This is a genomic window from Achromobacter sp. JCM 18799, from assembly GCF_055395645.1.
The window spans coordinates 2,859,837-3,086,430 of sequence record NZ_AP043866.1; the positions used below are offsets into that span (position 1 = coordinate 2,859,837).

Below are 226,594 nucleotides of genomic sequence, written 5' to 3' on the forward strand. Positions count from 1 at the left end.
GGGGATCGTGGCATCGCCCAGCGCACGCGTGCTACTCCGTTATTCGTAATCCCGCGACAGGGGGGAAGATCTGTGACGTCGCGCAAGGGTCGACCGCGGATGTGGAGAGCGCGATTACCGCCGCGCATGCCGGTTTCCTGGCCTGGAAGTCCATCCGCCCCCTGGAACGCGCCAAGTCGATTCGCGCCTTTGCCCAACGTCTTCGGGAGAACGCCAAGGAACTTGCGCTGATAGACGCAGCGACGGGGGGAAATCCGTGGCGCGATTTGATCATGGACGTTGAAATTGCCGCATCGCAACTTGACTTCTTTGCCGGATTGGTAACTGAGATGAAGGGGCATTCTGTGCCCATGGGGCCAGGCGAATTTTCGTTTTCGGTGCGTGAGCCTTTGGGCATTGTTGCCCGCATCATTCCCTTCAATCATCCCCTCATGTTCTCCGCTGGCAAGGCAGCCGCCCCGCTCGCAGCCGGGAATTCGCTGATCATCAAGCCGCCGGAGCAGGCGCCCGTTTCTGCGCTGCGACTCGCAGAGCTGTCCGAGGGCCTGTTTCCCGCCGGCGTATTCAATGTGATACCTGGCGGAAAGGACGTAGGAGCGGAATTGGCGTCGGACCCGCGCGTTGCCGCCGTTGCGGTCATAGGGAGCGTCGCAACGGGGATCGCTGTGGGCCGGGCCGCCGCCGAGACCGTAAAGCCCGTACTGCTGGAGCTTGGGGGAAAGAATGCGCTGATCGCATACCCCGACGTCGACCCTGCCACGGTCGCATCCGCGGTCGTCGCAGGGATGAATTTTTCCTGGTGCGGTCAATCCTGCGGCTCGACGAGCCGAGCGTTCATTCACGCCGACATCTACGACGAAGTAAGCCGGCTCCTCATCGACCACTGCCAGGCGTTTGTCCCCGGTATCCCGACGGACCCAGCCACCACCATGGGCTGCATCATCAGCCGTGCGCAATACGATCGCATCCGCCAATACATCGAGCTTGGGAAACAGGAAGGAGCGCGTCTGCTGTGTGGCGGCAAGCCGCCCGCGGATCCTCGGCTTCAAGGCGGCTTCTTCCTGGAGCCCACCGTATTCGTGGACGTCAAGCAGGACATGCGCATCGCGTCCGAAGAAATCTTCGGCCCGGTTCTATCAGTGCTCAAGTGGGAAGACGAGGACGCGATGCTGCAGGACGTGAACGCCCTGCCCGTTGGCCTCACCTGTTCGATCTGGACCCATGACCTGCGGCACGCCCAGCACTGCATCGCGACTGTCGAGGCTGGCTACGTGTGGGTCAACGAAACGTCGAAGCACTTCCTTGGCACCCCGTTTGGCGGTCACAAGCAGTCCGGCCTGGGACGAGAGGAATGCCTTGAAGAACTGCTGAGCTTCTCCAAGGAGAAGAACGTCTACCTGAAGGCGGTGCCCAGCCATCGGGCCGCGTAACCCCTGGAGAGTGTCGATGAAAACCCCTGAAGAAACCAGAAGCCGGCCCGTCGCTCCTATCGTTAACAGCGCCGATGACTGGCGAGCCGAAATTCTGCGGCTTGCCCAGAAAAAGACGCCGAGCTTCTTCCATCTGACCGCCCCGCTTCCCTCAACGGGCCGTACCAATCAGGTGCTCGGCGCCACTGACATGCTGAGCGTCGTCCTCAAGACGTACGCCGAGGGTGGCGAAAACGAATTGCACGCCCATCCCAACGAAGACCACGTGTTTGTTGTGCTGCAGGGGGGGGCGCGGTTCGAAGGACCCGCTGGAGAGGTGCACGAGGCGCGGCGTTACGACTGCGTCCTGCTGCCCGCCGGGAGCTTCTACAAATTCCAGGCGTTCGACGATGAAGCGTTGGTCCTGCTTCGAATCGGCACGGCCGTTTCGCCGGACGTGGACGTCCTGCAGCGTATTGGAATGGACGGCCGCCCTTTCGATGGCTATTCGGCAGAGAACAACGAGATTCCACCAACCTTTATGGCAGGGCGTTACTTCGCCTGATTGGCGCAGACCGAAAAAAACATAAAGGCTCCATGCGAGCCGAGGAGGAAGACATGAAAATCACTATCGCGTCCGTGCTCTGCGCGCTCTGTGCCTCATTTGCCGCAACGCCCGCTGCTGCCACAGGGCAGTACCCTGAGAAGGCCGTGAAAATGGTCATTCCGTTCACGCCCGGCGGCAGCAACGACGTCCTTGCCCGCGTCATCGCCCAGGAGCTCAGCGCAAATTGGGAACAGCCCGTCATCGCTGAAAACAAGCCTGGGGCCGCCGGCAACATCGGCGCCGAATTCGTCGCCAGGTCTCAGGCAGACGGGTACACGCTGCTCATCGCCGCCAACAACGTGATGTCCGTGAATCCTGTCATGTACCGGCAGAATTTCGATCCGGCCAAGGACTTTGCCCCGATCACCTTGCTTGGGACGGTTCCCGTTGTGTTGGTCGTCAACCCCTCGGTCCCGGCAAAATCGCTGCAGGAACTCGTCTCGTACGCCAAGGCGCACCCCGGCAAATTGAATTACGCCTCCTCGGGAGCCGGGTCTCCCCAGCACCTCTCGGCCGAACTATTCAACAGCGTCGTCGGCATAAGCATGACGCACATCCCCTACAAGGGCGCGGCCCCCGCCACCGCCGATCTTCTGGCGGGCCAGGTCCACGTGCTGTTTGCGCCGTTGAACTCGGTCCTGCCCCACATTCAAGCCGGTAAGCTTCGGGCGCTCGCGCTCGGAAGCAAGGATCGTTCAGCCTTGCTGCCGGGCGTTCCCACCATCGCCGAAAGCGGATATCCGAGCTACGAAAGCGACATATGGGTGGGTCTGGCTGCCCCTGCCGGCACGCCCGCCGGAATTCTGCAGAAGATCAATCAAGACACCCGCGCGGTCCTGACGAAGCCCAGCGTGCAAAAGTCACTGTCCGAACAAGGCATCGAAGCTAAGACAAGCACACCCGAGGAATTTCGCGAACTTGCGGCACAAGACCTCAAGCGCTGGGGCCAAGTCATCAAGCAAGCGGGAATCTCGGCGGAAAGCCGCTAAGCCTTCCTGCGTTTCCGCCAGAGCACCGCCCGTGCCTGCGCACCCGATCAAGATCATCAATGTGAGTTCGATATGAGCAAGGACTACCCTCGTCGCGATGTGCCCGTGCCCTCTCCGTCTGAAAGTGGATGCTGGGGAAGCGACGTCATCGCCGACGCGATTCGAGACGTCGGCATCCGCTATCTCTTCGTCAACCCGGGCGCAAGCTTTCGTGGGCTGCACGATAGTCTGGTGAACCACCTGGGCAACCACCAGCCGCAAATGCTACTGGTATTGCATGAGGAGCACGGCGTCGCCATGGCGCACGGCTATGCCAAAGTGACGGGAGATCTGTGCGGCGCCATTGTTCACAGCAACGTCGGCCTGATGCACGCATCAATGGCCATCTTCAATGCCTGGGCGGACCGCACCCCGGTCCTCGTACTGGGAGCGACCGGCCCCGTAGACGCAGCGAAACGCCGTCCCTGGATCGACTGGATACACACTGCGCAGGACCAGGGCGCGTTGGTTCGTCATTTCGTCAAATGGGATGCGCAGCCGGCATCGCCCAAAGCCGCGCAGGAGGCGATCGCCAGGGCGGTGATGATGTCGAACACGGCGCCGCAAGGCCCCACCTACGTCTGCTTCGACGCGGCGCTACAGGAAGCGCCGGTCAATGACCGGCTGCCTCGGCTGGACCGGACCCGCTACCCCCAGCCCGCGGGCGGGCGGCCGCTGGCGCGGGACGTGCGCCAAGTAATGGAATGGGTCCGGGCCGCGCGGCGACCCGTCGTCCTCATGGGGCGAGTCTCTCGAAAAACCGCCGACTGGGAGCAGCGCGTGCGGCTCGTGGAAAGCTGGGGGGCCTTGGTCTTGACCGATCTGAAACTTGGCGCTGCCTTTCCCACCTCGCACGGCGCACATGCCGCCGCCCCTGGGTTCTTTCTCTCTCACCAGGCCGCGGAGACACTTAGGCAAGCCGACCTGATCATCAGCCTGGACTGGCTCGACCTGGCAGGGACACTGGGCCAGGCCTTTGGCGACGCTGCATGCCATGCTCGCGTCGTCCACGTGTCTTTGGATCAGTACGTCCACAACGGCTGGTCCATGGATCACCAGGCCCTGCCCCAGACAGATCTCACCCTCTTGTGCGACCCTGACACCTTCGTGGCGTCGGTAGTCGAAAACCCTGATTTTTCCCAAGCGGAAAAACGGCCCTCCTCCAGCGAGCGCCCATATCCGCGCAGCCAGATTTCAAAGTCGGACACGATTTCCATCGCTCAGCTTGCCGCCGATGTCGAGGCGGCCGCCGCTGAGCTGGACATGAGCCTGATCCGCCTGCCGCTGGGATGGTCCGGCGACCTTTGCGACTTCGACCACCCGCTCGACTATCTTGGCTACGACGGCGGCGGCGGAATCGGGTCAGGGCCAGGCATGGCGGTAGGCGCAGCGCTGGGGCTCAAGGACTCCGGCCGGCTTCCCGTCGCGATCATCGGCGACGGCGACTACCTCATGGGGGTGTCCGCACTCTGGACCGCCGCCAACGCCAGAATTCCATTACTGATAATCGTCGCCAACAATCGATCCTTCTTCAACGACGAATTGCACCAGGAACGCGTCGCGCGGGATCGCAGCCGGCCTATCGAGAACCGGTGGATCGGGCAACGCATCGATGATCCTGCGCCTGATCTGGCAGGGCTGGCCCGCGCGCAAGGCCTTACCGGCTTTGGCCCTGTCTCCGAGCCGGCGGAATTGGTGGGCGTCTTGCGCAACGCCGTGGAAATCGTGCGCGCCGGGGGTAGCGTCGTCGTCGATGTCCACGTGACACCGGGATACAGCCCGGCAATGTCATCGGGCATGACACGGTCGCACGACGATTAGCCGCAGATATCCTGGCAGGCTGCGGCCGGCCTGCCGCAGCCCCCCTGCATCGGTAAAGCAGCGCCACAGATAGGGGAGCCCGCGCGAGGACATCGCAGGGCGGATTGCTCAAGCCCCCTTGGAAACCAGCAGCACCGCCACCGAAGCCAGGAAGCCCAGCAATACTCGTCGAAAGGCCTCTTCGCTGAGGAACGCGCGCATTCGCCGGCCCATGATCATTCCCAGCGCCATCGGCGCAAGAGCCAGCGACGACATCGACGTCTCGACCAAACCAAGGCGACCGTAGTAGGCAAGCGCAAGGTAAAGCGGAATCATCCCGAACAGGTAGATGATGCTGATGCTGCCCACGAACTCGTCCCGCGGTAGCTTGAGCGCGAGCAAGTACGTGATGATGAAAGGGCCTGTCATGGACGACAGTCCGCCCATCATGCCCGCCAGGACGCCCACCCCAATTCCAAGCGGAAGCTCCCGTTCAGGCGGTATCGAACCCTGCGGCTTGTACATCATCAGTACCACCGCACAGATGACCGACGCGGCCACAAGCACACTCAAGACCTCGGTGGGAAGCGCGAGCGACAACCGGACGGATACCACCGTGCTCACCAGCAGGCTCAGCGACAGCCATTTGAAACGCATGGCATACCCTACTGGCTTGTCGGCCTGCCACGCCTGCCAAAGATTGGAGATGAGCACGGGAACCACCAGCAGGCTGATCGCTGTGGGCGGCGGCAGCACTAGCGACAATAGCGGCACCGCGACGAGCGGCAGCCCTACCCCCAGGGTTCCCTTGACGACGCCTGCCCCAAAAAAAGCAAGTCCGGCAAATCCCAGAAGCGCAAGCTCTGGGATCCCTGCGAAAGTCCACGGCACCTGGGACAGCAAGTCCATTTTTGTCTCATCCATTGTTTGCGCCAACACCAGGAACGCCAAGCGGCGCTGGGTTGACCATGAACGAGAATATTAGAGATCTAACTTTATTGCAACAGCGATGCACGCCGCAGCACTCGGGCTGGACGAGATCAATCCAGCCCAAACACCTTGCCTGGGCGCGTGGATCGATTAGCGGCGGCTCACTCGGCCGATGATATCCGGCGGGACAGCTCCCGGGTCGAGGGTACCTTGCGCTCGGCGTTCTCGAGGGCGGCTTCGTCTTCCGCCAGGTTGGTAATGATTGCGAGTAGCACTTTGCGCGTGGTCTTTATTTCGACCTCGGTCAGGCCGCGTGTGCCGATCGCGTTGATTTCTTCCGCAAGCGGTACCAGCTTCTTCTTGAGCGCGCGGCCGTTTCGCGTCAGGAAGATATGGATGTTCTTGTTGTTCCCCGGCAGATGTTTACGTTCGACATAACCGAGCGACTCCATCGCCTTCATCGCGGAGAACGTTGTTGGTTCCATTACCCCAGCCTGCTCACTCAGCTCCCGCTGAGTCAGGCCATCCTCCTCCCAGAGGATTCGCAGGAAGGTCCAGTGACCGAACGACACGTTGTAGTCTGACAAGCGGACTTGCAGGCCCCGGACAAGAGCGCGCGTGGCATCCTTAATCAGGTGTGCAAGCCTATCGTCTGGAACAGCCTCGCGCCAGTGGTCAAGGACTGTCCTGGTTTCTTTCGAAGTCATTGGCTATAAGAAGTTTCGTGTACTTAGATGGCTAAAAATGATACCCGAAACGGTCTTAAGCCGGCTGTCACAGATCAAACGTCGCGCATAACCCCGGATAAGACGACATCTCTCGACACTCGGGACGACTCGATCATGGCAAGGCAGATCTCCAGCGTGCGCCGGGCCCATTCCCCTCCGTGCAAGCATGGCTGCCCGGCATGAACGGCGGCATAGAGTTCGTCGATGACCTCGGCTCTTGGAACCAGGGGAGGCTCGATGTCGATGAGGTATTTCTTGTCGTCTTCGTAGACGTAGATACCATCCGGAAGCGGCCGAAGATCCGCTTTATCGCACGACACGACGAAGGGTCCGAAGTGTTGATGGCGCGCCACGCTGGGCGCCTGCCGGTTGGGCGGCGTATAGGCGCTCCCGCCATATGTGCCCGCATTTTTGAGCGCGGACTCCTCCGCGGGGCCTGCAATTGACTTCAACCGCCGCCGGGCCGCGCCATAGTCTTCCGACGACTTGGGCAACCCCATTTCGCCGGTCCACCCCATCCATTCATCGGAGTCGAAATGGCCATACCCGTTGTAATTCAATGCCGCGTATGCACCGCCGTGAAACCACATCAACGCGCTGTAGGCCCCTTCCGTTGGGCGGCTTTCGTCCCAGTTACCCAGGGCGCTGCGCACGCGCTCAGGCTCCTGGCACGCCAACAACCGCACAATGTCGACCTGGTGCGCGGCCTGGCTGAACACTGCCCCGCCTCCCTGTTCCGTCCGTAGTTCCTCCGGCCTGCGCGGCCGACAGATATAGTCCGTGAAGTTCAGGGCATGGATCATGCGGACGGCGCCGAATCTCCCTGATTGCACCAGTTCCCGCGCTCTCAGATAAGGCGTGTCAAAGCTGTGGCAGTGACCGATGAGCAGATGGACGCCGGCCCGCGCGCAGGCGTCGATCATGGCATCACATTCGGCCAGGCTTAGCGCCATCGGCTTTTCCACCAGGACATGCTTTCCATGATCGGCGGCAATCTGTGTATGCCGCGCGTGAAACTGATGCGGGCTGGCGATGTATATGACTTCGACCTTGGGGTCAGCGGCCAGCGCTTCCACCGCCTCGTAGGCAGGCCGGGAGAAATCTCGGCTGAACTGATCCCTGGCCGCCGCGCGCGGGTCGCACCCTGCGACGAGTTCGACCCGGGAATCCGCAAGGAACGTGGGAAGCATCAACGAAAACGCCCGCCCCAGGCCGACCACGCCGATACGCAATTTTCCGTTTTTCATGATTGGGGGTTCGGCTACAGATCGAGGACCAGCTTTTCGCACGTGGCTCGGGAAACGCAAACCATGATCTGGGACTCTTGCTCTTCTGGAAGCAACACCATATCGCGATGGTCTGCCGTTCCTTCGAGCATCCGCGTCCGACAGGACCCGCACGTCCCGCTTTCGCACGAATAGCCGACACGCACGTCCGCAGCCTGCAATACCGACAGTATCGACTTGCCCACGGGCACTTCAAGAGTTTTGTTCGACTTGGCGAGATCCACCAAGAACGGCTTGTCTTCAGGCCGCTTTCCCCCGCCCTCTAAGAAACTCTCAAAATGGATCCGCTTGGGCGACCAATGACCCGACATATCGCGCACGGCTTCCATCAGACCCCTCGGCCCGCAGCAATATACGTGCCCTCGGTTCGGCTTCTCGAGGATTGGCCATAGGTCGAAGCAGGCGTCCGGATTGCCGAGGTCGTGGTGTATCTTGACATTCGAACGGTACCGGTCCGAGCCCAACTCCCCGAGGAACGCCGTTGTCTCCGCAGCTTGGCTCAAGTAGTACAGCTTCCAAGGCGCGGGAGGGAGCTCGCCGAAGGATCGGATCATTGACAAGATGGGCGTGATTCCTATGCCCCCGGCAATGAACGTCAGCGATCCCGGATTGTCGACCAAAGGAAAGGCGTTATCGGGCGGCGCGACCAAAACGGTATCGCCCTCTTTCGCCTCATCGACCATGCTGACCGACCCTCCTCTACCCTGCGCCTCTCGCTTCACGGTAATGACATAGCGCTGGCGTTCGGAGGGATCGTTACACAACGAATATTTCCGCCACTCTCCGTTGGGGACTTGAATTTTGATATGCGAACCCGCCGAAAATTCTGGTAGGCCGGTTCCATCTTCGCGTCCGAGTTCGAATGAACGTATGCCTTTTGCGGCCTGGTGCGTAGCAAGAATTTTCAGCGACATCAATGTCGCATTATCGGTCGTGGGATCTGCCATGATTGCCTCCTTGAGCAGGGAAGCATTGCCTCCCGCCCGCCTTCATATCTTGTAGGACTCGTACGTGCTGGGATGGAACAGTTCCGAGACACCAACCTGACGCTCCGAGAGCCCCTGCGCGTGATGATGCCGAGTAAATGCCTCCAGCGTGGGTAAGCTCTTTTCAACGCCATAGGCCCAATAATCCGCTCCCAATGTGTCTCTTGCCGCCTTCAGTTGCTCCTCCACGAACGGCAAGGTCACCTTGGTGGCCGAGGTGTCGGACAGCTTTTCCAGCGCAGCAAGCTTGGACTGTTCGAAGGCCTTCAAGAGCGTGCTTGGCAGCCAGGGGTGCTGTTCCACCAGCGTTTTTCTCACGCCCACGACGTGCATGATCGGAAAAACTCCGGTTCGCCGGTAGTAGCCTTTTGCGGTCTCGGTCGGGTCGTCGAACAGCCAACCGATATTGGGATTGAATCGGGCATTACCCGACGGGGCGCGCGGCGCCATGAAGCCATCGATATCTCCTCGGTCCAACATGTCTGAGATGGTCGTATCGGCGGGCGCATCGATCATCTTCACGCTGGCCGGCAGCTTCAACTTGATCTTTTCGGGCCGGCCGGGCTGGTCGATACCGCCCCGTACCCAGGTCACGTCCGACGGCTTCACCCCATAGTCTTCTTCCAGGATGGCGCGGGCCCAAACATTCGCGGTCAGCTGATACTCCGGGATCCCGATGCGCTTGCCCTTGAGATCTTCAGGGCGGCGAATTCTGTCCTTACGGACATAGATTGAGGTGTGCCTGAATGCGCGAGACAGGAACACCGGGATGGCGATGTACGGGCATTGCCCGGCCGCATGCTTGACCAGGTAGCTGGAAAACGACAGCTCACTGACATCGAAATCCTGGAAGCGGAATGCACGGAAGAACATTTCTTCCGGGTTCAACAGCGCATACACCGGATTGACGCCATCGATCTGTACGGCCCCGTCATACAAGGCGCGATTGCGATCGTAGTCGCCCATTGCGATAGACAATTGAAGTTTAGACATGCACTGTTGCCCCTAAGCGGTAGTTTCGTAGTTGCTTTCGAGCTGCGGTCCAGAACCGACGCCATACACAGGCTTCGCTTCGAAATCCCGCCAGTCGACGGTCTTAGGAACAATGGCTTGGAATGAACATACGCTGGGTAGAACCTGCTTGTCGCCAGTGCCGATTGCGGCCTGCCCTCGGGAAAATTCCTCGACCGCCTCAAGCATCTGGCGACGGAACTCGACGATAGCCAAGTCACTGGCCCCGAGGCGATCGTTAGAGCGATCGGCGATCGGACCCATCGTTACCCACATTGCGATGTCCTGGTTCGGAAAGCCCTTGATACCCGTAAAGTTACCTGCCTTCATCGCTTGGCGATCCTGCCAGAACCGGTTGTCCACGTTACGCAGCGGGCGGTACTTATCGTCAAGATCCGAGCCGATACTGGTGCCAAGGAATTTGCGCCAGGTTTCGGTGTCTGGTGTCGTGGCGCGGTCCCCCCACGCGACGAAGTAGAAGACCGAATTGGTGTCATCCATCGGCACGTTGACGTTCGCCACGTTGTACAGATTGTTTGGCGGAATCAACACGGTGCTGGGAGCTACGAAAACCGTCGATCGGACATAGTCGGTCTGTGCGGCATTCGTAATGGGGCGTCGGATGGCCGCGTAGCGGAAGCCATAGTCGGTACGATGGACCTGCATGCGCGGGGCCTTGTCCGTCGACGGCCTCAACCAATTCTTTTCGGTTGCCTCCGCCCCCCCCACGCGTGCTGGCACGAAGTCCGAAGAATGCAGACTGGAGCTATGGGCCGAGTCAATAGCGCCTTCCAGGATCTGAGCCCAGTTGCACGGGATCAGGACCTTCGCGATGCTGACTTTCGCGGACTTCTCCGGCGCCCAGGGCGGAGGCACGAACGCTGGGATGCGGGTTTGGTCTCCCATGAACGCCCAGATCAGCCCCGCCCATTCTTGGACCTTGTACGCCTTGTGCTTCACCTTCTCGGCCATGGTGCTGGCTGCCGGCTCCGAGACCATCTCTATGACGGTTCCCTCGACATCCATTTTCCAGCCGTGATAGAGGCAACGCAGCCCACAGTCTTCGTTTCTGCCGTAAACGAGCGACACCCTCCGATGCGGACAGTACTCGTCCATCACGCCGACCCGTCCCTCGGTATCACGAAAAACGACTAGATCTTCGCCCAGGATCCGCGCATGGACGGGATCTCCGTCGGGTTCGCTCACCTCTTCGCTCAGGCAAATAGGTATCCAGAAATTGCGCATCAACTGCCCCATCGGCGCGTCACCTTCAACGCGACAGAGCAGCTCGTTTTCTTTATTCGTCAACATACATCCTCCTCATCCTCAGATCTCTCAGCACACGCATGCGGCGTCTGGCAAATCAATTATATTAGAGATCTAAGTATTTTTTCAATGCTGGATTTCCAACTTGATACGGCGACGGTTCAATTGGCCTTGATCCCGGCATCCTTAATCGCACTTTCGTAGCGCTTGCCTTCAGCCTCGATCGCGTCCCGATACGCTTCAGGCGTACCGCCCACGGATTCAATGCCTAGGGTGTTGAACTGCTTCACCACGGCAGGGTCCTTGACTGCTTTCGCGATTTCCTCGCTCATGCGCTTGACGGCGTACGGGGGAATTCCGGACGCGCCCAAAGCGCCCACGGTGACGGCAAAGTCGAAACCGGGAACGATCTCCGCGATAGCGGGAATGTTCGGGGCAAGTGCGGAACGCTGGCCGCTATTGGTCGCCAGGATCTTGGCCTGTCCCTTTTCCGCGAAGCCGGATAGGGACGGCAGCGCCGCGAACACGACGTCGACCTGGCCCCCGATCATTGCGGGAACGGACTGCCCCGAGCCGCGGAAGGGCACATGGGTGATCTTGGAGTGGAGCGCGACGTTCAACGCTTCCATCGTGAGGTGGTGCGAGCTTCCCACGCCGGAAGAGCCATAGTTCATCTTCGCGCCATCACGCTTCGCGCGCTCGACGAACTCCTGGAGCGTATTGATGTTGCTCTGGCTGTTAGCCGCGAGAAACAACGGAGAAGTGGCGATCAGCGAGACGGGAACGAAATCCCGCTTGGGGTCATATGAAAGATCTTTGTAGAGTGCCGGATTGATGGACATCATCGATCCATCGGTCACGAGATACGTATACCCATCGCGCGGACTGCTCGTGAGCGTCTGCGCGGCTATCACACCATTTGCGCCCGGCTTGTTTTCAACCACGACAGGCTGCCCGAGGTTCTGGCTTACGCGTTGAGCGACAACGCGCGCAACCGTGTCGGGAAGTCCGCCTGCGGCGTAGGGAACGATGAAGCGGATCGAATGAGAGGGAAACTTCGCTGCATCTTCTGCAAGGGCATTCGCCGACCATGTCAGCGCGGACAAGACAGCGGCGATCGCAAACCTTCGCCGCGCAAAGTGACAGGACGGAATGCGCTTCGAGAAACTATTGAACATGATTGTCTCCGTTGGATCCGCGCCTTCTCGTGAGGGTGAATGTCGACGTTTCTTGCGGTCTGACACCAACCGGGCGCATTTCAAAATAATATTAGAGACCTAAGCATTGTTCAATCAGCTAATGCTTTTTTTCCGTTCGCGTTTTCCCTGAGAACAAGATGCCGCGCCGCTTTCGGGCGAACAAGCGCCAGCATCCCCGCGATCCATTGCAGGGATACAAGGCGCGCCTCTCACGCCGGGGCTACTCGGATGCGAACAGGCTGTCGAAGAGATGAAAGGCCGAGTTTGCTGCAGGTACTCCGCAGTAGATGGCCGTCTGAAGTAGCACCTCTTTTATCTCTTCGGGAGATACGCCATTGTTCTTCGCTGCTTTGAGGTGCAGCGCAAGTTCCTCCCGGCGGTTCAGGGCAACCATCAGGCCTATGGTGATGAGACTGCGCGTATGCCTGGGCAAGCCGTCGCGCGTCCAGATCTCTCCCCATGCGTAGCGCGTGATGAGGTCCTGGAACTCTGTGCTCAATGCGGTGCGGTTGCTTAAGGAACGCTGCACGTGCGCTTCTCCGAGCACCTTGGACCGGACTTCCAATCCTGCCTCATAGCGGTCATGCTCGTTCATTGTCTTCCTCCGTTTCATTCGCCGCGTCGCCGCGCGCAACCGGACCGCTCGGTCGCCTGTGGTACTTGGCAAGAACAGCATCCACATAGACGGTCGACTGGCCGCAATAGTTGAGCGGGCTCAACAGCTCGGCGAGCCTCGCAGGGGACAGATAGTCCGTTACCGCGGCGTCCCGCGAGAGAACCTCCAGCAAGGGAAGATTTGACGCGACCGCCAGGCGCGATGCCCTCTCGACCACCTCGTGCGCAGGAAGGCGCCCGATGTGCATACCTAGTGCCAGCATGACGGCTTCCGCCTGGATCAGGCCCCGCGTAATGTTCAGGTTTTGCAGCATCCGGTCTGTGTGCACCTCCAACCCCGACATGATGTCGGCAGTCGTCGCCACGGCACCGCCAGTGACCACTGCGAGCTCCGGCAAGACGTCCCACTCTGCTTGCCAACCGCCAAGCGCCCTTTCGTGCTCCTGGACCATGCCGCTGAATAGAGTCGCCACCAAGTGTGGCGCCTTCACTCCAGCGCTGAGCACGACGGCGCAACCGACCGGATTGCGTTTGTGCGGCATGGTCGAGGAGCCTCCCTTGCCCTTTGCACTGGCTTCCGCGATTTCGCCGACTTCGGTCTGGGCCAGCAAGCTCATGTCGCGCGCCATCTTCGCGCATGCTCCCGTCAACATGCCCATCCATGCCGCCACGGATACGAGTCTGTCTCGTTGCGTATGCCAAGGGATGTCGGGCAGGTTCAGTCCAAGGTGACGCGCGAGGGACCGGGAGACAGCCGATGCCTGGTCACCCAGGCTGGCCAAAGTGCCAGCGGCTCCCCCAAACTGCAGCACCGCCACGTTCTCTTGATGCCTCGTGAGGTCATCCTGCAGACGGGCCACGGCATCGAGATACTGCGCGAATTTCAGTCCGAAGGTCATCGGCAGGGCCTGCTGCAACCACGTCCTGCCGACCGTCGGCGTGGTACGGTGCTCGCTCGCCCGCGCGGCCAGGCTGGACGCAAGGCGGTTGATCTGCCGCTCAAGGATCACCAGAGAGGAACGCAGTTGCAGTACCAGGCCGGTGTCGATGACGTCCTGGCTCGTCGCGCCCCAGTGCACAAATCCCGCCGCCCGGATGTCCGCGCGCTTCACTTTTGCCGTGAGCTCCCGAACAAGCGGAATGGCCAGGTTTCCGCCGGCCGATGCCTCGTTCTTGAGGGCATCGATATCGAACAGATCGGCACGGCATGCGGCAACGATGGGCGCCACCGCGTCTTGAGGAATGACGCCATGCTCTGCACAGCTACGGGCCAACGCCGCTTCGACATCGAGCATGGCCTGAAGGGTCCCGGCTTCAGACCAGACATGGTTCATGGCGGGATGACCGCGCAGCAGATCTGTCAGCGTACCCATCGGCGCTCCTTCAGCAGTCAAAGAAGACCGTTTCGTCCGGACCTTGCAGGTGGATGTCGAAGCGATACTGCTTCACCCCCGAGCCGGCGACCTGCTTGGCGATGAGCGTTCGGCGGCGGGCTGCGGGAACAACGTTCAGGACAGGGTCGCTCTCATTGGCCGCCGGCTCATCCTCGAAATAGAGCCGGGTGAAGGCGTGCATCAACATGCCGCGCATGTGAAGGATCACATCAATGTGGGGAGCCGAACCAGTGGCAACTGGTCCTGGCTTGATCGTACGAATCACGAACCTATTGCCCTCCTCCGTGCCTGTTCCGACACGGCAGAAGCCTTTGAATCCGCGAGCGATCGCGTCATCGTGGCTGGCAACGTATTGCCCCGAGGCGTCGGCCTGCAGGGACTCGACGATGGCGTCGCCCACCGCGGCTCCGCTGCCGTCGTAGACCGTGCCCGTGATGATGATGTGCTCGCCCGCCACGCCGGGTTCGGCCGCATTGGCGGTGAACAGGCTTTTCAAATCAAAGTTGTATTGCTCCGGACAGAGGCCATATGCGAAGAACGGGCCGACCGTTTGGGAGGGAGTCTGCTTTAGTTGGCTCATGGTTATTCCGTGGGGGTCTGGCGCGCGCCGCGCAGCACGATATCGAATTCGTAGCCGAGAGCCACACCTTCCTGGGTCGCGGCAAGAGAGAACCGCGCCACGAGGCGGTCGCGGGCCTGTTCGGGCACGCCCTGGAAGATGGGGTCCAACGCGAGCAACGGGTCGCCCGGAAAGTACATCTGCGTCACAAGCCGCGCCCCGAAGTACTGGCCAAAGAGCGAAAAATGAATGTGATTCGGACGCCACGCATTGCTATGGTTGCCCCACGGGTACGCACCCGGTTTGATTGTGACGAAGCGATAGCGCCCCTGATCATCCGTAATACAGCGCCCCGCCCCAAGAAAATTGGGGTCGAGCGGCGCGTCATGCTGATCGCCCTTGTGAACATACCGGCCCGCCGCATTGGCCTGCCAGATTTCCACCAGCGTATGGCGAACGGGCCTGCCTGACTCATCCAGCACCCGGCCCGTCACGATGATGCGCTCGCCGAGGGGGGCTCCGTTCTTGACCGCGTTTAGGGTCAGGTCGTTATCCAAACTCCCCAGCTGCTCGCTGCCGTACACGGGCGCAAGCCGATTACCCAGCGCGCCCTTCAGAGGCACCAAGGGCAGCGACGGACTGCGCAATACAGAGGACTTGTACGGCGGATGACTGTAGGGCGGATTTGCCTGCCAATCGCGAGGCGTAAGGAGGATAGCGTCTTCGTGGCTCAAAGTAGACCCCGGTCGTAGGTGGAATAGGACGACTTTAACCACGCCAGAAAGTTATATATAGTGATCTTTTATATCTACAAGATGCCGAAAAAGTTATGGATATCGACATACACGGGAATCGCATCAAACTACGGCATCTTCAATGCTTTATCGCGGTCGCCCAACTTCGCAGCCTGCAAAAAGCGAGTGAAGCGCTTGCCATCACTCAGCCTGCGGTTTCCAAAACCCTGGCGGAGTTGGAGTCGGCGACCGGCGCTCGCCTGTTCGAGCGCGGACGTAAAGGAGCGGAACTCACCGATCACGGCCGGATGTTCGCGCCTTATGCCAACGCAGCCCTGTCGGCTCTACAGGAAGGTGTGCAAAAACTCCGGGGCGGAAATCAAGCACCTCCTTCCGTCGTGCGGGTCGGCATTCTTCCCACCCTTGCCCAGGTGTTGTTCCCAGCGGCATTGGCGGAATTCCGGCGGGAATTTGCGACCGTGAGCATTGACGTCCACACGGGACCCAACTTGGAACTGCTGCGCAGCCTCAAAGCGGCTGAGGTCGATTTCGTCGTTGGCCGGTTGGGCGAGCCATCATCCATGACGGGAATGAGCTTCGAGCACCTCTTTCGCGAACCGCTCACGATCGTCGTCCGCGCGGAACATCCCATCCTCCGGGGCGCCATCACAGCAAGCACGCTTGGTTCCTATGACCTCCTTTTGCCGACCGCGGGCACCCTCATCCGCCAGTCGGCGGATAGCGTCTTAGCCGCATTCGGCGTGCCCGAGAGCGCGGCAAGAATCTGCAGCCTGTCGGTCTCGCTGAATCTTCAACTCACGCTGCAGAATGAAGCAATCTGGTTCGTTCCTGCCAGCCTGGTCGACAGCTATGTCGCCAGCGGTGAACTGGTGCGGGTTCCCATGCCGGTTGGCGGAACCGATGAGCCAATAGGCCTATTGCGGCGCACCGACGTGACGCTCTCATCCCACGGAGCCACGCTATTCGAGGCATTCAAGGCCGCAGGCCTGAACCAAAACCGCCAACGCAGCGCCTGAACGCGGCCCGCCAAAACGATTTGAAAGCAGGCTGTTTGGAGTTGACCCGGTATCGTGGACACATCATTCTTTGTGTTCAAGGAGCCGCAAATGTCCAAGGTCAAACCGCCGTACCCGGCGGAGTTCAGACAGCAGATGGTCGAGCTGGTGCGTGCCGGGCGCACGCCAGCCGAACTCGCCCGCGAGTTCAACGTCACCGCGCAGTCCATCACCAACTGGGTCGGCCAGGCCGCCATCGACAGTGGCAAGCCGTTGCCCGGTAAGGAAGGCTTGAGCACGGCTGAGCGCGAGGAGCTCAGCCGGCTGCGCCGCCAGGTTCGCCAATTGCAGCAAGAGCGCGACATCCTGGCAAAGGCTACGGCCTGGTTTGCCGGTCGCAGCGATGCGACTTCAACGAAGTCTTCGGACTCGTGATGGCGAACCAGGCCGACTTCCCCGTGTGCACCATGTGCCGTGTTCTGGGCGTCTCTGCCAGCGGCTTCTACGCCTGGCGCGAACGCGCTCCTTCGCTCCTTCCCAACGCAGCATCACCAACGCGGTGATGACCGAGCGCATCCGCCAGATTCACAAGGACTCCTACGAGTCCTATGGCATGCCACGTGTGCGGGCCGAGCTCGTCGAGCAAGGCGTGTGCATCAGCCGCCAGCGCGTCGCACGCCTCATGCGCACAGCGGGCATCCGGGGCATCAGCCGCCGCCGGGGCTTCACGGTGACCACGCGGCGCGACAAACGCGACTCGCCGGCCCACAACCTGGTCAAGCGCCAGTTCCGGGCCAGTGGCCCCAATCAGCTCTGGGTGGCCGACATGACCTACGTGCCCACCTGGACAGGGTTCCTGTACCTGGCGGTGGTCATCGACGTGTGGAGCCGGCGTGTGGTAGGTTGGTCCATGGGCGAGCGCATGACGGCCGAGCTGGTGCTCTCGGCGCTCAACATGGCGCTGACCCAGCGCAAGCCGCAAGGCGTCATCCATCACAGCGACCAGGGCAGCCAGTACACCAGCCTGACCTTCGGCGAGCGCTGTCGTCAAATGGGCGTTCGCCCTTCAATGGGAACCGTGGGCGATGCCTATGACAACGCGATGGCCGAGAGCTTCTTCGCCAGCCTGGAGGCAGAACTCATCGAGCGCAACAGCTTCGAGTCCAAGGCGCAGGCCCGCATGGCCGTCTTCACCTGGATTGAAGGTTGGTACAACCCCAGGCGCCGCCACAGCGGCCTGGGCTACCTCTCACCCCTGAACTTTGAAAGGAGCCAGCAGACCCGATTCAATGCTCCCGAGCATGACCCACAGTATGCTGACGGGGCACCTCAAATGGTTTGAGAATCAAACCGGAAACCGTCCACCGGACCGGCTCAACTCCAACTCCAACTCCATCATGCAGAATCATCGTGAGCAAGCTAGCACGACTTCGCTGCAAGTGCGCGGGTTGCGTCATAGACCGTATACCGTGAACAGTGTTAAAGGCGGGGTGCAGATGGTTCTTACTCCGCCGACTGACGGATCTTCACCGGATCGGCAAGTCACGCAATCTCTCTGTGCCATTACCTCGGTGAAGCCGTAAGAGATTCCGGCTCTCGAGCAACCCATAGCGGGCTGGGGCACCCTGCTGAGCTGTCGACATTCAGCATGCGAGGGGACGGCATCACCGTCAAATCAATAGCCGTGGCTTCACGCCGGCCGAGACCCACAGGGGTAGGGGGCTCCCCCCCCCCTGCAATCGCACCGGGAAATCAGACCTTCAGAAGGAAAACCTGGCCGGAAGCCGCGCCAGTGCTTGTATATCGAAAATTCTCGATTCCAAAACTGGATGACGTAAATCCCAAGTTGGATGAATTTCGACAGCAAGACGGCGCGGCGCCGGGTCGAGTGCGTCCGGGCCGTCAGGTGCTGCCGCAACGTCGATTCCGCTTCCCATCATCACCCCCCCACGCCACAAAGAATGGCGGGCCTCATAGGCATTTGCCGACCAAAAGCCGCCGCTGGGCAAGAGGAGATCGATTCGCCTCGTTACCGTACCTACATGAAGGAATGTACGGTACTTGGGGTTAACAGATACAACCGTACCTGCCCTGACCGGTGCCACCGGAGGAAACTTCCAGAGTGAAGAACGCCTCCTGGATTGTTCGTTGAGTCTTAGTGCCTCACAATTTAACTAACGGCACCGGCGCTTTCCTCAGGCACCTAGCAAAGGGAAATACCCGAACACTGGCCACGCCTTAATCGAAGAAGCCGTCCATCTCTCACTGGCGCATCTCGCCTGGTAGGAATTCTTAAGGCCGACATGTCCCGCGTGCCCGTTAAAAGCGCAGACGACTCGACGGATAAGTTGCGCCACGTTCGACTCCGTTGCTCGCAACGAAAATCAGATCTTTATTCCCCGATTTAACGATTCTGGGATAGGTCAAAATGATCGTGTCGACCAATGACAAACCCGGCCGATGCAATCGCGATTGCACTCCTGCCCCCAAACGCAAGAGTTGTCGCCACCCCGAATTGTCGCCACATCATCCAGATTTATAAGAACGCCGGATAATACGACCTGTAGCCATGCAGGCCCAGTCCACCTTTAGAAGAGGCATAAGTGCAGTTCGTCACCAACGGTCCCGATATCCCTGATGCTCTCTTGCAAGCACACGAAGAAGGTCGTGTAGTGTTTTTCTGCGGGGCAGGCATTTCTTATCCCGCGGGACTACCTGGCTTCGAAGGCTTGGTGGAGAGAATATATAAACTAACTGGGACGGTTCACTCCGATATTGAAAGAGATGCACTAGACCGCAAGCAATTCGATGCAGCGCTCGATCTGCTGGAACGGCGGTTGCCCGGGCAGCGCTTAGCCCTCCGCACAGCACTGGCTCAGGCGCTCAAGCCCAACCTTCTTCTCAGGGGGGCCGTCGAAACACAGATCGCCTTATTGCGGTTAGCACGGGGTCGTGATGGGGCACTGCGCCTAGTAACCACCAACTTTGACCGCGTTTTTCATTCGGCCGCGAAACGAACGAACCAAAAGTTCCAATCTTACGCGGCTCCTATGCTGCCGATTCCGAAAAAAAGCCGATGGGACGGAATTGTCTACCTGCATGGCCTATTACCGGAAAAGCCCGACGAGACATCCTTGAACCGGCTAGTCATTACGAGCGGCGACTTCGGCTTTGCATACCTAACGGAACGTTGGGCTGCTCGCTTCGTGAGCGAACTATTTCGAAATTTCGTGGTTTGCTTCGTAGGCTACAGCATCAACGATCCAGTGTTGCGCTACATGATGGACGCATTGGCAGCCGATCGAATACTGGGCGAGATCTCCCCGCAGGCCTGGGCTCTCGGCGATTGCCAGCCGGGGCAGGAGCGAAAGAAGACCATAGAGTGGGAGGCGAAAGGCGTAACACCAATCCTCTACACCGTTCCCACAGGGAGTAACGACCATTCGGCGCTGCACGGAACTATGCGCGCCTGGGCAGACACTTATCGTGATGGGGTAGAAGGCAAAGAGGCAATCATTGTGAAACACGCGCTGGCACGGCCCCAGGACAGCACAAGCCAGGACGATTTTGTGGGGCGTATGCTCTGGGCTTTGTCGGACAAATCGGGCCTACCGGCCAAGCAATTCGCCGACTTCAACCCGGCACCATCACTCGATTGGTTATTAGGGCCGTTCGCACATGAGTGTTTCACTCACAGCGACCTTTCCCGATTTGGCGTTCCCGCCCGCACCGATGTTGATCCTAAATTGCGGTTCAGTTTAGTGCGACGGCCCGCCCCCTACGACTGTGCCCCTCCCATGGTATTGACATCGGTATCCGTAGCCGGAAGCCAGTGGGACGGCATCATGTCGCATTTGGCTCGCTGGCTAGTCAGACACCTCGATGACCCGCGGTTGATCATTTGGATTGCAGAACATGGAGGACAAGTTGGAGACCGCTGGGCATTGATGCTAGATAACGAGCTGGATCGCATTGCCTCATTGGAACGTGAAGGGAAAATAGCCGAGCTGGACGCGATCCGCACGCACGCTCCCAGATCAATTCCACGAACTTCCATGCGCAGATTGTGGCGCCTGCTGCTCAGCGGTCGAGTTAAAACTATGCGGTCCTTGCCAAGTCTTCATCGCTGGGTAGGGCGCCTGAAGCGCGAGGGTTTAAGTACCACATTGCGCCTAGAATTGCGCGAACTCCTCGCACCCAAAGTGATTCTTAGGCAGCCGTTCCGCTGGCTTGATGAAGAAGCGGCTGGCCCAGATGATCCTACTCCAATCAGACAGCTAGTCGAGTGGGAACTCGCGCTGACCAATGATCATGTGCAGTCCACATTGCGCGACCTTGAAAGTGAAGCGTGGGGGGCCGCGTTGCCGCAACTCCTTGCTGATTTCCAGCAACTATTGTGTGACGCACTCGACCTGCTGGGCGAGCTGAACGAGGCCAACGAACGTAGCGATCGATCTCACTGGGATTTGCCATCAATCGAACCACATTGGCAGAACCGAGGTTTTCGAGAGTGGGTCAGCCTAATCGAATTGTTGCGCGATTCGTGGCAGGCGGTTCGCGAGCTAGATAACACACGCGCATCGCTTATCGCACAAAGCTGGTTCGACTTACCGTACCCCACCTTTAAGCGCTTGGCACTTTTTGCCGCAAGCAAAGATAATTGCATACAGCCTGAACAATGGGCGCGCTGGCTCCTGTCGGAAGAGGCGTGGTGGCTATGGTCCACGGATACAGGGCGCGAGGTATATAGGCTGCTGGTATTGCAGGGAAACCGGTTACCCAAAGCCTCTCAAGCACGCTTGGAAAAGGTCATTCTAGCTGGTCCACCACGCAAGATGTATCGGGACGGCCTGGAAAAAGATGACTGGCGCAGTATCGCGGACCGCGCTATCTGGCTGCATCTCGCCAAACTTAGCTCATCCGGACTCGCGTTGGGCGCGCGTGCCGCGTTGCGACTGGAAAAATTGTCTCGCGATTATCCAGACTGGCAATTAGCCTCGAACGAACGCGACGAGTTCTCACATTGGATGAGCGGAACGGGCGATCCAGATTTCGAAGATGGCCGATACGTTGACATAGCTCCGCGCAAAAGAAGCGATCTGGTCGAATGGCTTAAACGATCACCTGCAGAAAATTCACCATTCCATGACGATACTTGGCGCGAAGTTTGCCGCACACGCTTCTTTCACTGCCTGCTGGCATTGTGGGATCTTGCGCAAGACGACGTATGGCCTGCGAGTCGATGGCGTGAGGCCATGCAAGTTTGGGCGGAAGATGGCGTGGTGCGCCGCGCATGGCGATATGCTGCTCCATTGGTTCGCACAATGCCTGAAGCTGTCCTTCAAGACGTAGGCCACGCCGCATCGTGGTGGATCGAGGCCTCTTCCAAGTCTCTGGACTTACACGAAGACATCCTCATGGACCTTAGCCATCGCGTGCTTTCGTTGCCGCTTAAAGCAGATATCGGCCACCGTGTAGTCCATCGCGGCGTCGAAACTTACGACCCCGTGGGCGCAGCGATCAACCACCCTGTTGGCCACGTCACACAAGCTTTAATGAACGTTTGGTTTAAGCGAAACCCGAGCGACGACGACCTGCTTCCGCCCGACCTTAAATCTACGTTCACGGCTCTGTGTGATGTTCGAATAGACCGATTTCGTCATGGGCGGGTGCTACTAGGATCGCAGCTAATTGCCTTTTTTCGTGTAGACCGTCTTTGGACTGAACAACACCTATTGCCGCTGTTCGCGTGGAACGAGCCCGATGAAGCAAAGGCGGTTTGGGAAGGATTCCTTTGGTCTCCGCGTCTGTACCAACCTTTGTTGGCTTCATTCAAGTCGCAGTTCTTGGCCACTGCACACCATTATGACGAGCTTGGCGAACACCGCCAACAGTTTGCAGCCCTACTGACCTACGCAGCTCTGGGTCCCACCCAAGGATATACCGAGGAGGATTTCCGCGGGGCGATTGGAGTACTACCACAAGAAGGACTTGAAGAGTCTGCGCAGGCTCTTTATCAGGCTCTCGAGGGCGCCGGAGACCAGCGTGAGGACTATTGGGCACACCGAGCAAAGCCTTTTTGGCAAAAAATCTGGCCAAAATCGCGCGAGTTCGCCACCCCTCGAATAGCAGAGTCACTGACACGGCTCGTGATTGCTGCCAGAGACGCTTTCCCCGATGCACTAGCTGAGGTACTTGCCTGGCTTCAGCGTATTGAACATTCGCACTTCATCGTGGAAAGGCTCTACAGCTCAAAATTGTGTAGTCGCTACCCGATGGATGCGCTAGCGCTACTAAGCGCCGTAATGGACGATCGCCAATGGATACCGCAGAAATTAGCTCTGTGCTTAGACCAAATCGCTGACTCCGCCCCGCAGATTTCTCAAAACACGAACTATGTAAAACTCCGCGAGCTCTCTCGCGCCCGGAGCATGTAAATACGGTCGAGTTTTATTCAGTGTGCGAAGCGGAGAGCCGCTGGTCCGCCTGGTCATCGGCACCGCGAAGCACGGCAAAGCTCTCCCAGTACATTTGTTGCATTTGGGCCACCTTCGACGCGTTGCGAGCAGTTGTCCAAGTATGTTCAAAAACCCTTCAGTGTTGCGCCCGCGCCCTTAAGCTCCCGTGACAAAGGCGGCCCCACCTGATGGAAGTGTCGGCTACGCATTCACCAACCACTTTCCAACGGCCGCGCCCCCTTGACCTGCTCCCCGTGGTTAGTACGAAATCGATGTAGAGTCCGTTCACAAAGGAACGGCAATGAAGAAACGATTTACAGAAGAACAGATCATCGGGGTGCTGAAGGAGGCCGAGGCAGGGGCCAAGGTGGCCGAACTGTGCCGCAAGCACGGGATCTCGGAGGCCACTTACTACAACTGGAAGGCGAAGTTCGGCGGTATGACCGTCTCGGACGCCCAGCGACTGAAGGAGCTGGAGCAAGAGAACAACAAGCTCAAGAAGCTGTTGGCTGAATCTATGCTGGACAAGGCTGCGCTTCAGGACCTTTTGAGCCGAAAGTAGCAAGCCCGCAGGCCAAACGCGAAGCGGTCAAAACGTTGATGACCGAGCGCGGCATGGGTATCACCCGGGCCTGCGGGCTGGTAGGCATTTCCCGGTCGCTGTTCGCTTATGAAAGTAAGCGTACGGGCGACGTGGCATTGACCGAGCGCATGAAGGAGATGGCAGCGCTCAAGCGACGCTACGGCTATCGGCGCATCCATATTCTGCTTCGCCGTGAAGGCTGGCAGACGAATCACAAGCGGGTCTGGCGGCTTTACAGCCAAGCCGGCTTGAGCGTTCGTAAGCGTCGCCGCAAGCGCATCGCTCCCGCAGAACGGGTAGTTCGTCCCGTTGCGACGGCGCCGAATCAGAGCTGGTCGATGGACTTCGTGTCCGACGGTCTGGCCTATGGCCGCAGGTTCCGGTGCTTGAACATCGTCGATGACTACACGCGCGAGTGTCTTGCCATCGAGGTCGATACCTCACTGCCGGGATTACGGGTAGCGCAGGTGCTGCAACGGCTCGCGGAACTGCGTGGGCTGCCCAAATCCATCACCGTGGACAACGGCCCAGAGTTTGCTGGCAGGGCCTTGGATGCTTGGGCCTATCAGGTCGGCGTGAAGCTGTCGTTCATCAGACCAGGCAAGCCCGTGGAGAATGCATACATCGAGAGCTTCAACGGAAAATTCCGCGATGAATGCCTGAATGAGCATTGGTTCATGTCACTGCGCCAAGCCAAATCCTTGATCGAAGACTGGCGCGTCGAGTACAACACCGAACGCCCGCATAGCGCGCTGGGATACTTAACGCCGGAGCAGTTTGCTCAGGCGCATCGGCAACAACGGTTTGAAACCCTGGACTCTATGTCGGTGCCGTACTAAGTCTGGGGGCAGGTCAGGTTCGCCCCCAGCTCCCTTGCAGTGATACAGACTCACGAGGACTCTGTCGTCTTCTTCTCGTGTGACCGCGATGTAGTCGGCGGCCTCCCCAGTCCTGTGGTCATAAACGAGGACCTCGAGATTTTCCTTCGCCCTGATCCACAATTCCAAATGTCTGTGGACCGTCATTCGTTCGGGATTATCGGCGTCAAACTCTCTACCGATCTCGCAGCCATCCCACCCAGGGTTCTCGACGTCCTCATCAAGAAGCCGATTGCTGGCCAGCTTCGGAGGCGGGAAGCAGTTCATCCCTTCGAACGATGACTTGTCGGCTGCGTAAAAGATTGGAGGGTGCATAGAAAGCCACTGGTCAAAATCCAACCAGTCATCGTGCGTGCTAGATATTTCGACTTCCCAACCAGCGCCGTGCTGTCGAAACAATGCGCCCCCGGCTAAAGACATGCGGTAGGGCACCGCATCTGAGTCCGAGACGATTTCGAAATCCAGGCCATCAGGTCCTGAGGCGAATGACGAGAGCTCTAGATCAGTGATTTGGCGATAGAGCCACTGCTGCTGCCCAACACGTCGATATCTCAACCGGTGCGCCTGCTTGTAGGCATTGCGCGCCCAGCTTCCACCAATGACAACATCTGGGATTCGCCGCAACGTCCGCGAATGCTGGACGAGATCTAGCTGAGACTCTGCCAGCGTTTCATCGCCATTCAAGCGATTGTTCAGCTTCGATATCCAGTCAAGGTATTGCGATATAGAGAGACGTTGATTGCTCCATATACGCGAGTTACTACTGGCTCCGATGGTTTTACGCTCGCCATCTTCCAATCCACTCCCAAAGTAATGTCCTTGTACGTAGGCGCGCCCATCGCCCGGCGTAACCGCTCGCTCAGCACGAGGTCCAGTTAGCATGCGATAGGATTCTGCTTGCGAATTTATGGCCGTGTTACGCAAGCCAACAGCGTAGAAGCGCATATCCGTAAGGCCGGCGCGCGCACGGATGGTCTCCTCGAAGCTCAAAGGTCTATGGTGATCCTTGGCCACGACCTGCATTAGTGCGATATATAAGCGATCTGTTCTACGAGTGGAGCCGATGAAGCACAACCGTGTAGCAGCGTTGTAGGCCAGCAGGAAAACGTCGTGTCGTACATTTACAAGCACGTCAGCAGTCGCCCAGTTCGGCGGCTCATGGTCGACGGTCAAAAGCAGTGTGATCAACCCATCATCCGAGATCCACTGCTTAGCCAAGTGAAGCCTTCGCCCTATCAATGCCTCAAACAAAGTGAAGTCCGGGGCCACGTCGCACTGAAAGATTCGAGCATGGGCATATAGCTCAAATGACATTGGCGACACGGCGTCGTAGTCCGAGACTGTCTGCCTCTTCGGCTTCAAGATCTCCAAGATTGATTCATCGGCAGCCCCTTCGGCGAGCTGACGCCTCGCCTCTTCGTCGATAAGGGAAGCGATGTCCACTCCCTCTTGAAAGAGCCTTGCGGTGGCATCTTGCAGACGACTCACAGTCGACACTAAAGTAGCGTTGCCCGTGCGTTCATCATTTGTTCGCGCAAACCGACCTATGAACTGTATCGTTGGAACTAGGGAGCGGTGCGGCGCATGGAGTGCTGCGATCTTCAGCTTTGGAAAGTCATAGCCCTCCCCGAACATGTCAACGCAGACTATTCCCTCCAGCTCGCCCTGGAGCAAGGAGACCTCCAGTTGCTCCTGCCTCCGTTTGGAAATTCCGCTGTCGATCGCTTCTACCCTCGCCCCCAGCCCGGCGTAAATCCCCGTCAGCTTCCTAGCAGCGGATATCGAGGATGCTCGCGCAAACAGTCGATGGTCGAAACTTGCGCCTGATCTTCCCGCAGCTGTGCAATCGCCGCCCTTGCGATGGCAAGGTCCACCTCGTCCTCATCGTGATCGTTATGCACAGGCGCTGGACGAAAGGAGACGCTCCCAAACGCTTGTTCGCGAGACGCCTTGGAAACTGGATAGCTATATGCCAGACGACCCAGAATTGCCTTTTTATCGCGCCTGAATGGAGTAGCCGTCAAGAAGACAAACTTGGCGCGGGAGTAGTGACCGAGATACGCACTCCAAGTGTCTGCTGGAGCATGGTGCGCCTCGTCAAAGATAATCAAATCGAATAGATCTGCGGGACTTACGGGCTCCAGGACCGGCGATGTGCTCGCTGGCGTGGACACGACCACATCGAAAGTTCGAAAGGCAAGCCATTCATCGGCGCTCAATGGCCTGCCCTTCTGTGGATGTACATGAGGATTTCCTGCCTCCGCCGGTAAGACCTTGAGCTTGCGTAGCGTCGACAGTTCACCGAAGTGGGCCGAGGTCTGTCGTCTCAGCACATCCGTGGGTTCCACCACCAGCACACGGTTTGAGCCCAACAAAAAAGGAAGCGCCATGATCACGGCAGTCTTCCCATATCCAGTCGGCAAAGACACTATGGCCGGCTCGTCGTAGACCGAAAAGTGGGCCGCCACAGAATGAAGAGCGCCCAACTGGCCTGGCCTAAAACCCGAGTTCGGACTGCTAATGGGTTTCAAAGCCAGCATGTGGCTATGTTCAATGAAGAAATCGGCCACGTTCCCCTCCCGGAATGAACCAGATGACCAATTGTTACTTCAAAGAACATAACAAGCCAGCCTAATTTTTGAGACCTACTCCGAATTATTGCCGCTTCAGGTCTGATGGTCTTCTTTGTTGCGCCCTTCGGAACGAGCGATGTTATTCGCGACCCAAAGGCCGAATGCGATAACAGCTACAAGTACTCCGAGCATCACCGTAGTACCCAAGTCCATACGCTTTTCTCCACAAACACAGCCCTATCGGTACGCCTGATGATAGCAATCACCGCCGGATATGAACTGAGAATCCGCAGCGCAACGCAACATCGTTCGTAACAGGAAACCCGTTGGGATCCTGCTGGGTTCCTACTTGGTTAACCGCCGGTTCCCACATCAAAACCTAGAGCGGCACTCGACCAATTTGGTTCTGAAACACGGCGTAAAGGAGCGCGCTGTGCCCCAGCACAGTTGCTCAGATCTTGAGATCCATGAGCGCCGCTGACACAGGATCCATGGCCATCCTCATAGGAGAAATACCCACGAAGCGAGGGAAACTGGGGGCCTGTAGCGTAAACCCAGCAGGTTATGGCCAGGTTTTACTTTCGAACCCAGTGCAAACCGGATGCAAAGCTACCAATCCCAATCCCATTCCCAATCCCAAATCTTTTACTGGCTACGCCAGTGTCAACAGCGTCTGCGCCGCTGTCTGAGCTGATAAGCCACAATAGGCCGGACCAATTCCAGATGGGACGCCCTCCTAGATGCAGTGATGGTCCTTAGACGCGTCCACAGCCCGCATGAGCGGTCAAAACACCTCGGGTGACGGGGTAGCAGCCACTTTAGAGTCATTGCAGCCCAGAGCGCGTTCTGCGCGGTCTCGCGCTCTGTTTCTGAAACGCGAGTCGAATCTCCAAGTTTTTGCCTTGCAGGGTCTAGAAGACGGTTGGCGCCGTGCAAAAGAATGTGGGCAAGTCGGAGGGTGTGGCCAGAGTCCTGTATTGCACAATCCAACGACTTCGCTCGCTAGAACGTGAGGCCGCCGAGCCAGCCTTCCCTTCTGTCCATGGCAAGAATCAATGCCCACCGGGGCGCCAAGCTTCCCCGCGCATTCGGAATATTTGATAGGGGATTTTGATAGGGTGTTTGAAAAGGGCTTTGACTGATGGCGTCAACACTTGATCTCTACGCCAGCCAAGCACTCCGGATCTGTTCGATGGTCCACAACTGGACAGCCGCCCCGCCCCTCGCCCACCGTCAGTGAAGCTGGAACGATCAACGGTTGATGATGTTCCAGACGTACGTGACTAGGGTGGCAACTGTCCGGCGCCGGCGTCTCAAGGTGGGAGTTATTTTTGCAACGCCACGAGCCGGACTCTTTTGACTGGGAACTGTTTGCCAGGCCGAGATACTCAAATACCCTGTCGGCAATTCAAGCCACTAACTTCTCCGCGACATGAACCGCGCTTGGTCCAGCCATTGCCGACCTTTTTGCTGCGACCCACGTTCCGTGTTTCTGAGCATTAATCGCGCCCCACGCTCCTTCGGTGCAGCAGGATCCACCAAGGCCGCCCCCACGATTCACAAGTGCGGACGGTTGCGGCGGGGTGAAATCTACGGACCTGCGGACAAGTTTCAGCGCCTCATACGCGGGATCGCGGCCAGCCCGGGGTCGACTCAGCGAAATAATCTGTTAGCCGCCTGAAAGACTCCGTGTCCCTGTCGCAGCCATTCAGACATTGCGCTGGCAACTCCTACTTCCATTGTCGAAAGGGCACCCCTCGTATCAGTACTAGGTTAAAGGATGCCCCATCCCCTCATTCCCGTACTAGGCCAAGTCTCAGAAGTTCGGGTCGGATAGACCGTCGACTTTGATTTCTCTCAGCGCAGCTCAGAGCGCATTTGACACTGAGGTGTGCAGTATGGTCTCAGTGCAATGCACACAGCACATGCAGAGTACGGGCCGCGACGCTTTAAAAGTGCAACCGCGGAAGACCGGTCCACAGCACAGCTCGGCATTTGCCCCGCTAACGAATAACGCCGCGAGGATGGAAGGGCCGAGGGGTCGTAACGATTCAACTGTCGCGTGGTGCCGCCGATGCTCTGCGACCTGGGCTCGGAACTCTCGCTTTGCTGCCCCAGCACACACAGCCTCAGATGAAGGGGTTTGGCCTGCCCCAAGCGCAACAGTCCCCAGAGCCCACCCAATTGGCCTGATGAGCCCAAAGTGCAGCGAGCTGCCCGCCCCCCCCCAATCAAGTAGAGACCCGGCAAGTCCCGAGATGGGCTATTGCCACCGAGTGCACATCCTTGCCTTGATGCCGCCTGAACTTGCTCACCGCCAACTGCAAGTTCGTTGTCCCATATGTTGTCCCATATGCCCAGCAAAGAAAAAGGGTTAGCTCAACGACATTGAGCTAACCCTTTGATTTTATTGGTCGGGGCGGTGGGATTCGAACTCACGACCCTCTGCTCCCAAATTGGTTGACCATGGAAGGGTGTGGACAGGTGCGGAAAACTTATTGCGCCTTTTCAACGACTTACACCGCATGAATTTCCATTATCATCCACCCGCATCCGTCGCAATCCGCAGCCGGGTGTACCCATGGGTGTACATATGACGGAAAAAAGGGCATGACGCGTTACCCGAAAAAAGGTCGAGGTCACAAATGGACAGTCCGGGAATTGGAGTCCATTCCAACAGCGTGGGCGAAGGACAGTATCGCAGACGGCGGAGGTCTGACTGGCCAAGTTCGAGTGGTAAATGGAACCGCTGCGGTTGCGTTCCGCTATAGCTTCAAGTGGGACGGCCGCAAGGTTTGGTATTACTGCGGCAACTGGCCGACGGTCGATTTGGTGACCATCCGTGAAAGGCGCGACAACGCACGAGCACTCGTAGCGAAGGGTGTGGACCCTCGGCGGCAGAAGGTTGCCGACAAAATAGAGGCGCAACTTAAAGTCGAGCAGGTAATCAGCGAGGAAAGCCAGCGTCGCGCCCATGATCTGAGCGTCAAGGACCTGTACGACGCGTGGATCAGCGAGGGCGTACGCCGTTCCGACGAGAATGCTGAACTGAAGCGAATCTTCGGGAAGGACGTACTGCCTACGATCGGTGACTCCGCATTGCGGGCGTTGTCCGAGGATGACATAAAGAAGGTTTTACGCCCAGTAATAGCACGCGGTGCAAATCGCCTGGCAGTGATCATCTTCGGCGCGATAGGCCAAATGCTCGGTTGGGCAGAAGATCGCCAACCTTGGCGGCGCCTCCTCATCGAAGGCAACCCAGCTAAGCTCATCGACCTCGATCTTCTGCTTGACGATGACTACGACCCGGAGAATGTACGCACCCGCGTACTGCATGACACCGAGATCATTGAGCTGGCAGATCGCTTCAGATCTGGCGAAGATGAGTACGAACAAGCGCCCAATAAACGAGTAGCCAAGCTGCCGGTCTCACCCGCTACTCAACACGCGGTTTGGATCTGCCTAAGCACGCTTACACGCATCGGGGCGTTGACCAAGGCCGAGAAAGCCCACATTAACCTTCCTGAACGCACTTGGTTCATACCGAAGGAAAACTCCAAGGGACGGCGCCGCCAAAAGCAGGACCAGCTCGTCTATCTCTCGGACTTCGCCGCGCGCCACTTCGAAGGTGCGATGCAACTTTCGGATTCGTTGTACGTGTTCCCAGCTCGGGATGGCCGAGGGCCGCTTTCCGGTCAATCAGTGACAAAACAGATAGGTGACCGTCAGACGCAGTTCAAGGCGGAGGATCGAACGCCGCTAAAAGGCCGCCGAAACGACAATACTCTGGTCTTGGCTGAAGGGGCCAACGGCAATTGGACGCCACACGATCTGAGAAGGACAGGGGCCACCATCATGCAACGGTTAGGGGCCTCTGAGAATGTTATTGACCGATGCCAAGGGCATGTGGTGCACACTGGCAAGAACAAGATTCGTCGCCATTATCAACTGTATGAATTTGCCGATGAGAAGCGCCAGGCATGGCAAGATCTGGGACATTATCTGGATCAGCTTTTACCGTCGGGGCTGACCACCCCTAGGACGCGTCGTTCCAAGACGTCGAGAAAGGGTCCGCCCTCAAATGAGTAGTTAACGCCGGTGTGCCAAGGGTTCGTTTCGCCAAGAGCACACCAGCTTTGAACCGCGAATAGTATTCGGGCTGACCTACCAGCCGTTGCGAAACATCGCGCCAATCGAGAGGGTTGCCGCAGCGCACACCCTCTCTGTGTTCCCTGGTCGTCCCAGCGAACACCTTCTCTGCCCAGGCCGGGCGCCATCTGCACACACTTCAATCAAGGATCTCCGCATGGCCAATCCGCCTGCGGCCCGTTCCTGGGCCGCATCTTTTGAATTCCCGTCGACAGCACGCGACGCCCGTCATGCCGCACGCACTTGGTTCGAAGCGGCTCCCGATATCAGCCCTGCCAAATATCGCGATCAAAAGTTCATCGAGCATTGCAAGGGCAAGGCTGATTCGCCCCTCGAACGAAGAATCCGGCTGGACGCCTTCAAACAGGCGTTTGCTCAGGCCATAGGCCACATCGTCGTAGAGGAGGCCCGGCTTCATGCGCTCCCTGCTTGAACGCCCGATTACGTTTCGACTGTCCGACGCGGCTCGTCGTCGTTACGAACAGGCCGCAGCAGACCGGGGAATGACGCTGTCAGCCTACCTCCGCGATCGCCTCGAAATCGACGACCAGGTCGCTGAGCACGTCTCGCAACTGCGTCTCACCCTTTTGGATAGCGGCGTCGGTGGACAGCCGGACGCGTCGCTATTGCCAATCCTGCTGGAAATGCTGCTGCTCACACGGCGACATAGCCCGCCCGGCGATCTGCGCGCCGTTCACCTTGAACTTGAACGACAGGGCGTCACGCCCCGGTCCCTCAAGTAGATCTTAGGAACCCCCATGCGAGTATCCCTCTTGGCGGCCATTGCCTCGGCCGTCTGCCTCCTTTCGGCCTGCGGATTCGTACCGCCCGCCCCGCCGACACCTCCGGACTCCGGACGCATCCTCATCAACCATGCGGATCCGCGCACCGTTCTACCGGGTAAATCGCCGACCGTCCTGGCCACGGCCGACATTCCGCCCATTCCCGTGCCCGTAGCGCCGCCCAAGCCAGAAAGCACTGCACCTGACGCCAGCGCACCGCTGCCGGCCGCTACTGATGTGACGTCGGGTGCCGGCACCTCTGCGTCGGCGCCGACGCCGGTAGCGACAAGTGAAGCCACGGCGCCTACCACCGATGTGAGCGCGAGTCCGCAACAAGTCACACCGACCGCTGGCACCATCGTGACGGTTGAAGTTGCGCCGACGGAGCCCATTGCAGAACCGCAAGTCGTGGACCCGCCGAAACAGATTTGGCGCGTCAGTCCTCAAGACGGGACGGTCCGCCAAGCGCTCAATCGCTGGGCAGCGGATGCCAACTGGACCTTCGGGCCTGATCAGTGGGAACTGAACTTCGACATACCGATTCAGGCCCCCGCCGAGTTCGAGGCGGACTCATTCCAAGAGGCCACCCAGGCGCTGTCCCAGGCAGTCGCAATGAGCGAATCGCCTATCCGCCCCTGCTTCTACGGCAACCGCGTCCTGCGCATGTTGCCCTTCACCCGCAGCTGCAATCGCTCCCCCGCCACGCAATCCTAGCCGCGGCGTTGACCAGGAAAACCCATGAATTCTTACCGCACTGTACTGACGGCGGTCATGCTGGCCTTGCTCGCCGGCTGCTCGGCCCTGCAGGCCACCGACCGCGTCGAATCCCGCGCAGCGCTGCGCCAGGCCGACGGTACCATCGCGTTGGACCACTTCAAACTCAGAGCCGGCGACGTCGACCGTGCAAAGGGTCAGGTCGTTGAACTCCCCTGGATCGCTGGCCGACCGCAGCCACTAGCACGGGAAGTGACCCTGCCGCCGGCGCTGCGGGCAAACGTCAACACGACGCTCCTCTTCGAGAACAATTCCGCAGACCTCAAGACGCTGGCCGACCGGATCCAGATTGCCACAGGCATCCTGACGCAGGTCACGGCGGACGCCTTGCTGCCGGCCGAATACTTCTTACCGCGCCTAGCGGGCGACCTCGGCACGGTAAACCCGCTCAGCCTGGGCGCCAGCACCGCCGACACGCTCGTCCCGGCCCTCATCCCCGGCGCGGCGGTGGATCGAATTGCAGGTCCCGCGCTGCCCACAGGCGTGGCCCGCACAAAGATGGCACCACTGCCAGCCGGCCAGGCCCCGCTGGCCTCGGTGCTGGACGCAATCGCACTGCGCCTGGGCGTGTACTGGCGCTACGACGACAAGATCGGCGCGCTGCGCTTCTACCGGACAGAGACCAAGAGCTATGTGGTCCGCACGCCCACGCAGGCGGCCGAAGAGAACCTGCAGCGGGATATCAAGTCGACCAACTCGATGCTGGCGGACAGAACCAGCGCGGGTGCGAAGGACGAAGCGCGCGAGCTGGCGGCGGTCGTCAGCAAGGTCAGCCAGTTCCTCAGCCGTGCCGGCGTGATCAAGGCTGCGGACGGCGCGTCCAACACGATTGTCGTGACGGACACCAAGGAAGCCCAGGACCGAATTGGCGAATTTCTCGACGCCGAGAATCGTCAGATGACCCGCCGCGTGCGCCTAGTCTTCGAAGAAATCACGGTGCAGAGCGACCGGATCAATCAGGGAAGCGTGGATTGGAGCATCCTGTTCAACAGCCTGGGGCGCCAAAACACGGCCTCCGCAATCGGTGTCGCGCCGATGCTGGACGCGGCCAAGGCCGCCGGAAGCGTGGGCGCTAGAGTGGGAAGCGGTCCCTTCGCGGGCACCAACCTTGCACTGTCAGCGCTCTCGCAGCTGGGCTCGATCATCGACCACAAGAGCATCCCGCTCTTGATGCAGAATCGCCGCCCGGGCAAGTACGACACGCGCCGCTCCTTCGACTACATCAAGGACCTGCAGCAGACGCAAAGCACGTCGGACAACTCGGCCCCCACCGTCACCGTCACGCAGGACAACAAGACTGTCGGCACCTTCCTCACCGTCGTGCCAGATGCGCAGGACGACGGCCAAGTGCTCCTGACGATTGCCTACGACGACACCCGGCTCATCGAAATGAAAAAGGAGCCGGTCGGCTCCCGCGATGATCAGTCGTTCGTCCAGCAAACCGACATCGGCGGCCAGGGACGAGTGCAGCAGGTGATGGTGCGTCCCGGCGAGCAAGTGGTGATCGGCGGCTACCAGCAGTCGGCAGACACCTCTACCAGGCGGCGTCTGGACGACAAGGCACCGATGCTCGCCGGCGGCTCCGACGCTTCGCAAGAGAAGCAGATGCTCACGGTCGTTCTGGTCACGGCCATTCCCGAAGAAGGATTCTGACGTGGCACGACGTGAGAAGACCCCGCGGCGGCTGAGTTACCGGCTCGTCGCCATCCCCGGTACATCGAATCAGCTTGTCTTCGGAGTTCGATGGCAGACGGTCCTCGGCGAGGATCCGCAGAAAGAAGCGCTGCGGCTGGCACGCAAGGTGAAGGCCACACACTTTGTCCACAGCGATGCCCGCAGCCCTTCCGTCGGGCTTCTCATCGCCAAAGGCAAGGAGCGTCGCGCAAAGACGCGCGCCATCCTATTCTCGGCGGCCGCCGCGTTTGCACAGATGCATCGTCACGGCACCCACATCGTGGCGCTCAATCTGCCCGACAAATCCGTATGGATTGCCGTCATTGTTGCTGGTGTGGTCCAGACGGGCGGAGACGCGGTCTTTGCAGATCTGCAGGCGGCACAGCGCGCGCTCGATGAGGCGCTGGCGCGCTACGGCGAGGCGCAGGTGCACGGGGACCACCGCACGCAGTCACGGCCGTTCTCCCTGCAACAGCTAGCAGCTCACACCAACCAGCAGTCGTCCCTGCGCCGAGCCGGCTTCAGTCTCGCGATGGTCTCGCCGTTCTGGTGGACCCTCCTGGGCCTATTTCTGGTGTACGAGGCCTGGGACATCGGCATGAGTTACTGGGAGGAGCGGCAAGCGCGAATTGCACAGGAGATGCTGGCCGCGCAGCCCGAAGTTGACCCTGCAACGTTGTGGAAAAAGGCAATCGCTGCGTGGGCAAAGACCGCTCGAACGCTAGGAGAGCCGGGTCTAGCCCCGCTGCTGCAACAACTGGAGGATGTGCCCACCGCGCCCGGCCGCTGGAGGCTTGTCGAGGTGGACTGCCGACCGCCGGTGCGCAGTTGCGTCGCTAAATACCAACGAACGCGGCTTGCGGACAATCGCACCCTGCGCACGGCCCTACCGCCCACTTGGAAGATCGAGCATGTTGATCTGGAGACCGCAAACGCCTCCTGGACCATCCCTGCGGGGTTGGCGCCTCAGCCGGTGCTGCTGGCGGAACTTCCCGACGCAAAGGCGATGCGGCAGGTTTGGGAGCCGTCCTGGCAGGCACTGCGCCCAGCGCTGCAGGACCTGTCGCTGTCTGCGCCGGGACAAGTGCCGATTACGGTACCGAACGTCAAGCTTGCCAACGGGTTGGAACAACCCGTAATCCGGCCCAAGGAGATCAAGCTTCCGGCAACGCGCGCGCTCGTCATCAACGCGCCGCTGCGCTCCCTGTACGGCTTGGCGCTTCCGCGTACCTCAGAAGTCACGCAGTTGCAGATGCGCTTTACGCCGGACACCACTCCGGGACTCACGACGAGCGCCTTCGTCACAACGCTCAAAGGAACCATCTATGTTGAATCGCCCTGAACGCAAGCGGCAAGGCTGGCTCGTGTTTGCCGCCGCCGGCGCCACCGTCGCCCTCGCCGTCCCTCTTTCGGTGTCGGCACAGGTCGGGGTGGTCGGCGCCGGCGTCGATGTCGCCAGCCTGAGCCAGCTTGTTCCCCAAACCGTTCAAGAACTGCTTGAGCTCGATGCCCAGCGCGCACTCGATGAGGAGAATCGCAAGGCGCAAACCGTAAAAGGCGGAGGCGCGCAGCTTGCCGCTTCCGGCCCACCTGCTGCCCAGGCCGCCAAACCCGATCCTGACGCAACGCCCGTTGTCGCGCCGCCACGGCTTCTCGCCATCACAGGCGTCGGAAAGCAGCTGACGGTGATGATCGACCAGGCGGGCCGGCGGGCGCATTACCGCAGCGGCTACGCCGAGCCTGTCGCCGGCGTCGACCTCGGACTGCGCCTGCAGGCCGTATCTCAACCGTGCGCCAGCTTCGTTGACCAGTCCCAGGATGTCGTCACCTTTTGCCTAAATCGAGGAACACCATGATCTCAAGCCTCATTCAGTTGGTGCGGCGGCTCAAGCGCACGGTGCATGTCAGCCTGCGCGAACAAGAGGAAATGCCGGTGCTGGACATGCACGCATCGACTCCTGCAGTGTCCACCGGTGACGCCTACCAGCACATCGATTCGTTCGAAGACATTACGCAAATGCAGCCGGCGTTCAGGACGCTCAAGGTCGATTGGTGCGGCTCGACATCGGCGGTCACCGCATGTGTCGCCGAGCTCGAGGGACCGCGCTATGTCGTTTTCGTCAAACCGCGCGAAGTCGACACCGACATCTTTCGCGCCGTCGAACAGCGCGCCATCGACGCCGCCAAAGGCCCGGTCCAGATCTACACGATCAACCCGGTCATTCTGCTGACCCTTGTCAGAGAGCGGATGCAGGCCCAAGACGTGATACAGCGAAGCTCCCGGATCCGAGGCCAAAAGGAAAAGTCGGCAGTTCGCCAAGGGTTTTACGACATCGTGTCCTGGGCGGTACGCAACGATGCGAGCGATCTGCATCTGAACATCGACACCACGGCCGCGAAATCGCGCATCAGCGCCACCATCGACGGCCAGTACACCACGCCTGAACATCTAGCGATGCCCACGCAGCAACTCCTCGACATGGCCAGCGTTGCCTGGCTGGATGTCAGCGGCGGGAACGGCCTATTCCTTGACATGGCCAACGAGCAACAGGGTCGGCTGTACGAGGTGGTGGACGAGCGCAGCTACATGCTTCGCTGGGGTTCATTCATTGCAGACAAGGGGCCGTCCATCACGCTGCGCTTGCTCGACGTGGACTCCAAGGTGCAAAAGGTGGACATGTCAGCCCTCGGCTATCTCCCCTCTCAAGTCGCCCAGTTCGAGCGGGCGATGCGCAGCATGGGCGGCGCCATCGTCATGGGCGGCATCCCTGGCTCCGGAAAGACGGTGAGCATTGCCCAACTGATTGTGCGTCTGCCGAGAACGCGCAAGGTCATGTCTATCGAGGATCCCGTCGAACTCATCCTTGAGGCAGTGCTCCAAGCCAGCGTTTCGCGCTCTCTGGATGGCTCCGACCGCGAAACGATGAAATCGAAGCTCATGGCGCTCAAGCGAGCGGCCGCGAGTGACGTCTTTCTCGGGGAGATTCGCGATGTGCTCACAGGCGCTGCATTTCAGGACATCGTGCTCTCGGGCAGCAACCTTTACTGCACGACGCACGTGGGAAGTGCGCTTGCCATTCCGCAGCGCTTTGCCTCCAGCGAAATCGGAATACCGCGCAGCACGCTGGGAACCCCTGGCGTTTTGAAGCTGCTCGTTCACCAAGCCCTGATGCCCAAACTGTGCCGCTGCGCCCTTCCCGCCGTGGCACTCCTTGACGGTGCCCAGGATCGGATGGGCATCAAACGAGATCGCGGTACATGGCAACAGTACTTGGCGGGCATCGAAGCCCTATACGACTTCGGCAGCGATTCGCTCAAGATCCGCAACCCGGACGGCTGCGAACACTGCCGCAAGAAGGGGATCCCGGAACTCTTCGGCTACGCGAGTCGCACCGCAGTAGCTGAACTCTTCGAGCCCTCTAGTGATCCCGATGCGCTTCGAGCCATCGCAAACGGCGACGAGATCCGCCTGAGAGCGATCTTCGCCAGCCAGCGCACCGCCCGGTACGACGAGCCCGATATGGAAGGCAAGTCCACCATGGAATGCGCCGTCTACAAGATGAGCCAGGGAATGATCGACCCCCGGGACATTGAGCCTCATTTCACGGCGTACGCAACACTTCTGCGCCAAAGGAAAAAGGGATGAAGATTCCCTTCTACTTCACGCGGGTCGGCCAAGCTGCCAACAAGTTCTCGCGGGCCCGTGCGGACTGGTACGAATACTTGGCCGACATGACGGAGGACACCCAGGGTCGCCGGACGTTCCTGAGCATTCTTGAAGCTGACGCGCAGCGCTACGGCAAAAGCGCCCGCGGCGTCCTGTCGGCTTACTGGGCTCACCGTATCGTGGAAACCGGCGAGCTTGGCAGGACGCTTCACCGCACGCTTCCACCGCGAGAAGTAGCGGAATTTGTCTCGCTGCAAACTCAAGGGCAAGCGGTATTCGCGGGCGGCCTGCGCGACATGGCCGCCGTCGTGCGGGTGACGGCCCAGCTTAGGGCAATCCTCGTCGGCACGCTGGCGGTGGCCGCCCTAATGCTGCTACTGGTGTGGGCGATGGTCATGCTCGCGGTCCCCTACCTCACCGCACCAATGCTGCAGGACGCCATGCCAGACATACGGTTTGAGCTGCTCAGTCCGTCGACCCAGGCGTTCTTCGACATGGCGCAGTGGATTCGGGACAAAGGTATTCGACTGTGGTTGATATCGATCGCCCTCGGCGTTGCCGTCTATCTCTCGTTTCCCTATATGGACAACCCGCTACGCCGTTGGCTCGACAAGTGGGGACCGTATCGGCTCTACCGGGACGTTCAAGCCATTGCCGTGGTAAGCACCGCGGCAACCGCCGTAAAGCCCCGCGCTGGCAAGGTCATGCAGATCCGTCAAGCGATAGAGCTGCAGTTACCGGGGGCCTCCCGTTGGCTTAGCCACCGGCTTCAGGCTATCCAGAATCGACTCGACGACGCAAAAAAAGGCGCCGCAATATTTGACGTTGGCCTGCTCGATCGAGAGATCTACTGGTATCTCGAAGACCTCTCGAACACGCTTGGCTTGGACGCAGGCCTGCAGAAGACCCGCGCACGCATGGAGACCACCATTCTCAAGCGCGTTGAAGACCGCGCAAAGGTCCTGCGATGGGCAACGCTCATCTGCGCCGTCCTCGTCATGGCTGGCCTCTTTTTTTGGCATCAAAGCGTGATCATGGACATGCGCAACGCCTTGATGATCGACGCAATGTAGCAACTCGCCACCACGAATGCTCGTGGTGAAAACTTATTCGAACAAACGGAATTCAGATGCAAAAGCACAACATCGCGACCGAGCGCGCCATCCAACGCGCCAAATCTGCAGACCTGCGCCGTCAGGGCGGTTGGACGCTGGTCGAAGTAGGCGCGGTCATCGCCATCGTCATCATCCTCGCCATCGTCGGCTTTCCCTCTGTGAAAGGATTCTTCATCCAAGGCCGCGTGCCTGCAGCCGCCGGCGAGTTGCAGCGGTTCATGTCCACGGCCCGGATCATGAGCGAAGGCGACTCGGCCACGCCTTACTCGGCGATCGACAACGCGCAGAACTTGGCGCCGTCGCTGCGGGACTCCACGGTTTTCAAGGTGACCGGGAACACGGTTGCACACCGCCTCGGCGGTACAGGCGTGGGCTCAAACGGAACGATCACTATCGCGCCGGCCGCGCTGGGTGGCGGCGCGGCCGGAAGCGCATTCTCCCTAACGCTGACGAACGTCAACCATCGCGCCTGCCCCGTTCTCGCCTCCACCATGAACGGCATTTCCGAGATGATCAGCGTAAACGGCACAGTCGCGAAAACCTTGGGTGCCAACAGTGAGTCTGGGACGTTCAACGCCGTCACCGCCCAAAACCTCTGCGTCAATGGCGACAACAACACCTTCGTCTTCGCCACACGCTGATTCTCTGGGACCGCGTGAGGGGCGTGCCACCAGCACGCCCGCACGGGCTCTCAAACGAGGCGATCCAATGCAATTAATTCAATCACCGCTGTCCTGCAGGACGCGGGCGCGCGCGCCCACCCAGGCAGGCTTCACGCTCGTCGAGGTCACTGTCGCCCTACTACTCGTCATGTTGCTGGCTGTATTCGCGGCGAAGGAAGTCAGACGCAAGGCAGACGAGGGCGCCGCTGAAGCGACCGGCCGTTACCTGATGCAAATCCGGGGCGCGGTGGTCGATCTACAGTTAAAGCATGAGGCTTGGCTGCGCGGCGAAGACCTCACCGATTTGCCCGCTGGTTCGTATCCCACGCCTCCAGCTCTAGCCTGGGCCAGCGTGGGAGGCGCACAAGTGGCGCGGGGCGGGCTGTCCGACCTCACGGCGCTAGGGCTCCTGCCGGCGACCATCCCGAGATACCCGAGCTTGGGAGACGTAGCGCGGTTCATTCTGGTCCGACAGGGCGCATGCCCAGGCGCTGATTGCCGTACAAGCGCCTTTGTCTATGCTTGCCATCCCATCAGCACGGCGCGCAGCCTGCGGCAAGGCGCCGAATGCACGCCGCCTGCGGGCAGCCGCGGCGATTTTGACCAAACCCTCCTGAGCAAGGTCATTCTCGCCGCCGAAGGATACGGTGGCCACGACGCCCGCGGGTCGAATAGTGTCCGAGGTCCGCTGATGGACATTCCGCGTGCCTGGTTTGATTTCGGGGCGCAGCCAGGGCATGCCGTCATCGCTGCAAGCCTGGACGCCACACCCTTCGGCCAGTTCGTGCGACATGGAGAAACCCGGCCCGTCACGCTGCACAACACGCTGACCGTGGGAGAGACGATCCAGAGCAACAAAGGCTTGCTGCTCAACACGTCGGTCGCCCAAGGCGCGGCGTGCACTGTGGAGGGCCTCTACGCATCGACTGCCAACAAGATGCTCGCGGTTTGCACGGGTGGGGTGTGGTTCACGCCCTTCGGTCACGTGATCACAGGCGTGTACAGCAACCTGCCCAGCGATGCGGCAATACCTGCCCTTTCCTGCCCAGCAGGTCAGACGCCATGGCGCTATGCGTCGATCCAGTCCCTGGACGTCACCGTCACGGGGAGCGACGTCAACGTTGGCGGCTCGGTGGGTGGTTCCATCCAAGGGTCCGGCTCAGTCAACGCCGCCGGCGCGGTTGCTGTGAACGGGACCTTCGCAGGAAGCTTCCAAAACTCTGGCTCCAGCTACGTGCGGGTCGGCCAGACGCTGGCCATCGCTGGCGACCGGGTTGTCATTTCGCCGGCCGGCGCTAACGCTCGCGCCGCCGTCATCCAGGGCTGCAAGAACTGAGCAGTCCGCTCGCTTTGTGCGTCCGACCTGGACGCACTCATCACCTTTGAGGCAAGCATGAATTTCCACACACTCAAGTGCTGGGGCAGGCGCGCGCTCGCACTGGCCGCGCTCCTGGTCTCAAGCCACGCCGCAGCCGCTGCAGATCCGCCGGGCAAACAGGCCGACGTGCAGCTCAAGACGGATCTGACTCACATGAACATTCTGGTCACCCAGGGTGCACCGCTGCCCCCGGGCGGATGCGTGGCCGGCTATGCCTGGCACACCACCTACGGCGGCTGCCGACGGGCTGAATCCCAACCCGAATCGGCCGCGTGCCCGGCCGGCTTCACCGGGAATCGCACCCGTTACCGGACCGCATACATCCTGCAGGCCAACGCATACGACGTCGCGTATGAGCCTTGGGGGCCGTGGCAGGACTCGTGCACGGCATCTCGCTTGTCGGGTGTCGTGGACACATTGATCGCCGCCGCGAACGGCGCGGAATCGGGGGAAACGAACAACACTTCCACCCTTCCACCGAATCTGGCAAAAGGCATGATGGTCTATTACGGAACACGCTTCGGCGTCACCATTCATCGACCCTCAGCCACGTTGAATTGCACCTACGCCTCTGGCACCACGGCGGGCAGCGGGAATTCGAACTCTCCCATCTGGTTCGGCCTCCTGATGGCCCCAGGGGAGTCAGTGACCAGGCGCGGGGAGAGTGGCTCGTTCGGCCACTGTCAGCTTTCCAACGGCAATCTCACGGCGGAACTGTACGGCAGTTGCGATAGCAGCACCGGAGGCGACCTCGATTACTGCGTTGGCGCCACGCGCGTGGTCAACATCACTTCCGTCAACGGATGCACCGTCACCACGGAGACGCGCCAAAAGAACACCGTCATCGATGTCGGCAGCTACGACATCTGCCATTGATCGGAGGAAATCAACATGCACATCCTGCGGCGCCTGATGGCGCTCCTTGTTTTTGCAGTGTCGTACTCGACTGGCGTGGGTACCGCCTTCGCGGCGGATGTTCTGACGGGCGATACCCGCCTGGCCTGCGAAGCGATCTTGTGTCTTTCCAGTGGCTCACGCCCCAGCGAGTGTTCACCCTCCCTGTCCCGCTACTTCGGGATAAACAAGAAGAAGCTGTCGGACACCCTCAGTGCCCGGCATGACTTCCTATCGCTTTGCCCCGCCTCCGGAGACTCAAAGGAAATGAGCGACCTGGTGCGCGCGATATCGCAGGGCGCGGGGCGCTGCGATGCAGTCTCCTTGAATGCCGGTCTCGGCAGGTGGCAGGGGTCCACCGACGACGGGTATCCCATTATCAGCAACAAGCGCCCCGGCTATTGCAACGCGTATAGCTCGCACGAATACACCGCCTTCGACGACGACCTGCCCCGGTACGTGGGCACGCCGGAAGAGCGGGGCTATTGGGTCGAGGCGAAGGACTATGACCGGGAACTCGCCAAATACGAGAAGGAGCTCGCCGACCGCAAGAAACATGAAGAGTGGCTCAACGGCTCAGGAAGCGGGGGGAACTAGACAATGGACTTTCCCACGCTCGCCCGGCAGTGCGCGCCTGACGTGCATATCAGTACGCTGAGCGCGGTGGTTCGGCATGAGTCGGGCTTTAATCCCCTGGCCATCGGCGTCAACGCCAAGCCGCATCGCAGCATCCGCCCTAAGTCCAAAGAGGAGGCAGTCCAGGCGGTGCGTGATCTCATCGCGCAGGGCGTCGACTTCGACGTCGGCTACGGCCAGATCAACGTGCGCAACTGGAAGTGGCTTGGCGTGACGCCCGAGTCGATTTTTGATCCGTGCGTCAACCTGGCCTCCGCGCAGCGGGTGCTGGTCGACTGCTACAAGAGAGCGGCGAAGCTGCACGGAGCGGGGCAGAACGCGCTATATGCGGCATTCAGCTGCTACAACACGGGCAACCTAACCTCCGGCTTCAGGAATGGCTATGTCGGCAAGGTCATCGCCGGCGCAGGTCTGGCGGTCCCCGCCATCGTGAAAGAGGGAGGCGCGTCCGCCAATCCCGATCCCAAGACCAGCAGCGCGCCGCCTCGAAAGCCGTCCAAGCCGGATGCCTTTCAGAAGCCTCGCAACGACGCTTTCGCAGCACCCCGCAAAGACGCATTCGAACCACGCACAGATGCCGTATTCGGCAGGCCCGTCCCGACGCCGGCCTCGCGCCTCACGGCGCAATAGTCGTCTACCCCTGGCCGATGTTTAGCCGCTAAACACCGGCTCCTCCGTTTTTTCTACCTCAACGAATGCCGCCTCGCTCATCGCCAGGTGGCGTCACCCCTTGGAGTCTCAAATGACCGCAGCATCCAACGCCCTCCCCGTCCGCTCGCAGCCCAAGAGCCACCGCACGCTTGCCGCCCTGGCATACGCAACCCTGGCAGTGCTCCTCCTGCTGCAACCGGAACTGGCGATGGCACAGTTCGAGAAGGCCACCACCGCCGTGCAGAAGATCAAAGACTGGCTTTGGCTCATCATCCCTGTCATTGGCCTTGTCTCCGCCGGCATTATCGGCATCCTCTATTCGTTCGACGTGATCCGCAAGGAAACCGCCTACCAGTGGGCAGTGGGTATCGTCTTTGCCGGTGCCATCGCTGGCGGCATCATCAAGCTGGCCTTCGGTTGATGGCTACCTCGCCCAAGCAAAAGGCCAAAGCCCCAGCTGCAGCCGCCCCAGTCGCGGTGGGGTCAGAAGTGCCGCCCAACCGCTTCCCACTTTTCAAGGGTGCCACCCGCGTCGCCACCGTCCCCGGGGGAGTGCCCACACGGGCATTTGCTGGACTGGTCTTCCTGACCGTCACCGCCGCTTCATTCACGCTGTGGGGCTGGCTGCTATTTCCCGTCCTTTACCCGGTGATGGCGATTCTGAGCCGCAATGATGATCGCGCCTTCTGGATCTGGGAGCTTTGGGTCAAAACTAAGTTTCTGGCGAAGAACAAGCGCTTCTGGGGCGCGATCTCCCTCACGCCAACACCCTACAGCCGGCGGCGCCCCTGGGCCCGATGGCTTGGAGTTCACGATCGATGACACAACAATCCATCGCGACGCTGCCGGCGTATGAACCGCCAGTCGGCACATTTGTCCCCTACTCCCATCACGTCACCCCGACCATCATTGCAACCCGCGACTGGGAATACCTCTCGGTGTGGCGTATCGATGGACGCACGTTCCAAGGCTACAGCGATGAAGAACACTGCCGCTGGGTCGAGGAACTGAACAACGTGTTTCGGGGGTTCCCAACCGGATTCGGGATATGGTCGCACCTGGTCCGGCGCCGGGTGTCCGAGTACCCCGAAAGCGAGTATCCGGATCAGTTCTCTCGCGATCACGACGCCGCGTACCGCAAGGTCTTCGCAGGCAAGCCGCCGATGATCAACGAAATGTACCTGACCGTGATCATGCGGGCCCAGATCGATCCAGCCCTGCGCATTCTGTCAAAATTCGAAAAACGCACGGCGCGCTCAGCGCTCGCGTGGCAGAACCAGGCTATCGAGCAGCTAGATGACGTCAACCGCAAGCTCGGTGGATCGCTCAAGCGCTATTCGCCCGAACTGCTATCCATCGTGGAGCGAGAATCTCCGCACGACACGGGCGGGGAGGAGGCAACACGTCGAAAGTCGCGGTTCTCGGAGCCCGCCGAATTCCTTGGCTTTTTGCTCAACGGCAAGATGCAGCCCGTGCCGCTGGTCAATGCCCGCCTCTACAACTACCTGCCGACCAGCCGGCAGTTCTTCTCCACACACGGTGAGCTGGGCGAAATGCGCGGGCCCGACTGGACACGGCGCTATGTGATGCTGGAACTACGTGAATACTCCAACACCACCAAAGCGGGCCACCTGAACTGCCTGCTCAACCAGCCGCACGAGTTCGTGCTGTCGCAGTCCTTTGGAGCGATGTCCAAGCCCGATGGGCTCAAAGCGCTGTCACGCCAGATCAAGTGGCTGGAAGACTCGGGCGACTACTCGTCGTCACAGATCGCGGACCTGCACAAGGCGCGCGATGAGCTGGCCGCAGGCCGCTTCGTCATGGGCGACCACCACGCCACCATCCAGGTCTTCGGCGAAGACAGCGAGCGGGCTCTTCGGGCGGCCGCGAGCATCAGTGGCGCGCTGGCCGACGAAGAGATCATCGGCCGACTATGTGATCGCTCATCCTTGGCTGCGTGGGCCGCCCAACTTCCGGGCAACTGGAAGTGGCGCCCTCGCCCCGCTCCGATTACCTCGCTGAACTTCCTGAGCTTCTCATCGATGCACAACTACCTCTTCGGCAAGCCCGCGGGCAACCCTTGGGGGCCGGCGGTCACGATGCTCAAGACAACGGGGGGCACGCCTTACTACTTGAACTTTCATGCTTCGCTCGAGGACGTCGACGAAACCGGCAAGCGCCGCCTCGGGAACACGTCCATCATCGGGCAGTCTGGCGCCGGCAAGACGGTCCTGTTGGGACATCTGATCACGCAGGCTCGCAAGTTCAACTACACGGGCATCGTCTTCGACAAGGATCGGGGCATGCAGGTGACCGTCATGGCGATGGGCGGTAAGTACTTTCCGCTGCGACTGGGCGTTAACACCGGCTGGAACTACCTGCAGCTGCCGGTCACCGCTTCGAACGTCGCGTTCATGGCCACCATGACCAAGCTGCTGGGGGCTAACGGGGAGGAAGCCCCCACTGCATCCGAACAGAAGCAGATCGCCATGGCGGTCAACCAGCTTGTGGAGCACATCGACCTGGAGGATCGGTGCTTGTCCAACTTGATCAATTTTCTCCCTGCTGCGCCATCACCGGAAGGTCAACTGAGTCTGAAAGAGCGCCTCAAACGCTGGTGCGCGGGAGGCGAATACGGCTGGCTGTTCGACAACCCCAAAGACGAGCTGGACCTAGCCGCCAATAACCTCTTTGGCTTCGATTTGACGGAGTATTTAGATGAAGGGCCAATCCGGGATGCGGCAATCACATACTTGCTCTACCGCACAGACCAGATGATGGACGGTCGGCGGATCGCCCTCTTCTTTGACGAGGTCCAGCACCCGCTAAAAGTACCGTACTTCCAGGCTTCGATGCAGGACGCTAGTCGCACGGTGCGTAAGAAGAACGGCGTTCTCACTTTCGCAACACAGGAGCCAGCGGCGATTCTGGAGAACCCTGTGGGCCGTTCGCTTATCCAGCAGTCCGCCACCGCAATCTTTCTCGAGAACCCCAAGGCGACCGCCGAGGAGTATATCGAGGGATTCAAGTTGTCTCCGGCCGTCTTCAAGATGGTCAAGGATCTGCCGCCATTCAGCCGGCAGTTCGTTGTCAAGCAAAACGAATCAGCAGTCACCGCAGAGCTCGACCTTTCATCTTGCCCAGAAGCCTTGCTGGTCTTCTCCGGGTCTGAAGATCTGGCCGAAATCGCTGAGGCTGCAGTTGCCAAGCTTGGCGACGATCCTGCCCTCTGGCTACCCCACTACCTCAAGCTCGCCCAAGAGGCGACAAGGAGATGAAAATGTTCCAGAAGCACAACCTAAAACGCCGCTCGACCCACGGCTGGCGCGCAAGCTTCACCGTAGCGCTGGCTGCTGTACTTCTCTCAAACTCCTTGGCGCCCGTGCACGCGAGCGGCATCCCGGTCGTGGATGGTGCCAGCATCGCCGACCGGGCAGTCAAGCATGTCGAGACGCTGGCAAAGTATGCTGAGCAGATTGCTGTCCTCAAGGACCAGCTTGAAAGCCAGAAGCGCCAGCTTGAAGCCCTCACTGGGACTCGGAACCTCGGCGACATCCTGAACAACCCGGCGATTCGTGACGCGCTGCCGGCGGACGCACGCGAAATCCTTCGTGCCTCAAACGGCGGACCAAGCGGAATCTCGGACGTGGTGGAGCGCATCGAGCGCGAAGAACGGTTGACCGGCAACTACGAACAGGACAAGAAGAATCTGGACGCCCGGGCCGAAAGACTCGCGGTTCGCAGCCAGGCGATGATGGAGCAGACGCAAAAGGCGATGACGGCCCGCGTCAAGCAGGTGGACCAGCTGCAGGCCAAGATCAATCAGAGCCAGGATCCGAAGGCGATCGCCGATCTGCAGGCCCGCCTGCTGGTCGAGCAGGCCAACATCCAAGCCGATCAAACGCGGGCAGACACACTGACGCGCCAGATCGAGGCCGAGCAAGCCCTGATGGAGCAGCAAGCCCAAAAGCTCGCCGACAGCTCTTTCAGCCTCAGCGCAATACGCGCGCCGCTTCCGGGAGCGAGATAATGGCCACCACCGGGGTTAGCCTGGTCAGTCTCGGTGGAATCGCGAACTGGATCGACCAGTCGGTGACCACGATGCTAACCAAAGTCATCACGCCAATGGTCGCTTCGGTCACCCTCAAGCTATTGCCATTCGTGTCGGTTGGCCTGTCTGTTGCGCTTGTCTGGTACGGTTGGCTCATCTGCTCCGGGGCGATCCAAACTCCCGTCCTTCATGCGTGTCGGCGGGTCTTCAACATAGTGATCATCGTGTCCATCGCCGGCACCGGGGGGCTATATCAAAAGGAGATTGTCGGTGTCATGCTGGATCTGCCTACTTCCGTGGCTAAGCTATTTACCGGCACCGTCAAGACCCCTTCTGAAATGATGGATGACGCGGCGAATAATGGCGCGGAGATAGGCACGCGACTGCAAGAGCGCGCGCCGGGCGGTATCAAGAAAATCGCTCAGGCCTTTGTCTTTGTGGTTGTCTCGGTCATCATCACCATCATCTCAGCGGTCATGAGCGCGATTGGGATGCTGGTGTTAATCACCGTAAAGGTTGGGATGGGCTTAGTTGTAGTCATGGGGCCGTTTTGCATACTCGCACTACTGTTCGAACCGACCAAGCAGTTCTTCCACAGCTGGCTCGGCCAGGCCCTCTACTACGCTATTTACGCAGGCCTTTTTATGGTGGTTTTCATGTTCATCATGGGGATGTTCGGACAACTCCAGCAAGGCTTGATCGATCTATCGAAAGCGGACCAGATCAATATATTTTCCATGCTCACGGCTATCGTGTTCTTCATGATGTGCTCCAAGTTCATGCTAGAACAGGTCTCAGTAGTGGCTACCAAAATAACTGGCAGCGGCGCCGGCGGCGGAATTGCAGTTCCATTCATTGGGAAGATTGGCTAATATTAAGTTTCAATCGCGGCCCTCCCTGACAAGCATAAAAATTCGAGGATATAGATGGATCCTTTAAAGCCGCTGGGAAAGGCACTTTCTCAGAACCCCTTGATGGGCACGGATGTGCCGCTATCGGTGCCGCCCGGTGTTGCGCCCGATCAGCCGATATCAGCTTTCCAATGGATGAGCCTTGCCAAGGCGACTTGGACTTGGGTTCTCCGTCCCTTGTGGTATCTCTGCTTCAAGTGGCCGTCTCAATTGTTCCTGATTGGAATGTCAACGCCCCGCTCAAAGAGTAATTGGGATTGGCGCCGGGAGCATGACTACCAGCAGGGCATGAAGATGACCGAGGCTATGACTCGGGACGCGCGCCAAGAGCGTTAAAACTTCCCAAAGCATCTTTAGTAGGCCGGTCAGGACGCGACAGCGACCGGACCCTGTAAAAGGCACAGCAATCGCTGTGCCTTTCTCATTGCGCTGCGCAGTAGCCAGCCCCTCAGATCTAAATCCCCCTATCTCTTCGGAGAATCGATGAAGCATGCCATTCTGGCCGCGCTCGCCGCGGCTCGCCCTTTTGCGCCCGTACGAAACGTGCGGCCCCATCACCTCGGCCGGCAATCGGAGGATCAACATGTCCTTTGAAGACCCGAAGCTTTCGCTTCAGCAAGAACTGGACCGAAACCGGACCCTCGACAGGGACCTACTGACGGAAATCCTGTCATCCCGATCGAAAGCATGGCGCGTGACGACAGCCGCATTTGTGCTGGCGTTCCTGGCGGTCGGCGCACTGACCGCACTCATGATGAGCTTCACCCCTCAGCCTCCGTACGTCGTGCGCGTCAATGACGCGACCGGCGAGGTGGAGAACGTGTCCCAGCTCGGAGACGCTCAGGAGGACTATGGCCCTCGACTCGCGCGCTACTTCGTCACGCAGTACGTCCTGTCCTGCGAAGGCTACGACTGGCGCACCCTTCAAAACATGTACGACCGATGCGGGCTGTTCAGTTCGCCGGACGTGCAACAGCAGTACCACGCCAAGTTTGAAGACGACCCAAGAACTGGCCGTGAAGCGCTGGACAAGAAGTACGGCGAGCACACCCGCCTGGTCATCAGTGTCCGGTCCATCACGCCCGGCCCGAACCAGACCGCCACCGTCCGGTTCACGCGAAGCGAAATGGGGCCCCAGCGCTCGCCCAACACGGAGCAGTTCATTGCCACCATCGCCTACAGGTTCATCAACGCGCCGATGTCAGAAAGCGTGATTCGTGACAACCCGCTGGGCTTCCAAGTCATTTCCTACTCGACCGCCGTCGAAACGCTGAGGTAATCGTCATGCAAAAAGCACAAATCAACGAACTCGCCCGCCGCCTCGAAGAAGTGGGCCGCATGGACAATGCGCAACGCACCGCGCTGCTGCGCGACATCGAGCGGTACGCCAAGAACGACCTTTACGGCGCCGCACGCCTTTGCAAGGACCATCTCCACAAGGATGCGAACCTGCGTTTGCCCACGGCTGTAATGGCCGCCGACCGCATCGGCAAGCACTTCGAGGAGCGGATCCGCGAAGCGCGCCGGCCGGTGGAGTTGTACGGCGAGCAAGACCGGCAGATCCGCCAGCCCGAAGACGGGCGCGAGTACAAGGGTCCGATCGTCGGAACCACACCCAACTGCCTGATCCAGCGTGACAACGAAACCGGCGACCTCATCGTTCACGCTCGCAACACGTTGAATCGATCCTTCGAGATGACCGGCAACGAAGATGCGCTTGCCATCAGCTACCCCTTCAAGGCGGTGGGCGGCGTTGGCCTGGTGCGCGACGCAGACCACGACAAGCAGGCGGAGATGGGAATGGACCATCAACATTCGCACCAGCAGTCGCGCCAACGTGAAAGCAACCTCGAGATGGGACACGCCCGATGAACATCCGCTTCAGGCCCTTGGCCGTGGCGGTGCTGTCGGTCGCGCTTTGCGCGGCCGCAGCGCCCGCCTGGTCGCTTGACAGACCTGCAGCTTCGCCCAAGGATCAGCGAATCCGCTGGACGGACTATGACGCCGCCGACGTCATTCAGGTCGACACCACCCTTGGCGTCGCAACCCAAATCCAGCTCAACGACGACGAGGACTATGTGACCCACGCCTTTGGCGATTCGGCCGCATACGACTTCCAGCAGGTGGGCAAGCATCTGTTGCTCAAGCCCATCGTCGAGCAAGCCGACACGAACCTTCTCTACATCACCACCAAACGGAACTACTCGTTCCTGCTGAAGTATGAGAAGGCCCGCAAGAGCGGCGGCGTATTTCGTGTGGTGCTGCGCTATCCCGAACTGGAGCAGGCAAAGTCCGCCGCCCAAGAAGAGCGCGACCGTGTGCAACGCGATCTCGCCACCGCCGACGTCGCGATCAACTGGCAGGCCTACTCGATGAGCGGCGACACAAGCCTGGCGCCGACGGCCGCGTGGGATGACGGTGCGCAGACTTGGCTTCGTTTTGCGCCTGGCCAGGATCTGCCTGCGATCTATTTCGTGGACGCCGACGGACAAGAAGTGATCGTCAACCGTCATATGGAGGACGAGCAGACCGTGGTGCTCCATCGGGTCGCCAAGCGATGGCACTTACGCGTGGGCAACCAGGTCTTGGCCGTTCACAACGACGGCCCGCCCGTTGCACGCAGCTTGGCCACTGGCACCGTCTCGCCACAAGTTCAGCGTGTCATTCGTGAGGAAACTGCGCCATGAAGTTCTTCAAAAGGCGAAAAAAACCCGGTCAAACCATTGACGCCGTGTCCGAAATCGAGGAGCACCAGGCGGAGATTCAAGGCCGCGGCCGTCCGGACCTGTCGGGCACTGCCAAGCCCATGCAACAGGGCGCGAAAACCTTTATGTGGCTCCTGATCCTCATGGCGTTCATGGTAATCGGCACGGTGGGTTGGCGAGCAATCAATACGCCCGCCGCCCAAGAAGCTGCGCCCGCGATGCAAGAGAAGATCGAGAATGTGCTTCCTGGTCTGAAGCTCCGGCCAGATCCGCCACCTCCGCCACCGGCCCCGCCGGAGCCATCACTTGCGGCGCCGACCGTGCCCGGAGCGGCCCCCCCAACGGAACAGAAGGGTGCCTTGTCCAACTTGGCCGATGCGGTAGTGGTCGATCCAGTCATGCAGCGGCGCCTGACGAGCGGCCTGAGAGGATCCAAGGAAGACGGCAGCAAGTCAGCCGACCGGCAAGGATCGCCCCAACCTGCGCCTCGCGAAGCGGATAGCGGGCCGATGGCCGGCAAGCTCACGCCCATGAAACTCTCAGCGTCGCGCGCTGGCTTGGTTGGCAACCGGGACATGCTGATCACCCAGGGCTCAATGATCGATTGCATCCAGGAAACCAAGCTCGTCACTGCGCAAGCCGGGATGCTCGCTTGCTACGCGCCGCACGATATCCGCTCCACCAGCGGCCGCGTGGTGCTGATCGACAAGGGCACGCGATTCATCGGCTACCAGCAGGGCGTCTTGGCACAAGGCCAGCCCCGCGTTGGCGTCGTATGGTCCCGACTGGAGACCCCCAAGGGCGTGGTCATTCACCTGGACTCGCCGGGTACCGGCCCGCTGGGCGAAGCAGGTCTTGACGGCTTCATTGACACGCACTTCGCTGAGCGATTCGGCGGGGCAATCATGGTCAGCCTGATCAGCGATTTGGGCACGTGGGCCACCTCGCGTGGCAGCAGTGACAACGGCCAGGTGCAGTTCAACACCACGGGCGATGCGGCTACCAACGCGGTGACCACGGTGCTGGACAACACCATCAACATCCCGCCGACGCTGTACCGCAACCAGGGCGGCCGGCTGGGAATCTATGTCGCTCGCGATCTGGATTTCAGTTCGGTATACACGCTCCGGTCCGTCGCGCGCTAGTGACGTCGATAGCAGCACCGGCGACTGCAGCCCTGCTGGCCGGCGCCACCCACTCAGCTTAATGGCAGGCCCGTCCGTGCAAGCATTGGCGGGCCTGGCCCCATTCAACAGGCATTCTATGAAAGATTCCTCGAGCGCCTCGCCCATCGACTCGGGCGGACGCGACACCTCTTTGCGCCAGATGATGCGGCCCATCTCCGGCTACCTGGCCGATGATGCCGTCCGCGAAATCGCGATCACCCGGCCTGGGGTGATCTTCACGCGATCCCACGGGCGCTGGCACGAACGCCACGATCCGAAACTGACGCTCAGCTTTCTGGAAGCGCTGGTGAACGCCATGGCCAGCTACAACAACGTCAACTTCACGCCGATCATGTCGCTGTTGCTGCCGGATGGTGAGCGCGCTCAAGTCGCCCAGCCGCCTGCGGTGATCGAAGGCGCGCTCTCGATCAATATTCGCAAGCACAGCAGTGTCGTGAAGACCTTGGACGAGCTGGCCACCGAAGGCGCATTTGCCAACTGGGTTGATGTGAGCGGGCCCGTGGAGAACGTCCAAAGCCTGACCGACTACGACAAGGAACTGCTCGAGCTCAAGAAGGCAGGTGACATGCTGCAGTTTCTTCGCCGGGCCGTCCTTCAATGCCGCAACATCATTGTCGCGGGCAAGACGGGCTCAGGAAAGACGACATTCGCGCGCAGCCTAATCGACAGCGTGCCGTCCCTCGAACGTCTCCTGACCATCGAAGACGTGCACGAACTCTTCCTGCCTAACCATCCCAACCGCGTGCACATGATCTACGGCAAAGGCGCGGGCCGGATGACGGCTACGGAGTGCATCGAGGCCGCCATGCGGAGCTCGCCCGATCGGATCTTCCTGTCCGAGCTGCGCGGCCCCGAAGCGTGGGACTACCTGAACGCGCTCAACACCGGCCACCCTGGATCTGTCACGACCACGCACGCCAACAGTGCCCGCGATACGTTCGAGCGCGTCGCACTGCTCGTCAAGCAGTCAGCGGCTGGCAACCAGATGGATATTGAAACCATTCGACGCTACTTGTTCTCGACGCTGGATATCTCGCTATTCTTCGCCGATTACAAGCTGGTCCAAGTCTATTTCAGCCCAGGGCGCGTGCTATGAACAAGCGCGTAGACGTCAAACTTGCTTTCATAGCACCGGTAGGACTGCCTGGCGTCCTGCGCCTACAGCACGAGTGCGGCGAAGACAAAACAGCGCTTCTGTCCATGGAGGTTGGGGCCGGGCCGACTGGATCCGCGCCACTTACCACTACGGACATGCACCAGCTTGTGGATGGCTTGATGGATGCGATCCACGCCATCGAACGACTAGAACGGCTTTAGAACTACACCTGGCCGCCGGCGGCCGACCAGCGTCCCGCCCTCAATTTCTCCCGGAGACTTCAATGACCCGAGCGAACCGCCAACGCGGCGCGCAGGAAGCACGCGCCCGTACGGCCTACAAGATCATGCAAAGCGTCTTCGAACGCTGCCGCGCCGAAGGCCTGAGCGACGAACAAACTCACCAGGCTATCAAGGACGCCTACCCCTGGGGCGAGCGCCGAGCCTGGCCCTACAAAGCGTGGCTGATGGCCCGCCGCGAGTTCTACGAAGCACACGGCCTGCCCCTGCGCGCACGCCGTTCCATCGCTGAATCACTGGAGGCTGACTCGTGATCGGCAAGCTGTACCCGCACTATCCATTACCCGGCAAAACCTCGAAGCAACGCAAGGGACGAACATGAGCGTCGAAGCATCCAAATGGGCCAGAATGGCCGACGTCCAGAAATCCTCATCCAAGCTCGTGTTGCTGAACCTGGCCCAACTCGTCCGCTATGACGCCGAGCACTGGACCGTCTTCGCATCGATCGACTACCTGGCCAAGGTCACGCATCTAAATCGCAAGACGGTGATCGAGGCGCTTGGCCGGCTTCGCGAATTGGGCGCAATACAGGACACCGGGCGGCGTGCGGGCGACAATCGCAGCAGCATCATCTATCGCTTGTGTCCAAATGCGGTCCCGCTGATCGACCTGGCGGCCGCAGGTGCTGTCGCCGGCGGAGAAGCTCAGGCGGCGCAGCAAGATTTGGCTCTGCAGGATGGGAAGGACGATGCCCCAGCGGCCGCGCCGGCCAGCGACAATTCGCTGACAGTGGACCAACCTCAGCCGGGCGATCACGATGGATCCGGGCTCGACGCGATGTCCAAAGGCTCGCGCGTAGCGGACGACGCGGTTGCGGCAGACAGCTGCAGCCCTACTGACGGTTTTCGGAATTCCGCTCCGGCGACGCCTGCACCTACAGGCAAGGCAGCGAAGGGGGCCAGGAAGAAGGGCCGAAGACGCCAGCCTGAAGCGCGCGCTGCCGGCGCCGGCCCGACCAGGCTCCCGGCGACCTGGAAACTGCCGGAGCGGTGGCGAAGTTGGACGCAGGAGCAGCGACCGCTCTGGACGCACGAGAAGATCGACGCCATGGCCGCCACGTTCAGCGCCTACATGCGATCCAGGCCCGGTGAATTGGGCACGTCACCCGACTGGTTCGAGTCATGGCGGCTCTGGGTTTTCCGAGAGCGTGAGTACGGCGAAGCCGCCGGCACAGCGTGGCAGAACAGTTGGACCGGCATCGTGGCCATGGGCAAGAAGCTTGACGTGGAACAGGCGCCGAACGAACCGCCGCCTCATTTCAAGGCTCGCGTGTTCCAGGCCGCTGGGCTTGTGCCGTCCCATTAGATGTTGTCCACAGCCTGGCCCGGTATCGGGACCAGTCCCAATTTTGGGCCTAGCCCGAAAAAGTGTTTTTGCCCGTCCCAATTTCTTCTTTCGCCAGTACCGAAAACGGCTTTTTGCCAGTACCGAAAACGGTACCCAATAGGTATATATAGGTTTTATAGGTTTTAGAGAGAGTCGCGCGCGAGGCGCTGGCTCATCGCGAAGACCGATCCGCCTACCCTCCGGTCGCTGCGCTCCCTCCGCCCCGACGCCTTCGGCGCCGGCCTGCCCCCCCTAGCTTCAGTCCCCCTCCCCGCCGGCGCAATGCGCCACCGGGCGGGGGAAAGGCGTCCCCCCAGGGCGTTGCGGGCCGTTGGCCTCGCCCCGCCCTGAGCGCCCCGACCCGTCTGCCGAACTCTGCCAATGCCGCGCCACCGCTGCTGACCTCCAGGGCCGCGCCAGCGTGCTTGCGCCCCGGAAAAGGTCCGTCCCCTTCCCGGCGGGCACCCCGCCGGGTGGGGGAACGGCAGGCCCCAAAAAGCGCGGGGGCTGCTGCCCCCCTGGCCGGCCGCCTAACGGCGTCCGCGCTTCCGACCCCCCGGGGAACCGCAACGGTTCCCCCGCGCCCGCCTACGGGCGCGGCTCCCCCTCCTTCAACCCCGGTTCTCCAGCAGGAGGGGCGCCATCGCTCACGTCAACTTAACCGCACGCCGGTGCTCAGCCTGGACCGCTACGCACCTTCACCTCACAAGGAAATCTCATGAAAATCTCCGATTGGAAATCCAAAGTCCAAGCGCTGTTTCGTCCAGCCCAGCCCGATCGCGCGGCCGCGTCAAACGGCCCGCGAGCTCTCTCCGCCGACGGCGAGCGCAAGCCGGTGGAAATCTCCATCATCAGCACTGGCGAGCGATTCGTGCATGTGCCCTCCTCGTCCCAGCCTGGCGAAGTGAGCCGCGCAGCTGAACAGATGGGTATTGAGCCCGCCGATTCCTATGAGCAACATATCGCTGCGCTCGAGCGCGAAGCAGTAGCGAAGCTGCGGCTATGGGACGGAAAGTCGGTAAGCGATATCGACACAAGCGCCCTCTATGACTTCCCAAACTTGGAAGACCACCCGGTCATGCGACTAACCGTGCCTGCACCGGTGGTTCGGAAGGAGTTCTTGAACCCGTCGCCGTTGAACGAGAACGATATCGAGAGAGTCACCCTACTTGCGGTCGACAAGCAGGGCCACGCGCTTCTCAAGACAAACCTCGGGCACCAGGTGAGCGATTTCGATGAGACTTACTACGACGTCATGCCCGTAGCGGAGGCTCTCGATCGGCTGCAGCAACACGGCGCCAGCAAAGATTTGACGCTCGTGATTGGCGAAACTTTGTGGCGTGGTGTGACGCCCGCGGAAGTGAAGTCCGCTGAAGTTGGCGCGACGTATCGGGGCGCCATTCTCGCTGTCGAGGGCGGCAAGGTTTACCAGCTCGTGTCGAACAGCACTGCCATCGCGCACGACGCCGGCAGGATGAGCGTTCCCGACCCTCTGCGATGCGTCGGAAAAGAGGTAGACATCAGCTACCCCTGCGGCAAGGTCGGCCTGTTGCGCGAGGTCGACTCGCTCGCGCTCGGACCTACCTCTCTTCAGAAGGCGGAGGCCGAGAAGAGCCCGAACGCGTTGGAGCGGTAGCGCCACCGCTACCCACCTCACCGAACAGGGAATTTCTTCCTCATGCAACGCAATCACGCACAGCCGACGACCGCGAGCGATCTTGTTCAGCAGCTAAACACGATGAGCGCCACAGATAGGCGCGCCCAGTTGCGCGCACTTCTTCCGCTGATAGACCAACTTGTTCGTAGAGGCGTCAGCCACGCCAAGATCGTTGAATCGCTGAAGAACGCTGGCTTCGCCATGACCATCTTGTCCTTTCGGAAGGCGCTTTACCGATGGCGAAAGCGGTCGAGAACTGCGGTGCCTCACGGCCCGCAAGACGTCCCAGCATCCCCCGCCGTCTCTGCAGACTTTCCCTCCCCTCCACCCGCCTCAAGCGCGTCGTCTGCGAGCGGCATCCAAAGCAAAGCCGACCTCGTTCGGCTTCGCAAAGCTTCTGATCCCATTGACCTTGATGAACTGGCCAAAATTGGCCGGAAGAAATAGGAACTTCGCATGAAAATCGCAACCGTCAACTATTCCGGCTCCGTCGGCAAAACCGTCACGACCAGCCACCTGCTCGCACCCCGCATTCCGGACGCGGAGATCATCGCCGTCGAGTCCACCAACGAGAGCGCGGCTGACCTTGGTCTCGCTGTCGAACAAATGCGCGGTGGCCAGTTCGGCCGGCTCTTTCGCAAGCTGCTAATGGCCGAAGCTGCCATCGTGGACGTCGGCGCCTCCAACATCGAGGACTTCCTGGCCGAGCTGGTGAAGTATGACCAGGCGCACCTGGAGATCGACTACTACGTTCTGCCCGTGGTCCCCTCGGGCAAAGCACAGCGGGAGACGATCAAGACCGTCCAGGTTCTCGCACAGATGGGGGTGCCGGCAGACCGCGTTCGCGTGCTTTTCAATCGCGTCGATTCCGACGTCCGAGAGGAGTTCGCTGCCATCTTTGGCTACGCAAAGCAGTCCGGCGATCTCCGCGCCAATCCTGAAGCGGCGATCTTCGAGAACGAAGTGTTCGATCTGCTGGCCAACAAGCGGACGACGATCAAGGAGATCCTGGCCGATCCGCGCGACTACCGCCAGGAGCTGCGCGAGGCGGACCGCGACGACGAGAAGCTCGTCAGCCATCTCAGCGACATGCACGCCCTGCAGTCGCTGGCACGTCCGGTCGACCGGCAACTGGACAAGGCGTTCGGCGCACTCTTCCTGTAGGACGCACCGTGACCGCCCCACCGTCTGAAGGCCCAGCCACATCGTCCGTCATACCCCGCAGCAGGATGGAGCTGCTGTACCGCGACATGCTGCAAGAGAGCGCTCAACTCGTGGGCCTGATCGAGCAGCTGACGGCACGCCAGGAGGGAATCGCCCAGGCGATGCAAGCGCTGCCCTCCACCGTGCGCCAAGCAGGCGTGGAGGCGGCGGCCAATGCGGGCGGTCAAGCCGCCCGCTCGCTTCTTGAGGCAAGCCGGACGCTCGCTAAGTCGACATCCGACGCCCGTATCGCCACTCGCGTTGCGACCCGCGCGTTGCCGGCGACCGCGTGGCGGGCTGGTGTGCTGTGCGGGGTGTGCGCGCTCATTGGAAGCGGCATTGGCGCCGCACTCGTGACGCTGGCTGTCTACTAGCCCCAAGCCGCAATCAAGAAGGCGTCCTCAGTCGCCTTCCTTCTATTCCGAAAAGGACTCTCATGGCACCCGACATACGCCGGCGAATCATCAAATTCGCCCTACTCGTTTTCCCGCTCTGCGCCTGGCTCCTTACAGCCAAGGTCATCTCAGGCCTTCCCTTCGCCCACATCACCTGGACGGTCTTGTCACACTGGGTCGTCTCCACACCGGAATACCCCTCGCTGATCGCCGCGCCCAGCATTGCGTTTGTCCTGGCGCTTGCACTATCCCTCACCCTCAAAAAGTACTCGACCAAAGATGGCTTCGACGGTGCGGGGTACAAGAAGCACATTCGCGGTACTGAGGCGGTCCCCGTCAAAAAGCTGCAGAAGCTCTGCGCGGAGAATGGTCGCCAGCAGATCGACGTGGCGGGTATCCCGATGCCGACGGGGATCGAGAATCTTCATATCCTCCTGAACGGAGCCACGGGCAGCGGCAAGTCGGTGCTACTGCGCAACCTGGTTTATTCCGCCCTTCGGCGCGGTGACCGCATGGTCGTAGTCGATCCGAATGGCGACCTGTACAGCAAGTTCGGGCGCGAGAGCGACGTTTTGCTCAACCCCTACGACCAGCGTACCGAGGGGTGGTCATTCTTCAACGAAGTGCGGGCAGAGTACGACTGGAAGCGCTTGGCGCTGTCCATTGTTCCCCTGGGTAAAGACGCGAACGCGGAAGAGTGGAACGGCTACGCCCGGCTCCTGCTGCGCGAGACCGCCCGTAAGCTCAACGAGTTAGGCACGCCGTCCATCGAAGAGCTCTTTCGTTGGACTACGATCGCCAACGACAAGGACCTGCGGACCTTCCTATCCGGCACGTTGGCAGAGTCCCTATTCGCCGGCTCCGCTGAGGCGAGCAAAGCCCTGACGAGCGCGCGCTTCGTTCTGTCCAAGTACCTCGCGGAACACGTCACCATGCCTGCTGGACAGTTCAGCATCCGTGACTGGATGGAACGAGGCACCGGCAGTCTGTACATCACCTGGCGCGAAGACATGAAGGAGGCGATGAAGCCGCTTATCTCCGCCTTCGTTGACGTGTTCTGCTCGGCCCTGCTGTCGCTGCCAGAAGATCAGGCGCGTCGGTGGTGGCTCGTCATCGACGAGCTGGGGTCGATGGAGAAGATGGCCAGCCTGGAAGACTTCTTGACGAAGGGTCGCAAGAACGGCGGCCGGGCCCTCGCCGGCCTGCAGTCGGTGTCCCAGATGGACGACATCTTCGGAGAGAAGATGTCCCAGACGCTACGGGCCAGTTTCCGCTCGCTGGTGGTGCTCGGCGGCTCCAAGACCGATTTCGAAACAGCGGAGGTGATGTCCAAGTCGCTCGGCGAACATGAGGTCGCGCGGCCGGAGTACACCGATAGCCGAAACCCCGGCAAGACGCCCAACACGAGCGAACGCATGGTCCGCTCTACCGAACGCGTCGTTACCGCCGCGCAGGTGCAAACGCTGCCTGAACTTACCGGCTGGGTCGCCTTTGCCGGCAACCGGCCGATCGCGAAGTTTGAGCTCGAGCCCCGGACCTTCGCCATTCGCAATGCTCCCTTTGTCGAAGCACGACGGGGCGGCGCTCAAAGCATGAGCAGCGCGTCCGCCGGCGGCCCCCAAGCCTGGTCGCAAGTCGATCTGCCCGAGGATCCGACGCTCGCAGCGTAAGCGCATCACACCAGGTCGCCGGCAGGGCCGGCGGCCGCCCGCATGGAACATCCGATGATTTCGCTCAAGACCATCCACCGCAGCGCCGCCACCAAGGCGTCGCACTACTACGCTGACCAGAAGGATGACTACTACAGCCGCGACGGCACTGCGGCGCAGTGGCAGGGAAAAGCTGCAGCGGCCCTTGGCCTCACGGGCAGCATCCAGCAAGAGGAGTTTCTGCGCGCGTTGCGTGGCGATTTTGGGTCCGATGTGACCCTGTCCCGGTCGGTGAGACTCGACGCGAAGGCACGCGCTGCGTTAGACATGACATTCTCCCCGCCAAAAAGCGTCAGCATCCAGGCGCTGGCGGGCAAAGACTCTTCGGTCATCGAAGCCCATGACCAGGCAGTCACCAAAGCGCTCGAATTCCTCGAACACGAGCTTCTGCGCGCGCGGCACACCGAGAAGGGCATCACTACGAGCGAGCGCACCGGTAATGCCGCTATAGCGAAATTTCGCCATGAGACGGCCCGGCCGACGGAAGGCGCATACTCAGATCCCCAACTGCACACACACGCGCTGTTGATGAACGTCACCCAGCGCGCCGACGGAACGTGGGTGGCCACCTCGAATGACGATATCTACCGCTTGAAGTCGATGGTGGAATCCGTATACCACGCCGAGCTCGCTAGCGCGCTAGAGAAGGCTGGTCACCAGATCCGCTACCAGGGCAAATCGCTTGAACTGGCGCATATCACTCGCGACCAAATCGAAAGTTTCTCGAAGCGCTCACAAGACATCAATGCCGAATTGGCCGCAATTGGTGAAACCCGTGGGACAGCGAGCCGCGCACTGAAGCAGACGATCGCGCTCAAGACGCGCCTGGACAAGGTGCCCGAGATTACTCGCGACGAGCTCCAGAAGGACTGGGAGCGCCAGGTGACTGAACTGGGCATCGAGCTCGGCGGCACTAAGCGACCACGCGACAAAGAGAAGGACGTCGCGCAGGAGCCGGGGGACATGGGTCCACGATCCTCCTCCGTACCGCGGGCGGGCGACCTTTCGCCGCCGGCAGCGGCGCTGCTCGCAGACGAGTGCGTGCGCTGGGCAATCAAACACCATACTGAACGCGAATCCGTCATGGACGGCCACGAGATGTTGAAAACGGCGTTGCGACGGTCGCATGGAACGGGCGTGAAGCTGGCGGACCTCAAGGGCGCGGTCAAACGCTTCCTCGACAGGGGGCATCTGATCCTTGGCACCTTGCAGTACCGTCACGCCAGGGACCGGGATGGTGCCGGCATGTCGCGTGCTGCGATGGTCAGTGCCCTCGTGGAAGGTGGCATGAACAAGCGGCTTGCCGAGGAGCAGATTCGCAAGTCCATCGCGCGGGGTGAATATGTCTTGACCGGTGCCCGCTACACCACGCAATCCGCCCGCGAGCGTGAAAAGCGGATCCTGCAGATCGAACGAGAGGGCCGAGACAAGGTCGCCCCGATCCTGCAGGTCGACGCGGCCAAGACTGCTCTTGCGGACAAAAAACTCAAGCCTGGCCAGCTGGCGGCGGCCAGCCTGATACTCACCACGCCGCATCGCTTTGTCGGCGTGCAAGGATTGGCCGGCACTGGCAAGTCGCACATGCTGGCGCAGGTGAAGGAAGCAGCGGAGACGGCGGGCTACCGCGTCCAGGCTGTAGCGTCGTACGGCAAGCAGATCGAGGCGCTGAGAGAGCTGGGCATGGAGGCACGTACGGTGGCGTCCGTGCTGGAAGCACGGCAGAAGGACCGCTTCCAATTGGACGCAAAGACCGTGCTCGTCATCGACGAGGCCGGTGTGGTACCTGCCCGCATCATGGAGCGTCTGATGAAAATGGCAGAAGCCGACGGCGCCCGTGTGGTCATGCTCGGCGACACGGGCCAGACCAAGGCGATTGAAGCGGGGCGACCGTTTCACCAGCTCCAGGCCGCCGGCATGGAGACCTCGCTCATGGGTGACATCATCCGGCAGAAGTCACCAGAACTGAAGGCGGCGGTGGAACTTGCCGCGGCCGGCAACGCGTCCGCATCTCTCGCCGTGTTGGACGGAAAGCTCGAAGCAGTCCACTCCATCGACGACAATGGCGCTCGCTATGACGCCATCGCCTCCAAATACGCTTCGCTCGATGCGGATGAGAGGCGTGAAACGCTCATCGTCACGGGCACCAATGATTCGCGCAATGCACTGAACGAGGCAACGCATCAGGCACTGGGCCTGTCCGGCCGTGGTTTTGACTTCAATCTGCTCACCCGCCGCGACACCACGCAAGCAGAGCGACGGGTGGCAAAGTACTACATCGCCGGCGACATCCTCCAGCCCGAGCGCGACTACAAGGCCGGCAACCTGCGCCAAACCGAGATGTACCGCGTCATCGGCCTGGCGCCAGATAAGCCGAATGACCTGGTAGTGGAACACGTCATCACCGGGGAGCGCACCCAGTTCAATCCCGGCCGCGCCGCCAAGCTCTCCGTGTACGAGCCGGTGCAGGCGGAGCTGTCTGCGGGTGATTGGGTACGCGTAACGCGCAACAACGCCAAGCTTGACCTGGTCAATGGTGGCCGATTCGAAGTTCTGGCGGTAACCCCCACGAGCGTCACAATCGGTGGCGGCGGCCGGCGACTCACGTTGGACGCTGCGACCGGCCCACTTCACCTGGATCGCGCATATGCCACGACCAGCCACAGCGCTCAGGGCCTTACTTGCGATCGCGCACTCATCAATGCGGAGAGCTTCAGCCGGACCACGCAGCGGGACGTCTACTACGTGGCAATTTCACGCGCCCGTCACCAAACGGAGATCTACACGAACGACATCAGCGAGTTGGCCGGTGTCGTAGATCGGCTCGAGGAAAAGACCGCGGCCCTGGACATCGGTTTAGAAACCACCCGTCCATGGCGTCTTCACAAGGCGCCCACTGCCATGGAACACCACACTAAGTAGGATGAACAATGCAATCCATTCAAACACCGTTCCTTATACTGACCGTCAAGGGAAGTTTTCCACATCGAACGTACCAACCGGTACGGAGCCACTGCCGAAATCATGCTCGCGCACAGGCACGCTGCTTCGATGTTTCATCACCTTGGGGCAACCTGAACAGGAACGAAAACAACTGCAAGCATTCTGCAATTGGAGGACCTGATCGTGCATTTATAGCCCCGTCAGGCCCCGCGTACACCGGTGATCAACATATAGGCCGACACGGCAAACAACATGCCGGCGAATGCGCGCTTGAGCCGCGCCACGGGCAGACGATGCGCCGCACGCGCGCCGAGGGGTGCCGTCAGCACGCTGAAGGCAGCCACCAGCGCCAACCCTGGCGTCCAGACGAAACCCATCGAGTGGGCAGGGCGCCCGGCGGTGTCGAGACCGCCGAGGATGAATCCGCCGACGTTCGCCAGCGCGATCGGGAATCCCAGCGCGGCGGAGGTGGCGACGGCACGGTGCACGGGCACGTTGCACCAGGAAAGGAAAGGGACGCTGATAAAGCCGCCGCCCACCCCGACCAGGCCCGACAGCGCGCCGATCGCGCTTCCGGCTCCGAGCAGCCCGGGTGCCCCGGGCAGGCCGCGAGCCGCCGCCGGCTGGCGCCCGCGAAACATCTGCACCGCGGAAAACAGCATGAACACACTGAACACCACAGCCAGCACGTTGCCCTTGAGCAGGGCGAAGACGCCCAGACTGCTAATGAGGCTGCCGGCCACAATGCCCGGGGTCAGCCCGCGCACGATTTGCCAGTCCACGGCGCCACGGCGATGATGCGCGCTCACGCTCGAGAAGGAGGTAAACAGGATTACCGCCATCGATGTGGCGATCGCCATCTTTACCGCCAGGCCGGCGGCCAATTCCTGCCCTTGCAGGAAGAATGTGAGGACGGGCACCAGCACGATGCCTCCCCCGATGCCGAGCAATCCGGCGAGAAAGCCACTCGCGACGCCAAGCGCGGCTAGTCCCAGAAAATGGGGAATGAATTCGAAAGTCATAGGATGCAGGACGCCCCGCCGCTGCGACGGCGGGCGCGGAAAGACAGAAGGCACGCCGGGCGCGCTGCGCCCGCTCATTCAACGCACAACGGCGTCGCGGATGTAGGCGGCGATTCGGGTGAGCAAGGCGTCGATATCGCGCCGGACCACGCCGAAGTTCGCGTTGCGCTCCCGGGTGTTCTCGTCCATGTAGATCGGACGCCGGATCTCGATCTGCATGCTGTAGCGCCGCAGCGCGGGTTGGCCGATATTGGCGATGAGCTGCACGCCCTTGTAGGGGTCGTTTCGCGCCACGGTGTAGCCGCAGCCGCGCAGGTGCGATTCCACGAGATCGAGGAAGCCGGGTTCGCAGGTGGTGCCGTCGCGGTCGCCGAGCACGAAGTCCGCAAGCGGTTTGTCGCTGCGGATCTTCAGGCGCTCGTAGGCGTTGTTCGGCATCGAATGCAGGTTGAGGTGCCAGAGCTTGCCGAAGCGCGCGTGCGCGTCCTGCACCGCCTGCTGTAGCGAGGCGTGGTAGGGCTGGTAGCACCGCTCGATTCGCGCCCGCACTTCAGCCACGGGCAGCTTGCGGTCATAGATCGGCGTGCCGCCCTTGACGGAGCGCCAGATCAAGCCAGAGCCCAGGCGCGTCTTCTCTCCGGGATGCAAGGGTGCGGGCCAAGCGCTCTCGAGAAGCTCGGGATCGATATCGTCGAGCATGCGGTTCAGATCAAGGTAGCTGCGCGGGAAATGCGCTTCGAGCAGCGTGCCGCCTACGCGCGGCACACCGGCCCACAGGGCTTCGACGTGGGTGTCCTCAGCGGCTCGCAGGATGGCGCGCGGCACCGCATGTCGGAAATCCTCGGGGTAGTCCGTGCCGCTATGCGGCGAGTCGCACACCAGCGGGATCGCGTCGTCCGCCGGCAGATGCAGGGTGTACAGAGCATCCATCATCATTTCACTCCGCCGACAGCTTGGCGACCTTCGCCACTGCCTGGTAACGCGCCACGGCTTGCTCGATCTGTGCCTGGAACTGCGCGGGCGTGTTGGGAATGAGTGTGGCGCCCGCTTCGTCCATCTTTTGTACGAAATTTGGCTGCTGCATGGCTTTGTGAATCGCGGCATTCAGCTTGCCCACGACGGCGGGCGGCGTGCCGGCAGGTGCGACGATGCCAAACCAGCCGCCCGTGCCCATCTGCGGATAGCCGATCTCCCCGTACACGGGCACGTCGGGCAACGCGGGCGAACGCTTGTCCGACAGTAGGACCAGCGCGCGCAGGCGGCCCGCTTTGATGTGCGCCAGCGCCGAAGGTAGATTGTCGGTGATGCCGTCGACCTGGCCTCCCACGGCGTCGTTCATGGCAGGGCCGGCGCCCTTATACGGAATGTGGAGCAGTTGGATGCCGGAGAGCGCCGTAAAGTGCTCAATGTTGGTATGGCCGAGTGAACCTACGCCGGGCGACGCATAACTGTATTTGCCCGGCTCAGCCTTGGCCAGCGCGATGAACTCCTGAATTGTCCTGGCCGGGATCCTGGGATTGATCGCGAACACGCTGGGCACCGTGGCCACGTTCGATACCGGCGCGAAATCCTTGATCGGGTCGTACTTCAGGCGCGCGCCGTAGGCGGCGACGTTGGAGCCGTGGGTGCTCATCGTGGCCATGCCGAGCGTGTAGCCGTCGGGTTCCGCCTTAGCGACCTGCTCCATGCCCATCGAGCCACCCGCGCCCGCGCGGTTCTCCACCACGATGGTCTGGCCCAACTCGCGGCCGGCATACTCGGCGATCAACCGCGCGGCCAGGTCGGTAGAACCGCTAGGCGCGAATGGCACGATGAGCTTTAGCGGACGGTCGGGAAATTCGGCGTGCGCCACGGTAGCGGTGAGCGGAGTGGCGGCCGCGAGGGCCAGCGCCGCGAAACCGGCGCGATATCTGGCATGGAGTGTCATGGGCTTGTCGTCATGAAAGGAAATTTATAGACCGTGCCTAGTGTCCAGGCTGGGCCCGCCCACTGGCAAACGACAAGAATGGAAGCCTGTATGACGGAAAGTCATACAATGGTCACAATCCGTGCACGACCCAGCCGCCATGCGCCTGCATTCTCCTTCGATGTCCGAACTCCATGCCTTTGCAGCCGTGGTGCGGCTGGGCAGCTTTTCGCAGGCGGCTGATGAGCTCTGCGTCACTCAGGGTGCGATCAGCCGCGCGGTGGCAAGACTCGAAGCCCACTTCAACCAGGTTCTGTTGCAGCGCGACTCCCATCGCTTGCAGCTCACGGAGGCGGGGCGCGCCTTTCTCGACGCGGTGCAGGAACCGCTGATGGCGATCGAGGCGGCGAGCGCCGGATTGCGCACGGCCCCTGCCGACCGGCCGCTCAGTCTCGCGGTGGTACCGACCTTCGCAAGCGTGTGGCTGGTGCCGCGCCTGCCGGAATTCCGGCGGCTGCACCCCGACGTGCGGCTCAACTTTGCCCCTTATCGCAAGGGCGAGGACTTCAGCGACAACACCGCGGATGCCGCCATCCTGACCGGCCTGGGTCAGCACCAATGGCCGGGCTGGCATTGCGATTACGTCATCGGGCGCGAAATCGTGCCTGTCTGCCACCCCGAACGTCTGGCGCGCATGAGGGCCGAGGGCCGCTGGCGCGAACCGCACGATCTCGCTGCGGAGCCTCTGCTCTACCACACGACCGCGCCGGGCAACTGGACACAATGGCTGCGTTGGGCGGGGCCGCAGGCACCCGCGCCGAATCTGTCCATGGCCTGCGATCAAGTGTCGATCCTTGTTCGTGCCGCGATCGCGGACATGGGCATTGCGCTCGTACAGCGCTGTCTCGTGCGCCATGAACTCGAAACCGGCCAACTCGCCGTGCCCTTCGATCTACCCATCACGCTGGAGCGTGGCTACTTCCTGTGCATTCCGTCCAATCGCCGTCCCCCGCCTGGTTACGGCGCATTCCGCGACTGGCTGCTGGCCGCCGCGCGGCAGGACATCGAGAACCTGATGCGCGCGCTTGATTCGCCACAACCCCCTTAAGCAGCACTAGCGCGTCACCTTTGCCGCGTGCTGGGACTAGAGCCAGTGCGGAATGATCCGAGACGATCCCAAGTCAAATGTCACCGGCCAACACCAGCTTTATCCGCCCTGACGTTAAGCCACCCAAGATAAGCATCCTCGATAGATTCAGCCATTTTCGCCGCACTGAACCTTTCCCGGAGAACGAAGTTTGCTCGCCCAGCTTTGCCGAATCGGCTGCGCAGGCTGCTTTCTACGATCAGATTATTGATCACCGAACGGAGTATCACCCGATCGAAAGGCAGTACAACATATCCCGAAACACCGTTTTCGATGACCTCTGGCAGGCAACCAACTGCGGTAGCTACGACAGGCACACCGGACGCAGATGCTTCGACAAACGTGGATCCCAACACCTCGCACTCCGGCACCATTGCGTAAATATCCACCGCGCCTAACAAGTCACCAACGCAGAAGAAGAAATCTGGAAAGTGGATCCTTCCTATCAACCCAATTTCGACCGCACGTCTCCTTAGCTGGTTGAGTCGGGGCTCATGCAGGCCACCAAGCACCAGGTGAACTTGTGGGTAGACCTCCATCAACGGGTACATCGCTTCGACGAGAATTCGAAGCCCTTGCGCATCCTGATCGTCCGCAACGTTTCCAATGACAATCGCATCGTCGGGAATGGCGAGTTCTTGGCGCATCGAAGGCATCGCAGGCCTGGGATACTGAACGTCTAGGCCTGTAGGAATCGTCCGAACACGCTGCTCGAAATGACCACGTTCGAGGTATCGCTGTCGCTGATACGTGCTTACGGTTATCACATGACCGCTCACCGCGCCGCTGAGTCGCGGCACGTGCAGCCTGCTTTCCCGGTGATGCGTTCTAACTACCAATCGTGTTCGCGCTAAACGCGCGAACAGCGCGGCGCGCAGGTCATCTTCCACGGAATGCGTGTTGACTACATCAAAGTCTCCTCCTCGCACTATCCCGCCGATGCGAAACGGAGTCATTGCAGAAGCAATCAGCCCCTCTACCTCAATGTGGTGCGTTCTAAAGCCGTGATTTTGAGAGCGCTGCCCGAGCTCAGACCGTGCGGCACAAACAACCTCAAGCGTATGTCCGCGATCGCGCATCGCGAGCATCTCATTGAGGATACGCAGTTCTTTGCCACCAAAGCCGCTGGACAGGCTCACGTGCAGGACCCTCAGAAGAGACCGCGAATGCCCCACCGCGGACGCGCGACCAAGAAGCGCGAAGGTGCGTTGATACTTTTCTAGCGCTGACACAGGTTTACCCATTTATTCTGTAAAGCGCGTAGCGACGACTTTGATAGATCGGCACCAACCGTTCTCTCACGCTTTCCTCAAGTGAGGACTCTTTACCCTTTGGAATTGCCACGAAATCATATGCGTCCTTTTCCAAGGACAACTTTTCCAACTCACTCGGAGTAATTAGCTCTGCCGTGCCGCGCGAATAAAAACGCGCGGAGAAAGGGCGGCTATGCACAAAGTAAAGCTTCTGACCTTCGCTCATCTGAGATTCGGCAATGGCCACTAATTGCTTCTCTGTTTTGAGCTTTGTGGGCACCGTGAGCGAGACCAGCCCGAGACCAATTGCCGCTATCGGCACTATTGCACACGTGGCAGCCAAGATCCGGACTAGGCGCGGCATCGCTTTTGCTGGCGATAGCTCTTTGGCGAATATTGCGAGGAGCAGTGCAAAAGCTGGCAGGCTAGGCAACACATACGTCCAAAGTATGTTTCCAGAGAAGGTGAAGAAGGCCGGAGCGGCAACGGCCCACAACGCCAAGTATCCGACGACCGGAGACCGACAAACCTGAAGAGCCCGAGCCCTGCGAGAGGCATTAGCCACTATCCATACACCCAGCAGAATTCCGCCCCATCCCCATGGGAACGAAGCTAGCAGCCAATCACCCCAAATTCCGCCAAAAGGTCGCTCGTGAGCAGTACCGTACAGGTCTCCCTGCCAACCTGAGTCTAGGAACCGCAGAAAGTGCTCACCTACTAAAAAGTACTGGACGAATCCTGGGGTCTTTATCTCAGCGACGATGTACCAAGGAACAGTCAGCGCGACCATCAACAACGTGCCCGTGAACCAAGGAAGATTGGTCAGGTGCGCCCTACGATCACGATAAAGCGCAAGCCAAGGAACGAGGACTATGCCCAGGAGCACGAAGGCGAGCGGCCCTTTCGACAACAGGCCAATGGCTATGCCCACAAAAAACCCATACCGCCAGAAAGGTGTAGGTGCTGTCGGCGCGACTAGGAACGCCAACATCGAATAGGTGATCCCTAGAGCCAAGAAGGAGTCTGTGAGCACAGCACCGGCCGCAGCGAGCGGGAGCAGCATGGAAGACAATATGAGCGTCGTCCATCGGGCCGCCTGTCGATCGACCAAGATAGCAGTTGCGCGATAGAGCATTGCTGCGAGCGCAACCATCGCAAGGAATGAGGGGAGTCGAACCGCGAACTCGGACCCACCAAGGATCCTTATCCCCATCGCCTGACTCCAGAATGAGAGCGGTGGCTTTCCCCAGAACGGAACCCCGGGTTCGAACCAAGGAGTGATCCAATCCCCGGTTTCCGCCATCAATCTCGCAATCTCAGCGTATCTCGGCTCCGAGGTGTCGATCAACGGCATCGCAGCCATTGAAAAAAGCCGAGCGATAACGATGCCCGCCAGGGCCAACAAAAACCATTTAGCCTTCAACTGCATTTTTCGTTCCAATCCCGGCGTGTTGTGAGGCCATCTGCGTGGCTTTCTCGAGCACATCGCGCACTATGAAGATTGGACGCTGCTTCGTCTCCATGTATCCTTTTCCAACGTATTCGCCCAACAGCCCAATCGTCAGGAGCTGAATCCCACTTAAGAGGGTGATCATGGCTGTTAGTGATGGATAGCCAGGCACGTCGTGACCGAACACGATCGTTTTGAAAATAATCCAAAGGCCAAACATGCCACCTGTCAATGCGACAACAGCTCCTATGCCAGTTGCCCAGCGCAGCGGAGCGGTAGAGAATGAGGTGATGCCTTCAAGGGCGAGCCCGAATAGCGCGAAGTAGTTCCACTTGGTCTTGCCGGCGGCCCTGGGCGCGCGATCATAGTCGATCACTTTGGTGGGAAACCCGATCCAAGCATAGAGACCTTTCATATAGCGACACCGCTCTGGCATCTGGAGCAAGGCCTCAACGGTCCTACGACTCATAAGCCGGAAATCCCCTGTGTCTGCGGGTATCCTCGACCGGCTCAAGCGACTCATGATTCGGTAGAACGCATAAGCAGACAAACGCTTTGCGAAACCTTCACCCTCACGCTTGCGCCGGCGCATCGATACGACATCGAACCCATCCTGCCATGCCTTGACCATATCCGGAATTAGTGCGGGAGGATCCTGCAGGTCGGCATCCAACATGATCACCGCCTCACCCCGCGCATGCGCCAGGCCAGCGCTCATCGCAGCCTCTTTCCCAAAATTTCTACTCAGGCGAACCACTCGAACTCTGGGATCCCGCTCCATCAGCGCAGTCAAGATCAATACGCTTTTGTCCGTGCTACCGTCATCCACGAACACGATCTCGTAAGGTAGACCTAGCTCGCCGAGAATCTCTTTCAGCTTCGAGTGACAAATTGGCAAGACATCTTGTTCATTCAAGAACGGAATCACAATCGAGATCTGGATTGCGTTCTCCGCTTTTTTATTGGCTTCTGCGGGGTCTAACGGCAAAGTAACCATGGAGGTCTAACCATTCGGTATCGAAGGCTGCCAATGTACGAAAGTGCGCTCGACAATCGTCGAACCTTGTAATTACATTTCCGCAAGCTTGGAGGAGACCGGGCCCCTCCAAGCTCGCGACAGTTCACACTCCTAGCCGGTTAGCTCCTCCTCCTCTGCGTCTTTATGATGTACCAAGCGATAGAGCGCCGGCAGGATCAGAAGCGTCAAGAAGGTGGAGGAGATGATGCCTCCGATAACCACTGTGGCCAGCGGCCGCTGCACCTCCGCTCCTGTCCCCGTTGCGATAGCCATAGGTACGAATCCAAGCGACGCCACGAGGGCGGTCATCAGCACGGGACGCAAGCGAGTCAAGGCGCCTTCTCGCACCGCGGTGTACAACGGCTTTCCTTCATCTCTCAAGGAGCGAATAAAGGACAACAGAACCAAACCGTTGAGAACAGCGACACCACAAAGTGCAATGAATCCCACTGCAGCGGTAATCGACAAAGGAATTCCTCTGATCCACAGCGCAAGAATTCCGCCTGTCAACGCGAAGGGAATACCGGTGAAGACGAGTAGTCCATCCTTAACGTTTCCAAACATCGCGAACAACAGGACGAACACCAAAAGCAGGGCGACTGGGACCACAACCTGCAATCGCTTGGTAGCTGATTCAAGTTGTTCGAAAGTACCCCCCCATGCTGTCCAGTATCCCGTTGGGACCTTGACTTGTTCAGCGATCGCCGTCTCTGCCTCGCCGACGAACGATCCGAGGTCTCTGCCACGAACGTTGGCGCTGACCACGATCCTTCGCTTTCCATCCTCTCGGGAGACCTGGTTAGGGCCAGGCGCCAGATCGAATGTCGCAACTTCAGATAGTGGTATGTAGGCTGTTTGAAGCTGACCCTCAGCTCTCGGCAACGCAATCGGAAGATTTTTGAGTGCAGTGATGTTCTCGCGGACCTTCTCTGGAAGTCGAACGACGACATCGAACCTACGGTCGCCCTGGAAGAACGTGCCCGCCTCACGACCACCCGCCGCAATCGTCAGGGTGTCCTGGACATCCGACAGACTAAGGCCATAGCGCGCTGCTTTAGCTCGATCGATCGACACGGTCAGCATGGGAAGACCCGTGGTCTGTTCCACTTTGACTTCCGAGGCACCTGGGATCTTTTGGAGGACCTCAGCTACCTCAGTTGCAGTTCTGTTCAACACATCGTTGTCATCACCAAATATCTTCACCGCGACATCGCTGCGAACGCCAGAAATCAGTTCGTTGAACCGTAGCTGAATCGGCTGCGAGAACTCGTAGTTGTTCCCCGGAATGTTCTGTGCTTCACGCTGAATCGCCTCACGCAGCTCCGCATGAGACTTCTTCGGGCTCGGCCAGTCCTTTTCGGGCTTAAGCATGATGTAGCCATCGGAGATATTGGGGGGCATAGCGTCCGATGCGATCTCGGCAGTGCCGGTCCGCGCGAACACACGCTCGATCTCGGGAAACTTCTCCTTTAAACGGGTTTCCAGCTGAACCTGCATGGCGACTGATTGCGTCAAACTTGTGCCCGGAATGCGCAATGCTTGGATTGCCATGTCTCCTTCGTTGAGATTCGGAATAAACTCGCTTCCCAAACGAGTGGCGATAAAACCGCACACGAGCAAGAACCCTAGTGCCCCACCGAGCATGAGAGGAGTGCGGCGAAGTGCCAAGTCGAGCAGAGGTTCGTAGCGTCGACGTGCCCACGCCATTACCCGAATTTCCTTCTCTGACACCTTCTTCCCGATGAACATAGCCACGGCCGCCGGTACGAACGTGACCGACAGAATCATGGCACCGAGCAATGCCATTACCACGGTGAGAGCCATGGGGTGGAACATGCGCCCTTCCACCCCGCTGAGCGCGAATATTGGAAGGTAAACAACCATGATGATCAGCTGGCCGTACAGCAGTGGACGTCGCGCCTCGCGAGCGGCCGCGAATACTTCGTGGAAGCGTTCGGAGCGAGTGAGGGGACGACCGTGATGCAGCTGTGCATGACTCAGCCGTCTGACGCAGTTCTCCACAATCACTACCGCGCCGTCGACAATGATCCCGAAATCAAGCGCCCCAAGACTCATCAGGTTGGCGCTGACCTTGTAGGTCACCATTCCCGTAAACGTGAACAGCATAGATAGCGGGATCACCATCGCCGTGATGATCGCAGCACGAATGTTTCCGAGGAAAACGAACAGGATCACGATCACCAAGATCGCGCCTTCGAGAAGATTCTTCTTTACCGTGGCGATAGCTTTGTCTACGAGATCGGTACGGTCATAGACGGTGATCGCTTCTACCCCGTCGGGCAAGTTCTTGTTTATCTCCCCGAGCTTTTTCGACACTGCTTGGGATACAGCCCGGCTGTTCTCGCCAATCAACATGAAGACGGTACCGAGCACCACCTCCTTGCCATTGTCTGTAGCGGCGCCCGTGCGAAGCTCTTTCCCGATTGAAACATCCGCAACGTCACGAACGCGTATGGCTTGCCCATCTCTCGCGGTCAGGACAATATCCTGAATATCGGCTATCGACCGAACCTGACCCGGAGCACGAATCAAGTACTGCTCGCCCTTTCTTTCAATATACCCAGCTCCAACATTCGCGTTGTTTCGCTCTAGAGCGGTGATGATGTCGGTGAGCGAGAGTCCATAGGACGCCAAGCGCTCGGTATCTGGAGCTACCTGGTACTCCTTTGCGTAGCCTCCGATTGAATTGACCTCGGTCACGCCTTTGACGTTGCGCAGTTGCGGCTTGATGACCCAATCTTGAATCTCGCGCAGGTCCGTGGCCGTATATGGCGAACCGTCTGCCTTCTTTGCATCGGGTTTTGCTTCAACGGTCCACAGGAAAATCTCTCCCAATCCGGTAGAAATCGGCCCCATGACGGGGGTGATCCCCTCCGGCAGGCTTTCCTTGGCCTCCTGCAGACGCTGATTAACGAGCTGACGGGCAAAGTAGATGTCTGTCCCGTCCTCGAAGATCACTGTCGTCTGAGAAAGGCCGTAACGAGACAGCGAGCGAGTTTGCTGCAGCCCCGGCAGACCAGCCATCACGGTCTCGATCGGATACGTGACGCGCTGCTCCGTTTCTAAAGGAGAGTAGCCAGGAGCACTCGCGTTGATCTGGACCTGGACGTTCGTGATGTCGGGAACCGCGTCAATGGCCAGTCGCGAGTAGTTGTACACCCCAACGGCGGCCATTCCAAAAGCGATGAACAAGACAAGCCAACGCTGCTCAATGGCAAAGCGAATTAAACGTTCAAACATGTGGGCTCCGACTCAATGCGCGTGATCTGCCGTTGCCTTGCCCAACTCGGACTTCAGCACGAAAGCATTGGAGCTGACATAGCGCGTTCCAGCATTGAGCCCTGACACAATCTCCGAGCTCTTATCTGTCGTCGCGCCTAACTTGACGGGCTGGGGAAGAAAGCCACCAGGAACTTCGATGAACACCGTAGGCTGTCCGTTGACATCCTGGATCGCGTCGCTCTCCACAGCTACTCCAACGTCATTTCGCTCCACCACAACGCTTACGGAAACGAACAGACCGGGCCGCCAGGCCATGTCGGGATTCTTCAATGTCACCCTCGCAGTCGCTGTGCGCGTTTGCTGTCCAAGCAATGCACCTATATAGGACACGGTGCCGAACGCCTCCTCGGAAAAGGCAGTCGAGGTGATCTTTGCATCTTCACCTACACGGACGTCCCGGAGATCTTTGGGCGCGATTACGAACTCTGCCCATACCGTGCTCAGATCCGAGATTGTGAAGATGCTTGCCGTGTCGGATAGCGCCTCGCCCAAAGCGATGTGCTTCTCGACGATGACACCATCAAAGGGCGCACGAATCTCAAGAAGATTCAAGTCTTTTGCGGACGGTTCTGCGCCAATTGCCCGAAGCTTCTGAGCTGCGTTTTGCACGGCGATATCCGCCTCCTGAAGTGCAGTCTGAGCCTGTTGATAGTCCTGTTGGGCTGAAACCTGCTCCCGCCATAACTTCAGCTCTCGAGCGTGCGTGGCGGCAGCCAATGCTCGGCGCTTCGTCGCAGCAAGCCACTCGCTTCTGAGCTCGGAGAGCGATGCGCTTGAAATGACCGCCAAGAGCTGTCCTTTTTTCACCTCTTGTCCCAGATCGGCCGAGACCTGTTGAACGGTGCCTGCGGCCTTAGGCACGACGTGTGCAGTGCGATCTGCATTAAATCGGATCTCCCCGGGGAATTTCGTGCTCGACTCAAGGCTCTGCGCCTTGGCTTCACTTGTCTCAATTCCGGCCGCAGAGATTTGTTCAGGGGTGAGCGCGACTAACCCCTCCTCTTTGTGCAATTCTGCGCGGATAGGGTCAGGCCTTCCAGGAATGGAGACGCTAATTTCGACTTCAAAGAAATGTGGCTCAGCGATAAGTTGATCACTGACAAATCCTTCTGTGGAGGGGGTCAGCTTGAGCACCTTCTCTTCCCCGTTTGGCCTTTTCAAAGTCGCGGTTGCCGTTAAGTCTTTTGCATTCACAGGCTTGCCTGACGCCGCTATCCAAACCTTTAGCCGAGCCGCCTCGCCCTCCTCAACCAGACCCACCTCAATCGTGTTGTCTCCGACCGTTGTCACTTCACCCTTATTCGGCCCCACTGCCGCTTCGGAATGACTGTCCCATGCGTGGTCAGATGGCCCTGCAAGCCCCGGCGCCGGAATCAGGAGTTGAAGGGATAGCGCGACCGCAATGACGGCGCGACGTTGTACTAGCTTGAAATACGGGCTCATGTTCATCTCTGTTTATTGGCCAAGGATGCGATCGATTTCAGCGCGGGCCGACGCCGCGCGCGACAACGTCGTCAGGTAGGAAATATTCCCTTGCGATAGAGTCCGTTGCGCGTCCAGGACTTCCAGATAGCCGACCTTTCCCGCCTCAAAGCCCTTACGCGCGGCATCGTATGCCTTCTGCGATGTGGGGATAACAGACTGGCGATAGTCGCTCGCGGAAGACAATGCAAGATCGTAAGTGGAGGCGGCGGACACCAAGTCAGCACTCAATCGTGCCTCTAGCTCTCTGTAAGTGTCTTGGGCCTTGTAGGTTTGCATGGTGGCGGCATAGACGTTCCCCTGATTCCTGTCAAAAATCGGCAATGGCACGGAGATCCCAAATTGAGCCTTGTTGCGCCCCATTTCATTGTCGCGAGCCACTCCACCACTTATCGTGATGTCCGGATATCGCTTGCTCTTCTCGACATTCAATTCGGCTTTGCTCACTTCCAATGCGAGGCGTCCGGCAGTCATTCTCGGGGAGGCCAACAAGGCGCCTCGCAGCTCATCCAGCGATTGTCGCGGCGGAAGATCCTCGATATCCGCACGCACTGCCGTGAATTTCGGAGCTGGGTCGTTCCACAGTAATGAGAGTTCTCTGCGTGCGACGGTGAGCTCATTTTCTGCTTGACGCACTTCAATCTGCGCTTTCGTTAGCTCGATGTCTGCTTTGTTCCTCTCCAAAGGCGGAGCCTTTCCTGAGTCCACTCGCTTTTGAGCTACACGCAATGCCCCAACTGCCACTTCAGCCATATCGCGATTGACACGCACCGTTTCCTGCGCGATTGCGACTGCAAAGAATCGAGACGTAACGGAAGTCTTTATCTCCGCCCTCGCGATCTCATAGTCTCGGCCAGCCAAATCACTGTTTAATTGAGCGGCCTCTGTACGTGCTCGTCGCTTTCCGCCCAACTCAACGGGCATGCTGAGCATCGCCGTGGTCGTCCGCGTCGGACGTTGCTGGTCGTCGATGCTGACGTCCAGGGAAGGATTTGGCAGAAGGCTCGCCTGCTCCACCAACCCCTTCGATGCTCCGAAATCATTCTTGGCAGCCGACAATTGGGGATTCAACCTGTATGCGGCATCCAGCGCCTCGGACAGCGTCAGAACGTTTGCCGACGCAATCGATGCGTCTTCCCGGGTGTACTTTTCTGGCGTAGCCTGAGCCCGAGCCTGCGGACCGCACAGCGCGGCGACCATCAGGAACAATGGAAGCAACTTGAGGCGCATCATTTAACCTTGGTAGTGTCTGAGGAGATGTTGGTGCCTATGCCGGGGTGTCGCACGTGGGACACAATAGGGACGCCCAGGACGGATGACCGCCCGTACTGTATCCAAGCGCCTTCGTCAGAATCCGGACCCCCAGATGACAATTCTGTAAGGTTGCCGTGCATTACAGATTCGTAATCCTGGTGAAGGTAGACTGACGGCTAACCTGCCCTAGAATGCGTGCTCCTATTCAAGTGCAAGACGTGCGTGTTTCTGAACACGCAACGTTGGTGGCTATGCGAGCTCGAGCTCGCGCACCAGTTCCCGCTTGGCACCGGATTCAACCTTCGAGGGGTGCCATTTACGATTCGAACGGTTGTGGAACATGAAGATTTTGGTCGTTGAAGACGAGCGCAAGCTCGCTGAATACCTAAAGCGCGCTCTCTCAGAACACAACTATGTGGTCGACGTTGCGTCGGACGGCGTCAGCGGCCTGCACCTTGCCCAAGAGACCCAGTACGACCTCATTCTTCTGGACGTGATGCTTCCAGGGATGGATGGCTTTGCCGTTCTGCACGAACTGCGCAAGTCCGATCGCGTACCCGTCCTTATGCTCACGGCGCGAGACAAGGTCGAGGACCGAGTTCGGGGACTGCAGGACGGCGCAGACGATTACCTGGTCAAACCATTTGCGTTATCTGAATTGCTGGCGCGCGTCCTCGCGTTGGGGCGGCGGAGGGGGCATGTGGTCGCCGAGGCAAGTCGACAGAATGTCTTGAAAGTGGGAGATCTCGAACTGGATCTCCTGAGGCGCAAGGCTAGTAGGGCCGGCACGCGCCTCGATTTGACCGCCAAGGAATTTACGCTGCTTGCCCTTTTGATGCGAAAGCAGGGGGAAGTTCTGTCCCGCTTGGATCTCGCCGAACAAGTATGGGACATTAACTTCAACAGCAATACCAATGTGGTGGAGGTTGCTGTACGGCGCCTTCGTGGAAAAGTGGATGACCCTTTTGAAACGAAGCTCCTTCATACCGTGCGCGGGATGGGCTACGTACTCGAGCTGAGGGATGAGTAATGGGATTTCGCGAGATCAGTTCTCTGCGCCAATGGCTGTCTCGCTGGCTCGCGCTTCAGACATTTGTCGCACTGGGGGTTGTATGCCTAGTTGTGTATTGGGCGACGAATATAAATCTCTCTTATCGTCAGCAGGCACTACTTGAACAAAAGCGTGAAGTCATCGAGCACCTAGCGGATGAATTCGCCGTTAAAGGCGACCTACCCGCGCTCGAGCATAAGCTGAATGACTTTTTCTATGGAAAGTCTGAGTTTTCGTTGCGACTCGTCATTAATCAAAAAGTCAGCGTTTATGGTGAGCCTGCCGTAGCTGCGAAGGACGTAAATCGAATACAGACGCTCTTTTCTTTGCCTGCGCCCAGCCAGCCGGATAGGAGAATGACCGCAGAGTTGTTTCTGGATACCACGCCGGATGTGCGGCTTCGAGTGATGCTGGCATGGACGCTATTTTCGTGTGCTGTGATCGGAGCGATAGTAGTTTCCGTTATAGCCAACGTCCTGGTCCGGCGCGCGCTGCTTCCTCTTCACGAAGTGGCGCGTCAGGCCGCGCTGATATCGCCTGACCGCATCGGAGAACGACTAAAGGAAACGGGGTTGGCGCAAGAAATCAAACCGTTGGTCCTGCAGTTCAATGCGCTGCTGCAACGGCTAGAGCGGGCCTATGTCCAAATGGAAGGCTTCAATGCAGATGTAGCACACGAACTACGTACTCCTCTCGCGACGCTTATAGGAGAAACCGAATTCGCGCTGGCGGCAAACCGGTCGCCAGTGGATTTGCGAGACGTGCTTGGTTCGAATCTGGAAGAGCTTCAACGCATGACCGCTATTGTCAATGACATGCTCTTTCTCTCACAGGCTGACCGCGGAGCGAGGGCGCGGGCCGAACATGTGGAGAGCCTCCGCGCAATTACTACGGAAGTTCTTGAATATCACGAGGCCGAGGCCCTGGACGCGAGAGTTAGCTTTGACGTCTTGGGAGATCAAGCTGGCAGTGTAGACCGCTCGCTCTATCAACGCGCTATTTCAAATCTGGTTTCGAATGCCATTCGCTACAGCAAGCCGAAGTCAAGAGTAACGGTTAGGCTGTACAGGGCCGACGACGGGAAAGTACACGTCACCGTGCACAATTTGGGTGAGCAAATCGAAGCACAGCATCTACCGCGGCTCTTCTACCGGTTCTACCGGTCAGACTCTGCTCGTGCAAGCGACGCGAACCATCACGGCCTCGGACTGGCCATCGTAGCCGCAATTGCACGGATGCATGGCGGCACTCCCTTCGTAAAATCGGACTCGACGGGCACGACCATCGGCTTCAGCATAGCTGCCGACTTCGATCCATCCAAGTAGAACCACATTGGACGTTGGCGCTCCTGCACACTTGTGCAGTGAGCGCCAATGTCGTTTGTAGAGTAGCAAGGTGGCGCGCATCATTGGACATTTAGCGAGTCCACGTAGGCAGCAATCCTTCTAAAGAGATGCTCTCCGGAAATAGCGACAGGGAAATTACAGATTTCCGCGTTTTTTTTTGCAGATTCGTAATTGACGAGTTCGGGTTCTGACGAAGCTCGGCCGCTAAAGTAGCTTTACATGTAAAGCGATGCTAAGAGCCGGAAGACCAGCACTGTAGCGTTACGTCAACTAGGCTGCAACGGCGGAGTGATCACCGATCACGTCCTTCGCTTTTTTCAACGTCATTTTCAATGACGTATTCAAACGACAAATGAAAATTTTAGTTATTGAAGATGAGCAAAAACTCGCCGAGTTGTTACGCCGCAGCCTTACGGACAACAGCTATATCGTCGATATCGCACTGGATGGCGTCAGCGGTCTCCAACTCGCCTATGAAACGCAATATGACCTAATCATATTGGACATCGGCCTACCCGGCTTAGATGGATTTGAGGTTTTACAACGCATTCGTAAAAACGACAATGTACCTGTCATGATGTTGAATCGCCCCGGTTTTCGCGGAGGCTGTTTGGTTAAAGTAAAACAGCCTCACCGGCGGATGTGCCGAGTAGGTTGTAGTAGTTTGCCTCAGCCTCGGCCGGCGGGATATAGCCGATGGATGAGTGCAGGCGCTTATGGTTGAACCAGGCGACCCATTCCAGCGTTGCCAGCTCGACAGATTCCCTGGTTTTCCAGGGTGCGCGGCGGTGAATCAGTTCAGCCTTGTACAAGCCGTTAATGGTCTCGGCCAGGGCGTTGTCGTAACTGTCACCACGGCTGCCCACGGACGGCTCGATGCCCGCTTCGGCCAGGCGTTCGCTATAGCGGATGCTAACGTACTGCGATCCCCTATCGGAGTGATGGGTCAGAGAACCATCGTTGCCAGGCTGGCGGGCGTATAGGGCCTGCTCCAGCGCATCAAGCACGAAGTCCGTCGTCATGGATTTGCTCACGCGCCAGCCGACAATGCGCCGGGCGTAGACGTCGATGACGAAAGCCACGTACAGCCAGCCCTGCCAGGTCGAGACGTAAGTAAAGTCCGAGACCCATAACTGGTTCGGCCGCTCGGCCCGGAACTGCCGGTTGACCCGATCCATTGGATGGCTGGCCGCATCATCAGTGATGGTCGTTCGCTGCCGCTTGCCGCGCCGCACGCCTTGCAGGCCCTGAGCGCGCATCAGTCGTTCGACCGTACAACGGGCCACCATCACGCCTTCGCGATTCAACTGCCGCCAGACCTTGTCGGCGCCGTAGACGCGATGGTTCTCTTGCCAGACTCGCTGGACGTGCGGCATGAGCTGTTCGTCACGCCGCGCACGGTCGCTGCGCCGCGCCGGATCGCGCAGCCGCGCGGCATGGCGCCGATAGGCCGACGAGGCAACCTGCAACACCTTGCAGATCGGCTCGACCCCGTAAACCTCCCGGTGCCGGTCGATGTAGGTGTTTACGACTTCAGTTTGCGGTCGAGCTCCGCCTGCGCGAAAAAAGCGCTGGCGGTGCGCAGGATGTCGTTGGCGCGGCGCAGCTCTCGGTTCTCCCGCTCCAACTCCTTGATGCGTTCTCGCTCGCTGGTGGTGACGCCTTCGCGCTGTCCGCTGTCGACTTCGTGGCGCTTGACCCAGGTCAGCAGCGTCTGCGCCGAGCAGCCGATCTTGGGCGCGATGGACTCGACCGCCACCCACAGCGACGGGTACTCGCTGCGCGACTCCTGCACCAAGCGCACCGCGCGCTCGCGCACTTCAGGGGAAAACTTGTTCGCGTTGTTTTTGCTCATGGCTCGCATTCTCTCAAGAGTAGGAGCCTCCGCAAAACCCGGGGCGATTCATGTTGACCTCCAGGTCAAGCCTTGAGGACAGAGTACGCGGTCTGGAGCAAGGGGCCGATGATTATTTAATCAAGCCATTCGCACTCTCCGAGCTCCAAGCAAGAGTCCTCGCTCTCAAACGGCGCGCGGCGGGAGCTGGCGATACCATGTCCGGCGGAAATATTCTTCGCGTAGCGGACCTTGAACTGGACCTACTTCGCCGACGAGTAGCGCGAGGGAACTCCCGCATAGACCTCACGGCAAAGGAATTTGGGCTGCTGACGTTCATGATGCGGCGTGAAGGCGAAGTGTTGTCGCGCCTAGTCCTCGCGGAACAAGTTTGGGACATGAACTTCAACAGCAATACGAATGTGGTTGAAGTCGCGGTCCGCCGTCTTCGCGCCAAGGTCGACGATCCGTTCGACATAAAATTGCTGCACACCGTCAGAGGAATGGGCTACACCATCGAGTACCGCGAGCCCGAATAGGCTTGCCACTGACGCTCTGCAATTGTCTAGCCGCTCTAATGGCTCCTCTCGCCAAAAAAATGAGGACATAGCGGGTTATGGGCACCCCACTATGTCCTCCGCACGCTAGGTGCGCATTACGCGTCAGAATGCGTGGCGCAAGCCGATCACCGCCTCCCTGGCTTTTACATCGCTTTGAAATGCAAAGTTGTTCGTATAGGTGGCAGCAGCGTACATCGTCGTGCGCTTCGAAAGCGTGTAGGAGTAGCCCAACGCAAACGTGTTGCTGGTCGAGTCTCCACCGGTCAGGTCGCTATTGTTCGGATCGACTCGCTGCCACGAACCAAACATGCTGCTAGCGCCACCCAAGGGGACGGATGCTGCGATCAGATAGGAATTCGAGCTGAAACCATCGACGAATGTGTTGGACGGCGTACCGCGGAACGTTCCGACCGAGGCGCTCGATGGGAGCCCCTTGCCAGCAAACCAGCCATCGGTTGCTCGTTCGTATGCCAGCGCCAGCTTAAAGACTTCAAAGTCGTATGAGCCGCCCAGCGTGAACGAGCGAGGAGTGGCCGCAGTTTGGGCCGAGGTCAGTTTGTTCGACGCATTCAATTGGTCATATGCGAAGAATGCCATGAGCGGACCATTGGCATAGCTAATGCCAGTCGTAATTGCTCGAGTGTTATCGGCCGTCCGGAAGCCCGTCTGGGCCGCGTTACGGTCGTCGGCATTAAATGCATAGCCAGCCGATAGGCGGAAGCCGCCCATCGAAGGGCTTTCATACAGCGCCAGGTTGTCATAGCGCACGAAATACGCCGCGCTGAAGCCAAGGCCTCCACCCGTATTGAGCTGCGTGAAGCCGCCGCCAAATCCGGAACCATACATCGAAGCCATAAGACGCGACGCTACGTTGTACTGGCGCCCAAGACGAAACTCACCCCATTGGTCGCTGCCAAGGCCGATGGTAGCTTCACGACCGAACAGGCGATTGTTTTGGAGAGACGAGCCGTTAGCGGAATCGTACCCAGACTCGAGGCGGAAGGTCGCGTACAGGCCATCACCCAAATCTTCCTTTCCGCGCAGGCCCCAACGCGACCCGGCCGTTTGGCCATTAGTCATCGCCACTCGGCTCCCGTCGAATTCGGACTTCGCGCCCGTTCGAGGATCAGTGTAGGACCCGTCGACCTTGGCGTAGCCAATCCCGGTATCAATAATTCCATACAGCGTTACCGACGACTCGGCGTATGCAGCCGTGGAAAGTGTTGCCGCAGAAATTGCCAGCAATAGAGATTTCTTCACAAATTGCTCCTTTATCACAGAGGCGGACTGGATGGCCTCGCCGATAGAAGAAACGCGAAGTCCGTTTCGCATTTCCATTTCGCGGTGTCTATTCGGCAAGTGCCAAGCAAGTGTGGAGATTGTTCATCGACAAAAAACCAACGATTGGATTACATATATGTCTGCATCCAGTCATTAATGACCATTAACCGCTGCGTGCCAACGCAACTCTATGTTTCCTCTCGATTTTGCAGCGACGGAGGACAATTCAGACCCCTTAACGCCATCCGTTAATTCTCATACGCTCCCCACGTGCGGTTGCAAAATCACAACACCCTTCCAAAATCGAAATAGACACTCGTGGGCTCCACATTTCCAAATCCGGACAAAAACGTAATTTTGTAGTCGCGGTTTGGATGGGATGTCTTCGATACAATTCCTATACGCGTTAAGTGATGATGATTTATTAATACCGGCGTCAGTGCGTACCGCCGGTAATCAAATGGAGTTGGCGATGAAAATTTCCCTCAAGATCCTTTCGGCCTTCGTATTGATTGCGACGCCCATGGCGTACGCTGGCGCGCAAACCGCAGTGCCGGCCAACGCAGCCTCGACGTACTCTAGCGGAATTGACCGGGGACTCACTCGAGCGGAAGTACAAGCAGATCTCGCAGTGTGGAAACGTGCAGGAGTGGATCGCTTCTGGAACCAAGACGAAACGCCCGACATTTACAGCCGCGAATACAGAATGGCGTATGCGGAATATGTTCGCCTTCGCAGCGGCACCGAGTATCAACAAGAGCTGGAACGCCTCAAACGCTAAGGCGATCTCCACCGGCGGCGAGCGGCCTCCTCCACCGCGAAGGGAAGAGGCCTTTTTTGGTGCACATTCTATCGAAATGTGCACCTTTTTTTATTGAACAATTTCTTCGGATGAAGACTTAGCCGTTTCGGAATCGGCACCTCGACATCATAGATGAAAGCAAAGAGAAAGGACCGTTAAAACGGCGAGAGCGACGCTCGCATACAGCCAAGGTGGCCTCGAGCATCGCATCCCAAGTTGGTTGCCCAACGATTTTCTTCGATATATCTAGACAGTGGACGACTTACAGGTGACAGGCCCGCTGTCTTTTCTGGCAGAGCCGCACGCACTGTATGAAGGAACGCTGCATTATTGCTCTTCGCCCTTGAGGCGATTAAGTTCCTCCTGATACTCCGGTCCGTTGCGAAGCTCCAAATAGTTAGCATAGCTCTTACGGTAGGACGCACTGTAAATATCGGGTGTGTGCCGACCTTTGTAGAACTTGTTCATTCCGGCTCGCTTCCACATGGCCAAGTCAGCACGCACTTCTGCTCGCGTTTTCGCGCCCTCGGCCGATGGTGCAGGGCCGCTCGTCATCGCGCAGCCAGAAAGGAACATCACCGAAAGCGCAATTGCGACACGAATCCTCATACATGACCCTCGAATTTAGTTTCGCCAACGGACGGAGGAGCACCCAACCGCGTGGAATTTCCCCACGAATGAGCGCTACCTCCTGCCAAAAGCAGACGGCACTTAAGCACCGGTGTTGTAGATTTCGTCGAGGCGCGCACGCTCTTCGGGGGTGATCGAATCGCGTTCTTTCGCAACTTGCTCACGGGTTTTTTCAGTTGGAACCATCCAACCAGGCTTTGCCGCATTCAGGTTGGTAAAGAACCATTCCCTCTTATTGGATTTTGCGGCGACGAGCTCCTGCCGAACTTGCTCCGAGGTTTTTCCACTTTGGCTGTCGCTAATGTGAACTTCGTAGCCGATCTCAGTGTTTGTATTGTGAAATGTGTCGGCGTGGGCGGTCGAACTCAGAGCACCCAAAGTAAGTGCGATGGCGGCGCTAGAAATAGTTACTTTCATCTCAGTGATCCTCACGTTAGTTGTCGTCGCGCAGAAGCGACTGACTTAATAATGTAAAGATCGCGTTTCGACAGTTTGCCGTCTTTATTATTACAATTCTGTAATGATGCGCTTCGTCGACCGTTCCGCTTTTAGAATTCCGACTAGGCCAATCCGGCGGAATTGGCGCGCATCATAAACGACTAATTGCGTACGGAATAGCCGTTTCATGACACGCCTCCTCCAAACACCACATGGGACTTTTGAGTGTTGCCTTATGACCGAGAACCAATAAGTCGGCGGTTCGCGTGAATGGCAGTGAAATCCAAAGCAAGGACGTAAAAATGACGACTAGCATCACCCGGGCGATTACAGCGCTTTCAGCGGAGGTATATTTTGCTTTCGCGTGCGGCGCGTTGCTGGGGACCGGGGCCGGGATTGAACGCTGGTGGCCGTCTATCCCGGGATGGGTGCCTCTCGCCATGTACGTCTCGGCGTACGTGTTTGGAGGAGCTTTCACCGTGCGAGACGCCTTCAATAGCTGGAAGGAGCGGCGCCTCGAAATCGACAGCTTGATGCTCATTGCCGCCGCTGGCGCTGCCGCGCTCGGAGCATGGGCCGAAGGCGCTCTCCTTCTCTTCTTGTTCAGCCTAGGGCACGCGCTGGAGCATTTCGCGATGGGGCGGGCGAAGCGGGCAATCGAAGCCCTGGCAGAACTTGCGCCAAAAACGGCTACGGTGCGTCGCGATGGCCAAGTTCGCGAGATTGCAGTCGAAGAAATTGAGGTGGGCGACCAGGTTATCGTCAAGCCGAACACGCGGCTTCCCGCAGACGGCTTTGTCATCAAGGGAAGCTCAAGTGTCGATCAAGCCCCCATAACAGGCGAGAGCATTCCAGTAGACAAGGCCCCCGTGCCTGACGCTGCCATTGCGCGCAGCCGGCCGGCTGGCGTCGATCCCAAATCTCAAGTGTTCGCCGGCACGATTAACGGGTCGGGCCTGATGGAGGTCGAGGTCACTCGTAAGTCGAGCGACTCAACCCTTGCCCGCGTCGTAGCGCTGGTCGAGCAGGCCGACGTTAGAAAGTCGCCAACGCAGCGGTTCACGGACAGATTCGAGCGAATCTTTGTGCCGACCGTCCTAAGCATCGCGTTCCTATTGCTTTTCGCCTGGGTCATTGTTGATGAGCCATTCCGCGATAGCTTCTACCGCGCGATGGCGGTACTTGTCGCAGCTAGCCCTTGTGCTCTTGCCATCGCAACGCCGAGCGCAGTGCTTTCAGGTATCGCTCGCGCGGCACGGGGCGGCGTACTCATCAAGGGCGGCGCCCCGCTGGAGGAACTTGGAAGCCTGAAAGCACTAGCTTTTGACAAAACCGGTACCTTGACTGAAGGCCGCCCTCGAATTACCGACATCTTGCCGGCACCTGGGGTCTCCGAACAGGAGCTAGTCGCGATTGCGGTGGCAGTAGAGTCGCTAAGTGATCATCCGTTAGCCGCGGCCATTGTTCGAGATGGTCGCCAAACTCTCGGAACGTATCCGATCCCAGAAGCTTCCCAGGTGGAAAATTTCGTTGGCCAGGGAATCACGGCCAAAGTGGGTTCGCAAAGCGTATGGATCGGAAAAGTTGAGATGTTCGGCGCGTCTGGCATTCCGCAGCTCGAAAGCTCGACGATGGCCGCCGCCGACGAGTTGCGGGAGGATGGCCGAACAACGATGGTCGTGCGACTGGGAGACAGAGATCTCGGTGCCATTGGACTAATGGATACGCCACGGCAGGGTGCTGCCGAAACCATAGAAGATCTGCGGCAACTGGGGATTTCCCACATGGTGATGATCTCTGGCGACCATGAGAACGTCGCCCGCGCCATTGCGAACAAAGTGGGCATTGAGGACGCACGGGGCAATTTAATGCCGGAGGACAAAGTTCAAGTGATTCGCGATCTTAGGGCTGATGCTGAAATCGCGATGATCGGAGACGGTGTGAACGATGCCCCCGCCATGGCAAATGCGACTGTGGGTATCGCCATGGGTGCCGCCGGATCAGACGTCGCACTGGAAACGGCCGATGTCGCTTTGATGGCGGATGATCTGCGCCATCTGCCTTTTGCGGTCGGACTGAGCCGCCAGACTCGACGAATCATTCGTCAGAATCTGTACGTCAGTCTCGGTATCGTCGCTGTCCTAGTACCTGCGACGATCATGGGGCTGAGTATGGGCGCTGCAGTCGCCGTCCATGAAGGATCGACGCTGCTCGTAGTTTTTAACGCTTTGAGATTGCTGGCCTACCGAAAGGGTTAGGAGGTTCCGTTACGAGCTTTTCGAGCCAGGAAATTCGTCCCGAGCAAAGTTCCAAGAAGCGGACTCGCGTAAAAGCGCGCCCCAATTCCGCCTTCGGCGCCCGGAGAAACGTCACGAACAGCATGAGCGCCAGGGCCGGATTGATGGCCGCATCCAGTGACGTGGTTGCCGGGGTGAGATACGCCGTGAGCGCCGCAAGGAACGTGGCGAGGAGATAAATGGAGATCTGGTGGCGTTCCAGCCAGTCACGCAGACGAGTCATGGCATCTTCGGTTCTGATGCGTGGGCGGAAAAGCAGCTATTTTCCACCACCTTGCAGCGCACGCTCGACAGCAGTCGCCAAACCCTCGGGGCTCAGCCGGGTCAGGCGCGTGCCATTGACGAAAAATGTCGGCGTGCCTTTGATTCCCACCGTGTTGACGTCCGCCTCATCCGCCTTGATGAGGGCGCTGATAGCGGCATCGTGCATTTCTTCGCGCGCCCTCTTCTCATTCAGCCCCACCCTCACCGCTGCGCGCCATGCCGCAGTCACGTTGGGATCGTCGTGCCATTCGGGCTGGGCCTCGAGTATCGCCTCCAGCACCGGTTCGAAGAGGCCCTGGCGGCGCGCGGCCTCCAGCATCCGCACGGTTTCCTCGGATCCCTTGTGGAACAGCACATAGCGCATCACCACGCGGACGTCGTTCGGATACTTGCTCAGGATCTGCTTGACGTAGGGGTAGAACGCCCGGCATCCCTCGCATGAGGGATCGAAGAACTCCACGATGGTGACCGGGGCATCGAATCGTCCAATCACCGGCGAATGAAAGCGCACCAGTGTCGTGGCTTCGGTCGCCGGCGTTCCCGTTTGGCTGGCTTGCGGCGAAGGCTCGCTTGCCGGGCGTATGAGAACCGCTGCCGCGGCAAAGGCAATGACCGAGACAACACTAATGATGATGACAAGCAGACGTCGATTCATTTTTTTGAGTGGAAACGGACCAATAAGAGGGAGAGGACGACGAAGGTGAACGCGATCAGGGAAAGAAACGGCAGTGGTATCGAACCGAAGATTGCCATTCCGGCCCCTGAGCATGACGCCTCTGCCGAGCACGCGACGATCTCAGGTTCGATCACGCGCCAGTACAACAAGGTGTGGTAGGCGGCGAATCCTGCGCCGGCCCCCGCCAACGGCAAGGCGTAGCGCCAAGCGCCCAAGTCGCCGCGGTAGCAGGCAACCCCAAGCACCACTACCAGAGGGAACATGAATATCCGCTGGTACCAGCACAACACGCACGGCGTCCTGCCGAGCACTTCCCCGATGAACACGGCGGACAGGGTCGCAATCAATGCCGTCACCCACGCCATGGTCAGCCAGGCGGCGGCGTTTCGCGCATGATTTGTCGACCGAGAGGCAACACTCGACACGGCAGGCTCCTATCCCAATCCCACGTAGCGTTGTGTGGGGTGTCAGTGCGAATGCGTTGCGCCGGCGCCGCCGCTGATGGCGCCAGGCGATTTCAGCGAACCGATAGGCCCGGCGCGCAACTCGACGGCAATCTCCCCTGCCCGCTCGAAGCGCAAGGTGACCGGCACGACCTCGTCCTTGACGATGGGTTGCTTCAACCCCATGAACATGAGGTGAACGCCTCCCGGTGCCAGAACCACTTCCTTACCGGCCGGAATCTCCAGGCCCTTTTCCAGCCAGCGCATGCGCGCCATACCCCCAGTGGTTTCGGACGCATGGATTTCGGTTTTGTCCGACAACGGCGAACTGGCGCCAATAAGCCGGTCCGGTTGCGTGCCGCTGTTGACCACCGTCACATACCCGCCGCCGACCCGAATTCCCGGCGGCGTCGCGCGGGCCCACGCCTCACGAACGGTCACGGTCGACGATTCCGCCGCTTGGACAGCGGGAACGACGGAGGTCACCAGCGCGGAAATCGCGCAAAGTCCGATGCAGGTACGGATGCTGATCAATGTTTCACCTTTTGGTCTGTAGAAGTTGGGAAGCCGCACCAATTCGGCCTGGCAGGCGGCGTCAATCGTGCCCGCGATAACGCAGTAAACGCAGCGCGTTCGCCGTCACTAGAACGGTGGCGCCGGTATCCGCAAGGATTGCCATCCAGAGCGTCGTGACGCCCATTACCGTCGTCACCAGGAAGATCGCCTTCAGGCCAAGCGCGAGCGCGATGTTCTGCCAGATATTGCCGAGCGTGACCCGCGATAGATCGATCAGGTTGGCGATGCCCATCACCCGGTTCTGAAGCAGCGCCGCATCCGCGGTTTCAAGCGCAACATCCGTGCCACCGCCCATCGCGACGCCGACTGAGGCCGTGGCCAAGGCAGGTGCGTCATTGATCCCGTCGCCCACCATCGCGACATGGCCCTCTTGCTTCAGCGCTTCGATGGCGGCCAGCTTCTCTTGAGGCAGCAGCTCAGCCTGCACACTGACGCCCAAGGCGGCCCCGATCGCATCGCCCGTTCGGCGGTTGTCGCCCGTCAGCATGACGGTCTTCACCCCCATCCCAAGCAAGCGCTTCAGCGCCTGGGCCGCGTCAGCACGCGGTTCATCGCGCAAGGCGATCAGGCCGCTGATACGCTTGCCGGCCAACACCACGACCACGGTTTTGCCTTCCTGTTCCAGCCTGGAAATGGACTGGCGAACCGGATCCTCGATGGGAGCAAGTTCCTCGGCATAGCGTGGCGACCCCACCGAGGCAAATCCCGATTTCAACCGCGCGGTAACCGCCTTGCCCGGGATGGCGAGCGCCGCCCCGAAACTCTGCGGCAACTCCAGGTTCCGGGCCTCGGCCGCTTCCACGATTGCCGCGCCCAAGGGGTGGCTGGTCTTGCGCTCGACTGCGGCGGCCCGGGCCAGCACCTCGTCCTCGGTTCCTTCGACGGCGACGATATCTGTGATGCGAGGACGGCCTTCCGTAAGTGTTCCGGTCTTGTCGAAAGCAACGGTTTTGATCTTGCCCAAGGTCTCCAGAGCCGCCCCGCCCTTCACCAGCAGCCCCCGGCGAGCCCCGGCGGCCAGACCTGAAGCGATTGCCGCGGGCGTGGAAATGACCAGCGCGCACGGGCAAGCAATAAGCAGCGTCGCCAGGCCGCGATAGATCCAGGTCATCCAGTCGCCATCGAACAGCAGTGGCGGAACGATTGCGATCAGGAGAGAAACCGCCATCGCCGCCGGGGTGTAGACGCTGCTGAACCGGTCAATGAAGCGTGCCAACGGCGCCTTGGACTCTTGCGCCTCTTCGACCATGTGGATGATGCGGGCGATGGTGTTGTCCGCCGCCGTCCGAGAGATCGACATGCGCAGCTCGCCATTGCCGTTGATGCTGCCGGCGTACAGGTTCGCGCCAGGCTCCTTTGCCACAGGCACGGATTCCCCGGTGATCGGCGCCTCGTTCACCTCGGAAATGCCCTCAAGCACGGCGCCGTCAGACGGAACCCGGTCGCCGGGCCTGACGATGGCGACATCGCCTACGGCGAGCTGTTCCACAGGGACGGTTTCAAGTTTGCCATCCTGTTCGCGAAGCGCTTGTCTCGGCGCGAGATCCATAAGCGCCTTGATGGCGGAACGTGCGCGGCCGGCGGCAACGGTCTCCAGAAGTTCACCCACCGCAAACAGGAATATCACCACCGCGGCCTCTTCCGCAGCGCCGATGACAAGCGCGCCGATAGCGGCCACGGACATCAGGGTTTCAATGCTGAACGGGGTGCCCGTGGTCGCACTGGCGTATGCCCGGCGCACGACAGGCACGATGCTGACGATGGCGGCCGCCGAATACACCCAGCGCTCGAATTGGGGGAAAAGCTGGGCTGCGATGAAGGCGACGGCAAACGCCAAGCCTGTCATCCACACCAGCCTGGCCTTCTTGGTTCGCCAGAATGGCAGCGCATCCTGATCACCCGAGCTTGCCGCAGTCGCGGCTGCGTCGTGACTGACAGGCGTGAAGCCCAGCGCGCGGATTTGGGCCTCGATCTTTTGCTGGCTGCTGCGGTCTTCGTCGTAGGACAGCGCCAGGCTTTCCTGACCATAGCTGACGTTGATGTCCGTCACGCCGGGAAGGCGCTTCATGGCGTTTTCGATCTTGACCGCACAGGCGCCGCAATCCATTCCCTCGATGCGCAATTTGAGGGCTTTGTTGGTGGACATAGCAGAACTCGACATGATTTAAACAATCCGCGTACCATAAACCCCGTAGTGACTACAGAGTCAAACCTATGAGCGCACGGCCGCTGACCATCGGATTCCTCGCACGGGCAACCGGCACCAATATCGAAACCATCCGCTATTACGAGCGTGAAGGCTTGCTCCCGCCGCCTGAACGGACGCAGGGCAATTACCGCGCCTATGAACCCAGCCACCTGCAACGACTGGCCTTCATCCGAAAAGCGCGTGACCTGGGATTCTCGCTTACTCAGGTTCGGACACTGCTATCGCTATCCGATGACAAAACCCGCTCATGCGCCGCCATCGATGAGATAGCGATGGAACACCGAAAAGCTGTCGAACAGAAGATCCGAGACCTTCGGGCCCTGAAATCCGAGCTCGACAATCTGATCGATCAATGCAGCTGCGGTACCGTGGCCGAGTGCCGCATCATCGAATCACTGTCGCCTCCCCCTGTTGCCTAGCCGCCGATCGCAGCCCATCCAACCTCGAACTCGGATCTAGGGAAGGGTTAGCCTGGTGTGCGCCCTCATCGCCGCTGTCGAGAGTTAATTAACTTCGAAGCCAGTTTCCATTTGAATAAGAAGGCTGGGCGAGATTTGGTTTATCCACGTTAGGCATCGCGGATCTCTGAAGTTTGGATTGGGCCAACCACTTCATTGAACTTGGGCATGCAGAAAAAAAATGCCTCGTGCTTCGGTCCTTGGGCCTTAGTCCTCTCCTCCAGTCCACAACCCGGCAATCAGTTGGCGCGTTTGTCTCAATATGGTCTCAACCTTGTCTCACGCCTGTCGCATTTGTGTCTCGCAACAGTCTCACATGTGTCCCATTTGCGTCTTATGTATGTCTCAGAGGTGTCTCAACACGTAGGGCCGGACTGCGAAATTGGCGAGAATTGGACTGATGAATACAGCAGAAATCCGCGTAAAGCGGCCATTCTTGCGGCCCACGGCATTTGTGCGTGCTTCGTTGTCAGACAAAAGAAAACGGCCGACCGCAGGGAAAACCCAAAATAATCAAAGAGATGACAGCACCCGAAGGGTGCGTCCTGTGTGGTGGCCTTAAGGGGCCCGGCGCCGCCCCTGGCGCCGGGGACTTTAAGGGCACCTGTGAGCGTCCGGGGGACGCTCACGAAGTCCGAAGGACGGCCCCACCGGCGCAGCCGGTGGGACTGGACGCCCCGATCAAAACCCGCCGTTCATCCAAAGCAAAAGGCCGCCCTAGGGCGGCCTTTTGCTTTGGCGGATGTTGAAAGTCAGTGCATGCCAGCAGGAAACGCCAGCGGCCTGACGGGCGGCTGTTGACGCTGAAGCGCTTGCCAGAGGTCATAGTTGGCCTGCATTGTCATCCATGCCTGGGCGGTGCTTGCCCCGGCTTGTTCCAGCCGGACAGCGAGGTCCGGGCTGATACCTGCATTGCAGTTGAGGACACGGGACAGGGCCACCCGGGACATGGCAATCCGGTCAGCCGCTTCGGCGACGGACAGCCCGAGTGGGGCAATAATGTCCTGCCGGAGAATTTCGCCGGGATGCGGAGGGTTGTGGATCACGGCTATCTGGCCTCCATATGCTCAGTCCCACCGGCCTGAGTAGACAGGTCGGAAAAGTTGCTGATCCGCACCGATCCATCCGGAAAACGGGCGACCACATCAAGCTGACCACCCATCGCCTCGATGTGGCTGCGCAGCGTCGAAATGTACATGTCCGTCCGCTTCTCCATCTTGGCGATGGACGGTTGCTGTACGTGCAATATCTCGGCCAGGACCTTCTGCGACAGGCCCCGAGCTTGACGCAATTCTTGGAGCGGCATGTCTCGGAGCATTTCGGCCGTGGCGGCCTGGGCGCGAGCCTGAGATTCCGGCGACATGGCCGAGCGGAGCGTTGAGAATTTCTTAGCCATTGATCTGCCCTTCCTTTCGCAATTGTTCCAAATGATCGTCGTACAGCTTGTCTGCTCGCGGCACGAATTCTTCATACCAGCGGTCCTTCCCGGTTTTGTCACCGCCTATGAGCAAAATGGCGGTTCTCCTGGGATCAAACGCATAGAGCGTGCGCAGCGGATGGCCGCCCGCCTGTGTCCGAAGCTCGCGCATGTGTTCGTGTTTCGAGCCGTTTATCCCACTCGAATGAGGAAACCCAAGCGACGTGCCTCTTTCCTCCAGAAGGCCGACCGTAGCGGCCACTGATTCCTGCTCGCTGACCGACAAGGTGTTCCACCAGTCTTCGAACTCGTCCGTGAACTCAACTTCCCAAACCATCAGTTCCCCGCCTCGGTTGTTTGCTCGATTATAACCTAGAGGGAATATTCCATCAAGGGAATACCCAGGAGAAAATCGATGGTCATACGACCGACGGGCGGGCAATGCCCGCCCGTCCGCACTCGCTTCTAAGTTCCCCATCCGCCCGGGTGCCCGAGTGGGACTTACGGCTCCATTTCTCCCATCGGGTGTTCCACCGCCATTGCGACCTGAAGGGGTTGGACGCGCATCAGTTCAGGCACCCAGCCCTTCCCTTCCAGCAATTGCTCGGCTGCTGCGGCGGCCTGGGCCTTCTTCATCGCCAGCAGCGGCTTCGCCTGCTCGGCATCCATCGCCTCGGTGACCACTGCCGCTATTCGATCCTTCGACACATGGGCAAGGTAGGACTGCGCGGTCGGCTTCCACCACTTGCTCATGTCCAGGCCAATCACTTCGCCCAAGCGGTCAAGGTGCCGGGGTTCCTTCCCATAAGAATGGCTTTGGCTGCGGTATATCGAAACGCTGGACAGTACGGCCAGCAAGTCGAGTAGGTCCGTGAGCGACTGCTCCAACAGCCAGGGCAGTACAGCCGCACCGTCCTCGGGAATCTGATTCGTGACGGCCTCAATCTGCGCCTGCACTGCTGCCCACGCCGGACTGTCCTTGATGCTCTCGTCCGTCTTCGCCAGCTCGTAATGCGCTGTCCGCATCGAAACATCGAACGAGTCTCCGGCGCTGCTTCGGCGGCTGCTGTCGAAGTCGCCAAGCATCTGCTCGATGAGCAGGCAAAGCGCCAGGGTGGGACGCATCATGATTTCGGCCTGTAGGGCAATGACGCGCTGTGCCTGGAGTCGGTTGGTCAGCGCCTCGGAATGCACGGGGCGCGTCAGGACCGGGGGCAGGTCCACGCCCGCCGTCGTCTGGCCGTGGCCCTCGTCGCTGCGCATGACCTGGGCCACGGCCTCGCGCTCGTCCTGGCGGATCAGGCCACGGGTGACGGTCAAGTCGCCGTGATAGTCCAGGTGCACAATCGCTCCGCACAGGGCTTTCAGTTCAACCGGGTAGTCGAAAAGCTCCGCCCGGATCTCCCGAATTTGTCCTTCGTAGCCGCGAATGACGCCGCGACGCTTGTCCAGGTCGGCGACGTCGTAGCCCTCAATTTCTTGCAGTTCAGCAAGCTTCGTTCGCGCAGCGTCGATCTTCTTTTGCAGCCCGTCGAGTTGCTTGGCTTGGGCCTTGTCCGGCTCTTGGTAGGAACGCTGAATCTCGCCAAAGGGCTTCTTGTCGGGGTGCTCGAACGACAGGCGGCACTCCACCCACAACCAACCCTCGGCCTGCACCGCCTTGAAAAGTTTGGAACGCTGCATCTTGGCGTCGGCCATGCTGCGCACCTTTTCCGGGTCGGCCAAATAGGCGTCGTCCTCGAAGAGGTCGCGGCGGACTTCTCCGCCCGCCTTCTCGTAGGCTGCGACGGTCACGTACCGCGCCACGGGCGAATCGCCGCGCATTTCGGTTTCGGCCAGCAACCGGCGGATGCAGTAGTCCCGGTTCCAGGTTTGGCCGGCCGAAGCCTTCCATGCCGCCTCCTGGCGGGCGTGGTCCGAAACCGACGCGAGCGCCTGCATTTCGTCCATCTTGATCTTGCCATCGCGGAACAGTTGCATGAGCGTGGGCGACACGCTGCCCAGCGCCAGCAGCTTCTTTACGGCCGATTCCGATGCGCCATGCGCGGCGGCGATTGCCGCGACCGTCCAGTTGTCGGCGCGCAGGCGCGCATATGCTGTGTACACGTCGGCCGGGTGCATCGCCTTGCGCCCGATGTTCTCGATCAGACTGGCGTGGTGCGCATATTCGCCTGGGATCACGAGGCACGGGACCGCGTAGTCGGCGGGAAAAACGCCGTCTTCGATCAGCAGGCCGAGGGCCGTCCAGCGCCGTCCGCCCGCGCACACCTCATAGGAGCCATCCGGCGCTGCGACGACAACGAGGTTTTGCAGCAGCCCGCCCATCGCCTGGATGGTGGCTTTCAGTTCCAGAATTTCTGCGTCTTGTTTGCGGTCCTGCGGGCTACGCGCTTGATACGCTTCGCTCAAACGCAATTGCGAATGAGGGATATCCATGCGCGTGGCGGCGGCGTGGACGGCGGCGAGTTCGTTGGAATCGAGTTTCATGATTGGGGTTCCGGTCGATATCGAGATCAGTGCAATTGGGCGGGGACTTCGGGCGCGTCGAGCGCGGCGATGAGGGCGGTAAGCTGGCGCATCGTCATCGCGGGGATGCGAAAGCTCAGGCCCAGCCGGTGGGCGCGGCGCATGTCATGCGCCAATCTGATAAAGTCGTGGTTCATCACGGTTCTCCTTTTGACGGGTGGGTCGAGGTGCAAGCCCCTATCGGTTGCAGCCGAGTAGGGGCTTTTCGTTTAGTAGCCGAGCCAGTTCAGCAGGTCGCGCCCGCGATACAGCGGCTGATCGCCATGGTCGGCAAAGAAGTCTTGGGCGTTTGCTTGGTGGTCGCGCAGTTGCAGCACTACCTGCAACCGCGTCAAAACGGCTTCCTCGGCCGTCTCTCTGTCGCGCAACCCGTCCGCGTCGACCACGCCGGTATCCAACAGGTCGGCCAAGAGTTCGATGAGGTCGGGGCGATGGCCAGTCCAAGCAACGAACTCGTTTTCAACTGCGACAGTCACGACGGGCGCAAAATCAAAGCCATTACGAGCCAGCGCGGTCCCGTAATCCATGGCGCTGCGTTCGGCGTACTGAACGCCGCGCTGCGCCAGGGCGGCTTTGGTCAAGGCGCATTCAGCGCCTCCCAGGACGGTGTAAAGGACGATAGTCGTATCGGTCGTGTCCTGTTCTTGGGGTGCGTTCATGGAAAGCCTCCTTTCGTTGCGCGGATGGGTTGTCGAGGGGTTACTTGGCAGCGAGCGCCAGGACGTGCCCGCCGCTCAACTTCTTGGCGAAGTTCCAGCCGCTTGTCCAAGCTCCGACCAGAACGGGCACGTCTGCCAACAGCGCGGGCATGTCGGTCTGTTCGTGGCCTGCCTTGCATTCTTCTTCGCCCAGGCTGAAGGCCATGTCCATTGCCCGCGTCCACAGCAGCTTGCGGACCTCTTCGCGGTGCCGATCTTGCGACCGAATCCACATATCCAGCACGTCCACGCCGCGCCGGTCTTGACGCGCCTGCGCACCGAGCAATTTCTCTATCGCCAAGGCCACAATGTTGGTATTCAGCGTCGCGTGGTCGTTCATGTTCGTTTGCTCCAAAAAGAGAGGTCGCACGCCACCCGATCCTGAAGAAGTCGTCCGAGCGTGGGTTTGTTGGATTTGGTTGTTCATGGTCTTTCCCTCCGCGTTGTTCGCATCCGTTCCTGTGAGGCCTGTCCGTGCCGTCCGTGACCGCGGAGGGACGACTGGAAAGGGCCGGAGCAGAGGCCGCATGCGGAGCGCAGCCGTAGGCGAGCACCGAACGGGTGAGCACCGGACCCTTGGAGGGAGGAACGCAGTGGTACGGTCGGCGTTTTAGGACAGGGCTCGCGGGGACGGATGCATTGCGAGAGACAGGGCGGCGACACCAAAGCCAGGCGCGCGCCGAGCGCCCTACCCGCGCGCAGCGCGGGTCATACTGGCCGCAAGGCGGCCCGCAAGCGACAGCGCGCAGCGCCGGCAGGCGCGAAGGCGTGAGCCGACCGGAGGGAGGGAAGGATGGAAGCCCCGAAGGGGGTGAGACTGGCGGTGTTGGCCAGGCTCAACGCGAAGCGCGAGAGCCCGACCCGCAGCCGCAGGCGTAGGGGCACGCCCAGGGGTGAACTCTGGATCTGAAAACGACCGGCGCCGGCGTTCAGGCCAGGCCGAATACCATCAACTTAGTGCTGAGAATCCGTCGACGGCGGCAGCGAAACGTTCAGACGATCTAGGGCCTTGTTTGCCCGATCCCGCGCCTGATCGATGAGTTGATGCTGGCGGACGATGTAGTCAAATAATTCTTTCGGACGATGCTCGGCTTCTACCAACGACTGCTCGTTGATGATCCCGATGCACATTTCAATGCACTCGTCGCAGATCGTGACCTGATCGTTGTCACCCCGGGCAACCAGCTTTCGCACTTCGTGCTGGGACTTATCGCAAAACGAGCAGTGCAGCACTGGCGGCCGCTCCTTGGTCCGGCGTTTCTTCTTCGGCTCATCCATGTCGGCACCGTGCCAAGGGTCGCGAGGCACGCAATCTAGCACAAGCGGAGGCAGTCGGGATGCGTGTTTATCCTACTGGCGTGCGCTTTCTTTCGTGGCATTCTCGAAAAAAAAAAGCAGCCAAAGTTTCCAATCGGAGGAGAATTTTGGAAGGCACGATGGTTATCCACGGTGTCCGGGCCACGTATAGGATTGTTCGCTCGGCAGACGCCAAAGGGTTCAGAGCGGAAGTAAAGATCGGCGCCAACGGTTGTTGCATGTGTGTCGGCGGGGCCGATAAAGTATTCGCCAATGAAACATCAACTCGCAGAGCAGTCCAAGAGGGAATCACTGTTGGCTTCATGAAACAAGTAGCGGGAGGCGGAGCGCTTTAGTACATAGCGCCGGCGTATGCCGGCGCCGTGTTTTCTACCCTCGGCGATGATGGTCCACCATGCCGGCCAAGTACGCGGCCTCTAAAGCCGCGCGCAACCGGCAAATAGACATCTCGTAAAGTTCCAGCTTGGCGCCTGCGGGGCAATCCAACGTCTCCAGATTCAGAAGGCGGCTGGCAATGTCGGCAATGGCGGCGCGAGCCGCCATGGAAAGTTCAACCATGGCCATGGGGCTCACTCCGTGTCTAGCTCGCCCAGCACCTGGCGGGCGAGTGCGTTGAGGTCGATTTCTGACCTGGCAATTGCCTGCACTTCATCCAGCGGCAGGGATTCGATAAGCGCTGCCATGCGGCGCTCGTTTTCGCGGGCGGCCAATGCCGGCCAAGCACCGTACTTGGCAATGGCCGACAGGCCATCAGGGTTGTTTCGTCCGTAGCCCTGCAGGAAGGCGATCAACCCTTGCGTCATTGCGTTGTCGTCCCGGCTCATGCTGCGATCCTTTCTTGACGGGCGAGTTGCAGGCGTTGCGTCGCGGCGGCGTGATACTTCGGGTCCATTTCGATGCCGTAGAAGCGTCGGCCGACCTGGCGGGCGGCGACGCACGTGGAACCGGAGCCGGCGAACGGGTCCAGCACAATGTCCCGCGGGCGGCTAAACGACTCAATCAGCGGCGCCAAGCATTCGACGGGCTTTTGCGTCGGGTGGTGGCGGTTGCCGCTGTACTTCCATGGCATGACGTCCGGCAAGGGCTCGGCCGGCAGCGCCGGCTGACCCTTGGCCAGCAAGTAGGCCGACTCGTGCTGATACGCCAGAAATCGCGCCTTAGATTGGTATTGCTTCGCAAACACGAGGTGGCCGACGACGCGAAAGCCGGCGGCGCGCCAGGCGGCAAAGAATCGGTCTACGCGGTTCCAGCCGTAGAACGAAATGCAGAAGGCGTCATCGCGAAGGACGCGGAACATCTGTGCAAACGCCGGCGCCAGCCATTCGTCGGTACGATCGTTGGCGATGCTCCGGCCGGAGCGGTCCACGTAGTTGACGAGGTATGGCGGATCGGTCAGAACCAGATCGACGCAGCGATCGGGCAAGGTGGGGAGAACGGACAGGCAATCGCCCAGGACAACACGACTCATGGTTGGCTCCTTGCGTGCAGCAATGTCAGCCGATCTGCATTGCACTGCACGGGGCATGCGGGCGCAGCCCATGAGAGCGCGGTCAAGGGACGTGGAATAAATAGTGAGCGCAGCGAACGGTTTATGCCGCGAAAGCCCTTGAAGATGGGCCGCGGCTACAAAGCCGCGCGCGCCGCGGCCCGGTCGTCCGTGCGGGAGGGGGATGCGACTGTGTGCTCCGTGCAGTGCTTGTTGGTCTGCATGTGCCGAAGATGGCGCGTCGCCGGCGCGCCAGGCCCCGACAGGGGCCACTGCAACCTCGCTAGAAGAGCGACATCTGGCCAGCGGCAGCAGCTTGGCGGATGGCCTTCGGAATGGCCAGCAGCGGCGCATCGATCTCGGCCGATGTACTGTCGGCCGCGACCTGGTCGACATCGACCTCGTCAATGTCCGCCGGCGCCTGCAGGAGCGCTCGAGCGCCCTCTTCCGCTTCGCGACGGCGAAGCCGCGCGCGCCAGCCGCCCAGGATATGGGCAGGCGTAAACCACTGCTCGCGGCACTCGCCTGTCAGGCCGTTGCCGTGAATAACCAACGCCGGCAAGTGCAGCAGCGCGAGTTGGATGAACGTCATGTGCACGCAGCGTTGATCGATGTCGATCGCGGTCGCGTGCATGCACTGTTGATAGTTCAGTTGCGCATCGTGCAGCGCGTGCGCAGCTGCGATCAACATGCCGCCGGCACCGCAGGCCGGCTCCAGTACCCGTACGAACCCCTGCGCGTTCGTTTTGTCGACCAGCGCCTGGCAGTTGCCCATCATCATGTTGCCCATCAGGCGCGACACCTCGTACGGCGTGAAGAACTGCCCGGCGCCTGCGTTGCCCATGTCCAGCATCATGAACGTGCTTCCCAGGACATCGCCAAAGTCTGCCGCCTCAACGCGTAGTTCGTAGGACATCACCAGGTGCGCGAACGCCTGCACGAGCAGGTCGAGTTCGGCCCGCTCATACTGAGCGATCACCTGAAGGTAGCGCTGCTCGCGCACGTCGCGCTGCGCGAGGTCCGCACGGGCCAATGCGATCGCGCAAATCTCCACCCAATCGCTCCAGACGCGATCGATACCACGGGTGTACGCGACTTGGCGCAGCAGGCCGACAATCTCCTTCTGGTGGGCGTCGGTGTTGTTCAGAAAGCGACGCTGTTGTGCATTTGAAGTTTTGGCCATGTGGTCTCTCCGGTTGCCAGGGCGGGAATGCCCGGAACTTGAGAGGCACGGCGCAGCGCAGCGCTCAAGTGTCGAAGACGGCCGCGGCCGCAAGCGCTGGCGGCACAGCCGGTAGCGCGCCGCACTTGAACGCGAGAACGACGTGGCATCCTGACCGGGAAAGCAGACCCGCCACCCCGTATGGCTTTCAACGGTCTTCGTTCGAAGCGCACGCGTTCCCGTGCAGCGCCGCTTAGCAGGGGCTGAGCGACGATGGCCTAATTGCGCGCAGAAGAAAAAAGGCCCGCCGAAGCGGGCCGGGATGGCGTCAATCGATCGCCGCGAAGATGGCGTTTGCCTCGGCGTGTTCGCCGGCGAAGTCGCGCAGGGCGTGGTACTTCTCGACCAGGTTGTCGCTGGGATACTGACCGCACAATTCGCAGAGGGCGTAAAGCGTGGCCACGATGCCGGCAGCGTCTGCCGACATGGTGCGATCGCACCAGTTCATCGGCCATTCGATGCGAAGTTTGTCGTAGTCGGCCGGCGCCATGTAGAAGCCGTTCGGGATGTCGTAGTAGTGCCAATAGCCGCCCGCGTACTCCTTCGAAAGACGGTCGAGCCAGTTGTAGACACTGATCTCGCCGCGCAACATCAGGCGGCGCCCGAACGCCTTGGGCAGAAAGTCCATGCGATCGCCATCGGGAACCAAGCGTGCGACGGAAAGAGTGGCTTGGGTCATGTCGTGCTCCTCAGAAGTAGGGCCCGGCCGGGTGGCGGGACGGGAGCACTGGCGCCCTGCGGAACAAGCGCCGGGGGCAAGGGGACGTGGAATATAAAGCGAGCGCAGCGAGCGGCTATATGCCGCGAAAGCCCCTTGCCCGCGGTGCGCGCAGGGCAAAGATGCGCCCAAGGCCTGACACCAGCGCCAGGCCCGGCGTTGCGGATCACACGAGCTGGCCCTACTCTGCAAAAAACGTGATTCCGCTTCCGCTTATGAGGCGGTCCATCCCGTAATGCCGCGGCAGTATGATCCAAATGCGAATTCGGACCCGTCAAACTCCTCAGGAGCCGCAGGCAAATTAACCATGACGACACAACCAAGCGAACTTTCAATAAACACGCTCTTGCTAAAACGTCCCCCGGGCACGGCAGGCTTCATTAACGAAGCCCTTGACTATTATCCAGGGCTTGGATATCAGCTCAAAGCGCCCGACGACTTGCTTATGCACTGCGAAGGCAAGTTGTGCAACGGTGAACGGTACTTTGAACTAGCGACGGACGAATGCGATAGAGATGTCTCCGCTTCTATCCCCTCGTACCCGCGACTCGCTTACCACTGTGCAAATTGCGGTGACACACGAAGAGTTTTTATCTTGGAAGTGATTCGTACCGACACCAAGGCCGCGGTAGTTTCAAAGGTGGGAGAACGACCGCCGTACGGTCCTCCGGTCCCTTCAAAACTTATGTCATTGATCGGCCCCGAACGAGAGACCTTTCTAAAAGGGCGCCGTTGTGAAAACCAGGGCTTAGGCGTTGGCGCATTCTCCTACTATCGGCGAGTGGTGGAGATGCAGCGTGCAAAGATCTTCGACGGAATCATCGCCGCCGCAGGAAAGTTAAAGATGGAGGCGGGAAAATTGGAGGTACTTCGGGCTGCGGCGGCGGAGACTCAGTTTTCGAAGTCGCTGGAAATGGCGAAAGATGTCATGCCCGAACAGCTACTCATCCAAGGCCATAGTCCTTTGAAATTGCTACACGCAGCACTGAGCCATGGCGTCCACAATATGACGGACGAGGAGTGTCTTGAACGGGCTGAGAGCGTACGGGTGGTATTGGGTAACCTAGCAGAAGCGGTAGCTCAGGTGACAAAGGACGAAGCCGAGCTCACGAAAGCAGTGAGCGTGCTGCTTAAGCTGCGCACGCAATCTTCTTGAGATGGGGTGCACTGACATTACTTTCCCACTAGACATATGGCATGCTTCCATAACCATGAGTCGAAAATTCCATTGCCTGGATGCACAGCTGGGCGAATTTGGGCCTCGGACCTGACACCAGCGCCAGGCCCGGCACTGCAGGTCAGGGCATGATGCCCTTCTCTGCGAACGAGACGATCCTGCTGCCGGCCACGACCAAGTGGTCCAGGACGTTGGCGGCGCGCGGGTTCAGGTACATGATGCCGAACACTTCGTGCTCCAGACAGAGGTTCAGGCGCAGCTGCAGGAACTCGCGCACGCGCTTTGGCGAATCCATGTGTTGGCCCTGCTGGATCTCCTGCAGGACGACCTCACGTGCCGCAGCGAGGATATCTTTCGGCGCGGCCGGGCGCACCGCGCCAGCGGAATCCTGCACGAAGAGCGCGCCGACGGCGTGATCGATGGTATTGAACGCGATGGAATGCTGCATTGCTGGATCTCCAGTGCCGGGCGGGATTGCCCGGCGATCCTGGGATACGCTGCAGCGGAGCGGTCAAGTGGCCTGCCGGCCCTGGCGCAAGCGGCGCCGGCGCCGCCGGCGTTGCGCAGCACTTGACGGCGAGAACAGCGTGTCACAATCGCCAAAGACGCAAGACTGCCCTCTCCCCCTGGTGGGTCTCCTGCAGGACGGCATGCCCGAGCCTATACTGGCCGGACATCTGCATTCACAGAGGTGATCGATGTGCGGTCGAATCGTCCAGAAGTCGGGTCCGCTGGACTACGTTGAGCGGATCTTTACCAACCAAAGCCAGATCTTCGCGGACCCAGCGGGGCCGCGATTCAACATACCCCCGGGCACGCGCCCGCTCACTTTGCATCGCCTGACTGAAGGCACCGAGGCCATCGCCAGGCTCCCCTGGGGTTACAAGCGTCCCGATTCCAAACACTTCATGAGCAATGCCAAGCTGGAGACCATCCTAAAGAATGGGTGGCCTTGGCGCTTTCTCATCGGAGCTGGCCGCATCCTTGTGCCGGCGGACGGTTGGTACGAATGGCCCGTGCTGGCGGACGGTACCAAGCAGCCCCACTACAGCCAGGGTCATGGCCCGCTCTACTTTGCCGCATTGACGGCCTGGTCGCCGGGCGCGCCGCTGGATGCCGCTCACGGCTTTGCGATCGTGACCAACGACACCAAGGGCGGAATGGTAGACATCCATGCGCGGCGTCCAGTCGCCCTGCCTGCGGACATCGCGCAACGCTGGATTGACCCGTCAATCTCGGCCAGAGATGCGCGGGATCTGCTGCACGAAGACGTGCCCGAGGACGCTTTCACGTGGCATCCGGTCCGGCAAGAAGTCGGCAATTCGAAGTATCAGTTGCCAGACGCCATCGACCCAATCTGAGGTTAGGAGCGAGACTGGTGATCGAACAACGCAAGCGCGGCTTCGAAGGAAGCGCGCATGCCGATCAGGCGCGGCGTATCTCCCCTGCTGTGCCATAGCTCGTGCTGGTAAAGGCCATCCACCCAAACGCGGCAGATGGTCCACCCGGGCGGCCCCGCCCAGTAGTAGTCGTCCATACGGCGCCAATCTTCTGGATCGATCATGGCTACAGTCCCACGCTGCCCACGGAAATTGGGGCGATATGGTGCGGATTCTAGGCGTGTTTATACTGGATGTCCATACAGTATTATTAGCGCTATGCCTTTCAATCCCCCGCTCCGTGTAGAACAGTTGCGTGCAATCCAAGACCGCCATCGCGGCCCGGACGGTAAGATCAGCGATGTCGACGTGCTGGCGCTCCTGCAGGAGGTCAAGCGCTATCGCTCCTTCATCCTTCGCACCAAGCAGCTGTCGGGCTGTTTCAAGCGACCGTCCGGCGTGCTGGCGCCCGTATACGACGAGTGGTTGGAGATCCTGTCCGACGAACCGTGTGTCGGCGAGCAAGAGCAGATGGTTCGGGAATTACTGGAAGCGCCGGAAAAGCTGCGCAAGGGGATGGCGCCCAGGTAAAAGCACCCTTTCCCCAGTACCGGCGCACCATTGAGTCAAACGATGTTTAGCAGGCATACTGGGGGCTCGCAACTTTTGGAGGGTATGTCATGCTCGACGACATCCAGAAGCGGGGCGCAGAGGCTGCTCGCAAGGGACTGAGCCTCTTGGATTGCCCATATCTGAAGGCGTCTGCGATGCCGGCGCACACTGGAGAATCTCCAGGCGACTGGATTCAGCGCGTGACCGCCTGGTAAGAAGGCTGGAAGCGAGAGGTGGCCAACCGCGGGGCCAAACGATCTGCCAGCCCATTTGGAGTCTGCGCCCAGCAGACGCGATCCAATGTCAGGCCTGTTACCAACTAGCCGGTTCGTCAAGACCAAGCGCCCCAACCGGGGCGCTCTTGATTTGATGCTCAAAGCGGGCGTTTAGCTGCTGAACCTTGTATCGCTATCTGCTTCCGGCAAGCCAAAACGTTTAGCAGCTAAACACTTCCATGACGCAACAGTCGAATTAGGCACGTGATTTGCTGAACCTCCCCACCTGTTCAACGAAGGAGGTTTCCATGTCCGACGACTTGAATCAACGGGGTGCGCAGGACCGGTCGCGCATCAATGTGAACGAGTCCCATGAGCTACGGTATTGGACGAAGGAACTGGGCGTAACGGAAGATCAGCTTCGCGCGGCGGTGCAAGCCGTTGGCGTATCTGCGGCCGCAGTCCGGAAACATTTGACCGCGCAGCCCTAGCAACCGGCGCACGACCTTTGAAGAGGCATTCCGGTGGTGAGCAACGGTGGCAGATTTGTCATCTATCGGTCGCTTATACGGCCCGAACAGTTCGAGCTCGTCCTCGCACGGGGCGGCCTCGCGCGACGATGGAAGGTGCTAAACGGAGTTCCCACCGATACCAAAACAAGGCGCATCGCAGTCGAGCAACCGACTGTGTGCGCGCCCTACAGGCGGTTCTCCAAAGGCGCGGCGGTTTTCTCTCGTAGCCCAGCACCCGCGTACACCTGGGACGCCGGCATTTGGTACTCCGTCGGCGATTCAGAGGGATATCGTAGTGGCCACTTACGATTCTGCCTTCGCGGCCTGCTTTTGCACGGCCGGTGGGCACTAGTCCGAATGTCGGGCGAAGGCGCAGGAAGGCACCCGCCGTGGCTATTCGTCCTGACGGCTCCACCAGACGGTCATGAGTGACCCCACTATTGCCCCGTGCCCTCGTACCCCGCCCACGCGCCCGGCCGTTCGGACAAGTAGGGGCGGCGGGGGCACTTCGTCTGGCCTTCCAGGCTCTCAGGCGGAATTGCCCGAGTCCTTGAAGCCCCAGTTGGCCACCCTGGTCGATGGTGTCCCTCGCCACGGCGACGACTGGCTTTATGAGGTCAAGTTTGACGGATACCGGATGATGGCCCGAGTCGAAGGCGCGAGGGTTCAGATGTTTACCCGCAATGGGCACGACTGGGGTGACAAGCTGCCTCATCTGGTCGCGTCCATCCAGCGTCTGAACGTTGGATCAGCCTGGATCGACGGCGAGATTGTCGTCCTGGCCGACAACGGCGTGCCGAGTTTCCAGGCGCTGCAGAACGCCTTCGATGGCAAGCGCACCGCCAACATCATCTTCTATGCGTTCGACCTGCCCTATATTGCCGGGCGGGACATTCGAGGGGAGCCGCTTCGCGTACGCCGTGCGCTGCTATCACAGCTGGTCGCTGCAGGCCAGGATGACATCGTCCGCTTTAGCGAGGCCTTCCAGGCCTCTCCCGCAGACCTGGTCGCGTCCGCATGCCGTATGGGTCTGGAGGGAATCATGGCCAAGCGCCAGTCGGCGCGGTATATATCGAGCCGCACTGATGATTGGGTGAAGATCAAGTGCGCGCAGCGCCAAGAGTTTGTCATCGTGGGATACACGGCTCCCAAGGGTGGCCGAGTCGGCTTCGGCGCGCTTTTGCTGGGCGTGCATGAAGGCGCCGCGTTGCGGTACGCCGGCAGCGTAGGCACCGGCTTCGATGACCGCGGCCTGGCCGACATCCACAAGGCGCTCAGTGCTTTGAACCAGAAGGCCACTCCAATCACCGCCGGAAAGCCGAAGTCCGTGCGCGACGTACAGTGGGTGAAGCCTATCCTCGTGTGCGAGGTGTCGTTCGCGGAATGGACCGAAGGTGGCCACGTCCGCCACGCGACGTTCCGCGGCCTTCGAACGGACAAGCCGGCGCCTGCGATCACAAGGGAACGGGCCGTGCCAACCAGCGCGGTCGAACCGGAGTCGGTGCCGGCGCCGACGAAAACCGCAACGCGATCGCCTATCGCGCGAGCGAAGGCCGGAAAGCTATCCAATCCCGAGCGCGTCATTGATCCGTCGACCGGTTTGACGAAGCTCGATCTCGCCCGCTATTACGGCCTGGTTGCACCTCTCCTGGTGACGCATCTGAAGGGTCGCCCCGTGTCCTTCGTACGCGCCCCGAGTGGTATCCAGGGCCAGTTGTTCTTCCAGAAGCACCTGGATGCCGCAATGCCGGGCGTTGCTTCCTTGCCAGAGCGGCTTCACCCCGGCCACCCAGCCTTACTCGAGGTCCCTACTCCAGACGCGGTCATGTCGGCCGCGCAGATGAATGTCATCGAGTTCCATACCTGGAACGCGGTAAAGACGGCCATAGAGAAGCCCGACAGGCTGATCCTCGACCTTGATCCGGGCGAAGGAGTCAGCTGGCAGGCGGTTCAACAGGCAGCGCAGCTGGTGCGCGTGCTCCTGCAGGGCGTAGGGCTGGAGGGCTGGCTGAAGACGAGTGGGGGAAAAGGCTTGCACGTGGTCGTGCCCTTGCGCCGGCAGTACGAGTGGGACGTCGTAAAAGGCTTCTCGGCGGCCATGGTGCTTCACTTGGCACGGACCCTACCGCAGCTGTTCGTGGCCAAGAGCGGTCCCACGAACCGTGTGGGCAAGATCTTCGTGGACTACCTGCGCAACGGCTTCGGTGCGACAACCGCTGCGGCCTGGTCGGCTCGTGCGAGACCAGGGCTGGGCGTATCAGTGCCCCTGTCCTGGGACGAGTTGGGAAGCGTGACTAGCGGCGCACAGTGGACGATCTCAAACATTCACGACCGGTTGGACGTAGCGAACTCGCCTTGGAACGACTACACCCCGCAATCCATCAGCAAGGCGATGGCGGCGATCAATTACGTGCCGACCCCAGCGAAGCGCTAAGCGGCTCAATCACCCTTGCCGGGTCAGTCGAGCTGCTGTTTTGACCTTCTGTATCTCATGACTGGAAAATGGGAGCCGGTGGGTATGTGGGTGAAACTCGGGTAGCCGGTGGGCACACCCTGTGGACAAACGGTGGGCAGGCGCAGCCTGTCCACCGTTTGTCCATCAGCGGTTGTCCACGGGTTGAGCGCAGCGAGCCGAGTGGTCGCGAAGCGATCATCCACATATCCACGGGTTCAGATGATTGTCTTTTGACTTGGTGTTTAGCGGCTAAACACTTGCCCCTAGCAGTCGATGCCCGGGCTTCCCCGTCGCCAAGAGTCTTCAGGGGGTCTGCTTGTCTGGCGGCTTCGAAGATAAGCACCGGTTGATGAGGAGCTCAAAGGGCGACCTGGCGCGGCGGAACACACATCAAGGAAAATGCGATCTTTCTGAAAACGGTTCGAAGTTGGCTTGGGTTTGCCGCGTCTGGGAAATAGTATGTCGGAGTCAAAACTAAAAGGACACCCAGTGGCAACCCTCCTCCGTTTTCCTCGCTTTGTAGCCTACGTAGTCGGCGCACTTCTCGGTTACGCGGCTCATCACACCCTTCAACCTCCCGTCATGTTCTTGACATCGAGGCTTTCCCGGACGCATATCGGCCGCAGAGCTTTCATCCTGGCCGCGCGGTCGCCGATTGGCCTGCAGCATGTGTTGCTCACGATTCTGATTTCCTTCATCGCAGTCGCACTTTTTTTGCTGCCTTACCTGCTCCCTATTTGGGCACTTGTCCTGCTCCTGCTGGCGCCGCTGCCAGTGTTCGCTGTGTTCAACTACTCCGGCCGCGTACTCACCGTCACCAATCGCGGCAACGGGAACTGGCATATCCACCTGAACACCCTTCGGGCACGCAATCAGACCAGCGCGAGCCGATGGGACGGCGCCTTCGCAGATCTCGAGTCCGTAGCGTCCATGGCCCGCGCGGGCGGGCTACAAACGCTGACGTTGGACTCTACATTGTTGGCACACGCGGCGACCGCTGAACGCCTAGCGCGTAAATTGACGCGTGCATTCTCCAAGCATGGCTTGGTGAGCGAAGTGACAATTAAAGAACCTCGGGCACGGGGTGTTGTGGGCACCGGCTTCATTCATGTTTTGCTGGCACGCCAGCGACACCTCAAAGGCCATCGCTCCGTTTACCAAGCCCCGTTGAATTTGAAGTCGAGAAAGATCGTAGTCGACCTCTCGCCCGCTCCTCACTCGTCACTTGACGCCAAGCTCACGGGCTAATCGCGAGCTCCTCGGATTCCGGTCGGTGTGCCTATACTTAATTACCGCGACTATTGATCAAGAGCTGATTTACGCCGGCTTTCTCGAACACAGATGATATTCTTTGAACTCCAAGCGCGTGACATTTCCGAACTGAACGACGCCGATTTGCGCGAGCTTGTGGGACGTTTGTGCGAAGCCGAGCTACTCCAAAGCGGCATTCCCCCGTCCCGAGTTTTTTGGGGAGGGGCTCAGGAGGCTCCCGATGGAGGCCTCGACGTACAAGTCGAAGCCGCCCACGGAATCGATGATTCTGCCTATATTCCACGGCCCTCCACAGGCTTTCAAGTAAAAAAACACCCCATGAGTAAGGCGGCGTGCCGAGCCGAAATGGAGGAGAGCGGCGCACCTAAGAAGGTTCTGATGGACCTCGCCTCTAGGCGAGGTGCGTACATCATTGTCAGTGGCAAGGACGATTGTTCAGGAAAGATGCTTTCTGAGCGACTGGCGGGCATGAAAGAGGCGGTTGCTGCCCTGCCAGATGCTGACAAACTAAGAGTGGATTTTTACGGGCGAGATCGACTGCACGCGTGGCTTCGAAGACACCCAGGAGTCGCGCTTTGGGTGCGCTCCCGCCTCGGAAAGCCATTGGCAGGCTGGAGGCCTTTTGAACGATGGGCGGGCACTCCCCCAGGCTTCGACGACCAGTTCCTGGTTGACAACCACCCGTGCGTCCTTGCCCCCGACCACCGAGACATGGTCCCCGTGTTGGAGGGTCTGCATCTCGCGAGGGATAGACTTCGCGAACCTGGAAGCACCGTTCGCGTTATGGGGCTATCCGGCGTAGGTAAAACGCGTTTCGTGCAGGCCATGTTCGAGAGCGACGTGGGGCTGAATTCTTTGCCTGCAAGTGATGTCATCTACGCTGATCTTGGGAACGATCTGACTCCGACCGCCTCCGAACTCCTTGTTTATCTAATAGCCAACCGGTTCACTACGTACGTGGTATTGGATAACTGTCCGCCGGACGTGCATCGAAGCCTGCAAAGGCAAGTCGCATCCAGCGGAGCATGCTTGCGTCTGCTCACGATTGAGTATGACATTTCGGATGATAAGCCTGAGGAAACCGTCGTTATCTACCTTGAGCCGTCCAGCGAGGAAATGGTGGCTCGGCTCGTACAAAAACGCATCCCGGGCATCGGGGCAGTGAATGCTGAACGCATAGCGGAGTTCGCGGGGGGAAATGCGAGAGTAGCAATCGCTTTAGCAAGCCAGGTCGGAACAGGCGAGTCGCTGTCAAACTTTTCTGATGAAGATCTTTTTAGAAGACTATTCATGCAGCGAAAAGGAGACTCATCGAGCCTGTTGCAAAGTGCTGAAGCTCTGGCGCTCGTGTACTCCTTTAACGCCTCGCGCGCTGAGGGTGACGAGTTGGGAGGAATTTCGGCGGTCGCCGGTATAGCGCGCCAAACCTTATACAAGGATCAAGCAGAACTGCTGCGGCGCCAATTAGCCCAGTCTCGGGGCAACTGGCGCGCGATCCTCCCTCACGCGTTAGCTAACCGACTAGCCAAACGCGCGCTGGAAAATATACCACCCGAGGATATCAATGCAGAACTATTCAAGCCCGGAAACGTGCGCCTACTCCAATCGTGTGCGCATCGTCTCGGTTACTTGCATGACATAGAGGCTGCCCAGCGCCTCGCAGCCACTTGGCTCGAACCGGCCTTGCCTCTTGCAGACATTGCCACGTGCAGTGAGTCAGGCTTGGTGGTGTGGGAATTCCTTGCCCCACTTTTTCCTGAAGTGGTGCTTCGGGCTATTAAGCGGGCGGCGCACGACCGCCGGTTTGCATCGAGGCAGAATGCGCATTTCGTGCGCTTCGTTCGCCTCCTTTGCCGTCTCGCATATGAGGATGAGCACTTTGACTGCGCAGTGGGCATACTCTTATTGTTCGCCGAAGGTGAGGCCCCAGGGGAGAACAATCATAGTGTGGTCGAACAGATGCGCAGGTTGTTCTCGGTTCGTCTCTCAGGGACAGAGGCAACACCGCTTCGTCGCCAAGCCTTTATTGGCAAGCTGCTAGGCTCTGGCATCCCCAGACACATGGATATTGCGAGGGAGCTCTGCCGCTCGGCTTTCGAAACTCGCAGCTGGACGTCAGTGGGCACGTTTCACTTTGGGGCGAGGAAAAGGGGACCCGGCTGGTCGCCAGATAGTCACACCCAGCAAACTGCCTGGTACGTGGATCATATTAAGCTGCTGGAGTCTGGGTTACGCTCGGGTGTCCCGAGCACAAAAGAAGCCGTCAAGTCGATCTTGGCCGCACATTTTCGCAGCCTTTGCTGGATCCAAGAGTGTTTAGAGGTACTCGAACCGATCGTACGCGAGCATGCGGCCGGGGGCAGGTGGCCGGCGATGTGGATGAGCATCAAGAAGGCCCTCCATTTCGCGAGCGACCGTCACTCTGCCGATATGCTTGACCAAATCCGAGTTCTCGAGCGTTTGGCTGCACCCGCAGACACATACGCGGAGATCGAGGCTTACGTGCTGGTTGACGTTTGGGAGCATGCCGAACTCCGGGGCACCTTCAGTGACAGTGCGCACGACATATTCGAAAGGGCGCAGGCGCTCGGCGAATTGGTCGCAACCGAGCCTCAGCATCTCGATCGCTTGGGTACAAGACTTTGGCACTGCAACGCTCAGCCGCTGTTTCAGTTCGGCAAAGGTTTGGCAAGAGGGTCATCGAACGTTTTTGAGACGTTCTCTGCGCTTATCGGATCCTTTCAGAAACACCAAACTGAACAATCCAATCCTCAATTGCTGAGCGGTTTCATTAGCGGCGTGCATGACTCGGAAGATGCGGTCAAGATGCTCCAGAGCATAGTAGCGACCCCCGGTTTGTCGTCTTTCTCCGTTTCGATGCTTACTGCAGTTCCCATTTCTCCGCCGCTTTTCCAAACCCTCCTTACCTTGGCGAAGGAAGGAGAGATCGAGGCTTGGCGTTTTGAGCATCTAGGTCATGGTTCCGGCGACGCACTTTCCGACGCCGATATGGCGAAGCTGCTGGCAGAAATTAATGAGTTGAAGCAAGGCTATTTGTCTACCATATGGATCGTTCACATGCGGTTAAACCGCAGCCGCGGGATGCCGCTGTCGGAGGAGATTCGGCGTGTAGCCTGGTCTGCCATTTACATTCTCGTATCGCAAGAGAGGGGTGAACGTGGCCCTCGGCAACGGCATGGAATTGAACTTGTTCTCGACGCGACATTAACGCCCGACGCGCCGGAGCAGGAAGTCCGTCAGCTAATCTACGCATTCTGTGACGGAATCCGCAGCCGGAGGCTATACGCTTTCGAATCGCGAGAAATCACGTCCGCCCTAGCGGTCAAATACCCGGAGTGGCTCCTGGACGAAATGTTCAATGGTAGCGAAGGGGAACTCGATTTTGCGAGGGAACTGTTCAGTGATAGCGTGTCTATGAGCGATGAGCCGACACTGAACTGCGTCCCAGTAGAAAGAATATTGAGTTGGTGCCGTGGTGATGAAGGGCGGATTATGAAAATCGCAAATACACTCACCGCTTATGTTCCAACGAAGGCCGTCGGCCAACCTCAGGCGGTTCCCGACAGTGTGACTTTGAGCACCCACGCGAAGTCTCTTTTCGACGCTGCGCGCGACAAGCGCGCCTTCGTTGAGATCTTGTTCGATCGCGTTCACCCAGACAGCTGGTCCGGCTCTCTTGCCGACATTTTTGACGCCAGATCCCGTGCGTTCGCGGAGTTGCTTGAAGTCTCGGATACGGAGTTGCGGGCTCTCGTGGGTGAAAAATTGGCGCTTCTAAAGCTGGCGATCGTTCAACTGCGTGAGAAGGAGAACTCGATCAATAGCGAGCGCGAGCAGCGATTTGAGTGAGCAACGGCGAGGGACGGCCGCTTGTCCTCACTGCTCCGGGCTCTTCGCAGTGATGTTCGTGCCCCATGCGAAGGCTCGGCCTGTCGTCACGTCCGGAAGTGGTATGGCAGGGCACGGGGCTTTCGGTACGCACGCGCTGACGCGGGTGGCCTGTAACGCCCGCAAGGCACAATGGACTGTTCCGGTACTGACCACAGAGACGATGGGGGCTGTCCCGCAAGCATCAGAGCGAACTACTTTCCTTCGACGAACGCGACAAGGTGCGTGCCGGTGAATTGCCCGCCGCAATCAGGCTGCTTCTCGCTGTCAGATGAGAAAATGTTCCCGACTGGCGCCGGCGCGCTCGGCCGCGGCGAGCCAGCGGGGTGCGCGTCCACGGCCACTCCAAGTGTCGCCGGACTCTGGATGCCGGTACTTCGGTGCCACAACGCTACGAGAGTCCCCTTTGCCCTGGGCCGTCTTTCGCTTAAGCCGCGCGGCCTTTTTCTGTGCGTATGCGGCTTGAATATCTTCCGGTGAAATTTGGAAGTCGCGCATCTGTCGGATGATCTTCTGAAGGGCCGCTGCCCGGCCATTCAGGCGGAGACTTTCAGCTCGACGCTGGAGTGCCTGAATCTGGGCATTGATCTTGGCGAGAGCGCTTTCCATCGGTGGCTCCTCTTTCGGTGTGTTTAGCGGCTAAATAATCTGTCAGGCGTCGCAGAGCGCCGGACGCCACAGCGCGACGAGTGCCTTGAACTGTCCATGAATCTCGGCTCCCAAGATATCTGGATATGCGCACGTTTGACGGACCAGTCCAATCACGTCGAGCATGTCATCGGCTATCTCGGCATCGACGCTCCAGAAGTCAGTCAGGTCAAAACCGCCGCAGCTGGTCGCGTTCCACCACGAGAGCAGAAAGTCCGCCACGCGTTTGCTTTGGCCAGTATCGGTCTTTGCGATGTTGAGGAGGCGTGCCAGGGCATCAGTCCCCTTCTTTCGAAGTGCAGGACGGGCGCTATCCCGTCTATGCTCCTCGAGGCGATCCATGCTTCGTTGAAATTCCTGGCCGACGGCTTGGGGAAGTTCGCCTGGTGCGGATGGAGTGCTTGAATCTTTTGCAAGGAACACTTGGGTGGAGCACTGCGCGACCGCCGCACGGGCTGTCGCCTCATCGGGTGATGACTGCGGCGCCTCGTGCGGAAGTGCTTCGTGTGACTTTTGCTTCGCCCCTCCCGATTTCCGAATCGCCTTCACTGCGGACCGGGTGGGTTTCGCTTCTGACGCGTTCAGAAGATCCGCGACGGCCTTGGGATCTTCGCGATGCGCTGCGGCCAACTCGTTGGCCAGGGTAACGTCTGTGACCTTTCCCGCCGCGACGGCTTCGGCTACGGGTTCGGGCAGCGTGAGTAGGCCGGCATGATGGCTCACCCAGGCTCTGGATTTCCCAAGCTCACGTGCCAGGTCAGCCTGGCTCCAGCCTGCTGACAGCTTGCCGCCGATAAAGTCTGCAATCTCGCGAGAGGTCAAATTCTCGCGCTGCACGTTCTCGATGACCTGATCCACGTCATCAAAATCAGGATCCTCAAAGCCCGGCACTGACGTCAGGCCTGCGACCTTCGCGCCGCGAAAGCGCCGGTGTCCGTGATTGATAACGAAGTCTCCAGGGATGGTCGGGTGCGGCCGCAGCGACAAAGGAGATTTGATGCCGCGCTTGCCCTGGCGCTCACGGCGTTTGAACGATTCCGCAAGTTCGCCGATGCTTTCTGCGCTGTATCCCGGATTCTCTTCGCTACGCGAGTTCCGCTCGTCCTCATGGATGCGGCTTATGTCGTACATGCCGGGTTCTCGCGCCTGGAGCGGTGCTCCGTCCAGCATCGCGGCCAGATCGCCCAAGCCGGCCAAGTCCAGGCCGCCGGCATCACCTTGTTTAGCGGCTAAACTCATTTCGCCACTCCCATGGTCTGCAAGACGTGATTGCCGAGGGCGCGCATCTCAGCGCCTGCCGCGCGCGCAGTCGTCTTTCTGCTTTTCCAGACGGGTTCTCCTGCCGCCAATGCCTCTGCAACGCTGGTACGCAGGCACACCACAACGGGTGCCAGAAGTTTGCCGTGTGCGGCTTGTACCTCGGCAAGATGTTTGACCTGGCGCGGATTTCTGCGGTCCACGCGGTTCGGCACGATGCCCAAGAAGTGCAGCTTCGGGTTGTGCTGCTTAGCACCTACGATCACACGCATCATGTCCTTGATGCCTTCGATGCTGTAGTCCTCCATCTCGACCGGGCTGATCACCGCGTCCGCCGTGCGCAGCGCAGTAATGGTGGCAATCCCAATGCTGGCGGGTGTATCGATCACGCAGAGGTCGAACCCTTGCTTTTCGAACTCGCGCAGATTTACCGGGAAATTACGAAGGGCCCGTTCTACTGGCATGTAGATGACGTTGGCCAGAAGCCGGTCTGCGTGCAGCAGGGAAATCGGGCCGGTGTCCTCGGGTATGGCGGGTGCCTCGTCGAGAAACAGTGCGCTCGCCGGCACCTCGAGACGGTGCTGCCGCATAGTTTTGGATAGATTTCCAGTATCCAGATCCACGACGAGCGTCTTGAGACCTCGTTCGGCGGCATGAAATGCAATGTGGACGGCGTCAGCGGTCTTGCCGACGCCACCCTTGTTCTGGGCAACAACAGCGATCTTCATCGTCATTCGATTTCCTCGTGAAAGGTGTCCGCGCTCGATTAGCCCGTAAACGGCGGGTTCGAGCTTGTGTCTTCTCCGCTCGCATTTGAGAGCGGTCTTGGGAGGTCCGGCCATACGTCCCAGAAGTCGGTAGGTCGAAGTTCTTGGCGCGAAATTGCAAGGTGAGCCATGATCCGTACACAGTGGTGTGCTCCAAGCGGAGCTTTGCTTCTCAACATCTTGTTGACGGCCGGCTGGGTCACACCCAGGATGCGAGCGAGCGCCTCTTGGGTACCAGCTAAGGCGATAGCGCGTTTGAGTGCGGGATAGGACGGGCCGTACTGGCCAGAGTCGTCTAGATTCATCATTTTGCAATTTTATAACTTGGGTTATTTCACGGTCAATTGATTTTATTCCTTTGGTTTTTGACCGTATACAACTACACGAATACGCTTCGCGGATGGATCTCAAGGCGATCGGATTTCGGGTCAAGCAGCGGCGCAAGGAGCTCGTTCTGACTCAGGAGGAGCTGGCGGCTCGCACTAGCGTCTCCCAAGCAGCGATCGCTAAGATCGAGCGCGGCGGAGCCACGCGGCACACCGCCGAGTTGGCGCGCGCGCTCGGCGTCAGCACTAGTTGGCTCGTGTACGGGGTGGAAGACTCTTCGACGTCCCGGGATGGATACTGGCCGTTCAAGGTGGCTCGGCTCCAAGACTTCGAGCGCCTATCGCCGTCTAAACAGAATGAACTCGACATGCGCTTGGCAGACTTCATCGCTGGTGCCTCCGAGACCAAAAGAACTGCGTGAGCCCCCGCCAAAAATCCGTCCAAAGTTTCCGCGCGGTCTGCCCACAAATCATCATCCCCGTCTCTCTCCACCTAGGGGATTTGTCGCTTCATCACTTCCGTTGTATTTTCCGGCCCGCAAGGTAACCGAACGCGACTGAAGCAACACAACATGACTTTTTTATAACTTAAGTATTGCTTCGAATTATGACTTCAGTTATATTTTCAGTACTGGTGAGAAATCATTAGTCTTGCTCTTTCACAATACGAAATATTAGTACCGTCCTGCGTCCGCTGCGAAGCGACGCCAAGGGGAGCAGCCGCGATCAATCGCAGGCCCTGGGGACAAAAACAAGCGGCAAAAATCTATTGGTCACGTAGAGGCCCGTGAAGCCCGACTCGGTGAAGCCACCAAGTTGAAAAAATCTGTTCAGGCGCAGACCCTGGAAGACCACCTAGATCTCGAGTGAGCATGGAAAGAATCAGAGATTCCACCCCTTACCCAGCCCTTCAGATCCTAGAAGGGCGCGAGCGCCCAAAGCAGCATCTATCTGCCCCCCGTGGCGAGTAACGGGTTGGGCGAACATCAGGTCAGGAAAACAACTGGCCTGCGCCGTGCAAGTCGGCAGGAGTCCGCCAGCGTCGTGGTATCTCGCTGGCGGCATCCGAATCGGCGTTCAGCATTCCAAGCCGTGTTTAGCAGCTAAACACGGCCTGGCCGAGCGCTCCGATCCGGATGTGGCCACACAAGAAAATTAGGCGAGCTTGGCTCAACCTGTTTAGCAGCTAAACATCCTGCGTTCAGGTCCAGAAGCGAGTCGCACTGGCATGCCGTAGAGACCCCCGCTCAGCTATCAGCGACGCTCTCGCATCTTCTGATTCCCACCGTACACGCCATCCCGCACATGGAATTTCATGATGAAGCAATTTATCGTTTGGACGCTTGCCGCCTTGATATTCGTGGCGGCCTATGCGGTCTACCTCGTCTACTCCGATGCGAAAGCCGACTGCGCAAAGCAGCAAGTCGTGAGCACAACGCTGTGCGCCACCGTCGGGAGCTAAACGATGGACCGCAAGCTGTACCCGGTAGAAGTAACTCTCGGCTCAAATAAACGCCCCTACTCGCCTGAATTCCAAACGCAGGACGAGTTCAAGGATGGCTGGAAGCGAGTGCTGCTAATGGCTCACGGAAAGGCGGATGTGCGATGCACGTGTCCTGGCGATGGGGAGAAGCGATTGTCGATCCACAGTCGCGCGAACTCCGACAGATTCCACCTCGCCCGGTTTCCTGAAACCGGGGCGGAGCACAGCGAAGACTGCGTTTACTACGGGGTCGATCCCAACATGTCTGGCCTCGGCTCCTATCGCCGTGGCGTGGTGCAGGAGCTTGATGACGGCGCAGTGAAGATCAAGCTCAAGGTTGGGCTGCAGCAGCGCGCGGCTGTGGCGCCCCAAGACAGTGAGAACAGCGGACCGGCTGAAACCAAGGCCGGCACGCCCCGACCTCGCTCCGGTCAGGCCAGCATGACGTTGCTTGGCCTTCTTCATTTTCTCTGGACACAAGCAGGCCTGCACACTTGGGCGCCTAGCATGGAGGGTAAGCGCAACCTGGGCGTCGTACATCACCATCTCATGCGCGTTGCAATGTCGACCTATGCAGGCCGCGTTCGCTTTTCGCAGAACTTGGTCATTGCCACACCGTCAGCCTCTGGGCAGCAGGCTGGACAGAACAAGGCAAAGAGCCTGGACGCCATTACCCAGCGGCGGCGACTGGTGGTGGTTGCTCCCCTTGCCCAACACCAGGAAGGGATGGACGGCAGCAGCATACTGCCCATCGCCGGCTTTCACGGTATACCGCACCTTGCCGTGGACGATGCAATCTGGGCCTCCATAGAACGCCGGTTTGCCCGCGAAATCGACGCCTGGCGAGCCGGCAATCCGATCATCGCCGTGGCCCAGACGGATCCACCCAGATCTTCCGGCGGCAGCATGCGCGCTCAGGTCGTCGACGTTTCGCTCATGCAGATTACGCGTGACTGGATTCCCGTCGACTCCGGATACGAAGCGCTCATCGCCGAGAAGCTCGTCGCCGAGAAGCGCCGGTTCGAAAAGCCCCTGCGCTTCGACGCCGGAGAGGATGCGGTATTCCCCGACTTCTGGCTCCGCGACCTGGCCGTTCCCGCCCCTCTTGAGGTATGGGGATTAAGCACGTCGGACTATCAGACTCGCAAGAAGGACAAGGCAGCCCACTATGACGAGACCTACGGAGCCGGCGGTTGGTGGTCGTGGAATGCGGCTATCGGAGACCCGGTTCCCGATTTGCCTCAACCTGGCCAATAGAAGCGCCACGCCCCTCTCGCGACTTTCTCCAGCGAACTTCACATAAACGTATTGGACAAAGTGGCGTAGGCATTGAATGCTCGCATCGCCACTAAGCACTCAAGGATCTTTGGATGAGCAGCTTACAGAACGACAAACCCCTCCCCAATGCAGCAGTTGGCGCTAGCAGTGACAGGCTCTACCGACTGACAGATGTCGAAAGAGTTGTGTCGCTCAAGAAAAGCAAAATCTATGCGCTCATCAAGAATCAACAGTTCCCGCGCCAGAGGAAGATTGACGGCGCGTCGCGATGGGTCGCCTCTGAGATCGACCAATGGGTCGCGCAACGCTAGCCAGCGCTCGGCGGCTAAAGACGCGCGAGAAACTGCTGAACCGGCATGGCCCTCTTGGTGTACCCACTGGTGTACCCATGAAGCCCGAAAATTGAACAAGGGCTTACGCGTTGTACACGTAAGCCCTTGATTTTATTGGTCGGGGCGGTGGGATTCGAACTCACGACCCTCTGCTCCCAAAGCAGATGCGCTACCAGGCTGCGCTACGCCCCGAAGGGTGGCAACTATACCAGATCTCGGCCCGCCTGGCCTATGCCTGTCTCTGGCCGTGCGTCCGGCGACGGCCCGTCTCGCTGGCGATCAGCCGAAACGGCCCGTGATGTAGTCTTCCGTTTCCTTGCGCGAAGGCTTCACGAAGATCTGGTCGGTCTGGCCGAATTCCATCAGCTCGCCCAGGTACATGTAGGCGGTGTAGTCCGAGCAGCGCGCGGCCTGCTGCATGTTGTGCGTCACGATGACGACGGTGTAGTCGTTCTTCAGTTCGGCGATCAGCTCTTCGATCTTGGCGGTCGAAATCGGGTCCAGCGCCGAGCACGGCTCGTCCAGCAGCAGCACTTCGGGCTTGATGGCCACGCCGCGCGCGATGCACAGGCGCTGTTGCTGGCCGCCCGACAGGCTGTTGCCGCTCTGGTGCAGCTTGTCCTTCACTTCGTTCCACAGCGCGGCCTTGCTCAGGGCCCATTCCACGCGCTCGTCCATTTCACCCTTGGACAGGCGCTCGAACAGGCGCACGCCGAAGGCAATGTTGTCGTAGATGCTCATGGGGAACGGCGTGGGCTTCTGGAACACCATGCCCACCTTGGCGCGGATCAGCGAGATGTCGGTCTTGGCCGTCAGCAGGTTTTCGCCGTCCAGGATGATTTCGCCCTCGGCGCGCTGGCCGGGGTAGAGCTCGAACATGCGGTTGAAGGTGCGCAGCAGCGTGGACTTGCCGCAGCCCGACGGGCCGATGAAGGCGGTGACCTTCTTCTCCTGGATCGACATGTTCACATTGCGGATCGCATGGAACTTGCCGTAGTAGAAGTTCAGGTTCTTGACCTCGATCTTGTTCTTGACGGCGGTAGCGGTGTTTTCCATTTGGTTTCCCTTGGCTCCGGCGCGCCCCAGGCGCGCCGGCAAAGCGATCTTTACTTGCGGAACATGTTGCGGGCGATGATGTTGATGCCCAGCACCAGCAGCGTAATCAGCGTGGCGCCGGCCCATGCCAGGTTGTTCCAGTCCTTGAAGGGGCTGGCGGCGTACTGGTAGATCACGACCGGCAGGTTGGCCATCGGGCCGTTCATGTTCAGGGACATGAACTGGTTCGACAGCGCGGTGAACAGCAGCGGCGCGGTTTCACCCGAGATCCGGGCAATGGCGAGCAGCACGCCGGTGATGATGCCGGTCTTGGCGGCGCGATAGCACACCATGGTGATCATGCGCCACTTGGGGCAACCCAGCGCGGCAGCCGCTTCGCGCAGGCTGTTGGGCACCAGCAGCAGCATGTTGTCGGTGGTGCGCACCACCACCGGGATCACCAGGATGGACAGCGCGATGGCGCCGGCCCAGCCCGAGTAGTGCCCGACCTGGGCCACGTACACGGCATAGATGAACAGGCCGATAATGATGGACGGGGCCGACAGCAGCACGTCGTTCAGGAAGCGCGTGGCCGGCGCCAGCCAGCCGCGCTGGCCGTATTCGGCCAGGTAGGTGCCGGCCAGGATGCCGACGGGCGTGCCGATGAGCGTGCCCACGCCAGCCATCATCACGCTGCCGAAAATGGCGTTGATGAGACCGCCGGTCTGTCCGGGCGGCGGCGTGATCTCGGTGAAGAGCGTGTACGACAGCGCGGGCGCGCCCTTCATCAGCAGCGTCAGAATGATCCAGAACAGCCAGAACAGCCCGAACACCAGGGTGCCCAGCGAAATGGTCAGCATGATGCGGTTGACCACGCGGCGCCGGCGATAGGTGCCGTTCTGCATATTGAGTACGGATACAGCCATGATGTTTTCCTTGTGCTCGCGGCGCGTCAGGTTTTCTTGCCTTCACTGGCGGACAAGCGGACCAGCAGCATCTTGGCCAGGGCGAGCACGATGGTCGTGATCAGGAACAGGATCAGGCCCAGTTCCAGCAGCGCCGACTTCTGTATGCCGCCCGCCTCATTGAATTCGTTGGCCAGCGCGGAAGCGATCGAGTTGCCCGGCGAGAACAGCGAACCGGACCACTTGAAGGCGTTGCCGATGACGAAGGTCACGGCCATGGTTTCGCCAAGCGCGCGGCCCAGGCCCAGCATGATGCCGCCGATGACGCCCGACTTGGTGTAGGGCAGCACCACGCGCCACATCACTTCCCAGGTCGTGCTGCCCAGGCCGTAGGCGGACTCCTTGAGCATCGCCGGCACCAGTTCGAACACGTCGCGCATGACCGCGGCGATGAACGGGATGATCATGATCGAGAGGATCAGGCCGGCAGTGAAGATGCCGATGCCGAAAGGCGGCCCCGCGAAGATGCCGCCGATCACGGGCAGGCTGCCCAGCGTCGCGATCAGGAAAGGCTGCACATACTGCTGGAACACGGGGACGAAGACGAACAGGCCCCACATGCCGTAGATGATGGACGGAATCGCCGCCAGCATTTCGACCGCGGTGCCCAGCGGGCGGCGCAGCCAGGTGGGCGACAGTTCGGTCAGGAAGATGGCGATGCCGAAGGACACGGGCACCGCGATGATCAGGGCGATGGCCGAGGTCAGCAGCGTGCCGATGATGGGCACCACCGCGCCGTAGTTGGAATTGACCGGATCCCAGTCGTTGAGCCAGAGGAACGACAGGCCGTACTTGGCCAACGATTCGCGGCTGCCGTAGATCAGGGAAACAAGAATCGCCGCCAGCAGGATGAACACCAGGAAGGCGAACAGGCGGGTCAGGTTCTTGAATAGCGCATCCATCAGCGCGTTTTTATTTTGCTTCATAGGCGAAGGCGTGCCGGTAGTCACGGAGTCCGCCACGCTGGGCGAAAGCGGCACACTATTATCCATTACCGCGCTCATGGATGGACTTTCCTTAGGAAACCAGGGGAGAAACTGCGAAGGTCTTGCGGCGGACCGCCGCAGGCATTCCGTACCCGGAACGCCAGCGGCGGCCGCTGTGGATTGCGCGCGACGGAGATTGGCATTGTCAGCCGGCCTCCCTCGCGCTCAAGCCTTTATTGCCAGACGGCCTTGCCGTCGGCGGCCTTGACTTCGCCCCAGGCGGCGCGGATTTCCTTGGTCACGGCTTCCGGCAGCGGCACGTAGTCCATGGCTTCAGCCGACTTGGCGCCGTTCTTGAAGGCCCAGTCGAAGAATTCCAGCACGGCCTTGCCCTGCGCCGGCTTGTCTTGCGACTTGTGGACCAGGATGAAGGTGGCGGCGGTGACGGGCCAGGAATCGGCGCCCGGCTCGTCGGTCAGGACCACGCCCATGCCCGGCGCGCTCTTCCAGTCGGCGTTGGCGGCCGCGGCGGCGAAAGCCTTCTGTTCCGGCTGGACGAACTTGCCGTCCTTGTTCTGCAGCTGCGTCCAGGCCAGCTTGTTCTGCTTGGCGTAGGCGTATTCCACGTAGCCGATCGAGTTCTTCAGCTGGCCGACGTAGGCGGCGACGCCTTCGTTGCCCTTGCCGCCCTGGCCCACGGGCCACTTGACGGCCTTGCCTTCGCCCACGGTCGACTTCCAGTCCGGCGACACCTTGGACAGGTAGTTGGTCCAGCCGAAGGTGGTGCCCGAGCCGTCCGAACGGTGCACGACGATGATGTCGGCGGCCGGCAGCTTCAAGTCGGGGTTCAGCGCCTTGATGGCGGCGTCGTCCCACTTCTTGATCTTGCCCAGGAAGATGTCGGCCAGGACCTTGCCCGACAGCTTCAGCTTGCCGGGTTCGACGCCGTCGATGTTCACCACGGCAACCGTGCCGCCGATGACGGCCGGGAATTGCAGCAGGCCGTTCTTTTCCAGATCGGCAGCCTTCATGGGATCGTCGGAAGCGCCGAAATCAACCGTCTTGGCGATGATCTGTTGCTGACCGCCGCCCGAACCGATGGACTGGTAGTTGACGGCGCTATTGGTGGCGGCCTTGTAGTCGGAGGCCCACTTGGCGTAGATCGGGTACGGGAACGAAGCGCCGGCGCCGGTCACGTCGGCGGCCTGGACGGCAAACACGGCGGCGCTCAGCGCGACGCCCAGGGAAACTTGTTTGAAGACACGTTTGAACATCAGGGTTCCTTCTGTGCTCGTTGGAGGAGTCTGGCAGGCTTGGAAAACTGCCTGTCTTTCAGCGACCCTCGAATATTAGAAGCCCTACATGACAGGATAGTGACAGTCATGATCCCGCGCCGAGGCGCTGCGCGCCTCCCCCCAGGGGGGCGCCGGTGGCGGACCGGCGAAGCCGGATCCGCGCGGCCTGGATCTGGGGAGGATTTGCCTCGAACGCCGCCTTCTTAAAGGGGGCGGAACATACGGGAGGCCTTGCTTCCGAAGCCGCCCCGGGCGGGGCGGCGGACGTTACACACCCAGCTTCTGCATCAGGTACTGATGCACGTTGAAAGGCTCGCGGCGGCTCTTGACCCGGGTGTAGTCGCCGTCGGGAAGCTGTTGCCAGGCCAGCTGGTTGTCGCGCAGGGCGTAGGTGAAGGCTTCGTCGATGACGCGCTTCTTCAGGGTCTTGTCGTAGATCGGGAAGGCGATCTCGACCCGGCGGAAGAAGTTGCGGTCCATCCAGTCGGCGGACGACAGGTAGACGGTCTCTTCGCCCTCGGCATAGAAGTAGAAGACCCGCGAATGCTCCAGGAAGCGGCCGACGATGGAACGCACCCTGATGTTCTCGGACAGTCCCGGCACGCCGGCGCGCAGCGCGCATACGCCGCGCACGATCAGGTCGATCTTCACGCCGGCCTGGCCCGCCTTGTAAAGCTCTTCGATGATCTGCTCTTCCAAGAGCGAGTTCATCTTGGCCATGATGCGCGCACGCTTGCCGGCCTTGGCCGCGCGGGCCTCGGCGCGGATCAGCGCCACCATGCCGTCGTGCATGGTGAAGGGCGACTGCATCAGCGCCTTGAGCGAGCGGCGCGCGCCCAGCCCGGTCAACTGCGCGAACACCTTGTCCATGTCCTCGCACAGCTTGGGATCGGCCGTGAGCAGCCCGAAATCGGTGTACAGCCGAGCCGTGCGCGGGTGGTAGTTGCCGGTGCCCAGGTGGGCGTAGCGGCGCAGGCGCCCTTTTTCGCGGCGCAGCACCACGGCCATCTTGGCGTGCGTCTTGTGCGCCACCACGCCGTACACCACGTGCGCGCCCACCTCTTCCAGCTTGGAGGCCCAGTTGATGTTGGTCTGTTCGTCAAAGCGCGCCATCAGTTCCACCACCACCGTCACTTCCTTGCCGGCGCGCGCCGCGGCCAGCAGGATCTTCATCAGCTCGGAGTCTTCGCCGGTGCGGTAGATGGTCTGCTTGATCGCCATGACGTCCGGATCCAGCGCGGCGGCGGTCAGGAAGTCGATAACGGGTTGAAACGACTGGTAGGGATGGTGCAGCAGGCGGTCCTGCTCGGCCACGGCCTCGAACAGCTCGGCCGGCTTGTCGCCCACACGGTCGAACGGCGCCGGCACGGGGGCGCGGTAATCCGGGAACAGCAGGTCCGGCCGCGAGTCCGAATTGCACAGCTGCATCAGGCGCGACAGGTTCACCGGCCCCGGCACGCGGTAGGTATCCTCCGCCTTGAGCGAGAACTCGCGCTGCAGGAAGTGTTCCAGTTCGACCGGCGTCAGCTTGTCGATCTCCAGGCGCACGGCGGCGCCGAAGTTGCGCTGCGACAGCTCGCCCTGCAAGGCATGGCGCAGGTTGGTGACTTCTTCCTCGTCCACGAACAGGTCGCTGTTGCGCGTGACCCGCCACTGGTAGCAGCCCAGCATTTCCAGCCCCGGAAACAGCTCACCCACGAAGGCCCGCAGCAGCGAGGTCAGCAGGATGTAGCCCTCGGGCTGGCCCGACAGCTCCTGCGGCATCTTGATCAGGCGCGGCAAGGCGCGCGGCGCCTGCACCACGGCGATCGAGGCCTGGCGGCCGAAGGCATCGGCGCCCGACAGCGACACGATGAAATTCAGGCTCTTGTTGTAGACCCGCGGAAACGGATGCGCCGGATCCAGCCCGATCGGGGTCAGTAGCGGCATCACGTCGCGGTTGAAGACCTCGCGCGCCCATTCCTGCTGCTGCGGATTCCATTCCGATGCATGGTGCAGCGAGATGCCCTCGGCGTGCATGGCCGGCAGGATCTCGTCGTTGAGCAGGTTGTACTGGCGATACACCAGCGCATGCACCGCCTGCTGCACGTTGTCGAACGCCTGGTCCGGCGTCATGCCATCGGGTCCCACCAGATTCGGCGACTGGCGCTGCTGCTCCTTCAGGCTGGAAATCCGGATCTCGAAGAACTCATCCAGGTTGGAACTGACGATACAGACGTAGCGCAGGCGTTCCAGCAAGGGAGTCTTGGGATTCTCCGCCATCGCCAGCACGCGTTCGTTGAATTTCAGCAGCGACAACTCGCGGTTCAGAAGCAAAGGCTCGGCAGGAGGGCGTGAGGGCATACCGGGTTCCATACGTAGTGAGAGCGTGGAGTTTTACTGCAAAAAGGTGACGGTTCCATGACACAGCAGCAAATACGTAGCGTACGCCAAAACCGGGACGCATAGCAGGCCGATCAGATGCCGCAAACCCCTGTTCCATAAGAAAAAAAGCGCGCGCGGAAGCGCTGTCACATGGGATCTCTATAATCGGGCCACCTCTCAGACAATATTTACGAGCCGCATGGATCAACTTCTGGCCGCGGTGGACCTCGGGTCCAACAGCTTCCGCCTCTCCATCGGACGCATCGTTCAACAGGACGGTACGCCCCAGATCTATCAGATTGACCGCCTCAAGGAAACCGTCCGGCTTGCGGCCGGCCTGGACTCCGAAAAAAGGCTGGGCGACGAGGCCATCGACCGCGCCATCGCCGTGCTGGAACGCTTCGGCGACCGTCTGCGCAGCTTCCACCCCAACCGGGTCCGCGCCGTCGCCACCAACACTTTCCGTGTCGCCCGCAACACCCGCGACTTCCTGCCGCGAGCCGAAGCCGCCCTGGGCTTTCCCATCGAAGTCATCGCCGGCCGCGAAGAGGCCCGCCTGATCTTCTCGGGCGTGGTCCACACCCTGCCCCCTTCGCCCAACAAGCGCCTGGTCATCGACATCGGCGGCGGCTCCACCGAAGTCATCATCGGCAAGAGCCATGAGCCCGGCCTGATGTCCTCGCTGTACATGGGCTGCGTCAGCTACAGCCGCCAGTTCTTCTCGGACGGCGTGGTTGACGCGCACCAGATGAAGCAGGCCGAGCTGGCCGCGCGCCGCGAGATCGAAGTCATCGCCAAGCAGTACCGCAAGATGGGCTGGAAGGAAGCCTACGGCTCTTCCGGCACGGCCAAAGCGCTGTTCGCCATCCTGACCGAATGCCGCTTCTCGGACCGCGGCATCACGCGCGCCGGCCTGAACAAGCTGAAAGACCGCATCATCCGCTCGGGCCGCGTGATTCCGTCCGAACTGCCCGGCATCAAGATCGAACGCTCGGACGTCCTGCCGGGCGGCCTGGCCATCATGAGCGCCCTGTTCGACGAGCTGGGCATCGACGTCATGCACACCGGCGACGGCGCGCTGCGCCTGGGCGTGCTGTACGACCTGCTGGGCCGCGACGACGAGCATGACAAGCGCGATGAATCGGTGCGCCAGTTCATGAAGCGCTACCACGTCGACGTCAACCAGGCGCGCCGCGTACACCACGCCGCGCTGACCCTGTTCGACGCCATGTTCCCGGACGGCCCGGAACGCGCCGAGCTGCGCCCCGCGCTGGGCTGGGCGGCCGACCTGCACGAAGTGGGCCTGTCCATCGCCCACAACGCATACCACAAGCACACCGCCTACGTGCTGGAAAACGCCGACATGCCGGGCTTCTCGCGCGCCGACCAGCAACTGCTGGCGCTGCTCGCGCTCGGCCACCAGGGCAAGCTGACCAAGCTGGAACCCCTGGTACGTTCGCGCGCGCAATGGAAGGCCATCCTCAGCCTGCGGCTGGCGGTGCTGCTGTTCCGCCGCCGCAATGAAATCGAACCGCTGCCGCTGACCGCGTCGGTGCGCGACAACTCCATCGTGGTGCGGGTCAACCGCGAATGGCTGGCGCAGCACCCCCTGAGCGACTTCACGCTGCGCGCGGAAGAAGCTGAGTGGAACAAGGTGGGCTTTTCATTCGAACTGCTGGAGTTCTGAGGAACCAGCCGGGCGGCGCGAGCGTGCCCGCCCTGTTCCGGCCCCGCGCTGCGGGGCCGATGCACTAAAACGGCGACAGATCGGTCTCGCGATCCAGCCGCTTTAGCTCCATGCGCAAAGGCCTGGTGGCCCGCCGTATCAACCTGATCTTCATGCGGCGGAACAGGCGGCGCATGGTGGCCTCAGCGCTGGGCAGTGGCGGTTGCGGGCTGATCCAGCCCGAAATGGCGGCGGTAGCGCTCGTCCATGCGGTCCATTTTCAGCAGGACCGGGAAATCCGCGGCGTTGAAATCCGGGTCCCAGGCGGGCTCGCCACAGACCTTGGCGCCCAGCTTCAGGTAACCCTTGATCAGCGGCGGCACGCGCGCCGGCAAGGTGCTGTTGAGCTTCTCCACCGGATAGCGATGCAGCGGCGTCACGCGCGGCTCGTCGCCCTGCGGCAGCTGCTTGGAGATGGTGCGCCACACTTCGGCGGCGGTAACGCCGTCGTCGCGCAGGCTGACGCTGGCGCAACCCAGCACGTACTGATAGCCGCCGCGGCGCAGGTATTCGGCCAGGCCCGACCACAGCAGCATGATGACGCCGCCGCTGCGGTAGTCGGGGTGCGTGCAAGAGCGGCCGACTTCGACCAGCTCGTCCTGGATCGCTCCCAGCCCGGACAGGTCGAACTCGGACTGCGAGTAGTAGCCGCCGGCCTCCCGCGCCTTTTCCGGCGTCAGGATCCGGTAGGTGCCGACCACGCGGCCCGTGTCCAGCTCGCGGACCATCAGATGTTCGCAATACGGATCGAAGCGGTCATGCTCGATGCCGTCCTGGGCGTCGGGAAACACCGCGCCCATGTCCTCGGTGAAGACGTCGTAGCGCAGGCGTTGAATCTGCTCGATTTCTTCAGCGGTGCGCGCCAAGCCCACCACCAGCACCTTGGCGGCGGCGCCGGTCCAAGGTTCTGCGGCATTACGGCTCGGATTGATGCGTGCTAATTCCAGCATTGCGCGAAGCTCCTAGAGAGTCCAGCCAGTGTGGACGCCCTGTATGTCAAAGACTTGACCAATATGTTACGTGACTATGAAGTTTAGTCCGGAGCGGATAAATCAATCTTCCGCCCAAATCGACAAAACTTTACAAATCTATACAACCCTTGAACAAACAAGGCCACCCGTCACGCGCCGGGTGGCCTTGTTCGAAATCGCAGGTCCGCGTTTATCCCAGGCTGGCCGCAAGCTTCTCGGCGCAGGATACGGCCAGGGCCTCATCTTCGGCTTCGACCATGAGGCGCAGCTTCGGCTCGGTGCCCGAGGCGCGGATCAGGATGCGGCCGCGGCCGTCCAGCTCGGCTTCGACGGCCTTGCGCGCGGCGCTCAGGCCGGCGTGCGTCTTCCAGTCCTGGCCCGGAGTCAGCGGCACATTGATCATCTTCTGCGGATACATGCGCAGGTCGCTCACCCACTCCGACAACCCGACCGAATTGCGACGCAGCGCGGTCAGGACCTGCAGGGCGGCGACGATGCCATCGCCGGTCGAATGGCAGTCCAGGCACAACAGGTGGCCGGAGCTCTCGCCGCCGTACAACCAGCCGCGCGCCTGCATCTGCTCCAGCACGTAGCGGTCGCCGACGTTGGCGCGCTCGAAGCCCACGCCCAGGCGCTGCATTTCGCGCTCGAAGCCGAAGTTGGTCATCAACGTGCCGACCACGCCGTCCACCTTGCCGCGCTGCATGCGCTCGCGGACGATGGCGTACATGAGTTCGTCGCCGTTGTAGATGCGGCCTTCGCCATCCACCATCTGCAGGCGGTCAGCGTCGCCGTCCAGCGCGATGCCCAACTGGGCGCCGCGGGCATGCACTTCCTTGGCCAGCAGCTCGGGATGCAGCGCACCCACGCCCTTGTTGATGTTGAAGCCGTCCGGATTGACGCCGATGGCGTGCACTTCGGCGCCCAGCTCGCGGAACACGTGCGGCGCGATGTTGTAGGCGGCGCCGTGGGCGGCGTCCACCACGATCGTCATGCCATTCAGGTCCAGATCGTTGGGGAAGGTGCTCTTGCAGAATTCGATGTAGCGGCCCTGCGCGTCACCCATGCGGCGCGCGCGCCCCAGGGCCTCCGACGCGACGCAACCCAGCGGTTCGTCCAGGGCGGCTTCGATGGCTGCCTCGATCTCGTCGGGCAGCTTCATGCCTTGCGCCGAGAAGAACTTGATGCCGTTGTCTTGGTACGGATTGTGCGAAGCGCTGATGACGATGCCCGCCACCAGACGCAGCGCGCGGGTCAGGTAGGCCACCGCGGGGGTGGGCACCGGGCCTGCCAGCAGCACATCGATGCCTGCCGCCGACAGACCGGCTTCCAGCGCCGACTCCAGCATGTAGCCAGAGATCCGCGTGTCCTTGCCGATCACGACCTGCGGACGGCTGCCGCCGCGTACGGCGTGCTCACGCGCCAGGACGCGGCCGGCCGCGTAACCCAGACGCAGCGCGAATTCGGCGTTGATCACCGGACCGCCGACTTCGCCGCGGACCCCGTCGGTACCGAAATATTTACGTCGAATCATGAACTGAGTGCTCCTTGTTCTGCCGCGTGCCATACCTTGAGCGCGTCGACCGTGGCCGCCACATCGTGCACCCGCACGATGGAAGCGCCACGCGCCACGCAGGCAAGCGCCGCGGCGATGCTGCCGGGCAACCTGTCGTCCACGGGCCGGCCGGTAGCCTGGCCGATCATGGTTTTGCGCGACAGGCCGATCAGCAATGGATAACCGGCGCTGCGCAGGCTCGACAGCCGGCGCAGCAGTTGGAAGTTCTGGTCGCCCGTCTTGCCGAAGCCGAAGCCCGGGTCCAGCACGATGCGGCGAGGATCGATCCAGGCCGCGCGCAGCTTGTGCGCGCGAGCCCCCAGGAAAAGCCCGATTTCACCGATCAGGTCGGTGTACTCGGGCGGGGCGGCCTGCATGGTGCGAGGCTCGCCCTTCATGTGCATCACGCACAGCCCGCAGCACGTATGGGCCACCGCCTCGACAGCGCCCGGCTGCCTGAAGCCATAGATGTCGTTGATCATGTCCGCGCCGGCATCCAGCACGGCGCGCATGACTTCCGGCTTGAAGGTGTCGATGGACAGGGGCACGCCGCAATCGCGCAGCGCCTCCACCACCGGCAGCAACCGGGCCAGTTCGTCGGCCACTGAGACCGGGTCGGCCCCGGGACGCGTGGACTCGCCGCCCAGGTCCAGGATCTGGGCGCCTTCGGCGATCAATTGGCGCGCATGCGCCACTGCGGAATCCGTATCGTCATGCTGGCCGCCGTCGGAAAACGAGTCCGGCGTGACATTGACGATACCCATGACAAGCGGGCGCTCGAGATCAAACTCGAAGCGCCCGCAAAGGAAGTTATTTGCCATAACTCAGGATGAGCAGCCTCAGACAGCGGCAGCCGTATTGCCACCAGCCGCCAGGCCCGTGGGCGGCGTGTCGGACGTATCCGACGGGCCCTGAGGCGTCTTCGGGGGACGCGGAGGACGGCCCTCGATGATGTCGTTGATCTGGTCGGCGTCGATGGTTTCCCATTCGAGCAGCGCGGAGGTCATTACTTCGACCTTGTCGCGGTTGTCTTCCAGGATCTTGCGGGCAACGCTGTACTGCTCGTCGATGATGCGGCGGATCTCGGTGTCCACCTTCTGCATGGTGGCTTCCGACATGTGCGTGGTCTTGGTGACGCTGCGGCCCAGGAACACTTCGCCTTCGTTCTCGGCATAGACCATGGGGCCCAGCTCGTCGGTCATGCCGTAGCGCGTGACGATGTCGCGGGCGATGGCGGTGGCGCGTTCGAAGTCGTTCGAGGCGCCCGTCGTCATCTGGTCCATGAAGATTTCTTCGGCGATGCGGCCGCCGAACAGCACGGCGATGGTGGACAGCAGACGGCCCTTGTCCATGCTGTAGCGGTCGGTCTCAGGCAGCTGCATGGTCACGCCCAGCGCGCGGCCGCGCGGGATGATGGTGACCTTGTGGACCGGGTCGGTCTTGGGCAGCAGGCGGGCGACGATCGCGTGGCCGGACTCGTGGTACGCGGTGTTCTTGCGTTCCTCTTCGGGCATCACGATGGAGCGGCGTTCCGCGCCCATGATGATCTTGTCCTTGGCCTTTTCGAAGTCGGACATGTCGACCGTGCGGCCATTGCGGCGGGCGGCGAACAGCGCGGCTTCGTTGACCAGGTTGGCCAGGTCGGCGCCGGAGAAACCCGGGGTGCCGCGCGCCAGCACGGTCGCATCGACGTTGGGCGACAGCGGAACCTTGCGCATGTGGACCTTCAGGATCTGCTCGCGGCCGCGGATGTCGGGCAGCGGCACCACGACCTGGCGGTCGAAGCGGCCCGGGCGCAGCAGCGCGGGATCCAGCACGTCGGGACGGTTGGTCGCGGCGATGACGATGACGCCCTGGCCGGACTCGAAGCCGTCCATTTCCACCAGCATCTGGTTCAGCGTCTGCTCGCGTTCGTCGTTGCCGCCGCCCAGGCCGGCGCCACGCTGGCGGCCGACCGCATCGATTTCGTCGATGAAGATGATGCAGGGAGCGTGCTTCTTGGCGTTTTCGAACATGTCGCGCACGCGGGCCGCGCCCACGCCGACGAACATTTCAACGAAGTCGGAACCCGAGATGCTGAAGAACGGCACCTTGGCTTCGCCCGCGATGGCCTTGGCCAGCAGCGTCTTGCCGGTACCCGGCGAGCCGACCATCAGCACGCCGCGGGGGATGCGGCCGCCCAGCTTCTGGAACTTGCTGGGGTCGCGCAGGAAATCGACCAGTTCCTGGACGTCTTCCTTGGCTTCGTCGCAGCCGGCAACGTCGGCGAAGGTGATCTGGTTGGTGTTCTCGTCGAGCATGCGGGCGCGCGATTTGCCGAAGCTGAACGCCCCGCCCCTGCCGCCTCCCTGCATCTGGCGCATGAAGAACACCCAGACGCCGATCAGCAACAGCATGGGGAACCACGACACGAAGATGCTCATCAGCAGCGACTGCTCTTCGCGCGGCTTGCCCGACACCTGGACGCCGTACTTCAGCAGATCGGAGACCATCCAGAGGTCACCCGGCGAAGTCAGCGTGTAGGCGCGGCCCGCGTCAGGGGTGACGTACAGCACGTCGCCCTGGACGTCGACCTTGCGGATACGTCCCGCCTTGGCGTCGTCCATGAACTGCGTGTAGGTCACGCCGTCCTGGGTCTGAGCGCGTCCGTCGAACTGTTTGAAGACGGTGAACAGCACGAGGGCTATCACCATCCAGACAGCGACTTTCGAAAATGAATTATTCAAGGTCGATCTCCTGCTTTCGATTCCGACCGGCGACCGCGCACCCGCATATGGCACAGTCACAAGTATGTCAATAGCTCATTCTACCCTGTCAGACCAGATTGCGTCCCGGGATGCCTGAGCCCCTCTGAGTTTTGTCTTATTCGCGAATTTTCTGGTCGTTGTCCCGGCAGGCTGTAGGTTTTTCGAATCCGAGGCGGCGCGCCCCGGACCCGGGCTACTTCAGATCGCGCGCAACCAGAAAGGTTTCGGAGGATTTGTCCCGCGATGCCTTCGGCTTGCGTTCGACCACCCGCTTGAAGCGCTGCTTGAAGGATTCCACGATCTGCGAAAAGCCGCTGCCGTGGAAAGCCTTGACGATCAGCGCCCCGTTGGGCTTGAGGTGGGCGCAGGAGAATTCCATCGCCAACTCGCATACATGCTGGATGCGCGCGGAGTCGGCAATACCCACCCCTGACAAGTTGGGGGCCATGTCGGAAATAACAAGATCCACCGCGCGCGATCCGACCATGTCTTCCAATTGTTTCAAAACTTCATCTTCGCGGAAGTCGCCCTGGATGAATTCAACGCCCGCCACGGGCTCCATGGGCAGGATATCGAGCGCGATGATGCGTCCGTCCACGACCCCGCCCGGCCCCGCCAGGCGCTCGCGCGCCACTTGGGACCAACTGCCGGGCGCCGACCCCAGGTCGACCACGAGGTCGCCCCGGCGCATCAGCTTCTCGGTATCCAGGATCTCGATCAGCTTGAAGGCGGCGCGGGCCCTGTAGCCCTTCTGTTGCGCCAGCTTCACATAGGGATCATTGATGTGCTGGTGAATCCAGTCTTTGGAGAATTTATTCTTGGCCATTACCGTACAATTCCACGCATGCCTATATTAGAACTTACCTCTCGTGAGCGCAGCGACCTTCGGTCCGCCGCTCACCCTCTGCGCCCCGTCGTCCTGATCGGCGACAACGGCCTGACCGAAGCCGTGCTCAAGGAAATCGACCTGGCGCTGACTTCGCACGGCCTCATCAAGGTGCGCGCCGGCGGCGATGACCGCGAGGCCCGCGACGCAATGCTGTCGACCATCTGCGACACGCTTTCCTGCGCCCCCGTGCACCATCTGGGCAAAACCCTGATCCTGTTCCGCCCGCTGGCCGGCAATATCAAGCCCGCCGCGCTGGCCGCCATGGAACCTGAACGCCCCGCCAAGCGCCGCGCCTCCGAGCCGCACACGCCCAAGAAGCTGGCCGCCGAAGGCAAGACCCTGGCCAAGCGCCCGCGCCGCAGCGAATCCGAAGAGCCCAAGCCGAAGACGCGCTTCGTGCCCCAGGACCAGCTCAACAAGAACGGCAAGCCCATGCGCCCTGGCACCAGGAAGACCACCGCCAGCGGTCACGGCATTCCCCGCCGCGCCGGCAGCGCGCTCAGCCTGCGGGCCGGAGCACGCAGCGGCACCAGCCGCAAGACGACGAAAAGGTAAGTGCGGGCACAAAAACGGGCGCTTTACGCGCCCGGTCCACCATAGCGATCCGCATTAAACCGCGGAATTCAGTCGAACGCACGGTTCGGACTATGGTGTTTTGACAACTTCCAGCTTACTACGTCGGCGTCAGATGTAGCGCACGCCCAGGACTTCATACTCGCGAACGCCAGCCGGGGCCTTGACCTCGACCACGTCGCCTTCGCTCTTGCCGATCAGCGCGCGGGCCACCGGGCTCGACACGGAAATCAGGTTCGACTTGATGTCGGCTTCAACGTCGCCGACGATTTGGTACGTCACACGATCGCCCGAATCCAGGTCCTCGATGTCGACGGTGGCGCCAAACACGGCGCGGCCTTCGGCATCCAAGGCGGTAGGATCGATCAGGTGGGCGTTGGAAAGCGTGCCTTCAAGCTCGGCAATCCGGCCCTCGATAAAGCCTTGGCGCTCGCGAGCAGCATCGTACTCGGCATTTTCCGACAGATCACCCTGCGCACGCGCTTCAGCGATCGCGTTGATAACGGCAGGACGTTCCACGGTTTTCAGCCGCTGGAGCTCTTCTTGCAAGCGCTCGGCCCCGCGCACGGTCAAAGGAATGGCAGACATGTCGTTTCCCAAACAAAAGTAGAAAACGCCCCGGACGGAGCGTTCTCGGTGAAGGTCGGAATCCTGGCGCGCGCAGGCAGCCGAGTGAAAGCAAAACTGGCAAGCGGCGCGGACGACCAAAACAAAACCCCGGCTCGGGTCGGAACCGGGGCAATCAAGGTCATATTGTGGTCAAAGTCCACGGGAATTGCAAGCCGCCGGAGAAACCGCCGTTTTCGCCGCATTTCGCCGCTGTAACCCGCTAAAACCCGTCATTTTTTCCAATTTTTCCGATCCGATCTTGGACCGGATCGCGCAGGCCCGTCGCCGCGATTCCTTGGTGCACGTGTGGCATAAAAACTACTCTTCGATAGTTTTTTGCAACAACCAGGGATTACCTCCAAAAAACGCCAGCAAAAACGGACTGAATCAGTATAAAACAACAAATTGTGTCATTCATGACAATTTAATACATCCAACTGGATACCGTTTGGCTGCAGCTTGCAGACCGCAAGCACTTGCCACGCGCAGGAGTCTTGTTTTTGCGGGTAGTTGCAGTGGAGGCGGACGCATCGCAGCCACCCGGCGCGACGTTCGCCGTTCCGCCGCGCAGCGGGCGGCCTGGGCCGTTCCCAACACGGCGGATCGCGTTCAAGAACGAGGAGCTCTCATGCTGGAAAAATTGAAAGTCCGTACTGGAATGCTGTTGGTGCTGGGCTGCTTCGTCATCGCCCTGGCGCTGGCTTGCGGCTTGAGTTGGATGAACGCCGAGAAAAGCGTGACCGAGATCAAGGATCTGAACAATGTCGCGGTCCACCAGGTCGACCCGCTCTACGAAGCCAACGCCGCCCTGCTGCGCGCGCGGCTGGCGCTCGGTGCAGGCATGGCTGCCATGCAGGCCGGCAGCATGGACCAAGCCGGGCTGGCCGGCGAGGAAGCCGCCAGCCATCTGAAGCAGGCGCGCGAGCGTTTCGCCCGCTACATGGCCGTGCCCAAAAGCCCGCGCGGCCAGGAGCTGGCCCAGACGCTACAGGGCCGCTTCACCGAATACGCCGCCATCCTGGACAGGCTGGAAGCCGACCTCAAGGAACGCGCGCCTGCCAAGTTCCGCCAGGACGAGGGACGGCTGCCCCAGGCCGACGCCTACTTCATGAAAGACATGCAAGCCTTCCTGGCCCGGGTCCAGGAGCGCAGCGACGGCGTGCTGGCAAGCTCGGAGCAAACCTACTCCACCGCCCGGATCTCGGCGGTCGCGCTGATATCGGCCGCGCTGCTGCTGACGGCGCTGTGCTGGACCTTCATCCGGCGCGCCGTGCTCCGTCCGCTGCAGGAGGCCGGCAGGCACTTCGACCGCATCGCGGCGGGCGACCTGACGAACCGCGTGGAAACCCGCTCCAACAATGAGATCGGCGTCCTCTTTGCCTCGCTCAAGCGCATGCAGGAAGGTTTGACCCGCACCGTCACGTCCGTGCGCCAGGGCGTGGATGAAATCAACGTGGGCGCGGCGGAAATCGCTGCCGGCAACTCCAACCTGTCAGTACGTACCGAAGAACAGGCCGCGGCGCTGGAGGAAACCGCATCCACGATGGAAGAGCTGGCGGTGACCGTCAAGCAGAATGCGGAAAACGCCGCCCAGGCCAATCAGTTGGCCTCGGTCAGCATGGACGTGGCGCAGCGTGGCGGCCAGAACGTGGAACAGGTGGTAGCCACCATGCACGGCATCTCGGACAGCTCGAGGCGCATCTCCGACATCGTTTCGGTGATCGACAGCATCGCTTTCCAGACCAACATCCTCGCGTTGAATGCCGCCGTCGAAGCCGCGCGCGCTGGCGAACAGGGCAAGGGCTTTGCCGTGGTCGCGGGCGAAGTCCGTTCGCTGGCCCAGCGCGCGGCCCAAGCCGCCAAGGAGATCAAGACGCTGATCGAGGCCTCCGTGGACACCGTGGCGGCGGGATCGGCCCAGGTGGCTGCCGCCGGGCAGACCATGCAGGAGATCGTGGATTCCGTGCAGCGGGTGGCGGCGATCATGGCCGAGATCTCAGCCGCCTCGGCACAACAGGCCGGCGGCATAGACCAGGTCAGCCTGGCGATCTCGCAGATGGATGAGGTGACGCAGCAGAACGCCGCGCTGGTCGAGGAAGCTTCGGCCGCGGCGGCCGCGATGGAAGAACAGGCGCGGCGCCTGGCCGAAGCCACCTCGGTATTCAAGACGCAATCAGGACAGGTGATCGAGGCGGCGCCGGTGGCGCTGACCGGCACGGCCGCAACCTCGCGGCTGTCGCGCACCTAGGCGCGCCAGCCGGCCATGCGCGCGACGCCAGGTCCGCGCATGGCCGCGCCGCTTACTTCCTGCGGCGCAGCAAGGCGTACAGGATGATGGCGCCGAAGGTAGCGGTGCCGATGCCGCCCAGCGTGAAGTTACCCAGCTTGACCGTGAAGTCTCCCGCGCCCAGCACCAGCGTGACCGCGGCCACGATGAGGTTGCGGTTGTCGCTGAAGTCCACCTGGTTGACCACCCAGATACGGGCGCCGGCGATGGCGATCAGGCCGAACACCACCACCGACATGCCGCCCAGCACGGGCGCCGGGATCATCTGGATCAGCGCGCCGAACTTGGGCGAAAAGCCCAGCACGATGGCAATCAGGGCGGCCACCACGAACACCAGGGTGGAATAGATGCGCGTGACGGCCATCACGCCGATGTTCTCGGCGTAGGTGGTGACGCCCGTGCCGCCCACGGCGCCGGACACCATGGTAGCGACCCCGTCGCCGACGAAGGCGCGGCCCAGATAGCGGTCCAGGTCCTGCCCGGTCATGGCGCTGACAGCCTTCACGTGTCCCAGGTTCTCGGCCACCAGGATGATGGCGACAGGCACGATCAGGCCCATGGCTTCGGCCTTGAACACCGGCGCGGCGAAATGCGGCAGGCCGAACCAGGCTGCGGCCGCCACGCCGGAGAAGTCGATGGGTTTGCCCAGCCCCATGCCGTTGGCGAGGATGCCGTACACCACGCAGGCCAGGATCATGCCGACCAGGATCAGCAGGCGCTGCACCATGCCCTTGGTGAACACGGCGATGCCGCCCACGCAGAGGATGGTGACCATGGACATCACGCTGTCGAAGCCCGACGCGCCCATCGCGCCCTTGGCGGCGATAGGGGCCAGATTCAGGCCGATGACCGCCACCACCGCGCCGGTGACGACGGGCGGCATCAGCGTGTCGATCCAGTTCGCGCCGCCCCCGGCGCGCGCGTTGACGAACCAGACAATCAGCCCGATCAACGTGTAGGCCAGGCCGCAGGCGATGATGGCGCCCAGCGCCACGCCGATATTGGCGTTCGCCCCGCCGCCGGCATAGCCGGTCACGGCGATCACGCCGCCGATGAAGGCGAAGCTGGAACCCAGGTAGCTGGGGACCCTGCCGCCCACGAACAGGAAGAAGATCAGCGTGCCGATGCCCGACATGAGGATGGCGACGTTGGGGTCGAAGCCCATGAGCAACGGGGCCAGCACGGTGGAGCCGAACATGGCGACCACGTGCTGGGCGCCCATGGCCACGTTCTTGGGCCAGGACAGCCTTTCGTCGGGCGCGATGATGACGCCGGGCTCGGCGTCGTCCGCCAGGCGCCAGCGCGGAAAGTAGGAATTGGACATGGATATCCCAAAGTAGGTGTCGGGTGTGAGCGGGCGCCAGTGTAAAGGGGGCTGCAAACGGGGAGCAATGCTTAAGTTCGCCGTCAGAATGCCGTACTAGTGAAAACCCCGAAATCCTCATAGGCGGCAGGAGCAATCATGGCGATCGATCCCATCAGCGGCAATTCCCGAATCAACAGCCTGGCCGACCTCTGGGCGCAGAAGATCCGCGCCAACAAGGAAGCCAAAAGCGCCTCGGACGCGGAAACGAGCACGGTGTCCGCGGACGGCAAGATCCGCGTCAACAACCCCGGCGGCCTGAAAATGGGCAAGGTGCAGGAAGCCAAGGAAACCGAAGACTCCAGCAACGACGACGCCTACACGCGCCAGATCAAGGAACTGCAGAAGCAACTCAAGCGCGTGATGGACCAGATCGCCAAGGTCAAGGCCAGCGGCATGCCGGCCGAAATGAAGGCCCAGCAACTGATGGCGCTCAATGCCCAGGCGATGCAGATCCAGCAGCAGATCACTGCAGTGATGGAGAAGCAGGCCCAGGCCATGAAACGCGGCGTATCCGCCACGGCCTAGCGGGCCAGGCACGGCGCCCCGCCCGGCCGGGGCGCCCGCATTGATGGCGCGCATCAAAATTTGTGATTGGACGCTGCCTGGACCGGCCAGTACTGTCTCCGAACAAATCTAAAACTACGGAGACAAACCATGCATGCAATGCGCACAGCTCTTGCAGGTGCGGTGCTGGCCGTTTGCGCGGCCCCTGCCCTGGCAGGCACCGTCACGGTGATCACGTCGTTCCCCAAAGACCTCACCCAGGCCTACAAGACGGCCTTCGAAAAGGCCAACCCCGGCATCACGCTGGAAATCCTGAACAAGAACACCGTATCGGGCATCGCCTACGTGCGCGAAACGCCCGCCGGCCAGCGTCCCGAGGTGTTCTGGGCCAGCGCGCCCGACGCCTTTGAAGTGCTGGGCCGCGACAAGCTGCTGGCAAGCTCCGCCGACGTGGCCAACAAGCAGGTGCCGGACAAGATCGGCAACTACCCCATCAACGATCCCGGCGGCATGTACCTGGGCCAGGCCCTGGCCGGCTACGGCATCATCTACAACACCCGCTACATCGCGGCGCACAAGATCCCCGCGCCGGTGGAATGGAAGGACCTGCTGTCGCCGCAATGGTTCGGCCATGTCGGCATCACCTCGCCGTCGCGCTCGGGCACCATGCACCTGACGGTGGAAACCATCCTCCAGGGCGAAGGCTGGGACGAAGGCTGGAGCACCTTGCTGCGCATGTCGGGCAACAGCAGCGCCGTCACCGAGCGTTCTTTCGGCGTGCCGGACGGCGTCAACAACGGCCAGTTCGGCGCCGGCCCGGTGATCGACTTCTTCGGCCTGTCCAGCAAGTATTCCAAGTTCCCGGTCGAGTTCGTCTACCCCTCCGAAACCGCCATCGTGCCGGCCAATATCGCGCTGATCGAAGGCGCGAAGAACACCGAGGAAGGCAAGAAGTTCATCGCCTTCACCCTCAGCCAGGCCGGCCAGGAACTGCTGCTGGAACCCAAGATCTCGCGCCTGCCGGTGCTGCCCTACACGGCGCTGGCCGGCAAGATTCCCCAGGGCTACCCCGACCCCGCCGAGATCGCCAAGCGCAGCAAGGTGCAATTCAACGCCGACCTGTCGCAATCGCGCTACTACGTCGTGCAGTCGCTGTATGACCAGACGGTCACGTTCCGCCTGAAGGAACTGCAGGCCGCCACCAAGGCCATCTACGAGGCCGAAGCCAAGTTGGGCGACAAGGCCAAGAGCGGCAAGGCTGCCGAGCTGCTGGCGCAGGCCCGCAAACTGACCTGGGCGCCGCTCGTGGACGGCAAGAAGGCCGCCGACCCGGCCTTCCTGGCGATCTTCGCCGGCAACAAGAAGGACGCCGCCGTGAACCAGCAGATCACCCAGCTGGAAGGCGAATGGAACGGCCGTTCCAAGGCGAACTACGAAGAAGCCGTGAAGCTCGCCAAGCAGGCCGCCGCGCTCTAGGCCGCCACACCCGCAGGACGCGAGGCGGACGGGCCGGTCCCGTCCGCCGCCGCGGCTTTCCCCTGGCAACGATTTCGGGAATCTCGATGAATTCTTCGGGCCACTCGCGCCTGCCCGTCGGCCCCCTGCTGACGGCGCTACTGGTGTTCGGTTTTCTGCTGCTGTTCCTGGCCGTGCCGGTCGGCACGGTGTTCTACACCGCCTTCGTGAACGCCGACGGCAGCTTCACCATGGGCCACTTCGGCGCCTTCTTCAACCAGCCGCTGATGAAGGAAGCCTTCTTCAACAGCCTGTACGTGGCGGGCTGGTCGGCGCTGCTGGCGTCGCTCATCGCCGTGCCGCTGGCGTACTTCACGGTGCGCTTCGATTTCCGCGGCGCGCTGCTGATCCAGACCCTGGGCGTGCTGCCGCTGATCATGCCGCCCTTCGTCGGCGCGGTTGCGATGCAGCTGATCTTCGGCCGCTCGGGCAGCGTGAACTTGCTGCTCAACGACTGGTTCGGCTTCACCATCCCGTTCATGGAAGGCTTGAACGGCGTCATCTTCGTGGAATCGCTGCACTACTTCCCCTTCATCCTGATGAACCTGGTGGTGGCGCTGCGCAACATCGACGGCGCCATGGAAGAGGCGGCCTTCAACCTGGGCTCGCGGGGCTTCCGTCTGTTCCGCCGCGTGATCTTTCCGCTGGCCCTGCCCGGCTATGTGGCCGGCACGTCGCTGGTGTTCGTCAAGGTGTTCGACGACCTGGGCACGCCGCTGGTGCTGGGCACCACCAACATGCTGGCGCCGCAGGCCTATCTGCGCATCACGCAAGTGGGCCTGGAGGATCCGCTGGGCTATGTGATCAGCGTGATCATGGTGGGCTTTTCGATACTGGCGTTGTGGCTGTCGGCGCGGGTGCTCAAGGGCCGCGATTACTCCACCCTGCAGAAGGGCGGCAGCTCCATCCAGAAGCGCAAGCTGCGCCCGGTGGAGAGCGTGCTGGCCTATGGCTGGATCATCCTGGTGCTGCTGCTGGTGCTGTCGCCGCATATGGGCGTGCTGCTGCTGTCGCTGGCCAGCGTCTGGAGCTTCGCGCCGCTGCCCGACGGCTACACGCTGGCGCATTACGCCGCGGTGTTCTCCGAATCGCAAGGCATGATCGCCAACACCCTGCTCTATTGCGGCCTGGCCGCGGGCGTGGACGTGATCCTGGGTACCGCCATCGCCTATCTGATGTTGCGCACCCGGCTGCCGGCGCGCCAGTGGCTGGACTTCCTGGCCTCCGCCGCGCTGGCGATTCCAGGTATCGTGCTGGCCATCGGCTTTCTGCGCACCTTCCGCGGCATCGAGCTGCCCGGCACCGGCACGCTGCTGACCTCGTCGTGGATCATCATCATGATCGCGTACTCGGTGCGGCGGCTGCCCTACGCCCTGCGGTCATGCGTGGCCTCGCTGCAGCAGATCAACATCTCGCTGGAAGAGGCGGCGCAATCGCTGGGCGCGACCCGCATGAGCACGATACGCCGCGTGGTGGTGCCGCTGATGGCGGGCGGCATGCTGGCCGGCTTCGTGACCAGCTTCGTGACGGCGGCCGTGGAACTGTCGGCCACCATCATGCTGGTGACCAAGGACAGCCAGGCGCCCATGAGCTACGGCATTTATCTGTACATGCAGAGCGCGGCGGGCCGGGGTCCCGGCGCCGCGCTCGGCGTCCTGGCGGTGGCCGCGGTGGCCATCGGCACGTATGTCTCGCACCTGCTGGTGGAGCGCGCCCAGTCGCGCCAGCAGCCGGCCCGCAATGAAGGGGAATCCGCATGAAGAAAGTCAGCGTCGAATGCCGCAACATCCGATTGTCCTACGGCAAGACGGAAGTGCTCAAGGACGTCAACATCAGCATCGAGCCCGGCGAGTTTTTTGCGCTGCTCGGACCGTCCGGCTCCGGCAAATCCACCTTGTTGCGGCTGATCGCCGGCTTCAACCGGCACAGCGCCGGGCAGCTGCTGGTGGACGGCAAGGACATCAGCGGCACGCCGCCCTGGAACCGCAACATCGGCATGGTGTTCCAGAACTACGCCCTGTGGCCGCACATGACGGTCTGGGACAACGTGGCCTTCGGCCTGGTCGAACGCAAGCTGCCGCGCGCCGAGATCCACGCCAAGGTGGAGGCCGCGCTCGATCTGGTCGGCTTGTCCCAGTACGGCAAGCGCCGCCCCAACCAGCTTTCCGGCGGGCAGCAGCAGCGCGTGGCCCTGGCCCGCACCATCGTGATCGAGCCGCAGGTGCTGCTGCTGGACGAGCCTCTGTCCAACCTGGACAAGAAGCTGCGCGTGCAGATGCGCCAGGATCTGCTCAGCCTGCAGCGCCGGCTTGGCATCACCACCATCTTCGTCACCCATGACCAGGAAGAGGCCATGACCACCGCCGACCGCATGGCGGTGCTGGACCACGGCGTGGTCCAGCAGATCGGCGCGCCCAGCACCTTGTTCGACTATCCGGTCAATCGCTTCGTCGCCAACTTCGTGGGCACGATGAACGTGCTGGAAGGCGACGTGCGCGAACGCACCAGCGGCAGCGTGGTGCTGGCGGTGGAAGGCGTGGGCGACTTGCAGCTGCCGCTCACGGGCGAAGCGCCCGCCGCTTCCCGGCTGGCGGCCAGCTTCCGCCCGCACACGGTGCAGATCGAAATGGCGGACGGGCTGGGCGACGCGCGCTATGTCTGGCTGCCCGGCATCGTGGAAAGCAGCGAGTTCCTGGGCGAATTCACCCGCTATCAGGTGCTGATCGGCGAGCAGCGGCTGACGGCGGACCAATCGCATCTGGCCGGGCTGTCGCCCTTCCCCGTCGGCGCTCCGGTTTCCATCGGCCTCGAACCTACCCAAGTGCGGCTCCTGGCGGCCTAAACTCGGGGCCATGGAAATCTATCAGATCCGCGCCTTCGTCACGGTCGCCCGGCTGGGCAACCTGACGAAGGCGGCCGAGGCGCTGTCGCTGACCCAACCCGCCGTGACCGCGCAGATCAAGGCGCTGGAGCAAAGCCTGGGCGTGGCGCTGTTCGACCGCAGCGGCGGCCGCCTGGCCCTGACCAAGGCGGGCGAAGTGCTGCTGCCCACTGCCGAATCGCTGCTGGTGCTGGGCGCGCAGTTCAAATCCGAAGCCCAGCAGCTGCAAGGCAGCCTGCATGGCGCGGTAGAGCTGGGCGTACCCAGCGAAAAGCCGGATTTCCTGCGCCTGGGCGAATTGGCGTCGGCCGTCACCCAGCGTCTGCCGCTGGTCGAGCTGAAGACCCAGACCCTGCCCGCCGCCGCGTTGGCGGAACAGGTCAGCACCGGCCGCCTGCCGGCGGCGCTGATCATCGCCGCCAATCCGCCGCGCGGTGTGCTCTGGCAGCCCCTGCGCAGTGTGCGCTACCGCATCGCCATGCCCAAGGAGCACGCCGCCGTGCTCAAGCGCGGCGGCTGGCGCGAGGTGGCGCAATTGCCTTGGCTGGATGGCCCCTCCGGCAGCCACACCCACCTGCTGCTGCGCGACATGTTCGAACGCCACGGGCTGTCGCCGCGCATCGTGATGCAGAATGACGACCAGGCCAACCTGGACGCGCTGGTGCGCGCGGGCGCAGGCTGCGCCCTGCTGCGCGAGGAAGCCGCGCTGGCGGGCGCGGCCTCGAACGACTTCATCGTCTGGGGCCAGGCGCGCGTGGACGCGATGCTGGGATTCATCCTGCCCTACGAGCGCGCTAGCGAGCCCGCGCTGGTCGCGTTAAGCTCGATCATTCAAACCATCTGGAAACCGCGCGCGCCCATCGCGTCCGCCCAGCTCTAAACCCGCATCAAGATCGTAATGACTGAAATCTGGTTCATCCGCCACGGCGAAACCGACTGGAACCGCCAGCGGCGCCTGCAAGGCTGGCAAGACATCCCCCTGAACGAATTCGGCGTCAACCAGGCCGGCCTGCTGGCCGCGCGCTTGCGCGAGGACGCCCGCCATACGCCCATCCACGCCATCTACAGCAGCGACCTGCAGCGCGCCCACGCCACCGCCCTGCCCGTGTCCGAACAGCTGGGCTTGCGCGTGCGCGTGGAGCCCGGCATCCGCGAGCGCGGCTTCGGCGTGCTGGAAGGCCTGGACCACGAGCGCATCGACGTGCTAGCCCCCGAAGCCGCTGCCGCCTGGAAGAGCCGCGACCCGCTGCGTCCGCTGGACGGCGGCGAAACGCTGGGCCAATTCCAGTCCCGCGTCATTTCGACCGTGGACGACATTGCCAGCCGCCACGACGACGAACGCATCCTGATGTTCACGCACGGCGGCGTGCTGGACATCATCTGGCGCCATGCCTCCGGCGTGCCGCTCAACGGGCCGCGCGACGCTTCGCTGCTGAACGTCAGCATCAACCGCGTCGGCGTGCAAGGCCGCCAGTGGCAGGTGCTGGACTGGGGCGACGTAGGCCACGTGACCGACGAAGTCGGCAACGACGTGGTGCCTTGAGCGCTTAGCGCGCGCGGCGCGGCTTGCGCGGCGCGTTGCGCGCCAGCCTGTCGTAGACGGCGTTGGGCAACAGGCGCATCAGCTTGGCCACGATGCCCATCTGCCACGGAATCACCACATAGGACGCGCCCCGCCCGATCGCGCTGCGCGCGCGGCGGGCGAAGGCGTCCGCTTCCATCAGGAAAGGCATGGAATACGGATTGTGGGCCGTCATCGCCGTCTTGATATAGCCGGGCGCGATCGTCACCACGTCTATGCCTTCGGCGGCCAGTTCCAGCCGCAGGCTTTCGCAGTAAGTCACCACTGCGGATTTCGACGCGCTGTAGGCGCCCGCGCCTGGCAGGCCCCTGACTCCCGCCACGCTGGCGATGCCCACCAGCCGGCCCGACCCAGCCTGGCGCATGGATGCGATGAAGGGTTCGAAGGTCGCCACGGTGGCCAGCAGATTGGTGTCGACGATGGCCTTGAAGACGTCGTAGTCCTCGCCGTGCTCGGTCAGGGTGCCGGCGCTGATGCCGGCGCTGGCGATGACCACATCCACCCGCCCCTGGCAGAACCCGATGAAATCCAGGGCCGCGGCATGCAGCGCCTGGCGGTCGCGTACGTCCACCGCATAGCAGCGGTGCTCGCCGGGCAGGCTGCCGGCCAGCTCGCGCAGCGCGTCTTCGCGCCGGCCCAGCAGGCCCAGCGTGGCGCCCGTGGACGCGTATTGCTGCGCCAGGGCGCGTCCCAGGCCGCTGCTGGCGCCGGTGATGAAGACTCTTTCCATGTGTGCCTGTTGCCTGTGGTGACGTTGCGGAATCGCGTTGCAAAAAAATAGGGCACGCTTTCGCGTGCCCTATTGTGTCGCTTGCCGGCTTAGGCTTGCAAGGAAGCGTGCAGATCCTGCAGCGGATAGACCTGCAGGCCCAGGCCTTGGCGCAGGTATTGCATGCCTTCGACCGCGGCGCGGGCGCCGGCGATGGTCGTGAAGAAGGTCACGCGGGCGGCCAGCGCCTGGGTGCGGATGGTGCGCGAGTCGGCGATGGCGTTGCGGCGCTCTTCGACGGTGTTGATGACCAGCGAGATCTCGCCGTTCTTCACCATGTCGACGATATGCGGACGGCCTTCGGTGACCTTGTTCACCAGCTGCACCGGGATGCCGGCGGCTTCGATCTCGGCGGCCGTGCCGCGCGTGGCGACCAGCTTGAAGCCGAGCGCGTGCAGGCCGCGCGCCACTTCCACCGCCAGGGGCTTGTCCTGGTTCTTGACGCTGATGAACACCGTGCCGGATTCCGGCAGGCGCACGCCGGCGGCCAGCTGCGACTTGACGAAGGCTTCGCCGAAGCTCGTGCCCACGCCCATCACTTCACCGGTCGACTTCATTTCCGGGCCCAGGATGGTGTCCACGCCCGGGAACTTCACGAACGGGAACACGGCTTCCTTGACCGAGAAGTAAGGCGGCACGACTTCCTTGGTGATGCCTTGCGCGGCCAGGGTCTGGCCGGCCATGGCGCGCGCGGCGATCTTGGCCAGCTGCAGGCCGGTGGCCTTGGAAACGTAGGGCACCGTGCGCGAGGCGCGCGGGTTCACTTCCAGCACGTAGACATCGCCGCCCTGGATGGCGAACTGCACGTTCATCAGGCCGCTGACGTTCAGCGCCTTGGCCATCATGGTGGTCTGGCGCTTGATCTCGGCGATGACTTCCGCCGACAGCGAGTACGGCGGCAGGCTGCAAGCCGAGTCGCCCGAGTGCACGCCGGCCTGCTCGATGTGTTCCATGACGCCGCCGATGAAGACGGTTTCGCCGTCGGCCAGGCAGTCCACGTCCACTTCGGTGGCGTTGTTCAGGAAGCGGTCCAGCAGCACGGGCGAGTCATTGCTGACCTTCACGGCCTCGCGCATGTAGCGCTCGAGGTCCTGCTGCTCGTGCACGATTTCCATGGCGCGGCCGCCCAGCACGTAGCTGGGGCGAACGACCAGGGGATAGCCGATTTCGGCGGCGTGGGCCAGGGCCTCGCCTTCGGTGCGCGCGGTGCGGTTGGGCGGCTGGCGCAGGCCGAGCTTGTTGAGCAGCTTCTGGAAGCGCTCGCGGTCTTCGGCCACGTCGATGGATTCGGGGCTGGTGCCGATGATGGGCACGCCGTTGGCTTCCAGGGCGCGCGCCAGCTTCAGCGGGGTCTGGCCGCCGTACTGGACGATCATGCCGACCGGGTTTTCCTTGTGGACGATCTCGAGCACGTCTTCGAGCGTCAGCGGCTCGAAGTACAGGCGGTCCGAGGTGTCGTAGTCGGTGGACACGGTTTCCGGGTTGCAGTTGACCATGATGGTCTCGTACCCGTCGTCGCGCAGCGCCAGCGCGGCATGCACGCAGCAGTAGTCGAATTCAATGCCCTGGCCGATGCGGTTCGGACCGCCGCCCAGCACCACGATCTTCTTGCGGTCGGTGGGCGCGGCTTCGCACTCTTCCTCGTAGGTCGAGTACATGTAGGCCGTGCGGGTGGCGAATTCGGCGGCGCAGGTGTCGACGCGCTTGTAGACCGGACGCACGTTCAGCTGGTGACGCAGCTTGCGCACCTCGGATTCCGAGGAATCCAGCAGGAAGGCCAGGCGGCGGTCGGAGAAACCGCGGCGTTTGAGTTCCCACAGCGTGGCGTAGTCCAGGTCGGCCAGCGTCTTCTGTTCCAGCGCCAGTTCGATGTCGACGATTTCCTTGATCTGCGACAGGAACCACGGGTCGATGTGCGTGATGTTGTGCACTTCGTCCAGCGTGAAGCCCTGCGCGAAGGCATCGCCCACGTACCAGATGCGTTCCGGACCGGGCTCGCCCAGTTCGACCTGCAGCTTTTCGCGGTCGGTGGTCTTCTGGTTCAGGCCGTCCACGCCCACTTCCAGGCCGCGCAGCGCCTTCTGGAAGGATTCCTGGAAGGTGCGGCCGATGGCCATGACTTCGCCCACCGACTTCATCTGGGTGGTCAGGCGCGCGTCGGCGGTGGGGAATTTCTCGAAGGCGAAACGCGGCACCTTGGTGACCACGTAGTCGATCGAGGGTTCGAACGAGGCAGGCGTGGCGCCGCCGGTGATTTCGTTCTTGAGCTCGTCCAGCGTGTAGCCCACGGCCAGGCGCGCGGCGACCTTGGCGATGGGGAAGCCGGTGGCCTTGGACGCCAGCGCCGACGAACGCGACACGCGCGGGTTCATCTCGATGACGATCATGCGGCCGTTCTTGGGATTGACGGCGAACTGCACGTTCGAGCCGCCCGTATCCACGCCGATCTCGCGCAACACCGCGATCGATGCGTTACGCATGATCTGGTATTCCTTGTCGGTCAGCGTCTGGGCCGGCGCCACGGTGATCGAGTCGCCCGTGTGCACGCCCATCGGGTCCAGGTTTTCGATGGAGCAGACGATGATGCAGTTGTCCGCCTTGTCGCGGACCACTTCCATCTCGAATTCCTTCCAGCCCAGCAGCGACTCTTCGATCAGCAGTTCGCTGGTGGGCGAAGCTTCCAGGCCGCGGCGGCAGATGGTTTCGAATTCTTCGGCGTTGTAGGCGATGCCGCCGCCCGAACCGCCCATGGTGAAGCTGGGGCGGATCACGGCGGGGAAGCCGGAGGTGCCGACTTCGGCCGCGATGCGGCGCTGCACTTCCCAGGCTTCGTCCATGCTGTGGGCGACGCCCGACTTGGCCGATTCCAGGCCGATGTCGGTCATGGCCTGCTTGAACTTCTGGCGGTCCTCGGCCTTTTCGATGGCGTGCTCGTTGGCGCCGATCAGTTCGACGTTGTGCTTCTTCAGCACGCCGTGGTGGGCCAGGTCCAGGGCGCAGTTCAGCGCGGTCTGGCCGCCCATGGTGGGCAGCAGCGCATCGGGCTTTTCACGCTCGATGATCTTTTCGACGGCTTGCCAGGTGATGGGCTCGATGTAGGTGACGTCGGCCGTTTCCGGGTCCGTCATGATCGTGGCCGGGTTGCTGTTCACCAGGATGGTGCGGTAGCCCTCGGCCTTGAGCGCCTTGCACGCCTGTGCGCCGGAATAGTCGAATTCGCAGGCCTGCCCGATGATGATGGGGCCGGCGCCGATGATGAGTATGCTTTTTAGGTCTGTACGCTTGGGCATGATGCAATCTTTACTTTTGGCCGGACATCAGGGCGATGAACTTGTCGAACAGTTCAAGGATGTCGTGCGGACCCGGGCTGGCTTCGGGGTGACCCTGGAAGCAGAAGGCCGGGCGGTCGGTGAGCTCGAAGCCCTGCAGCGTGCCGTCGAACAGCGAGACGTGCGTCACGCGCGCGTTGGCCGGCAGGCTGGCCGCGTCGACCGCGAAACCGTGGTTCTGGCTGGTGATGAACACGCGCTTGGACTGGAGGTCCTGCACGGGGTGGTTGGCGCCATGGTGGCCGGTCTTCATCTTGAGCGTCTTGCCGCCCAGCGCCAGGCCCATGATCTGGTGGCCCAGGCAGATGCCGAACACCGGCAGCTTCTTGTCCAGGAAGGCGCGCGTGGCCTCGATGGCGTAGTCGCAGGGCTCGGGGTCGCCGGGGCCGTTGGACAGGAACACGCCGTCGGGGTTGAGCTTGAGGACTTCCTCGGCGCTGGTCTGGGCCGGTACCACCGTCAGGCGGCAGCCGCGGTCGGCCAGCAGGCGCAGGATGTTGGTCTTGATGCCGAAGTCGTAGGCCACGACGTGGAACTTGGACTGGTCGGGCTTGGAGAAGCCCTCGCCCAGCTGCCAGGTGCCTTCGGTCCATTCGGCGCGATCCTTGAGCGACACAACCTTGGCCAGGTCCTGGCCGGCCATGCCGGCAAAGCCGCGGGCCAGTTCGACGGCGCGCTCGGCGTCGGTGCCGACGAAGATGCAGGCGCCCTGGGCGCCCTTTTCACGCAGGATGCGGGTGAGCTTGCGGGTGTCGATGCCGGAAATGGCGACGACGCCTTGCTCGGAGAGGTACTCAGGCAACGATTGCGTGGAACGGAAGTTCGACACGCGGGCGGGACAGTCACGGACCACCAGGCCGGCGGCAAAGACGCGCTTGGCTTCCACGTCTTCGGCGTTGACGCCGGTATTGCCGATGTGCGGATAGGTCAGCGTGACGATCTGGCCGCTATAGCTGGGATCGGTGAGAATTTCCTGGTACCCGGTCATCGCGGTGTTGAACACCACTTCGGCAACGGTATGCCCAGGCGCACCGATCGACACGCCTCGAAAAATGGTACCGTCCGCCAGAGCCAGAATTGCAGGAGGGAAGCGGTTGATCCCCTCGGGAAAGAGTTGCGGCAGCACAGTAAACCCCGGTTTTAGAATCGATAATCAAACCTTCGGATTATACCTTGAGCGGCCGTTTTTCTCGGGGAACCGCGCCAAATAAGGCCGGAAACGGGGTTTTGGGCTGTTTTTCCGCGTCCCGCCGCCCCCCTCCACCGTCCGGCCGGCAGCGCGCCTGCGGCCTCAGTGATACGCTAGGACACCTTCAACCCTAGCCTGCAGCGAGCCGTACCGTCCATGTCCAGCCAACTTGACGCCCTGCGCAACCACACCACCGTCGTCGCCGACACGGGGGATTTCGAAGCGATGAAGGCGTTGCGTCCGACCGACGCCACCACAAACCCGTCCCTGATTCTCAAGGCCGTCCAGCAGGACGCCTACCGCCCCCTGCTGGAAAAGACCGCGCGCGAACACCGCGGCGCGCCCACCGCCGAACTGATGGACCGCCTGTTGGTGGCCTTCGGCCGCGCCATCCTGGACATCGTGCCCGGCCGCGTATCGACCGAAGTGGATGCCCGCCTGTCCTTTGACACCCGCGCCACCATCGAGCGCGCCCGCAGCCTGATCGCCCTGTACGAAGCCGCCGGCGTGCCGCGCGAGCGCGTGCTGATCAAGATCGCCTCGACCTGGGAAGGCATCCAGGCCGCCCGCGCCCTGCAATCGGAAGGCGTGCGCTGCAACCTGACCCTGCTGTTCTCGCTGCCGCAGGCCGTGGCCTGCGCCGATGCCCGCGTGCAGCTGATCTCGCCTTTCGTCGGCCGCATCTACGACTGGCACAAGAAGTCCGCCGGCGCCAGCTGGGTCGAGGCCGACAATGCCGGCGCGCGCGACCCCGGCGTGCTGTCCGTCACGCGGATCTACCAGTACTACAAGCACTTCGACATCCCCACCGAAATCATGGGCGCGAGCTTCCGCAACGTGGGCCAGATCCTGGCTTTGTCGGGCTGCGACCTGCTGACCATCAGCCCCGAGCTGCTGACCAAGCTGGCCGGCACCGAGGGCGACGCGCCCGCGCAATTGCGCGCCGACGACGTGCCCGCCAACCTCGCCCGCATCGGCGCGGACGAAGTCACCTTCCGCACCCTGCTCAACGAGGACGCGATGGCCAGCGAAAAGCTGTCGGAGGGCATCCGCCTGTTCGTGGCGGACGCGGTCAAGCTGGATACGTTGATCGAGGCGCAACGCGCCTGATCAGGGCGGGCGCCGCGGCGCCCGCGCAGGCAAGGGAATGCGCGGCCCGCAACCGCGCGCCTGCCTCAACGATGATCGTGGGAGTGCACCTGCAGCGCTTCCAGGAAGCGCGACACCATGTTGTAGGCCGCCACCGTCGCGGTCAGCTCCACGATGAGCTTTTCGGAACCCATCGCCGCCTTCGCCGCCTGGAACACGGGTTCCGGCACCTGCACCTGGCGCGTCATGGCGTCGGTATAGGCCAGCACCGCCCTTTCGCGTTCATCGAACAGGTCTGACGCCTCCCAGTCATTCAGCGCGTCCAGCTGCGCCTGCGAAACGCCTTCTTTCAGCGCGATCGGCGCGTGCTGGTCAGCCTCGTAGGGCGCGCCATTGATGGCCGCCACGCGCATGATGACCAGCTCGCGCAGATCGCCAGGCAAGGTGCTGAGCTGGCGGATCGAGGTCAGGTAATTGAGCCAACCGCCCGCCACCGCGGGACTGTGCAGCAGCATCTGGTACAGGTGCAGGACGCTGCCGCGTTCGGCGACGATGCGGTCGACCAGGGGCTTGGCTTCGGGATGGGTCAGGTCGGCGTAGGGGAGACGGGCCATGGAAAACTCCGGTCAGATCTTTTCGGTTTCGCCGGACCTGGGCTGCCATTTCATCAGCCGCTTTTCGCCCATGCCGACGATGGCGTCCAGCACCAGCGCAAAAGCCGTGAGCACGATGATGCCCGCGAACACGGTGTTGACGTCGAACGTGCCTTCGGCCTGCAGGATCAGATAGCCCACGCCGCTGGCAGAGCCCAGATACTCGCCCACCACCGCGCCCACGAAGGCCAGGCCCACCGAGGTATGCAGGCTGGAGAACACCCAGCTGGTGGCAGACGGCAGGTACACGTGACGCAACAGCTGGCGGCGGCGCGCGCCCAGCATCCTGGCGTTGTCCAGCAAGGTGGGACTGACTTCGCGCACGCCCTGGTAGACGTTGAAGAACACGATGAAGAACACCAGCGTCACGGCCAGCGCCACCTTGGACCAGATGCCCAGGCCGAACCACATGCCGAAGATGGGCGCCAGGATGACGCGCGGCATCGAGTTGGCGGCTTTGATGTAGGGATCGAGGATCGCGCTTGCGCCGGGCGACAGGCCCAGCCACAGGCCGAAGGCCAGGCCGGCGATGGTGCCGATGAAAAACGCCAGCACGGTCTCGGTCAGCGTCACGCCCAGGTGGGTATAGATGTCCGCATTGGTGACGAACCAGGCCCAGATGCGGCCCCACACCTTCAAGGGTTCGCCGAAGAAGAAGGCCACCTTGGGATCGCGCGACGCGAAGTGCCAAACGAGCAGAATGATGACGAGCAGCAGCAACTGCCAGAAGCGCAGGCTGGCCGAACCGGGTTTGATCAAAGACTTCGACATCTCACCACTCCAGGGCGCTTGCACGCCTCGTTCTGCTTAGACAGCAGGCATACGCCAAGCCCGGCCGCCGCGGATCCGGCTTCGCCGGTCCGCCTGCGGCGCCCCCTTGAGGGGGAAGCGCCAAAGGCGCTTCGGGGGTGGGCCTCATCTTTAGGCTCGCTTCTGTTGGGCGTAGCCCTTTAGGACTTCTTCGCGCAACACTCCCCAGATGGCGGAGTGCAATTCGACGAAGCGCGGATGCGTGCGCACTTCGGCCACGTCGCGCGGACGCGGCAGGTCGATGGCGAATTCGCCGATGGGGTGCGTGCCCGGCCCGGCCGACAGCACCACCACGCGATCGCTCATGGCGATGGCCTCGTCCAGGTCGTGCGTGATGAAGAGCACGGCCTTGCGCTTGGCCATCCACAGGTCCAGGACCTCGTTCTCCATGAGCTGGCGCGTCTGGATATCCAGCGCCGAGAACGGCTCGTCCATCAGGATGATGTCGGGATCGCGGATCAGCGTCTGCGCCAGCATCGTGCGTTTGCGCATGCCGCCCGACATCTGGTGCGGATAGCGGCTTTCGAAGCCGCCCAGGCCCACGCGGCGCATCCATTCGCGGCCGCGCTCCAGCGCCTGCTGCCGAGGCACGCCGGCAAAGTCCAGGCCCGCCACCACGTTGTCCAGCGCGCTGCGCCAGGGCAGCAGGGCCTCGCCCTGGAACATGTAGCCGGCGCGCTCATTGATGCCGGATAGCGGCTGTCCGAACACCTTCACGCTGCCCGAGGACGGCGCCAACAGGCCGGCGCTGACGTTGAGCAGGGTGGACTTGCCGCATCCGGTCGGGCCCACCACCGACACGAACTCCCCTGGCGCGATGGCCAGGGTCGTGTCGCTGACGGCGGTGTAGCGCTGCGAGCGGTCGTCGCGGGAGACAAAGGTGCAGCTGATGCTTTCCAGCGACAGCGCAGCTTCAGCCATTGGGGTACTTCTCGTTGGCGCGGCGCGCGTAGTCGTTGGTCCAGACCTTGGACGGGTCGATCTTGGAACCATCAAAGTCCGCCTGGTAGGCGGCCAGCGCCTTGAGCGCGGTGGCCGCGCCATCCTCGGGGATCAGGCCGTCCGGCGACAGGCCTTCCAGGCTCTTGGCGATGGCGGCCTTGTAGACGGCCGGATCGCCCAGCAGATAGGTTTCCGGCACGACCTTGGCGATTTCGTCGGCGCCAGCCTTCTGGATCCACTTGTCGGCGCGCACCAGCGCATTGGCCAGGGCCTGGGTGGTGTTGGGGTTGGCATCGAGGAAGGCTTGCGGGGCATACAGGCAGCCCGCCGGCATGTTGCCGCCGAAGATTTCCTTGGTGTCCTTGAGCGTGCGCGTGTCGACGATGATCTGGATGTCGCCCGGCATTTCCAGCATCGACACCACGGGGTCGGTGTTGGAGATGGCGTCGATCTGGCCGCTGCGCAGCGCGGTCACGGCGCCCGCGCCGGCGCCTACGCCGATGATGGACACGTCCGAGGCCTTCAGGCCGTGCTTGGCCAGGAAGAAGCTGACCACCATGTTGGTGGACGAACCCGGCGCGGTCACGCCGATCTTCTTGCCCTTCAGGTCGGCGGCGCTCTTGTAGTTGGGCAGGTTCTTCTTGGACACGCCCACGCCTATCATCGGCGCGCGGCCCTGCAGCACGAAGGCGCGATAGGCCTGGCCCTTGGACTGCATGGACAAGGTGTGCTCGAACGCGCCCGACACGATGTCGGCGCTGCCGCCCACCACGGCCTGCAAGGCCTTGGAGCCACCCGCGAAGTCGGCGATGCTGACGTCCAGCCCTTCGTCCTTGAAGTAGCCGCGGGCTTCCGCGATGGACAGGGGGAGATAGTAGATCAGCGGCTTGCCGCCGACTGCGATCTGGACCTTGGTCTTCTCCAGCTTCTGCGCGCGCACGATGGCGGGCGCCATGCCCATGACGCCGGCGGCGCCGGCCATCTTGAGCAGATCACGGCGAGTGACTGACATGTGCTTGTCTCCTAGTTGTCGGGCAGACCGATAGCGCCGGTCTTTGCCAGCTCTTCTATAGCCGCTGAATCATACCCCAGCGATTTCAGGACTTCCTCGGTATGTTCCCCTAATACGGGGCCCACCCAGCGCGTCTCGCCAGGCGTCTCCGACAGCTTGGGCACGACGGCCGGCAGCTTGACCGGCGTGCCGTCCGGGAAGCGGTGCTGCTCTATCATGCGGCGCGCCAGGAACTGCGGATCGCTGAACATGTCGGCCACGCTGTAGATCTTGCCCACCGGCACGTCCGCGCCCTTCAGTGCGCCCAGCGCCTCTTCGATGCCGCGCGCGCCGCACCATTGCTGGATGGCGCCGTCGATCTCGTCGACGCGTTTGGCGCGGCCGTCGTTGCGCACCAGTCCCGGATCCGTGGCCAGGTCGTCGCGGCCGATGGCGCGCATCAGCCGATGGAAGATCGCGTCGCCGTTGCCGGCGATGACGATGTTCTGCCCATCGCGGGTGGTGTAGGTATTCGAAGGCACGATGCCGGGCAGCGCGCCGCCGGTGCGCTCGCGCACCACGCCGGCCACGTCGTACTCGGGCACCAGGCTTTCCATCATGTTGAACACGGCCTCGTACAGCGCCACGTCCACCATCTGGCCCTGCCCCGCCTGGCACTCCGCGCCCTGCTTGCCGTTCCAGCGCCCGCCGGTGGCGTCGCGGTGCCGCAGCGCCATCATCGCGCCGATCACGCCGTGCAGCGCGGCGATCGAATCGCCGATGGAGATGCCCACGCGCAGGGGCGGCCGGTCGGGATGGCCCGACACGTAACGCAGCCCGCCCATGGATTCGCCGATGGCGCCGAAACCCGGCTGGTCCTTCATGGGTCCGGTCTGCCCATAGCCGGACAGGCGCACCATGATGAGCGCGGGGTTGATCGCGCGCAGCTGCTCGTAGCCCAGCCCCCACTTTTCCAGCACGCCAGGCCGGTAGTTCTCGACCACCACGTCGGCGTCCAGCGCCAGCTTGCGGGCGATGTCGCGTGCGCGTGGATCTTTCAGGTTGAGAGCGATGGATTGCTTGTTGCGGGCCTGCACCGTCCACCAGAGAGAGTTGCCCTCGCGCAGATGGCGCCAGCTGCGGATGGGATCGCCGCCGCCCGTGCCGTCAGGCCCGTGGGGCGTTTCCACCTTGATGACGTCGGCGCCGAATTCGCCGAAGATGCGCGCGGCGAACGGGCCGGCAATGAGCGTGCCGAGTTCCAGGACCTTCAGTCCGGTCAGCGCTGACATGGTTTGTCTACCTCACTGTTTTGCCGTTGCCGATACATTGCCGGCAAGGCGTTCTGGTACTACTGCGGAATCAGGTGGTCTTGCGCTCCATCAGGGCCCAGGCGATGGTGCCGGCGTCGACGTATTCCAGCTCGCTGCCGGCGGGCACGCCGCGCGCCAGCCGCGTGACCCGCAGACCGCGCTCGCCCAGCGCTTCGCCCAGGAAGTGGGCGGTGGTTTCGCCTTCGGCGGTGAAGTTGGTGGCCAGGATGACCTCCTGCACCACGCCGTCGGTCGCGCGCTTGATCACCCGCTCGAAATCCAGCTCGCGCGGACCGATCCCTTCGAGCGGCGCGACGCGGCCCATCAGCACGTAATACAGGCCGCGATAGCCGTGGCTGGACTCAATCATGTTCTGATCGGCCGGCGTCTCGACGATGCACAGCAGCGAGGGATCGCGTTTGGGATTGACGCAGGTGCCGCAGACTTCCTCTTCCGAGAAGCTGTTGCAGCGGGCGCAATGCTTCAGGTCCCGCACGGCACCCGCCAACGCCTGCCCCAGCATGTCCGCGCCTTGCGGGTCATGCTGCAGCAGGTGATAGGCCATGCGCCGGGCAGAGCGCACGCCCACGCCGGGCAGGCGCCGCAGCGCCTCGATCAGCGAGACGAGCGGCTCGGGTTCAGGCAGTAGCGGGTCCATTGCGGCCTTGGGGCTGCGTTCAGAACGGCAGCTTCATGCCCGGGGGCAGCGGCATGCCGGCGGTGACCGAGGCCATCTTTTCCTGCGAGGTGGCTTCGGCCTTGCGCAGCGCGTCGTTGAACGCGGCGGCGACCAGGTCTTCCAGCATGTCCTTGTCGTCGCCCAGCAGCGACGGATCGATGGCCACGCGCTTGACGTCGTGGCGGCAGGTCATGGTGACCTTGACCAGGCCGCCGCCGGAGGCGCCTTCGACCTGGATGTCGGCCAGCGCGTCCTGCGCCTTCTTCATGTTTTCCTGCATTTGCTGCGCCTGGCGCATCAGGCCGGCCAGTTGTCCTTTCATCATGATCGATGCTTCCTTGAACGAGGGGAATGAGAGATGGCCGCCGCTTCAGGCAGCGGCGGCCGGGGAATCGACGTGGCGGATCGAGCCGGCGACGACCTGGCCGCCGAAATCGGCGACGAGCGCCTGTACGAACGGGTCGACCGCGACCGCCTCTTCGGCGGCCTGCTGGCGGGCGGCGCGTTCGGCCTGGGCCACGGCATGCGCCGTCGCCTCGCCCGTCACGCCGACCTCGACGTCCAGCCGTATGCCCTGGCCGAAATGTTCGCACAACACCGTCTGCAGACGGACGCGGCTTTCGCTTTCGGCCAGCGTCTTGACGGCCACGCGCAGGATGACGGCATCGCCCTGCACGCCGGCCCATGCGCTCTGGCGCGCCAGTTCCGCCGCCAGGCCGGTGACCGGCAGGCGGGCGGCCAGCTCGGGCCAGGTTTCCGACGTCATGTCCGTCAGGCGGGCGCGCGACGACTGCCGCTTGCGCGCGGGCGCCGGACCTTCGCGGCGGGCCGCGGGGGGCGGCGCGGCCGAAGGCGCGCTGGCCAGGGTTTCGAAATCATCGTCGTCGGGGTCCGACGTAAAACCATTGTCCGGTGCGAAGCCGCCTTCGGCTTCGAACGGGATTTCTTCGTCGACCCAGGCGGGCGGGCCGTCGCCGTCATCGGCTTGCGGCGCGGGCGCGATGGCTGCGGCGGTGGCAGGCGTGACGGCCAGCGCAGCCGAGCCGGCGGTCTTGCCTGCTTCGGCTTCAGACACGGCCGGCGCAGCGGCCGGCAGGTCTTCCCAAGGCGGCACGCTGCCTGGCTGAGCGGCTTGCGGAGCTTGTTCCGGCGCAACCGGTTCGGGTTCCGCAGCGGCCGGAGCCGGTTCGGACGCCTGCGCGACGGCTGCAGGCGCGGCGGGTTCGACCGGCTCGGATGCCTGCGCGGCCACGGGCGGCGCGGGCATCGCGGCGGCGGGGGCGAGCTGCGCGGCGGGCGCCGCAACCGGTGCGGCTGCGGCAGCCATCTGAACGGCTGCGGGGGCGGGCTGGGACTGCGCCGCGGCGGGCGCAGGCGCGGCGACTGCCGCCGCCGCTGCGGCCGCATCGGCCGTCTGGCGGGCCGGCGCGGCGGGCGCTTCGAGCGCGGTCTGCGGGCCGGCGTCGCCATTGAGCGCCAGCATGCGCAGGCAGGCCATGATGAAACCCGCGTATTCGTCGGGCGCCAGGGTCAGTTCGCTGCGGCTGTGCACCGCCACGGAATAGAACAGTTGCACGGCGTCCGGGTGCAGGGCCAGCGCCAGCCGGGCGATATCGCCGGCCAGCGGATCCTCGGCGGGCGTCACGCCGCGCACGCGCTGCTCGATGGCCACGCGCGACAGCAGCACGGCCAGGTCGGCCAAGGCGCCGGCATAGGACAGGCCGCGGATGGCCAGTTCATCCGCCACCGCCAGCACGCCCTTGGCGTCGCCGGCGGACAGCGCATCCAGCAGGCGCACCAGATGCCGCTGGTCGATGGTGCCGAGCATGCCGCGCACGGCGTCCTCGGTCAGGTTGCCGGCGCTGTAGGCGATGGCCTGGTCGGTCAGCGACAGCGCGTCGCGCATGGAACCCGCGGCCGCCTGCCCGATCAGCCGCAGGGCCGGCACGTCGAAGCCCACCGCTTCCTGGCCGAGCACGGCCTGCAGGTGGCCGACGATGGAGTCGGCCGGCATCTGTTTCAGATTGAACTGCAAGCAGCGCGACAGCACCGTCACCGGAATCTTCTGCGGGTCGGTGGTCGCGAGGATGAACTTGACGTGCGGCGGCGGCTCTTCCAGCGTCTTGAGCATGGCGTTGAACGCATGCCCGGTCAGCATGTGGACTTCGTCGATCATGTAGACCTTGAAGCGCCCCGCTCCCGGCGCGTACACCGCCTGTTCCAGCAGCTGCGTCATTTCCTCGACGCCGCGGTTCGAAGCCGCATCCAGTTCGAGGTAGTCGACGAAACGTCCGGCATCGATCTCCGTGCAGGCGCGACAGACGCCGCAAGGCTTGGAGGTGATGCCGGTTTCGCAGTTGAGCGACTTCGCCAGGATGCGCGACAGCGTGGTCTTGCCGACGCCGCGGGTTCCCGTGAACAGCCAGGCGTGATGCAGGCGTTGGGTGTCGAGCGCATGCGTCAGCGCGCGCACCACGTGATCCTGTCCCACGAGGGTATCGAACGATCTCGGCCGCCACTTGCGGGCCAGTACCAGATAAGTCATGGGTGGATTGTAGAGCCTGTTTCGCAAGCTGGCCCGAAATGGCCGGTCCAGCTGCCGGGGTTCGGCGCGGCGCATGGCATCCATGCTCCGCGCGGCCTGAAACGCAAAGGGGACGGGCTTATTCCCGTGGAACGTATCCTTGGAAAATAACCCCGTCCCCCTTGAAAGCGACGACATCATGGATAGTCATGACGCGTTGCTTTGAAGAATCCGGTTGGCGAGCCTTACTCCGGCACTGACCCTAAACGACTATGGCTGCTTCGTTCCCGACCTGACCAGGTTCACCGCCGAACCATGCGGAGGGGCCCGCCAGCCGAGATTCTAGCAGAGCTGCGCTTCGCTTGCTTGCTAGCATCTCGGCCGGCGGGCCCCAGGGGGCAGTATGTGGGCCCCCTCCCCAGCCCTCCCCCCGAGGGGGAGGGGGTTGGGACGTCGCTTCGCTGGTCCTTTTGGCTCGCTTCGCTTTGCCTTGCTGGGGTTGTTGCGCGGCGCTTTGCTTGCTTGATGCCCACCCTGAACTACCCGGTTGTGTTGCCTCTGTCGACTTCCCTTCAGCTATTCCTTCAAGTCGATCCAGGCGTGTGCTCTTGGGAAGTAGAGGGCGGCGCGGGCGGTGCGGCCGTCCAGGGCGGTGACTTGGGCGCAGTAGCGCAGCAGTTGGTCGCCGTGGCGCTGGCGCATGCGGGCGGCGAAAGCGGTGGGGGGTTCGCCGGGATGCGGGCGGCCGGTTTTGTAGTCGACGATGAGCCAGCCGTCCTCGGTGCTGAGGGCAAGGTCGATGACGGATACCTTGCCGGCGGCGTCGATCAGGGGCCATTCGCGGCGGGCGCCGGATTGGGACAGCAGCCACAGGCCGCGCTCGTCGGCGAGGGTGGCTTGCAGGGTTTCGAGCACGGCTTCGGAGGCGGCGTCGGCCTGGCTGGCCGGGATGCCTGCGCGCGTCAGCTGGCGCCGCATGGCGGGCAGGCGTTCGGCCAGCGCGTCGGCGGACCAGGCCTGCACGCCGTCCTGGCCGATGCGCGCCAGCCAGGCATGCGACAAGGTGCCGATGGCGGCGTCGTAGCCGGCCTCCAATTGCCAGGCGGGATGTTCACCGCCATCGCCCCAGGCGCCGCGCGCCGCGGCGCCGAAGCCGGGGCTGACCGCTACGTCCGCCACCCGCGCCAGTTGAGCCAGGCCGACGCGGTCCACGCGCCGCAAGGGTTCGCCTTGCCACTCGGGGCCGTCGGCCTCCTGCACTACCGCTGCGCCATCCAACGATGGCGGCGTCGGTATGGCCAGGCAAGGCCACAAGCGGCCCAGCAGGCTGGCGGAGGACGGCGTCTTGACCTGGCCGCTGGCTTCGTCCACCGACACGTGGCCCACGAGGTGCAGGCGCTTGCGCGCCCGCGTCGCGGCCACGTACAGCAGGCGGTCGATTTCGTAGGAGGCGCGGCGCGCCTCGCGCGCGCCCAGGTAGCGCGACAGGGGATCGGCCTCGGTTTCGGCGCGCGGCTTGACCGGGCCGAACAGCACGCGGCCGCCGCTCTGCTCAAAGCGCACCAGCGGCGCCTGGTCGCCGCGCGGCGCGCGGTGCAGGCCGTACAGGATGACGGTTTCGAACTGCAGGCCCTTGGACTTGTGCATGGTCATGATTTCGACCGCGCCCGTGTCTTCGTCCGCCGCGTCCGGCGCCGCGAACAAGCGCGCGATGCCGGTGTCGAGCGCCGCGACGTCGATGGCGCCGTGCGGCGCCAGGCGCTCGACCAGTTGGAACAGGCTTTCCGCGTCGTTGGCGACAGAGAGGCCGGCATACAGAGCCGGGCCGCCCAGGCGGCGCCACAACGACTCCACCCAGGCCGCGAAAGGCATGGCGCCCGAGGCATTGCGCTTGTCGAGCAGGATGCCCGCCACCTGACGCAAGCGCTCGAACTCGTCGGCGCCAAGTACGCTCTGCGCCGACGGCGTGTCCGGCGCTTCGGGCGCCGCATCGAACAATGAGCCCTGCGGCCCGTTGGCCGAGGCCACCGGCATGGTCTGCGGCGGGATCCGCAACGCGCGTTCCAGCAGCACCGGAACCGGCGTGATGTGGTCATCGCCGAACAGGCGCTGCAAAGAGGTCAGCGTCAAGCCACAGTACGGCGCGCGCAGCACCGACAGCCAGGCCAGACGATCGCCGGCGTGCGACAAGGCCCGCACCAGCTGCACCAGGTCCGCCACCACCGGTCGCAGGGCCAGCGGCACCAGGTCCACTGCGCGGCAGCGTATGCCTTCCTGCGCCAGGCGGCGGGTCAGGTTGCCCAGATGGCTGCGCGCCCGCACCAGCACGGCGACGGGGTGCTTGGCGCCCTTGTGGTCGATCAGCGCCTGGCGCACCAGGTCCACCGCAATGTCTTCGGCCTGCGTTTCCGCGGAAGCCGCGCCCTCGCGCGACCAGGCCGGGTGAAAACGCACGGCGGGTTCCGGCAGCGCTTCATGGAAAGCGGTGGACGGGCTGTAGGCGATGGCGCCCGCCGCCGCGTCGCTGCGCCGGGGCAGCAATTGCGCAAACGACTGATTGACCCATTCGACGATCCCCGCCTGCGAGCGGAAGTTGTCGGTGAGGTTGAGAAAGTCCGGCTGCAGTTCGCCCACGCCGATGTCGGCGACTTCCAGGAACAGGCCCACTTCCGCCTTGCGGAAACGGTAGATGGACTGCATCGGATCGCCCACCAGGAACAGGCTGCGGCCGTCGCCCTGCTGCCAGCCCGAGGTCAGCGTGCGCAGCAGGTCCAGCTGGGTCTGGCTTGTGTCCTGGAATTCGTCGATGAGCAGATGGCGGATCGAGGCGTCCAGCTTCAGCAGCAGTTCGCCCGGATCGTCGGCGCTGCCCAGCGCGGCCGCGGCGCGCTGCGCGATTTCGATGAAATCGACCTCGCCCGTATCGGCAAAGCGCAGCCGCAATTGCGCCACCGCCAGCGCCAGCGTCATCAGCTGCGCGCCCAGCACTTCCCATTGCGCATCGGTGAAATGCGGCGCGGGCACGTCCCGCACCGCATGCAGGCGGCGCACCCAGACTGCATCCGGGTCGGCGGCTTCCAGCCACGCCACGAACGGTTCCTTATGCGCGCACTTGGCGGGAAAGCCCTGGTTCTTGTTGACGGTCTTGCGCAAGGTGCCGGTGCCTGTCAGCAGCAGATGCGCCACGGCTTGCCAGAGTTCCAGCGCTTCGGCGTCAGGCGGCGGCTCTTCCGTCCAGTCCAGCAAGGCCAGCAGCTTGTTTTCCGCCTCTCCATCCTGCAGATTGGCGGCAGCCAGACGCGCCGGGCCGCACAGCGCGTCGGCCCAGCCATAGGGCATGGCCTCGCTGAGCGCGTCCAGGTCTTCGCCGATGGCCTCGGCCAGCATGGCTTCCATGCCCTCGCGGTCGGAGCCGTGGCGCAGCAGCGGCAGCCACTGGTCGCGTTGGCCCAGCATGTCGGCGATGGCTTCCTTGGCGGCCTGCACGTCCACGTCCAAATGCTTGAGCAGGATGCGCACGGCCTCGTAGTCGTCGGCGAGGTCCAGGGTGGCGCGCGCCGCCGCCTCGTAGTGGGTGCGCGCATCATCCGTGATCTCGGGCATGCCGCCCAGCTCCGACAGCCATGGCATGCTGCGCACCAGACCCGCGCAGAACGAGTCGATGGTGCGGATGGCCAGCCGCGCCGGATGATCCAGCAGATGCCAGCCCTGCTCGTCGTTGCGCGCCAGCGCGGCGCGCGCGAGTTGCCAGCTGCGGCGCTCGTGCATGGCTTCCGGCGGCGCGTCCAGTCCGCGGCGCAGCTTGCTCAGCACGCGCGCATGCATCTCGGACGCGGCCTTGCGCGTGAAGGTGATGGCGACGATTTCTTCCGGACGGTTCACCGTGGCCAGCAGCGCCAGGATGCGGTCCGTCAGCAGCTCGGTCTTGCCGGAGCCAGCCGGCGCCTGCACCAGGAACGAACGGGTCGGATCCAGCGCGTCGGCGCGCGCCATGTGGTCGTGCGGCAAGCGTTCTTGTTCAGCCATGGCTCATGCGTCCTCGTCGTCCAGATGCAAACGCAGGAACGGCAGTGCATCGCAATATTTCAGGTCATCGCGGCGATACGCGACGTTGGCCGCGTAGCCCGCGGCGTACTCGTCGGCCAGCGCTTCGATGGCCGTGCGCCAGCGCTGCCGGATATCCGGCCAGGACAGCCCGTCGAAGTACTTGCTGTCGCTGGCCAGCGTGACGCCGGGCACGCCCAGGTCTTCGTCGGCCAGGCCCTGCGCGGCGACCTGCCGCGCATGGATCTGCGCCAGCACCAGGCCCGCCACTTCGCCGCCCGCGGCGTCCGCCAGCACCGAGGCATAGAACGGCAGCTGCACGTTCACGGGGCGGCTGCGCGACCAGTCCGGTTCGGGCTTGGCCGCCGCCACGCCGGTCTTGTAGTCGACGATGACGTTGCGGCCATCGCCGAGGGTGTCGATGCGGTCCAGCCGCAGCTTCAGGTTGAGCGCGCCGCGCTGCCATTGATGGTTCTTTTCCACCTGGGCCACCGCGAAAGGCAGGCGCTGCGCTTCCATGTCCAGCCAGGACGCCAGCACGACCTGGGCGCGCTGGCATTCCAGCGTGCGCAAGGCGGGCGCGTAATCTTTCAGTTCCTCGTCCGCGGCTTGCGCCACCGCCTGTTCCAGCAAGGCAGGCAGGCGGCCCTCGGCCATGACTTCGTGCAGTGCGTCCTGGTCGGGCATCATGCCCCACACCAGTTCCAGCGCCTTGTGCAGAAACTGGCCGCGCACGTTGACCGTGGCCGCATCCGCATAGGGCGCCATTTCGCGGCCGCCCAGGCGATGCCGCACGAAGGCCCACAGCGGATTGCGCGCCTGCGTGTCCAGCACGTCCAGGCCGCCGCCGCCGCGATTGCCGGCCGCCAACGCGGGTCCTTGCGCATCGTCCAGCGATTCCTGCGGCAAGGCCGGCAGCGCTTGCGCCGAGGCGGGCGCCCAGTCCGTCAGCGCTGCCGCCGCGATCAGCGGCGACGGACGCAGCTCGCGCTCGCCGTCCATGTGCGCATGGCTGACGATGATCTCGGGCGCGCAACGGCACAACGCCGCGTACATGCCCTCGGCCCATTCGCGTTCGCGCTCGGGCGTGGCGCGCGGCGCCTTGGCCTGGCGCAACACGGCCAGCGGCAACAGCGGATTGGGCTTGGGCGAGGCCGGCAACACGTCGTCGGTCAAGCCCAACACCCAGACGCCGTCCCAATAGCCGCCCTCGGCTTCCAGCAAACCCAGCACGTCCAGGCGCGCCTGCGGATCGCGTTGCGGCTGAAACGAGGCGGAACGCGCCACGCTTTCCAGCAGGTTCACGGCGGCCACGCCGCCCAGGCGCCCGGCGGCCGGCGCCAGCGCCGAAAAACTGCCCAGCGCATCGCCCAACGCCCCCATCACCTGATAGCCAACGCTGTCCAGCACGCCTTCGCCGGGAAAGCCCAACGCCATCAGCGCGGCCTTCATGCGCAACATCCACACGTCGCAAGTGGCCTGGCGGCCGCCCTGCGTCCAGATTTCCATGGCCTGATTCCAGGCCTGCGCCAACGCGGGCAGGTCCGCCAGCAGCTTGCGCCAATCCTGCGGTGTGACGTGCAGCTGGGCTTGGCGACGCCAGCGCGCGTCGATCGAGGCCAGCCGAGCGCGGTCGCGCACGTCGCCCGCGCAATGCCCGCCCAGCAGGGCCGCGCCCAGCACCTCGACGCCGCAGCCCTTGCCCGGCGCGCATTCGGCCAGGGCGCGCAACCAGGCAAGCGCGGCGCGCGCCATCGGCCATTCATTCAACGGACGTCCCACGGCCACGTTGAAGGCGTACGCGGCTTCGCCGCCGCGCCCGGCCAGGGCCTGGCTCAACACCCGCCGCGCGAAAGGCGACTCCGCCTCCAGCTGGGGCGAGACGATGGCGTAGCGGCCCTGCGGATGCGCCTTCAGGCGCTCGGCCGCCCAGGCCGCGGCGGCGCGCCACTCCGCGCCTTGATCCGCAGCCTCGAATCTGCGCGCCGGCGTTTCAACGCGCTGCGCGTCGCGCCACTGCGCGACGGCCACGCCCTGCTCTTCAAACGCCTGCAAGAGCCGACGAAAGCGCGGCGACATATCCGTGAATCCGGCCAGCACCAGTTGGCGCGGCACGGGCAGGCGTCCGTCCTCCAGCGCCCGCAGCACGCGCGCGTAGCCCTGGTTGGCGTCCTCGGCGTCGATGCCGGCCAGCGCCTGACGGTAACGCACCCGCCATTTCGCAAAGCCTCGATATTCGTCGGTATCCGCGCCCGAAGGCACATGCAGCTGCCATTCGTCCATCAGCAGGTCCGCGTCCATCGACAAACGCGCGGCCTGGCTCGCATCCAGCAGCACGCGCTCGGCTTCTTCAGCGCGGATCGCCTCGGTCCACACCAGCTGCGTGGCGAAACTGTCCAGCCGATAGGCAGGCACATCGCCATCCGTCTCGAACGCGAGTTCATTGGCCGCATCGGCCAGCCAGGCGGACAGCGGCAATATGCGCGGCAATTCGCTGACCTGGCGTTCCTGGCGCAGCAGGCCCGCCAGCTCCAGCGTGAGCCGGCGCGACAGGCGGTTGTTCACCGTCAGCACCAGCGTATCGGCGGCAGGCATGCCGCCGATGTCCGGCAGCGATAAATCGGGATAGGAGGGCGATGAGTCCTGCATGGGCATCCGTGGCGCCCGCCCGCGGGCGGCGCGCGATGAGGGAAGAAATACCGCCGTAGGATACCGCGAGGCCGAGCGGAAAAAGTCCCTAGAAGCCGCAGAGCGCGGCCAGGTTTTCCCAGTGGATCTGCATTTCCGGCGTGGTGTAGCCCCAGAACGCCAGGCCCAGGACGGCAACCAGGGCCAGCGCGCCAGCCGCGCGCCAAGCGCGATGGCGGCGGGCGGCGGATGCGGAGCGAGTCGCAGGGTTCATGGACGTCTCAGGCCGTGGCCGGCTGGGCAACCGGCTGCTCGCGCACCGGCAGGCACAGCAGCGCCGCGATAATGGCCAGCGCCACGCCCAGCCACCAGACGGCATCGTAGTTGCCGGTCTTGGCGTAGGCATATCCACCCAGCCACACGCCGATGAAACTGCCCAGCTGGTGTCCCAGGAAGACGATGCCGGACAGCGTGGCCGCATAGCGCAGGCCGTAGATCTGGCCGATCAGCCCCTGCGTGAGCGGCACGGTCCCCAGCCAGAACAAGCCCATCCACGCGGCGAAGGCGTACAGCACCCAAGGCGACAGCGGCATCCAGAGCAACAGCAGGATGCCGAAGGCGCGCATGCCGTACACCACGGCGAGGAGCCGCTTCTTGCTGTACTTGCCGCCCAGCTTGCCGGCATAGAACGAACCCAGCACGTTGAACAGGCCGATCAGCGCAATGGCGGTCGCGCCCTGCCCCGCGCTCAGGCCGCCGTCCGTGACATAGGCGGGCAGGTGCAGCGTGATGAAAGCGGTGTGGAAGCCGCAGACGAAATAGCTCCAGAACAGGAAATGGAACGAGGGGTGGCGCACCGCCTGCTTGACCGCCGAGGCCAGCGACTGCTGCGGCCCGGTGTGGGCTTGCGGACGACCGCGCAGGAAATACGCCAGGGGCGCGCCGCAAGCGACGAACAGCGACAGCACCCACAATGCGCCCGGCCAGTCCAGGCCGCTGATCAGCACCTGCCCCGTGGGCACCACGGCGAACTGCCCCAGGGAACCGCCAGCGCTGGCGATGCCCATCGCCGTGCTGCGGTAGGCGGGCGGCACCGCGCGCGCCACAACGGGCAGGATCACCGGAAAGGTCGTGCCGGCCTGTCCCAGCCCGACCAGCACGCCGGCGGTCAGATAGAGCGTGGCTTCATCGGTGGCGAAGCGCGTGCCTATCATGCCCAGCATGTACAGCACCGCGCCCAGGGCGATGGTGCGGCCCGAACCGTAGCGGTCGGCCAGGATGCCCATGAAGATACAGGCCACGCCCCACACCAGGTTCTGCAGCGCGAAGGCCATGGAGAACACTTCGCGTCCCCAGCCCTGCGCCAGCCCCATCGGCTGCATGAAGAGCCCGAAGGTGGCGCGCACCCCCATCGCGAGCAGCACCACCAGCGTGCCCACGATCAGGGTACGGGTGAAATTCGTATCGGTTTGGTTAGACATGAAACCCGTTTTTCGTTGTTTTGGTTCGCCGCCCCCTCCACGGGACGGTCCGGCGCGCAGCGCAGGACCCGGACATCATATACAAATAGCCTCCGCGCTCCGGCAATAGCCCCGTTGGGCGCCGGGTCCGGCGGGCCGGGTTGCGGACAGCGGATTTGGGGCTTGCGCCGCCTGCTGATAGACTTGCGTCCTGCGCCGAAGCCCGTGCCCCCAGTGATAAACTCAGGGCCGAAAGATTCGTAGCGATATCAAGGCCTTAGCAAGCAAACGCGGTCACTCGACCGGCCTTGCCGCCTGATCAGCAATAGTCTCGCCGTAGTTAAATGGATATAACCGGCCCCTCCTAAGGGTCAATTGGTGGTTCGATTCCACCCGGCGAGGCCATCTCTGGCGTCGGTTCCGACGCCTTCCTTCCCAGCCCCCCCTATCCGCCCGAAGCCTTGCCCTTTGTGAGCACGTCTTGTCCTGATCTGCCCATGGACAAAAACCTCGCGCGTTCAGCCAGATGAGGGTTAATCCGGGCTACGCTCACGCGCGGCCTGCCGTTAGCTTCTCGAACTTGTCTTGTGACGAATTGAAGCTGCGTCAATACGTCACCATTATTTTTTTGGACGATGATAGCAAATCGCCTTGCGCACAACTTGAAATTGCTGTTTAAATTCGACGCGTAAGCCTCTAATTCATCTGGACTTTTTCTGGCCCGACGAAACGCCGGCTTAAGAAACATTTACTGACAGACTGACAAGCCAGCTCAAACCATGGCATTTCCCTGGAAACGTGCGATTGCGAACGCGATAGCGCCTGTGGCGCTGGCGGTGTGCGCGCTCCTGCCCCCCGCCGCGCAAGCCGCGAAGAATACGGACCCTTGCAAGACCAACGCCAAGTCGTCGGCCTGCAAGGCGCAACAAGCGAAGAAGGCTCCGGCCCCCAAGGCCAGCTCCGGCAAGAGCGCCTCGGGCAAACAAGCCGCCTCCTCCGCGAAAACTCCCCCCAAATCCTCCTCCGGCAAGAAAGCAGCCGCCCCCAAGGGCGGCAAGCAGGTCGCCGCCAAGGGCACGCCGCCCAAGAAGGGCGCGGCCGCCGGCAAGAGCGGCAAGCCGAACAAGCCGTCGCGCGCGCAACGTGCCGCCGCTGCTGCCGCGGTCGGTTCGGCCGCCATGCCGCCGCCCGCCTCCTCGGTGCGCGCCGAAGCCGCCGCCCTGCGTTCCACTACCGCCTATGTGCAGGATCTGGAAACGTCCACGGTCATCTTCGCCAAGAACGAAAACGTGGTGCGCCCCATCGCTTCGATCTCGAAGCTGATGACCGCGGTCGTCGTGGTCGACGCCAATCTGCCCATGAACGAAATGCTGGAGATCACCGACGAAGACGTCGACGGCCTCAAGCACACCACCTCGCGTCTGCGCGTGGGCACCAAGCTGTCGCGCGGCGACATGCTGCACCTGGCGCTGATGTCGTCCGAAAACCGCGCCGCCAACGCGCTGGGCCGCCACTATCCGGGCGGCCTGCCCGCCTTCGTGGCCGCCATGAACGCCAAGGCGCAGGCGCTGGGCATGACCAGCACCCGCTTCATCGAGCCCACCGGCCTGTCCAGCGACAACGTCTCGTCGCCGCACGATCTGGCCCGACTGCTGCGCGCCGCCTCCCAGCGCCCGCTGATCCACCGCTACTCCACCGATACCGAGTACGACGTCGAGGTCAACAACCGCACGCAGACCTTCCGCAACACCAACCTGCTGGTGCGCAAGCCCGACTGGGACATCAAGGTGTCCAAGACCGGCTACATCAACGAAGCGGGCGAATGCCTGGTCATGCTGGCCCGCATCAACGGCCGCGACCTGGCCATCGTGCTGCTGGATTCGCAGGGCAAGCTCTCCCGCATCGGCGATGCGGTGCGCATCCGCCGCATCGTGCAGAACGAAGTGGCGATGGCGTCGATCCAGTCTGGCGGCTGAACACCCGCCGCGCTACGCTGCCACATGAGCAAAGGGCCCGAAAAATTCGGGCCCTTTGCTTTTTGGCGCCGCGGCGGCGTCAGTGTTGGCGGCCTACGCGGCCTTGCGTTTGGGGCGCAGGGGCTGGGCGTCGTACAGCGTGGGCGGCAGGCCTTCCAGCACTACCTGCGGGTTGAGCGAACGGATCGGCACGGCCGCGTCCAAGGGGATTCGGCCCTCTGCCTGCAGCAGTTGGTAGCGCAGGCAGCACACGCGCAGGAATGAGGTGAAATTGGCGGCCTCGCCGCGATACTCGATCAGTTCGTCGTACAGACGTTCGATCAGCTGCGTCACGCGCATGCCGTCGCGGCCGGCGATTTCTTCCAATACCTGCCAGAACAGCTGTTCCAGTCTCAGGCTGGTAGCCACGCCATGCAGCCGCAGCGAACGGGTTTCGGGCGCGTAGGACTGCTCGCTGGCGCGGATGAAGATTTCACACATGGGAGCTCCTGGAACTCGGGACTGGGCCTGGGGCCTGGGCCGGGATGCCTACGGCTGACTGTACGCCGTTTGCCGCGGCCCGGGCAAGCTGCGCGAGGCCGGCCTCTTTCTGCAACCACACGTTTCCGGCATCGGCGGGCAGCCCCCTCGGTTGATATAAATCATGGTCGGGAAAGCGTCCACGTTCGAGCATAAGGAATCTTGATCAGACTTCGGAGGCAGTGATGGATAAAACCATGAAAGCAGCGGTTGCACGAGCATTCGGCAAGCCCCTGGCAATCGAAGAAGTCGCGGTGCCGCGCCCGGGTCCGGGCGAATTGCTGGTAAAGATAGAAGCCTGCGGGGTCTGCCACACCGACCTGCACGCGGTCGAAGGCGACTGGCCCGTCAAGCCCAACCCGCCCTTCATTCCCGGCCACGAAGGCGTCGGCCATGTGGTTGCGGTGGGCGCGGGCGTGACCCATGTGAAGGAAGGCGACCGCGTCGGCATTCCCTGGCTGTATTCCGCCTGCGGGCATTGCGAGCATTGCCTGGGCGGCTGGGAAACGCTGTGCGAAACGCAGAAGAACGCCGGCTACTCCGTGAACGGCGGCTTTGCCGAATACGCGCTGGCTGATGCCAACTACGTGGGCCTGCTGCCCAAGAACGTCGGTTTCGTCGAGGTAGCGCCCGTGCTGTGCGCCGGCGTGACCGTGTACAAGGGCCTGAAGATGACGGACACCCGTCCGGGCAACTGGGTGGTGATTTCCGGCATCGGCGGATTGGGCCACATGGCGGTGCAGTACGCCAAGGCCATGGGCCTGAACGTCGCGGCTGTGGACATCGACGACGCCAAGCTGGACTTCGCCCGCCGCTTGGGCGCCGAGGTCACCGTCAACGCCAAGACCACCGACCCGGCCGCCTACCTCAAGCGCGAGATCGGCGGCGCGCACGGCGCGCTGATCACGGCGGTATCGCCCAAGGCCTTCGAGCAGGCGCTGGGCATGGTGCGCCGCGGCGGCACGGTGGCGCTTAACGGTCTGCCGCCGGGCGACTTCCCGCTGTCGATCTTCGACATGGTGCTCAATGGCGTCACCGTGCGCGGCTCCATCGTGGGCTCGCGCCTGGACCTGCAGGAATCGCTGCAGTTTGCCGAAGAGGGCAAGGTGCACGCCACCGTCGCCACCGAAAGCCTGGAGAACATCAACGACGTGTTCGACCGCATGCGGCGCGGCCAGATCGAAGGCCGCATCGTGCTCGATTTCGCCTGATATCCAAGCCGCAAGAAAAAAGCGCCAGGGCCGCAAGCTTGCGGCCCTGGCGCTTTGTGGCTTTGAAGATCAGGGCGTGATCTTCGTGCCCAGCACCGCCAGGAATTGCGACATCCAGGCCGGGTGCGCGGGCCAGGCCGGCGCCGTCACCAGATTGCCGTCGGTGTAGGCCTGGTCGATGCCGATCTCGGCATAGGTGCCGCCCGCCAGGCGCACTTCCGGGGCGCACGCCGGATAGGCGGAGCAGGTGCGGCCCTTCAGGATCCCGGCCGCGGCCAGCAGTTGCGCGCCGTGGCAGACCGCCGCGATGGGCTTGCCGGCCTTGTCGAAGGCGCGCACGATGTCCAGCACCTTTTCGTTCAGCCGCAGATACTCCGGCGCGCGGCCGCCCGGAATCACCAGGCCGTCGTAGGACGACGGCTCGACGCGGTCAAAGTCATAGTTCAGCGCGAAATTGTGGCCGCGCTTTTCGGTGTAGGTCTGTGCGCCTTCGAAGTCATGGATCGCGGTGGCGATGGTGTCGCCCGCTTTCTTGTCCGGGCATACCGCGTGCACCGTGTGCCCCACCGTCAGCAGGGTCTGGTACGGCACCATGGTCTCGTAGTCTTCGGCGTAGTCGCCGACCAGCATCAACAGTCGCTTGCTCATGTTTGTCTCCCAGGGATGGCGGAAAGCCGGTTCGGGCCACGTGGCCGGGTTCCGGTTCTTGATCTACGCCCCTATTGTGACGCCGCCATCGGCCAGGGTGGTGGTATGGGAATACCACGCCCACGCAAGCCCGCCTTACTCCAGAGCGACGGACACGCCCTTGGCGCCCAGCAGCGTGACCAGCACCTTGGGATCTATGCCGATCAGATACCCGCGCCGCCCGCCGTTGATGTAGACCACCGGGTAGTCCAGCACTTCGGCCTCGACCCACACCGGCATCTTCTTGCGCGTGCCGAAGGGCGAGGTGCCGCCCACCTGATAGCCCGAATGGCGCTGCGCCACCTCGGGCTTGCAGGGCTCCACCCGCTTCAAACCGGCTTGGCGCGCCAGGTTCTTGGTGGAGACTTCGCGGTCGCCATGCATGACCACGATCAGGGGCTTGGCGGACTCGTCCTCCATCACCAGGGTCTTGACCACCGCATGCGGATCCAGGCCCAACTGGCGCGCGGCTTCGCCCGCGCCGCCATGGTCGACGTAGTCATAGGTGTGCTCCGTGTACGCCACCTTGTTCTGCTTGAGGAACTGGGTGGCGGGCGTCTCGGAAACGTGGCGGGCTTTGCTCATGGTTATGCGTGAAAGAGGAATTTCGAAGCGGCGCGTGCAGCGCTAGCCGCGAGGATGGTGCGTCGCGTGCAGCGCCTTCAGGCGTTCGCGCGCGACGTGCGTGTAGATCTGCGTGGTGGAAATGTCGGCGTGGCCCAGCAGCATCTGCACCACGCGCAGGTCGGCGCCGTGGTTCAGCAGATGCGTGGCGAAGGCGTGCCGCAGCACGTGCGGCGACAGCGGCGCGCGCACGTCCGCCAGCAGGGCATATTTCTTCACCAGTTGCCAGAACGCCTGGCGCGACATGGCTTCGGCCCGGCCAGTGATGAAGAGCGCATCGCTCACGCGTCCAGCCGCCAGCTCCGGCCGCGCGGACTTCAGGTAGCGGTCGATCCAATGGGCCGCCTCGGCGCCCAGCGGCACCAGCCGGTCCTTGCCGCCCTTGCCCAGCACCACCCGCACCACGCCTTCGTTCAGGCTCACGTCCAGCGTGCGCATGCCCACCAGCTCGGATACCCGCAAGCCCGTGGCGTACAGCGTTTCCAGCATGGCGCGGTCGCGCAGGCCGCGGGCCTCCTCCAGGTCGGGCGCGCGCAACAAGGCGTCCACCTGCTGCTCGGACAGAGTCTTGGGCATGCGCGGCGGCTGCTTGGCGGCGATCAGCGTCAGGCAGGGATCGCGCTCGGCGCGGTGTTCGCGCAGCGCCCAGGCGTAAAAGCGGCGCAACGCGGCCAGCCTGCGGTTGGCGGTGGTGGCGCGGGTTTCTTCGTGGCGGAAGGCGAACCAGGCTTCGATGTCGGCCTTGCCGGCATCGCGCAGAGCTTTGGCGGGTCCGGCGGGCAGGACGTGGGCCTGCGCCGCATCGCCGTGGCGGTCGGCCATTTCGCGCGCGTAGGCTTCGGGATCTTCCAGCCAGCGGGCAAAACCCGTCAGATCGCGCCGGTAGGCCGCCAGGGTGTTGGCCGACAGGCCGTCTTCCAGCCAGACGGCATCGATGAAGGCGTCGATATCGGCCTGGGATTCAAGCGGGGGGCGGATTGCGGACATGGCTGGATTCTACGGCTCAACGTCCGCCCACGCCTGCGGCGGCGGACTTCAGCCAGCTCTCGAAGAGCTTGAGCGCCTCGGAGCGTTCGCTGCGCTGCGGATAGCCGAAGTAATAGCCCTGGCTGACCGATAGCGATTGCGGTACGGGCATCGCCAGCGTGCCTTGGTCGAGCGCGGGCTGGGCCAGGAAACGCGGCATCAGCCCGACTCCCAGGCCGGCCTGCACCGCCGCCATCACCATGGTGAAAAGCTCGTAGCGCGGCCCGCCGGCGGCGTGCGGACCATAAAGATGGCTGTTGGCCGCGTACCACTGGCGCCAGGCGTCCGGCCGCGAAGCCAGGTGCAGATGGGTCATGCCGGACAAGGCGCTGGCCCCCGGTTCCGCCGCCCGCGCCGCCAGTTCTGGCGCGCACACCGGCACCAGTTCGCGTTCGGGGAACAGCAGCACGCCCTGGGTGCCTGGCCACAATCCGTCCCCGTGATACAGCGCGCCGTCGAAGGGCTGGTCTTTGAACTGGAACGGCAACGTGCGCACGGACAGGCTGACCGTGATGTCGCCGTGCTCGCGCTGGAAATCCGCCAGGCGCGGGATCAACCAGGTCGTCGCCAGGGTGGGCACCACGGCGATATGGATGCTGCGGCCCATGCCGGTGCGGCTGACCAGGCCGAAAGTGTCTTTTTCGATCTGGTCCAAATGGTGGCGGATGCGGCCGGCGTACTCCGCTCCGTGATCGGTCAGCACGATGCGCCGGCGCACCCGCGTGAACAGCTGCACGCCCAGGCGCGCCTCCAGGCTGGCCACTTGGCGGTAGACGGCGCTATGCGTCAGGGACAATTCCTCGGCGGCGCGGGAAAAGCTGCCCAGCCGGGCCGACGCTTCAAACGCCTGCAGGGCGCTCAGGTTGGGAATGCCGTTTCTCATATCGCGGGAACCGCCAGGTGCCGGCGGGCGCCGCCGCTGCTGCGCCGCTCGGATCTTGCCGCGGCGCAGCATGGCAGGTCGTGCCGGTGGGTCAATAGATTGTGCAATTTTATCAATTGCATTGTGCGATCAAGGAACATTATGCTCGGATGTCCTAACCTCGGCTCATCATGACTACCACCCCCATGTCCCAGCAAGAATCCCGCCTTGGCGGTCACATCCTGGTCGACCAGCTGGTTGCGCAGGGCGTCAAACATGTTTTCTGTGTTCCCGGTGAAAGCTATCTGGCGGTGCTGGACGGCCTGCACGATGCGGACATCAAGGTCACGGTGTGCCGCCAGGAAGGCGGCGCGGCCATGATGGCCGACGCCCATGGCAAGCTGACCGGCGAACCTGGCATCTGCATGGTGACCCGCGGCCCGGGCGCGTCCAACGCGCTGGCGGGCGTGCACATCGCCAAGCAGGACTCCACCCCCCTGATCCTCTTCGTCGGCCAGATCGAGCGCGGCATGCGCGAACGCGAAGCCTTCCAGGAAATGGATTGCCGCGCCGTGTTCGGCACGCAGGCCAAGTGGGTCACCGAGATCGATCAGGTCGAACGCATCCCCGAACTGGTTTCGCGCGCCTTCCACATCGCCACCTCGGGCCGTCCCGGCCCGGTCGTGATCGCGCTGCCCGAAGACATGCTGGTCGAAGCCGCCAAGGTCGCCGACGCGCCACGCTACGAAGTCATCGATTCCGCCCCCACCGCCGGCCAGCTGGCCGACCTGGAAAAGCTGCTGGCCGAGGCCAAAAATCCGGTCGCCATCCTGGGCGGCACTCGCTGGGACGCCCGCGCGGTGCAGCAGTTCGCCGATTTTGCGCAGCGCCACGCGCTGCCCACGGCCGTGTCCTTCCGCCGCCAGATGCTGTTCCCGGCCGACCACCCCTGCTTCATCGGCGACGTGGGTCTGGGCATCAACCCCGCGCTGCTCAAGCGCGTCGCCGATGCGGACCTGATCCTGCTGGTCGGCGGCCGCATGTCGGAAAACCCCAGCCAGGCGTACACCCTGCTGGACATCCCGGTACCCAAGCAGAAACTGGTGCACGTGCACCCCGACACCGCCGAGCTGGGCCGCGTCTACCGCCCCACCCTGGCCATCAATACTTCGCCCGCCGCCTTTGCGCAGGCGCTGGGCGGCCTGAAGGCGCCGGCCCAGCCCGCCTGGGCCGCCGGCACGCAGGCCATGCGCGAGTCGTATCTGAAATGGAGCGATCCCAGCGCCATCACGACGCCGGGCGCGCTGCAAATGGGCCAGGTCATGGCCTACCTGGAAAAGACGCTGCCGGCCGATGCCATCATGACCAACGGCGCCGGCAACTACGCCACTTGGCTGCACCGCTTCCACCGCTTTACGCGCTACGGCACGCAGCTGGCGCCGACGTCGGGCTCCATGGGCTACGGCCTGCCCGCCGCCGTGGGCGCCAAGCGCGTGTCGCCCGACAAGACCGTGGTCTGCTTCGCTGGCGACGGCTGCTTCCTGATGCACGGCCAGGAATTCGCGACCGCGGTGCAATACGACCTGCCCATCGTCGTGGTGCTGGTGGACAACGGCATGTACGGCACGATCCGCATGCACCAGGAAAAGCACTACCCCGGCCGCATTTCCGCGACCGATCTGAAGAATCCGGATTTCGCCGACTATGCGCGCGCCTTTGGCGGCCACGGCGAACGCGTCGAGACCACCGAGCAGTTCGGCCCGGCCTTCGAACGCGCCCTGGCCAGCGGCAAGCCGGCCATCCTGCACTGCTTCATCGATCCGGAAACCATCACCCCGGGCACGACCCTGGAAAAGATCCGCGACGCAGCGCTCAAGGCGCAGCACTGAAGGCGGGACGGAACGGCGGCGCCGCGCGCCGGCCGTTCCATTCGCCGCTTGCCGCCCGAATTATTTTAGGTTTAAACTTTCTAGCATTCCGAAATCCATAGCGGAGACCCAGCATGTCCTCGAATCCTTCCTTTCACTGGCAAGACCCCCTGTTGCTGGACCAGCAACTGACCGAAGAAGAACGCATGGTGCGTGACGCAGCCTACGCCTATGCGCAGGACAAGCTCGCCCCGCGCGTGCTGAACGCGTTCCGCAACGAACAGACCGACCCGGCCATCTTCTCCGAAATGGGCGAACTGGGCCTGCTGGGCGCCACCATCCCCGTCGAATACGGCGGCGCCGGCCTGAACTACGTCAGCTACGGCCTGATCGCCCGCGAAGTCGAACGCATCGACTCCGGCTACCGCTCCATGATGAGCGTGCAGTCGTCCCTGGTGATGGTGCCGATCAACGAATTCGGCAGCGAAGCGCAGAAGCAGAAATACCTGCCCAAGCTGGCCCGCGGCGAATGGATCGGCTGCTTCGGCCTGACCGAACCCAACCACGGCTCCGACCCCGGCGGCATGGAAACCCGCGCCGTCAAGACGTCCGACGGCTACAAGATTTCCGGCAACAAGATGTGGATCACCAACTCTCCCATCGCCGACGTCTTCGTGGTGTGGGCCAAGTGCGTCGGCGGCGACTTCGACGGCAAGATCCGCGGCTTCATCCTGGAAAAGGGCATGAAGGGCCTGTCGGCCCCCGCCATCCACGGCAAGGTCGGCCTGCGCGCCTCGATCACCGGTGAAATCGTCATGGACGAAGTGGAAGTGTCCGCCGACCAGATGATGCCCGGCGTGTCCGGCCTGAAGGGTCCGTTCACCTGCCTGAACTCGGCCCGCTACGGCATCGCCTGGGGCGCCGTGGGCGCCGCCGAAGCTTGCTGGCACACCGCCCGCCAGTACACGCTGGACCGCAAGCAGTTCGGCCGCCCCCTGGCCGCCAACCAGCTGATCCAGAAGAAGCTGGCCGACATGCAGACCGAAATCACGCTGGCCCTGCAAGGCTGCCTGCGCCTGGGCCGCATGAAGGACGAAGGCACCGCCGCCGTCGAAATCACCTCCATCATGAAGCGCAATTCCTGCGGCAAGGCGCTGGACATCGCCCGCCTGGCGCGCGACATGCTCGGCGGCAACGGCATCTCCGACGAATTCGGCGTGGCCCGCCACCTGGTGAACCTGGAGGTGGTCAACACCTACGAAGGCACCCACGACGTGCACGCCCTGATCCTGGGCCGCGCGCAGACCGGCATCCAGGCGTTCTATTGATCGTCTGACTGGTTGCAAGCCCCAAAAGGCCGCCCCTCGGGGCGGCCTTTTTATTCGCCGGCGCCACATGGCCGCCGATACGCCCCGCGCATTGCCGAAAGCCCGTATAGGCGAGCCGTGGTACTCGCCGTACGCTTTGCGGCATCGGCCAGGCACCGGGCCGGGCGCTCCCGCGCCTTGTCGCGTGTCCCGACCAGGTTTCCCCCCAAGCCCAGGAGCCGCGCATGCAAAGCTGTCCCACCCTCCGCCTGATGACGGGCATCGCCATGGCGTTCATGGCGCATGGCGCCTACGCCGCCACCACCCTCACGATGACTACCGAGTACCCGGCCACCTCCATGCCCGGACAAGGCGTATCCACCTTTGCCGAGCTGGTCCGCGCCAAGACGGCGGGCAACGTGGTCATCGACGCCAGCTATGACGCGTCCAAGGGGATCAAGTCGGCCGACATGATCGATGCGGTGCAAGCGCGCAAGGTGGATGCGGGCGACGCCTTCGCCGGCGCGCTGGCGGCCAAGTATCCCTTGTTCGGCGTGTCGTCCCTGCCCTTTCTGGCGGACTCGCTGTCCAAGGCCCGCAACCTGAACAAGGCCGCCCGCCCCGCCTACGAGAAGCTGTTGGCGGCGCATGGGCAGAAGCTGCTCTACACCACGCCGTGGCCCGCGTCCGGCATCTGGTCCAAGCGGAAACTGGACAGCGTCGCGGCCTTGAAGAAGCTGAGCATCCGCACCTACGACGCCACGTCGCAGGACGTCATGCAGAAGGCCGGCGCCCGCGCGCAGAACATCTCCTTCGCGGACGCGATGCCGTTGATCGCCTCGGGCGAGGTCAACGCGGTGCTGTCCTCAGGCGACGGCGGCGCGGGCCGCAAGCTCTGGGAGCACCTGCCCAACTTCGCGGAGATCAACTACGCCATGCCGATCTCGGTGGCGACGATGAACCTGCAGGCTTACCAGGCGCTGGATGCGCGCACGCGCCGCGCCATCGACCAGGCCGCGGCGCAGACCGAAACCGAACAATGGAAGCGCATCGACGGCCGCCTGCAGCAGAACTACGCCAACATGCGCAAGAACGGCGTGGCAATCAATACGTCGGTGCCCCTGCCCGTGCAGCGCGCGCTGAAGGATGCTGCGGCGGACTCGGTCAAGAACTGGAAGGCAGCGGCCGGTCCTGAAGCCGCCGCCATCCTGAAGCAGACAGGCAAGCGCTAGACGGCCAGCCTCAGTTTTCGCCGGACAGATCGAACAGGCTGGTCGCGTCCAGTTCCAGCACGCCTTCGTCGTGCTGGTTCAGGACCGTCCAGGCCCAGGTGATGATGCCCAGGTCCGGACGCGACGACGAGGTGCGCACGCCCTGCACGCGCGCTTCCAGGCGCAGGGTGTCGCCCGGACGCACCGGCGTGCGCCAGCGCACCTCGCCCAGGCCGGGCGAACCAAAGGATTCGGAATCGTGCAGCGCCGCGTCCACGGCCATGCGCATGGCCAGCGCGCAGGTATGCCAGCCGCTGGCGATCAGCCCGCCCCAACGGCCTTCGGAGGCGCGCTTGGGATCCGTGTGGAACCACTGGGGATCGTACTTGCGTGCGAACTCCAGGATTTCGGCTTCCGTCAGGGTGACCGGACCGCCCTTGATGACCATGCCGTCCTTGAACTCGGCGAACTTCATTTTGTGGATTCCCCCCGCAAATGCAATCGGCGCGCCAGCGCGCGCCGATTGCCACGCATGTTTGTGGATTCAGTACGTTTCGAAATGCAGGCGCCCTTCGCGGCGCAATGCATCATGCAGGATAGACCAATCCTGGCCCGCCTGCATCGTCACGTCGCGCAGGGCGTCCAGCACGCCCACTTCCATGCCCTTCAAGCCGCACACGTAGATGCAGGTATTGCGGTCCGCCAGCAGTTCGCGCACCACGCCCGCGCGGTCGCGGATCAGGTCCTGCACGTAACGCTTGGGTTGCCCGGTTTCGCGCGACAGCGCCAGATTGATGTCGATGAAATCGCGCGGCAGCTTCATCAACGGCCCGAAATACGGCAGCTCGCGCTCGGTGCGCGCGCCGAAGAACAGCAGCAGCCTGCCGTTCTCGCCGGTCTCGATGCGGCGGCGGTAGCGTTCCGTCATGGCGCGCATGGGCGCCGAACCCGTGCCGGTGCAAATCATGATGAGATTGGCACGGGGGTGGTTGGGCATCAGGAAAGTATGGCCGAACGGTCCGATCACCTGCACCTTGTCGTTCTTGGCCAGGTCGCACAGGTAATTCGAACATACGCCGTGCGCGGCGGCGCCCGCATGATCCTCGGTGACGCGTTTCACCGTCAGCGAGAGATTGTTATAGCCGGCCCGTTCGCCGTCGCGCGGACTGGCCAAAGAATACTGGCGCGCGTGATGCGCCCGGCCCTGCGCATCCACGCCCGGCGGCAGGATGCCGATGGACTGCCCTTCCAGCACGGGAAACGGCAGGTCGCCGAAGTCGAGCACGATATGGTGGATATCGCTTTCCGTGTCGGCGCCGGTCACGCGGTAGTTGCCGACCACGGTGGCAGTCATGGGCGTCTTGTGCGTGTACAGGTTGACGTAGGGATGGGCGGCGGACCACGGCGGGACCGTCGCACCGGGCGCGGTTGACGGCGCGGGCGCGACAGGCTGCTGCGCATCAGGCTCGCCGCCGGCTGGCGCGGCGGCGGCCGTTTCCGGCAATGCCTTCTCTCCCGGCAATTCTTCCCAGCCCAGTTGTTCCTGCACGCCGTAGGCTTCGGCGCGCACCATCAGCCGCCAGTTGTCGATGGCCCCGGTGGGGCAAGGCGGCACGCAGGCCATGCAGCCGTTGCAGATCTCGGGATCCACCACGTAGTTGTTCGAGTCGTGGGTGATCGCCTTGATCGGACAGGTTTCTTCGCAGGTGTTGCAGCGGATGCAGATCTCGGGATCGATCAGGTGCTGCTTCAGGACTTCTGCTGGTAAGGGAGCGTTCATCTCGGTCTTCCCCATGCTCCGGTAGGCGGCCGCGAATGCGGCCGCCGCCCCGCTTTAGTTGAAACGGACGTACTCGAAATTCACCGGCTGTCGGTTGACGCCCATGACGGGCGGCGCGATCCAGTTGGCGAACTTGCCCGGCTCGGTGACGCGGCCCATCAACGACGCGACGAAGGCGCGATCCTCGGGCGTGGGCAGCCATTTGTGGCTGTTGGCCTGCCATTGCGATTCGGACAGGATCTCGCCTTCGGGCGACATGCGGATGCCGGCCAGCGTGCCGATCTGGCGGTTGAAGGCCTTGTGCGGCACTTGCAGGCGGAACGGCAAGCCGCTCTTTTCGATGACCTTGTTCCAGCGGCCGATGCCAGCGACCGAGTCGCGGATGAAGTCGTCGCGCAGCACTTCGTTCAGGGCGTTCAGCATCGGCACCTCGATCTCGCGCAGCTTGCCGTTTTCCACGGTCAGCACGCGGTAGGTGTCGTTCTTCAGCTGATGGTCGTCGGTGCGCTTGCTCTCTTCATAGCGGCCCTTCAGGCCCGAGCCGTAGAAGATGGCGGCGTTGGACGACTGGTCCGCGCCGAACAAGTCGATGGTGACGCTGTAGTGGAAGTTCAGGTAGCGCTGGATGGTGGGCAGGTCGATCACGCCAGCCGCGCGCACGCTGGCCGGGTCATCGGTCTTCAACTGGTTCATGACCTCGCAGGTGCGCTGGATGACGCGAGAAATGCCGGATTCGCCCACGAACATGTGGTGCGCCTCCTCGGTCAGCATGAACTTGGTGGTGCGCGCCAGCGGATCGAAGCTGGACTCCGCCAGCGCGCACAGCTGGAACTTGCCGTCGCGGTCGGTGAAGTAGGTAAACATGTAGAAGGCCAGCCAATCAGGTGTCTTCTCGTTGAACGCGCCCAGGATGCGCGGGTTGTCGGAATCCCCCGAGCTGCGCTGCAACAGCGCGTCCGCCTCTTCGCGGCCATCCCGGCCGAAATAGCGATGCAGCAGGTAGACCATGGCCCACAGGTGGCGGCCTTCCTCGACGTTGATCTGGAACAGGTTGCGCAAGTCGTACTGCGAGGGCGCGGTCAGGCCCAGGTGGCGCTGCTGTTCGATCGAGGCCGGCTCGGTATCGCCCTGCGTGACGATGATGCGGCGCAGGTTGGCGCGATGCTCGCCGGGCACGTCCTGCCAGACGTCGCGGCCCATGTTCTCGCCGAAGTGGATCTTGCGCTGCCCGTCCTGCGGCGCCAGGAAGATACCCCAACGGTAGTCCGGCATCTTGACGTGGTCGAAGTGCGCCCAGCCGTCGGGCTGCACGCTGACCGCCGTGCGCAGGTAGACGTCGAAACCATGGGAGCCGTCTGGCCCCATGTCCTGCCACCACTGCAGGTAGTTGGGCTGCCAATGTTCCAGCGCACGCTGCAAGGTGCGGTCGCCCGACAGATTGACGTTGTTGGGGATCTTATCGGTGTAGTTGATGCCAGACATGTCTCGCTCCTGTTCTTTGGGATGGCCGCGGTCGCGCGGCGCGGTGTCGCGGGGCCGTCAGACCCGGTTCCAGTCGAATGCGGCTTGCTCGCCCTTGCCGTAGAGCTTGAGCGCGCCCTTGTCGCCGGCGGCGTTGGGGCGATTGAAGATCCAGTTCTGCCACGCGGTGAGGCGGCCGAAGATGCGGGTCTCCATCGTTTCCTGTCCGCCGAAGCGCAGGTTGGCTTCCAGTCCGGTCAGGGCGTCGGGCGACAGCGCGCGGCGCTCCTCCAGCATCATGCGCACCTCGTCGTCCCAATCGATGTTGTCCGGCGCATAGGTGATCAGGCCCAGATCCAGCGCATCGGTGGCCGACAGCGGCTGGCCGGCGCGCGCGCGCACCGCTTCCAAGGGCGCTTCTTCTTCGTAGAAGCGGCGCTGCACGCGGCTCTGGCCGTTGACCAGCGGATAGGCGCCGAAATTGCGTTCGCCCACCACGATCTGAGCCGGCGCGGATTCGTCTTCGTTGTCCAGCATGTAGCTGCGGTCGGCGGCCAGCGCCAGTTCGAGCAGGGTGCCGGCAAAGCAGGAACCCGGCTCGATCAGCGCGAACAGGCTGCGCGAGGTCACGTCCAGGCGCGCCAGCGTGCGGCGCAGCATGCCGGCGGTTTCGCGCACGAACCAGTGGTCAGCATGCTGCTGCAGAGCGGCATCGGCAGCCAGCACCAGCGCGGCATCGCCTTCGGTCTTGATGATCCAGGTGCCGATGTCCAGCTCGTTGGTGCGCATCGACAGGATGGCGTCGTCCAGTTCGCGCGCCATCTGCAGCGGCCACCAGGCCGCGCCGGCCGCGACTATGTCCTGCAGCTCGGTCTGCACCGCGCCCTCGGGCGCGCGCACCGTCCAGGTGGCCTGGCGCCTGTCGCGGTCCAGTTGGATATCCACATAGCGGTAGGACAGGCCGTCGGCGCTTTCCGTGCGCTGCACCGGCGTCAGCGCGATGCCCTGCTCGCCCGCCGGGCGGTCGCTGCCCTGCGCCAGCGCCTGCGCGCGTTCGCGCACGGCCTTCTCGAAGCGGGCCGGCTTGACCACGTCGTCCACCAGGCGCCAGTCCTTGGCGCGCTGGCCGCGCACGCCTTCGACCAGGGTGCAGAAGATGTCCGCGTGGTCGTGGCGCACGCGGCGCTTGTCGGTCACGCGGGTCAGGCCGCCGGTGCCGGGCAGCACGCCCAGCAGCGGCACCTCGGGCAGCGCGACCGCGGACGAGCGGTCGTCGATCAGCATGATCTCGTCGCAGGCCAGCGCCAGCTCGTAGCCGCCCCCGGCGCAGGCGCCGTTGAGCGCGGCGATGAACTTCAGGCCGCTGTGGCGGCTGGAATCTTCAATGCCGTTGCGGGTTTCGTTGGTGAACTTGCAGAAGTTCACCTTCCAGGCGTGCGAGGACAGGCCCAGCATGAAAATATTGGCGCCGGAGCAGAAGATCCGGTCCTTCATGCTGGTGACGACCACGGTGCGCACTTCCGGGTGTTCGAAGCGGATACGCTGCAAGGCGTCATGCAATTCGATGTCCACGCCCAGGTCGTAGGAATTCAGCTTGAGCTTGTAGCCGGGACGCAGGCCGCCGTCCTCGGCAACATCCATGGCCAGCGTGGCGACCGGGCCGTCGAAGCTCAGGCGCCAGTGGCGGTACTGCTCGGGGTCGGTCCGGAAATCAACCCGGTTGAGGGTGCTGCTCATAGTGTGTCTCCTCGAACGCCTGCCAAAACAGGAAAAATACTGCACCACATGAATTATTGTGCAGATTAGAGGACAAAAAAAGCCCCGTCAAGCGGGGCATGCATAAAAATGCATATTGCCGGCCTGACCGGCATCGAATCCGCCTATAGCGGCAGGCCGCAGGCCTTGCGTACCTGGGTGCGCAGGCCGGCAAAGCTTTCCTGCACGTCCAGGTTGCTGGTGACCCACGTGAGATCGGCCTTGGCGTAGAAGGCTTCGCGTCCGGCCAGGATGCGCTTGAGGTCGGCCATGGCCTCGTTGTTACCCGACATGGGACGGAAATCGCCCTGCGCCATGACCCGGCCCATGTGCTCCTCGGGGGTGGCGCGCAGCCATACCGTGTAGCAATGCGCCAGCAACAGGTTCAGGGTGGCGGGCTCGGACACCAGCCCGCCCGGCGTGGCCAGCACCATTTCCGGGTAGATCTGCACGGCCTCTTCCAGCGCCCGCCGTTCGTAGCGGCGGTAGGCGTTGGGGCCGTACAGATTGTGGATCTCCAGGATGCTGCACCCGGCCACGCGCTCGATCTCGCGGTTCAGCTCCACGAAGGGGTAGCCCAGGTCATCGGCCAGCATCTGGCCCAGCGTGGACTTGCCCGCGCCGCGCAGGCCGATCAGCGCCACGCGCTGCGTGCGGTTGGGACGCTGCGCCCCCGCCCCTACGCCGAACAGCTGGGTCAGGGCCTCGCGCGCGCGCTGCAGGTCGGATTCCGTGCGGCCGCTGAGCAGCTCGCGGATCAGCAGCCAGTCGGGCGATTCGGTGGTGACGTCGCCCACCAGTTCGGCCAGTGCGCAGTTGAAGGCTCGGGCAATCTGCAGCAGCACCAGGATGGACGCATTGCCCACCCCATGTTCCAGATTGGCCAGGTGGCGTTCCGATACGCCTGTCACCTGCGACAGGCCTTTGCGGGTCATGCCGCGTATGGCCCGCAGGCGGCGCACCCGCTCGCCCAAGGCCACCAGGAACGCTTCCCGCCTGGGTTCGGATGGCGCCGCGTCTAGCGCTTGATTCATGTTTACGTGACTCCGCAAAAACCCTGATTACCACGTTTTATGCACTATAGTGCTTGACCATAATCAATGGAAGCACTATTTTTCCATTCAATCAGTCCAAAGCGCCTCATGTGCAAAAAAGCAGCAGTCGATTTCATGTCGATTCTGAAGCGCCGACAGTGTAAAGGAGGAGCCCGGTGAGTACGCCTGATCAATTCCATGCCCTGATGCGCGAGGTCACGCGCCTGACGCAAGGCCAGCCGCTGGACGCGGCGCTGCAGGAAAGCCTGAACCGCGAGGCCGGTCCGCAAAGCGCCCTGTTCCAGGAGATATACGCCACCTGCAGGCAGGGCGTGGCCGAGGGCTGGATGTGCAGCCGGGAAGGCGGCGGCATCCGCTACGGCCGCGTCATCAAGCCGGCGCCCGACCTGGCGGACTGCTCGGTGGACGTGGTGGACATGAACGATCTTGCCGGTCCGCACCACGCGCACCCCAATGGCGAGATCGACATGATCATGCCGCTGACCGAAGGCGCCAGCTTCGACGGCCACGGCGCCGGCTGGCTGGTCTACGGCCCCGGCAGCGCGCACAGCCCAACCGTGAGCGGCGGCCGCGCGCTGGTGCTGTACCTGCTGCCGGGCGGCGCCATCGATTTCACGCGGTCCTAGCGCCCGCCCCGCCGCCAGAAAAAAACACATAGCGCGGCTTCCACCCCACAGGACATCAGGAGACAACCGTGAACGCCTGTCCCGCCGAACTCAACTTCGCCAGCCACCTGGCGGCGCTGAATGCGCCGCGCGCAGCCAAGCCAGCCTACATCGACGACACGCGCCAGATCAGCTACGGCGAACTGGCGGAACGGGTGGCGCGCATGGCCGGCATGCTGCGCCAACTGGGCCTGCGGCGCGAGGAGCGCATCCTGCTGCTGATGCAGGACACCGTCGATTGGCCGGTAGTGTTTCTAGGCGCGCTGCATGCGGGCGTGGTGCCGGTGGCCGTGAACACCCTGCTCACCGCCGACGACTACGCCTACATCATCGGCCACAGCCGCGTACGCGCCGTGTTCGCATCGGGCGCCTTGCTGCCCGTGGTGCAGGCCGCGCTGGAGCAGGCCCCCGCCGACGTCGAGCACCTGGTGGTGTCGCAGCCCGCCGGCCCCTTGCCCGAGGGCGCGCGCGAATTCGAAGCGCTGCTGGCCGCCGCGCCCCTGGCGCCGGCGGCGCGCACCCTGTCCGACGAGATTGCGTTCTGGCTGTATTCGTCCGGCTCCACCGGCAAGCCCAAGGGCGTGGTCCACACCCACGGCAATCTCTGGCACACGGCCGAACTCTATGCCAAGCCCGTGCTGGGCATACGCGAGGACGACGTGGCGTTCTCGGCCGCCAAGCTGTTCTTCGCCTACGGCCTGGGCAACGGCCTGACCTTCCCGCTGTCGGTGGGCGCGACCGTGATCCTGATGGGCGAACGCCCCACGCCGCAGGCGGTCTTCAAGCGCCTGACGCAGCACCGGCCCACCGTGTTCTACGGCGTGCCCACGCTGTATGCCAGCATGCTGGCCTCGCCCGACCTGCCGGCGCGCGAACGGGTCGCCATGCGCATCTGCACGTCCGCCGGCGAAGCGCTGCCGCGCGACATCGGCGAACGCTACACGCGCCACTTCGGCTGCGAGATCCTGGACGGCATCGGCTCCACCGAGATGCTGCACATCTTCATTTCCAACCAGACCGGGCAGCTGCGCTACGGCACCACCGGCAAGCCCGTGCCGGGTTATGAGGTGCAGCTGCGCGACGAGAACGGCGCCCTGGTGCCGCCCGGCGCCATCGGCGACCTCTACATCAAGGGTCCCAGCGCGGCGCTGATGTACTGGAACAACCGCGACAAGACGCGCCAGTGCTTCCTGGGCGATTGGCTCAAGAGCGGCGACAAATACACCTGCGACGCGGACGGCTACTACACCTACGCCGGGCGCAGCGACGACATGATCAAGGTCAGCGGCCAGTACGTGTCGCCGGTGGAGGTCGAGAACATCCTGGTGCAGCACGAGGCCGTGCTGGAAGCGGCCGTGATCGGCGTGCCGGACCACGACGGGCTGGTCAAGACCAAGGCCTATGTGGTGCTGCGCCCCGGCTTCGAGCCCGACGCGCAGACCGGGGCCGCGCTGCAGAACTACGTGAAGCAGCATCTGGCGCCGTTCAAGTATCCGCGCCAGATCAATTTCACGGAAGAACTGCCCAAGACGGCCACCGGGAAGATACAGCGCTTCCGCCTGCGTCAGCTGGAAGAGGCCACGCTATGAACGCCTGTGCCGTGGCCGAGACCGTGTTCGCCGAATTCCATGCCGGCGGACGAGACCTGCGGCTGGAATGCCAGTGGATCGGGGCCGATCGCCCCGGCGCCCCGCTGCTGGTATTTCTGCACGAAGGGCTGGGCTCCGTGTCCATGTGGAAGGACTGGCCACTACGCGTCTGCGAGGCAGCCGGTTGCCGCGGACTGGTGTACTCGCGCTACGGCTACGGACTGTCGACACCGCGGCCGCACGCAGAAAAGCGGCCGGTGGACTTCATGCACATCGAGGCGCGCGACGTGCTGCCCGCGCTGCTGCGCGCACTGGGCGTGGAGGCCAGGCGCGACAAGCCGGCGCTGTTCGGCCACAGCGACGGCGGCTCGATCGCCCTGCTGTATGCGGCGATGCATCCGGACGCCGTCGCCGGCGTGGTCGCCGCCGCGCCCCATATCCTGGTCGAAGACGTATCGGTCGCCAGCATCGCGCAGGCGCGTCAAGCCTACCTGGACACGGACCTGCGCGCCCGGCTGGGGCGCTATCACGCGGACCCGGATTCGGCGTTCTGGGGCTGGAACGACATCTGGCTGGATCCGGCTTTCCGCCGCTGGAATCTGGACGACTACCTGTCCCGCATCGCCTGTCCGGTGCTGGCCATCCAGGGCGTGGACGACGAGTACGGCACCTTGGCGCAGATCCGCGGCATACGCCGGCTCGCGCCCCAGACCGAACTGCTGGAACTACCCGACTGCGGCCACTCGGCGCACAAGGATCAGCCGGCCCGCGTTATCCAGGCCGTCGCCGGTTTCGTCGGCGGCCTGGCACAACCCCGCTGACCCCGCGTCGGCCCATAACAAGCACGGAGACTAACCATGAACCACGCCCTGACCCGGGCTGCGCTCGCCGCGGCTCTGACGCTCGCCGCCACCGGCGCCCAGGCCGCCGACAAGATCAAGGTCGGCTTCATGCTGCCCTACAGCGGCACCTATGCCGCGCTGGGCAACGCCATCGAGAACGGCTTCAAGCTGTATGTCGCGGAGCAAGGCGGCAAGCTGGGCGGACGCGAGATCGAATACTTCAAGGTGGACGACGAGTCCAACCCCGCCAAGGCCGCCGAAAACGCCAACCGCCTGATCAAGCGCGACCAGGTGGACGTGCTGATCGGCACCGTGCACTCGGGCGTGGCGATGGCGCTGGCCAAGGCCGCCAAGGATGCCGACACCACGCTGATCGTGACCAACGCGGGCGCCAACGCCATCACCGGCCCGCTGTGCGGCCCGGGCATCTTCCGCACCTCGTTCACCAATTGGCAGCCTGCGTACGCCATGGGTCCGGTGGCCTTTGCCAAGGGCCACAAGACGGCCGTCACCATCACCTGGAAATATGCGGCCGGCGACGAGGCCATCGGCGGCTTCAAGGAGGGCTTCGAGAAGGCCGGCGGCAAGGTCGTGAAGGAACTGAGCCTGCCGTTTCCCAACGTGGAATTCCAGCCGCTGCTGACCGAGATCGCGGCGCTCAAGCCCGACATGGTGTTCACGTTCTTTGCGGGCGGCGGCGCCGTGAAGTTCGTGCAGGACTACCATGCCGCGGGCCTGGGCAAGACCATCCCGTTGTATGGCTCGGGCTTCCTAACCGACGGCACGCTGGAGGCCCAGGGCGCTTCGGCGCAAGGCCTGCTGACCACGCTGCACTATGCCGACGGCCTGAACACGCCGCGCGACAACGCCTTCCGCGCCGACTACAGCAAGGCCTACAAGGCGCAGCCGGACGTCTACGCGGTGCAGGGCTATGACGCGGCGCAGCTGATGCAGTCGGGCCTGGCCGCGGTGAAGGGCGACTTCGCCAAGAAGGAAGACTTCCGCAAGGCCATGCGCGGCGCCACGGTGGACAGCCCGCGCGGCCCCTTCACGCTGTCCAGCGCGGGCAACCCCGTGCAGGACATCTACCTGCGCCGAGTCGACGGACTGGAAAACAAGGTCGTGGATGTCGCCGTGAAGAAGCTGGCCGATCCGGCCCGCGGCTGCAAGCTCTGACCACAATCCGCCACAGGGAGGCCCCATGGACATCAGCATCCTGCTCATCCAGAGCCTGAACGCTTTCCAGTACGGCTTGCTGCTGTTCCTGGTGGCCAGCGGACTCACGCTGATCTTCGGCATCATGGGCATCATCAATCTTGCCCACGGCAGTTTCTACATGATCGGCGCGTACATGGCGTTTGCGCTGGGACCGGCCGTCGACCGCTGGCTGGGCGGCGGCTTCCTGGCCACGCTGGCGGTCTGCGTGCTGGCGGCCGGCGCCCTGGGCTACCTGCTGGAAGCCGCGTTCTTCAGCTACCTGTACAAGCGCAACCACTTGCAGCAGGTGCTGATGACCTACGGCCTGATCCTGGTGTTCGAAGAGCTGCGCAGCATCCTGGTGGGCAATGACGTGCACGGCGTACCCCTGCCCGCCTGGCTGCAGGGCAGCATCGCGCTGGGCGACGTCATGACCTATCCGGTCTACCGGCTGTTCATCTCGGCCGTCGGCATCGCGGTGGCGCTGCTGCTGTACTGGGTCATCACGCGCACGCGGCTGGGCATGATGCTGCGGGCCGGCGCCAGCAACCGCGAGATGATCGGATCGCTGGGCATAGACATCAACAAGCTCTACCGCCTGGTGTTCGCGGCGGGCGTGGCGCTGGCGGCCCTGGCGGGCAGCATCGCCGCGCCGGTGTCCTCGGTCTACCCCGGCATGGGCAACGGCGTGCTCATCATCTGCTTCGTGGTGGTGGTGATCGGCGGCATCGGCTCGATCCGCGGCGCCTTCCTGGCCGCGATGCTGGTGGGCGTGGTGGAAACCTTCGGCCAGGTGCTGTTCCCGTCCGCGGCGGGCGTGCTGGTGTACCTGCTGATGGCCTTCATACTTCTTTGCAAGCCCGAAGGGCTGTTCAAGCAGGGCTGACCATGTTGAACCGACTCTTGCCCATTGCGGCGCTGCTGGCTTTGGCCGCCTTTTCCTGGAGCGGCAGCGACTACTACACCGGCCTGGCGATCAAGATCATGATCTATGCGATCTTCGCGCTCAGCCTGCAGCTGCTGGTGGGCGGCGCGGGACTGGTCAGCCTGGGCCACGCCGCTTTCTTCGGCATCGGCGCCTACGTGGCGGCGCTGCTGTCGCCGGAATCGGAGGCCGCCGGCCTGTGGTGGCTGCTGCCGGCCGCCCTGCTCGCCGCCGCAGCCTATGCGCTGGCGGCCGGCGCGCTGGCGCTGCGCACCCGCGGCGTGTACTTCATCATGGTGACGCTGGCCTTCTCGCAGATGGCCTACTACGTGTTCCACGACACCAAGATCGGCGGCGGCAGCGACGGCATCTACCTGTACTTCCGGCCCGAGCTGTCCCTGGGCGGCTGGTTGCCGTTCGACCTGGGCGATGCCCGGACCTTCTACTTCTTCGTGCTGGCCTGCCTGGCGCTGACCTGGGGCTTCCTGGCGCTGCTGCGGCGTTCGCCCTTCGGTGCCGCGCTGGCCGGCATCCGCATCAACGACCAGCGCATGCGCGCGGCCGGCTACTCCACCTATCCGTACAAGCTGGCCGCCTATGTCATCGGCGCCACGCTGGCCAGCCTGGCGGGCTTTCTGTTCGCCCTGAAGGACGGCTTCGTCACGCCCGAGCTGCTGGCCTGGGAACAATCCGGCCTGGTGCTGCTGATGGTGATCCTGGGCGGCATGGGCAGCCTGGGCGGGGCGGTGCTGGGCACCGTGGCGCTGGTGCTGCTGCAGGAACTGTTCCAGTCGCAGGAGATTTTCGGCGAATACGCGCGCCACTGGCACCTGCCGCTGGGCATCGCCATCATCGCGCTGGTGGCCTTGCTGCCCAATGGCCTGGCGGGACTGCCGGCGCAACTGCGCCAACGGCGCGCGGCGCGCCTACCCGGCGCTGGCGTCGACGCCGCCCGCGCCGCGCCCAAACCGGATGCTGCCCATGCCGGCCGCCAGCCCGCCTCCGCCCGCCTGCCCATCCAGGGAGAGCCCCATGTCTGACGTCCTGCTTGCCGCAAGCGCGGTCACGCGCCGCTTCGGCGGCCTGATGGCGGTGAACGGCGTGTCGCTGCAATTGCAGCGCGGCCAGGTCCACGCCGTCATCGGCACCAACGGCGCGGGCAAGTCCACGCTGATCAACATCCTTTCGGGCGAACTCGCGCCCAGCAGCGGCCAGGTCATGCTGGGCGGGCGCGACATCACGACCTGGCGCCAGCCCGACCGGGCCCGCGCGGGCCTGGGCCGCAGCTACCAGCGGTCCACCATCTTTCCCGAACTGAGCGTGTTCGAAAACTGCCGGTTGGCCGCGCAGGCGCGCCGCCAGCGCTTCTGGCACTGGTGGCGCCCGGCCACGGAATGCCGCCACAGCGCCGAGCTGGCGCGCCACGCGCTGGAACGCACCGGCCTGGCCGATGACGCCGCGCGCGAGGCCGGGCTGCTGCCGCATGGCCGCAAGCGCCAGTTGGAGATCGCCATGTGCCTGGCGGGCGAACCGCAAGTGCTGCTGCTGGACGAACCCCTGGCCGGCATGGGTCCCGAGGAAACCGACCGCATCCTGGAGCTGCTGGACGCGCTCAAGCCCGGCCACGCCATCCTGCTGGTGGAGCATGACATGGACGCGGTCTTCCGCGTTGCCGAGACCATTACCGTCATGGTCAACGGCGCCGCCATCGCCAGCGGCGCGCCCGCCGCGATCCGCGCCAACCCGGACGTGCGCACCGCCTACCTGGGCGAAGACAGCCATGGAGCCAGCGTATGACCGCATTGATCGAAACGGGCGGCCTGCACGTCTATTACGGCGCCAGCCACGTGCTGCGCGGCATAGACATGCATATCGCGCCAGGAGAATCCGTAGGCCTGGTGGGCCGCAACGGAATGGGCAAGACCACGCTGATCCGCAGCCTGATGGGCCACGTCAGAAGCGCCCATGGCAGCGTGCGCGTGGACGGCCGCGACTGCACCCGCGCGCAGCCGCACGCCATCGCCCGCATGGGCCTGGCCTACGTGCCCGAAGGGCGCGGCATCTTTCCCAACCTGAACGTGCGAGAGAACCTGCAGGTGGCCGCGCGCGCCGGCCGCGACGGCCGCCAGGACTGGACCTACGCCCGCGTGCTGGAAGTATTTCCGCGCCTGCGGGAACGTCTGGGGCATGGCGGCCAGCAGCTATCGGGGGGCGAACAGCAAATGCTGGCCATCGGCCGGGCCCTGATGACCAATCCCGAACTGCTGATCCTGGACGAGGCCACCGAGGGGCTGGCGCCGCTGATCGTGGCCGAAATCTGGAAAATCATCCGGCAGATTCGCGCCAGCGGCATGTCCACGCTGATCGTGGACCGCAATTACCGGGCGGTGCTGGAACACACCGACCGCTGCCTGGTGATGGAAAAAGGCCAGATCGTGCAAGACGGCGACAGCGCGTCGCTGGCCCGGCAGCCCGAGCAGCTGACGCGCTATCTGGGCGTTTAGATCACCGCTTCGATCAGGAACGGGCCGCGGCGCTTCAGGCCTTCCTGCAGCGCGCGCGCGAATCCTTCCGCCGTATCCACGCTGACCGCTTCCACGCCCATGCCGCGCGCCAGATGCGTCCAGTCCAGGTACGGTTCCTCCAGGTCCAGCATGCGGCGGGCGTTGCGTCCGGGTTCCTGCACGCCCACGTTCTTCATTTCGCCGTGCAGCGTGGCATAGGAACGGTTGGCCAGGATCACCGTCAGGCAATCCAGGTTCTCGCGCGCTTGCGTCCACAGCGCCTGCAAGGTGTACATGCCGCTGCCGTCGGCTTGCAGGGTGACGACCTTGCGGTCCGGGCAGGCGACGGCGGCGCCGGTCGCCAGGGGCAGGCCGATGCCGATGGCGCCGCCCGTCAGCATGAGCCAATCGTGCGGCGCGCTGTTGACGCTGTAGAGGGGGAATTCGCGGCCTTGGGTGATGGACTCGTCGCAGACGATGGCCTGCTCCGGCAGATGGTGTGCGACCAGGATGTTGACGGCGGCGCCGGTCAGCTTGCCGGACTGCGGCACCTCGTAGTTGGCGGGAGCGGCGGCCAGGCGCGGCGCGTCCTGGGCGATGCCGAGCTCGTCGGCCAGCCACTCCAGCGCATGCGCCAGGTCCTGCTCGGGCGTGCCCAGCACCACCTGCTGGCAGTCGGGCGGCGCCAGCAGGCTGGGCTTGCCGGGATAGGCGAAAAAGCCGACGGGCGCTTTCGCCCCGACCAGCACCAGATGGCGTACATCCTTCAGCTTGGCCACCGCCAGGTCGATCGGATACGGCAGGCGGTCCACCGGCGTCCGCGAGCCGCCGCGTTCGATGCGGCGGTTTGAGGTTTCCGACACAAGCCGCACGCCGGTGGCGCGCGCGATGCGGCCGGCGGCGTTCAGCGCGCGCTCGCGCAGCGCGGAACCGCCCAGCATCAACGTCGTGACTTCACCCGAGCGGATCGCGGCAACCGCCGCACGCACCGCCTCGGCCGAAGTCTGGGCCAGGGCCTCGCTCTTGGCCAGCACCGGCGCAGTATTGTCGGGCAGGTCCGTCCAGGCCGCGTCGGCGGGCAGGATCAGCGTGGCGATGTTGCCCGGCGAGCGGCGCGCCACGCCCACGGCTTCGGCGGCGTCGGCGGACAGGTCGGCGGCCTTGGTGGTGCGCTTGACCCAATGCGACATCGGACGCGCGACGCCTTCGACGTCGCTGGTCAGCGGCGCGTCGTACTGGACGTGATAGGTGGCGTGGTCGCCCACGATGTTGACCATGGGCGTGCGGGCGCGTTTGGCGTTGTGCAGGTTGGCCAGGCCGTTGCCCAGCCCCGGCCCCAGGTGCAGCAGCGTGGCCGCGGGCTTGTCGGCCATGCGCGCATAGCCGTCGGCCGCGCCCGTCACCACGCCTTCGAACAAGCCCAGCACGCAACGCATCTTCGGTTTGCGATCCAATGCCGCGACAAAGTGCATTTCCGACGTGCCGGGGTTCGCGAAGCAAACGTCCACATCGTTGGCCAGCAAGGTATCGCAAAGACTATCAGCGCCGTTCATCGTTTTTCCCTGATCATTTTCCATTGGCGGTGCATGGGCGCATGCGCGCCCGCGTGACATGCATGATAGGTAGCGTAGCCGAAACCGGCTAGAGCCATTTCAGGCCGCCGTCATGGAACCATTCCACAGGTTCCGCCAAACGGAATTTGAAGGACCCGGTCAACCCAGTATCTGCCCCAGGAAGGCCTGCGCGCGTTCGGTGCGCGGCGCGCGGAAGAAATTGTCCGGCGTGTCGGCCTCGACGATGGCGCCCTGGTCCATGAAGACCACGCGGTCGCCGACTTCGCGCGCGAAACCCATTTCATGCGTCACACAGACCATGGTCATGCCGTCGCGGGCCAGCGCCACCATGGTGTCCAGCACTTCCTTGACCATTTCGGGATCCAGCGCCGAGGTGGGCTCGTCGAACAGCATGATCTTGGGCCGCATGCACAGCGCCCGCGCGATCGCCACGCGCTGCTTCTGGCCGCCGGACAACTGGCCCGGATACTTGGAGGCGTGTTGCGGGATCTTGACGCGCTCCAGGTATTCCATGGCGCGGGCCTCGGCTTCCTCGCGCGGCACGCCCTTCACCAGCATCGGCGCCAGCGTGCAGTTGTCCAGCACGGTCAGGTGCGGAAACAGGTTGAAGTGCTGGAACACCATGCCGACCTCGGCGCGGATGCGCTCGATGTTCTTCAGGTCGTCGTTCAGTTCGATGCCGTCGACCACGATGCGGCCTTGCTGGTGTTCCTCGAGCCGGTTCAAGAGCCGGATGGTGGTCGACTTGCCGGAACCGGACGGCCCGCACAGGATCAGCTTTTCTCCCGGCAGCACCTCCAGCGCCAGTTCGTCCAGCACCTTGAAGTCGCCATACCATTTGCAAACGCCCCGCATCGTGATGATAGGGGCGGCATAGTTCAATCCATCCATCGCATCAGGCCTTGGAAATGTCATGGTTTTCGCCCGCGCCGCTCCAGTAGCCCGGCACGGTCAGGCGCTTTTCGGAACGGCGGAACACGTAGGACAGCACGCTGCACATGGCGAAGTAGATGACGCCCACCATGGTGTAGACGGTCAGCGCCTGGAAGGTGGCGCCCGCCAGCATTTCGCCCGCGCGCATCAACTCGTAGACGCTGATGACGGCCACCAGCGAGGTCTCCTTGATCAGCACCAGCGCGTAGTTACCCAGCGCCGGGAACACGGTGCGCAGCGCCTGCGGCAATACGATGCGGCGCAGCCGCTGCACTTTGCCCAGGCCCAGCGCGCGCGCCGCCTCGTACTGGCCGCTGTCCACCGACTGGATGCCGCTGCGGAACAGTTCGGCCAGATAGGCGCCGAAGTTCAGCGTCAGCCCCAGCACGCCGGCGACGAAGCCATTGATGACCACGCCCATCTCGGGCAGGCCGTAGTAGATGTAGAACAGCTGCAGCAGCAGCGGCGTGCCTCGTATCACATCGATGTAGAAACGCGCGCCGCGGCTGAGCAGCCGCGACGGCGACAGGCGGCACAGACAGACGACCAGGCCCAGGGCCACCGCCAGGAATGCCGAACAGAAAAACAGCGCCAGAGTCCAGACGGTGCCCTCGGCCAGGGGGGTCAGGTACATGCGCAGGGTCGCGAGATCCAAGTCGTACTCCTTATCCGTGCCGGTGCGGCGTCATTTGCTCATCAGGTCGGCCACGCCCCACTTCTGCCCGATGGCGGCAAGCTCGCCGTTCTGCTTCATCTGCGCCAGCGCGCCGTTGACCGCCTCCAGCAGCGCGGCGTTGCCCTTCTGCACCGCCATGCCCACCTGCCACTTGCGTTGCGGCTGGTAGCCCGTGTCCAGCTTCACGCCCGGGATGTTCTTGGTCTTGATCTGGTAGATGATGCTGGGCGGGTCGACGATGCCCAGGTCGATGCGGCCGGCGCGCACGTCGGCCAGCAGCGTGGAATAGTCCTGGTACGTGGACACCTTGGTGCCGGGCATGTCCTTGATCATGTTGAACTGCACCGAGTCCACCAGCACGCCCACACGCTGGCCCTTCATGTCTTCGAACTTGGCGTATTTCTTATCAGCCTTGTCGCTGACCACGACGCCCTCGCCCCATTCATAGACCGGCGCCGAAAAATCGATGGCGCGGGCGCGTTCCTCTGTGATGAAGAGCGGCGCGGACATCACGTCGGCGCGGCCCGAGGTCAACGTGGGAATCAGGCCGGAGAACGGCACATCGGACAGCTTGTCCGACACCTTCAAGTGCTTGGCCACGGCCGCGGCCACGTCCACCATGATGCCCTCCAGCTGGTTCGACTTCGGATTCTTGAAGCCGTGCGGCGGCGCGGACGCCGTGGTGACTACATTCAGGCTCTGATCCGCGCGGATCTCGTCCAGCGTGCGCGCCTGCGCGCCGCCCTGAGCCAGCAGGCCGGCGACAGCCAGGCCCAGCAGAATGGATTTGAGTTTCATCGTTTTCCCCTTGGATGAAGTTGTCGGCGTGGTGAACCCGGCTCAGGCCGGACGCCCCTGCGGATACTGCTGCACCGCGACCGCCGCCAGCGCGCAGAATTCCTGCATGACGGTGGCTGCCAGGAAGGCCGTGGCCCCCTGCACGTCTTGCGGCGGTGACACGGTGTTCACGTCGAATGCCACGAAGTTCAGGCCCGCGAGCTGGCGCAACAGCGCCAGCCCTTCCTTGGCCGTGAGCCCACCCCACTCCGGCGTGCACACGCCCGGCGCGCAGGAGGGATCGAAGATGTCCATGTCGAAGCACAGGTACACCGGACGCTCGCCGATGCGCTGCTTGATGTCGGCCAGCGCGCCCTTCTGGTCCTGGTCGAAGTCGTCATAAGGCAGGATCGTGTAGCCGACCTCGCGGCCGAACTCCAGCACGCCCGGCATGAAGGAGCTGCCGCGCGTGCCGACGTGAAAGCTGGAGGCCACGTCCAGCAGCCCTTCTTCGGCGGCGCGCGTGAACGTGGTGGCGGTGTTGTAGCCGGGGATGGGATAGGTGTCGGTGTGCGAATCGAAATGCAGCACAACGAAATCCGGATGGCGGCGCGCCACGGCGCGCAGCTGCGGCAAGGTGACCGCACCGTCGCCTCCCATGGAGATCGGAATCGCGCCCGAGTCCAGGATGGCGCCGATGCCGGCCTCGATCAGCGGATAGGACGCGTCCGGATCGCCCGGATGGCAGGCCACGTTGCCCACGTCGATGGCGCGCAGGAATTCCGGTGGGTTGTCGATGCCGTGGCGCCGGAATATGTCCACCGGCCGCAGCAGCCTGGACTGCTCCCGTATCGCGTCCGGCCCCTGGCGCGAACCGACGCGGAACGGATGCGTGCCGCAATCGAATGGAATGCCGACCACGCAGGCGCGCGCCGCGCCCGTGCCGGCGGCGCGGACGGCGGGCAGGCCCATGAACCCGGCGACGGGATGAAAACAGACTTCGGCTGGCTGCTGCACAACTCGGCTCCTGTGTGACGACCGCTGCCATGAACTAGGCTGGGATCACTATTTAGATTCGATCAAATCGCTGTGCGATATGATCGTGTCGAAATAAGAGTAGCGTGCGTACAAGCAACCGGCCAATTAGGGAGTTTCCCCTAATCGGCGGTTTTATATCCGACTAAATTAGTAAGAATAGCAAGCACGCTTGCCCGGCGCGCCTGCGCCCCGCGTGCACTGGAATCAGGCCTCGTCGCCCGCGAGCGGCATCGCGTCGCGCAGGGCCCCGCCCGGCGGCTCCATTTCATAGAAGGGGCGCGACCGCCCCAAGGTGCGCGACGCGCTGATGGCGTGCGCCGTTTCCACCACTTGCGGACCGAACACCGCCTGCGCCTGCTCGAACGACCAGCGGCTGGACGGCACCGACACGTTGACGGCCCCTACTGGCGTGCCGCCGGCATCCAGCACCGCGGCGCTGACCGTGATGTCGCCCGGATAGAACTCGCCGTTGGAGCGCGCATACCCGTGACGCCGGGCAAACTCCAGCTCGCCCTGGAGCTCGTCCATGCCGGTGATGGTGGCGGCCGTGTAGGCCTTGCGGTCGCAGCGTTCCAGGAGATCGCGCGCGACTGCGGGATCCAGCCTGGCCAGCACCGCCCGGCCCGCCGCCGTGCAGTACAGCGGCAGGCGCATGCCCACCGGCATGTTCACGAACATTTCCTTGTGGGTGGCAAAGCGCGCCACGTACACCATATCCAGGCCGTCGGGCTCGGCCAGGCTGCAGGTCTCCTGGCTGTTGCGGTTGAGCGTGTGCAGGAAGGGATTGCCGCCCAGCACCAGCGGGCTGGTCTGCACGTACTTCATGCCCAGCTCCAGCGACCAGGGTCCCAGCGAGAACTTCTTGCTCAAGGGATCCTTGCGCAGGTAGCCCAGGGTCCACAGCGTGTGGGTGAAGCGCTGCACCGAACTCTTGCTCAGCCCGGTCGCTTCGGCCAGCTCTGGCAAGGTCATGGCGGGCTGCCCCTCGCTGAAGGCGCGCAGGACGGAGACGCCGCGCGCCAGCGCGGCGATGAACAGTGGGGAATCCTCGGCGTTTCGGGTCTGCGTCATGGCGCGTTGGGGCGTCCAGTGGAAAGCGCATAGCGTACCGTAATACGGTGCGAACGTATCGCGTGGCGATGCCATAAAAAAACGGCCCGGAAATCCGGGCCGTCCTGGCTGGCGCGAACCTCAGCGGATCGGCCAGGGATACATGGCGCCGCCCTTGTTCCACAACGCATTGGTGCCGCGTTGCAGGCCAAGCTTGCTGTCCTTGCCCACGTTGCGCTCGAACACTTCGCTGTAATTGCCCACTGCCTTGATGGCGTTGTAGGCCCACTTCTCATCCAGCCCCATGTTCTTGCCCGCGCCCGGCGTCACGCCCAGGATGCGGGCGATGTTGGGGTTGTTGCTCTTGAGCATTTCATCGACGTTCTTCTGCGTGATGCCGTATTCCTCGGCTTCCATCAGCGCGAACAGCGTCCAGCGCACGATGCCCAGCCAGTTCTCGTCGCCCTGGCGCACCATGGGACCCAGCGGCTCCTTGGAGAAACGTTCCGGCAGGATTTCGTAGTCGTCCGGCTTGGCGACCTGCGTGGCGCGCACCGCGGCCAGTTGCGAGGCGTCGTCGGTGAAGGCGTCGCAACGGCCCGACTCGAAGGCGCGCACGACCTCGGTCACCTTGTCGATCACCACCGGCTTGAACTCGATGTTGTTGGTGCGGAACCAGTCGGCCAGGTTGAGCTCCGTGGTGGTGCCGGGCTGCACGCAGACCGTGGCGCCGTTGAGTTCCTTGGCGCTTTTGACGCCCAGCTTCTTGTTCACCAGGATGCCCTGACCGTCGTAGAAGCTGGCCGCCACGGCCGCCAGGCCCAGCGAGGTGTCGCGGGTCTGCGTCAGCGTGACGGTGCGCAGCAGCACATCCACCTCGCCCGATTGCAACGCCGTGAAGCGCTGCTGGGTGGACAGCGGCGTGCCCTTGAATTTGGTCGGATCACCGAACACCGCCGCCGCGACCGCGCGACAGATGTCCACGTCCATGCCTTCCCATTCGCCCTTGCTGTTGGTGGCCGAAAAGCCGGATACGCCGTCGGTCAGGCCGCACTGCACGAATCCTTTTTTCTTCACGGCATCGAGGGTGGGCCCCGCCACCGCCGCCTGGGATGCGCAAGCCAGGGCAATGGCGCCGGCTGCAAACAAGATGGACCGCTTCATGATCGCTTCTCCTGAGATGGATGCCCGCGCTGGCTTGTAAGCCGGCTGCGGTTGAAACCGAGCCCTGCCTTACTGGGCCGGCCGCCAGATTAAGGCATGTCCACGGCGTGAACAACGCGAAGAAGCCTAGTGGAAACCCGGGGTACCGACCGCGATTCCAGAAGGTTGCAGACCTGTCCGGTGAACGAACTTTATCCGCCTGCCAGGCCGCGATGGCCGCTTGCCTTGGTGCCATACTTTTTTCGCGTCCCGGGCCCGCCGCTGCCGGCGCCGCGATCTCTCAAAAATAACGGCCGCGACTACGCCAGCGGCCGACTCATGGAGGAGACCCAACCCATGACCCGTGCAAGCCTCTTGCTGTCCCGCCGCAGCATCCTCAAATCCCTGCTGGGCACGGCCCTGGCGGCCGGCGGCCTGGCCGCCGGCGCCGGCGTCCACGCAGCGGATGACTGGCCCAGCAAGCCGATCAAGATCATCGTGCCGTACACGCCGGGCGGCTCGACCGACATCGTCACGCGCATCGTGATGGACAAGCTCGGCCCGCGCCTGAAGCAGACCATCATCATCGAGAACCGCCCCGGCGCCAACAGCAGCGTGGGCGCCGCCATCGCCGCGAAGGCGGAGCCGGACGGCTACACCTTTCTTTCCATCCTTCCGGCCTACATCATCAATTTCCATCTATACAAGCTGGGCTACAAGCCCGCCGACCTGACGCCCGTGGTGCAGATGGCGGACCTGCCCCTGTTCCTGTTCGTGGCCGAAGACATACCCGTGAAGACGGTGGCCGAACTGGTCGACTATGGCCGCAAGAATCCGGACAAGCTCACCTATGCCTCCAGCGGCAACGGTTCCAGCGCGCACCTGACCGGCGCCGACTTCGCGCTGCAAAGCAAGATCACCATGACGCACGTGGCCTACAAAGGCAGCGCCCCCATCCTGGCCGACCTGCTGGGCGGCCGCGTATCGATGGTCTTCGACCCGATCCTCGTGCCCATGCAGTACGTCAAGCAGAACCGGCTGAAGGCGCTGGCGTTCACCGGCAAGCAGCGCTGGCCGACCGAGCCCTCGATCCCGACCATGGAAGAAGCCGGCCTGCCCGGCTTCGTCACCGGTTCGTGGGCGGGCCTGATGGCGCCGGCCGGCACGCCTGCGCCGGTCATCGAGCGCATGGCGCGCGAGATCAGCGAGATCGTCAAGGAGCCCGACGTCAGGCAGAAATTCCTGGACGCGGGCTTCCTGCCGGCCAGCGGCACCACCGCGCAATTCGCGGAGCTGATGAAGACGGACTCGACGCGCTACGCCGGAATCATCAAGCAGGCCCGCATCACCTTGGACTGAAGGCGCAGGAGCCCCGCCATGATCGACAAGTTCTACGACACTCCCGAAACCGCCGTTGCGGACGTCCACGATGGCGCGACCGTGCTGATCAGCGGCTTCGGCGGCGCCGGCATGCCCACCGAACTGATCCACGCGCTGATCGCGCAGGGCGCGCGCGAACTCACCGTGGTCAGCAACAACGCCGGCAACCACGAAACCGGCCTGGCCGCGCTGATCAAGGCCGGGCGCGTGCGCAAGGTGATCTGCTCGTTTCCAAAGGCCTCTCACTCCTGGGTCTTCGACGAGTTCTACCGCCAGGGCCGCATCGAACTGGAATGCGTGCCGCAAGGCACCATCGCCGAACGCCTGCGGGCGGCCGGCGCCGGCCTGGGCGGGTTCTACACGCCCACGGCCTATGGCACCGAACTGGCGCGCGGCAAGGAAACGCGCATGATCGACGGCCGCGGCCATGTCTTCGAACATCCCTTGCCTGGCGACTTTGCACTGGTGAAGGCCGACCTGGCCGACCGCTGGGGCAATCTCACCTACAACAAGAGCGCGCGCAACTTCGGTCCCGTCATGTGCATGGCGGCCAAGACCGCCATCGTGCAGGTGCGCGCCAGGGTCGCGCTGGGCGAGCTCTCGCCCGAGGCCGTGGTGACGCCGGGCATCTTCGTCAAGCGCGTCACCCAGGTGGCCAACGCCGCCTTTTCCAGCTAGGGCTGGCCGAATCCAAAGGAGTCCGCATGTTCCAACCCCTGACCCGCGAGGCCATGGCGCGCCGCCTGGCCCGGGACATCCCCGACGGCAGCTATGTCAACCTGGGCATCGGCATGCCGGTGCTGGTGGCCGCCCACCTGCCCGCCGGCCGCGAGATCGTGCTGCACAGCGAGAACGGCATCCTGGGCATGGGCCCGCCGCCCGCCGAGGCCGACATCAACCTGGACCTGATCAACGCCGGCAAGCAGCCCGTGACCCTGCTCGAAGGCGGCGCTTATTTCCATCATGCGGATTCGTTCGCGATGATGCGCGGCGGCCATCTGGATATCTGCGTCATGGGCGGCATGCAGGTCGCCGCCAACGGCGACCTGGCCAACTGGTCGCTGGCCAAACCCGGGGAGGCGCCGGCCGTGGGCGGCGCGATGGACCTGGCGGTGGGCGCGCGCAGCGTCTACATCATGATGGAACACAACAGCAAGAGCGGCGAACCCAAGATCGTCGAACGCTGCACGTATCCGCTGACGGGCGCCGGCGTGGTGGACCGCATCTATACCGACCTCGCCGTCATCGAGATCACGCCGGACGGGCTGCTGGTTCGGGATATGATCGACGGCATGACCCTCTCAGCCCTCCAGGCGCGCACTGGCGCGCCACTGCGCGCAGCCTGATGCGGCCCAATCTTCCCCCGCCCGGCTATGCCGCGCCGCTCGCGGCGGAAGATCATCCGGACCAGTTGCGCGGCGATCCGGACTACATGCTGACGCTGGCGCGCGGCCTGCATGTGATCCGCGCCTTCGGCACCCGCCGCCACCCGCAGACCGCGGCCGAACTGAGCCGCCGCGCCGGCCTGCCGCGCGCCGTGGTGCAACGCTGCCTGCACACGCTGATCCTGTTGGGCATCGCCGAGCAACACGGCAGGCTCTATGTGCTGACGCCGCGCATCCTGGGCCTGGGCTACGCCTATTTCTCGTCCACGCCCTTCGTCTCGCTGGCGCAGCCGGTACTGGAAGAACTCAGCGCCACGATCAACGAGACCTGCGCCCTGGCCATCATGGAAGGCCACGAAATGCTGTACCTGGCGCGTTCCGAGGTCACTCGCCTGCTGGCCACCTCGATGGGGCTGGGCAGCAGGCTGCCGGCGTACTGCACCTCCATCGGGCGGGTGCTGCTGGCGCAATTGCCGGAGCCCGCGCTGGCCCGCTACTTCGCCGCGACCGAGCTGCAGCCATACACGGAATTCACGCTGGTCACCGAGGAAAAACTGCGCGCCGAACTCGCGCGCATCCGCGAACAGGACTACGCCGTCGTCGACCAGGAGCTGGAATTGAACGTGCGCGCCATCTCGGTGGCGGTGCGCTCGGCCAGCGGCAAGGCCTGTGGCGCGGTCAACGTCAGCGTCAAGGCGGCGCGGGTGCCGCTGAACCGGCTGACGGAGGAGTTCCTGCCGCCGTTACGGCAGGCGGTGGAAAGGATCGGCGAATTTCTGGCGGCGTAGGATGGGTGAAGCACGCGAGTCCTTGCTCAAGAACTACCGCGCTTCACTCATCCTACAAGTCCGTCGTATCCAAGACGAAAGCCGCTGCGGCGCGGCCAATGCGGTCGTTGACGGCGTGCCAGTCATCGGTAGCCGGCGGCGCCTGCACGATGATGCGCGCATAACCCTGCTTGTCCAGATCGCGCAGCAGGCCATAGAGCGCCTGGGCGTAACGCGCCGGATCGGCGGGCACGGCCTGCCACTGCACCCGGGCGTCGAGCGCGGCGGGGCGATCGCCGTAGGCGACCACCACGACCTTGCCCTCGGGCAGGCCCTGCCCCTGCACCACGTCGCGCAGCCGCGCGTCCGAGGCCAGCTCCAGCGCCGTGCGCGGCGCGTAGTGCGCCTTCAGCGTGCCCGATGCCCTGGGCGCGGCGGCGTCGGGCGCGAAGACCTGCACGCCCAGCACGGCTTCGATCTGCGCGGCGCTGATGTGGCCGGGACGCAGCAGCACGGGACCGGCGCCGCGGTCCAGGCGCGACAGGTCGAGGATGGTGGACTCGATGCCCACCTCCGACGCGCCGCCCTCCAGCACCGGCATGCCGGCCGCGACTTCCTCGGGGAACTCGCTGCGCACGTGCTCGGCGCGCGTCGGCGACACCTGGCCGAACTTGTTGGCGGACGGCGCCGCGACGCCGCCCTGCCCGTTGGGCTTGCCCGCGGCAAAAGCCGCCAGCAGCGCCTGCGCCACCGGATGCGAGGGGCAGCGGATGCCGATGCTGTCCTGGCCGCCGCTGACCGTATCGGCGATGTGCGGCGCGCGCTTGAGGATCAGCGTGAGCGGACCGGGCCAGAAGGCGTCGATCAGCAGGCGCGCCTCTTGCGGCACTTCCGCCGCCCAGTACGACAAATCGCCTTGCGGCGCGATGTGCACAATGACGGGATGGTTGGAAGGCCGGCCCTTGGCGGCGTAGATCTTGGCGACCGCTTGCGGGTTTTCCGCATCGGCGCCCAGGCCGTAGACGGTCTCGGTCGGAAACGCGGCCAGCTCGCCGTCCAGCATGCGCTGCGCGGCGTGGGCGATCTCCGCGGCGCTGGCGGACGCTGACGGGGGCAAGGAAGTCATGGAATCCGCGCTTTACTCGGGAGCCTGCATGCCCAGCGCCGCCGCCACGCGGGCGGCGTCGTCACGAGCCTGCTGCAAGGTCGGCGCCACGATCGTGATGTGGCCCATCTTGCGGCCGCGGCGCGCTTCGCGCTTGCCGTACAGATGCAGCTTGGCAGTTGGCACGGCCAGCGCGGCGGCCCAATCGGGTTCGCGCTGCGCCGTGGCGGTGGCCGACGGATACCAGATGTCGCCCAGGATGTTCAGCATGACGGCAGGCGCCAGCAGGTCGGAGCCGCCCAGCGGCAGGCCGGCCATGGCGCGCGCCTGCTGCTCGAACTGGCTGGTCAGGCAGGCGTCCATGGTGTAGTGGCCGCTGTTATGCGGGCGCGGCGCGATCTCATTGACGATCAGGCTGCCGTCCTTGAGCACGAAGAATTCCACGCACAGCACGCCGTGGTAGCCCAGGCCTTGCGCGATGGCTTGCGCGGCCTGCGTGGCGCGGGCCTGGCGTTCTGCGTGGGCTGCGTCCTGCTGCACCGGCGCGGCGGTCGACACCGCCAGGATGCCGTCGCGGTGCACGTTGCGCGCCACCGGGAACACCACGCTCGCGCCGTCGAAACCGCGCGCCAGCACCACGGAAATTTCGTAGTCCAGCGGCATCAGCGCTTCCAGCACGCAGGCCACGCCGCCGAATTCGGCGAAGGCGGCCAGCGCCTCCTCGCGCGTGCTGATGCGGGCCTGGCCCTTGCCGTCGTAACCCAGGCGGGCGACTTTCAGGATGCCCGGAAACAACCCTTGGGGCGCAGCGCGCAGGTCGGCTTCGCTGCGGATCGCGGCGTGCGGCGCGACAGCAATGCCCTGCGAGGCAATGAAGGTCTTTTCGGCGATGCGGTCCTGCACGATGGCGACGGCATCTCCGGCCGGGCTGACGCGGCAGCGCGTGGCCAGGGTGCGCAGGCTGTCCGCGGGCACGTTCTCGAATTCGGTAGTGACGGCCTGACAGGTCTGGGCCAGGCGCTCGAGGCCGGCTTCGTCGTCATAGGCCGCCTGGATGTGCAGGTCGGCCACCATGCCCGCCGGGCATTCGGCGGCCGGATCCAGCACCGCGACCTTGTAGCCCAGGCTCTGGGCCGCGTGGCAGAACATGCGGCCCAGTTGGCCCCCGCCCAGCAATCCCAGCCAGCCGCCGGGAGCAATCATGAAAGCAGTCGATTGAGTCATTCTGATCAGGCCTCGGGCGGAACCTTCATGTCGCGCGCGGCTTGCGTCTGGCGGGCGCGGAACGCCACCAGCTTCTTGTGCAAGCCCGCGTCCGTGCCAGCCAGGGTGGCGATCAGGTGCAGCGCGGCATTGGCCGCGCCGGCTTCGCCGATCGCGAAGGTGGCCACCGGCACGCCCTTGGGCATTTGCACGATGGACAGCAGCGAATCCTCGCCGCGCAGGTACTTGGACGGCACCGGCACGCCGAATACCGGCACTTCGGTCAGCGCGGCCATCATGCCCGGCAGGTGCGCCGCGCCGCCGGCGCCGGCGATGATGCCGCGCAGGCCGCGGGCATGCGCCGCCGCGCCGTACTCGGCCATGTCCTGCGGCATGCGATGCGCGGAGATCACGCGCGCCTCATGGGGAACGCCAAAATCCTCCAGCATCGTGACCGCGTGCTTCATGACCTCCCAATCGCTGGAAGAACCCATAATCACGCCCACCACGGGGGTGGCCTCTGCCGCTGCGGAAGTCTTGGCTGTCATAACCGGTGTCGTAGAGTTGAGACCGCGGCGCAGGGCCGCGGAAAGTCAAAGGACCGCGGACGGATGCCGCGAAACCCGGTATTTTACCCGGCGCCGGCAAGGGCTATGTCGCGGAGGCGGAATCCAGCCATTGGTAGCTGGCGGGGTTGTCCGGACAAGGCCCGAAACCGCACTCCAGCGTGGTGCTGCCCACATTGGCCAGCGCCACCAGGAAAAACAGGGCCATGACCAGCACGCCCAGCACCGACACCGGCTTGCGCAGCATGTTGTCGCCCCATTTGCGGTCGACCGCCAGCATCACGGCGCAGAACACGATGATGGCGGCAAAGGCGATGAACGCCCAGGTGTAGAAGTGCAGGCCCAGCAGGGGCGAACCGTAGCCCGGATCGCCCGGCGCGATGTGCAGCAGCACTTGCCGGCCGGCGGCCAGCATGCCGCCCAATGCAGCCGCGATGCTCATCGCATAGTGCATGGGCGAAGGCCCCAGCCGCATGTTCAGCAAAAAGCCCACGCCCGCTAGCAACAGCGCCACGCGCTGCAACAGGCACAGCGGACAAGGCAGTTCGTCGTAGGCGATCTGCCAGAAGAAGGCCATGCCCAGGGCGCCGGTGACGCCCAGCAGCGCCAGGCCATTGAGGACGCGCGAGCCGCGCGCAGGATTGCGGGAGAAGATCATCGCCCCGCCCTCAGAACGACAAGGCCAGCGGGCTGGTCATGTGGTACTGACACCAGGCGGCGAACAGCGCCAGCGTCAACAGCCAGAAGGTCACGCAGGGGCGGCGCCTGCCTAGCATGCCAAACCACACCGCGATCAGGCCAGTCAGGAAAGGCAACATCATTACCATGCTGGGAGCTCCTTTCTGGGGAACGTCCCCATGCAAGCAGCCGGGAATTATAACGTCACAATTCGCAATAAATCCTATCGAAAGCCCTGATAACCCTTGCAGGGCAGGCGCTTTCAGGGCGAAAAAACCGCTCCATCTGAACCGTCCCGCGGAAATTGCACGTAAAGGCAACTTCCGGGGGGGAGCGGCAGGGCTTCGAGCTTGCGGATGTCAGGGTTCTTTAGCCGCCGAGGCTGCCCTGCGCCATTCCGATGCTCGCCCCAATGGGGCTGCGCTTCGGATGGCTCCGGATCCTCGGCTGGCAGTCGCCTAATGCGTAGGTTTCGGACCCCGCTCACGGGCAGATGTCGTGAGCCGGTGGCCGGGCGGAGGGATCCGAAGCGCAGCCCCACCGGGGCGAGCATCGGAATCCCGCAGTCCGGACGCCGGCGGCTCAAGAACCCTGCTTCACCAAACCGAAGTACGGTGCGGCAGGGCTTCGAGCTCGCAGATGTCAGGGTTCTTTAGCCGCCGAGGCAGCCCTGCGCCATTCCGATGCTCGCCCCGGTGGGGCTGCGCTTCGGATGGCTCCGGGCCACCTCGGCTGGCAGTCGCCTAATGCGTTGGTTTCGGACCCCGCTCACGGGCAGATGCCGTGAGCCGGTGGCCGGGCGGAGGGATCCGAAGCGCAGCCCCACCGGGGCGAGCATCGGAATCCCGCAGTCCGGACGCCGGCGGCTCAAGAACCCTGTCTCACAAAACCGAAGTGCGATCCGGATTTTCGTCATCCGGACGCCCTAGGAGCGGGTTTTCCTTGGCCGTAAGCGTTCAGGCGACCAGGCGGTCCAGGGCTTCGCGGTACTTGGCGGCGGTCTTTTCCAGCACGTCCTGAGGCAGGCGCGGCGCGGGCGGGGTCTTGTCCCAGGTCTGGGTTTCCAGCCAGTCGCGAACGAACTGCTTGTCGAACGACGGGGGGCTGATGCCCACGCGGTAGCCGTCGGCCGGCCAGAAGCGCGAGGAATCCGGCGTCAGCACTTCGTCCATCAGGTACAGCGTGCCATCGTCGTCCAGCCCGAATTCGAACTTGGTGTCGGCGATGATGATGCCCTTGGTGGCCGCGAACTTGGCCGCTTCGGCGTACAGCTTGAGGGTCACGTCGCGGATGCGCTCGGCCATTTCCTGGCCGACTTCCTTGACCACGTGGGCAAAGTCCACGTTCTCGTCGTGCATGCCGAATTCGGCCTTGGCGGCGGGCGTGAAAATGGGTTCGGGCAGCTGGCTGGCCTGTTGCAGGCCGGCGGGCAGCTTGATGCCGCAGACGGCGCCGGTGGCCTGGTAGTCCTTCCAGCCCGAGCCGATCAGGTAGCCGCGGGCCACCGCTTCCACCAGGATGGGTTTCAAGCGCTTGACCACCACGGCGCGGCCGCGCACCTGGTCGACTTCGTCCGGCGCGACCACGTCTTCGGGCTTGATGCCGGTGGAGTGGTTCGGCAGGATGTGGGCCAGCTTCTGCAGCCAGAACTCGGTCAGCTCGGTCAGCACCTGTCCCTTGCCGGGGATGGGGTCGTCAAGAATCACGTCAAATGCGGAGATGCGATCCGATGCGACGATCAGCAACTTGTCGTCGCCCACCGCGTACATGTCGCGCACCTTACCGCGGCCCAGCAGCGGCAAGGACTTGATGCTGGATTGATGCAAAGCAGAAGTCACGGGAATGGCCTATGGCAATAATGAAGATTCCCGCCTCGGGCAGGCGCCAGGGCGGGAAGTAGAACGGAATCCGGGAACCGCGTGCAAGGCCGGCGCGACGCGCGTGGGTCTTGCGAAGCGCATAGGTTACTGCAAATGGACAGGTTTTGCCGGGCCTCCCCTCGACGCCGCCCGGCGGCCGGGTTAGGCTCTTGCCTCCCCTATGATGCGCGCCGGCCGCCTCTGGCGTCACGGCGCTGACCCCAAGCTGGAGACAGAGCCGTATGCAGGATGCTTCCCCCAAACGCAGCGCCCACGCCGACGCGCAGGTGCACCTGACTGGCGGTTGCCAATGCGGCGCCATCCGCTACGCCATCACCGATGAACCGATCATGGCGGCGACCTGTCATTGCCGGGACTGCCAATATTCCAGCGGCGGCGCCCCGGCCCATGCCCTGATCTTCCCCACCGGCTCCATCACGCTCCTGCGCGGCAACCCCAAAGAGCACCGCTACCGCGGCGAATCCGGCCATACCGTGATGCGCAGCTTCTGCGCGGACTGCGGCACTCCGCTGTTCGGCAATTCGGCGGGCATGGGCTATGACATCGTGCGGGCCGGTTCGCTGGACGATCCGGAAGCCTTCCGCGCCCGTGCCACCCTCTGGACCGACTCGGCCCCGTCCTGGCACCACGTCGACCGGACCGTGCCGCACTTTCCCCGCAACTCGCCTGCGCCCTAGCGGCGGCGCAGGCAAAAAAAAGCGGTCCGCATGCGCGGACCGCTTTTCATTGCGCCCGGGCGCCGGACGCCTCAAGCGTCCAGCCCCGCAGCTTTGCTTACTGCACCACTTGAGCCAGCTTGCCCGACGCGTATTGCGCGGCAATTTCGGTCAGCGGCAGGGCCTTGATCTTGCTGGCGTTGCCGGCGGTGCCGAATTCGGTGTAGCGAGCCACACAGATCGCCTTGGCGGCGGCGCGGGCCGGCTTCAGGTATTCGCGCGGGTCGAACTTTTCCGGGTTTTCAGCGAAGAAGCGGCGGATCGCGCCGGTCATGGCCAGACGGATATCGGTGTCGATATTGATCTTGCGCACGCCGTACTTGATGGCTTCCTGGATTTCCTCGACGGGCACGCCGTAGGTTTCCTTCATGTTGCCGCCGAATTCACGGATCTCGGCCAGCAGTTCCTGCGGCACGCTGGAGCTGCCGTGCATCACCAGGTGGGTGTTGGGCAGGCGGGCGTGGATTTCCTTGATGCGGGAGATCGACAGAATGTCGCCGGTGGGCTTGCGCGTGAACTTGTAGGCGCCGTGGCTGGTGCCGATGGCGATGGCCAGGGCGTCCAGTTGCGTGCGGCGCACGAAGTCGGCCGCTTGTTCCGGATCGGTCAGCAGCTGATCCATGGTCAGCTTGCCGTCGGCGCCGTGGCCGTCTTCCTTGTCGCCTTCCATGGTTTCCAGGGAACCCAGGCAGCCCAGTTCGCCTTCGACCGTCACGCCCAGCTTGTGGGCGGTGTCCACGACCTTCTTGGTGACTTCGACGTTGTAGTCGTAGTCGGCGATGGTCTTGCCGTCTTCCTTGAGCGAACCGTCCATCATGACGCTGGAGAAGCCCAGGTCGATGGCGCCTTGGCAGATCTTGGGCGACTGGCCGTGATCCTGGTGCATGACCACGGGGATGTGGGGATAGGATTCCACGGCGGCCTGGATCAGGTGCTTCAGGAAGCCTTCGCCCGCGTATTTGCGCGCGCCGGCCGAGGCCTGCATGATCACCGGGCTGTCGGTCTCCGCAGCGGCTTCCATGATGGCCTGGACCTGTTCCAGGTTGTTGACGTTGAAAGCGGGAATGCCGTAGCCGTGCTCGGCGGCGTGGTCGAGCAACTGGCGCATGGAGACTAGGGCCATGAGTGGTCCTCCTTAGGTACTGTCTATTGAAAGATGATTGAAGACTTGCTGAATGGAGTGATTTTACGGGGGATTCGACGAAAGGTCTTGCAACCGCCCGTATCCGGTCCATTCAGATGAGCACGAAAGGCTCAGGCCAGCCTTCGACTCGCCCGAAGGACCGATGGCGCGGCGGGGCGCGCCGCGCCAGAAACTGCGGCGTCTACGGCCGGCCGGCGTGCGGCACGTCCACCCGGGTCATCAGGATGCAGCCTTGGTGCTTGGCCCGCCGGTTGGCCTCGATGAAGTCGGGCGCGGCCGCCATGAACAGGGTCCGCCCATCCGGCCCGCCCAGGGCGGCGGCGAAGATGCCGAATTCGCCGGTGTCGATCTGCTCCAGGATCTTGCCGCCGCGCGCCACGCGCACGATGCGCTTGCCGATGGCGTCGGCCACCCACAAGGCGCCTTCCGCGTCCAGCGCGCCGCCGTCGGGCCCGATGGCGGAGGCGGCGATCAGCACGCCCAGGTCGTCGCTGGCCGGCAAGGGGCCGAAATCGGCCCAGTCGCGGCGCGGCCCCAGCCCGCCATCGGCCAGGATGTCGAACTCGGAAATGCGGTTGCCGAAGGTTTCGTTGACGATCATGGTCTTGCCGTCCGGCGTGATGAACGAGCCGTTGGGAAAGCAGAGCCCTTCGGCCACCTGGCGCGCCGAACCGTCGGGATCGACGCGCACGATGCCGGTATTGCGGACCGGCTCGCCCGCCATCAGGTCGAAACCGAAATTGCCCACATAGGCCCGGCCTTGCGCATCCACCACCATGTCGTTGACCGGGCCACCGGTGTACGCCGACAGGTCGGCGTGCACGGCCAACGTGCCGTCCGTCTCGCGCCGCAGCAGCTTGCGGTCCTTCATGGACGCAATCAGCAGGCGGCCGTCCGGCAGCCAGCCCAGCCCGGAAGGCTGCTGCGGCACCTTGCAGATCTGCTCGACCTTGCCCTCCAGGTCCACGGCGATGACCTGCTCGGTATAGAAGTCCGACGCCCACAGGCGGTTTTCGTGCCAGCGCAGCCCCTCCAGATAGGTGTATCCGGACGCCAGCACGGACAGTTCGCGTTTCGGCATTGCCTAGTCTCCTCATGCGGCCCCGCGCAGGGGCCTGTTGTTCGTGTGTTGCCCCGGGCTCGCGGGCGCTGGGGCTGAACCATTCTGGCATGGCGGCGAGCAATAGCGCAGCCGTTCCAAATTGATACATCTTCGCTATCGCCCGCTACTTGCCGTCGCCCCAGGAAGCGGCGCCATCCGTCCCCAACCTGACAACTGCGTGTCAGGTGTGCGGCGTTAAGATCGCGCCCCAAGGGTAAACCCGGGCCTCGCGGCCTACCCTGGCATCCCCTCTCCGGATCCTCTTGCCCGCCCTCATGCCGGCGCGCCCGCCCTGCCGGGCCAGGCAAACGATCCCTGTTTTCCGTTTTGATCATGAACACTAAGAAGCTGACGCGTTACATCGGCATCGCCATGGTGCTGGGCATCGTGGTGGGCTATTTCTGCCACAACTACGCGCAGAATGAGAAAGAGGCGTTGCAGATCGCCTCGTACTTCAGTCTCGTCACCGACATCTTCCTGCGCATGATCAAGATGATCATCGCCCCGCTGGTCTTCGCCACCCTGGTGACCGGCCTGGCCAGCATGAGCGACGCCAGCGCCGTGGGCCGCATCGGCATGCGCGCCATGGTCTGGTTCATCGCCGCATCGGCCCTGTCGCTGCTGCTGGGCCTGGCGCTGGTCAACATCTTCCAGCCGGGCGCGCACATGAACCTGGCGCTGCCGGACGCGGGCCTGACCTCGGGCCTGAAGACGGGCGACTTCACGCTCAAGGCCTTCATCACGCACGTGTTCCCGCGCAGCATCGCAGAGGCCATGGCCAACAACGAGATCCTGCAGATCCTGGTGTTCTCGCTGTTCTTCGGCGCCGCCCTGTCCTTCATCCGCGGCAAGGGCCACAACGCCATCTACAACCTGATCGACGAACTGGCCAAGATCATGTTCCGGGTGACGGACTACGTGATGCGCTTCGCGCCCCTGGGCGTGTTCGCCGCCATGGCCGCCGCCATCACCACCGAGGGCCTGGGCGTGCTGGTCAGCTACGGCAAGCTGATAGGCGAGTTCTACCTGGGCCTGGCGCTGCTGTGGGCCATTCTGTTCGCCGTGGGCTACCTGTTCCTGGGCAAGTCGACCTTCCGCCTGGGCGGTTTGATCAAAGAGCCCACGCTGCTGGCGTTCTCCACGGCCAGCAGCGAATCCGCCTACCCCAAGACCATCGAGGCGCTGACCCGTTTCGGGGTGCCCAAGCGCATCTCGGGCTTCGTGCTGCCGCTGGGCTACTCCTTCAACCTGGACGGCTCGATGATGTACCAGTCCTTCGCGGTACTGTTCATCGCCCAGGCCTACAACATCCAGATGAGCTTTACGCAGCAGCTGACGCTGCTGCTGGTGCTGATGGTCACCAGCAAAGGCATGGCCGGCGTGGCGCGCGCCTCGCTCGTGGTGGTGGCCGCGACCCTGCCGATGTTCCACCTGCCGGAAGCAGGCCTGTTGCTGATCATGGGCATCGACCAGTTCTTCGACATGGGCCGCACCGCCACCAACGTGGTCGGCAACAGCCTGGCCACCGCCGTGATCTCCAAGCTGGAAGGCAATCGCGAGGACACGGCCGATACCGAGTCCGCCGCAGCCGGGGAAGCCTCCCCGGGACAGGCCGCAAACCAGAACGCCTGAAACAGCAGGCAATGAAAAACGGGCCGCATGGCCCGTTTTTTTCATGGCTTGCGCCAGCTTGACCGGCGCCATGGCCGGGAGCAACATATAAAACCCTTCGCTCCCCATCCCGGCGCGGCACGCATGGGCGCCGCGCTCAGTTCTCATGCCATGAAACGCCTTAGCCTGCGCTGCGCCCTGGCAGCCGCGGCCCTGATGTCCGCCGCGCCCGCCTCCTACGCCTGGACCCGCATTTCCTGCGAGCTGGGCGGCACCGTGGCCAACCTGCCCGTGGTGATGCGCCAGTACCGCACCGACGGCACGGAACTGACGCAACTAATGTTTCGCTTGAAGGTCAGGAACGCGGACATCCCCGATGGCGCCCGCGCCGATACCGACTGCACCGAATTCGTCGGCCGCGAGATCGACGTGGTGCTTGAGAACACCGCGGCCGACACGGTGCGCAAGGGCAAGTCCCTGAAGATGCTGTACCGCTACGACGATTCGCTGGGCCAGAGCCAGGCGACGAAGTTCGAGCTGGATCGATAAGCACGCCCCTGGGGCCTGCGCGCCTCAGTCGTTGACCGAGCACGAGACGGGCGCGCCGTCCTCGAATTCCACGTCGTAGGTATGCACCGGATCCCAGGGCAGCGTGAACCACAGCTCATAGCCGTCGCCGTCTTCGTCGAACAGCCACAGCGCGCGCAGCACGGCATGCTGGGCCATGGCTTCGGGGGTTTCTTCCTGCAGCAGCTGGTTGTCGTCCAGGCCGAGCTTCTTGTAGTGCTCGTAGGAGTAGTTTTCCAGCAGGAACTCGGCCGCGGCCAGGATCTGGTCGTCGAGATCGTCGATGATGGCCTTGACCACCTTGGACGCGCTGCTGTCGGGCTCTTCGCCGTCAGTCTGGATCATCACGTGGATGGGCGGGCGGCCCTTGCCGGCGGCGACGTTCTCCGCGGCCCACAGATCGGGTTCCTCGGGATCCTGGGTGAAATTGAATCGTGCCATCGCAAACTCCGGAAAAAGGGCCGGCGCGCCGCGGAAATCGCGGCTGCGCCTTTCCCGTCATTTAACCAGATGCGCGGCCTCCCGGCTGCGCATGCCGGCGATGTTTTTGCGACAGGCCGGCCCTGCGCAGAAGGTGTTCAGACACGCTCCAGCGGCAGGTGCGGCAATTCGGGCAGCGCCACGCGGATCGGATCGCCCGCGCTCACCGCCCCGCCCTCGATCACGATGCCCATGATGCCGGCGCGGCGCATCAGGCTGCCGTCCGGATGGCGGCCCAGCACCGCGGCGGTCAGGCCCTGCTGGTAGTTGTCGAGCTGGGAACACGGATTGCGCAGGCCGGTGATCTCGACCACCGCCTGCGCGCCGATATGCAGGCGCGCCCCGCGCGGCAGGCCCAGCAGGTCGATGCCGCGGGTGGTGATGTTTTCGCCCATGGTGCCTTCGGCCACGTTGAAGCCGGCAAGCTGCAGCTCGTCGTGCAGCTCGCCGTGGATCAGGTGGATCTGCCGCAGATTGGGTTGCGTCGGGTCCGCCTTGACGCGGGAGCGGTGCTTGACCGTGACGCCCATGTGGGCGTCGCCTTCCACGCCCAGCCCCTTCAACAACATGATGGCCGGCACCACCGGCTTGCTGAACCCGTGCGTCGGGCTGCAGGCCACGGCTGTCACGATGGGATGCAACACATCTCTCTCCAGGAACCGGTTCAGGCCGCCACGGCCTGCGTTTCGGACGCCCGTTGCTCGCTCGCGCGCACAGACGGATAGTGCGCCGAGAATACCAGCCGCCCCGCCGACCAGGTATGGCTGATCAGCGGCTGCGTGCCCACTTGCGCCACCGCCACCAGGTCCGCGCGCAGCCCCGGCGCGATGCGCCCGCGGTCGGGCAGGCCGCAAGCCTGCGCCGGATTCAGCGTCACCAGCGCGACCGCCTGCGGCAGCGTCAGGTCCGTCTGCGCGGCCACCGTGTAGGCCGCCGCGATCAACGCCGACGGCTGGTAGTCGGAGCACAGGCAGCTGGCCACGCCCGCGCGGATGGCGTCGATGGCGCGCATGGAGCCGCTCTGGCTCTGGCCGCGCAACACGTTGGGCGCGCCCAGGATGGTAGGCAGCCCGCAGGACACCGCGGCGCGCGCGGTATCCAGGGTGATCGGGAATTCGCTCATGGCCACGCCCAGGTTGCGCATGGTGGCGATGCGATGGATCGAATCGTCATCATGGCTGGCTGTCGGTATGCCCAGCCCCTGCGCATGCGACAGCAACGCCTCCACCCGCGCTACCGCGCCGTCCTTGGCGCGCGTCTTGGCCTGCGCGGCCTCCTCGGCCTGTTCGCGGCTCATCGCGTGGTTGCCCATCATGTATTGCAGATAGGACTCCAGCGTCTTGAACTGGCCCTGGCCGGGCGAATGGTCCATGACCGACAGCAGGTCCACCGCGCCCTCGTCCATCAGCGCGCGCAGCACATCGACCGAGGTCGCGTCGGTCACTTCGTAGCGGCAATGGACGCGGTTGTCCACCAGGCTGTGCTGGCCGAAGGCGCGCACCGTGCGCACCACTTCCGCCGCCGTCTGGTTGTTGCGCACGCCCCACTCGCTGTTGGCGAAGGACAGCGCGTGATACGGCGTGGTGATACCGGCCGCGGCATTGCGGCGGTCCACCTGGGCCACCGCGAAATCCAGCGGAAACAGCACCCGCGAACGCGGCTCGGCTTCCTTTTCGATGGCGTCGCAGTGCAGGTCGATCAATCCCGGCAGCAAGGTCTGGCCGCGCAGGTCGATCTCGTAGTCCGCGCGTGCCCCGGCAGGTTCGATGGCGACGATGCGGCCATCGTCGATCAGCACGGCGCTGTCCTCCAGGACGCGGTCCTGCAGCACCACGCGGGCATGGGTGAGATAGGTGCTCTGCATCATTGCTCCAGGTCGGCCAGGGCGGGTTGGGCGGGTTGGGCGGGACGCAAGGCCAGGGTCTGCGTGGCGACGGCATCGCGCACTTCGGCATCGTGGAAGATGCCCAGCAGGCAGCGGCCTTCGGCCATTGCCTCGCGGATCAGCGCGATCACGACCTGGCGGTTGTCGGCATCCAGCGAGGCGGTGGGTTCGTCCAGCAACAGGACAGGATGGCGCGCGATGAAACCGCGCGCGATGTTCACGCGCTGCTGTTCGCCGCCCGAGAACGTGGCGGGCGCCAGACCCCACAGGCGCGGCGGCACGTTCAGGCGCTGCAGCAGGGCCGCTGCGCGGGAACGGGCCTCATCGGCCTCCACGCCCGCCGCGCGCAGGGGCTCGGCCACCACGTCCAGCGCCGACACGCGCGGAATCACGCGCAGGAACTGGCTGACGTAGCCAATCACCTCGCGCCGCAACGCCAGGATGCGCTGCTCGGGAGCGCCGGCCAGCTCCACCCATTCGTCGTTCCAGCGCACCCGGATGCTGCCCTCGGTCGCCAGATAGTTGCCGTAAAGGCAGCGCAGCAAGGTGCTCTTGCCGGTGCCGGACGGTCCCGCCAGCACCAGGCAGTCACCGGCGGCCGCGTCGAAGTCGACCGACTCCAGCACGGGCAGGCGCATGCCGCCCTGGTTATGCAGGGTGAACATCTTTCCGAGGCCCCGCACCTCGATCATGGGAGTCTTTTCAGGCATGGTCAGCTCTGCAAAATGGAAGACACCAGCAACTGGGTGTAGGGATGCTGCGGATCGTCGAGGATCTGGTCGGTCAGGCCGCTTTCGACGACTTCGCCGCCGCGCATGACCAGGGTCCGGTGCGCCAGCAGGCGCGCCACGGCCAGGTCGTGGGTCACGACGATGGCGGCCAGGCCCAGGTCGGCCACCAGTTGGCGCAGCAGGTCCAGCAGGCGCGCCTGCACCGACACGTCGAGCGAAGCCGTGGGTTCGTCCATGAACACCAGGCGCGGATGAGTCACCAGGTTGCGGGCGATCTGCAGGCGCTGCTGCATGCCGCCCGAGAACGAGGTGGGCCTGTCGTCCAGCCGGCCCGCGTCGATTTCCATCTTTTGCAGCCAATTGCCGGCGGCCTGGCGCAGGTCGCCATAGTGCCTGTCACCCACCGCCATCAGCCGCTCGGCGATGTTGGCGCCCGCGCTGACCTGCATGCGCAAGCCATCCCTGGCGTTCTGCCGCACGAAGCCCCAATCGGTGCGCGACAGCAGGCGCAGGCGCGCCCCGGGCAGCGCGGCCAAATCGGTAAAGCCCTGGTCGCGGGTGTCGTACCAGACGCTGCCCGCGTCCGGCCGGGTCTGGTACGACACGGCCGACAGCAGCGTGCTCTTGCCGGAGCCGGACTCGCCGACCACGCACAGGACTTCGCCGGGATACAGATCGAAGTTGACGTTGCGGCAGCCATGCACGCCGTCCCAGGTGCGCGTCATGTTGCGCACCGAAAGCAAGGGTTGGACGTTCATGCCGCGGTCTCCTGGTTGGCTTGTTGCGCACCCTGCTGCGCCTGGCGGTCGTTGCAGTACTCGGTGTCGGAGCAGACGAAGCGGCGCGCGCCGGCGTCGTCCAAAATGATTTCATCCAGATAGCTCTCGCGCGATCCGCACAGGTCGCAGCACTCGCTCCAGGTCTCCACCCGGAACGGATGGTCCTCGAAGTCCAGGCTCTTCACCTGGGTGTAGGGCGGCACCGCGTAGACCCGCTTTTCTCGGCCCGCGCCGAACAGCATCAGCGCGGGACTGCGGTCCAGCTTGGGGTTGTCGAACTTGGGGATGGGCGACGGCCGCATCATGTAGCGCCCGTTCACGATGACCGGGTAGTCATAGGTGGTGGCGATATGGCCGTGCTGCGCGATGTCTTCGTACAGCTTGACGTGCATGCCGCCGTATTCGGCCAGCGCGTGCATGGTGCGCGTCTCGGTTTCGGAAGGCTCCAGCCAGCGCAGCGGTTCAGGGATGGGCACCTGGAACACCATGATCTGCCCCTCTGCCAGCGGCGTCTCGGGGATGCGATGGCGGGTCTGCACGATGGTGGCGGCAGAAGTGGATTCCGTCGTCGCCACGCCCGTGACCCGGCCGAAGAAGCGGCGGATGTTGATCGCGTTGGTGGTGTCGTCCGAACCCTGGTCGATCACCTTGAGCACGTCGTTCGCGCCGATGATGGACGCCGTCACCTGGATGCCGCCGGTGCCCCAGCCATAGGGCAGCGGCATTTCGCGGCTGCCGAAAGGCACCTGGTAGCCGGGGATGGCGACGGCCTTGAGCAAGGCGCGGCGCAGCATGCGCTTGGTGGATTCGTCCAGATAGGCGAAGTTGTAGTGGTCGTCGCGTTCGACCGTTGCGTATTGCGTCGTCATGGGGAAACCGCCTCGTCCATCAGATCGTTGCGCGCGGCCTCTGGCGCGGCGCGTTCGGCGCGCATGCGCCGCAACAGTTCAAGATTGGCCTGGAAGTCCACGTAGTGCGGCAGCTTCAAATGCTGCACGAAACCGGAGGCTTCGACGTTGTCGCTGTGATAGAGCACGAACTCGTGGTCGTTGGCCGGGGAATCGGCGCGTTCGCCCAGGTCGCGCGCCTTCAGCGCGCGGTCCACCAGCGCCATCGACATGGACTTGCGTTCGCCATAGCCGAAGGTCAGGCCGTAGCCCCGGGTGAACTTCGGGCCTTCCTCGGCGCTGCCGGCGAACTGGCTGACCATCTGGCATTCGGTGATCTCGATTTCGCCCACGGTGACGGCGAATCCCAGTTCCTCGATATGCATTTCCACCTCCAGCGCGCCGTAGCGGATCTCGGCGGCGAAGGGGTGGGTGTTGCCATAGCCGCGCTGGGTCGAATAGCCCATGGACAACAGAAAACCTTCGTCCGCGCGCGCCAGGTTCTGCAGGCGGGCCGCGCGCGAGGCCGGGAAATCCAGCGGCTGCCGGGTCAGGTCGAAAGGTTCGGGATCGCCTTCGGGCACGGCTTCCGCGTCGATCAGGTCGTCATGCGCCAGCAGGTCGGTAACGCGCGGCATGGCGCTGTCCAGCGCCTCGCCGCCCGGCGGCAAGGCGTCGGCCTCGCGCCGCGCTTGTAGCGAAAAGTCCAGCAGGCGTTGGGTGTAGTCGTAGGTCGGCCCCAGGATCTGCCCGCCAGGCACGTCCTTGAAGGTGGACGAGATGCGACGCTGCAGGCGCATGCGGCCGGTGTCGATGGGCTGGGTATAGCCAAAGCGCGACAAGGTGGTGCGGTAGGCGCGCAGCAGGAACACCGCTTCGATCAGGTCGCCCGCCGCCTGCTTGATGGCCAGCGCCGCCAGCTGCGGATCGTAAAGCGAGCCCTCGGCCATGACCCGCGACACCGCCAGCGGCATCTGTTCGCGAATCTGGTCCAGGCTCAGCTCGGGCACTTCGCGGTCGCCGCGCCGGTAGTCGTCCAGCATGCGGTAGGAATTGAGGATGGCGCGTTCGCCCCCTTTCACGGCTACGTACATGTCAGCTCTCCTTGCGCGTGCTGCGCGGCAGCGCGCAGATCCGCCGCTCCTGCGTCAACAACACGTCGACGCCAAGCGGAAACCGTTGATGATTGAGGCGCCATTCGCGCCAGAAGCCCTCGGGCAGCCCTGCCGCATGCAGGAGCTGCTGGCTCTTGATCCCCGGGCCGCTGAGGATGGCGGGTTCCCCGCCCGACAGGGATTCGACCTCGATCAGCAAGGTGGTCGACAGATCGGGATAGGCCGGATCACCCTGGTGGCAAGCCGAAAGCGGCGGCGCCTTGCTGCCAGCCGGCACCGCGGCGAAACGCGCCAGCGAGGGCGACGGCACGATGGGGCAGGCGCAATGAAATCGCAGGAAGGCGATCGCGTCCGCGCTGACGGTTTCGGGCAGCCACAGCGGCGTGTCCACGTCCACCAGCGTCAGCAGCAACGCGGTCATGGCGGGCGACAGGCCCGTCGGCACGCCGGTTTCGATCAGGATTTCATGGATGCGCCCGGGGTGGGCCATCGCGTCGAGCGCGGCGCGGAACGTGGTCTGCGCGTCGCCGACGGGATCCGCGAATCCGGGGAGCAGCGCCCGGCCCGAGGCCGCGGCGGCTTGTATCTGTTGCTGCATGTCAGTCCTCGCCTCGCACCATCGTGAAGAATTCCACCTTGGTCTGCGCCGCCACGCGGGCCTGGCGCTCGACCCGTTCGGCATGCAGGCGGGCCAGCGGCTGGATCAGCTGGGCCTGCACCGTGTCATGCCATTCCGGCAGTTGCAGCAGGGCGTCGGCCACGGCGGCCTGCTCGGCATGGCGCTGCGAGCGGCCCTGCACGTAGGCCACGCCGACCACGCCCTCGCCCATCGTCACCGCGCAACGTGTCACGCTCATTTCGCCCAGATTGAAGCGGGCCCCGGTGCCGCCACTGCGGGCGCGCACCATGGCCATGCCGGTCTGCGCGGGGCGCAATGTCTGGTGTTCCGGCTTGCCCGCCAGCGCGCAAAAGGCGCCATCCAGCGCGGCCGGATCGGCCAGCGCCAGCACGCGCATCCAGGCGGCGCGTTGGGCGCCCGCCGCATCCTGCCCTGTCTTGGGGTGATCCATCTTTTTCCTCTAAACGTCTAGACGACCGGATGGAGTATGATCGCTCTGAAAACGAAGTTCAACAGCCTGGCGTGAATTTTTGATGACAGTTGCAGCGTGCCCGCAGCGCCTTTGCGGCTGCCGTCGCATGGTGCACAATCACTGCCATTCTTCATTAAGCTGATGTGACAGCACGAGCACACCCTATGGTCGAAAGAGGTTCCGGCATCGCCGTCTGGCGGCAAATCGGCGAAGCGCTGGCGGACGATATCCGCAACAAGCTCTATGCGGCAGGCGAACAGCTGCCGTCCGAGCCCGAGCTGGCCGCCAAGTTTTCCGTCAACCGCCACACCATCCGCCGCGCGATGGGCGAACTCGAACAAGGCGGCCTGGTCCGCATCGAACAAGGCCGCGGCACCTTCGTCCAGGAACACGCGATCGACTACGCCATCGGCAAGCGCACGCGCTTTTCCGAGAACCTGCGCAGCCAGGGCATGCTGGGCCACCAGGAAGTCCTGGGCAGCCAGAGCCTGCGCGCCGGCGACATCGCCAAGCACCTGGGCCTGAGCCGCGCCGCGCCGCTGCTGCGCGTGCAGATCGTGGGCAAAGCCGAGAACCGCCCCATCAGCGTCTCGGAACATTTCTTCGACGAGAAACGCTTCCCCGACTTCGCCGACCGCCTGGCGTCCCTGCGCTCGATCTCCAAGGTCTATGCCCACTATGGCATCGGCGATTACACGCGCAAGTGGTCGCGCATCACCGCCGCCCTGCCCACGCTCGAAATCGCCCGCCTGCTGGGCCAGCCCAAGACCCGCCCCATTCTTCAGGTGGAGGCCTTGAATGTGGACCAGGAAGGCTCGCCGCTGCAATATAGCGTGGCGCGCTTCGTGGGCGACATGGTCCAGCTGATGGTGACGGACGACAGCTGACGCCAGGCCGCCGCCTGCGCGCGCAGGCGGCGCGGAAGGCTCCGACTAATGGATTAACTCATCTAGACATCTGGTTGTAATGCAATCCCACTAACGTCACGCCATGAACACACACACGCACGCCCCCTCGCCCCTGGCCGGTGTCACAGGCCAACGCATCCTGACGCCGCGCGGCGTCGAACAGGCCAGCCTGCGGTTCCATGGCGGACTGATCGAAGGCTCCGCCGCCGCGGCGCCGCGGGGCGCGCCCTGGTTCGACGCTGGCAATCTGCTGGTGCTGCCCGGCATCGTGGACCTGCACGGCGACGCCTTCGAGCGCGCCGTCATGCCGCGGCCCAGCGTGACGTTTCCCTACGACAGCGCCCTGTTCGACGTGGACCGCCAACTGCTCGCCAACGGCATCACCACCGAGTTCCATGGCGTGACCCTGTCCTGGGAAGGCGGGCTGCGCGGCGAGGCTTACGCCGAACGCATGTTCGACGCGCTGGAAAGAATGCGCCATCTCATGGGCGCGCGGCACTATGTGCACCTGCGCTTCGAAACCCATCACGTGGGCGGCCTGGAGATTGCCCAGCAATGGATACGCGACGGCCGCGTGCGTTTCCTGGCCCTGAACGACCACCTGCCCAGCATGGCGCGCCGTCTGGGCGACGAGCGCAAGCTGATGCAGTACGCCAACCGCGCCGAGTGCGACCTCGACGTCTTCCAGGACCGCATCCGCGCCGCCATGGCTGCCGCCGACGCGGTGGCCGATGCCATGCGCGAGCTGACCGGCTGCGCGCAGGAAGCGGGCCTGAAGGTGGCCTCGCACGACGATCCGGATGCCGCCACCCGCCGCTACTACCACCAGCTGGGCTGCGGCGTGGCGGAGTTTCCGCTGACCCGCGAGGCCGCCGGCGTGGCCCGCGACCTGGGTGATTCGGTGGTCTTCGGCGCGCCCAACGTCGTGCGCGGCGGCAGCCACACTGGCGCACCCGGCGCCACCGAAATGATCCGTGCGGGCCTGTGCGACATTCTGACGTCCGACTATTACTACCCTGCCCCGCTGGCCGCCGTGATGAAGCTGGCCAACGACGGCGTGCTGCCGCTGGCGCAGGCCTGGGATCTGGTGTCGCTGAATCCTGCCCGAGCCGCCGGCCTGAAGGACCGCGGCGCACTGGCGCCGGGGCTGATCGCCGACGCCATCGTGGTGGACGACCAGGTGCCGGGCCTGCCCCGCGTCTGCGCCGCGATCGTGGGCGGCGAACTGCGCTATGCCACGCGCGCCTTCGGCGACAGCCATAGCCAGCGCATGGCGGCCTGACCATGCCGCTCGCCCATCGCTACGCCCTGTACCTGGCGCCCACCGGCCCCTGGCGCGAACACGGCAGCCGCTGGCTGGGCCGCTGCGCCGACACCGGCCTGGCGCTGCCGCCGCTGCCGGGCCAGAACGCGGCGTCGCGCGGCTGGACCGAAGCGCCGCGCCACTATGGCTTGCATGCGACGCTGAAGCCGCCCTTCCGGCTGAATCCGGGCGCCAGCCCCGAACAAGTCGACGCGGCCGCCCGCCAGTTGGCCGCAGGCGGCACGCCATTCTCGCTGGAACTGGAGTGCGAACCGCTGCGCGGCTTCCTGGCCTGGCGCATCGCTGCATCCGACACGCAGGGACGCGCGCGGATCCAGGCCCTGGCCGAAGCCGCCGTGCGCGACCTGGACTCCTTGCGCGCACCGCCCACGCCCGAGGAAACCGCGCGCCGCCAACCGCAATCGCTCAGTCCGCCGCAGCAATCCATGCTGGCGCGCTGGGGCTATCCGTACGTATTCGATACCTACGTCTTCCACATCACGTTGACCGGCAAGCTGCACGGCGAGGCGCTGTCGCAAGCGCAGGCTGAAATCGCCGCGTTCGCCGATCCCTTGCGCGGACAGCCCATGGCCGTTCCCGGAGTCAGCGTCTACGTGCAGCCCGCGCCAGGCGCGGACTTTGTCGCGGCAAGGCACTACGGCTTTGACGGCACCAGCGCCGATGCGGCCGGGGCCGGCTATCTGCAAGGGCCGGCGGCAGCATGAGCACCTCGGTTCCCGCCGACGGCACCAGGCTGATCTACCTGATGGGCGCATCGGGCAGCGGCAAGGACACCTTGCTGCGCCTGCTGCGCGCGGAACTGCGCGGCGACGAGCCCGTGCTGGTCGCGCATCGCTACATCACGCGCGACAGCGGCGCCACCGAAGACGCGCTATGCCTGACCGAAGACGAGTTCGGACGCCGCGCCGCGCTGGGCTGCTTCGCCCTGCGCTGGGCCAGCCATGGCTTGCACTACGGCATCGGCATCGAAATAGACGCCTGGCTCTCCTGCGGCGCCGCGGTCATCATCAACGGCTCGCGCGCGCACCTGGAACAGGCGCACTCGCGCTACCCGGCCTTGACCGCCGTGGAGGTCACGGTCGATCCCGGCCAGCTCGTCCGCCGCCTGGCGGGACGCGGCCGGGAAAGCGCGGAACAGATCGCGCAGCGCCTGGCGCGCGCGATGCAGGCATTCCCCGTGCCGCAACAATGCCGGCTGCTGCGCGTCAGCAACGATGCCGCCCCGGAAACCGCTGCCGCCGCACTGTTGAACATCGCCCGCGGCAAGCTCAACGCCTAGCGCCGCCGTTCAACGCGGATCGCCCTGGCCCCAGGGCGCGGCGGCGTCGCCGCACAGATCCAGCAGGATCTCCGAAAAGCATTCCTCCGCCGCCAGCGGCTGTTCGCGCTTGCGCCGTATCAGGTTGATGGGCGGCAATTCCCAGCCGAAGTCCCAAGGCACCATGCCCAGCTTGCCGCGCTGGCAAAGTTCGCGCGCGATGTCCTCCGGCACCACGGAGATGAGGGTCTCGTTCACCGTCAGCATGCCTTCGATCACGTCGGTGGAGTACGCCTCCAACACCGGCGATGGCGGCTGCAATTCGGCGCGGATGAAGTGCTCCACGATCAGTTGCCGCGTCGGCGTGTTGGCCGCCGGCAGGACCCAGTCCATTGCCGCGACGGCGGCCCAGTCCGGCTTGCGCCGCGCCAGCCGCTGCGCAAGCCGGCCATGCGCAATCAGGCGCGGCCGTTGGCGGTACAGCACGCGGTGGATCAGATCCTCCGGCGCCACGGTCGAAGTGGCGCGGCTGATGATGCAATCCAGTTCATGCCGGCGCAGCATGGGCACCAGATGGTCGGTGGTGGCGCGGTGCAGGCTGAGCGTCACGCCGTGGCGCTGGTGCAGGCGGCTGATGGCCGCCGTCAGCAAGGCGCTGGACACGTAGGGCACCACGCCCACCTGCAGATGCGCGGAACGGCCGGCGTGCAGGGCCTCGACCTCGCGTGCCCACAGGTCCAGGTCGCTGAGCATGTGGCGCGCGCGCACCAGGGCCAGGTTGCCCAGCGGCGTGGGTTGCAGGCCGCGCCCGGTGCGCGTGAACAACGGCGCGCCGAAGATGTCCTCGATCTCCGTGAGCGCCTTGGTGACGGCGGGCTGGCTGATGCCGGCCGCGGCGGCCACGCGCGTGAGCGAGCCGTGCCTGGCGATTTCGATCAGCAGCGCCAGGTGGCGATGCTTGAGGCGGTTGGCGAGACGGGCTGCATCCCAGGTCACGATCTTTCCTATAACCAATTGGTTATTCAATTATGCCAACAAAGGAAAAAGCAGTTATTTCATGACCCTATACTGCAACCATCCCCTGCTGCCCGGACCGGCCTCATGAGCGCATCCTTCACTACCCGTCCCGAAATACGCGGCACTTTTGGCGTGGTTTCCTCCACCCATTGGCTGGCCTCGCAAGTGGCCATGAGCGTGCTGGAGCGCGGCGGCAATGCCTATGACGCGGCGGTCGCGGGCGGCTTCACGCTGCAGATCGTGGAACCGCACCTGAACGGCCCCGGCGGCGAAGTGCCCATCCTGTTCTGGAGCGAGCGGGAACAGCGCATGCGCGCGCTCTGCGGCCAGGGCCCCGCGCCCGCGCTGGCCACGCCCGCCTATTTCCACAGCCTGGGCGTGGAACTGGTGCCCGGCATCGGTCTGCTGCCCGCCACGGTACCCGGCGCTTTCGGCGCCTGGCTGACCCTGCTGCGCGACTACGGCACCTGGGAACTGGCCGACGTGCTGCGCCCGGCGATCGACTATGCGCGCAACGGCTTTCCGCTGGTGCCGCGCATCTCGCAGGCCATTCTGGCGGTACAGGCGCTGTTCCGCGACGAATGGACCAGTTCGCGCGACGTCTGGCTGCCCAGCGGCCGCGTGCCTGCGCCTGACGAACTGTTCCGCACGCCCGCCATCGCCGCCACCTACACCCGCATCCTGGACGAAGCGCATGCCAGCAGCACCGACCGGCGCGGCCGCATCGACGCCGCGCTGGAGCTCTGGTACCGCGGCTTCGTGGCCGACGCGATCGACGACTACTACACCCGGGCCGAGGTGCGCGACACCACGGGCCAGCGCAACCGCGGCCTGCTGCGCAAGTCCGACCTGGCCGATTGGCGCGCCACCTACGACGAGCCCCTCACCGTGCAGTACGGCCGCTACACGGTGGCCAAGTGCGGGGTCTGGTCGCAAGGCCCGGTCCACCTGCAGCAACTGGCGATACTGCGGCACCTGGGCCTGGCCGGACTGGAACCGACCTCGCCTCAATTCGTGCACTACGTGGCCGAAGCCGCCAAGCTGGCCTTCGCCGACCGCACGGCCTGGTACGGCGACCCTGACCACACGCAAGTACCGCTGGCCGCTTTGCTCAGCGATGAATACGCCCGCTCCCGCGCGGCAGGCATCGGCGCGCGCGCGTCGTCCGAGTTCCTGCCTGGCTGCCCGGGCGGCCAGGCGCCGCGCCTGCCCGACCTGGACGCAGCCGTGCGCACCCTGGCTGCCTCCGACACCCGCTTCGGCGTGGGCGAACCGACCTTCGCCGCGCTGCCGCCGGTAGCCGAATGGGCGGCGCGCGAGATATTCGTGGGCGACACCTGCCAGATCGACGTCATCGACCGCGACGGCAATATGGTGGCCGCCACGCCGTCGGGCGGCTGGCTGTCATCCAGCCCCGTCGTGCCCGGCCTGGGCTTCCCGCTGACCACCCGCCTGCAGATGACCTGGCTGGACGAAGGCGTGCCGGGCCAGCTGCAGCCGGGCAAGCGTCCCTGCACCACGCTGTCGCCGGGTCTCGCGCTGCGCGACGGCCAGCCTTACATGGCATTCGGCACGCCAGGCGGCGACCAGCAGGACCAATGGACGGTGGCGTTCTTCCTGCGCCATGTCATGGGCATGAACCTGCAGGAGGCGATCGAAGCGCCCTCCTGGCATATCGATCACTTCCCGGGCTCGTTCTGGCCGCGCAGCCTGACCTTGAACCGGCTGACCGTGGAATCGCGCATGCCGGCCGCCACGCTGGAGGCGCTGCGCGCGGCGGGCCACGAGGTCAAGGTGGGGCCGGACTGGTCCGAAGGCCGCATCAGCGCCTGCACCCGCGAGCCTGCCGCGGGCGGCGGCCTGCTGCTGCGCGCCGGCGCCAACCCGCGCGGCATGCAGGGCTATGCCGCCGGCCGCTGAACC

The 226,594-nt window shown here is 63.0% G+C and carries 205 protein-coding genes, 2 tRNA genes, 1 other RNA gene, 2 pseudogenes and 1 other annotated feature (1 of these 211 running past the window's edge); of the genes and pseudogenes, 96 read left to right on the plus strand and 114 right to left on the minus strand.

What is annotated here, in order from left to right; all coding sequences use genetic code 11:
- The 4 genes from ACZ5YA_RS13420 to ACZ5YA_RS13435 all read left to right on the plus strand — a co-directional run.
- A protein-coding gene (locus ACZ5YA_RS13420) for an aldehyde dehydrogenase family protein (protein ID WP_063589230.1) crosses the window boundary here: on the plus strand, positions 1 to 1,430 show its 3' portion. 82 nt of this gene lie to the left of the window's left edge; the window shows 1,430 of its 1,512 coding nt (coding positions 83–1,512); its start codon lies off the left edge, out of view; its stop codon occupies positions 1,428 to 1,430.
- Between the two features lie 16 nt (positions 1,431 to 1,446).
- Positions 1,447 to 1,974, plus strand: a complete 528-nt coding sequence (locus ACZ5YA_RS13425; RefSeq protein ID WP_063589229.1) for a cupin domain-containing protein — start codon at positions 1,447 to 1,449, stop codon at positions 1,972 to 1,974.
- Between the two features lie 53 nt (positions 1,975 to 2,027).
- Positions 2,028 to 3,005 carry a tripartite tricarboxylate transporter substrate binding protein gene (locus ACZ5YA_RS13430; RefSeq protein WP_082886979.1) on the plus strand — a complete coding sequence of 326 codons (978 nt, stop codon included), beginning with the start codon at positions 2,028 to 2,030 and terminating at the stop codon, positions 3,003 to 3,005.
- A gap of 72 nt (positions 3,006 to 3,077) precedes the next feature.
- The gene (locus ACZ5YA_RS13435; RefSeq protein ID WP_063589227.1) at positions 3,078 to 4,865 is read left to right on the plus strand and encodes a thiamine pyrophosphate-binding protein; all 1,788 of its coding nucleotides are present in this window, start codon (positions 3,078 to 3,080) and stop codon (positions 4,863 to 4,865) included.
- A 108-nt stretch (positions 4,866 to 4,973) separates the two neighbouring features.
- On the opposite strand, the gene ACZ5YA_RS13440 is transcribed toward ACZ5YA_RS13435, so the two are convergent.
- The 11 genes from ACZ5YA_RS13440 to pcaH form a co-directional block, all read right to left on the minus strand.
- Positions 4,974 to 5,753, minus strand: a complete 780-nt coding sequence (locus tag ACZ5YA_RS13440; protein WP_054505147.1) for a sulfite exporter TauE/SafE family protein — start codon at positions 5,751 to 5,753, stop codon at positions 4,974 to 4,976.
- A 182-nt stretch (positions 5,754 to 5,935) separates the two neighbouring features.
- Positions 5,936 to 6,481 (minus strand): MarR family winged helix-turn-helix transcriptional regulator, encoded by a 546-nt coding sequence (locus ACZ5YA_RS13445; RefSeq protein ID WP_054505148.1) that lies wholly within the window; start codon positions 6,479 to 6,481, stop codon positions 5,936 to 5,938.
- A gap of 74 nt (positions 6,482 to 6,555) precedes the next feature.
- The gene (locus ACZ5YA_RS13450) at positions 6,556 to 7,749 is read right to left on the minus strand and encodes a Gfo/Idh/MocA family protein (protein WP_054505149.1); all 1,194 of its coding nucleotides are present in this window, start codon (positions 7,747 to 7,749) and stop codon (positions 6,556 to 6,558) included.
- 14 nt (positions 7,750 to 7,763) lie between these two features.
- Complete coding sequence (locus ACZ5YA_RS13455) at positions 7,764 to 8,735, minus strand: PDR/VanB family oxidoreductase (RefSeq protein WP_054505150.1); 972 nt, start codon at positions 8,733 to 8,735, stop codon at positions 7,764 to 7,766.
- A gap of 42 nt (positions 8,736 to 8,777) precedes the next feature.
- Complete coding sequence (locus ACZ5YA_RS13460) at positions 8,778 to 9,767, minus strand: ABC transporter substrate-binding protein (RefSeq protein WP_054505151.1); 990 nt, start codon at positions 9,765 to 9,767, stop codon at positions 8,778 to 8,780.
- A gap of 12 nt (positions 9,768 to 9,779) precedes the next feature.
- Complete coding sequence (locus ACZ5YA_RS13465) at positions 9,780 to 11,096, minus strand: Rieske 2Fe-2S domain-containing protein (RefSeq protein ID WP_343498438.1); 1,317 nt, start codon at positions 11,094 to 11,096, stop codon at positions 9,780 to 9,782.
- 116 nt (positions 11,097 to 11,212) lie between these two features.
- Positions 11,213 to 12,229, minus strand: a complete 1,017-nt coding sequence (locus ACZ5YA_RS13470) for a Bug family tripartite tricarboxylate transporter substrate binding protein (protein ID WP_081398533.1) — start codon at positions 12,227 to 12,229, stop codon at positions 11,213 to 11,215.
- A gap of 241 nt (positions 12,230 to 12,470) precedes the next feature.
- Complete coding sequence (pcaC, locus tag ACZ5YA_RS13475; RefSeq protein WP_464092664.1) at positions 12,471 to 12,845, minus strand: 4-carboxymuconolactone decarboxylase; 375 nt, start codon at positions 12,843 to 12,845, stop codon at positions 12,471 to 12,473.
- Positions 12,832 to 14,238, minus strand: coding sequence for a 3-carboxy-cis,cis-muconate cycloisomerase (locus ACZ5YA_RS13480; protein ID WP_054505154.1), 1,407 nt, complete (start codon positions 14,236 to 14,238; stop codon positions 12,832 to 12,834). Before ACZ5YA_RS13480 ends, pcaC begins: the two co-directional genes overlap by 14 nt.
- A 10-nt stretch (positions 14,239 to 14,248) precedes the next feature.
- A complete protein-coding gene (pcaG, locus tag ACZ5YA_RS13485; protein ID WP_054505155.1) occupies positions 14,249 to 14,839 on the minus strand; it encodes a protocatechuate 3,4-dioxygenase subunit alpha in 591 nt (196 codons plus the stop codon).
- Positions 14,840 to 14,841: 2 nt separating this feature from the next.
- Positions 14,842 to 15,552, minus strand: coding sequence for a protocatechuate 3,4-dioxygenase subunit beta (pcaH, locus tag ACZ5YA_RS13490; protein ID WP_076472461.1), 711 nt, complete (start codon positions 15,550 to 15,552; stop codon positions 14,842 to 14,844).
- 95 nt (positions 15,553 to 15,647) lie between these two features.
- On the opposite strand from pcaH, the gene pcaQ reads away from it, so the two are divergent.
- The 4 genes and pseudogenes from pcaQ (at position 15,648) to ACZ5YA_RS13510 (ending at position 24,448) form a co-directional block, all read left to right on the plus strand.
- A complete protein-coding gene (gene pcaQ / locus ACZ5YA_RS13495) occupies positions 15,648 to 16,589 on the plus strand; it encodes a pca operon transcription factor PcaQ (RefSeq protein WP_054505156.1) in 942 nt (313 codons plus the stop codon).
- Positions 16,590 to 16,679: 90 nt separating this feature from the next.
- Positions 16,680 to 17,910 (plus strand): annotated as a pseudogene (locus ACZ5YA_RS13500) (IS3 family transposase).
- 1,261 nt (positions 17,911 to 19,171) lie between these two features.
- Positions 19,172 to 23,005 (plus strand): anti-phage defense-associated sirtuin Dsr1, encoded by a 3,834-nt coding sequence (gene dsr1 / locus ACZ5YA_RS13505; RefSeq protein WP_464092665.1) that lies wholly within the window; start codon positions 19,172 to 19,174, stop codon positions 23,003 to 23,005.
- A gap of 322 nt (positions 23,006 to 23,327) precedes the next feature.
- Positions 23,328 to 24,448, plus strand: a protein-coding gene (locus ACZ5YA_RS13510) for an IS3 family transposase (protein WP_464092666.1) whose coding sequence is annotated in 2 segments (ribosomal slippage) — positions 23,328 to 23,586 and positions 23,586 to 24,448 — 1,122 coding nt in all. Because the reading frame shifts where the segments join, the coding sequence is not laid out codon by codon here.
- Here the strand turns inward: ACZ5YA_RS13510 and ACZ5YA_RS13515 are convergent.
- The gene (locus ACZ5YA_RS13515) at positions 24,371 to 26,161 is read right to left on the minus strand and encodes a hypothetical protein (RefSeq protein WP_464092667.1); all 1,791 of its coding nucleotides are present in this window, start codon (positions 26,159 to 26,161) and stop codon (positions 24,371 to 24,373) included. The two genes, ACZ5YA_RS13510 and ACZ5YA_RS13515, sit on opposite strands and share 78 nt — an antisense overlap.
- 86 nt (positions 26,162 to 26,247) lie before the next feature.
- A complete protein-coding gene (locus ACZ5YA_RS13520; RefSeq protein WP_464092668.1) occupies positions 26,248 to 27,057 on the minus strand; it encodes a DEAD/DEAH box helicase family protein in 810 nt (269 codons plus the stop codon).
- A 2,613-nt stretch (positions 27,058 to 29,670) separates the two neighbouring features.
- Here ACZ5YA_RS13520 and ACZ5YA_RS13525 point away from each other — a divergent pair.
- The 31 genes from ACZ5YA_RS13525 (at position 29,671) to mobF (ending at position 62,900) form a co-directional block, all read left to right on the plus strand.
- Positions 29,671 to 31,149 (plus strand): tyrosine-type recombinase/integrase, encoded by a 1,479-nt coding sequence (locus ACZ5YA_RS13525; protein WP_152385202.1) that lies wholly within the window; start codon positions 29,671 to 29,673, stop codon positions 31,147 to 31,149.
- 217 nt (positions 31,150 to 31,366) lie between these two features.
- Positions 31,367 to 31,642: a hypothetical protein gene (locus ACZ5YA_RS13530; protein WP_152385203.1), complete on the plus strand. Its 276-nt coding sequence runs from the start codon at positions 31,367 to 31,369 to the stop codon at positions 31,640 to 31,642.
- Positions 31,626 to 31,952 carry a hypothetical protein gene (locus ACZ5YA_RS13535; RefSeq protein WP_152385204.1) on the plus strand — a complete coding sequence of 109 codons (327 nt, stop codon included), beginning with the start codon at positions 31,626 to 31,628 and terminating at the stop codon, positions 31,950 to 31,952. Before ACZ5YA_RS13530 ends, ACZ5YA_RS13535 begins: the two co-directional genes overlap by 17 nt.
- A gap of 15 nt (positions 31,953 to 31,967) precedes the next feature.
- On the plus strand, positions 31,968 to 32,705 hold the full coding sequence (locus ACZ5YA_RS13540) for a TcpQ domain-containing protein (RefSeq protein ID WP_152385205.1): 738 nt from the start codon (positions 31,968 to 31,970) through the stop codon (positions 32,703 to 32,705).
- A 24-nt stretch (positions 32,706 to 32,729) separates the two neighbouring features.
- Positions 32,730 to 34,418 carry a type II secretion system protein GspD gene (locus ACZ5YA_RS13545; protein WP_152385206.1) on the plus strand — a complete coding sequence of 563 codons (1,689 nt, stop codon included), beginning with the start codon at positions 32,730 to 32,732 and terminating at the stop codon, positions 34,416 to 34,418.
- Between the two features lies 1 nt (position 34,419).
- Positions 34,420 to 35,781 carry a hypothetical protein gene (locus ACZ5YA_RS13550; RefSeq protein ID WP_152385207.1) on the plus strand — a complete coding sequence of 454 codons (1,362 nt, stop codon included), beginning with the start codon at positions 34,420 to 34,422 and terminating at the stop codon, positions 35,779 to 35,781.
- Positions 35,765 to 36,295, plus strand: a complete 531-nt coding sequence (locus tag ACZ5YA_RS13555) for a hypothetical protein (protein WP_152385208.1) — start codon at positions 35,765 to 35,767, stop codon at positions 36,293 to 36,295. Before ACZ5YA_RS13550 ends, ACZ5YA_RS13555 begins: the two co-directional genes overlap by 17 nt.
- On the plus strand, positions 36,292 to 38,085 hold the full coding sequence (locus tag ACZ5YA_RS13560; protein ID WP_152385209.1) for an ATPase, T2SS/T4P/T4SS family: 1,794 nt from the start codon (positions 36,292 to 36,294) through the stop codon (positions 38,083 to 38,085). The genes ACZ5YA_RS13555 and ACZ5YA_RS13560 overlap by 4 nt, the downstream gene beginning before the upstream one ends.
- Positions 38,082 to 39,179 (plus strand): hypothetical protein, encoded by a 1,098-nt coding sequence (locus tag ACZ5YA_RS13565; RefSeq protein WP_152385210.1) that lies wholly within the window; start codon positions 38,082 to 38,084, stop codon positions 39,177 to 39,179. The genes ACZ5YA_RS13560 and ACZ5YA_RS13565 overlap by 4 nt, the downstream gene beginning before the upstream one ends.
- A 56-nt stretch (positions 39,180 to 39,235) precedes the next feature.
- Entirely contained in the window at positions 39,236 to 39,862 is a 627-nt protein-coding gene (locus ACZ5YA_RS13570; RefSeq protein WP_152385211.1) for a type 4 pilus major pilin, read from the plus strand.
- A gap of 67 nt (positions 39,863 to 39,929) precedes the next feature.
- Positions 39,930 to 41,219 (plus strand): prepilin-type N-terminal cleavage/methylation domain-containing protein, encoded by a 1,290-nt coding sequence (locus tag ACZ5YA_RS13575; protein WP_180098137.1) that lies wholly within the window; start codon positions 39,930 to 39,932, stop codon positions 41,217 to 41,219.
- A gap of 57 nt (positions 41,220 to 41,276) precedes the next feature.
- Positions 41,277 to 42,137, plus strand: a complete 861-nt coding sequence (locus ACZ5YA_RS13580; RefSeq protein ID WP_152385213.1) for a hypothetical protein — start codon at positions 41,277 to 41,279, stop codon at positions 42,135 to 42,137.
- A 15-nt stretch (positions 42,138 to 42,152) separates the two neighbouring features.
- A complete protein-coding gene (locus ACZ5YA_RS13585) occupies positions 42,153 to 42,752 on the plus strand; it encodes a TrbM/KikA/MpfK family conjugal transfer protein (protein WP_227741279.1) in 600 nt (199 codons plus the stop codon).
- A gap of 3 nt (positions 42,753 to 42,755) precedes the next feature.
- Positions 42,756 to 43,421 carry a lytic transglycosylase domain-containing protein gene (locus ACZ5YA_RS13590; protein ID WP_152385214.1) on the plus strand — a complete coding sequence of 222 codons (666 nt, stop codon included), beginning with the start codon at positions 42,756 to 42,758 and terminating at the stop codon, positions 43,419 to 43,421.
- 112 nt (positions 43,422 to 43,533) lie between these two features.
- The gene (locus ACZ5YA_RS13595; RefSeq protein WP_152385215.1) at positions 43,534 to 43,863 is read left to right on the plus strand and encodes a TrbC/VirB2 family protein; all 330 of its coding nucleotides are present in this window, start codon (positions 43,534 to 43,536) and stop codon (positions 43,861 to 43,863) included.
- Entirely contained in the window at positions 43,863 to 44,264 is a 402-nt protein-coding gene (locus ACZ5YA_RS13600; protein ID WP_152385216.1) for a VirB3 family type IV secretion system protein, read from the plus strand. The genes ACZ5YA_RS13595 and ACZ5YA_RS13600 overlap by 1 nt, the downstream gene beginning before the upstream one ends.
- Positions 44,261 to 46,720 (plus strand): VirB4 family type IV secretion/conjugal transfer ATPase, encoded by a 2,460-nt coding sequence (locus ACZ5YA_RS13605; RefSeq protein ID WP_152385217.1) that lies wholly within the window; start codon positions 44,261 to 44,263, stop codon positions 46,718 to 46,720. Before ACZ5YA_RS13600 ends, ACZ5YA_RS13605 begins: the two co-directional genes overlap by 4 nt.
- A gap of 2 nt (positions 46,721 to 46,722) precedes the next feature.
- The gene (virB5, locus tag ACZ5YA_RS13610; protein WP_180098136.1) at positions 46,723 to 47,472 is read left to right on the plus strand and encodes a P-type DNA transfer protein VirB5; all 750 of its coding nucleotides are present in this window, start codon (positions 46,723 to 46,725) and stop codon (positions 47,470 to 47,472) included.
- Positions 47,472 to 48,365 carry a TrbL/VirB6 family protein gene (locus tag ACZ5YA_RS13615; RefSeq protein ID WP_152385219.1) on the plus strand — a complete coding sequence of 298 codons (894 nt, stop codon included), beginning with the start codon at positions 47,472 to 47,474 and terminating at the stop codon, positions 48,363 to 48,365. Before virB5 ends, ACZ5YA_RS13615 begins: the two co-directional genes overlap by 1 nt.
- A gap of 622 nt (positions 48,366 to 48,987) precedes the next feature.
- Positions 48,988 to 49,683: a VirB8 family type IV secretion system protein gene (locus tag ACZ5YA_RS13620; protein WP_152385220.1), complete on the plus strand. Its 696-nt coding sequence runs from the start codon at positions 48,988 to 48,990 to the stop codon at positions 49,681 to 49,683.
- A 5-nt stretch (positions 49,684 to 49,688) separates the two neighbouring features.
- Complete coding sequence (locus ACZ5YA_RS13625; protein WP_152385221.1) at positions 49,689 to 50,276, plus strand: hypothetical protein; 588 nt, start codon at positions 49,689 to 49,691, stop codon at positions 50,274 to 50,276.
- Complete coding sequence (locus ACZ5YA_RS13630) at positions 50,273 to 51,091, plus strand: TrbG/VirB9 family P-type conjugative transfer protein (RefSeq protein WP_152385222.1); 819 nt, start codon at positions 50,273 to 50,275, stop codon at positions 51,089 to 51,091. The genes ACZ5YA_RS13625 and ACZ5YA_RS13630 overlap by 4 nt, the downstream gene beginning before the upstream one ends.
- On the plus strand, positions 51,088 to 52,254 hold the full coding sequence (virB10, locus tag ACZ5YA_RS13635) for a type IV secretion system protein VirB10 (protein WP_152385223.1): 1,167 nt from the start codon (positions 51,088 to 51,090) through the stop codon (positions 52,252 to 52,254). The genes ACZ5YA_RS13630 and virB10 overlap by 4 nt, the downstream gene beginning before the upstream one ends.
- A 118-nt stretch (positions 52,255 to 52,372) precedes the next feature.
- Positions 52,373 to 53,392 carry a P-type DNA transfer ATPase VirB11 gene (virB11, locus tag ACZ5YA_RS13640; protein ID WP_152385224.1) on the plus strand — a complete coding sequence of 340 codons (1,020 nt, stop codon included), beginning with the start codon at positions 52,373 to 52,375 and terminating at the stop codon, positions 53,390 to 53,392.
- Positions 53,393 to 53,675: 283 nt separating this feature from the next.
- Complete coding sequence (locus tag ACZ5YA_RS13645; RefSeq protein WP_152385225.1) at positions 53,676 to 53,945, plus strand: hypothetical protein; 270 nt, start codon at positions 53,676 to 53,678, stop codon at positions 53,943 to 53,945.
- Between the two features lie 64 nt (positions 53,946 to 54,009).
- A complete protein-coding gene (locus tag ACZ5YA_RS13650; RefSeq protein ID WP_152385226.1) occupies positions 54,010 to 54,996 on the plus strand; it encodes a helix-turn-helix domain-containing protein in 987 nt (328 codons plus the stop codon).
- A gap of 739 nt (positions 54,997 to 55,735) precedes the next feature.
- Positions 55,736 to 56,653 carry a KfrB domain-containing protein gene (locus tag ACZ5YA_RS13655; RefSeq protein WP_152385227.1) on the plus strand — a complete coding sequence of 306 codons (918 nt, stop codon included), beginning with the start codon at positions 55,736 to 55,738 and terminating at the stop codon, positions 56,651 to 56,653.
- A gap of 477 nt (positions 56,654 to 57,130) precedes the next feature.
- Positions 57,131 to 57,838, plus strand: a complete 708-nt coding sequence (gene stbB / locus ACZ5YA_RS13660; RefSeq protein ID WP_152385228.1) for a StbB family protein — start codon at positions 57,131 to 57,133, stop codon at positions 57,836 to 57,838.
- A gap of 65 nt (positions 57,839 to 57,903) precedes the next feature.
- On the plus strand, positions 57,904 to 58,251 hold the full coding sequence (locus tag ACZ5YA_RS13665; protein ID WP_152385229.1) for a hypothetical protein: 348 nt from the start codon (positions 57,904 to 57,906) through the stop codon (positions 58,249 to 58,251).
- A gap of 62 nt (positions 58,252 to 58,313) precedes the next feature.
- On the plus strand, positions 58,314 to 59,942 hold the full coding sequence (locus ACZ5YA_RS13670) for a type IV secretion system DNA-binding domain-containing protein (RefSeq protein ID WP_152385230.1): 1,629 nt from the start codon (positions 58,314 to 58,316) through the stop codon (positions 59,940 to 59,942).
- 54 nt (positions 59,943 to 59,996) lie between these two features.
- Positions 59,997 to 62,900 carry a MobF family relaxase gene (gene mobF, locus ACZ5YA_RS13675; protein WP_152385231.1) on the plus strand — a complete coding sequence of 968 codons (2,904 nt, stop codon included), beginning with the start codon at positions 59,997 to 59,999 and terminating at the stop codon, positions 62,898 to 62,900.
- Between the two features lie 221 nt (positions 62,901 to 63,121).
- On the opposite strand, the gene ACZ5YA_RS13680 is transcribed toward mobF, so the two are convergent.
- From ACZ5YA_RS13680 to ACZ5YA_RS13690, 3 genes are all read right to left on the minus strand, one after another.
- The gene (locus ACZ5YA_RS13680) at positions 63,122 to 63,943 is read right to left on the minus strand and encodes a sulfite exporter TauE/SafE family protein (protein WP_152385232.1); all 822 of its coding nucleotides are present in this window, start codon (positions 63,941 to 63,943) and stop codon (positions 63,122 to 63,124) included.
- A 78-nt stretch (positions 63,944 to 64,021) separates the two neighbouring features.
- Complete coding sequence (locus tag ACZ5YA_RS13685; protein WP_152385233.1) at positions 64,022 to 64,879, minus strand: N-formylglutamate amidohydrolase; 858 nt, start codon at positions 64,877 to 64,879, stop codon at positions 64,022 to 64,024.
- Between the two features lies 1 nt (position 64,880).
- The gene (locus ACZ5YA_RS13690; protein ID WP_152385234.1) at positions 64,881 to 65,870 is read right to left on the minus strand and encodes a tripartite tricarboxylate transporter substrate binding protein BugE; all 990 of its coding nucleotides are present in this window, start codon (positions 65,868 to 65,870) and stop codon (positions 64,881 to 64,883) included.
- 160 nt (positions 65,871 to 66,030) lie between these two features.
- Here ACZ5YA_RS13690 and ACZ5YA_RS13695 point away from each other — a divergent pair, with 160 nt between their 5' ends.
- Positions 66,031 to 66,957, plus strand: a complete 927-nt coding sequence (locus tag ACZ5YA_RS13695) for a LysR substrate-binding domain-containing protein (RefSeq protein WP_227741280.1) — start codon at positions 66,031 to 66,033, stop codon at positions 66,955 to 66,957.
- Between the two features lie 80 nt (positions 66,958 to 67,037).
- On the opposite strand, the gene ACZ5YA_RS13700 is transcribed toward ACZ5YA_RS13695, so the two are convergent.
- The 6 genes from ACZ5YA_RS13700 to ACZ5YA_RS13725 all read right to left on the minus strand — a co-directional run bounded on the left by ACZ5YA_RS13700 (position 67,038) and on the right by ACZ5YA_RS13725 (position 76,735).
- The gene (locus tag ACZ5YA_RS13700) at positions 67,038 to 68,135 is read right to left on the minus strand and encodes a glycosyltransferase family 4 protein (RefSeq protein WP_167351706.1); all 1,098 of its coding nucleotides are present in this window, start codon (positions 68,133 to 68,135) and stop codon (positions 67,038 to 67,040) included.
- A 97-nt stretch (positions 68,136 to 68,232) separates the two neighbouring features.
- Positions 68,233 to 69,678: an ArnT family glycosyltransferase gene (locus ACZ5YA_RS13705; protein WP_312537809.1), complete on the minus strand. Its 1,446-nt coding sequence runs from the start codon at positions 69,676 to 69,678 to the stop codon at positions 68,233 to 68,235.
- A complete protein-coding gene (locus tag ACZ5YA_RS13710) occupies positions 69,662 to 70,696 on the minus strand; it encodes a glycosyltransferase family 2 protein (protein ID WP_152385237.1) in 1,035 nt (344 codons plus the stop codon). The genes ACZ5YA_RS13705 and ACZ5YA_RS13710 overlap by 17 nt, the downstream gene beginning before the upstream one ends.
- Positions 70,697 to 70,828: 132 nt before the next feature.
- Complete coding sequence (locus ACZ5YA_RS13715; protein WP_152385238.1) at positions 70,829 to 73,978, minus strand: CusA/CzcA family heavy metal efflux RND transporter; 3,150 nt, start codon at positions 73,976 to 73,978, stop codon at positions 70,829 to 70,831.
- Positions 73,979 to 73,990: 12 nt separating this feature from the next.
- Positions 73,991 to 75,463 carry an efflux RND transporter periplasmic adaptor subunit gene (locus ACZ5YA_RS13720; protein ID WP_312537806.1) on the minus strand — a complete coding sequence of 491 codons (1,473 nt, stop codon included), beginning with the start codon at positions 75,461 to 75,463 and terminating at the stop codon, positions 73,991 to 73,993.
- Between the two features lie 12 nt (positions 75,464 to 75,475).
- A complete protein-coding gene (locus ACZ5YA_RS13725; RefSeq protein ID WP_152385240.1) occupies positions 75,476 to 76,735 on the minus strand; it encodes a TolC family protein in 1,260 nt (419 codons plus the stop codon).
- A 361-nt stretch (positions 76,736 to 77,096) separates the two neighbouring features.
- Here ACZ5YA_RS13725 and ACZ5YA_RS13730 point away from each other — a divergent pair, with 361 nt between their 5' ends.
- The 3 genes from ACZ5YA_RS13730 to ACZ5YA_RS13740 all read left to right on the plus strand — a co-directional run bounded on the left by ACZ5YA_RS13730 (position 77,097) and on the right by ACZ5YA_RS13740 (position 79,877).
- Positions 77,097 to 77,786: a heavy metal response regulator transcription factor gene (locus tag ACZ5YA_RS13730; protein ID WP_152385241.1), complete on the plus strand. Its 690-nt coding sequence runs from the start codon at positions 77,097 to 77,099 to the stop codon at positions 77,784 to 77,786.
- The gene (locus tag ACZ5YA_RS13735; RefSeq protein ID WP_152385242.1) at positions 77,786 to 79,132 is read left to right on the plus strand and encodes a heavy metal sensor histidine kinase; all 1,347 of its coding nucleotides are present in this window, start codon (positions 77,786 to 77,788) and stop codon (positions 79,130 to 79,132) included. The genes ACZ5YA_RS13730 and ACZ5YA_RS13735 overlap by 1 nt, the downstream gene beginning before the upstream one ends.
- Positions 79,133 to 79,505: 373 nt before the next feature.
- On the plus strand, positions 79,506 to 79,877 hold the full coding sequence (locus ACZ5YA_RS13740; protein WP_464092669.1) for a response regulator: 372 nt from the start codon (positions 79,506 to 79,508) through the stop codon (positions 79,875 to 79,877).
- Here ACZ5YA_RS13740 and ACZ5YA_RS13745 read toward each other — a convergent pair.
- A protein-coding gene (locus ACZ5YA_RS13745) for an IS3 family transposase (protein WP_123786977.1) occupies positions 79,768 to 81,017 on the minus strand; the annotation gives its coding sequence in 2 pieces (ribosomal slippage) (positions 79,768 to 80,723 and positions 80,723 to 81,017; 1,251 coding nt in all). The genes ACZ5YA_RS13740 and ACZ5YA_RS13745 overlap by 110 nt on opposite strands.
- Positions 80,608 to 80,724, minus strand: a sequence feature (AL1L pseudoknot). Its footprint overlaps the gene before it by 117 nt.
- Positions 81,018 to 81,058: 41 nt before the next feature.
- On the opposite strand from ACZ5YA_RS13745, the pseudogene ACZ5YA_RS13750 reads away from it, so the two are divergent.
- Positions 81,059 to 81,526: pseudogene (locus tag ACZ5YA_RS13750) on the plus strand (winged helix-turn-helix domain-containing protein); the annotation flags it as partial.
- A gap of 123 nt (positions 81,527 to 81,649) precedes the next feature.
- On the opposite strand, the gene ACZ5YA_RS13755 reads toward ACZ5YA_RS13750, so the two are convergent.
- The gene (locus ACZ5YA_RS13755) at positions 81,650 to 82,807 is read right to left on the minus strand and encodes a porin (protein ID WP_180098135.1); all 1,158 of its coding nucleotides are present in this window, start codon (positions 82,805 to 82,807) and stop codon (positions 81,650 to 81,652) included.
- A 493-nt stretch (positions 82,808 to 83,300) separates the two neighbouring features.
- Here ACZ5YA_RS13755 and ACZ5YA_RS13760 point away from each other — a divergent pair, with 493 nt between their 5' ends.
- Positions 83,301 to 83,609 (plus strand): DUF4148 domain-containing protein, encoded by a 309-nt coding sequence (locus ACZ5YA_RS13760; protein WP_312537801.1) that lies wholly within the window; start codon positions 83,301 to 83,303, stop codon positions 83,607 to 83,609.
- A gap of 348 nt (positions 83,610 to 83,957) precedes the next feature.
- Here the strand turns inward: ACZ5YA_RS13760 and ACZ5YA_RS13765 are convergent, their stop codons facing one another.
- Positions 83,958 to 84,239: a DUF4148 domain-containing protein gene (locus ACZ5YA_RS13765; protein ID WP_152385244.1), complete on the minus strand. Its 282-nt coding sequence runs from the start codon at positions 84,237 to 84,239 to the stop codon at positions 83,958 to 83,960.
- Positions 84,240 to 84,341: 102 nt separating this feature from the next.
- Positions 84,342 to 84,677 (minus strand): DUF4148 domain-containing protein, encoded by a 336-nt coding sequence (locus ACZ5YA_RS13770; protein ID WP_152385245.1) that lies wholly within the window; start codon positions 84,675 to 84,677, stop codon positions 84,342 to 84,344.
- A 323-nt stretch (positions 84,678 to 85,000) separates the two neighbouring features.
- Between ACZ5YA_RS13770 and ACZ5YA_RS13775 the strand changes: the two genes are divergently transcribed.
- Entirely contained in the window at positions 85,001 to 86,956 is a 1,956-nt protein-coding gene (locus tag ACZ5YA_RS13775) for a heavy metal translocating P-type ATPase (protein ID WP_254636970.1), read from the plus strand.
- Here the strand turns inward: ACZ5YA_RS13775 and ACZ5YA_RS13780 are convergent.
- The 5 genes from ACZ5YA_RS13780 to ACZ5YA_RS13800 form a co-directional block, all read right to left on the minus strand.
- Positions 86,919 to 87,218 carry a hypothetical protein gene (locus tag ACZ5YA_RS13780; protein WP_152385247.1) on the minus strand — a complete coding sequence of 100 codons (300 nt, stop codon included), beginning with the start codon at positions 87,216 to 87,218 and terminating at the stop codon, positions 86,919 to 86,921. The genes ACZ5YA_RS13775 and ACZ5YA_RS13780 overlap by 38 nt on opposite strands.
- Positions 87,219 to 87,254: 36 nt before the next feature.
- A complete protein-coding gene (locus tag ACZ5YA_RS13785; RefSeq protein ID WP_152385248.1) occupies positions 87,255 to 87,914 on the minus strand; it encodes a DsbA family protein in 660 nt (219 codons plus the stop codon).
- The gene (locus ACZ5YA_RS13790; RefSeq protein WP_217618828.1) at positions 87,911 to 88,360 is read right to left on the minus strand and encodes a disulfide bond formation protein B; all 450 of its coding nucleotides are present in this window, start codon (positions 88,358 to 88,360) and stop codon (positions 87,911 to 87,913) included. Before ACZ5YA_RS13790 ends, ACZ5YA_RS13785 begins: the two co-directional genes overlap by 4 nt.
- Positions 88,361 to 88,402: 42 nt before the next feature.
- Positions 88,403 to 88,912: a copper chaperone PCu(A)C gene (locus ACZ5YA_RS13795; RefSeq protein WP_180098134.1), complete on the minus strand. Its 510-nt coding sequence runs from the start codon at positions 88,910 to 88,912 to the stop codon at positions 88,403 to 88,405.
- A gap of 61 nt (positions 88,913 to 88,973) precedes the next feature.
- Entirely contained in the window at positions 88,974 to 91,100 is a 2,127-nt protein-coding gene (locus ACZ5YA_RS13800; RefSeq protein ID WP_152385250.1) for a heavy metal translocating P-type ATPase, read from the minus strand.
- 68 nt (positions 91,101 to 91,168) lie between these two features.
- Between ACZ5YA_RS13800 and ACZ5YA_RS13805 the strand changes: the two genes are divergently transcribed.
- Positions 91,169 to 91,582, plus strand: a complete 414-nt coding sequence (locus tag ACZ5YA_RS13805; protein WP_152385251.1) for a MerR family transcriptional regulator — start codon at positions 91,169 to 91,171, stop codon at positions 91,580 to 91,582.
- A 791-nt stretch (positions 91,583 to 92,373) separates the two neighbouring features.
- Here ACZ5YA_RS13805 and ACZ5YA_RS13810 read toward each other — a convergent pair.
- The 13 genes from ACZ5YA_RS13810 to ACZ5YA_RS13870 form a co-directional block, all read right to left on the minus strand.
- Positions 92,374 to 92,667 carry a HigA family addiction module antitoxin gene (locus ACZ5YA_RS13810; RefSeq protein WP_152385252.1) on the minus strand — a complete coding sequence of 98 codons (294 nt, stop codon included), beginning with the start codon at positions 92,665 to 92,667 and terminating at the stop codon, positions 92,374 to 92,376.
- Between the two features lie 2 nt (positions 92,668 to 92,669).
- Complete coding sequence (locus ACZ5YA_RS13815) at positions 92,670 to 93,017, minus strand: XRE family transcriptional regulator (protein ID WP_152385253.1); 348 nt, start codon at positions 93,015 to 93,017, stop codon at positions 92,670 to 92,672.
- A complete protein-coding gene (locus ACZ5YA_RS13820; RefSeq protein WP_152385254.1) occupies positions 93,010 to 93,375 on the minus strand; it encodes a type II toxin-antitoxin system RelE/ParE family toxin in 366 nt (121 codons plus the stop codon). Before ACZ5YA_RS13820 ends, ACZ5YA_RS13815 begins: the two co-directional genes overlap by 8 nt.
- 164 nt (positions 93,376 to 93,539) lie before the next feature.
- Positions 93,540 to 95,525, minus strand: coding sequence for a ParB N-terminal domain-containing protein (locus ACZ5YA_RS13825; RefSeq protein WP_152385255.1), 1,986 nt, complete (start codon positions 95,523 to 95,525; stop codon positions 93,540 to 93,542).
- Between the two features lie 26 nt (positions 95,526 to 95,551).
- Positions 95,552 to 95,701, minus strand: a complete 150-nt coding sequence (locus ACZ5YA_RS13830) for a hypothetical protein (RefSeq protein WP_162876433.1) — start codon at positions 95,699 to 95,701, stop codon at positions 95,552 to 95,554.
- Between the two features lie 72 nt (positions 95,702 to 95,773).
- Positions 95,774 to 96,223, minus strand: coding sequence for a thioredoxin domain-containing protein (locus tag ACZ5YA_RS13835; protein ID WP_152385256.1), 450 nt, complete (start codon positions 96,221 to 96,223; stop codon positions 95,774 to 95,776).
- Positions 96,224 to 96,263: 40 nt separating this feature from the next.
- Entirely contained in the window at positions 96,264 to 96,689 is a 426-nt protein-coding gene (locus ACZ5YA_RS13840; RefSeq protein WP_152385257.1) for a hypothetical protein, read from the minus strand.
- A 527-nt stretch (positions 96,690 to 97,216) separates the two neighbouring features.
- Positions 97,217 to 97,540, minus strand: a complete 324-nt coding sequence (locus tag ACZ5YA_RS13845) for a ClpX C4-type zinc finger protein (RefSeq protein WP_152385258.1) — start codon at positions 97,538 to 97,540, stop codon at positions 97,217 to 97,219.
- Between the two features lie 408 nt (positions 97,541 to 97,948).
- Entirely contained in the window at positions 97,949 to 98,143 is a 195-nt protein-coding gene (locus ACZ5YA_RS13850) for a DUF6900 domain-containing protein (RefSeq protein WP_312537794.1), read from the minus strand.
- Positions 98,144 to 98,148: 5 nt separating this feature from the next.
- Positions 98,149 to 98,403, minus strand: a complete 255-nt coding sequence (locus tag ACZ5YA_RS13855) for a hypothetical protein (RefSeq protein ID WP_152385260.1) — start codon at positions 98,401 to 98,403, stop codon at positions 98,149 to 98,151.
- Complete coding sequence (locus ACZ5YA_RS13860) at positions 98,400 to 99,047, minus strand: DNA methyltransferase (protein WP_057287135.1); 648 nt, start codon at positions 99,045 to 99,047, stop codon at positions 98,400 to 98,402. The genes ACZ5YA_RS13855 and ACZ5YA_RS13860 overlap by 4 nt, the downstream gene beginning before the upstream one ends.
- Before the next feature lie 301 nt (positions 99,048 to 99,348).
- A complete protein-coding gene (locus ACZ5YA_RS13865; RefSeq protein ID WP_313492189.1) occupies positions 99,349 to 100,248 on the minus strand; it encodes an N-6 DNA methylase in 900 nt (299 codons plus the stop codon).
- Positions 100,249 to 100,555: 307 nt separating this feature from the next.
- Positions 100,556 to 100,966: an antirestriction protein gene (locus ACZ5YA_RS13870; RefSeq protein ID WP_152385262.1), complete on the minus strand. Its 411-nt coding sequence runs from the start codon at positions 100,964 to 100,966 to the stop codon at positions 100,556 to 100,558.
- A gap of 346 nt (positions 100,967 to 101,312) precedes the next feature.
- Here ACZ5YA_RS13870 and ACZ5YA_RS13875 point away from each other — a divergent pair, with 346 nt between their 5' ends.
- Positions 101,313 to 102,161, plus strand: a complete 849-nt coding sequence (locus ACZ5YA_RS13875; protein WP_152385263.1) for a hypothetical protein — start codon at positions 101,313 to 101,315, stop codon at positions 102,159 to 102,161.
- Positions 102,162 to 102,303: 142 nt separating this feature from the next.
- Here the strand turns inward: ACZ5YA_RS13875 and ACZ5YA_RS13880 are convergent, their stop codons facing one another.
- On the minus strand, positions 102,304 to 102,630 hold the full coding sequence (locus ACZ5YA_RS13880) for a JAB domain-containing protein (RefSeq protein ID WP_312537791.1): 327 nt from the start codon (positions 102,628 to 102,630) through the stop codon (positions 102,304 to 102,306).
- A 250-nt stretch (positions 102,631 to 102,880) separates the two neighbouring features.
- Here ACZ5YA_RS13880 and ACZ5YA_RS13885 point away from each other — a divergent pair, with 250 nt between their 5' ends.
- On the plus strand, positions 102,881 to 103,543 hold the full coding sequence (locus tag ACZ5YA_RS13885; protein ID WP_152385265.1) for an SOS response-associated peptidase: 663 nt from the start codon (positions 102,881 to 102,883) through the stop codon (positions 103,541 to 103,543).
- 2 nt (positions 103,544 to 103,545) lie between these two features.
- On the opposite strand, the gene ACZ5YA_RS13890 is transcribed toward ACZ5YA_RS13885, so the two are convergent.
- A complete protein-coding gene (locus tag ACZ5YA_RS13890; protein ID WP_152385266.1) occupies positions 103,546 to 103,746 on the minus strand; it encodes a hypothetical protein in 201 nt (66 codons plus the stop codon).
- A gap of 94 nt (positions 103,747 to 103,840) precedes the next feature.
- On the opposite strand from ACZ5YA_RS13890, the gene ACZ5YA_RS13895 reads away from it, so the two are divergent.
- The 7 genes from ACZ5YA_RS13895 (at position 103,841) to ACZ5YA_RS13925 (ending at position 112,497) form a co-directional block, all read left to right on the plus strand.
- Entirely contained in the window at positions 103,841 to 104,152 is a 312-nt protein-coding gene (locus ACZ5YA_RS13895; protein WP_152385267.1) for a hypothetical protein, read from the plus strand.
- Between the two features lie 89 nt (positions 104,153 to 104,241).
- On the plus strand, positions 104,242 to 104,388 hold the full coding sequence (locus ACZ5YA_RS13900) for a CrpP-related protein (protein ID WP_180098133.1): 147 nt from the start codon (positions 104,242 to 104,244) through the stop codon (positions 104,386 to 104,388).
- A 308-nt stretch (positions 104,389 to 104,696) separates the two neighbouring features.
- On the plus strand, positions 104,697 to 104,879 hold the full coding sequence (locus ACZ5YA_RS13905; protein WP_152385268.1) for a DUF3606 domain-containing protein: 183 nt from the start codon (positions 104,697 to 104,699) through the stop codon (positions 104,877 to 104,879).
- Between the two features lie 135 nt (positions 104,880 to 105,014).
- Positions 105,015 to 105,332 carry a hypothetical protein gene (locus ACZ5YA_RS13910; RefSeq protein ID WP_313492226.1) on the plus strand — a complete coding sequence of 106 codons (318 nt, stop codon included), beginning with the start codon at positions 105,015 to 105,017 and terminating at the stop codon, positions 105,330 to 105,332.
- A gap of 130 nt (positions 105,333 to 105,462) precedes the next feature.
- The gene (gene ligD / locus ACZ5YA_RS13915) at positions 105,463 to 107,334 is read left to right on the plus strand and encodes a DNA ligase D (protein ID WP_312537784.1); all 1,872 of its coding nucleotides are present in this window, start codon (positions 105,463 to 105,465) and stop codon (positions 107,332 to 107,334) included.
- 510 nt (positions 107,335 to 107,844) lie between these two features.
- The gene (locus ACZ5YA_RS13920; RefSeq protein ID WP_152385270.1) at positions 107,845 to 108,603 is read left to right on the plus strand and encodes a hypothetical protein; all 759 of its coding nucleotides are present in this window, start codon (positions 107,845 to 107,847) and stop codon (positions 108,601 to 108,603) included.
- 93 nt (positions 108,604 to 108,696) lie between these two features.
- Positions 108,697 to 112,497 carry a hypothetical protein gene (locus ACZ5YA_RS13925; RefSeq protein WP_152385271.1) on the plus strand — a complete coding sequence of 1,267 codons (3,801 nt, stop codon included), beginning with the start codon at positions 108,697 to 108,699 and terminating at the stop codon, positions 112,495 to 112,497.
- A gap of 306 nt (positions 112,498 to 112,803) precedes the next feature.
- Here the strand turns inward: ACZ5YA_RS13925 and ACZ5YA_RS13930 are convergent, their stop codons facing one another.
- Genes ACZ5YA_RS13930 through ACZ5YA_RS13945 form a run of 4 tightly spaced genes read right to left on the minus strand, consistent with a single transcriptional unit; the run spans position 112,804 to position 115,516 of the window.
- A complete protein-coding gene (locus tag ACZ5YA_RS13930) occupies positions 112,804 to 113,145 on the minus strand; it encodes an H-NS histone family protein (protein WP_152385272.1) in 342 nt (113 codons plus the stop codon).
- 42 nt (positions 113,146 to 113,187) lie between these two features.
- Positions 113,188 to 114,423, minus strand: a complete 1,236-nt coding sequence (locus tag ACZ5YA_RS13935; protein ID WP_152385273.1) for a DUF7673 family protein — start codon at positions 114,421 to 114,423, stop codon at positions 113,188 to 113,190.
- Positions 114,420 to 115,175, minus strand: coding sequence for a ParA family protein (locus ACZ5YA_RS13940; protein ID WP_227741283.1), 756 nt, complete (start codon positions 115,173 to 115,175; stop codon positions 114,420 to 114,422). The genes ACZ5YA_RS13935 and ACZ5YA_RS13940 overlap by 4 nt, the downstream gene beginning before the upstream one ends.
- Before the next feature lie 32 nt (positions 115,176 to 115,207).
- Positions 115,208 to 115,516 carry a transcriptional regulator gene (locus ACZ5YA_RS13945; RefSeq protein ID WP_152385274.1) on the minus strand — a complete coding sequence of 103 codons (309 nt, stop codon included), beginning with the start codon at positions 115,514 to 115,516 and terminating at the stop codon, positions 115,208 to 115,210.
- Positions 115,517 to 115,608: 92 nt separating this feature from the next.
- On the opposite strand from ACZ5YA_RS13945, the gene ACZ5YA_RS13950 reads away from it, so the two are divergent.
- The 4 genes from ACZ5YA_RS13950 to ACZ5YA_RS13965 all read left to right on the plus strand — a co-directional run bounded on the left by ACZ5YA_RS13950 (position 115,609) and on the right by ACZ5YA_RS13965 (position 118,606).
- Positions 115,609 to 115,956, plus strand: a complete 348-nt coding sequence (locus ACZ5YA_RS13950) for a helix-turn-helix domain-containing protein (RefSeq protein ID WP_152385275.1) — start codon at positions 115,609 to 115,611, stop codon at positions 115,954 to 115,956.
- A gap of 893 nt (positions 115,957 to 116,849) precedes the next feature.
- On the plus strand, positions 116,850 to 116,996 hold the full coding sequence (locus ACZ5YA_RS13955) for a hypothetical protein (RefSeq protein ID WP_180098131.1): 147 nt from the start codon (positions 116,850 to 116,852) through the stop codon (positions 116,994 to 116,996).
- A gap of 3 nt (positions 116,997 to 116,999) precedes the next feature.
- Entirely contained in the window at positions 117,000 to 118,274 is a 1,275-nt protein-coding gene (locus ACZ5YA_RS13960) for a DUF1173 family protein (protein WP_152385276.1), read from the plus strand.
- 113 nt (positions 118,275 to 118,387) lie between these two features.
- Entirely contained in the window at positions 118,388 to 118,606 is a 219-nt protein-coding gene (locus ACZ5YA_RS13965) for a helix-turn-helix transcriptional regulator (RefSeq protein ID WP_152385277.1), read from the plus strand.
- 136 nt (positions 118,607 to 118,742) lie between these two features.
- Here ACZ5YA_RS13965 and ACZ5YA_RS13970 read toward each other — a convergent pair.
- The 6 genes from ACZ5YA_RS13970 to ppk1 form a co-directional block, all read right to left on the minus strand.
- Positions 118,743 to 118,819 (minus strand) — tRNA-Pro (locus ACZ5YA_RS13970).
- A gap of 87 nt (positions 118,820 to 118,906) precedes the next feature.
- Positions 118,907 to 119,683, minus strand: coding sequence for a phosphate ABC transporter ATP-binding protein PstB (pstB, locus tag ACZ5YA_RS13975; protein WP_006221056.1), 777 nt, complete (start codon positions 119,681 to 119,683; stop codon positions 118,907 to 118,909).
- A gap of 50 nt (positions 119,684 to 119,733) precedes the next feature.
- Complete coding sequence (gene pstA / locus ACZ5YA_RS13980) at positions 119,734 to 120,588, minus strand: phosphate ABC transporter permease PstA (RefSeq protein WP_118932910.1); 855 nt, start codon at positions 120,586 to 120,588, stop codon at positions 119,734 to 119,736.
- A gap of 26 nt (positions 120,589 to 120,614) precedes the next feature.
- On the minus strand, positions 120,615 to 121,631 hold the full coding sequence (gene pstC, locus ACZ5YA_RS13985) for a phosphate ABC transporter permease subunit PstC (protein ID WP_059380153.1): 1,017 nt from the start codon (positions 121,629 to 121,631) through the stop codon (positions 120,615 to 120,617).
- Positions 121,632 to 121,786: 155 nt separating this feature from the next.
- A complete protein-coding gene (gene pstS, locus ACZ5YA_RS13990) occupies positions 121,787 to 122,827 on the minus strand; it encodes a phosphate ABC transporter substrate-binding protein PstS (protein ID WP_054451357.1) in 1,041 nt (346 codons plus the stop codon).
- A 288-nt stretch (positions 122,828 to 123,115) separates the two neighbouring features.
- A complete protein-coding gene (gene ppk1, locus ACZ5YA_RS13995) occupies positions 123,116 to 125,191 on the minus strand; it encodes a polyphosphate kinase 1 (RefSeq protein ID WP_059380154.1) in 2,076 nt (691 codons plus the stop codon).
- 220 nt (positions 125,192 to 125,411) lie between these two features.
- On the opposite strand from ppk1, the gene ppx reads away from it, so the two are divergent.
- Positions 125,412 to 126,899, plus strand: a complete 1,488-nt coding sequence (ppx, locus tag ACZ5YA_RS14000; RefSeq protein ID WP_118932911.1) for an exopolyphosphatase — start codon at positions 125,412 to 125,414, stop codon at positions 126,897 to 126,899.
- 182 nt (positions 126,900 to 127,081) lie between these two features.
- Here the strand turns inward: ppx and ACZ5YA_RS14005 are convergent, their stop codons facing one another.
- The 5 genes from ACZ5YA_RS14005 to ACZ5YA_RS14025 form a co-directional block, all read right to left on the minus strand.
- Positions 127,082 to 127,888, minus strand: a complete 807-nt coding sequence (locus tag ACZ5YA_RS14005) for a GNAT family N-acetyltransferase (protein WP_059380156.1) — start codon at positions 127,886 to 127,888, stop codon at positions 127,082 to 127,084.
- 211 nt (positions 127,889 to 128,099) lie between these two features.
- Entirely contained in the window at positions 128,100 to 129,443 is a 1,344-nt protein-coding gene (glmM, locus tag ACZ5YA_RS14010) for a phosphoglucosamine mutase (protein ID WP_419340814.1), read from the minus strand.
- Positions 129,440 to 130,285, minus strand: coding sequence for a dihydropteroate synthase (gene folP, locus ACZ5YA_RS14015; protein WP_464092670.1), 846 nt, complete (start codon positions 130,283 to 130,285; stop codon positions 129,440 to 129,442). Before folP ends, glmM begins: the two co-directional genes overlap by 4 nt.
- Positions 130,286 to 130,303: 18 nt before the next feature.
- Entirely contained in the window at positions 130,304 to 132,190 is a 1,887-nt protein-coding gene (gene ftsH / locus ACZ5YA_RS14020) for an ATP-dependent zinc metalloprotease FtsH (protein ID WP_054451363.1), read from the minus strand.
- A gap of 214 nt (positions 132,191 to 132,404) precedes the next feature.
- Positions 132,405 to 133,037 (minus strand): RlmE family RNA methyltransferase, encoded by a 633-nt coding sequence (locus ACZ5YA_RS14025; RefSeq protein WP_054451364.1) that lies wholly within the window; start codon positions 133,035 to 133,037, stop codon positions 132,405 to 132,407.
- An 18-nt stretch (positions 133,038 to 133,055) separates the two neighbouring features.
- Between ACZ5YA_RS14025 and ACZ5YA_RS14030 the strand changes: the two genes are divergently transcribed.
- Entirely contained in the window at positions 133,056 to 133,655 is a 600-nt protein-coding gene (locus tag ACZ5YA_RS14030) for a YhbY family RNA-binding protein (protein WP_059380159.1), read from the plus strand.
- A 129-nt stretch (positions 133,656 to 133,784) separates the two neighbouring features.
- Here the strand turns inward: ACZ5YA_RS14030 and greA are convergent, their stop codons facing one another.
- Positions 133,785 to 134,261: a transcription elongation factor GreA gene (greA, locus tag ACZ5YA_RS14035; RefSeq protein WP_054451366.1), complete on the minus strand. Its 477-nt coding sequence runs from the start codon at positions 134,259 to 134,261 to the stop codon at positions 133,785 to 133,787.
- 649 nt (positions 134,262 to 134,910) lie between these two features.
- Between greA and ACZ5YA_RS14040 the strand changes: the two genes are divergently transcribed.
- Positions 134,911 to 136,530 carry a methyl-accepting chemotaxis protein gene (locus tag ACZ5YA_RS14040; protein ID WP_464092671.1) on the plus strand — a complete coding sequence of 540 codons (1,620 nt, stop codon included), beginning with the start codon at positions 134,911 to 134,913 and terminating at the stop codon, positions 136,528 to 136,530.
- Between the two features lie 52 nt (positions 136,531 to 136,582).
- Here the strand turns inward: ACZ5YA_RS14040 and ACZ5YA_RS14045 are convergent, their stop codons facing one another.
- The gene (locus ACZ5YA_RS14045; protein WP_059380161.1) at positions 136,583 to 137,893 is read right to left on the minus strand and encodes a solute carrier family 23 protein; all 1,311 of its coding nucleotides are present in this window, start codon (positions 137,891 to 137,893) and stop codon (positions 136,583 to 136,585) included.
- A 138-nt stretch (positions 137,894 to 138,031) separates the two neighbouring features.
- On the opposite strand from ACZ5YA_RS14045, the gene ACZ5YA_RS14050 reads away from it, so the two are divergent.
- The 6 genes from ACZ5YA_RS14050 to ACZ5YA_RS14075 all read left to right on the plus strand — a co-directional run bounded on the left by ACZ5YA_RS14050 (position 138,032) and on the right by ACZ5YA_RS14075 (position 144,378).
- A complete protein-coding gene (locus tag ACZ5YA_RS14050; protein ID WP_280015489.1) occupies positions 138,032 to 138,460 on the plus strand; it encodes a hypothetical protein in 429 nt (142 codons plus the stop codon).
- Between the two features lie 129 nt (positions 138,461 to 138,589).
- Positions 138,590 to 139,915 carry an ABC transporter substrate-binding protein gene (locus ACZ5YA_RS14055; protein WP_118932914.1) on the plus strand — a complete coding sequence of 442 codons (1,326 nt, stop codon included), beginning with the start codon at positions 138,590 to 138,592 and terminating at the stop codon, positions 139,913 to 139,915.
- Positions 139,916 to 140,001: 86 nt separating this feature from the next.
- A complete protein-coding gene (locus ACZ5YA_RS14060) occupies positions 140,002 to 141,714 on the plus strand; it encodes an ABC transporter permease (protein WP_059380164.1) in 1,713 nt (570 codons plus the stop codon).
- The gene (locus ACZ5YA_RS14065) at positions 141,711 to 142,796 is read left to right on the plus strand and encodes an ABC transporter ATP-binding protein (RefSeq protein WP_059380165.1); all 1,086 of its coding nucleotides are present in this window, start codon (positions 141,711 to 141,713) and stop codon (positions 142,794 to 142,796) included. Before ACZ5YA_RS14060 ends, ACZ5YA_RS14065 begins: the two co-directional genes overlap by 4 nt.
- Positions 142,797 to 142,806: 10 nt before the next feature.
- Positions 142,807 to 143,715 (plus strand): LysR family transcriptional regulator, encoded by a 909-nt coding sequence (locus tag ACZ5YA_RS14070; protein WP_464092672.1) that lies wholly within the window; start codon positions 142,807 to 142,809, stop codon positions 143,713 to 143,715.
- Positions 143,716 to 143,733: 18 nt separating this feature from the next.
- On the plus strand, positions 143,734 to 144,378 hold the full coding sequence (locus ACZ5YA_RS14075) for a histidine phosphatase family protein (protein WP_464092673.1): 645 nt from the start codon (positions 143,734 to 143,736) through the stop codon (positions 144,376 to 144,378).
- 4 nt (positions 144,379 to 144,382) lie between these two features.
- On the opposite strand, the gene ACZ5YA_RS14080 is transcribed toward ACZ5YA_RS14075, so the two are convergent.
- The 3 genes from ACZ5YA_RS14080 to carA all read right to left on the minus strand — a co-directional run bounded on the left by ACZ5YA_RS14080 (position 144,383) and on the right by carA (position 149,641).
- Entirely contained in the window at positions 144,383 to 145,147 is a 765-nt protein-coding gene (locus ACZ5YA_RS14080) for an SDR family oxidoreductase (RefSeq protein WP_059380168.1), read from the minus strand.
- An 89-nt stretch (positions 145,148 to 145,236) separates the two neighbouring features.
- Entirely contained in the window at positions 145,237 to 148,476 is a 3,240-nt protein-coding gene (carB, locus tag ACZ5YA_RS14085; RefSeq protein ID WP_118932916.1) for a carbamoyl-phosphate synthase large subunit, read from the minus strand.
- 10 nt (positions 148,477 to 148,486) lie between these two features.
- Positions 148,487 to 149,641, minus strand: coding sequence for a glutamine-hydrolyzing carbamoyl-phosphate synthase small subunit (gene carA, locus ACZ5YA_RS14090; protein WP_059380170.1), 1,155 nt, complete (start codon positions 149,639 to 149,641; stop codon positions 148,487 to 148,489).
- 219 nt (positions 149,642 to 149,860) lie between these two features.
- On the opposite strand from carA, the gene tal reads away from it, so the two are divergent.
- Positions 149,861 to 150,814, plus strand: coding sequence for a transaldolase (gene tal / locus ACZ5YA_RS14095; RefSeq protein ID WP_059380171.1), 954 nt, complete (start codon positions 149,861 to 149,863; stop codon positions 150,812 to 150,814).
- Between the two features lie 65 nt (positions 150,815 to 150,879).
- On the opposite strand, the gene ACZ5YA_RS14100 is transcribed toward tal, so the two are convergent.
- The 13 genes from ACZ5YA_RS14100 to ACZ5YA_RS14160 form a co-directional block, all read right to left on the minus strand.
- Complete coding sequence (locus ACZ5YA_RS14100) at positions 150,880 to 151,407, minus strand: carboxymuconolactone decarboxylase family protein (RefSeq protein ID WP_054451379.1); 528 nt, start codon at positions 151,405 to 151,407, stop codon at positions 150,880 to 150,882.
- A 12-nt stretch (positions 151,408 to 151,419) separates the two neighbouring features.
- Positions 151,420 to 152,217, minus strand: coding sequence for an ABC transporter permease (locus ACZ5YA_RS14105; RefSeq protein ID WP_059380173.1), 798 nt, complete (start codon positions 152,215 to 152,217; stop codon positions 151,420 to 151,422).
- Positions 152,218 to 152,367: 150 nt separating this feature from the next.
- Positions 152,368 to 153,177, minus strand: a complete 810-nt coding sequence (locus ACZ5YA_RS14110; RefSeq protein WP_059380174.1) for an ABC transporter ATP-binding protein — start codon at positions 153,175 to 153,177, stop codon at positions 152,368 to 152,370.
- Positions 153,170 to 154,210, minus strand: a complete 1,041-nt coding sequence (locus ACZ5YA_RS14115) for an ABC transporter substrate-binding protein (RefSeq protein WP_054451384.1) — start codon at positions 154,208 to 154,210, stop codon at positions 153,170 to 153,172. Before ACZ5YA_RS14115 ends, ACZ5YA_RS14110 begins: the two co-directional genes overlap by 8 nt.
- Positions 154,211 to 154,221: 11 nt before the next feature.
- The gene (locus ACZ5YA_RS14120) at positions 154,222 to 155,481 is read right to left on the minus strand and encodes a CaiB/BaiF CoA transferase family protein (protein ID WP_059380175.1); all 1,260 of its coding nucleotides are present in this window, start codon (positions 155,479 to 155,481) and stop codon (positions 154,222 to 154,224) included.
- Positions 155,482 to 155,551: 70 nt separating this feature from the next.
- Positions 155,552 to 156,160 carry a recombination mediator RecR gene (gene recR, locus ACZ5YA_RS14125; RefSeq protein WP_059380176.1) on the minus strand — a complete coding sequence of 203 codons (609 nt, stop codon included), beginning with the start codon at positions 156,158 to 156,160 and terminating at the stop codon, positions 155,552 to 155,554.
- A gap of 19 nt (positions 156,161 to 156,179) precedes the next feature.
- On the minus strand, positions 156,180 to 156,506 hold the full coding sequence (locus ACZ5YA_RS14130) for a YbaB/EbfC family nucleoid-associated protein (RefSeq protein WP_013395612.1): 327 nt from the start codon (positions 156,504 to 156,506) through the stop codon (positions 156,180 to 156,182).
- Between the two features lie 45 nt (positions 156,507 to 156,551).
- The gene (locus tag ACZ5YA_RS14135; protein WP_464092674.1) at positions 156,552 to 158,726 is read right to left on the minus strand and encodes a DNA polymerase III subunit gamma/tau; all 2,175 of its coding nucleotides are present in this window, start codon (positions 158,724 to 158,726) and stop codon (positions 156,552 to 156,554) included.
- 213 nt (positions 158,727 to 158,939) lie between these two features.
- Positions 158,940 to 159,037: signal recognition particle sRNA small type (gene ffs, locus ACZ5YA_RS14140), an RNA gene on the minus strand.
- Positions 159,038 to 159,281: 244 nt separating this feature from the next.
- Positions 159,282 to 162,731, minus strand: coding sequence for a UvrD-helicase domain-containing protein (locus ACZ5YA_RS14145; protein WP_464092675.1), 3,450 nt, complete (start codon positions 162,729 to 162,731; stop codon positions 159,282 to 159,284).
- A 3-nt stretch (positions 162,732 to 162,734) separates the two neighbouring features.
- Complete coding sequence (locus ACZ5YA_RS14150) at positions 162,735 to 165,398, minus strand: PD-(D/E)XK nuclease family protein (protein WP_464092676.1); 2,664 nt, start codon at positions 165,396 to 165,398, stop codon at positions 162,735 to 162,737.
- Between the two features lie 88 nt (positions 165,399 to 165,486).
- Positions 165,487 to 165,651 (minus strand): hypothetical protein, encoded by a 165-nt coding sequence (locus ACZ5YA_RS14155; protein ID WP_464092677.1) that lies wholly within the window; start codon positions 165,649 to 165,651, stop codon positions 165,487 to 165,489.
- A 7-nt stretch (positions 165,652 to 165,658) separates the two neighbouring features.
- The gene (locus tag ACZ5YA_RS14160; protein ID WP_059380180.1) at positions 165,659 to 166,858 is read right to left on the minus strand and encodes an MFS transporter; all 1,200 of its coding nucleotides are present in this window, start codon (positions 166,856 to 166,858) and stop codon (positions 165,659 to 165,661) included.
- A gap of 309 nt (positions 166,859 to 167,167) precedes the next feature.
- On the opposite strand from ACZ5YA_RS14160, the gene ACZ5YA_RS14165 reads away from it, so the two are divergent.
- Both ACZ5YA_RS14165 and pbpG read left to right on the plus strand, forming a co-directional pair.
- Positions 167,168 to 167,242 (plus strand) — tRNA-Arg (locus tag ACZ5YA_RS14165).
- Positions 167,243 to 167,616: 374 nt separating this feature from the next.
- The gene (pbpG, locus tag ACZ5YA_RS14170; protein WP_059380181.1) at positions 167,617 to 168,813 is read left to right on the plus strand and encodes a D-alanyl-D-alanine endopeptidase; all 1,197 of its coding nucleotides are present in this window, start codon (positions 167,617 to 167,619) and stop codon (positions 168,811 to 168,813) included.
- A 93-nt stretch (positions 168,814 to 168,906) separates the two neighbouring features.
- On the opposite strand, the gene ACZ5YA_RS14175 is transcribed toward pbpG, so the two are convergent.
- Entirely contained in the window at positions 168,907 to 169,293 is a 387-nt protein-coding gene (locus ACZ5YA_RS14175) for a ribbon-helix-helix domain-containing protein (RefSeq protein WP_464092678.1), read from the minus strand.
- 224 nt (positions 169,294 to 169,517) lie between these two features.
- On the opposite strand from ACZ5YA_RS14175, the gene adhP reads away from it, so the two are divergent.
- Positions 169,518 to 170,543 carry an alcohol dehydrogenase AdhP gene (gene adhP, locus ACZ5YA_RS14180; protein WP_054451403.1) on the plus strand — a complete coding sequence of 342 codons (1,026 nt, stop codon included), beginning with the start codon at positions 169,518 to 169,520 and terminating at the stop codon, positions 170,541 to 170,543.
- 69 nt (positions 170,544 to 170,612) lie between these two features.
- Here the strand turns inward: adhP and ACZ5YA_RS14185 are convergent, their stop codons facing one another.
- The 4 genes from ACZ5YA_RS14185 to ACZ5YA_RS14200 all read right to left on the minus strand — a co-directional run bounded on the left by ACZ5YA_RS14185 (position 170,613) and on the right by ACZ5YA_RS14200 (position 173,763).
- On the minus strand, positions 170,613 to 171,191 hold the full coding sequence (locus ACZ5YA_RS14185) for a DJ-1/PfpI family protein (RefSeq protein ID WP_054451405.1): 579 nt from the start codon (positions 171,189 to 171,191) through the stop codon (positions 170,613 to 170,615).
- Between the two features lie 135 nt (positions 171,192 to 171,326).
- Positions 171,327 to 171,815 carry a Cys-tRNA(Pro) deacylase gene (gene ybaK / locus ACZ5YA_RS14190; protein ID WP_118932766.1) on the minus strand — a complete coding sequence of 163 codons (489 nt, stop codon included), beginning with the start codon at positions 171,813 to 171,815 and terminating at the stop codon, positions 171,327 to 171,329.
- Between the two features lie 42 nt (positions 171,816 to 171,857).
- The gene (xerD, locus tag ACZ5YA_RS14195) at positions 171,858 to 172,841 is read right to left on the minus strand and encodes a site-specific tyrosine recombinase XerD (protein ID WP_251881141.1); all 984 of its coding nucleotides are present in this window, start codon (positions 172,839 to 172,841) and stop codon (positions 171,858 to 171,860) included.
- A gap of 16 nt (positions 172,842 to 172,857) precedes the next feature.
- Positions 172,858 to 173,763 carry a LysR substrate-binding domain-containing protein gene (locus tag ACZ5YA_RS14200; protein ID WP_192353351.1) on the minus strand — a complete coding sequence of 302 codons (906 nt, stop codon included), beginning with the start codon at positions 173,761 to 173,763 and terminating at the stop codon, positions 172,858 to 172,860.
- Positions 173,764 to 173,948: 185 nt separating this feature from the next.
- On the opposite strand from ACZ5YA_RS14200, the gene ACZ5YA_RS14205 reads away from it, so the two are divergent.
- The 3 genes from ACZ5YA_RS14205 (at position 173,949) to ACZ5YA_RS14215 (ending at position 178,149) form a co-directional block, all read left to right on the plus strand.
- A complete protein-coding gene (locus ACZ5YA_RS14205) occupies positions 173,949 to 175,631 on the plus strand; it encodes a thiamine pyrophosphate-binding protein (protein ID WP_464092679.1) in 1,683 nt (560 codons plus the stop codon).
- 113 nt (positions 175,632 to 175,744) lie between these two features.
- Positions 175,745 to 176,938 (plus strand): acyl-CoA dehydrogenase, encoded by a 1,194-nt coding sequence (locus tag ACZ5YA_RS14210; RefSeq protein ID WP_054451413.1) that lies wholly within the window; start codon positions 175,745 to 175,747, stop codon positions 176,936 to 176,938.
- 224 nt (positions 176,939 to 177,162) lie between these two features.
- Positions 177,163 to 178,149, plus strand: coding sequence for a TRAP transporter substrate-binding protein (locus ACZ5YA_RS14215; RefSeq protein ID WP_464092680.1), 987 nt, complete (start codon positions 177,163 to 177,165; stop codon positions 178,147 to 178,149).
- Positions 178,150 to 178,159: 10 nt separating this feature from the next.
- On the opposite strand, the gene ACZ5YA_RS14220 is transcribed toward ACZ5YA_RS14215, so the two are convergent.
- From ACZ5YA_RS14220 to ACZ5YA_RS14240, 5 genes are all read right to left on the minus strand, one after another.
- Positions 178,160 to 178,603: a MaoC family dehydratase gene (locus ACZ5YA_RS14220; RefSeq protein WP_059380185.1), complete on the minus strand. Its 444-nt coding sequence runs from the start codon at positions 178,601 to 178,603 to the stop codon at positions 178,160 to 178,162.
- 69 nt (positions 178,604 to 178,672) lie between these two features.
- Positions 178,673 to 179,908: a benzoyl-CoA 2,3-epoxidase subunit BoxA gene (gene boxA / locus ACZ5YA_RS14225; RefSeq protein ID WP_059380212.1), complete on the minus strand. Its 1,236-nt coding sequence runs from the start codon at positions 179,906 to 179,908 to the stop codon at positions 178,673 to 178,675.
- A 54-nt stretch (positions 179,909 to 179,962) separates the two neighbouring features.
- Positions 179,963 to 181,390, minus strand: coding sequence for a benzoyl-CoA 2,3-epoxidase subunit BoxB (gene boxB, locus ACZ5YA_RS14230; protein WP_419340830.1), 1,428 nt, complete (start codon positions 181,388 to 181,390; stop codon positions 179,963 to 179,965).
- Positions 181,391 to 181,447: 57 nt separating this feature from the next.
- Positions 181,448 to 183,106 (minus strand): 2,3-epoxybenzoyl-CoA dihydrolase, encoded by a 1,659-nt coding sequence (boxC, locus tag ACZ5YA_RS14235; protein WP_464092681.1) that lies wholly within the window; start codon positions 183,104 to 183,106, stop codon positions 181,448 to 181,450.
- A 143-nt stretch (positions 183,107 to 183,249) separates the two neighbouring features.
- Complete coding sequence (locus tag ACZ5YA_RS14240) at positions 183,250 to 184,158, minus strand: helix-turn-helix transcriptional regulator (protein ID WP_059380188.1); 909 nt, start codon at positions 184,156 to 184,158, stop codon at positions 183,250 to 183,252.
- A gap of 176 nt (positions 184,159 to 184,334) precedes the next feature.
- Between ACZ5YA_RS14240 and ACZ5YA_RS14245 the strand changes: the two genes are divergently transcribed.
- The 8 genes from ACZ5YA_RS14245 to ACZ5YA_RS14280 all read left to right on the plus strand — a co-directional run bounded on the left by ACZ5YA_RS14245 (position 184,335) and on the right by ACZ5YA_RS14280 (position 191,901).
- Positions 184,335 to 184,805 (plus strand): DUF4863 family protein, encoded by a 471-nt coding sequence (locus ACZ5YA_RS14245; RefSeq protein WP_059380189.1) that lies wholly within the window; start codon positions 184,335 to 184,337, stop codon positions 184,803 to 184,805.
- 68 nt (positions 184,806 to 184,873) lie between these two features.
- Positions 184,874 to 186,433 (plus strand): benzoate-CoA ligase family protein, encoded by a 1,560-nt coding sequence (locus ACZ5YA_RS14250; protein ID WP_464092682.1) that lies wholly within the window; start codon positions 184,874 to 184,876, stop codon positions 186,431 to 186,433.
- Positions 186,430 to 187,254 carry an alpha/beta fold hydrolase gene (locus ACZ5YA_RS14255; protein ID WP_464092683.1) on the plus strand — a complete coding sequence of 275 codons (825 nt, stop codon included), beginning with the start codon at positions 186,430 to 186,432 and terminating at the stop codon, positions 187,252 to 187,254. Before ACZ5YA_RS14250 ends, ACZ5YA_RS14255 begins: the two co-directional genes overlap by 4 nt.
- 36 nt (positions 187,255 to 187,290) lie before the next feature.
- Positions 187,291 to 188,451 (plus strand): ABC transporter substrate-binding protein, encoded by a 1,161-nt coding sequence (locus ACZ5YA_RS14260; protein ID WP_059380192.1) that lies wholly within the window; start codon positions 187,291 to 187,293, stop codon positions 188,449 to 188,451.
- A gap of 25 nt (positions 188,452 to 188,476) precedes the next feature.
- Positions 188,477 to 189,358, plus strand: coding sequence for a branched-chain amino acid ABC transporter permease (locus ACZ5YA_RS14265; RefSeq protein WP_042794742.1), 882 nt, complete (start codon positions 188,477 to 188,479; stop codon positions 189,356 to 189,358).
- A 2-nt stretch (positions 189,359 to 189,360) separates the two neighbouring features.
- Positions 189,361 to 190,437 (plus strand): branched-chain amino acid ABC transporter permease, encoded by a 1,077-nt coding sequence (locus ACZ5YA_RS14270; protein ID WP_464092684.1) that lies wholly within the window; start codon positions 189,361 to 189,363, stop codon positions 190,435 to 190,437.
- On the plus strand, positions 190,430 to 191,194 hold the full coding sequence (locus ACZ5YA_RS14275) for an ABC transporter ATP-binding protein (protein WP_464092685.1): 765 nt from the start codon (positions 190,430 to 190,432) through the stop codon (positions 191,192 to 191,194). The genes ACZ5YA_RS14270 and ACZ5YA_RS14275 overlap by 8 nt, the downstream gene beginning before the upstream one ends.
- Positions 191,191 to 191,901, plus strand: a complete 711-nt coding sequence (locus ACZ5YA_RS14280; protein WP_118932777.1) for an ABC transporter ATP-binding protein — start codon at positions 191,191 to 191,193, stop codon at positions 191,899 to 191,901. Before ACZ5YA_RS14275 ends, ACZ5YA_RS14280 begins: the two co-directional genes overlap by 4 nt.
- On the opposite strand, the gene ACZ5YA_RS14285 is transcribed toward ACZ5YA_RS14280, so the two are convergent.
- The 7 genes from ACZ5YA_RS14285 to ACZ5YA_RS14315 all read right to left on the minus strand — a co-directional run bounded on the left by ACZ5YA_RS14285 (position 191,898) and on the right by ACZ5YA_RS14315 (position 199,113).
- The gene (locus tag ACZ5YA_RS14285) at positions 191,898 to 193,454 is read right to left on the minus strand and encodes an acetolactate synthase large subunit (protein ID WP_464092686.1); all 1,557 of its coding nucleotides are present in this window, start codon (positions 193,452 to 193,454) and stop codon (positions 191,898 to 191,900) included. The two genes, ACZ5YA_RS14280 and ACZ5YA_RS14285, sit on opposite strands and share 4 nt — an antisense overlap.
- Positions 193,455 to 193,613: 159 nt before the next feature.
- Complete coding sequence (locus tag ACZ5YA_RS14290; protein ID WP_464092687.1) at positions 193,614 to 194,366, minus strand: amino acid ABC transporter ATP-binding protein; 753 nt, start codon at positions 194,364 to 194,366, stop codon at positions 193,614 to 193,616.
- A gap of 4 nt (positions 194,367 to 194,370) precedes the next feature.
- Positions 194,371 to 195,063, minus strand: coding sequence for an amino acid ABC transporter permease (locus ACZ5YA_RS14295; protein WP_059380198.1), 693 nt, complete (start codon positions 195,061 to 195,063; stop codon positions 194,371 to 194,373).
- A 30-nt stretch (positions 195,064 to 195,093) separates the two neighbouring features.
- The gene (locus ACZ5YA_RS14300; RefSeq protein ID WP_059380199.1) at positions 195,094 to 195,882 is read right to left on the minus strand and encodes an ABC transporter substrate-binding protein; all 789 of its coding nucleotides are present in this window, start codon (positions 195,880 to 195,882) and stop codon (positions 195,094 to 195,096) included.
- 42 nt (positions 195,883 to 195,924) lie between these two features.
- Complete coding sequence (locus ACZ5YA_RS14305; RefSeq protein ID WP_059380213.1) at positions 195,925 to 196,833, minus strand: arginase family protein; 909 nt, start codon at positions 196,831 to 196,833, stop codon at positions 195,925 to 195,927.
- A gap of 270 nt (positions 196,834 to 197,103) precedes the next feature.
- Entirely contained in the window at positions 197,104 to 197,970 is an 867-nt protein-coding gene (locus ACZ5YA_RS14310; RefSeq protein WP_059380200.1) for an IclR family transcriptional regulator, read from the minus strand.
- A 120-nt stretch (positions 197,971 to 198,090) separates the two neighbouring features.
- A complete protein-coding gene (locus ACZ5YA_RS14315) occupies positions 198,091 to 199,113 on the minus strand; it encodes an amino acid ABC transporter substrate-binding protein (RefSeq protein WP_118932778.1) in 1,023 nt (340 codons plus the stop codon).
- A 336-nt stretch (positions 199,114 to 199,449) separates the two neighbouring features.
- Between ACZ5YA_RS14315 and ACZ5YA_RS14320 the strand changes: the two genes are divergently transcribed.
- The 4 genes from ACZ5YA_RS14320 to ACZ5YA_RS14335 are packed head-to-tail and all read left to right on the plus strand — an operon-like array spanning position 199,450 to position 202,645.
- The gene (locus ACZ5YA_RS14320) at positions 199,450 to 200,451 is read left to right on the plus strand and encodes a Bug family tripartite tricarboxylate transporter substrate binding protein (RefSeq protein WP_464092688.1); all 1,002 of its coding nucleotides are present in this window, start codon (positions 199,450 to 199,452) and stop codon (positions 200,449 to 200,451) included.
- Between the two features lie 18 nt (positions 200,452 to 200,469).
- Positions 200,470 to 201,150 carry a 3-oxoacid CoA-transferase subunit A gene (locus tag ACZ5YA_RS14325; protein WP_464092689.1) on the plus strand — a complete coding sequence of 227 codons (681 nt, stop codon included), beginning with the start codon at positions 200,470 to 200,472 and terminating at the stop codon, positions 201,148 to 201,150.
- Between the two features lie 26 nt (positions 201,151 to 201,176).
- Positions 201,177 to 201,818 carry a 3-oxoacid CoA-transferase subunit B gene (locus ACZ5YA_RS14330; RefSeq protein WP_118932779.1) on the plus strand — a complete coding sequence of 214 codons (642 nt, stop codon included), beginning with the start codon at positions 201,177 to 201,179 and terminating at the stop codon, positions 201,816 to 201,818.
- Complete coding sequence (locus ACZ5YA_RS14335) at positions 201,818 to 202,645, plus strand: IclR family transcriptional regulator domain-containing protein (protein WP_118932780.1); 828 nt, start codon at positions 201,818 to 201,820, stop codon at positions 202,643 to 202,645. The genes ACZ5YA_RS14330 and ACZ5YA_RS14335 overlap by 1 nt, the downstream gene beginning before the upstream one ends.
- Positions 202,646 to 202,697: 52 nt before the next feature.
- Here the strand turns inward: ACZ5YA_RS14335 and ACZ5YA_RS14340 are convergent, their stop codons facing one another.
- The 6 genes from ACZ5YA_RS14340 to ACZ5YA_RS14365 all read right to left on the minus strand — a co-directional run bounded on the left by ACZ5YA_RS14340 (position 202,698) and on the right by ACZ5YA_RS14365 (position 208,014).
- Complete coding sequence (locus ACZ5YA_RS14340) at positions 202,698 to 203,750, minus strand: L-threonylcarbamoyladenylate synthase (RefSeq protein ID WP_059380206.1); 1,053 nt, start codon at positions 203,748 to 203,750, stop codon at positions 202,698 to 202,700.
- Between the two features lie 12 nt (positions 203,751 to 203,762).
- Positions 203,763 to 204,953: a 5-(carboxyamino)imidazole ribonucleotide synthase gene (locus ACZ5YA_RS14345; protein WP_118932781.1), complete on the minus strand. Its 1,191-nt coding sequence runs from the start codon at positions 204,951 to 204,953 to the stop codon at positions 203,763 to 203,765.
- A 5-nt stretch (positions 204,954 to 204,958) separates the two neighbouring features.
- Positions 204,959 to 205,480 carry a 5-(carboxyamino)imidazole ribonucleotide mutase gene (gene purE / locus ACZ5YA_RS14350; protein ID WP_054451468.1) on the minus strand — a complete coding sequence of 174 codons (522 nt, stop codon included), beginning with the start codon at positions 205,478 to 205,480 and terminating at the stop codon, positions 204,959 to 204,961.
- A 103-nt stretch (positions 205,481 to 205,583) separates the two neighbouring features.
- The gene (locus tag ACZ5YA_RS14355; RefSeq protein ID WP_059380208.1) at positions 205,584 to 206,156 is read right to left on the minus strand and encodes a disulfide bond formation protein B; all 573 of its coding nucleotides are present in this window, start codon (positions 206,154 to 206,156) and stop codon (positions 205,584 to 205,586) included.
- Between the two features lie 10 nt (positions 206,157 to 206,166).
- On the minus strand, positions 206,167 to 206,325 hold the full coding sequence (locus tag ACZ5YA_RS14360) for a DUF5993 family protein (protein WP_013395673.1): 159 nt from the start codon (positions 206,323 to 206,325) through the stop codon (positions 206,167 to 206,169).
- 807 nt (positions 206,326 to 207,132) lie between these two features.
- Positions 207,133 to 208,014: a phosphoribosylaminoimidazolesuccinocarboxamide synthase gene (locus ACZ5YA_RS14365; RefSeq protein WP_049075485.1), complete on the minus strand. Its 882-nt coding sequence runs from the start codon at positions 208,012 to 208,014 to the stop codon at positions 207,133 to 207,135.
- A gap of 263 nt (positions 208,015 to 208,277) precedes the next feature.
- Between ACZ5YA_RS14365 and ACZ5YA_RS14370 the strand changes: the two genes are divergently transcribed.
- On the plus strand, positions 208,278 to 208,733 hold the full coding sequence (locus ACZ5YA_RS14370; protein ID WP_059379454.1) for a GFA family protein: 456 nt from the start codon (positions 208,278 to 208,280) through the stop codon (positions 208,731 to 208,733).
- Positions 208,734 to 208,830: 97 nt separating this feature from the next.
- Here ACZ5YA_RS14370 and fba read toward each other — a convergent pair whose 3' ends face one another.
- The gene (gene fba, locus ACZ5YA_RS14375; RefSeq protein ID WP_059379455.1) at positions 208,831 to 209,895 is read right to left on the minus strand and encodes a class II fructose-bisphosphate aldolase; all 1,065 of its coding nucleotides are present in this window, start codon (positions 209,893 to 209,895) and stop codon (positions 208,831 to 208,833) included.
- 202 nt (positions 209,896 to 210,097) lie between these two features.
- On the minus strand, positions 210,098 to 210,997 hold the full coding sequence (locus ACZ5YA_RS14380; protein ID WP_059379456.1) for an SMP-30/gluconolactonase/LRE family protein: 900 nt from the start codon (positions 210,995 to 210,997) through the stop codon (positions 210,098 to 210,100).
- A 354-nt stretch (positions 210,998 to 211,351) separates the two neighbouring features.
- Here ACZ5YA_RS14380 and ACZ5YA_RS14385 point away from each other — a divergent pair, with 354 nt between their 5' ends.
- On the plus strand, positions 211,352 to 212,650 hold the full coding sequence (locus tag ACZ5YA_RS14385; RefSeq protein ID WP_059379498.1) for a dicarboxylate/amino acid:cation symporter: 1,299 nt from the start codon (positions 211,352 to 211,354) through the stop codon (positions 212,648 to 212,650).
- A gap of 150 nt (positions 212,651 to 212,800) precedes the next feature.
- On the plus strand, positions 212,801 to 213,178 hold the full coding sequence (locus ACZ5YA_RS14390) for a hypothetical protein (protein ID WP_059379499.1): 378 nt from the start codon (positions 212,801 to 212,803) through the stop codon (positions 213,176 to 213,178).
- 24 nt (positions 213,179 to 213,202) lie between these two features.
- On the opposite strand, the gene ACZ5YA_RS14395 is transcribed toward ACZ5YA_RS14390, so the two are convergent.
- From ACZ5YA_RS14395 to phnG, 9 genes are all read right to left on the minus strand, one after another.
- Entirely contained in the window at positions 213,203 to 213,637 is a 435-nt protein-coding gene (locus tag ACZ5YA_RS14395) for a hypothetical protein (RefSeq protein ID WP_054451475.1), read from the minus strand.
- A gap of 137 nt (positions 213,638 to 213,774) precedes the next feature.
- A complete protein-coding gene (locus ACZ5YA_RS14400) occupies positions 213,775 to 214,317 on the minus strand; it encodes an MOSC domain-containing protein (RefSeq protein ID WP_059379500.1) in 543 nt (180 codons plus the stop codon).
- Between the two features lie 23 nt (positions 214,318 to 214,340).
- Entirely contained in the window at positions 214,341 to 215,540 is a 1,200-nt protein-coding gene (locus ACZ5YA_RS14405; protein WP_464092851.1) for an alpha-D-ribose 1-methylphosphonate 5-triphosphate diphosphatase, read from the minus strand.
- On the minus strand, positions 215,540 to 216,271 hold the full coding sequence (phnL, locus tag ACZ5YA_RS14410; RefSeq protein WP_464092690.1) for a phosphonate C-P lyase system protein PhnL: 732 nt from the start codon (positions 216,269 to 216,271) through the stop codon (positions 215,540 to 215,542). Before phnL ends, ACZ5YA_RS14405 begins: the two co-directional genes overlap by 1 nt.
- Before the next feature lie 2 nt (positions 216,272 to 216,273).
- Positions 216,274 to 217,050 (minus strand): phosphonate C-P lyase system protein PhnK, encoded by a 777-nt coding sequence (gene phnK, locus ACZ5YA_RS14415; RefSeq protein ID WP_059379459.1) that lies wholly within the window; start codon positions 217,048 to 217,050, stop codon positions 216,274 to 216,276.
- On the minus strand, positions 217,047 to 217,940 hold the full coding sequence (locus ACZ5YA_RS14420; RefSeq protein ID WP_464092691.1) for an alpha-D-ribose 1-methylphosphonate 5-phosphate C-P-lyase PhnJ: 894 nt from the start codon (positions 217,938 to 217,940) through the stop codon (positions 217,047 to 217,049). Before ACZ5YA_RS14420 ends, phnK begins: the two co-directional genes overlap by 4 nt.
- Complete coding sequence (locus ACZ5YA_RS14425) at positions 217,937 to 219,052, minus strand: carbon-phosphorus lyase complex subunit (RefSeq protein ID WP_464092692.1); 1,116 nt, start codon at positions 219,050 to 219,052, stop codon at positions 217,937 to 217,939. Before ACZ5YA_RS14425 ends, ACZ5YA_RS14420 begins: the two co-directional genes overlap by 4 nt.
- A gap of 1 nt (position 219,053) precedes the next feature.
- The gene (gene phnH, locus ACZ5YA_RS14430; RefSeq protein WP_118932789.1) at positions 219,054 to 219,671 is read right to left on the minus strand and encodes a phosphonate C-P lyase system protein PhnH; all 618 of its coding nucleotides are present in this window, start codon (positions 219,669 to 219,671) and stop codon (positions 219,054 to 219,056) included.
- A gap of 1 nt (position 219,672) precedes the next feature.
- On the minus strand, positions 219,673 to 220,143 hold the full coding sequence (gene phnG, locus ACZ5YA_RS14435; protein WP_088142251.1) for a phosphonate C-P lyase system protein PhnG: 471 nt from the start codon (positions 220,141 to 220,143) through the stop codon (positions 219,673 to 219,675).
- Between the two features lie 185 nt (positions 220,144 to 220,328).
- Between phnG and phnF the strand changes: the two genes are divergently transcribed.
- The 4 genes from phnF (at position 220,329) to phnN (ending at position 223,675) form a co-directional block, all read left to right on the plus strand.
- On the plus strand, positions 220,329 to 221,051 hold the full coding sequence (gene phnF, locus ACZ5YA_RS14440) for a phosphonate metabolism transcriptional regulator PhnF (protein ID WP_464092693.1): 723 nt from the start codon (positions 220,329 to 220,331) through the stop codon (positions 221,049 to 221,051).
- 103 nt (positions 221,052 to 221,154) lie between these two features.
- Positions 221,155 to 222,354, plus strand: a complete 1,200-nt coding sequence (locus ACZ5YA_RS14445; RefSeq protein WP_118932790.1) for an alpha-D-ribose 1-methylphosphonate 5-triphosphate diphosphatase — start codon at positions 221,155 to 221,157, stop codon at positions 222,352 to 222,354.
- Between the two features lie 2 nt (positions 222,355 to 222,356).
- Positions 222,357 to 223,100, plus strand: a complete 744-nt coding sequence (locus tag ACZ5YA_RS14450; RefSeq protein ID WP_118932791.1) for a DUF1045 domain-containing protein — start codon at positions 222,357 to 222,359, stop codon at positions 223,098 to 223,100.
- A complete protein-coding gene (gene phnN, locus ACZ5YA_RS14455) occupies positions 223,097 to 223,675 on the plus strand; it encodes a phosphonate metabolism protein/1,5-bisphosphokinase (PRPP-forming) PhnN (RefSeq protein ID WP_464092694.1) in 579 nt (192 codons plus the stop codon). Before ACZ5YA_RS14450 ends, phnN begins: the two co-directional genes overlap by 4 nt.
- A 9-nt stretch (positions 223,676 to 223,684) precedes the next feature.
- Here phnN and ACZ5YA_RS14460 read toward each other — a convergent pair whose 3' ends face one another.
- The gene (locus ACZ5YA_RS14460; RefSeq protein WP_118932792.1) at positions 223,685 to 224,650 is read right to left on the minus strand and encodes a LysR family transcriptional regulator; all 966 of its coding nucleotides are present in this window, start codon (positions 224,648 to 224,650) and stop codon (positions 223,685 to 223,687) included.
- Between the two features lie 105 nt (positions 224,651 to 224,755).
- Between ACZ5YA_RS14460 and ACZ5YA_RS14465 the strand changes: the two genes are divergently transcribed.
- The gene (locus ACZ5YA_RS14465) at positions 224,756 to 226,591 is read left to right on the plus strand and encodes a gamma-glutamyltransferase family protein (RefSeq protein WP_118932793.1); all 1,836 of its coding nucleotides are present in this window, start codon (positions 224,756 to 224,758) and stop codon (positions 226,589 to 226,591) included.
- The last annotated feature ends 3 nt before the right edge of the window (positions 226,592 to 226,594 follow it).

Bases quoted from the DNA above. Each gene is read 5' to 3' on its own strand.
- ACZ5YA_RS13425 (WP_063589229.1), top strand. From the start codon at position 1,447: ATGAAAACCCCTGAAGAAACCAGAAGCCGGCCCGTCGCTCCTATCGTT.
- ACZ5YA_RS13430 (WP_082886979.1), top strand. From the start codon at position 2,028: ATGAAAATCACTATCGCGTCCGTGCTCTGCGCGCTCTGTGCCTCATTT.
- ACZ5YA_RS13435 (WP_063589227.1), top strand. From the start codon at position 3,078: ATGAGCAAGGACTACCCTCGTCGCGATGTGCCCGTGCCCTCTCCGTCT.
- ACZ5YA_RS13440 (WP_054505147.1), bottom strand. From the start codon at position 5,753: ATGGACTTGCTGTCCCAGGTGCCGTGGACTTTCGCAGGGATCCCAGAG.
- ACZ5YA_RS13445 (WP_054505148.1), bottom strand. From the start codon at position 6,481: ATGACTTCGAAAGAAACCAGGACAGTCCTTGACCACTGGCGCGAGGCT.
- ACZ5YA_RS13450 (WP_054505149.1), bottom strand. From the start codon at position 7,749: ATGAAAAACGGAAAATTGCGTATCGGCGTGGTCGGCCTGGGGCGGGCG.
- ACZ5YA_RS13455 (WP_054505150.1), bottom strand. From the start codon at position 8,735: ATGGCAGATCCCACGACCGATAATGCGACATTGATGTCGCTGAAAATT.
- ACZ5YA_RS13460 (WP_054505151.1), bottom strand. From the start codon at position 9,767: ATGTCTAAACTTCAATTGTCTATCGCAATGGGCGACTACGATCGCAAT.
- ACZ5YA_RS13465 (WP_343498438.1), bottom strand. From the start codon at position 11,096: ATGTTGACGAATAAAGAAAACGAGCTGCTCTGTCGCGTTGAAGGTGAC.
- ACZ5YA_RS13470 (WP_081398533.1), bottom strand. From the start codon at position 12,229: ATGTTCAATAGTTTCTCGAAGCGCATTCCGTCCTGTCACTTTGCGCGG.
- pcaC (WP_464092664.1), bottom strand. From the start codon at position 12,845: ATGAACGAGCATGACCGCTATGAGGCAGGATTGGAAGTCCGGTCCAAG.
- ACZ5YA_RS13480 (WP_054505154.1), bottom strand. From the start codon at position 14,238: ATGGGTACGCTGACAGATCTGCTGCGCGGTCATCCCGCCATGAACCAT.
- pcaG (WP_054505155.1), bottom strand. From the start codon at position 14,839: ATGAGCCAACTAAAGCAGACTCCCTCCCAAACGGTCGGCCCGTTCTTC.
- pcaQ (WP_054505156.1), top strand. From the start codon at position 15,648: ATGGATATCGACATACACGGGAATCGCATCAAACTACGGCATCTTCAA.
- ACZ5YA_RS13525 (WP_152385202.1), top strand. From the start codon at position 29,671: ATGACGCGTTACCCGAAAAAAGGTCGAGGTCACAAATGGACAGTCCGG.
- ACZ5YA_RS13530 (WP_152385203.1), top strand. From the start codon at position 31,367: ATGGCCAATCCGCCTGCGGCCCGTTCCTGGGCCGCATCTTTTGAATTC.
- ACZ5YA_RS13535 (WP_152385204.1), top strand. From the start codon at position 31,626: ATGCGCTCCCTGCTTGAACGCCCGATTACGTTTCGACTGTCCGACGCG.
- ACZ5YA_RS13540 (WP_152385205.1), top strand. From the start codon at position 31,968: ATGCGAGTATCCCTCTTGGCGGCCATTGCCTCGGCCGTCTGCCTCCTT.
- ACZ5YA_RS13545 (WP_152385206.1), top strand. From the start codon at position 32,730: ATGAATTCTTACCGCACTGTACTGACGGCGGTCATGCTGGCCTTGCTC.
- ACZ5YA_RS13555 (WP_152385208.1), top strand. From the start codon at position 35,765: ATGTTGAATCGCCCTGAACGCAAGCGGCAAGGCTGGCTCGTGTTTGCC.
- ACZ5YA_RS13560 (WP_152385209.1), top strand. From the start codon at position 36,292: ATGATCTCAAGCCTCATTCAGTTGGTGCGGCGGCTCAAGCGCACGGTG.
- ACZ5YA_RS13565 (WP_152385210.1), top strand. From the start codon at position 38,082: ATGAAGATTCCCTTCTACTTCACGCGGGTCGGCCAAGCTGCCAACAAG.
- ACZ5YA_RS13570 (WP_152385211.1), top strand. From the start codon at position 39,236: ATGCAAAAGCACAACATCGCGACCGAGCGCGCCATCCAACGCGCCAAA.
- ACZ5YA_RS13575 (WP_180098137.1), top strand. From the start codon at position 39,930: ATGCAATTAATTCAATCACCGCTGTCCTGCAGGACGCGGGCGCGCGCG.
- ACZ5YA_RS13580 (WP_152385213.1), top strand. From the start codon at position 41,277: ATGAATTTCCACACACTCAAGTGCTGGGGCAGGCGCGCGCTCGCACTG.
- ACZ5YA_RS13585 (WP_227741279.1), top strand. From the start codon at position 42,153: ATGCACATCCTGCGGCGCCTGATGGCGCTCCTTGTTTTTGCAGTGTCG.
- ACZ5YA_RS13590 (WP_152385214.1), top strand. From the start codon at position 42,756: ATGGACTTTCCCACGCTCGCCCGGCAGTGCGCGCCTGACGTGCATATC.
- ACZ5YA_RS13595 (WP_152385215.1), top strand. From the start codon at position 43,534: ATGACCGCAGCATCCAACGCCCTCCCCGTCCGCTCGCAGCCCAAGAGC.
- ACZ5YA_RS13600 (WP_152385216.1), top strand. From the start codon at position 43,863: ATGGCTACCTCGCCCAAGCAAAAGGCCAAAGCCCCAGCTGCAGCCGCC.
- ACZ5YA_RS13605 (WP_152385217.1), top strand. From the start codon at position 44,261: ATGACACAACAATCCATCGCGACGCTGCCGGCGTATGAACCGCCAGTC.
- virB5 (WP_180098136.1), top strand. From the start codon at position 46,723: ATGTTCCAGAAGCACAACCTAAAACGCCGCTCGACCCACGGCTGGCGC.
- ACZ5YA_RS13615 (WP_152385219.1), top strand. From the start codon at position 47,472: ATGGCCACCACCGGGGTTAGCCTGGTCAGTCTCGGTGGAATCGCGAAC.
- ACZ5YA_RS13620 (WP_152385220.1), top strand. From the start codon at position 48,988: ATGTCCTTTGAAGACCCGAAGCTTTCGCTTCAGCAAGAACTGGACCGA.
- ACZ5YA_RS13625 (WP_152385221.1), top strand. From the start codon at position 49,689: ATGCAAAAAGCACAAATCAACGAACTCGCCCGCCGCCTCGAAGAAGTG.
- ACZ5YA_RS13630 (WP_152385222.1), top strand. From the start codon at position 50,273: ATGAACATCCGCTTCAGGCCCTTGGCCGTGGCGGTGCTGTCGGTCGCG.
- virB10 (WP_152385223.1), top strand. From the start codon at position 51,088: ATGAAGTTCTTCAAAAGGCGAAAAAAACCCGGTCAAACCATTGACGCC.
- virB11 (WP_152385224.1), top strand. From the start codon at position 52,373: ATGAAAGATTCCTCGAGCGCCTCGCCCATCGACTCGGGCGGACGCGAC.
- ACZ5YA_RS13645 (WP_152385225.1), top strand. From the start codon at position 53,676: ATGACCCGAGCGAACCGCCAACGCGGCGCGCAGGAAGCACGCGCCCGT.
- ACZ5YA_RS13650 (WP_152385226.1), top strand. From the start codon at position 54,010: ATGAGCGTCGAAGCATCCAAATGGGCCAGAATGGCCGACGTCCAGAAA.
- ACZ5YA_RS13655 (WP_152385227.1), top strand. From the start codon at position 55,736: ATGAAAATCTCCGATTGGAAATCCAAAGTCCAAGCGCTGTTTCGTCCA.
- stbB (WP_152385228.1), top strand. From the start codon at position 57,131: ATGAAAATCGCAACCGTCAACTATTCCGGCTCCGTCGGCAAAACCGTC.
- ACZ5YA_RS13665 (WP_152385229.1), top strand. From the start codon at position 57,904: ATGGAGCTGCTGTACCGCGACATGCTGCAAGAGAGCGCTCAACTCGTG.
- ACZ5YA_RS13670 (WP_152385230.1), top strand. From the start codon at position 58,314: ATGGCACCCGACATACGCCGGCGAATCATCAAATTCGCCCTACTCGTT.
- mobF (WP_152385231.1), top strand. From the start codon at position 59,997: ATGATTTCGCTCAAGACCATCCACCGCAGCGCCGCCACCAAGGCGTCG.
- ACZ5YA_RS13680 (WP_152385232.1), bottom strand. From the start codon at position 63,943: ATGACTTTCGAATTCATTCCCCATTTTCTGGGACTAGCCGCGCTTGGC.
- ACZ5YA_RS13685 (WP_152385233.1), bottom strand. From the start codon at position 64,879: ATGATGATGGATGCTCTGTACACCCTGCATCTGCCGGCGGACGACGCG.
- ACZ5YA_RS13690 (WP_152385234.1), bottom strand. From the start codon at position 65,870: ATGACACTCCATGCCAGATATCGCGCCGGTTTCGCGGCGCTGGCCCTC.
- ACZ5YA_RS13695 (WP_227741280.1), top strand. From the start codon at position 66,031: ATGTCCGAACTCCATGCCTTTGCAGCCGTGGTGCGGCTGGGCAGCTTT.
- ACZ5YA_RS13705 (WP_312537809.1), bottom strand. From the start codon at position 69,678: ATGCAGTTGAAGGCTAAATGGTTTTTGTTGGCCCTGGCGGGCATCGTT.
- ACZ5YA_RS13710 (WP_152385237.1), bottom strand. From the start codon at position 70,696: ATGGTTACTTTGCCGTTAGACCCCGCAGAAGCCAATAAAAAAGCGGAG.
- ACZ5YA_RS13715 (WP_152385238.1), bottom strand. From the start codon at position 73,978: ATGTTTGAACGTTTAATTCGCTTTGCCATTGAGCAGCGTTGGCTTGTC.
- ACZ5YA_RS13720 (WP_312537806.1), bottom strand. From the start codon at position 75,463: ATGAGCCCGTATTTCAAGCTAGTACAACGTCGCGCCGTCATTGCGGTC.
- ACZ5YA_RS13725 (WP_152385240.1), bottom strand. From the start codon at position 76,735: ATGATGCGCCTCAAGTTGCTTCCATTGTTCCTGATGGTCGCCGCGCTG.
- ACZ5YA_RS13730 (WP_152385241.1), top strand. From the start codon at position 77,097: ATGAAGATTTTGGTCGTTGAAGACGAGCGCAAGCTCGCTGAATACCTA.
- ACZ5YA_RS13735 (WP_152385242.1), top strand. From the start codon at position 77,786: ATGGGATTTCGCGAGATCAGTTCTCTGCGCCAATGGCTGTCTCGCTGG.
- ACZ5YA_RS13740 (WP_464092669.1), top strand. From the start codon at position 79,506: ATGAAAATTTTAGTTATTGAAGATGAGCAAAAACTCGCCGAGTTGTTA.
- ACZ5YA_RS13760 (WP_312537801.1), top strand. From the start codon at position 83,301: ATGAAAATTTCCCTCAAGATCCTTTCGGCCTTCGTATTGATTGCGACG.
- ACZ5YA_RS13765 (WP_152385244.1), bottom strand. From the start codon at position 84,239: ATGAGGATTCGTGTCGCAATTGCGCTTTCGGTGATGTTCCTTTCTGGC.
- ACZ5YA_RS13770 (WP_152385245.1), bottom strand. From the start codon at position 84,677: ATGAAAGTAACTATTTCTAGCGCCGCCATCGCACTTACTTTGGGTGCT.
- ACZ5YA_RS13775 (WP_254636970.1), top strand. From the start codon at position 85,001: ATGACGACTAGCATCACCCGGGCGATTACAGCGCTTTCAGCGGAGGTA.
- ACZ5YA_RS13780 (WP_152385247.1), bottom strand. From the start codon at position 87,218: ATGACTCGTCTGCGTGACTGGCTGGAACGCCACCAGATCTCCATTTAT.
- ACZ5YA_RS13785 (WP_152385248.1), bottom strand. From the start codon at position 87,914: ATGAATCGACGTCTGCTTGTCATCATCATTAGTGTTGTCTCGGTCATT.
- ACZ5YA_RS13800 (WP_152385250.1), bottom strand. From the start codon at position 91,100: ATGTCCACCAACAAAGCCCTCAAATTGCGCATCGAGGGAATGGATTGC.
- ACZ5YA_RS13805 (WP_152385251.1), top strand. From the start codon at position 91,169: ATGAGCGCACGGCCGCTGACCATCGGATTCCTCGCACGGGCAACCGGC.
- ACZ5YA_RS13815 (WP_152385253.1), bottom strand. From the start codon at position 93,017: ATGGCTAAGAAATTCTCAACGCTCCGCTCGGCCATGTCGCCGGAATCT.
- ACZ5YA_RS13820 (WP_152385254.1), bottom strand. From the start codon at position 93,375: ATGGTTTGGGAAGTTGAGTTCACGGACGAGTTCGAAGACTGGTGGAAC.
- ACZ5YA_RS13825 (WP_152385255.1), bottom strand. From the start codon at position 95,525: ATGAAACTCGATTCCAACGAACTCGCCGCCGTCCACGCCGCCGCCACG.
- ACZ5YA_RS13830 (WP_162876433.1), bottom strand. From the start codon at position 95,701: ATGAACCACGACTTTATCAGATTGGCGCATGACATGCGCCGCGCCCAC.
- ACZ5YA_RS13835 (WP_152385256.1), bottom strand. From the start codon at position 96,223: ATGAACGCACCCCAAGAACAGGACACGACCGATACGACTATCGTCCTT.
- ACZ5YA_RS13840 (WP_152385257.1), bottom strand. From the start codon at position 96,689: ATGAACAACCAAATCCAACAAACCCACGCTCGGACGACTTCTTCAGGA.
- ACZ5YA_RS13845 (WP_152385258.1), bottom strand. From the start codon at position 97,540: ATGGATGAGCCGAAGAAGAAACGCCGGACCAAGGAGCGGCCGCCAGTG.
- ACZ5YA_RS13850 (WP_312537794.1), bottom strand. From the start codon at position 98,143: ATGGCCATGGTTGAACTTTCCATGGCGGCTCGCGCCGCCATTGCCGAC.
- ACZ5YA_RS13855 (WP_152385260.1), bottom strand. From the start codon at position 98,403: ATGAGCCGGGACGACAACGCAATGACGCAAGGGTTGATCGCCTTCCTG.
- ACZ5YA_RS13860 (WP_057287135.1), bottom strand. From the start codon at position 99,047: ATGAGTCGTGTTGTCCTGGGCGATTGCCTGTCCGTTCTCCCCACCTTG.
- ACZ5YA_RS13865 (WP_313492189.1), bottom strand. From the start codon at position 100,248: ATGGCCAAAACTTCAAATGCACAACAGCGTCGCTTTCTGAACAACACC.
- ACZ5YA_RS13870 (WP_152385262.1), bottom strand. From the start codon at position 100,966: ATGACCCAAGCCACTCTTTCCGTCGCACGCTTGGTTCCCGATGGCGAT.
- ACZ5YA_RS13875 (WP_152385263.1), top strand. From the start codon at position 101,313: ATGACGACACAACCAAGCGAACTTTCAATAAACACGCTCTTGCTAAAA.
- ACZ5YA_RS13880 (WP_312537791.1), bottom strand. From the start codon at position 102,630: ATGCAGCATTCCATCGCGTTCAATACCATCGATCACGCCGTCGGCGCG.
- ACZ5YA_RS13885 (WP_152385265.1), top strand. From the start codon at position 102,881: ATGTGCGGTCGAATCGTCCAGAAGTCGGGTCCGCTGGACTACGTTGAG.
- ACZ5YA_RS13890 (WP_152385266.1), bottom strand. From the start codon at position 103,746: ATGATCGATCCAGAAGATTGGCGCCGTATGGACGACTACTACTGGGCG.
- ACZ5YA_RS13895 (WP_152385267.1), top strand. From the start codon at position 103,841: ATGCCTTTCAATCCCCCGCTCCGTGTAGAACAGTTGCGTGCAATCCAA.
- ACZ5YA_RS13900 (WP_180098133.1), top strand. From the start codon at position 104,242: ATGCTCGACGACATCCAGAAGCGGGGCGCAGAGGCTGCTCGCAAGGGA.
- ACZ5YA_RS13905 (WP_152385268.1), top strand. From the start codon at position 104,697: ATGTCCGACGACTTGAATCAACGGGGTGCGCAGGACCGGTCGCGCATC.
- ACZ5YA_RS13925 (WP_152385271.1), top strand. From the start codon at position 108,697: ATGATATTCTTTGAACTCCAAGCGCGTGACATTTCCGAACTGAACGAC.
- ACZ5YA_RS13930 (WP_152385272.1), bottom strand. From the start codon at position 113,145: ATGGAAAGCGCTCTCGCCAAGATCAATGCCCAGATTCAGGCACTCCAG.
- ACZ5YA_RS13935 (WP_152385273.1), bottom strand. From the start codon at position 114,423: ATGAGTTTAGCCGCTAAACAAGGTGATGCCGGCGGCCTGGACTTGGCC.
- ACZ5YA_RS13940 (WP_227741283.1), bottom strand. From the start codon at position 115,175: ATGACGATGAAGATCGCTGTTGTTGCCCAGAACAAGGGTGGCGTCGGC.
- ACZ5YA_RS13945 (WP_152385274.1), bottom strand. From the start codon at position 115,516: ATGATGAATCTAGACGACTCTGGCCAGTACGGCCCGTCCTATCCCGCA.
- ACZ5YA_RS13950 (WP_152385275.1), top strand. From the start codon at position 115,609: ATGGATCTCAAGGCGATCGGATTTCGGGTCAAGCAGCGGCGCAAGGAG.
- ACZ5YA_RS13955 (WP_180098131.1), top strand. From the start codon at position 116,850: ATGATGAAGCAATTTATCGTTTGGACGCTTGCCGCCTTGATATTCGTG.
- ACZ5YA_RS13960 (WP_152385276.1), top strand. From the start codon at position 117,000: ATGGACCGCAAGCTGTACCCGGTAGAAGTAACTCTCGGCTCAAATAAA.
- ACZ5YA_RS13965 (WP_152385277.1), top strand. From the start codon at position 118,388: ATGAGCAGCTTACAGAACGACAAACCCCTCCCCAATGCAGCAGTTGGC.
- pstB (WP_006221056.1), bottom strand. From the start codon at position 119,683: ATGGAAAACACCGCTACCGCCGTCAAGAACAAGATCGAGGTCAAGAAC.
- pstA (WP_118932910.1), bottom strand. From the start codon at position 120,588: ATGGCTGTATCCGTACTCAATATGCAGAACGGCACCTATCGCCGGCGC.
- pstC (WP_059380153.1), bottom strand. From the start codon at position 121,631: ATGAGCGCGGTAATGGATAATAGTGTGCCGCTTTCGCCCAGCGTGGCG.
- pstS (WP_054451357.1), bottom strand. From the start codon at position 122,827: ATGTTCAAACGTGTCTTCAAACAAGTTTCCCTGGGCGTCGCGCTGAGC.
- ppk1 (WP_059380154.1), bottom strand. From the start codon at position 125,191: ATGCCCTCACGCCCTCCTGCCGAGCCTTTGCTTCTGAACCGCGAGTTG.
- ppx (WP_118932911.1), top strand. From the start codon at position 125,412: ATGGATCAACTTCTGGCCGCGGTGGACCTCGGGTCCAACAGCTTCCGC.
- ACZ5YA_RS14005 (WP_059380156.1), bottom strand. From the start codon at position 127,888: ATGCTGGAATTAGCACGCATCAATCCGAGCCGTAATGCCGCAGAACCT.
- glmM (WP_419340814.1), bottom strand. From the start codon at position 129,443: ATGATTCGACGTAAATATTTCGGTACCGACGGGGTCCGCGGCGAAGTC.
- folP (WP_464092670.1), bottom strand. From the start codon at position 130,285: ATGGCAAATAACTTCCTTTGCGGGCGCTTCGAGTTTGATCTCGAGCGC.
- ACZ5YA_RS14025 (WP_054451364.1), bottom strand. From the start codon at position 133,037: ATGGCCAAGAATAAATTCTCCAAAGACTGGATTCACCAGCACATCAAT.
- ACZ5YA_RS14030 (WP_059380159.1), top strand. From the start codon at position 133,056: ATGCCTATATTAGAACTTACCTCTCGTGAGCGCAGCGACCTTCGGTCC.
- greA (WP_054451366.1), bottom strand. From the start codon at position 134,261: ATGTCTGCCATTCCTTTGACCGTGCGCGGGGCCGAGCGCTTGCAAGAA.
- ACZ5YA_RS14040 (WP_464092671.1), top strand. From the start codon at position 134,911: ATGCTGGAAAAATTGAAAGTCCGTACTGGAATGCTGTTGGTGCTGGGC.
- ACZ5YA_RS14045 (WP_059380161.1), bottom strand. From the start codon at position 137,893: ATGTCCAATTCCTACTTTCCGCGCTGGCGCCTGGCGGACGACGCCGAG.
- ACZ5YA_RS14050 (WP_280015489.1), top strand. From the start codon at position 138,032: ATGGCGATCGATCCCATCAGCGGCAATTCCCGAATCAACAGCCTGGCC.
- ACZ5YA_RS14055 (WP_118932914.1), top strand. From the start codon at position 138,590: ATGCATGCAATGCGCACAGCTCTTGCAGGTGCGGTGCTGGCCGTTTGC.
- ACZ5YA_RS14060 (WP_059380164.1), top strand. From the start codon at position 140,002: ATGAATTCTTCGGGCCACTCGCGCCTGCCCGTCGGCCCCCTGCTGACG.
- ACZ5YA_RS14065 (WP_059380165.1), top strand. From the start codon at position 141,711: ATGAAGAAAGTCAGCGTCGAATGCCGCAACATCCGATTGTCCTACGGC.
- ACZ5YA_RS14070 (WP_464092672.1), top strand. From the start codon at position 142,807: ATGGAAATCTATCAGATCCGCGCCTTCGTCACGGTCGCCCGGCTGGGC.
- ACZ5YA_RS14075 (WP_464092673.1), top strand. From the start codon at position 143,734: ATGACTGAAATCTGGTTCATCCGCCACGGCGAAACCGACTGGAACCGC.
- ACZ5YA_RS14080 (WP_059380168.1), bottom strand. From the start codon at position 145,147: ATGGAAAGAGTCTTCATCACCGGCGCCAGCAGCGGCCTGGGACGCGCC.
- carB (WP_118932916.1), bottom strand. From the start codon at position 148,476: ATGCCCAAGCGTACAGACCTAAAAAGCATACTCATCATCGGCGCCGGC.
- tal (WP_059380171.1), top strand. From the start codon at position 149,861: ATGTCCAGCCAACTTGACGCCCTGCGCAACCACACCACCGTCGTCGCC.
- ACZ5YA_RS14100 (WP_054451379.1), bottom strand. From the start codon at position 151,407: ATGGCCCGTCTCCCCTACGCCGACCTGACCCATCCCGAAGCCAAGCCC.
- ACZ5YA_RS14105 (WP_059380173.1), bottom strand. From the start codon at position 152,217: ATGTCGAAGTCTTTGATCAAACCCGGTTCGGCCAGCCTGCGCTTCTGG.
- ACZ5YA_RS14110 (WP_059380174.1), bottom strand. From the start codon at position 153,177: ATGGCTGAAGCTGCGCTGTCGCTGGAAAGCATCAGCTGCACCTTTGTC.
- ACZ5YA_RS14115 (WP_054451384.1), bottom strand. From the start codon at position 154,210: ATGTCAGTCACTCGCCGTGATCTGCTCAAGATGGCCGGCGCCGCCGGC.
- ACZ5YA_RS14120 (WP_059380175.1), bottom strand. From the start codon at position 155,481: ATGTCAGCGCTGACCGGACTGAAGGTCCTGGAACTCGGCACGCTCATT.
- recR (WP_059380176.1), bottom strand. From the start codon at position 156,160: ATGGACCCGCTACTGCCTGAACCCGAGCCGCTCGTCTCGCTGATCGAG.
- ACZ5YA_RS14130 (WP_013395612.1), bottom strand. From the start codon at position 156,506: ATGATGAAAGGACAACTGGCCGGCCTGATGCGCCAGGCGCAGCAAATG.
- ACZ5YA_RS14135 (WP_464092674.1), bottom strand. From the start codon at position 158,726: ATGACTTATCTGGTACTGGCCCGCAAGTGGCGGCCGAGATCGTTCGAT.
- ACZ5YA_RS14145 (WP_464092675.1), bottom strand. From the start codon at position 162,731: ATGGCTGAACAAGAACGCTTGCCGCACGACCACATGGCGCGCGCCGAC.
- ACZ5YA_RS14150 (WP_464092676.1), bottom strand. From the start codon at position 165,398: ATGCAGGACTCATCGCCCTCCTATCCCGATTTATCGCTGCCGGACATC.
- ACZ5YA_RS14155 (WP_464092677.1), bottom strand. From the start codon at position 165,651: ATGAACCCTGCGACTCGCTCCGCATCCGCCGCCCGCCGCCATCGCGCT.
- ACZ5YA_RS14160 (WP_059380180.1), bottom strand. From the start codon at position 166,858: ATGTCTAACCAAACCGATACGAATTTCACCCGTACCCTGATCGTGGGC.
- pbpG (WP_059380181.1), top strand. From the start codon at position 167,617: ATGGCATTTCCCTGGAAACGTGCGATTGCGAACGCGATAGCGCCTGTG.
- ACZ5YA_RS14175 (WP_464092678.1), bottom strand. From the start codon at position 169,293: ATGTGTGAAATCTTCATCCGCGCCAGCGAGCAGTCCTACGCGCCCGAA.
- adhP (WP_054451403.1), top strand. From the start codon at position 169,518: ATGGATAAAACCATGAAAGCAGCGGTTGCACGAGCATTCGGCAAGCCC.
- ACZ5YA_RS14185 (WP_054451405.1), bottom strand. From the start codon at position 171,191: ATGAGCAAGCGACTGTTGATGCTGGTCGGCGACTACGCCGAAGACTAC.
- ybaK (WP_118932766.1), bottom strand. From the start codon at position 171,815: ATGAGCAAAGCCCGCCACGTTTCCGAGACGCCCGCCACCCAGTTCCTC.
- xerD (WP_251881141.1), bottom strand. From the start codon at position 172,841: ATGTCCGCAATCCGCCCCCCGCTTGAATCCCAGGCCGATATCGACGCC.
- ACZ5YA_RS14200 (WP_192353351.1), bottom strand. From the start codon at position 173,763: ATGAGAAACGGCATTCCCAACCTGAGCGCCCTGCAGGCGTTTGAAGCG.
- ACZ5YA_RS14205 (WP_464092679.1), top strand. From the start codon at position 173,949: ATGTCCCAGCAAGAATCCCGCCTTGGCGGTCACATCCTGGTCGACCAG.
- ACZ5YA_RS14210 (WP_054451413.1), top strand. From the start codon at position 175,745: ATGTCCTCGAATCCTTCCTTTCACTGGCAAGACCCCCTGTTGCTGGAC.
- ACZ5YA_RS14215 (WP_464092680.1), top strand. From the start codon at position 177,163: ATGCAAAGCTGTCCCACCCTCCGCCTGATGACGGGCATCGCCATGGCG.
- ACZ5YA_RS14220 (WP_059380185.1), bottom strand. From the start codon at position 178,603: ATGAAGTTCGCCGAGTTCAAGGACGGCATGGTCATCAAGGGCGGTCCG.
- boxA (WP_059380212.1), bottom strand. From the start codon at position 179,908: ATGAACGCTCCCTTACCAGCAGAAGTCCTGAAGCAGCACCTGATCGAT.
- boxB (WP_419340830.1), bottom strand. From the start codon at position 181,390: ATGTCTGGCATCAACTACACCGATAAGATCCCCAACAACGTCAATCTG.
- boxC (WP_464092681.1), bottom strand. From the start codon at position 183,106: ATGAGCAGCACCCTCAACCGGGTTGATTTCCGGACCGACCCCGAGCAG.
- ACZ5YA_RS14240 (WP_059380188.1), bottom strand. From the start codon at position 184,158: ATGAATCAAGCGCTAGACGCGGCGCCATCCGAACCCAGGCGGGAAGCG.
- ACZ5YA_RS14255 (WP_464092683.1), top strand. From the start codon at position 186,430: ATGAACGCCTGTGCCGTGGCCGAGACCGTGTTCGCCGAATTCCATGCC.
- ACZ5YA_RS14260 (WP_059380192.1), top strand. From the start codon at position 187,291: ATGAACCACGCCCTGACCCGGGCTGCGCTCGCCGCGGCTCTGACGCTC.
- ACZ5YA_RS14265 (WP_042794742.1), top strand. From the start codon at position 188,477: ATGGACATCAGCATCCTGCTCATCCAGAGCCTGAACGCTTTCCAGTAC.
- ACZ5YA_RS14270 (WP_464092684.1), top strand. From the start codon at position 189,361: ATGTTGAACCGACTCTTGCCCATTGCGGCGCTGCTGGCTTTGGCCGCC.
- ACZ5YA_RS14275 (WP_464092685.1), top strand. From the start codon at position 190,430: ATGTCTGACGTCCTGCTTGCCGCAAGCGCGGTCACGCGCCGCTTCGGC.
- ACZ5YA_RS14280 (WP_118932777.1), top strand. From the start codon at position 191,191: ATGACCGCATTGATCGAAACGGGCGGCCTGCACGTCTATTACGGCGCC.
- ACZ5YA_RS14285 (WP_464092686.1), bottom strand. From the start codon at position 193,454: ATGAACGGCGCTGATAGTCTTTGCGATACCTTGCTGGCCAACGATGTG.
- ACZ5YA_RS14290 (WP_464092687.1), bottom strand. From the start codon at position 194,366: ATGGATGGATTGAACTATGCCGCCCCTATCATCACGATGCGGGGCGTT.
- ACZ5YA_RS14300 (WP_059380199.1), bottom strand. From the start codon at position 195,882: ATGAAACTCAAATCCATTCTGCTGGGCCTGGCTGTCGCCGGCCTGCTG.
- ACZ5YA_RS14305 (WP_059380213.1), bottom strand. From the start codon at position 196,833: ATGGGCCTGCCCGCCGTCCGCGCCGCCGGCACGGGCGCGGCGCGCGCC.
- ACZ5YA_RS14310 (WP_059380200.1), bottom strand. From the start codon at position 197,970: ATGACGCAGACCCGAAACGCCGAGGATTCCCCACTGTTCATCGCCGCG.
- ACZ5YA_RS14315 (WP_118932778.1), bottom strand. From the start codon at position 199,113: ATGAAGCGGTCCATCTTGTTTGCAGCCGGCGCCATTGCCCTGGCTTGC.
- ACZ5YA_RS14320 (WP_464092688.1), top strand. From the start codon at position 199,450: ATGACCCGTGCAAGCCTCTTGCTGTCCCGCCGCAGCATCCTCAAATCC.
- ACZ5YA_RS14325 (WP_464092689.1), top strand. From the start codon at position 200,470: ATGATCGACAAGTTCTACGACACTCCCGAAACCGCCGTTGCGGACGTC.
- ACZ5YA_RS14330 (WP_118932779.1), top strand. From the start codon at position 201,177: ATGTTCCAACCCCTGACCCGCGAGGCCATGGCGCGCCGCCTGGCCCGG.
- ACZ5YA_RS14335 (WP_118932780.1), top strand. From the start codon at position 201,818: ATGCGGCCCAATCTTCCCCCGCCCGGCTATGCCGCGCCGCTCGCGGCG.
- ACZ5YA_RS14340 (WP_059380206.1), bottom strand. From the start codon at position 203,750: ATGACTTCCTTGCCCCCGTCAGCGTCCGCCAGCGCCGCGGAGATCGCC.
- ACZ5YA_RS14345 (WP_118932781.1), bottom strand. From the start codon at position 204,953: ATGACTCAATCGACTGCTTTCATGATTGCTCCCGGCGGCTGGCTGGGA.
- purE (WP_054451468.1), bottom strand. From the start codon at position 205,480: ATGACAGCCAAGACTTCCGCAGCGGCAGAGGCCACCCCCGTGGTGGGC.
- ACZ5YA_RS14355 (WP_059380208.1), bottom strand. From the start codon at position 206,156: ATGATCTTCTCCCGCAATCCTGCGCGCGGCTCGCGCGTCCTCAATGGC.
- ACZ5YA_RS14360 (WP_013395673.1), bottom strand. From the start codon at position 206,325: ATGGTAATGATGTTGCCTTTCCTGACTGGCCTGATCGCGGTGTGGTTT.
- ACZ5YA_RS14370 (WP_059379454.1), top strand. From the start codon at position 208,278: ATGCAGGATGCTTCCCCCAAACGCAGCGCCCACGCCGACGCGCAGGTG.
- fba (WP_059379455.1), bottom strand. From the start codon at position 209,895: ATGGCCCTAGTCTCCATGCGCCAGTTGCTCGACCACGCCGCCGAGCAC.
- ACZ5YA_RS14380 (WP_059379456.1), bottom strand. From the start codon at position 210,997: ATGCCGAAACGCGAACTGTCCGTGCTGGCGTCCGGATACACCTATCTG.
- ACZ5YA_RS14385 (WP_059379498.1), top strand. From the start codon at position 211,352: ATGAACACTAAGAAGCTGACGCGTTACATCGGCATCGCCATGGTGCTG.
- ACZ5YA_RS14390 (WP_059379499.1), top strand. From the start codon at position 212,801: ATGAAACGCCTTAGCCTGCGCTGCGCCCTGGCAGCCGCGGCCCTGATG.
- ACZ5YA_RS14395 (WP_054451475.1), bottom strand. From the start codon at position 213,637: ATGGCACGATTCAATTTCACCCAGGATCCCGAGGAACCCGATCTGTGG.
- ACZ5YA_RS14405 (WP_464092851.1), bottom strand. From the start codon at position 215,540: ATGCAGAGCACCTATCTCACCCATGCCCGCGTGGTGCTGCAGGACCGC.
- phnL (WP_464092690.1), bottom strand. From the start codon at position 216,271: ATGCCTGAAAAGACTCCCATGATCGAGGTGCGGGGCCTCGGAAAGATG.
- phnK (WP_059379459.1), bottom strand. From the start codon at position 217,050: ATGAACGTCCAACCCTTGCTTTCGGTGCGCAACATGACGCGCACCTGG.
- ACZ5YA_RS14420 (WP_464092691.1), bottom strand. From the start codon at position 217,940: ATGACGACGCAATACGCAACGGTCGAACGCGACGACCACTACAACTTC.
- ACZ5YA_RS14425 (WP_464092692.1), bottom strand. From the start codon at position 219,052: ATGTACGTAGCCGTGAAAGGGGGCGAACGCGCCATCCTCAATTCCTAC.
- phnH (WP_118932789.1), bottom strand. From the start codon at position 219,671: ATGCAGCAACAGATACAAGCCGCCGCGGCCTCGGGCCGGGCGCTGCTC.
- phnG (WP_088142251.1), bottom strand. From the start codon at position 220,143: ATGGATCACCCCAAGACAGGGCAGGATGCGGCGGGCGCCCAACGCGCC.
- phnF (WP_464092693.1), top strand. From the start codon at position 220,329: ATGGTCGAAAGAGGTTCCGGCATCGCCGTCTGGCGGCAAATCGGCGAA.
- ACZ5YA_RS14445 (WP_118932790.1), top strand. From the start codon at position 221,155: ATGAACACACACACGCACGCCCCCTCGCCCCTGGCCGGTGTCACAGGC.
- ACZ5YA_RS14450 (WP_118932791.1), top strand. From the start codon at position 222,357: ATGCCGCTCGCCCATCGCTACGCCCTGTACCTGGCGCCCACCGGCCCC.
- phnN (WP_464092694.1), top strand. From the start codon at position 223,097: ATGAGCACCTCGGTTCCCGCCGACGGCACCAGGCTGATCTACCTGATG.
- ACZ5YA_RS14465 (WP_118932793.1), top strand. From the start codon at position 224,756: ATGAGCGCATCCTTCACTACCCGTCCCGAAATACGCGGCACTTTTGGC.